The sequence below is a fragment of the Streptomyces sp. TS71-3 genome, assembly GCF_018327685.1.
GTDB lineage: Bacteria > Actinomycetota > Actinomycetes > Streptomycetales > Streptomycetaceae > Streptomyces.
This window is the reverse complement of the sequence record NZ_BNEL01000001.1, coordinates 5,513,858-5,741,296: the sequence shown is the minus strand read 5'-3', so window position 1 is coordinate 5,741,296 and position 227,439 is coordinate 5,513,858. Positions and strand designations below refer to the sequence as shown.

Here is a 227,439-nt window from a genome sequence, read left to right as displayed (position 1 = left end):
CTGGTCGGCCGGGAGCCCTCGGGCCCCGCGTAGGAGAAGCCGTCTCGGGTTCCCCTCAGGCTCGGCTATGGGAGCGGCATGCGCAGCGTCGGTACGGTCCTGGCCCTCGTGGTCCTCGGCACGGTGGTGGCGACGTTCGCCCGCCGATGGCGCATACCGGCACCGTCCCTGCTGGTGGTGGCGGGCCTGGCCGTGGCGCTGCTGCCCGGTGCGCCGCACGTCCAGATCAGTCCGGACGTCATCGGCCTCGTGGTGCTGCCGCCGCTGCTGTACGCGAGCGCCGAGGACGTCTCGCTGCGCGAGCTGCGGCTCGTGTGGCAGCCCGTGGCGGTGCTCGCGGTGGGCCTGGTGCTGGCCTCGGCGGCGGCCGTGGGGGCCGTCGCGTCGCTTCTCACCCCGCTGTCGTGGCAGATGGCGCTGGTGCTCGGCGCGATCCTCGCCAGTACCGACCCGGTGGCCGTCACCGCGCTCGGCCGCCGGCTCGCGCTGCCGCCCCGGGTGAAGGCGCTGGTGCAGGCCGAGAGCCTGTTCAACGATGCCACCTCGCTGGTGCTGTTCCGGGTCGCGGTGAGCGTCGCGGTGGCCGCGGGGGCCACCCACTGGCAGAGCGTGGGGGGCGAGTTCGCGCTGCTCGCGGGCGGCGGCACGCTCGTCGGGCTGGTGCTCGGGGGTGTGGTGACGCTGATCAGGCGGCGCACCGAGGACCCGGTGCTGGAGACCGTGATCGCGCTGGTCACGCCGTACGCGGCCTACGTGCTCGCGGAGGCCGCAGGCACCTCGGGCGTGACGAGCGTGGTGGTGGCCGGCGTGCTGCTCGGCGGCCGGGGCGACAAGCTCACCAACGCCCGGATCCGCCTGCAACTCCATGCGGTGTACGGCACGGTGGTGTTCCTGCTGGAGAGCGTCGTCTTCAGCCTGATCGGCCTCGCGCTGCCCGATCAGGTACGGACCCTCTCGGACGGCGACCGGGCCTGGCCGCTGTACGCGTGCGTGGTCGCCGGGACGCTGATCGCCGTCCGGCTGCTGTGGCTGGCGCCGCTGTCCGCGGTGGTGCAGCGCAAGGGCGGGATGGGCCGGGTTGGTTGGCGCGTTCCGGTGGTGATGACCTGGGCGGGCACCCGGGGTGTGGTGCCGCTGGCGGCGGCGCTGTCACTGCCGGCGACGGCGGCGGGCGGCGGGGCGCTCACGGAACGGCCGCTGGTGCTGGTGCTGACCACGTCGGTGGTCGTGCTCACGCTGGTGGTGCAGGGCTTCACGCTGGCGCCGGTGGTGAACCGCTCGGGGATCGCGCTGGAGCCCGACCACACCGAGCGCGAGGAGGCGGGTGCGCGGTACCGGCTGGCGGGGGCGGGGATGCGTCGCCTGGAGGAGCTGTCCGGCCTCGAAGCGGTTCCGGAGGTCGTTCTCGACCGGCTGCGGCGCTCGCTGTCCGCACGTCTGGACTCCTCGCGCGAGCGGCTGGCCGACTCGGGCGACGACGACACGGTGCCGGAGTCCGCGGAGGGCACCTACCGCCAGCTACGCCGTCACCTGATCACGGTGGAGGCACAGGAGTTGCAGCGGCTCTACGACGAGCACCGGATAAGCGACACGACCCGCCGCAAGCTCCAGCGCTCGCTCGATCTGGAGGAGGCCCGCCTCGCGGACATCTGACGGCGCGTGCCCGGATCCGGCTCGCGGCTGTCCGCGTTCGCGTGCCGGATCCACCGCCGCTCCCGTGCTGCCTGGCGTGAACTCCGGTGGTACGCAGGGGCTCGCCGCCGGCCGGATCCACTCGCCGGGCATCGCGGCGGTCCGCTCCGGCGGCACGGCCGGCGGGCTCCGGACGGGCAGTACCATGTCACGCATGACAAGGATGGACGAGTCGGGAATCCGGCGCCTGCCCTCGTTCCGTCATCGGCGCAGCCTCCGTGAGGAGATCGCCGAGACCCTGCGGAGAGCCGTGATCTCGGGCGAGTTGAAGCCGGGTGTCGTCTACTCCGCCCCGAGCCTGGCCGAACAGTTCGACGTCTCCTCCACCCCCGTCCGCGAGGCGATGCTGGACCTCGCCAAGGAGGGGCTGGTCGAGATCGCCCGCAACAAGGGCTTCCGGGTCACGCATCTGTCCGCCGCGGAACTCGACCAGATCACCGAGCTGCGCTTGCTCATCGAGGTGCCCGTCATCCGCCGGATCGCCGAAACGGGCGTGGCGCCCGAGCACATCGCGACGCTGCGCCCGCTGGCGGAGGCGATCGACGACGCGGCCCGGCGCCGGGACCTCATCGCCCATGTCACCATCGACATGGAGTTCCATCTCACCCTGCTGGGCCTCGGAGGCAACCCGCGGCTGGTGGAGATCGTCCGGTCGCTGCGCACCAGCTCCCGGATCTACGGCCTGCGCACCCTCGCCGAGGGCAGCCTCCTGTTCGACTCCTCGCACGAGCACGTCGAACTGCTCGACGCGATCGAGGCCGGTGACGCCGACGCCGCCGAGGACCTGGCCCGCCGCCACGTCGGTCATGTCCGGGGAATCTGGGCGGCGGAGAACGCACCCGAGCACGAGGCGCCGGGGGCCTGAGGGCGGCGCTTTCCCGCCCATGACGGCGCTCACCGCCCGGTCACCGTCGGTAGCGTCGGTAGGTAAGGCCGTAGGGGGCCGGGCTGCCGGTTCCCCTGACCGCGCCATCTCGGTTCCCCTGGCGGCGTCATGGTGGCCGGCGCCGTCACCCGAGCCAGGTGTCGGCCAGCGTGTAGCCGGCGGGGAAGGGATCGCTGGGGTCGACGCCGATCTGGGAGATGTCGGTGATCCACGCCTGGCCGGTGACGCTGGGGACGACCGCGTCGACGCCCCCGACCCGCGCCAGCGACCCGATCACGCTGTCGAAGCGGGTCCCGAGGATCGATTCGCTGATGAACCACTCGCCCTGCCCGATCTCGCCGCGCGCATGGAGCACCGCCAGGCGGGCCGACGTGCCCGTGCCGCACGGGCTGCGGTCGATCCGTCCCGGGGAGACGATGACGGCGTTGCGGCCGAGCAGCGCGTGGCCCTCCCGCCGGACCGGCAGGGTGAACTCGGTCTGCGTGATGCCCGCGAACTCGGGGTTCTCCGGATGGCGAACGGGAAGCTGCTCGGCCGCCGCGTGTTTGATCCGCTGGCCGATCTCGCACAGATCCCGCGCCTCGGCGGGATCCAGATCGAACCCGACCCTGCGCGCGTCCACCAAGGCGTACGCCATGCCGCCCCAGGCGACGTCGACGGTCACCGTGCCGAGGCCCTCGACCTCGACGGGGGCGTCCAGGTGGTGGACGAAGGCCGGCTGGTTGACGAAGGTCACGCCGGTGACCTTCCCGTCACGGCACGTGCAGGAGAGCCGGATCAGACCGGCGGGCGACTCCAGCGTCAACTCGGTGACCGGCTCGCGCATCGGGATCATGCCGGTCTCCAGCAGGACGGTGGCGACGCAGATCGTGTTGCTGCCGGACATGACCGGGTATTCGGTCGACTCCATGATCACGTATCCCATGTCCGCCTCCGGGTGCGCCGAGGGGAACACGACGTTCGCGCTGCGCACGACGTTGCCGCGGGGCTCCTTCAGCAGCAACTGCCGTAGCCAGTCGGCCTCCTGCGCGAGATGCCGGCGCTTGTCGAGCATGGTCGCGCCCGGAACCGCCGGGACACCGCCGACGACCACGTTCCCGATCTCGCCCTCCGCGTGGCAGCCGACGACGTGGATGCTCTTCTCGAAACGCATGGGACATGGCCTTTCTCGCTATGGGCCCGGGTCGGGGTCCGGGGGCTTCGTCCGGCGCGGCTGGGGGCCGGTCAACGCACGACCGTCGCGCGCCGGCCGGCGCCGGCGGCCGCCGGCAGGGCCGTGAACGTGTCGCTCACCGCCGGGCGCCGTTCAGGACACCGGAGAAGAAGCGCTTCACCGCGGGGCGTACGAGGCTGCCGCGGTGGCCCACGTCCGGGACGATCTCGAACTCCACGGAGATTCCGTGGTCCTCGAAGTTGCGGCGCAACGAGTCCAGCCGCTCGACGCGGGTGCGGCCCGCCTCCTGCGCGCCGTCGAGCCAGTTGGGGTCGCCGACGTTGTTGATCTCCCAGGTCTCGGTGTCCAACGCGCCGACGACCATGTGCACCGGGATTTCGCGCAGGGCCCCGACGTCGACGCGGATGCCGCTTCGCTCCTCGAGGTCCCGGGTGCCCAGCCACCAGTTCCTGGTGTCGTCGAGCATCGTCACCCGTCCGGGGGCTCCGATGGACACCGCCCTGAGCCGGTCCGGGTGGAGGTAGAAGAAGCGCTGGGTGAACTGCCCGCCGCCGGAGAAGCCGTGCAGGAGGAACCGGCCGGTGTCCACGTTGAACGCCTCGCCGACCTCGGCCACGATGTCCAAGAGGATGCGGTCGTACCGCAGGTCGCCCGCCATCAGGAACTTGTAGCTGTGCAGCTCGCCCGGAGCGGTGATGCCGCCCGGGAAGAGGGGGGCCAGCACGAGGGCGTTGTGCTCCTCGGCCCACTCCGAGAAGCCGTCGCGGTACTGCGGGCCGGTGCGGCCCGTGCCGTGCACGAGCACCACCAGCGGCAGCGGCCGGTCGCTGTTCTCGTGCCCGGACGGAACGTGCAGGCAGTACGAGAACCGCTGGTCGGTCCGAGCGGCGAAGATCGGCGTACGGCCCCTGAAGTAGAAGGCGGTGGCCTGCGAGGTGTCCGGTCCCCGGGTCATCGCGCGAACACCTCTGCTATGCGTGCCGGCATGGCGAATCCCTCCACGTTGCGACTGTTCACTGAGGACTTCCGTCTGGGAGAGATGCTTTCTCCCACCGGCCGAGTTCGGCCGAGCGGTCACGCGCGGCCTCGACGCCTGCCATGACCGCCGCCCGGACGGCGTGGTTCTCGAACTGCCGGATGCCCGCCACCGTCATCCCGCCGGGGCTGCTGACGGCGACCCGCAGAGCGTCCGGTGCCTTGCCGGTCGTGCGGATCAGGGCGCCGGAGCCCACCAGGGTCTGCGTGACGAGTTCGGCGGCGAGGGGACGCTGGAGGCCGAGCAGCACGCCGGCGTCGATCAGGGCCTCGGCCAGGTAGTAGAAGTAGGCGGGGCCGCTGCCCGACAGGCCGGTGACCACGTCCAGTTGGGCCTCGGTCACGCGGACGACCCTGCCGACCGCGGACAGGATCGCCTCGGTCCGCTCCAGGTCCGCCTCCGAGGCGTACGCGCCTCGGTTGATCGCGGTGATGCCCTCGCCGACCGCCGCGGGAGTGTTGGGCATGCAGCGGACCACGGGAACCTTCCCGTTCAGCCCGGCCTCGATCTGGCCGGCGGTGACGGCGCCCACGACCGAGATGACCAGCTGCCGGTCCGTGAGACGGTCGGCCAGCGGGCCGAGCACGTCGTCGATGAAGTGCGGCTTCACAGCGATCACCAGGGTGTCGGCGGTCGCCGCCTCCTCGATCGCCACCACGCTGATGCCGTACGTCGAGCGCATGTACGCGGCGCGGTCGGGATCGGGTTCGACCACCGACACGTGCTCGGCGCCGAACAGCGCCCCCTCGCCCAGGAGCAGGCCGGAGAGCAGGGCTTCCGCGATGTTGCCGCCGCCGATGACCGACAGTGTCCCGGCGGGGGGTCGTTCAGAGGTGCTCATGGCTCCTGCCTTCGTGGAGACCCGGGCCATCCGGCCCGGACCGCGATCGTGGTTGGTGTGGTCGTTCTCCGTGCGGCCTGTTTGTCGTCCGCGCTACCGGCCCTTTGCCGCGGGGCGGATCAAGCGCCGAAGGGATCGGACCGGGCCCGGCCGGATGCGGGTGGCGCCGGCAGGCCGGGCGGAATCCGGACCCCTTCCATTGTCTCGGCGGGCAGCGAGCACCATAACACCTGTGGTGTGTGACATACCACTGCTTTTGAGCTGCAACAACGCCTCCGGAAGCGGGTCTTACAGGTCAGACTCCAGGGCCGGCCCCGCACCTGCGCCATTCGGTCGCCGACCGGTACCGGTCGGCCCGCGACCCGCTCACCTCGGCTCTTCGGGCGGGCGCTTGAACGCGCCGCGGGAGCCCGCGGCGGTCATACCGGTGCCGGGCAGCGCGGTGCGGAGCCGGGTCAGCAACTCCGAGGTGGCGGTGGCGCGTTCCTCATCCCGCGAGGCGACCCCCAGGAGCAGCGCGTCGGTCAGGACGTGCGCACACAGCGTCTCGCTGGTGAAGCCACCGGGCGAGTGCACGGCATAGAGCGAGGCGGTCACCCGGTCGCCCAGCACCGGGATCAGGGAGTCGGAGATCAGGAGGGTGCGGGCACCGACGGCGGACGCGTGCTCCAGCAGGGGATCGATCTCGTCGAAGTGGCGGCCCGGGGCGTAGAGCACGACGAGGTCGTCCTGCCCCAGGGCTATGAGGTCGTCGGCCAGGCGGAAGCCGGTGTGGGTGGCGGCGCGGGCCCGGCGCCCGGCGCGGTTGAGGCGCAGCGCCAGGTAGTCGGCCATGATCTCGGAGACGCCGAAGGCCACCGCGAGCACCTCGCGTGCCCCGGCCACCAGGTCCACCGCCTTCGCCAGGTCCGCGGGGAGCATGAGGCGCCGGGTCTCCGTGAGGCGCTCGACGGCCTCGGTGAACACCATGTCGAGCGCGGTCGCGCTGTCCTGGCCGGCCCGTTCGATGCGCTGATGCAGGCGCTCCGACGGCCTGGTGGCCTGGATGACCTGCATGCCGAGGCTGTACTTCAGCTCCAGCAGGCCGGAGTAGCCGAGCGTCTTGGCCGTGCGCACCACGGTGGCGTCACTGGTGTTCGAGCCGGCTCCGATCTGTTCGGCGGTCGCGAAGATGACCTCCTGACGGTGGGTGCGGAGGTACTCCGCCACCTTGCGCTCGGCCCGCGTCATGGTGGCGAGCCTGGCCTCGATCCTCGCGTCGAGCGAGTCCTCATCCGGCTCCGGAGAGCCGGCCTCCGTATCGCTGGAGTGCTCTGTTGGCATTCTATTGACTTCCTTGTAGCTGTCACTACAGTGTAGCGCCACGCCCCCCGATCTCGTAGCGGAAACTACCGATCGCCTACGCCGGACCGATACGCGCAGGTCCGCCCCGTGATCGCGCTCCACCTCATCCTGCGGACGCCGACGCTTGCACGCGCACGCTTCAAGGAGAAGTCTCCACATGACACATCGGCCCATACCTCTCATCGAGGTGAGCGGGACCCCGCGAGAACGGGGGCGCGCCTACGGTGAGGCCGCCCGGTCGGAGATCGGCCGGTCGCTCGACTACTACCGGGTCGCGTTCTCCACGTCGTCCGGCCTCAGCTGGCCCGAGGTCCTCGACCGGGCCCGGCTCTGGCGCCCCGTCGTGGAGGCAGCGGCCCCCCGCCTCGCCGAGGAGATGGACGGCATCGCCGAGGGCGCCGGCGCCGACGCCACCGACATCCTCGCGCTCAACGCCCGCGGGGAGATCGTGCGCAGCGCCGACTCCTCCTTCGCCGAGATGGGGCGGCCGGCCGCTCCCCACCAGCGCGAGGAGATCGACGGCTGCTCCTCCTTCGCCCTGCTCCCCGAGGCGACGGGCGACGGGCACACCTACGTCGGCCAGAACTGGGACTGGCGGGCCGGCACCGAGGACACCACCGTCATGATCCGCATCGTCCAACCGCCGCTGCCGACCGTCATCATGCAGGTCGAGGCCGGCCAGGTCGGCAGGCACGGCGTCAACTCGGCCGGGATCGCGCTCAACGCCAACGGGCTCGACGGCCGCTTCGGCACCCCCCTCGGCCTGCCGCAGCCCCTCATGCGCCGGCTCATCCTCGATGCGCCGACCTTCCATGAGGCCCTGGACATCCCCTTCGCGGTGCGCCAGCACATCGCGACCAACCTCGTCCTCGCCCACCGCGACGGCTTCGCCATCGACCTGGAGACCACCCCGCTCGGCCACGGCTGGGGCTACCCGCGCGACGGCATCCTCGTCCACGGCAACCACTACCAGTACGGAATCCCTCCCGCGCTCTGGGCGGACTACCGCCCCTCCTCGCCGGACTCGCTGGTCCGCGTCCCGCGCATCGAGAGCGGCCTGGCCAGGGTCCGCCACGCGGCCGACCCCACGGCCGTCCGCAAGGCCGTCCACGACGCCATGAGCGACCACTTCGGCGCACCGCTGAGCGTGTGCGCCCACCCCGACCCGGCACACGGCGAGGTCCGCCGGTCCAAGACCATCATGAGCAGCCTCGTCGACCTGACCGCCGGGGAGTACCACGCACTGCGCGGAAACCCCTGCGAGAGCGACTACCGGCTCCTGCCCTGGAACCTCTACGACGGACCGGGAGGCGAGCGATGAGCGGCCACCCCCTCGTCAGCGTGCGCGGGCTGTGCAAGGACTACGGCGCCGTCCGCGTCCTGCACGACGTCGACCTGGACGTGCACGCCGGGGAGGTCGTGGTCGTCGTCGGCCCCTCCGGCTCGGGCAAGTCCACCCTGTGCCGGTGCATCAACCGCCTGGAGCGCCACCAGGCGGGCACGGTCGCCCTGGCCGGCCGGCAGGTGCCCGAGGAGGGCCGCGAACTGGCGGGACTGCGGGCCGACATCGGGATGGTGTTCCAGTCCTTCAACCTCTTCGCCCACATGACCGTGCTGGAGAACGTCACCCTCGGACCGGTGCGGGCGCGCCGCACCGACCGGAAGGAGGCGGCGGCCGAAGCGATGCGGCTGCTGGCCCAGGTCGGCGTCGCCGACCAGGCCGACAAGTACCCGGCCCAGCTCTCCGGGGGCCAGCAGCAGCGCGTCGCCATCGCCCGGGCACTCGCCATGCGCCCCAAGGTCGTCCTGTTCGACGAGCCCACCAGCGCCCTCGACCCCGAAATGGTCCACGAGGTGCTGGACGTCATGACCACCCTGGCCGCCCAGGGCATGACGATGATCGTGGTCACCCACGAGATCGGCTTCGCCCGCCGGGCCGGGCACCGCGTGGTCTTCATGGCGGACGGCCGGGTCGTCGAGGAGGGCGCTCCCGACGAGTTCTTCGACAGCCCGCGCACCGATCGCGCGCGGGACTTCCTCTCCAAGGTGCTCGCGCACTGACGCCGACCGCCCAGGCCCGGGCGCGCGTACCACCCCTCCCCCGTTCCATCGGCCCACCCGTCTTGAGGAGCAAGCACGTGAGAGTCACCCGTCTCGCCGTCGCCGTCAGTTGCCTGGTCATGACCGGCAGCGCCCTCGCCGGCTGCGGCAGTTCCCACCCCACCGGCCCCGCCGCTGGAGGCAGCGGCAAGGCCGCCCGTCCCGCGTCCGGCGGCGACGTCGACCAGGCCGCCGCGGTCGCCGCCGGCCCCGTCGGCAGGAACCTCCCCCACACCCCGACCCTGGACCGTATCCGGGGGCGCGGCGTGCTCCTCTACGCCGGCGCCCGCGACGGCGTCGGCTTCTCCCAGCTCGACCCGACGACCGGGAAGATCAGCGGCTTCGACGCGGGCATGGCACAACTGCTCGCCAAGTACCTGCTCGGCAAGCCGTCCGTCAAGCTCGGCCCCGGCAACAACGAGACCCGGGAGGCCCTGCTGAACAACGACACGGTGGATGTGGCCATCGAGACGTACACCATCACCCCGGAGCGGTTGAAGATCGTCAACTTCGCCGGGCCCTACTACATGGCAGCCGGCGGTATCGCGGTCGCCGAGTCGGAGACCGCCATCCACGGCGTCGGGGACCTCTCCGGCAAGAAGGTCGCCACCGAGTCCGGCACCGCGCAGCAGGCGCTGCTGAAGGCCCAGCCCAAGGCCGAACCCGTGCTGTTCGACACCGTGCCGGAATGCGTCACGGCGCTGGCCCAGGGCCGGGTCCAGGCGGTCACGCTCAACAACGCCTCGCTGACCGGGAACGTGGTCAATCATCCGGGGGTCAAGATGCTCGACGCCACCTTCGGATCCAACCCCTTCGGCATCGGCATCGCCAAGAAGGACCCCGCGTTCACGACGGTGGTGAACCAGTTCCTCAAGGCCGTCGAGGCGGACGGCACCTGGAAGAGGCTCTACGACGAGACCGTGGGCAAGCTGGGCGGGAAACCCGCTCCCACCCCGCCGGCCATCGGCGCGGTCCCCGGCGCCTGATCCACCCCACCCCCGCGCGGAGACACCGTGAAACTTCTCCTCACCCACCTCGCCCCGTTGGCCGGCGGCCTGCTCAAGACCCTAGAACTGACCGCACTCGCCTTCCCGCTGGCGGTCGTGCTCGGCACGCTCCTCGGAGTGTGCCGGGTCGGCCCGCTACCGCCCCTCAGAGCAGCCGGAGCGCTGTACGTGCACCTCGTGCGGAACTCCCCGCTGTTCCTGGTCCTGTTCATGATGGTGTTCGCACTGCCCTACGCGGGTGTGCGGGTGCCCTTGTTCTGGTCGTCCGTGATCGGCCTCGCACTGTACTTCGGCTCGTACGTGTGCGAGACGTTCAGGTCCGGCGTGCACTCCATACCGGTCGGCGAGATCGAGGCGGCCCAGGCCATCGGGCTCGGGTTCCGGGGTGTGCTCCGCACGGTCGTACTGCCCCAGGCATTCCGCGCCATGGTGCAGCCGCTCGGCAACGTGTGCATCAACGTGGCCCTGGCCTCGGCCCTGGCCACCGCCTTCGGCGTCCTGGACCTCACCGGCCAGGCGCGGGCGTTCAACGCCCAGTACGCCCAGCCGATCGCCAGCTTCGTGGCCGCCGGCATCGGATACCTCCTCGTCACCCTGACCGTGGGAGCGGCCACCGGTCTCATCGAGCGCAAAGTGCGGATCCTGCGATGACGCGTTCCGTCGAATCCGTCCTCTTCGGGCAGCTCGGCCCCAGGGGCCGCGCCAGGATGCGGTGGTGGACCGCCGGCTCCGCCGTGCTGGTGCTCGGCCTGGTGGCGGCCGCCCTCGCCCAACTCGGCCACACGGGTCAGCTCGACCGCGACCGCTGGTCCCCTCTGCTGACCTGGGGCACCCAGCACTACTACCTCCAGGGCCTGGCGAACACCCTCAAGATCGGCCTCACCGGCGCGGCGCTCTCCCTCGTCGCCGGTACTCTCGCCGGTCTCGGACGGCTCTCGCCGCGGCGCTGGATCTCCCTCCCGTCCGCCGCCGGGATCGAGTTCATCCGCTCGATCCCGCTGATCCTGATCGTCTACTTCTTCATGCTCGGCCTGCCGGAGGTCGGCGTCCGGGTTCCCACGTTCTGGCAGCTCGGCATCCCCGTCGTGCTGCACGCGGGCGCGGTGTTCGCCGAGATCGTGCGGGCCGGTGTCCGCTCCGTCGGCCGCGGCCAGTACGACGCCGCCATCGCCCTGGGCCTGCGGCGCGGCACGGCGATGCGGCTCGTGGTCCTCCCCCAGGCGCTGCGCATCCTGCGGCCGGCGCTGATCACCCAACTGGTACGGGCACTGAAGGAGTCCAGCCTGGGCTACATCGTCGGCTATCCGGAGCTGATGAGCGACTCGCGTGTGCTGTCGCAGTTCTCCGGGAACCTCCTGCAGACCTACGTCATCACCGGCGTCTACTTCGTCGTGCTCAACTTCCTGCTGTCCGGAGCGGCGACGCTGGTGGACCGCGGTGCGGGTCCCGGCGCACGCGGCCGGCGCCGTCGCCCGGGCCCGGGCCTGACCACGGAGTCCGTCCCCCGGCCACTGCCGCAGAAGGCGGCCTGACCCCCGTCCCGTCCCCTCACCCGGCCGCGCCGGGATCCCCACGCGCGCTCGGAATGCGGTCTCCCGGCCGGACGACCGCCGGGAAGCCCCGGCTCTGCCCTCACCGTCCCGGAGAACAGAAAAGTGCTGGTCGAGACGGGTCTCAACCAGCACGTTCCGGGAGCCGGTGGGCTGCCGGTACGCATTCCAGGCCCGAACCGTGCCCCGGTGGCCCGGGGGCCACAGGGCACGAGACGGCTTGAACTGTCAGCGCCGGCCTGACGAGGACATCAGCCCGGCGTGACGTCGACAGCGTTTTCCTGACGAGGTGTCAGTGACGAGCGGCAGCGCGCTTGCGGGTGGCGAGCAGGATGCCGCCACCGGCGACGACGACCACGGCGGCAGCACCGGCGATGATCGGCGTGGAGCTGGACGAACCGGTCTCGGCCAGGTTGGACGAGCTCGGCTTGCTGCTCGGAACCGGCGCAGCGCTCGCGGACGAGGTGCTGGGCGCCGGAGCCTCGGAGCTGGGGGCCTCGGTGGGCGTCGGCGACTTGGACGGCGGGGGGGTGGCAGGCGTGCCGGCGCACACCGGAGCCGTCTTGGTGTCGTCCTTCGAGTACTGGTCCCCGTCACCGGCCTTGACCACGAGGTGCACCGGCAGTTCGCTGGTGTGCTCGGGCAGCGTGATCTTGTCGTGGTACTCGCTGCCGAAGGTCTTGGCGGCCAGCAGGTCCTTGCCGTCCACGCTGATGCTGACGGTGTTCTTCACACCACCGTTGTACGCGGTGAGGTCGACCGTCACCTCGGAGCAGGACACCGACCAGGTCGGGGTGTGCGCCGACGCGGGGACGGTGCACAGACCGACGGCCGCGACACCGGCCACGGCGCTGCCTATGAGGAAGCCCGGACGGCGCCAAGCACGGGTGGGTCCATTCATGAATCCTCCACACAAGATGTGTAGTTGGGGTGAAGTTCGTGCGCGGGCACAGTACTCCCTCGGCTGCCGGGGCTCGCACCCGCCCCATGCATCACACGTGATCATCAGCCACGACGGGCCGCGAACCCCTTGTGACCTGCCGATGGAGTCCCGCCTTGCGGAGAGGGACTACAGCCGTGCCTGGGCAGCGGAGAGTATCGCGCACCTGCACGAGGCCGCCACCCGCGTCGCATCCTCGCCGCACCCGCTCCGGTGCGCCGCCTTGTGCCACCGCCACTCGGCGCCGAGGGCGTCCGCAGGCAGGTGGAGGACGGGTCCGCGCACCCCCGACACTGGCTGGAATTGATCGGTGCGGCGGTGCGTGGAACGCGGCCGAGCGTCCGCCCGCCGTCAACCCGTGATCACCATCGCCGTGCCGGCCCGAGTCATCCCGCCGCGTGCGGGTACTCGGCTGCGCACAGCCGGGCCGACTGGGCCCGGGCAGGCAGGGAAAGACGCTCGGGCGGAGGCGCGTCATGGCAGGAGGCACGCACCCGGCGGCGGACGCCGCACGGGACGCAGCGGACGGGGCACGCGGGACCGTGGCGCAGCGGCTCATCGGCGATCACCTCGTCGAGGGCACGCTGGAGCCCGGCGGCGAGATCGGGCTGCGGATCGACCAGACCCTCACCCAGGACGCCACGGGCACCCTGGTGATGCAGGAGCTGGAGGCCCTCGGCCTCGACCGGGTGCACACGGACGTGAGCGTGCAGTACGTCGACCACAACATCCTTCAGGCCGACGAGCGCAACGCGGAGGACCACGCGTTCCTGCGCTCCGCCGCCCGCCGCTTCGGCATCTGGTACTCCAAGCCCGGCAACGGCGTCTCGCACCCGGTGCACATGCAGCACTTCGGCCGGCCCGGCGCCACCCTGGCCGGGTCGGACTCACACACCTGCGCGGCGGGATCGCTCGGGATGTTCGCACTGGGCACCGGCGGCCTGGAGGTGGCACTGGCCATGACGGGCCGCCCGCTGCGCATCACCATGCCGCGGATCTGGGGCATCCGGCTGACGGGCACCCTGCCGGACTGGGTGAGCGCGAAGGACGTGGTCCTGGAGATGCTGCGCCGGCACGGCGTGAAGGGCGGGGTGAACCGCGTGCTGGAGTACCACGGACCCGGCCTCGCCTCCCTCACCGCGATGGACCGGCACGTCATCGCCAACATGGGCGCCGAACTGGGCGCGACCACCTCCGTCTTCCCCGCGGACGAGGCGGTGCGCGACTTCCTGCGCGCCGAGGGCCGCGAGGAGGACTTCACCGCGCTGCTCCCTGAGCCCGACGCGCGCTACGACCTCCGCGAGGAGATCGACCTCTCCACCCTGGAGCCCCTGATCGCCCGTCCGACCTCGCCCGGGAACGTGGTGCCGGTGCGCGAGGCGGCAGGCGAGGAGATCTCCCAGGCGGTGATCGGCTCGTCCGCCAACCCGGGGCTGCGGGACTTCGCGACCGTGGCGTCGATGGTGCGGGGGCGGCAGACGGGCGCCGGGATCAGCCTGGACGTCAATCCGACGTCGCGCGAGATCCTCCAGGACCTCACGCGGTCGGGTGCGGTCCTGGATCTGATCGCCGCGGGCGCCCGCATCCACCAGGCGGGCTGCCTCGGCTGCATCGGCATGGGCCAGGCCCCGGCCGTGGGGCGCAACTCGCTGCGCACCTTCCCGCGGAACTTCCCGGGCCGCTCCGGGACCGAGGAGGACGCGGTGTGGCTCTGCTCGCCGGAGACCGCCGCCGCGTCGGCGCTGCGCGGCGTCATCACCGATCCCCGGGAGTGGGCCGCGGACACCGGAGCGCGGTATCCGGTGAACGGCACCATGCGGCGCACCGCGCGGAATCCGGACATGCTGGAGCCGCCCCTGCCGCCCGAGCAGGCCGCTCGCATCAGCCTGGTGCGCGGCCCCTCGATCTCCGCACTGCCCACGCTCGACCCGCTGCCGGACACCGTCCGGGGACCGGTGCTGCTGAAGATGGGCGACGACGTCTCCACGGACGAGATCTCCCCGGCCGGCGCGAAGGCGCTGCCGTTCCGCTCGCACATTCCGAGGCTCGCCGAGTTCACTTTCACGCGTATCGATCCGGAATACCCGCGGCGGGCCGCGGAGTACCGGGAGGGCGGCGGCCATGTCGTGGTGGCGGGCGAGAACTACGGCCAGGGTTCGTCGCGGGAGCACGCGGCCATCACGCCCCGCTATCTGGGGCTGCGCGCGGTGATTGCCAAATCATATGCGCGGATTCACTGGCAGAACCTCGCGAATTTCGGCATCCTCGCGCTGGAATTCGAGGATCCGGCGGACTACGACCGGGTGCGCCAGGGCGACGAGTTGCGCCTCGACGGGCTGCGCGCCGCGCTCGCACCGGGTGCCGAGCCGTCCCTGGTCGCGGTGAACACCACCCGCGACGAGGAGTACCGCGTGCGCCACCACCTCCCGGCACACCGCAGGCTCACGGTGCTGGCGGGCGGCATCATTCCGGCGCTGGCCGCGGAGGAGAGCGGCACGGAAGAGGGCGGCGAGTAGCCGTTCTCTCACCGCACGTGAAAACGAAAAGAATGGACGGCCGGATGGGAATGTCCGGCCACACGGGGAACCCTGAATTCTGACGGGGGATGTGCAAGGCCGTTCAAGGAGGCTGACTCATGTCCGTCATGGACAGGATCAAGAGCATGCTGAAAGGCCACCCGGAGCAGTCGGAGAAAGCCGCCGACAAGGGTGCCGACCGCATGAACGACAAGTCGCAGGGCAGGTACGAGGGCCAGGGCCGGGACCGGGCCGATGACGAGTTCGGCGGGGACCAGGGCGACAACCCGCCCCAGTCGTGACGGAACGGCCGCCGAGCGGGCCGGGCCCGTCCGCCGCCTGACGTGTGCCGCGACGGCGGAGCGGGCCCGACCTGCGCCCGATCTACTCGCCGGAGACGGTGATGGCGCCCACCGGACAGGCGCGGGCGGCCTCGCGGACCAGCGGGTCGCCGCCGCCGTCCTCGCGGCCGGGCAGCACCTGGCTGAACCCGTCGTCGTCCTGAGTGAACACGCTGGGTGCGGTCAGGGCACACATGCCCGCGCCGACGCAGGTGTCCGTGTCGATCGCGATCTCCATTGTCACGCCTTTCCTCGAATCGCCCGTCACGGTTCATTCCCTACCAGGCGACGGGGAGTTCAATCATCCCCTGAAGGGTGTCTCCGGGCTTGAAGGGGATCTCGTCGGCGGGCGCCGCGAGGCGCAGGTCCGGCAGCCGTTCGAACAGGCTCCGCAGCGCGATGTCCATCTCGGCGCGGGCCAGGTTCTGCCCGAGGCACTGGTGGACGCCGAATCCGAACGCGACGTGGTGGCGGACCGAGCGGTGCCAGTCCAGCGAGTCCGGCTCCTGGTAGGCGCCCTCGTCGCGGTTGATGACAGAGGTCGAGAAGACCACCCCGTCGTCGGCGCGGATGGTGGTTCCGGCGATCTCGATGTCCTCCAGGGCGACCCGCGTCAGGCCCTCGGCGATGGACAGGAACCGCAGCAGTTCCTCCACGGCGGCCGGCATCAGCGAGGCGTCGCCCCGCAGCTCGGTCAGCTGCTCGGGGTGCTGGAGCAGCGTGAAGGTGCCGAGCGAGATCATGTTGGCGGTGGTCTCGTGGCCGGCGACGAGCAGGATCAACGCGAGGTCGATCAGTTCCCTGCGGTCCACGTTGCCCTTGGCGTACTGCTCCGAGATGAGCTCGTCGAGGAGGCCGTCGCCGGGCGACTTCTGCTTCTTCTCGATCAGGGCGTCCAGGTAGTCCATGAGTTCGTCACGGGCCTTCTGGGAGTCCTCGGCGCGGGGGCCGCGCAGCAGCATCCGCGACTGCTCCTCGAAGAAGTCGTGGTCGGCGTACGGCACGCCCAGCAGGGCGCAGATGACCATCGAGGGAACGGGCAGCGCGAACGCGCTCACCAGTTCCGCCGGGGAGCCCTTCTCGATCATGGCGTCCAGCAGCCGGTCGACGGTCTCCTGGATGCGCGGGCGCAGGGAGTTGATCCGCTTGAGCGTGAAGCTGGGGATCAGCATCCGGCGCTGGGTGTTGTGCACGGGGTCGTCGACGCCGAGCAGGGCGGCTGTGCGGTCGCGAACACCCTCGAACCTCGCGGTCACCAGGGGGAACGACGGATTCCTGCGGTCGGTGGAGAGCCGGGGGTCGACGAGCAGCTCGCGGGCGGTGGCATGGCCGGTGACCACCCAGACGTCGCGGCCGTCGTAGAGGGTGACCCGGGAGAGCGGGCGCTGCTCCGTGAGTGGCTGGTAGGCCGCCGGCGGGTGATAGGGACAGGTGCGATCCTGGGGGAAGGCAACGGTTTCAGTCATGGGGGGTCCTCGCAAGCCTCGGTTCTGCCTTGCCGATCATCATTAGATGCCTCGGGCTCCTAACAGGTCGACATGCAGACCAGCCAGATGAACGGGAGCGGCGATCCGGCCGGTAGCGCGCCTCACCTCGGGTTTCAGCCTTGTACATGACAGTCCCGACCTGCGAGAGTGCGCCTCCAAACATCAACACGCCGATGACTTCGCGTCTGAGAACCGGAATGATTGTGTACGCGCGCGTCTACTTTTTCCGGTTGGTCGTGGCGTGAATGCACCGTCGCCTTCCGCTTCGAGTTCCCGCGGTCGATCCCGGGCCCCGCCCCACCGTGGTGGGATGGGTCCATGACCGAGGCACGTGGACGCCCCGAGCCGCCGGCTCCCGCCCCGCTGAGCCCCGAGGACCGGCGGCGCATACAGGCCATCGAGGCCAACTGGGACGCGCGCACGCCCGTCCACCTGGCGAGCCGCTTCTACGCGGTCGCCGACGGCCTCGACCCGGCGCGCTGGTTCGCCCCCTTCGAGTGGCGGGACATGGGCCCGCTCCAGGGACGGGACGTGGTCCACCTCCAGTGCCACCTGGGCACCGATACGCTCGCCTTCGCCGCCCGTGGGGCCCGCGCCGTCGGCCTGGACATCTCGGGTGCGGCGGTGGCGGCCGCGACGGAGTTGGCGCGGCGGGCGCGGGCGGACGTCGAGTACGTCAGGTCCGACGTGTACGACGCGGTGCGGGCCCTGGGCGGCCGCAGGTTCGACGTGGTCTACACCGGCAAGGGCGCCCTGTGCTACCTCCCCGACCTGGACCGCTGGACGGACGTGATCGGGAACCTGTTACGTCCGGGCGGGAGGCTGTACGTCGTCGAGTTCCACCCGCTGCTGGGCTCCCTGGGGCTCACACCCGGCGCGGAGGACGGCGCGGAGTTGCTGCTGCGCCACGACTACCTGGAGGGCCGCGGCGCCCTGCGCCGGGACGCCTCCCGCACCTACACCGACGGCCCCGCCGTGCGGGGTGCCACCGAGTGCTACGAGTGGATGCACGGCATCGGCGAGGTGGTGACCGCGGTGACCGGGGCGGGCCTGCGGGTGGAGCGGCTGCGCGAGAGCCATGAGCTGCCCTGGCCGCGCTGGCCAGGGATGGTGCGCGGCGAGTCCGGGTGGTGGCGGCTGCCGGACACCGCGCCGCGCGTTCCCCTGATGTACGCGCTCCTGGCCCGTCCCTGAGCGCCGGGACCGTGGGGCCGGCCCACCGGCTCCAGGGGCCTCAGCGGCGTTCCAGGACGCCCCGCACGAAGTTGGCCTGCCCGGCGTGCTCCAGGTCGTCCCCGATGACGCTGACGAGCCGCACGCCGAGCGTGACGGCGGGCGTCCAGCTCTCGTCGACGACGCGGTCGAGATCCTTGTCGCGCAGGTCCCGGATGAAGCCCACGCTCTGCTCGTGCACCGCGTCGTAGTAGCCCAGCAGGAGCTGGCCCGAGTCCACCGTCACCCGGCCCACCTGCGTGGCGGTGTGGGCGTAGCCGGTGTCCTCGTCGGCGAACGGGAGGCCGAAGCGGCCGGCCCACCCGTCGGCCAGCCACACCTGCTCCACCTGGGCGACCTCGCAGACGTGGTCGTCCTGAACCCTGGTCAGGTGCCAGATCAGCCAGCTGATGGAGTTGGCGCCGGGGTCGAGGCGTGCGTTCAGCTCCGCCGCGCCCAGTCCCTCCACCGCGGAGTGCACCTCCTCCTTGATGCGTCCGTATGCGTCGATGAGCAGTGCGGCGCTGTTCATGACCTGTCCTTTGCGTTCGGGGTGGTGCCCGTTGCGGGGTGTCCTGCCACGATCTTCCCCCTGTGTCCCGTCCGACACCCGGGGCGCCCGTGAATGGCACCCGGGTGCGCCGGGTACCCCTCCGCCGCGCACCGCCCCCGGCGCGCCGGGCCACCCCGGTGGCGACGCCCGGACCCGCCGGGCGCCCGATATACGCTGGCCGCGCCAGCCTGCACCCGAAAGAGGAGCGATCCGTGCCCAGCGTCCCGGCGTACCCGCTCAACGACGGCTCGACCATTCCCGGCCTCGGCCTGGGTACCTATCCCATGGACGACACCGAGGCGGAGCAGGCCGTCGACCATGCCCTGCGGCTGGGCTACCGGCTCATCGACACGGCCACCAACTACCGCAACGAGACGGGCACCGGACGCGGCATCGCCCGCAGCGGCGTGCCGCGCGACGAGATCATGGTCACCACGAAGCTGCCCGGCCGCGACCACGGCTACGAGGAGACGCTCCGCTCCTTCGAGGAGTCCCGTGCCCGGCTCGGCCTGGAGTACGTCGACCTGTACCTGATCCACTGGCCGCTGCCGCGCGTGGACAAGTACCTCGACTCCTGGAAGGCCATGGTCAAGCTGCGCGCGGACGGCCTGATCCGCTCCGTCGGCGTCTCCAACTTCACGCCGGCCCAGATCCGCAGGCTCCAGGACGAGACCGGGGTGCTGCCCTCGGTCAACCAGGTGGAGCTGCACCCCCTGCTCCCCCAGGACGAGCTGCGCGCCTTCCACGCCGGCCGGAACATCGTCACCGAGAGCTGGAGCCCGCTCGGCCGCGGCAGCGACCTGCTGGACGACCCGGCCATCGCCGCCGTCGCCGGGAACCACGGCGTCAGCCCCGCGCAGGTGGTGCTCCGCTGGCACACCCAGCTCGGCGCCGTCCCGATCCCCAAGTCCGGGGACCGGGGCCGGCAGCGCGAGAACCTGGACATCTTCGGCTTCGAGCTCTCCCCGGAGGACATCGCGGCCATCGACGACCGCGGCCACCGGCGCATCGGCGGCGACCCCGACACGCACGAGGAGTTCTGACGGCGTCCGCGGGACCGGCGCGCCTACGCGCCGGTCCCGCGGACGCCGTCCCGGGGATAGCGGCCCGCGGGCCGGCCGGCGCTGTGCGTCCGGCCCGCGGGGGCGGATGGCGGTGCGGTCAGGCGGGTCTGGCGGCTGCCTGTCCCTCCGCTTCCGCCGTCCCGGTCTGCCCGGGCGGGGTGCGCGTCGCCTCGCGCAGTCTCTTCCGCAGCGTCAGGACCAGCAGCGCGGCCAGCGCGAAGATGGCGCCGAAGAACACCTGGGTGAGGGCGTATCCACCGCTGATGTCCTTGAGCCATCCCCCGATGTAGGGGCCGAAGAAGCCCCCGAGGTTGCCGATGCCGTTGATGATGCCGATGCCGGCGCCCGCGGCCGCCGTCGGGGTGAGCTTGGTGACGGTGGCCCAGAACGGCCCGTACCAGGCGATCGACGCGGCGGTGCCGACGATCATCGCCGCGAGGACGAGCCACTTCTGGTGGGCCGAGATGAGGCCGGCCCCGGCGAGCACCACGGCTCCGGTGGCGAGGACGGCGAACATATGGGTGGGGTGCCTGCCGCGGCGGTCCGCGGACCTGCCGACCATGATGATCGCCAGACCGGCGGCGATCTGGGGGAGTATCGCCACGAGACCGACCTGCATATCGGTGTGGAAGGCCGTCTTCAGGACGCTCGGCAGCCACATCGACAGCCCGAGCAGGCCCAGTTGGGTCAGGGTGTAGATGAGGGCGAAGAGCCAGACGATCGGGCTGCTGAAGGCCGCCTTGAACGTGCCGCGGTGCTTGAGCGGTTCGCCCTCGGCGGTGCGGGACTTCTCGATGTGGTCGTGCTCGCGGGCCGACAGCCACTCCGCCTGCGCCGGCGTGTCGCGGATGACGACGAGCCATGCGGCGAGTCCGAGCAGGAGCGGGCCGCCGCCCTGGATGATGAACATCCACCGCCAGTCGCCGTAGGTGAGGATGACACCGGAGAAGGGGGCGGCGATGATGGCGGCGATCGGCGTGTACAGCTTGAAGATGGCGTAGGCCCGGCTGCGTTCCGCGAACGGGAACCACGACCGGATGGTGGCCATCAGCGCGGGCTGCACGCCGCCCTCGGCGACGCCCAGCAGGAAGCGGGCGATGACGAGTTCCGTGAAGTCGTTCGTCAGCCCCGATGCCACGGCGGCCGCGCTCCACAACACCATGAGGATCGCGATCCACCGCTTCGCGCTCCACCGCTCGGCCATGTACCCGCCGGGGACCTGGAGGACCAGGTAGCCCCAGAAGAAGACGCCGCTGACGAAGCCCTGCTGCGCCCCGGAGAGGTGCATGTCCACCTCTAGATGGGGCAGGGCGAAGCTGATGTTGGTTCGGTCGATGTAGCAGATGACGTAGACGAAGACGATGACCGGCAGGATTCTGGTCCATCGCCTCAGGTCGCTCAGGCGCCGGAGTGGGGACGGGTGCGTGGCCAAGGACCTACCTCCTCGGGGGTGCGGACTCGCGGACCCCTGCGCGCACCGGCTGCACAGAGGTCCGTCGGGGCGGTGCGTCACCTCCTGTCCGGCCGGTGTGTCAGGTGTCGAGCACGGAGCGGACGAGTTCCACGGGGTGGTGGGCGCGGCGCCGGCCGCCGTGGGAGATCTGCTGCCGGCAGGAGACGCCGGTCGCGACCACGACGGTGTCCTCGGACGCCGCCCTGACGGCCGGGAAGAGGCGGTCGTCGCCCACGGTCATCGACAGGTCGTAGTGCTCGGATTCGAATCCGAAGGAGCCGGCCATGCCGCAGCACCCGGCATCGAGTTCCTCGACGCTCACGCCGGGGATCCGACGCAGCAGGGCGATGGTCGCGGCGGTGCCCACCTCCGCCTTCTGGTGGCAGTGGCCGTGGTACAGCAGCTTGCGGCCGGTGAGCCAGGAGTCGGCCTTCAGCCGCAGCCGGCCGTCGTCGAGGGCCTCCGCCAGCAGCTCTTCGACCTGCCTGACGCGGCCCGCGACGTCCTTGACCGCCTCGTCGCCGGGCAGCAGCGACAGGTGCTCGTCCCGCAGGGTCATCAGGCAGGAAGGTTCGCAGCCGACGATCGGGGAGCCGGGTTCGCCCCGGGTGGTGAGTTCCCGGGCGAGGTGGCGTGCCTTGTCGCGGGCGTCGTCGACGAGGCCCTTGGAGAGGCTGGACCTGCCGCAGCAGCCCGAGGCCTCCAGCTGGATCCGCCACCCCGCCCGCTCCAGCAGTTCGATCGCGGCCCGGCCGATGTCCGGTTCGGTGTACGTGGTGAAGGAGTCGGCGAGGAAGACCGCGGTGCCCTGGGCGGGGCTCGGTGGCGTTGGCGTACGGCGGCGGTTCCAGCGCAGCAGGTTGTCCCGTGCGAACACCGGCAGCGGCCTGGCCGCGGTGATGCCGAGCAGCCGGTCCATGAGCAGGCGCAGCGGGCGGATGCGCCCGGGCAGGTTGGACAGCGGTGCGGTGGCCGAGCCCAGGCGGTTCAGCGAGCGGATCGCGCCGAAGAGACGGGACCGCAGCGGGGTTCCGTGCAGATCGTGGTGGTGTGACAGCGTCTCGGTCTTGAGCGCGGCCATGTCCACGCCGAGCGGGCACTCGCTCTTGCAGGCCTTACAGCCGAGGCACAGATCCAGGATCTCGTGCAGCCGCTCGTCGCCGAGCGCCGCCCTGGGGTCGGGCTGGGACAGGGCGCCCACAAGGGCGTTGGCCCGGCCGCGGGTGGAGTGCTCCTCCTGGAGCGTGGCCATGTACGAGGGGCACATGGCGCCGGTGTCGCTCTTGCGGCAGAGCCCGATGTTCATGCACCGGTCCGCGGCGCCGTGCATGCCGCCGACCACGTCGAACGACAGGCGCGTGCGCAGTGCGGCCGGCGGCGCGAGCGCGGGGTCCCGCAGGTGGTCCGTCATCGACGGGGCGTCCACGATCTTCCCCGGGTTCATCCGGTTGTCCGGATCGAAGACGTGCTTGACCTGGCGCATGGCCTCGTAGAGCGCGTCGCCGAAGAGCTCCCGGTTGAACTCGCTGCGGGCAAGGCCGTCGCCGTGCTCGCTGGAGTTGGCGCCGCCGTACTCCCTGACCAGGTCCTTGATCTCATCCGCGACCGACCGCATGGTGCCCACCTGAGCGGGATCGGTGAGGTCGAGGAAGGGGCGGATGTGCAGGCAGCCCACCGAGCAGTGCCCGTAGAAGCCGGCGGTCAGGCCGTGCCGGTCCAGGACCGCCTTGAAGCGCTCGGTGTACTCCGCGAGGTGGGCGGGGTCGACGGCGGTGTCCTCGATGAACGCCAGCGGCCGGCGTGCGCCGACGCTGGCGGCCATCAGCAGGCCCAGGCTCGACTTGCGGACCTTGAGCAGCGCGGACTGCTCGCCTGCGGTGACGGCCTCCAGCGTGTGGTAGCCGTGGCCGTGCCGCCGCCACAGCGCCGACAGCCGTTTCAGCCGGCCCACGAGCTCGCTCTCGTCGTCGCCGGTGAAGCTCACGAAGAGCAGCGCTTCGGGGTCTCCCTCCAGGATGGTGCCGAGCGAGGCGTACTCGATCTTCTGGCGGGACAGGTCGAGGATGGTGCGGTCCATGAGCTCGACGGCGGCCGGATCGCAGGAGAGCGCGTCCTCGGTCGCCGCGATGGCGGCGGGCGTCGAGGTGAAGTGGCCGACCGCGATCACGGTGCGGAGCGGCTTGGGGACGAGCCCGACCAGGGCCCGGGTGGCGACCACGAGCGTGCCCTCCGAGCCCACGACGAACGCGGCCGGGTCGAACGGCCCGTCACCGGCGAGCCGGTCCAGCCGGTAGCCGCCGGCCCGCCGCCAGAACTTCGGGAAACCCTCGGCGATGGCGCGCGAGTTCGCCTCGACGATCTCGGGCAGCCGCCGGTGGATGCGGCCTTCGAGGGTGTCGGCCCGCGCGCGCCGGGCCCGCTCCGCCTCGTCCACCGGTGCGAGGTGCGCGAGGCTCGCGTCGCTGAGCACCACGTCGAGCTCGCGCACGTGGTCGATGGTCATCCCGTAGCGGACCGATCCGCTGCCCGCCGAGTTGTTTCCGATCATCCCGCCGATCGTGGCGCGGTTGCTGGTCGAGGTGTCGGGGCCGAACATCAGCCCCGCGGGGGCGGCGGCACGGTTGAGCTGGTCCTGCACCACGCCCACCTCGACCAGGGCCGTGCGGCTCTCGGCGTCGATCTCCAGGATGCGGTTCATGTGCCGGGACATGTCCATCACGAGTCCCGGTCCCACGGTCTGGCCGGCGAGACTGGTGCCGGCCCCGCGCGCAAGGACCGGCACGCCCGCCTCGGCGGCCGCCGCGACCGTGGCCGCCACGTCGCCGGCGTGGCGGGGGAAGACCACGCCGGCGGGGGTGATCGAGTACATGCTCGCGTCCCGCGCGAACAGGCGCCGGGTGTAGTCGTCGAAGGCCACCTCGCCGTCGAGTTCTCTCCGAAGCCGGCCGGCGAGGTCCGCCGTGGCGACGTGCCCGCCGGTGGCCCTGGCACCGCTGACGGTGGTCATCGTCCGCTCCTCCTCACGTCGTTGCCCGGCGCGGTTCACTCGGCGCGCAGCAGATCCAGCGCGGCGTTCAGGCCGGCGGGGTCGATGTCGACACCCGCGAGTTGCAGGCCCATCTGCACGCCGGCGAGGGTGCCCGCCAGGGTCAGGTCGTTGAAGTGGCCGAGGTGCCCGATGCGGAAGACCCGCCCCGCGAGCCTGCTCAGCCCCGTGCCCAGGGACATGTCGAAGCGGTCCAGGATGATCTGGCGCACCTTGTCCGCGTCGTGCTCCTCGCCCAGCAGCACGGCGGTCAGGGAGGCGGAGTACTCCCTCTCGTCCGCGCAGAGCACCTCAAGGCCCCAGCCGTTCACGGCGGCCCGGGTGGCCCGTGCGTGGCGGCGGTGGCGCGCGAAGACGTTCGCCAGGCCTTCCTCGTCGAGCATGCGCAGGGCTTCCCGCAGGCCGAAGAGCAGGTTGGTGGGGGGTGTGTAGGGGTAGAAGCCGCGCTCGTTGGCTTCGAGGACGGGCGTCCAGTCCCAGTAGGACCGGGGAAGCCGGGCTCTGGCGGAGGCGGCCAGGGCCTTCGCGCTGACCGCGTTGAAGCCCAGTCCCGGGGGCAGCATCAGGCCCTTCTGCGAGCACGCGACGGTGACGTCCGCACCCCACTCGTCGTGCCGGTAGTCGATCGATCCCAGGGACGAGATGGTGTCCACCAGGAACAGGGCGGGGTGGCCGGCCTCGTCGATGGCGTCCCTGATCTCCGGCACGCGGCTGGTCACACCGGTGGAGGTCTCGTTGTGCACGACCATCACGGCCGCGATGGAGTGGGTCCGGTCCTCGGCCAGCCGCTCGGTGACGGCCCTGGGGTCCACGCCGCGCCGCCAGTCGCCCGGCACGAAGTCCACCTCCAGCCCGAGGCGTTCGGCCATGGCGCGCCAGAGCCCGGCGAAGTGGCCGGTCTCGAAGGCCAGTACGCGGTCGCCGGGGCTGAGGGTGTTGACCAGCGCCGCTTCCCAGGCGCCGGTTCCCGAGGAGGGGTAGACGACGACGGGTCCGCCCGTGCCGAACACCGGCCCCAGACGCTGGAGGAGGTCCAGCGTCAGCTCGGCGAACTCCGCTCCGCGATGGTCGATGGTGGGTTGTGCGGTGGCCCTGAGCACTCGGTCGGGAACGCTCGTCGGGCCGGGGATCTGGAGGAAATGCCGCCCACTGCGAGTGGTCACTGAGGATCGCCCATCATCCGTGCCGTTTCGCGGCACACTGTGCCGGAAAAAGGTACGGTGATGTTAGGGTCGGGCTATCGGGGAGTCAATGGAGATGCAGAACGTCCTCAACGCCCTGCGGGTGCTGGAAGAAGTGGCGACACGTCAGCCGGTGGGCGTCGGTGAGCTGTCGCGGGTCCTGGGCATGCCGAAGAGCTCCGTGCAGCGGGCGCTGCGCACGCTCGGCGAGGCGGGGTGGATCCGCCCAGCGGGAGGCGAGATCACCCGCTGGGTGGTGACGACCAAGGCGCTGGACGTCGGCAGGCACGCCAGCGGCGACCTCGATCTGCGCAACGCCGCCATGCCGATCCTGGAGGAGCTGCGGCGGGCCACCGACGAGACGATCCACCTCACGGTTCCCGAAGGGGACAGGATGGTGCTCATCGAGCGGCTGGAGACGTCCAAGGCCGTGCGCACCAACATGTCCCTGGGCCACTCCCTGCCCCTGCACGCGTCCGCCAACGGCAAGGCGGTGCTGGCGAACAGCCCCGCCGAGGTGGTCGACCGGGTGCTCGCCGAGGGCCTCCCGCGGTACACGGACACGACCATCACCGATCCCGAACGGCTCCTGGCCGAGCTGGAACGGATACGGGCGCAGGGCTATGCCACCAACGGCGGGGAGTGGCGGTCCGACGTGGGCTCGGTCGCGGCGGTCGTCATGGGCGGGGCGAAGCAGCCGGTCGGGAGCCTCAGCGTGAACGTGCCGATGAGCAGGTTGACCGACGAGTCGCGGCCGTTCTTCGGTGCCGTGGTGAGCGAGGCGGCGAAGACCCTCTCGGCGCGTCTCGGGTACACCTCCGGCCCCAACCCGCCCGCGGCTGCCTGAAGCCGGGCGCGGTCACGCGCCCGGGCCGCCGTCGCCGGGTGCGGGCTCGGGGGCGCGGCCGAACTCGGCCAGCACCGCGGCGGTCGCGTCGCCCAGCAGCGGTCCGGCGCCGCGGCGGACCGCGGGCGTGCGGGAGAAGCGCATCGGCGAGCCGAGCTGCCGTACCGGGCTCTCGCCGCCGGCGGGGTGCGGGGCGTCCCAGAAGTAGCCGCGGTCGTTCAGGTGCTCGCTGGTGAACACCTCGGCGTAGTCCGCGATGGGCGCGCAGGGGACACCGGCGGCGTCCAGGAGCTCCACGATCCGTTCCGTGGTGAGGGCGGTGGTGGCCTCCTCGATCGCGGCCACGAGCTCGGTCCGGTGGCTCATCCGCGTCCAGCCGTCGGCATAGCGCGGGTCCTCCAGCAGGGCGTCGAGACCGAGCGCGCGGCACAGTGCGGTCCAGGTCTTCGGGGTGTTGCCGCCGACGGTGACGTGGCCGTTCTTGCTGCGTACGGCCTGGTAGGGCGCCAGGCTCTGGTGGGCGGAGCCGTGGCGGCGCGGCACGGTGCCGTCGCCGAAGTACATGCCGGCCTCCCAGACGGCGAGCGAGACCCCGGACTCCAGCAGCGAGACGTCGATGTGCTGCCCGGCCCCGGAGACCTCCCGCTCGCGCAGCGCGGCGGTCACCGCCAGGGCGACGTAGAGGCCGCAGACCAGGTCGCACACCGGCACCCCGGCCTTCGCCGGCTCGCCGCCGGGGTGGCCGGTCACGCTCATCAGCCCGCCGCGGGCCTGCGCCATGATGTCAAGACCCGGCAGGTGGGCGAGGGAGCCGTCCTGGCCCCAGCCCGAGGCGGAAGCGTAGACCAGGCGGGGGTTGTGCGCGCGCAGGTCGTCGTAGCCGAGGCCGAGCCGGGCCATCGCGCCGGGCCGCAGGTTCTCCACGAGGACGTCGGCCGCGGCGGCGAGTCGCAGGAAGACCGCCTTGCCGTCCGCGGTCTTGAGGTCGAGGGCGACGGACTCCTTGTTCCTGTTGAGGCGGAGGAACGCGGAGCTCTCCCCGTCGACGAACGGCCCCGTCGCGCGGACGGCGTCGCCGCCCTCCGGATTCTCGATCTTGAGGACTCTCGCGCCCAGGTCCGCCAGTTGCATCGTGGCGTAGGGGGCCGCCATGAAGGCCCCGACCTCAAGGACCGTGATCCCGTCGAGCGGCGCGGCCGTTGCTGTCGTCGTCATGGACCCTCGCTTCTGTCCACAGTAGGCAGTGGTCGGGCTCTGTCCACAGTAGGCAGAAGTCGGATGCGTGACGAGAGCCCGGGTACCCGGCCGGCGAGGGCGGTCAGGGCATCTCGAAGTCCGCGAAGTCGAAGCCGGGGGCGACCACGCAGGTCACGAGCACCGGTTCGGCGCCCGCGGGTTCGGCGCTCTGCCAGACCCCGCCGGGGACGACGTGCTGCGGCACCTCGCCGCGCTCGACTCCGTTCCCCAGCGTGATGACGTCGGCGCCCGCCTCGTCGGGTGCGGCGCCGTCCCCGCCCAGCCGCATCCGCAGCGGGCCGCCGCGGTGCCACAGCCACATCTCGTCCGACCGGACGCGGTGCCAGCGGGACACCTCCCCCGGATGCAGCAGGAAGTAGATCCCGGTCGCGAAGGACCGTTCGGCCCCGTAGCCGGGAGGCAGGGCGCCTGCGGACGTCCGCCAGGTCTCGCGGTACCAGCCGCCCTCGACGTGCGGCTGGAGCCCGAGGTGGGAGATGAGTTCAGAGACATCGGCCATGGCCCCATCCTTCCGCACGGCCCTGCCGGGGCGGTGCCGGCACCCGTCTTTGGGCCTTCGGCGTGCCGGGCCCGCGCAGCACCGCGCCGGGGCCGGGCCGGGCAACCGCGTTGGCAGGGAACCCGCTTCGATCCCGAACCGGCGCGCGCGACCTCTCCTCCCCCGGCCCCCGCTCCTGGCAAGATGGGCTCAGCACAGAGCTCGGTGACGCCGGCTTCGCGGATGGCGCCGCGGGGTAGACGTCCAGCGAGCAGACGGAGAAGGGGACCACCGTGACCGCCCAGCCCGAGTTCCCGGTCGAGTACCCGGTCACCGCGATCCCGCACACCATCAACGCCATCGGCGACGCGCTCACCGGCGCCAAGCGGGCCCTCTTCTACAGCGAGGTCCTCGCCGCCGACGAGACCGCCGTGCCGGGGGTCATGCGCCGGTGGTGGAAGGCCGCGATGCTGGACGCGGCGCCGGGCGCCGAGGCCAGCCGCGCCAACGCGTCGGCCGGGCGGGCCCTCGTCTCCGTGGACGACCTCGCCGCCCGTGTCGAGGGACGTCGGTGAGCTGGAGCGTCTTTGCCGGGGAGATCCCCACTCAGACGGTGCTCGCCATGCCGCCTGCCCTGGCGAAGGCCACCGCGAACTTCCTGCGGGCCCTGGCGATCGAGGCGGGCAGCGCCTGCGACCTGGGGCGGCCGGCGCCGGGAGACCCGCTGGACGACACCGGGCTGCGGCACTCCCTGGAGATCCCCGGCGAGCCGGTCATCATCGAGTACCTGATCGTGCCCGAGCAGCAGCAGATACGGGTCCCCGTGCTCGTCTGGATGAACTGACCGTACTTTCGGGGGCCTCACGGCGGCGGCCCTCTCACGGCCGCCCACGACACGCGCGGCCGTCCACGGCACTGCCTCGGTGAACGCATCGGCAGGGGCGCGTCCCCCGCGAGGCCCGCGTCATGCCGGCGGCCGGTGCCGGGCCCCTGGTGTAGGGCGATTGGGCACCGGCCGCAGCCTGGCAGTCCGGACACGATCGGGGAACTGTCGGCATTTCAGGCGTCGTGGTGCGATTCCCGCTTTCGGGATACGACACCCGATCCGTGTGCCCCCTGGTCGTGGTTCCGGGGCCCCTGCGGTTACTGCGGTCGGAAATGCGGGCATTGCCGACCAGCAACCCACCAGGGGCGCCTCGCTGCACCGAGCATGCATCACACGCTGACCGGTTTTCTACGGGAGATCTTTAGGAGTAAATACCGCCGCACTAATTACACTGACCAGCAATCAACACGCCTCGGAGTAACCCCACCGGTGAACAAGCAAGCACTGAACCGACTCCTCAAAGACCGCCGCGCCCTCATAGCCCCGGAGACCCACGGCCTGACCAGACCGACCGGCCAGGGACGCCGCGCGCCCGGACTCTCCCAGCACCAGGTCGACCAGCTCATCGACCGCTCCATCGGCACGTACCACCGCCTGGAGTCCGGCGCGTACCCCAACCCGCCCGTCGACCTCCTGCGGCATGTCGCCAGCCTGTTCGTCTTCAACGAGCAGGAGTGGATCAGCCTGTGCAGGTACGCACGCGGCGAGGACCCGCCCGGCCCCCTGTACGACACCAGCGGGCACGCCGTCCCCATCGCCTGGGAGGACGCCGTGGCCGGCTGCGGGCACATGGCCTACGTCACGGACGCCTCCTGGAACATCCTCACCTGCAACACCCTCTTCCACCAGCTCTTCGACACCGGGCGCGCGCCGGCCAACACGATGCGCTGGATGCTGCTCGACGGACGCGAGCAGCTCACGGACTGGGCGACCGCCTGGGCGCCGCTGGTCATGCCCCAGCTCCAGGCCGCACTCGCCCAGCGCCCGGACGACAAGGTGCTGCGGCAGATAGAGAACGAGGTCCTCGACGACCCGGCGGCCCGGCCCCTGTACGAGGTGGGCGGGGCGTCCATCCACCCCGACGGGGACGAGCGGCCCATCCGGCACTCGACCGAGGGCCCGGGCTGGGTGACGATGTGCGTGGCCCAGCCGCTCGCGGCACCCGGCTCGCGCTTCATGATTCTCGTTTTTCGGCAAGGTCCGCGCCGGACCGTTGGCAGGCCCCCGATGCTCCAGGCAGACTGAAGATTCTAAAGGTCTGCCTTTGCCCCGGTTCGGTGAGCGGAACGACACCATTCCCCTGAACGGCAAGGGAAACGAACAAGCCAACTTTGCCGTACGTTGACCCAATCAGGTGCAGCTCACCTCTGGGGGACCCAATGCCCGTTCATATCGCCCGGCCCGCAACCGTTCTCGGGGCCCACAAAATCACCACCGCCGAAATCGTCGACGACATCCGTGCCCGCCACCCCGACCATCCCCGGCTCGCCGCGATCCTGCGCGTCATCGCCAACTGCGGGGTGCAGACCCGTTACTTCACCCAACCCCTGGACTCGCCCACCATCTCCGGCGACGCCACGATCAGCAGACGTGCACCACGCGCGTTCACCGACGCCCTCGCCATGGCCGAGGCCGCGACCCTCACCACGCTGAGCCAACACGGCCTGCGCCCCTGCGACATCGATGCCATCGTCACCAGCCACGCGACCGGCTGGGCCATCCCCAACCTCGACGTCCACCTCATACACAACCTCGGCTTCAAGCCCACGACACGCCGCCTGCCGCTCACCACCCTGGCGTGCGCGGGCGGAGTCCACGCCCTCATCCGCGCCTGTGAACTGGCGATGCTGCGGCCCGGCTCACGCATACTCGTGCTCGTCGCCGAGGTCCTGTCCACCGTCTACAACCACCAGGACACCGCGATCGAGCACATGATCTACAAGGCGCTGTTCGGGGACTCCGCCGCCGCCACCGTCATCACCAGCGGTGATCCGCTGGGGCCCGGGCTCACGGTCAACGGCCCCGAGGACACCCTGGAGTTCATCCTCCCCGACTCCCTGCACCGCTACACCGGCCGCATCGACGACCACGGCCTGCACTTCGACTCCACCCGGGCCGCCACCCGCGCGGCCAAGGACGCCATGCCCACCATCGTGACCTGGCTCGACGGCCAGCGGATCGACGTGCCGGTCATCCACCCCGGGTCCAAGCCGATCATCCTCGACACCGCCACCGCGGTCGACCTCACCGAGGCGGACGCCCGCCACTCCCTGGACACCCTCAATGAAGAGGGCAACCTCGGCGGCGTGTCCGTCCTCCGCGTCCTCGAACGCACCCACGGCGACCCGCCCGCCGAAGGCGCGGAAGCGCTGATGGTCGCCTACGGGCCCGGGTTCAGCGTCTCCGCCCTGCACGGAACCTGGGCCGGCTAGGACCAGCGCACCCGGGAGACCTCGGCACGGCGCCTGAGGGACCCCGGCACCCCGGAAAGGCCCGCCACCACCCCCAGCGGGCCACAACTCCGCACCCGCCCCCATCCCCTGTCAGGGCGGGCGCCCACGTCGCCCCACAGCAGGTCCCGGGCAGCCGTGCGAACCCCGGTGCCTCCGGGCGACGGCGCGAAGGAGCCGCAGGCCCCCGCGGGAGCCGCAGCGAAAACCTGTTGGAGCCTCGGAGCGGTGCCCCCTACCGTCGCCCGCATGGTTGACGAGTGCTTCGGGCATCCACGGCTCGCCGCGATCTACGACCCGCTGAACCGCGACCGCGGTGACCTCGACGCCTACCTCCGCATGGCCGAGGAGTTCGGGACACGTCGCCTGCTGGACATCGGCTGCGGGACGGGAGTGCTCGCCCACCTCCTGGCCGACCGCGGGGTCGATGTCGTCGGGGTCGACCCCGCCCGCGCGTCCCTGGACGTGGCCCGGGGCAAGCCGGGCGCTGAACGGATCCGCTGGATCCACGGCGACGCGACGGCGCTCCCGCCCCTCCAGGTCGATCTGGCGACCATGACGGGCAACGTCGCCCAGGCCATCGTGGACCCGGGAGTCTGGCAGGAGACCCTGCGCAGGGCGCACGCGTCGCTGCGGCCGGGCGGGCGGCTGGTGTTCGAGACCCGGGATCCGGGCCGGCGCGCCTGGGAGGAGTGGGGCAACGAGGACGCCCACCATCTGGCGGAGATCCCGGGCGTGGGCGCCGTGGAGACCTGGTTCCAGGTGACGGACGTGAGCCCGCCTCTGGTGACGTTCCGGTCGACCTACGTCTTCGCCGCCGACGAGCAGGTGCTGACCTCGCATTCGACGCTGCGGTTCCGCGAACGCCACGAGATCGAGGCCGACCTGGTCGCGCTGGGGTATGTCGTTGACGGCGTCCGCGGGGCTCCCGACCGGCCGGGCCAGGAGTTCGTGTTCGTGGCACGGCGTCCGTAGGCCGCGCGGCTAGGACTGGAGCATCCGGTAGGGCCCCGGGCCCTTCAAGGTGGTCTGGACGGGGGTCGTCGCGGTGTGACGCAGGCCCGGCAGGGTGGCCACCGACTCGGTGAGGTAGCGGTAGAAGAGTTCCGCGCTGGGGATGTCGACGCTCGCGTAGAGGTTGGTCGTTCCGGTCACGGCGGTGGCGAAGGCCACCTCGGGGTGTGCGGCGAGCGCTTCTCCCGCCTCGGCGAGGCGGGAGGGGTCGATCTCCAGCCAGAGGGCCGCTCGGAAGTTCTGCCGGAGGACGTCGGGGCCGTACTCGACGTCGAAGTACAGGACGCCGGCCGCCCTGAGCTCGGCGATGCGGCGGCGCACGGTCGACGGGGAGAGGCCGGTCGCGGCGGCCAGTTCACCGGGAGCCGCCCTGCCGTCCCGGGCCAGCAGATCGAGCAGGTGCCGGTCGCCGTCGTCCAGCGCGACCGGGGCTGCGGCGCCCGTGGCCGGCTCGGGTACCACCCGCGGGGTGAGCGCCTCGATCTGCGCCGCCGTCAGCGGCCCTCGCTTGTTGATGGAGCTGAGGTCCTGCCCGAAGAAGATGTGCAACGAGCAGTGCGCCGCCACGTCCACCACCTGGGGCGTGCGCGGCAGCTTCTGGAGCAGCGGTGAGTCCTCCAGCACGGGGCCGCGGGTGCGCACCGCGCAGTTGATCTCGGTGCCGCCGGAGCAGAGGTGGACCCAGCTGGTGTCCGTCCGCCGGGCCATCGCCTCCCCGATGGAGGCGGCTGCGTCGGGCGTGCACCGCACGCGCATGAGCCAGCCGGAGTCCCCGAGCCGCCGCGGGTCGGTGAGTCCGAGGACCCGGAGCTTCCCGGCGGACCGCAGCCGCGCCCAGCGGCGCGCGGCGGTCTGGTCGGAGATCCCGAGGGCGTCGGCGATCTCCCGGAACGAGGCCCGTCCGTTGATCTGGAGGGCCTGCGCGAGCGCCATGTCCTCGTCCGAAAGCGGCCGAGCAGCATGGCGTGGGGTGTCGAGATACGTCTTCACGGCATCCATGATGTCGGATCCGCGCAAGAGGAGGCTTCCAGCTTATTGGATCGCTTGAGGTGCCCGAGACTCGGTGCCGAACAGCACGCCCTATCGTGAACGGAGAACCGACATGCGCAAGTGGTGGCCCCTGTTGGCGGTCTGCCTTGGCGCCTTCATCCTGCTGGTGGACGTGACCATCGTGAACGTGGCGCTCCCCAGCATCGCCGACGACCTCGACGCCTCCTTCACCTCGCTGCAATGGGTGATCGACGGATACGCGCTGGCTCTCGCCGCCCTGCTCCTGGCCTCGGGGTCCCTGGCGGACCGGTTCGGCCACCGGCGGTTCTACGTGTACGGTCTGGCGCTCTTCGCCTCGGCCTCCCTCCTGTGCGGCCTCGCCCCCACCGCGGAGGTCCTGATCGCCGCCCGTGTGGTGCAGGGGGTAGGCGGCGCCGCCATGTTCGCCACGGCGCCCGCCCTCCTGCTCGCCTCCTACCAGGGCCGGGACCGGGGGACGGCCTTCGGCGTGTGGGGCGCGGCCAACGGGGCGGCCGCCGCCGCGGGGCCCCTGATGGGCGGCCTGCTCACCGAGCACCTGAACTGGCCGGCGATCTTCTGGGTCAACCTGCCGATCGCCGCGGTCGCCATCGCCCTGACGCTGCGCGTGGTGCACGCCGACCGGCCGGCGCCGACCGGCCCCGGCACGCGTGCCCGCGTCGACCTCCCCGGCGCGGCGGCCTTCACCGCCGCCGCGGGCGCACTCACCTACGGGCTCATCCGGGGCGCGGAGGCGGGCTGGACCTCGGCCGAGATCCTGGCGTCGTTCGCCGTCACCGTGCTGGCTCTCGCGGCGTTCGGGGTGATCGAGCACCGTACGGCGCGGCGCGCGGGCACCCCGATGCTGGATCCGGCGCTGCTGCGCCGCCCGTCCTTCGCGGGCCTGATGGGCGGTGCGCTGCTGTTGCAGGGCGGGGCCTTCGGCTCCCTGGTGCTGGTCTCGCTGTGGCTCCAGTCCGTCCTGGACCTCAGCCCTGTGGCGGCGGGTCTGGCGCTGACGCCGTTGGCGGGGGCGTCGTTCCTCGTGGCGGCCGTGGCCGGGCGGCACATGCAGCGGTTCGCTCCGCGGCTGCCGATCGGCGCGGGTCTGCTGTTCGTCGCGGCCGGCATGCTCTTGATGTGGGCCGGAGTGACGGCGGGCTCGGGGCAGGCGTCTCTCATCGGGGGCCTGGTGGTCTCCGGGATCGGCGTGGGGCTCGCCACTCCGGTACTGGTCTCGGCGGCCACCTCCACCGTGCCGCCGCGGCAGGCGGGGATGGCCGGCGGCGCGGTCAACACCTTCCGCCAGCTGGGCATGACCCTGGCGATAGCCGTGCTCGGCGCGGTCTTCACCAGCCGGGCCGCCGCCGCACTCGCGGGGCCGGGCACGGTGCCGGATCCCGACCGGGCCGCCTCCGCGCTGGCGGCGGGACAGGCGCGGCGCCTGCTGTCGGCGGTACCCGCCACTCACCGCGACGCGTTCCGGCACCTGGTGCGCCAGGCCTTCGCCGACGGCCTCGACCGCATCTTCCTGCTGTCGGCCGTCGCGACCCTCGTCGGCGGACTGCTCGTGCTGGTCCTGGTACGGCCACAGGACCGGGCGGCGGCCCGGGTCGGGAGCGGCACGCGGGTCGGGGGCGACCCGGCCGAGCGCGGCTCACCGGCCGTACAGGCGGGGGACGTGCCGGTACGGTCTGCGGCGAGTCCGGCCGAGCGCGGCTAGGTCGTGTCCGGCGGATCTTCGTGGATCAGCCTGCGGCGTCTGGTGCCGTGCATCGCAAGGCGGAGGATCATCCTCGTACTGGGCGTACCCGGATGACTCCGACAACGCGGCGAGGTGCGGTACTGGGGGCACTCCCCCACTGCCCTGAACGGGCGTGGGAGGTACCCCCACCCACGCCCTTCAGGCAGTGGGGGAGTCGCGGGCCCACGAAGATCCGCCGGACACGACCTAGGGCCGGCCGGCGGGATCCTCGGGAGGACGGGTCGCTGGAGGACGGGTCGCAGCAGGACGCGTCGCCGGCGGACGGGTCGCCGAAGACGCCGGGGCGGTGGGCCACCCGGCCCCCCGTCCCCGGCCGCCGCGCGCCGCTCCCCCGTTCGATCTGATCCGCCGGGCTGCGGGACCTCACCGCTTGGTGGGCCGCGACAGGTAGCGGCCCCGGGGGGCGCCCATGACCTTGCGGTCGCCGTAGACCTGCGTGCCGCGCAGGAACGTGGACTCCACGCGTGCGCCCACCTCCAGGCCCTGCAGCGGCGTGTACTCCTGTGCGGACTCCGAGTCGGCGGCGTCCACGGTCCAGGACGCCGACGGGTCGACGAGTGCCAGGTCGGCGTCGTAGCCCTCGGCGATCTGCCCCTTCGTGGACAGCCCGAAGCGCTGTGCCGGGGACCATGAGGTGAGCTCCGCGACCTTCTGCAGCGGCAGGCCGTGGGCGGGTGCCGCGCCCGCGAGGCCCGGCAGCAGGTACTCCGTGCCACCGAACCCGGACTTGGCCGCGAACACGTCGCTCTTGGGGTCGCCGAACTTCGTCTCCTCCTTGCAGCAGGCGTGGTCGCTGACGACCCAGTCGACGTCGCCGGCCACCAGGTGCTCCCACAGCGCGTCCACGTCCTCCTGCGGGCGCAGCGGGGGGTTGACCTTGCCGCCGACGCCGGAGGCGGTCTCGATGTTCGCGAGCAGGTGGCCGATCGTCACCTCGCGGCGGAAGTCGACCTGGGGGAACGTCTTCGCCATCAGCATCGCGGCCTCGATCGCCTTGCGCGACGACAGGTGGAGCAGGTTGATGTTCGGCAGGTTCGTCTCGGCCGCGAGGTAGCTCGCGATGGTGACCGCGAGTCCCTCCGAGTGCGGCGGGCGCGAGGCGCTGTAGGCGGCGAGGCCGTCGAGCCTGCCCTCCTCCTCGACCAGTCTGGTGTACGCGGTCATGATCTCGGCGGTCTCGCAGTGCAGGGAGAGCGAGATGCTGTCCGCGAGCTCCGGGTACGCCTTGCGTGCCGCCTGCACGCCGCGCATCACGAACTCGAAGTGCGCCAGGTCGTAGCGCTCACCGGGCGGGATCATGAGGAAGGAGTTCTGGTCGGCGGAGCGCCCGTGCAGGCCGTGGCTGCCGTAGAACATGAAGACCTTGAACGAGGTGACGCCGAAGCGGGCGATGAGCTCGGGGATCTCGTCGATGTGCGACTTCTGCATGGGCGCGAGGTGGAAGCCGTAGTCGACGTGCGACCGGCCCTCGGATGCGTCGAGGACGAGCGGGAAGACCTCGTCGTAGCTGCCGCCGCGGTTCATGTAGTACTGCCCGGTCCGCATGTACGTGAGGGCCGTCGTCACACCGCCCTGGGCGCAGGCGCGGCTCTCGGTCACCGTGTCGTCCGACAGCGGGTTGTAGATCCCCCAGTGCTGGTGGGCGTCGACGACGCCGGGGAAGGCGAGCAGCCCCTTGCCGTCGACCACCTGGGCGGCGCCGGAGGCCGGGATGCCGGGGGCGATGCGGTGGAACACGCCGTCCTTGACGCCGATGTCCGTGGTGGGGATGTCCGGGGCGTCGTGCTTCACCAGACGCACGTTCTTGATCAGCAGATCCAGTTCGGTCATGGTGCCTGTGCCTCTCTCAGTGTGCAGTGGTGCCGGACAGGGCGGTGGCCGCCTGCCAGGCGAGTCCGAGTGCCGGAAGCAGGCCGTTGCCCGCCAGATACCCGTCGGCGCCCCGTCCGGAGATGCCGTGCGCCGCCCCGCCCGAGGCGAAGAGGCCGCGGATCGGCACCCCGTCCCCGCCGAGGACGCGGGCCTCGCCGTCGACCACGAGGCCGCCCTGGGTGTGGAACAGGGCGGGGATCACCTCGACGGCCGCGAACGGCCCCTGCAACGGCTCCTCGAGGAAGGTCCTGCCGAACCGGTCTCCCCCGGCCGCCCCGGTGGCCAGGGCTACCTGTTCCGACACCGACTCCGCGAGCGCCTTCGCGTCACAGCCGACGCGCTCCGCCAGCGCGGCGGGATCCTCCGCCCACACCACCGCCCCCGCCTCCACGGTCTGGCGGAAGTCGGCGAACGACAGGCACAGGTCGTGGATGCGGCGGTCCAGGACGATCCAGCCGTGCGCACCGGGACGGGCGGCGAGTGCCGCCGCGTACTCCGAGTAGCCGGTGGTCTCGTCCCCGAACCGCTCGCCACCCTCGTCGACCATGATCGCGCCGTGCATGATCGTGGCCCAGCCCACCAGCGTCCGCGAGCGGCGCGCGAGGGCCGCATGGCCCTGGTAGGCGTCCATGAAGGCGGACCGCGCGCCGTGCCGCAGCCCGATCGCCAGGCCGTCTCCGGTGGAGAACTGACCGCCATGGTAATCGGCGGCCGAGATGTCCGGTATGTTCTCCGCCACCAGCTCGCGGTTCGCGCCGTACCCGTTGGTCGCCAGCAGCACGGCCCGGGTGGCGATGGCCTCCCGGCGGCCGCCCGGGTACTCGACGACCGCGCCGGTGACCCCGCCCTCCGCGCCCCGCTCGACGTCCACGAGGCGCGCGGGGACCAGCAGGTCGATCGAGGGGGAGCGCCGGGCCCGTTCGTGCAGGTGGCGCAGGAGGGCCGATCCGTGGCGCCCCTCGACGGTGTGCAGCCGGTCGGCGCTGTGGCCCGGATAGCTGAAGTCGCGCACCAGGTGCAGCGGCACGTCCACCGCGTCGGCCAGCCACTCCACCAGCGGCGCGCTGACCCTGGCCAGGGCGGCCGCGAGCGCCGGGTCGGCCGTGCCGTGGGTCTTCGCGGTGATGTCGGCGAGGAAGCGGGCGGGGCCGTCCTCGACCCCGGCGGCGCGCTGCCAGCGCGAGCCCGCGCCGGGGATCATCGCGGTGGACATCGAGGTGTTGTTGCCGCGCAGGAACTGCTCGTCGGGGTCCACGACGAGCACGCTGAGGCCGAGCTCGGCCGCCCTGAGCGCCCCGGCGAGGCCGCCGCCGGCTCCCGCCACCACCAGGTCGACGGCGAAGTCCTCCGCCTGCCCGGTCACGGCCGGGCTCCCGCAGCGAGCAGCCGCAGGGCCAGCGCGGCCGGGTCCACGAGCTCCACCGGGTGCGGCGCGTCGGTGTCGACGGCCGAGCAGCCGTTGATCACGGCCGTCACGCCCCGGGCGGCGAAGCCGTCGAGCGCGGCGCGCACGGCGCCGTTCCAGCGGCCGGTGTCGGGGATGGCGTCGAAGGCGAGGTCGAGCACGATCACACCGGCGAACCAGGGCCCGTACCCGTACTCCTCGACCCGCCGGGCGAGCGCCTCGCCGATGGCGTGGTTGCGGGTGACGGCGCCGAAGGTGCGCCCGCTGGCGACGAGGTGCGCCGCGCTGAGCCGCAGCATGCCGACGGTCGGGACCGCCGCGCCGTCCGGTTCCACGGGGACGGCGGGGTCGAGCACGCAGTCCGGCATCCGGCAGGCGAGGTCCCCGTCCGGGGCCGCGGCCAGTGCCGCGGTGACCGAGGCGGTCGAGGCGGCGATGTCGTCGGGGGTCGCGAACTGCTCGGGTGCGTCCTCGCCCACCTCCTCAAGGACGAGTTCCACGCCGGGCGGCGCCAGGCGCCGGTAGCGGTCGCGGCGCCGGGCCAGTTCGCCGGCGCCCACCCGTATCGGGGTGACGGAGAGGATTCTCATGCGATGCCTCCTTGTGCCGCTGCCGTGCCGGTGGTGAGGCGGGCGAGCTCTCGCAGCGGCGGTCCCACGTCGCCGGCCGCCGGCAGGTCGTCCGCCGTGCGCCGCAGCCGGTCCACCAGGGCGCCGTCGCCCAGCAGATCGGCGAGCACCGCGGCGAGCGAGTGCGGTGTGAACGGATGGTGGTCGCTGTCCCCGACGGGGCCCGGTGCGCGGAGCTCCACCCGCCGGCCGCCTTCGAGGACCGCGGTCAGGCGGGTGGGGCGCTCGCGCGGCAGGCGAGCGGTCAGTGCCGGGTCCTCGGCGACCGCGACCTTGCGGGCCAGGGCGTGGATGTCGGGCCGGTCGGCCTCGGTCGCGTCCGCCGTGCCGGGGGCCACCGCGCCGTCCAGCAGAGCGGTGGCGACGGTGTAGGGGATGGAGAACATCGCGGCCAGGCCGCCGTCCCAGCGCGTGCGGTTCAGCGGTGCGGCCAGCGCGTGCGTGTCCACGCGGACCTCCGTCACGGCGTCGACCACCTGGGCGCCCGTCCTGGTCGAAAGGTGCCGGGCGCGCAGTTCCAGGGCGAGGTCGGCGGCCGGGTGCGTGTACGAGCACGCGGCGTGCCGCTTGAAGTAGTTGTGCTCGATCTGCCAGTCCTCGCCCAGCGCGCCGGTGAGCACCGGCGCGTCGAAGTCGCCGAGGAGCCGGCCGAGCGACAGGGCGGCCGTGCCGGTGTTGCGCACGACGCCGGCGGCGGCGAGCCGCGCCGCCGCCAGCCCGTTCACCGCGGCCGCGGCCATCCAGGCGTCCCGGGCGCGGTGGCCGTCGAGCGCGGAGTCGAAGTGCCCGGCGACCGGCAGTGCCGCGGCGGTGTCGACAGCCGCCGCGACCTGGGATGCGGGCAGGCCGAGCAGGATCGCGCAGCCCGCGGCGGCACCGGTCACCCCCCAGTTCCCGTGCGGGTGGACGCCGGGAGCGAGCGAGGTGGCGCGGCCGAAGCGCGCGGCGACCTCGTAGCCGGCGAGCAGGGCCCGCGCGGTCGCTTCCCCGGGGGAGCCCATCGATGCGGCCAGGGCGAGGATCGCGGGGAACGCGTGCCCCGCGGGGTGGCCCTTGGCGTACTTCCCGCCCTCGTCGAGCTCGCTGCACACCAGGGCGGTCGCATTCAGGTATGCGGCGGTGTCGGCCTGCGTCAGGACACCCGCGCCGAGCACGGGGGCGTCCCCCGGGGGCGTGGGCCAGGCGGCCCGGATGCGGCGCTGGCCCTCGGTGCGGGCACCGGCGAGCGTCACGGCCAGGGTGTCGAGCAGGACCAGCGAGAGGCGCTCGCGGACGCTGTCGGGCACGTCGGACCAGGAGAGCCGGGCGGCCCAGCACCCGAGGTCCGCGGTGTGGCGCCGGGCTGCTTCCTTGGCGTCGCCCGGCCGGTGCGGATCTGCTCCGGGCGGATCGGGGGGCACCTGCCCACCTCCTTCCCTAGCGTTCCGTTCAGCGGAACAGCTAACGGACTCGATGATTCCAGCGCTGGCAAAAGAACGTCAATACCTCCCGGCAAGATCCATGTAACGCCGATATTTCCTGGGCATCACCCCTTGACCGGGCCCGGCGTCAATGCTTCCCTGGCGTTCCATTGAGCGGTACAGCAGAAGCGTCCGATTCGGGGAGGCTCCGGATCGCGGCCAAGGGAGGCGGAAGAGAATGGGCCCATGACGACCCGACCCGGAACCGAGACCGCAGGGCGAGTGATCGACGTGCTCCTGCTCTTCACCGACGCACCCGACGACCTCGGGGTGTCCTGGATCGCACGCGAACTCGGCCTCAGCAAAGCCGTGGTGCACCGCATCCTGCAGACGCTCGTCGCCCGCGGCATGGTGGTCCTCGACGAGCGGACGCGCCTGTACCGTCTCGGCCCGACCGCCGCCGCGCTCGGAGCCCGCGCCCTGCGCGAGTTCGACCTGCGAGCCGTCGCCGCCGAAGCACTTCGGCGGCTCCAGCTCCAGACGCAGGAGACGGTGACGCTCACGGCCCCCGTGCCCGGTGGGCGCGCCTACGTCGACCAGATCGTCAGCACCCACGAGGTGAAGATGACCGTCGAACTCGGCCGCAGGTTCCCCCTGCACGCCGGCAGCTCCGGCAAGTGCCTCCTCGCCTTCCTGCCGCAGCGGCGGCGCGAGGAGATCCTCACCGCGGAACTCGCCGTGCTCACCGACCGGACCATCACCGACCCCGAGACGCTCCGCACCGAACTGGCCGCGGTCAGGGAGCTCGGATACGCCAGCTCCCAGGGCGAGCGCCAGGCCGACGCCGGCTCCGTCGCCGCCCCCGTGTTCGGCCTCGACGGCGACGTCCGCGGCTCGGTGTCCGTGTGCGGCCCGCGCTCCCGCTTCACCCCGCAGTTCGTCCGCGACTGCGCGCCCCGCGTGGTCGAGGCGGCCCGTGAGATCTCCACCCAGCTCGGCTGGAAGGCCACCAACGCCGGCGGTCGGGCGGCCTCCCCCACGGCCGGCTCCCACGCGATGACGGAAGGACCCCCATGACCCACACCCCACCCGGGCCCCACGTGGACGGCCGAGCGGCCCTCGACGGCATCAAGGTGCTGGACATCGCCACGCTCTTCGCGGGCCCCCTCGCCGCCACCCTGCTCGCCGACTTCGGCGCCGAGGTCATCAAGGTCGAGCACCCCAAGGGCGATCCGGTACGCCACCACGGCGCCAGCAAGGACGGGGTGGGCCTGTGGTGGAAGATGCTCTCCCGCAACAAGAAGGCGATCACCCTCTACCTCGGCAGTCCCGAGGGCCAGGACATCTTCCGCCGCATGGCCGCCGACGCGGACGTCGTCATCGAGAACTTCCGGCCCGGCACGCTGGAGCGCTGGGGTCTCGGCTACGAGACGCTCGCCGAGGCCAACCCGCGCCTGGTCCTCGCGCGGGTCACCGGGTTCGGGCAGCAGGGCCCCTACGCCAAGCGGCCGGGCTTCGGCACGCTCGCCGAGGCGATGAGCGGCTTCGCCGCCATCACGGGCGAGCCCGACGGGCCGCCGACCCTCCCACCGTTCGGACTGGCCGACGGCGTGTCCGCGCTCACCGCCGCGTTCGGCATCATGACCGCGCTGCACGCCCGGGAGCGCACGGGCCGCGGCCAGGTGCTCGACCTGGCGATCATCGAGCCGATGATCACGCTGCTCGGACCGCAGGCCATCGCCTACGACCAGCTCGGCGAGCTCCAGCAGCGGACCGGCAACAGGTCGGCCAACAACGCCCCCCGCAACACGTACCGCACGAAGGACGGCACGTGGGTCGCCGTCTCCACCAGCGCGCAGTCCATAGCCGAGCGGGTGCTGCGCCTGGTCGGGCACCCCGAGTACATCGACGAGCCGTGGTTCGCCTCGGGCGCCGAGCGGGCCCGGCACGCGGACGAGCTGGACGGCGCGGTCAGCTCCTGGATCGCCGAGCGCACCCGCGCCGAGGTGATGGCGGCCTTCGAGGAGGCCCAGGCCGCCGTGGCACCGATCTACGACATGAGCGACATCTTCTCCGACCCGCAGTTCCAGGCCCTCAAGACGGTCACCTCGGTCGAGGACGAGGAACTCGGCACCATCAGATTCCAGAACGTGCCCTTCCGGCTCAGCGACACTCCGGGGCAGGTCCGCTGGCCCGGTCCCCGCAAGGGCCGCGACACCGCGGAGGTGCTCGGCGCGTACGGCGTCGGCGCGGACGAGATCGCCTCCCTCACGCAGCGGGGCGTCGTATGAGCACCCGCGCGACGGACCCCGGCAGCAGCACCGAGACCAGCGCCGGCACCGCCGGCCGCACCGGCATACGGTCCTGGCTGTACGTCCCCGCCATCCGCCCCGACCTCCTCGACAAGGCGATGCGGGGCGAGGCGGACGCCGTCGTCCTCGACCTGGAGGACGCCGTGCCGCCCGACCGCAAGGACGAGGCGCGCGCGGCCGCCGTCAAGGCCGTCGGAGAGGACTGGCCCAAACCGCTGTGGCTCCGTGTCAACCAGGTCGCACTCCCCTACGGGAAGGCCGACCTGGCGGCCCTCGCCGGCGCCCCCGTGCAGGGTCTGCGGCTCCCCAAGTGCGAGAGCCCCGAGGACGTCGCGACCGTGCTGCGCCATGTGGACGCACCCCTGCACCTGCTCTTCGAGACGGCGCTCGCGGTCGAGCGCGCCTTCGAACTCGCCACTGCGGCGGCGCAGGTGACGTTCCTCTCGCTCGGCGAGGCCGATCTCAGCGCCGACCTCCGGGTGCACGGCGACGAGGCGCTCGACTGGGCGCGCGCACGCATCGTGAACGCGGCACGCGCGGCCGGGCTCCCGAGCCCGGTACAGAGCGTGTGGACGGACGTGACGGACCTCGACGGACTCGCCGCCACCACCGAACGCGCGAGTGCCCAGGGCTTCTTCGGCCGATCCGTCGTCCACCCCAAGCAGGTGCCCGTCGTGAACGCGGTCTTCACCCCCCGCTCCGAGGAGGTCGAGGAAGCGCGCCGGCTGGTCGACTCCCTCCGCCGGGCCCAGGAGGCCGGCAGCGCCGCGTGGCTCGACGACCGCGGCCGCCTGATCGATCCGGCGGTCGTGGCCCGCGCCCGATGGGTGCTTGACCGCGCGGGCTGAACGCCCGCGGCCACGCGGGCCCACCCCGACCCCACGGGCCCCACTCCGACCCCACGTGCCCCACCCCAACCCCACGGGCCCCACTCCGACCCCACGGGCCCCCACCCCGACCCCACGGGCCCACCCCCGCGAACACCGGAACACCACCGAGCAGCGGACGCGTACCGCTCCTCCACCACTCTCCACGCAAGGCAGGCCATGACCTCATCCCAGCCACCCCAGGCATCGCAGCCATCCCAGCCGTACCAGCGGTCGGCCAATCCCCTGCTGGACGCTCTGCCGGCGGACCCGCACATCGTCGAGCTGGGACAGCCGCTGTTCACCGGGATGCCGTGCTCGCCCAACCACCCCGGCTTCCGCATGACGCTGGCCCGCCGGCACGGCGACATGGTCCGCCCGGACGGCGGCTCCGCCGCCAACGAGGTGATCGTCACCGGGGGCCACGTCGGCACCCACATCGACGCGCTCTCCCACGTCAGCCACAACGGCATGCTGCACGGCGGGATCGACGCCGCCGAGGCGCAGACCGGCGGGGCGTTCTCGCAGCACGGCGCCGAGCAGACCCCCGCCATGGTCACCCGCGGGGTCCTCCTCGACGCCGCCGCCGGCCACGGCGTCGACACCCTGCCCGGAGGGTACGGCGTCACCGCCGCCGACCTGGAGCGCGCCGCCGAGCAGGGCGGCGCGGAGCCCCGGCCTGGTGACGTCGCGCTCGTCCGCACCGGCTGGGCGAGGAACTTCGGCGACCCGGCCGCCTATCTCGGCAAGGAGTCCGGGGTGCCCGGCATCACCGAGGACGCGGGAAGCTGGCTCGTGGCACGCGGCGTCCGGGCTGTCGGCTCCGACACCACCGCCTGCGAGCAGATACCGCCGGGCGCCGGCCACAGCGTCCTGCCGGTCCACCGGCTGCTGCTGGTCGACCACGGCGTCTACATCATGGAGCACCTCGCGCTGGAGGACCTGGCCGCCACGGGCCGGCACGCGTTCCTCTTCGTCGTCGCCCCGCTCAGGATCGTCGGCGGCACCGGCTCCCCCATCCGCCCGGTCGCGGTGGTGGCCTGATGACCACGCACGCCACGACCACGGCCACCCCCGCCCAGCGGCTCGCGGAGTTCGCCGCCGGGATCCGGGACGGTGAACTCCGCGCCGACCTGCGCGAGAAGGCCGCCGGCCACCTGCTCGACCTGCTCGGCAACAGCCTCGCCGCGCTGCACGAGCGGCCCGGCACCGCGGTGCGGGAGCTGGTGGACGAGTGGGGCGGCACCCCCGCCGCGACCGTCATCGGCTCCGCGACCCGGCTGCCCGCGCCGTCGGCGGCGCTGGTCAACGGCACTCTCGCGCACAGCCTGGACTTCGACGACACCCATCTGCCGTCCGTGCTGCACCCGTCGGCGTCCGTCCTGCCCGCCGCCCTCGCCACCGCGGAGGCGGTCGGCGCCACCGGGGCGGGGCTCCTCGACGCGGCGGCCGTCGGCATCGAGGTCACGTGCAGGCTCGGCATGGCGCAGTACGACGAGGAGCTCGGCAACTCCGTGTTCTTCGAACGGGGGCTGCACGCCACCGCCATCTGCGGCGCGATCGGTGCCGCGGTGGCCGCCGCGATGCTGCGCGGCCTGGACACCGACGGCATCCGCTCGGCGATCGGCATCGCGGCGAGCATGGGCTCCGGCATCATCGAGGCCAACCGCACGGGGGGCACCGTCAAGCGGGTGCACTGCGGCTGGGCCGCGCACGCCGGTGTGGTCGCGGCCGACATGGCACGGCTCGGCCTGACCGGGCCGCCCACCGTCCTGGAGGGCCGCTTCGGCTTCTTCCAGGCGTTCTGCGGCGAGCGCTTCGACCGGGACGCCGCGGTGGCGGCGACCACCGACGGGCTCGGCGAGCGCTGGGAGCTGTCCCGGCTGTTCATCAAGCCGTACCCGTGCAACCACTTCACCCACGCGGGCGTGGACGCCGCCATGCGGCTGCGCCGCCGCGGCGTCGACCCCGGGCAGATCGCCCGGCTGACGCTCGGCGTGCCGGCCCCCGTCCTGCGCACCATCGCGGAGCCCGCGGCCGAGAAGGAACGCCCGCGCTCCGGCTACCACGCGGCGTTCAGCGGCCCCTACACCGTGGCGGCCGGACTGCTCGCGGAACCCGGCGCTCCGGGCCGCGGACTCGGAGTGTTCCACCAGGACTTCACGGACGAGGCGGCGGCCGATCCCCGGCGCCTCGACCTGGCCGGGCGCGTGACCTGCGTCGCGGACGAGGAGTGCACCGCCGTCTTCCCGCACCAGTTCCCGGCCGTCCTCACGGCGGAACTCGACGACGGATCCACCGTGACCGAACGTGTCATGGTCAACAGGGGGAGCCCGCAGGACCCTCTGGACGCCACGGAACTCACCGCGAAGTTCCTCGCCAACGCCCTCGGCGCCGGCGACGAGTCAGCGGTGCGGGCGCTGGCCGAGGAGGTGTGGAACATCACCGCCGCCAAGGACACCACGGGCCTGACCCGTGCGCTGTCCGCGGTGGCGGCCGGCACATGAGGCAGGACAGACTCCCCATCACTCATCCGAGGTGAACCATGAGTTCCTCGCGCTCCAACGTCCGGTGGCTGACGCTCGCCCTGATCGTCGCCCTGATCGTGATCAACTACATCGACCGCAGTGCCATCAGCTACGCGGTCGCCCCGCTCACCAAGGCCTTCGGCATCAGCACGTCCCAGTACGGGCTGATCAGCAGCGCCTTCTCCATCGGCTACATGGTGTTCGCGTTCCTGGCCGGCCCGCTGGTCGACCGCTACGGCGCACGGCGCATCCTGCTGGTGGGCGTGGCCGTATGGTCGGTCGTCACCGCGGTGACCCCGATCTCGGGCTCGTTCGTCGGACTGTTCATCGCCCGGATCGTCCTCGGTGCGGGCGAGGGCCCCGGCTTCCCCGCGGCGAGCCGCACGGTCAGCCGCTGGATGCCGCAGAAGGAACGCGGGATCGCGCTCGCGATGGTCGGCGGTGTCGCCGTGGCCGGATCCCTGCTGATCGGCGGTCCGCTGGTGACGCAGCTGATCGCGGCGGTGGGCTGGCAGGGCATGTTCTGGGTGCTCGCCGGGCTCGGAGCGCTGTGGTTCGTGGTCGCCTGGGCGCTGCTCAGGAACACCCCGCACGAGCACGGGAAGGTGTCGGCGGCGGAGCACGAGCACATCGCCGCCGGACAGCTCGCGGAGGAACGGTCCTCGACGGAGCGGATCCAGTGGCGCCCGGTGCTCACCAACCGGAACCTGTGGATCATCGCGGTCGGCTACTTCGCGTGGGGCTTCATGTTCTGGGGCTTCATGTACTGGCTGCCGGAGTACCTGTCGTCGCAGTACCACCTCGGCATCACCGCGGTCGGCCTGTTCACCGTCGCGCCCTGGGCGGCCGGCATCGGCGGCGCCCTCATCGGCGGCGTGATCACCGACCGGGTCTTCGCCCGGACCGGCGACCCCAGAAGCCGCCTCACCATCATGGGTGTCGCGCTGCTGCTCTCCGGCACCGCGCTGATCCCGATCTTCACGTCGCCGTCCCTGACCGTCGCGGTGACCTTCATCTCGATCGGAGTCGGCCTGGGCTTCGTGACCGGTGGCATCTGGTGGGTCGCCGCGATCGACGCGGCGCCCTCACAGCCCGGCGTCGCGGCCGGTTTCGCCGACGCCTCGTTCGCGCTGTCCGGCATCGTCGCGCCCTCCGTGATGGGCTTCATCGTCAGCGTGACCGGCAGCTTCTCCAGCGGATTCGTGGTGATGACCGTGCTCGCCGTCATCGGCGCGGGATCGCTGCTGCTCCTGCCGAAGCGGTACGAGAGGCGGAAGCCGCCGGCCGGCGCCCGGGCCGGGCTGGTCGCCGGGGCGCGGTGACGGCTCGCCGCCGGGGCCCGCAGCTCGCGCCCCGGGAGCCGGGAATCCCGGCGCCCGGGGCGCGGCCGATCCGGCCCGCCCCGGCGGCAAGTCCCCCCGGAGCACCCTGCCGCCGAGCACCGCACCGGGCCCCGCCCTCGGCAAAACGGTCACCTTCGCCGCACAGGCTGCCTACACTTCGACGCAGTCCTCCCTACCCGAGCGGCGACACGAGGTGCCATGCCGGAACTGCCCCTGATCACGCTCGGCGTGACGGCGCTGACCGAGGGCATCAGGTTCCTCTACGGGCAGGCCGGGGAACTCCTCAGGCTCCGCCGTGAACGGTCCGGCGAAGCCGGCGCCGAGACCGCGACGCCACCCTGCATCGCCGAGCCGGAGGCGCTGCCGGGCGCCGACCCGGCCCTGGTGGGCCGTTTCGAGGACGACCTGCGGGCGCTGCGGGCCCGACTGCACGAGTACGCCTCGGGAATCGACCCGGTCGACCCGGCCGACGAGCGCCTGCTGCGGACGGTCGACGCCCTGCGCGGCGTGATCGCCGCCGTTCACGGCACGCCGGTGGTGTTCGCCGGGGAGTCGCGCGACGCCGTGCTGGTCCGCGGCAGCGTGGACGCCGACACAGTGGCCGGTTACGTCGCGGCGGTCCGCGCCGACCGGGCGGCCGGTACCATCGAGGGCACCACCCGGGTGGGCCGGGTGGAACGCGGCGGCGAGGCCGTCGGTGTCGACCTGGGCACCGACGGGTCCGGGCGCTGATGGGCGGGTGGCCCGGGTGACCCAGCCGTTCGAGGACCTGGTCCGGGACCGCACCGGGCCGGACTTCGTCGAGCGCCGCTGGCTCCGGGAACGGATCGAGCGGGCGCTGGCCGGCGACGCCGGCTACGTGCTGGTGACCGGGGAGCCGGGGGCGGGCAAGACCAGCATGCTGGCCTCACTGGCCAGGTCCCGGCCCGACCGGCTGCGGTACTTCGTCCGCCGGGACAGCCGGACCGCGCTGGCCGGCGGGGACGTCCAGTCGTTCCTGCTGTCGATCGGCCACCAACTCGCCCGCCACCGGCCCGAGCTCTTCCGGCAGGACCGGCTCGAAGTGGTGGTGCGCCAGCACATCGACACCGTGGAAGCCGGTGGCCGCGCCGTCGGCATCCGGATCGCCGACCTGACGGCGTCCCCGTTCCACCGCACCGCCACCCTCGCGCTGGAGCAGCGCGTCACCCACGTGGTATCCGGCAGCGTCAGCGGCATCGAGATCGGCACCGCCACCCTCGAACCCCGGCTGCTGGAACCCGACAACCTCGCCCACCTCGCACTGATCGACCCGGCCGAGGTCCTGCTCGCCGAGGACCCGGACGCCAGGATCGTGATCCTCCTCGACGCGCTCGACGAGTTGGCCGGCAGGCACGCGGACCTGCTGGACTGGCTCGTGCGCGGGCCGGAACTGCCGCGCAACGTGCGCCTCGTGCTCACCTCGCGACCGCACCCGGCACTCGAACCCCTGCGGCTGAGCCGGGCACACCGGCTGCACGAGGTCGCCATCGACCCCGGCTCCCCGCAGGTGCACGACGACCTCGCCGGCTACGCGGAACACGTGCTGGGCACCGAGGCCGTCACCCGTGCGGCCCGGTGCCGCGGCCACGATCCTCGGACGCTGCGCCGGGACGCGGTTCGCAGGGCGGCCGGGAACTTCCTCCACCTGGCGGCCTACGCACGGGCGCTGACCGACGCGGCCACAGCTGACGACGGGGTACTGCTGCCCAAGCTCCTCGCGCTGAACGACCTGCCGCCCGGCCTCGGCGGGCTGTACGCGTTCTTCGTGGCGACCGCGCGTACCGACATCGAGAACCTCGGCATGCTGGAGATCCGCGACCCGGCCGGTGCCGCCGGGCGGACGGCGCCGGCCTGGGAGACGGTCGGCCAACCGCTCCTCGGCGTGCTGACCGTGGCGCGCGACCCGCTGACCGTCGAGGAGCTGACCGCGCTCGCCGGCATCCGGGTGTGGCCGCGGGCGGTGCGCAACGTGCTGGCGCGGCTGCGGTGGCTGCTCGACGTGCGCGGCGAGCGCCTGGCCTTCTACCACGCCTCGATCGGCGAGTTCCTGGCCGGCGAGCGGACCGCGCGCGAGCACCCCGACTACGCGGTGGACACCCAGGAGTGGCACGAGCGGATCGTCCGGCACTACCGCGGCGCGGCCGCGTCCTGGGCGGAGGTCGACTGGCCCGCGGTGGACCGCTACGGGCTGACGCACCTGGCGGAACACACCATCCGGTGCCGCCCCGCGGTCGCGGACGGAGCGGTGCATCTGGTCTGCGGCGGGCTGCGACGGGCGATCCGGGCGGACCTCGGCTCGGACCGGCACTTCCTCCGGCTGCTCGACCTGGTCGGCGAGCGGGTCGTCAACCGCTTCCCGCCGGCCACGGGCATACCGGCCGTGCTGTACCTGGGCGTGGTCCGCCGGCAGGTGCTGCGCGGCATGCGCACCCTGGCACCGGCCGTGCTCGGCCTGCTGGTCCGCCTCGGCCGCACCGAGGAGGCGCTGGAGCACCTGTCCGCGCAGCCGCCCTCGCTCCAGCAGTTCGAGGCGGCGGTGGAGATCGTCAACCGGAGCAGGCCGCTGCGCACGGAACTGCTGGACCTGCTCGTGGAGACGGCGCTGACGGTCCCGGCGGACGAGGCACGGGACGGCGACCCGACGGCGCCGAGCAGGCATCCGCTGAAGCGGGCGGCGCGTGTACTTGCGCCGCACGACCTGCCCCGCGCCCTGCGCCTGTGGGAACGCGCCTCGGCGACCGGCCGGTCCGAAGCCCCGGACCCGGTCTACCGCGCGGCTGCGGAGGCAACCGGCGACCTGGAGGCGGCGCGGGCGCTGGTCGCGTCGATCCGCACCGACCGGGCCGGCGCCTACCTGGACCTCGCGGCGCGGGCCGAGCCCGGCGACCTCCCCGATCTGCTGCGGCTCGCCGAGGACGCCCTGTCCGGCGCCGCGCTCACCGACGAGTTGCGCACCCGGGCCGGCCTGGCCGCGGCCTGGGCGGCCGTCGACGCGGACCGTGCCGCGGGACACCTCGCCGCCCTGCTCACCGCGGTCGACCGGGAAGCCCCGGATGCCGCGGAACGGACCGAGGGCATCGTCGAGGCGGCCTCCCGACTGGCCGAGCACGACCGCACGACCGCCAGGGCCCTCCTGGACCGGCTGGACGCCATCGAGGTCGACGGCCTTGTCGACGACGCGTTCCTGCGCGCGGCGACGCTGTGGGCTCGGTTCGGCGCCCTGGACCGCGCACGGGCCCTGCTCGACCGGCTGGTCGCCTGGAACGACACGGTGTGGACCCGCATACGGGTCAGCAAGGTCGTCGCCCGGTTCGACCGCTCCGAGGCACAGCGCATGGTCGAGCGGGCCCACGCCATGATCCGCCCCGCCGACCCCGGCGGAGGCACTGTCTCCTACAGTTTCCGCGAGTCGGAGCTGCGGACCGTGGCCCTGGAGCTGGCCGGATACGATCCGCAGCGCGCGGTCGCGGCCGCCGGCGAGATGGCCAACGTCGGCTGGTCCGAGTTCCTGCCCGACCGGTACTCCACGCTGGCCCGGATCGCCCACGCGCTCCTCGACCGCGGCGACTCCGACACCCCGCGGACCATCCTGGCCGGGATCCACCGGTCCGCGGAACAGGCACCGCCGCTCGTCGACCGGCGCCTTGGGCCGTACTACCCGCTCACCGGGGCCTCACCGCCCCGTGGGCCGGGATCTCCGGCTGAACGGGCGGAACACCTGCCGTTCCTGTACAACCACACCAGGGACTGGCAGTTCCTCAGCGAGCGGCGCTTCCACCACGACCCGGCGGACCTCATCCGGGCCATGGCGCCCGGCTCGTGGTCGAGCGGGAATCCCTACTCCCTGGCGCGCACCGTCCGGGTCCTCGCCGAAACCGTCGTGGACCGGGAGCCACGCCTCGCCTCCGCACTCGTCCACTCGCTCACCGACGGCGGCGAGCGAGCCATCGGCACGGCCGCGTTGTTCCGGTCCGCCGCCGAGACGGGCGCGGCGGAGCGGGCCGGCAGGCTCTGGGCCGAGGTCGGCCGGGCCCTGTCCGGCATTCCCTCGTACGCGTGGACGGTGGACGACCAGGACGGCTTCGCCTTCGCCTACGTCCGGCCAGACCACCGGGCCCTGTTCGAGGCCGCGATCCGGCTCATCCCCCACGAGGCCGACACCGGACTGCACCTGCTGGGTGACGCGGGCCTCGGCTACCTCCAGCACGCGTTCCAGCTGTCGTTCGTGACGTTCGCGTCGGCGGCGTACGCCGGCAGCGTGCTGAGCGGCAGAGCGCCCTACCCGACGTTCCAGCGCGTGCACGAGGACGTGATCTCGCGGCCGGCCGTGCCGGAGGGCCACCCTGACACCGCGTTGGACATCGCCCGCGCGGCGGTGGCGTTCCACGAGTCCCTCATCGCGCCGCGACGTGGCCGCGCCGCCGAGATGGTGATCAAAGACCCGGTGTACGCGGCCGCCGTCGACCTGGTCACCGCCGGCGAGGGCGAGCCCATCAGCGGCGCCTTCGCCGAGAAGGTCCGTGCCCTGGCGTCCGGCGACCGCCTGCCGGCAGCCGCCGGGCTCGTCGAGTTCGCCGCCCGGCTGCGGCCGGTCGACGACCGGGTCCGGCGTCTGGCCGGGGAGATCGTCGACGCGAGCGAGGGCCGTGGGGCGCAGCGGGTGGTCACCCTCCTGCAGTTCGCGTGCTCGCCGGTGCTCGGCGAACTGGTCGATCCCGTCGAGTTGCTCGCCGAGGCCGAGCGGCTGCCCGACGACCCGTTCAGCCGGGTGGAACAGGACGAGGCGGTGACGAGGCTGTTCCCGGTCCTGCTCGGGCTCCGGCCGCCGGCCGTCGCGCTCCGACTGCTGCACGACTCCGTTCTGGAGAACTGGAGCAGGGCGATGGCCCTGCTGGAGTGCGCTGCCGAACCGCTGGTCACCGCGCTCGGAACGGACGTCGCCGGCCGCCTGACCGAGGCGGTCCGGGCGGCGTTGGCCTGCGTGTCCCCGGACGGCACCGCACCGGACGAGGTCGACGGCGTCCGGCTCGGCCACGGAGCCTGAAGGCCCGGAGCGCAGGGGCGCGAACGGCCTCGGTGGCCGCACTGCCGAGGGACACGCGGCACGAGCAGGCCTCGGCAGCCGGTGACGCCCGGCGGGGTCGGTGGTACAGTGGTCACGGCATGTGTGTGCGCCGTGTTCATGGCGCCCGTGCTTCTCTCCTCCGGCCGATGGCTCGCTCTCTTCTCGAGAGCACCCGGTCTCGTGTGTGACCTGCTGTTTCGTTCGCCGCGGGCTTGAGGCCGCTGCTCGGCCTTCTGCCGGTTCTCCGCTCCCGGCCCCACGTGTGCGCAGGCCGCACCGTCACCGGGCCGTCCGCGCCCCGTCCGACGGCCTCGCCGTCATCGTCCGATGGCGTCGCAGCCATCGCCACCGGCGCCGGACCGATTCCTGGCCCAGTTCGGGCCGTCCCGTGAAAGGACCTGAATGACCACCACACTCGAACCCACGACGCCGCCGTCCGCCGGGCAGCGCCCCGAGCAGACCGCCGGCGTCCTCGACATCACCAGGAACGGGCAGGGCTTCCTGCGCGGGCCTGAGCTGCTGCCGCAGCCCCGCGACGCCCAGGTGTCCGCCGCGCAGATCCGCCGTCTCGGCCTGCGCAACGGCGACACCGTCGTCGGCGAGCTGGGCGCGAAGCGCTCGCTCGGCGAGGTCGCCCTCGTCAACGGGCGACCGCCCGGCCGGCGGAGCGACAGGCCGCACTTCCACGACCTGACACCCCTGCACCCCCTTGAACGGCTCCGCCTGGAGCACTCCGGCAGCGGCCTCACCGGGCGCGTCGTCGACCTGGTGGCCCCCGTCGGCAAAGGGCAGCGCGGGCTGATCGTGGCCCCTCCCAAGGCCGGCAAGACGGTGGTGCTGCAACAGCTCGCCGCGTCGCTCGCCGCCAACCACCCCGAGTGCCACCTCATGGTGGTGCTGCTCGACGAACGCCCCGAGGAGGTCACGGACATGCGCCGCCGGGTGCACGGCGAGGTGCTGGCCTCCACCTTCGACCGGTCGGCCAGGGAACACATCGCCCTCGCGGAGCTCGCCGTCGCACGCGCCCAGCGGATGGTCGAGGACGGCCGCGACGTCGTCATCCTGCTGGACTCCCTGACCAGGCTGTGCCGCGCCCACAACAACGCGGCCGCCGCGGGCGGACGCACCCTCAGCGGCGGGGTGGACGCCTCCGCGCTGCACGGCCCCAAGCGGCTCTTCGGTGCCGCCCGGCTCACCGAGGAGGCCGGCTCCCTCACCATCCTCGCCACCGCGCTCGTCGAGACGGGCTCCCGCGCCGACGACTACTTCTTCGAGGAGCTCAAGAGCACCGGCAACATGGAACTGCGCCTCGACCGGGCCCAGGCCGACAAGCGCCTCTTCCCCGCCGTCGACATCCCCGCCTCCGGCACCCGGCGCGAGGAACTCCTCGTCCCGTCCGCCGAACTGACGGCCCTGCGGGGACTGCGCCGCGCCCTTGCCGCCGGCGACGGCCACGCCGGGCTCGAAACCCTGCTGGACCGGCTGCGCTCGACCCCGGACAACGCCGCCTTCCTCCGCCGGATCCACCAGACCGTCCCCGGGGCCTGACCGGCCCATCCCGCCCGACGGGGCGCGACGCGGGGGTCACCCCAGCTCGATCTCGCTCCACACCTGCTTGCCGCCGCTCACCGGCACGGTCCCCGAGGCGTCGGACACGGCCTGCACCAGCAGGATGCCGCGGCCGCCGGTGGCCTCCCAGCCGATGTTGGTCGGCTTGATGGGAGTGCGCGGTGAGGAGTCGCCGACGGCGATCCGCAGCCGGTCGTTGATGAGGGTCAGTTCGAGGCGCACCTGCCCGTCGGTGTGCACCAGGGCGTTGGTGACCAGTTCGGAGACGACGAGCAGGACCGCGTCGAGGTCGTGGGTGACCCCCCAGGCGCGCAGCGTGCGGGTGGTGAAGCGGCGGGCGTGCCGCGGCGCCTCCGGAACCCGCCAGATCGTCCAGCTCTCGCGCCGCGGGCGCACCTCCATGCCGTCGTAGCGCAGCAGGAGCAGCGCCACGTCGTCGTTGCGGTTGCCGCCGGCGAGGAGCATGTCCGCGACCTGGCCGAGGTGGCCCGGATCGGCTCGCTCCAGCTGCTCACGGAGTCTGAGCAGGCCGTCGTCGAGATCGAGGTCCGCGGTCTCCACCAGGCCGTCGGTGGTGAGCACCAGCATCGAGCCGGGCAGCAGCCGCAGGGGCGTCATGGGGAACTCCGCCTCGGTGACCACGCCGAGCGGCGGCCCGCCCTCGGTCACCACCGCCTGCGTCGAGCCGTCGGGGTGGCGCAGCACCGGCGGCAGGTGGCCGGCCCGGACGCACCAGGCGGTGCCCTCCTCCATGTCGACGTCGACATAGCAGCAGGTGGCGAAGAGGTCGCTCTCCATGCCCAGCAGCAGCCGGTTGGCGTGCGAGACGACCACGTCCGGGGGGTGCCCCTCGACCGCGTAGGCGCGCAGCGCGGTGCGCATCTGGCCCATCAGCGTGGCGGCACCGGCGTTGTGGCCCTGGACGTCTCCGATGACGAGGGCGACATGGCTGTCGGGCATGGGAATCACGTCGTACCAGTCGCCGCCGACCTCGAGGCCGACGGTGCTGGGCAGGTAGCGGGCCACCGCGCGCCCGCCGGGCAGCGGGGGCAGCCGGCGCGGCAGCAGGGAGCGCTGGAGCATGCCGACGAGTTCGTGCTCGGCGTCGAGGGCGTGCACGCGCGTGAGTTCCTGGCCCGCGAGCCCCGCGGCCGCGGTGAGCAGGGAGCGTTCGTCGGGTCCCGAGGTGTGCGGCTCGTCCCAGCCGAAGACGCAGACGCCGACCGTTCGTCCCCGTGCGGGCAGCGGCATGACGGCGAGGCCGCCGGGACCGACACCGGCGAGCGCGGGTTCGAGGGAGGCGCCCGCGGGCCACACCACGGGCCGGCCGTCCTGGAGGGCGGCGGCGACGGTGGGCATCGAACGCATCGGCGCGTCCGGCCACTCGGTGCGCCACTCGGCGCGCCACAGCTCCGGCCATGCCTCAGGCTCGGGCGGATCCAGGACGGTGACGACGAGCCGGTCCGACTCCACCTCGGCGAGCGCGGCCCGGTCCGCGCCGAGCGGCTGGCGCAGGGCCGCGACGATGGCGTGGCTCGCGTCGCGGACGGTTCCTGCGGCCGCCAGCACGGCGGCGAGCTGCTGGATGCGGAAGACGTCGTTGGCGCCGGGCCCCAGCAGGGAGGTGTCGACGACGGTGCCGAGCAACTGCGGCGGGTGGTCCGGGCCGCCGGGCAGCACCTGGCCGCGCAGCCGCAGCCACCTGGGCTCCCCGGACGGACGGCGGATACGGAAGTCGAGCTCGCGGTCGCCGATGGCCATGTGGTCGGGCTCGACCACGGACATCAGCGTGGGCAGGTCCTCCGGCACGGTCAGCGACAGCAGGGTCTCCACCCGGCCGTCGAAGTCCTCCGGGTGGATGCCGAAGAGGTCCAACACGTGCTCGGCGACCTCGATGTGACCGGTGTCCATGGACAGGGTGAAGGTGCTGACGGGCACGTCGCCGTCCGGTGTGACCATCGTGGCACCGGGCGGCATCCGGCGCGCCGACGGGGCCACGACCGCGCCCGCGAACAGCTCCAGACGCCGCCGGTCCTCCTCGCCGAAGCCCTCAGGACCGTCCCCCACCGCCAGCAGGCAGCCGCGGCCCGCACCGTCCCCGGTCAGCGGCAGGACCGCAAGCGCCATGTCCTTGGTTGCGGTCCCACCGGCACCGGGCCGCCCCGCCAGCTCCTCGGCCGCCAGCCAGAGCGGCGTTCGAGAGCGGTGCGCGGCGGCCACCGGGGCGTCGCCGCCGGTCGCGTAGCCGTCCACGAGGCCGTAGAGCGACCCGGGCACGCCCGCCGCGACGGTCAGGCGCAGCTCCTCGCCGGCTCGTGCCGGCTGGTAGACGGCCGCATGCGTGGCATCGGTGAAGACCAGGACCTGTTCCACGACGGACCGGGCACGCCCCTGGGCGTCCAGATCCGAGGGGATCGCCTCCAGCGCACTTTCGACACGCAACGCTCCCGTTCCCCGTCCCGTCGAGCCGTCGCTGACCTCAATTGGCCATTACAGCGCTTTCGGCCCGCTTGCGCACCCCCTGTGACCGGCACAAGGTCGAAAAGGCCGCCACCGGCCGGGAACGGCAGGTCGCAGGCGGATGCATGTCCCCGCCACCTATGTCTGCGTGAGGGCTCACCACGCTCGGCGACGGCGCTGCGGCGCCCGGCCCGGCGCAGGGGCGGCGGGCGCGGTTCACGGCACCCATGGACCACCGCCGCTCCGGCTCGCGACTCCTACGGTTCACGACTCCTTCAGCTCACGGCTCCCGCGGTTCACGGCTCCCGCGGTTCACGGCTCCCGCGGTTCACGGCGCCTACTGCTCGTCACAGCGCGGAGCGGCGGCACTCCGCGGCCCGTACGAAGTCGGGGTCGAGCACGATGCCCCAGCCCGGCGCGGTGGGCGCGGCGACCTCGCCGTCCGCCACCTTCAGCAGCGGCGCGTAGACGCCCTGCGTCCACGGCGTGTTCTCGATGCTCCACTCCTGGTACTGGCTGCACGCGGGCTGCGCGGCGGCGAGGTGCAGGCTGAAGACCTGCAGCAGCGAGTCGTTGGCGCAGTGCGGGGTGCAGGGGATGCCCGCGGCCTCGGCGAGCACGGCGACCTTGCGGGCCCGCGACACGCCGCCGAGGTAGCCGATGTCCGGCTGCACGATGTCCACGGCACCGGTGCTGATCATGCGGTGGAACTGCGCCAGCGACGTGTCCTGCTCGCCGCCGGAGACGGGGATGTCGAGGGCGGCGGCGACCCGCGCGGTCTGCTCGATGTCCGGGAAGGGGCAGGGCTCCTCGAAGTGGAAGTAGCCGTGTTCCTCCAGCATCCGGCCGACCCTGATGGCACGGCCCGCCGAGTAGCCGCCGTTGGCGTCCGCGGACAGGTCGACGTCGTCGCCGAGCGCGTCGCGCAGGTGCGGCACGATCCGCTCGGTCCTGCGGGGCGCGGCGTCCCGGTCGCGGCCCATGGCCTCGCCGACGCGGATCTTCACCGCCCTGAATCCCCGCTCCGCGATCGCCTCCGCCAGGCGCTCGCCCTCCGCCTCGGGCGTGATGTCGCGGCGCATGCTGGAGGCGTACATCGGCACCGACGCCCTGGCGTGCCCGCCGAGGAGCTGGCTGACGGGCCGGCCCGCGGCCTTGCCGAGGACGTCCCACAGCGCGGTGTCCACACCGGCGAGCGCGCGCAGCAGGAATCCGCCGGAGAACTTGTAGTGGTGCCGTACGCAGGCGTCGACGAGCGCCTCGACGTCCCACGGGTCCCTGCCGAGGAAGAGCGGGGCGACCATGGTGTGCAGGACTCCGACGCTGGTGGCCGCCTCGTAGGGTGCGGTCTGCCCGATGCCGGTGAGGCCGTCGTCGGTGTGGACCCGGACGGCGGCGAGCGGGCCGCGCAGCAGCGTCTCGATCGCGGTGATCCTCACAGGTGCTCCTTGAGCAGGTCAACAAGCGGGGTGCGCACGGCGCACCGCTCCAGCGCGAAGCAGTCGGCGAGCGCCCGCATGCCGTCTGCGTCGAGCCCGGCGAAGCAGCGGGCGAAGTCGTCGACCATGGGCTCGGCGAGCAGGATGTGCCGCACCAGCACGTGGATCCACTGCTGCTGGCCGAACGGCAGCGGGTCGAAGGACGGGAACTCCTCCGCGACGGTCCGCTCGATCGGGTCGAGGATGTGCCGCACGCCGGTGTCCACCCCGCCCCACACGTCGACGCCGAGCCGCGCCTTCTTCTCCAGGACGGGGGCGATCCGCCGCAGGTACGGGGACTCGGCGGGCAGGTGCGCGATGCCCTGGAGGCCGATGTCCTTGTACGTCCACAGGCTCCACCCGGCGCCCAGCTCGTCGTAGAGGGCGAGCTGGTCGGCGAGCACCCTGTAGCGGGCCGCGTCGCGCTTCGCGTCGCCGCTGTAGACCGGGCCGAACTCGCCGACCCATATGGGGGTGCGGGTGCTGCGCATGTACGCGGACCGGGTCAGGAAGCGGCTTTCGAGGAAGTCGCGGTTCACGTACTGGCCGCGGGAGAAGCCCGGGTAGTCGCCGCTGTCGGCGAAGCCGGCGAGGGCGTAGTCGTGGACGGTGTAGACGGTGTTCGGCCACGGGTCGCGGAAGGAGTCGAACTCGGTGGCGTGCCGGTTGCCGTCGAGGAAGATGGTGTGGTCCGGGTCGACCGCCCTGATCGCGGCGTGCAGCCGCTCGTAGAAGGGTCCGATGGTGAGGCCGTCGGAGTCCGCGGGCTCGTTCAGGGGGTTGTAGCCGGCCACCATGGGGTTGCCGCGGTAGTGGTCCGCCAGGGCCTCCCACAGGTGCACCACGCGGTCCTGGAAGTGGCGGTGGGTCCAGAAGAACGAGCGGTGCGTGGGATTGTCGCTGTGCCAGCGCTGGTTGTGGTAGCCGGGCGCGGCGTGCAGGTCGAGCACCGTGTAGAGGCCGTGCCGCGCGCAGCTGTCGACCACCCGGTCCAGCAGGTCGAAGCCCTGCTTCTTCAGCTCCATGGGCCGGTCGTCGTCCTCGAAGTGCCGGTAGTGGAAGGGCACCCGGACGCAGTTCATGCCCATCCCGGCGAGCAGGGCGGCGTCGGCGTCCGTGAAGAACACCTCCAGGAAGCGGTCGAAGAAGGCGTGGTAGGCCTCCTCGCCGACGACACGGCGCAGGGCGCCGCGCTGGAGCTCCTCGGTCGCCGGAAAGCCGGTGATGAAGTTCTCCATGTTCATCCAGCCGCCGAGTCCGACGCCGCGCAGCCGCACGGGTTCACCGGTGGCGGTGGCCAGGTGGTCGTCCTCGACGTGGAGCATCACGGACGCGTCGTTCATAGGCCGTACTCCTTGCGTGCTGCGGCGTCCGCCGCGGGGGGTGTGCGGGTGAGGGGGCTCCTGCGCCCCGCGCTCACCGGCTGAATCCGGCGGTCAGGCCGCGGATGAGGTGGCGGCGCCCGACGAGGTAGGCGGCGAGCATCGGCAGGGTGGACAGCACCACGGCGGCGAGCACCGCGGGGACGTTGACGGTGAACTCGCCCTGGAACGTCCACAGCGCCATCGGCAGCACCCGCCGGCCGGGACTCTGCGTGAGGATCAGGGGGAAGAGGAAGCCGTTCCAGACGTGCAGGGCGTCGTAGATGGAGACGGTGACGATGGCGGGGCGGGCCAGCGGGACGACGAGGTGCCAGAGGATCCGTGCGTCGTTGCCGCCGTCCAGGCGCATGGACTCGAAGAGCTCGCGCGGGATGTCCCGGATGAAGTTCGCGAGGATGAGGACGGTGACCGGCACGGCGAAGCCGATGGACGGCAGGATCAGGGCGAGCAGGCTGTCGTAGAGGTGCACACGCGTGATCATGTAGTAGAGCGGGATGATCGTGGCGTGCACGGGGATGGCGAGCCCCAGCAGGAAGAGCGAGAAGGCGGAGCGCACCAGCCGGCCCCGCCCGCGCACCACCGCGTAGGCGGCCATCAGGGACAGGGCGACGGTCAGCGCCACCGAGGCGGTGGTCACCGTGACGCTGTTCAGGAAGTACGTCCCGAAGCCCTTGTCGAGGACTTCCGTGTAGTTGCCGAGGGTGAGGTCGTGGGTCGGCGCGAGCGGGTTGCCGGAGAAGAAGCCGGCCTGGCCGCGCAGGCTGGTGATGACCACGTAGTAGACGGGCAGGATGATCACGGCCAGCCAGACGAACCCGGCGAGCGCGGCGGGCACGTTGGGCTTCCTGCGGGGGGTGCCCGCCCTGCGGCGGCGCGGCGGGGCCGCCGGCCGTCCGAACCGGGTGCCGGACCTCGCTGCCGGGGTGGTCGTGGTGGCCATCAGAGCCCTTCCTGGTCGCTGCGCATCCGGCTGAAGCCCGTGAACCTGGTCAGCGCGAGCGCCAGGGCGAGCCCGATCACCACGAGGATCACGGCCAGCACGCTGGCGGCGCCCATGTCGTTGGCGGCGAAGCCGGTGAGGTACATGTCGAGGGGCAGCAGCCGGGTGCTGTTGCCCGGGCCTCCCCCGGTGAGGACGAAGACCACGTCGAAGTAGGTCAGCGAGCCGGTGACCATCAGCGTGGACGAGGTGATGATCGTGCCGCGCAACTGCGGCAGCGTGACGTAGGCGAACTGCTGGAAGCGTCCCGCCCCGTCGATGGTCGCCGCCTCGTAGAGCGAGGTGGGGACCTGCCGTACGGCGGCCTGGTACAGCAGCGTGTGGAAGGGCACGAACTGCCAGGCGATCACGAAGATCACCACGTACAGCACCAGGCTCGGGTCGCCCAGCCAGTTCTGCGCGAGGAAGCCGAGGCCGGGCGCGCCCCCGATGCCGAAGTGCGGGTCGAGGATGGCCTTGAACGCGATGGCGACCGCCGCCGAGGAGAGCAGCAGCGGGATGAAGTAGAGCGCGGCGAGCACCGCGCGGTAGCGCTGGGTGCCGGCGGTGAAGACCCCGAGCAGCAGGCTGATCGGGGTCTGCACCAGCCAGGACACCACGATGATCTTGAACGTGAGCAGCAGTGCGTTGCCGGTCACCGGGTCCTGCATCACGGCGGACCAGTTGTGCAGGCCGGCCCAGCCGATGCCGCTGAGGCCGTCCCACCGCGTGAAGCTGAGGACCGCGGCACCGGCGAGCGGCAGCACGGCGAAGACGAGGAACATCAGCAGCGCAGGCAGGACCAGCAGTCCGCTGGCGCCGTGGCGTCTGTCGAGGGTGCTCCGGGAGGGGGCCGCCGGGGTTCGGGGATGCAGGACCGACACGTCAACTCGATTTCAGCCGGAGAGGGTGGCGTTCATGTTGTCCGCGAACTTCTCCGGGGTGATCTCCTTGAGGAAGATCTGCTGGAGGTTGGTGAGCACCGCGTCGCCGGCCTTGGGGCCGAGCGCCTGGTCCAGCGAGAGGGCGAAGTTCGGGGCTTTCGCGGTCATGCTGTAGACCGCGTCGAAGTAGTCGGGATCGCTCGACTTGGCGATCCGGGGGCCGAGATCGGCCACCGGCGGCACGTTGCCGTCCTTGAGCAGGTCGTCGATGTAGGAGCCCTTGAGCAGAGCGTCCTTCAGGTAGGCGCGGGCGGTCTTCTTCTCGTCGTCGGAGGCGGACGCCGAGATCGACCAGTAGTTGGAGGGGTTGCCGACCACGTCGTCCGGGTCGCCCTTCCCGCCGGAGACCGTCGGGAAGGGGAAGTAGCCGAGCTTGCCGTCCGAGACGAACTTCGGGTCGGACTGCTGGATGGTCTGGTAGGCGGACGGCAGCGCCAGCGTCATGGCGGCCTTGCCGGTGTACAGCAGGGCCACGTCGGCGCCGCTGTCGGTGGTGATGGAGGCGAAGTCCGACACGAAGCCGCCGGCGTCGACCAGCTCCTGGATCTTGGTGTTCGCCTGGGTCACCGCCGGGTCGGACCACGCCTTCGCCTTGCCGGCCAGGATGTCCTCCAGCACGCCGGGGCCGCCGATGCGGTCCATCAGGTACGAGAGCCACGGCAGCAGCGGCCACTTGGCCTGGCCGCTCACCGTGAACGGCGCGATCTTGGCCTGCTTGAAGTCGTCGACCTGGCTCATCAGCTCGTCCCAGGTCTTCGGCGGCTCGGCACCGATCTGGGCGAAGAGCTCCTTGTTGTAGTAGATCATCACCGGCTTGATGCCGTTGTTCGGCAGCGCGTACGTCTTGCCGCCGACCTTCCCGCCGTTCGCGACCGAGGAGAGGAAGCGGCCCTTCACCTCGGCGTCGGCGGCGAGGTCGCTCAGGTCCTCCACCGCCTTGGCCCGCACGTAGGACTCCAGGACGCCGCCGCCCCAGCCGTAGATCAGGGTGGGGGCCTGGCCCGCGCCGACCGCGGTGCGGATCTTCTGCTTGTACGGGTCGTTGGCGAAGGCCTGGACGTCGAACTTCTGATCGGGGTGGGCGTCGTTCCACGAGTTGAAGGTGTTGTGGAAGGTCTGCTCCGTCACGCCGCTGAGGATCCACGCCGACGCGCCGTCGGTGGAGCCTCCCGCGCCGCCGGGCTTGGGTCCCGAGGTGCCGCAGCCCGCCACCGCACTGCCGAACAGGATGGCCAGTCCCGCCGCGAGGACGGTCCTTCGTGGGGTGACCGATGCCGTCATGCTGTCCGCCTCTCTTCCCCGGCCACGTCGTCGTGTCCGGGGGTCGGATGGGGATGGCGCGGCACCAGCTGCAGCAAGCGCTTTCCGGGACCACGCCCAGGGGTCGCCTGCGGATGGTAGTGCGGATCACGGCGGAGCGCTGCAACTCCCGTAAGCGGCTTCCCCCTTGATCGGATTCGTCCCCAACCTCCGTCGCCCGGGGCCCTCGGCCCGTGCGATCCCCGGCGGTTCACGCCACCACGACCCCTGAAGTGATGACCGGCCGACCGGCGCCGCACACGTGTCACCTGACGCCTCTCGCGCCTGCGGCAAGGCCTCTCACCGCCGGCGCCCGGCCATCGTGCAAGCGGCGCCCGGGACTTGTCAATCGTTATCGATAACGTTATCGGTGGCGGCGGGACAGGACAGTAGAATCCGGACCGTGACGAGCAACCGAGTGACCATCCGGGAGGTCGCCGCGCAGGCGGGCGTCTCGGTAGCGACCGTCTCCAAGGTGCTCAACGATCGCCATGGAGTGGCCGCGGACACCCTGCTGCGGGTGCGCGCCGCCATCGACGAACTGGGCTACGAGTCGAGCCTGGTCGCACGGAGCCTGCGCAACCACCGCACCAACGTCGTCGGCGTGCTGGTGTGGGCCATAGAGCCGTACAGCGCCGAGCTGCTGAAAGGCGTGGCACGCGGCCTCAAGGGCACCGGATACGAGCTGGTCGTGTACTCGACCGGCGGGGAGGCCGGCGGGCGGGTCGGCTGGGAACGGCGCTACCTGTCGCGGCTGTCGGGGACGCTGATCGACGGCGCGGTACTGGTGACGCCCACCGTCTCCACCCGGGACATCGGCTCGCCGGTGGTCGCGGTGGATCCGCACAGCGGGGGCGACGACGGCTGGACGGTGGCGGCGGACAACGCCCGCGGGGCGCGCCTCGCCGTGGAACACCTGCTGGAACTCGGCCACCGCCGCATCGGCTTCCTCGGCCGGCCCCCCAGGGACCTGGAGTCCAGCAGGCAGCGGGAGGCCGGCTACCGCAGCGCGCTTAAGGCCGCCGGCATCCCCTTCGACCCGGACCTGCTGCGCAACGCCGGCTACGAGGCCCACGAGTCGTCGAACGCCGCCAGGGCGCTCCTGACGCTCCCCCAGCGGCCCACCGCCGTCTTCGCGGCGAACGACGTGACCGCGATAGCCACCATGGAGACCGCCCTGACCCTCGGCATGCGGGTGCCTCAGGACCTGTCGGTGATCGGGTTCGACAACATCCCCGAGAGCACGATGGTGGAGCCCGCGCTCACCACCATCGAGCAGCCGTTGCAGCTCATGGGGCAGCGGGCGGTGGAGATGCTGCTCGACCTCCTCGGTGGGCGCGAGCCCGGCGAGGGGCAGGTGATGCTGCCGACCCGGCTGGTGGTGCGGGGGTCTTGTGCGGAGCCTGCGGCGGCCGGCGCCGGTGCCTGGGGCGGCTTCGCCGCGGGGGCTAGGGGGTTGCCGTTCGGCGCGGCCGGGGGGCCCGATCCGGGATCTTGACTCTCGCACCGCGTCAGGCGGTCAGCTTGGAGACATCGTATTCACCATCGGCTCACTTCCTCTCAGTCCTGCGTGAGTTCCTTCGGCGGGCGCATCTCCTGGTACGCCTCCCGAAGTCGCGTAGCCTCGGGAAGGCCGCGGCGTTCGACTGCTCGCACGACTTCCAGTGCACGCCAGTGGTTCGACGGCACGACCTTGCCGCTGAGGATCGCCTTCTCGGCCGATTCACACGCCTCATCGTGCTGATTCGCAGACAGCAGCGCGAGAGCCAGGTCAATGTGGGCCGAGGCAACTCGCCTGGGCCAGCGAGAGACGTCGTCTCGGGGACCGAGCCGCGCAACTACCTCACGCGCGTAGGTCTCTGCCGTGCCATCCCCGAGCCACGCCAGCGTTGTCGCTGTGTACGAAACGGACTTTTCCGGATCGTAACGGTAATGGTGTTCGGGTGTGTCGGAGTTCCCGAGCGCATCAGACATCTGCTGCACGCGCTCAACAGCGGAGTACGTCTCTTGCGAATTCCCCAACCGCGCATGAGCACGGCCCTCTTGCGCAGTTGCCTGGATCAGCACGGAAGTCCCCTTCGGAGCTATCCGCTGGGCGGCACGGGAGAGTTCCACGGCGCGCTTGTAGTCGCCCGCGGTGAGCACTCGCCACGCCTCGGTCTCAAAACACCAGGCTTCGATATCGGGATGCCCCGCTTCACGCGCCAGCATTGCCGACGTCTGCAATCTGGCCGTCGCGGCCGAGTCCTGGTTCAGGTCAATGTGCACCGTCGCACCCAGCAAGGAGAGCCACCCGCCGATAACCAGCAGGCGACGCTGCTCCGAAAGCGTCTTCTTGGCATCGAGCAACTTGGCGACGTAGCCGGAGTTCTTCCGCACTTGCTGGAGCAGAACTTCCGGCGAGTCTCCGAACGGCCCCGCCACAGGCGGCGGGCGTCGCGGACGGCCGCCACCGCGAGCCAGAGGAAGCAGACGGCCCCGGCCAGGCCGACCCAGAAGGACGCCTGAGCGACGGCTGCGATCAGCCAGGCGAACGCCAAGGCGGGTACGAGCAGCACCAGGTCGGCGGTGGCGGAGCCGAGGATGACGCGCAGCGCGGAGGCGAAGCCGCGGGTGGCCGCGGTCTGGATGATGGTGACGAACACCGGGCCGACGGACAGCGCCGCGCCGGCGCCGAGCAGGGTGCCGAGCCAGAGCACCTGGATCATGGAGGTCTTTCCTCGCTGCGGTGTGCTTGCGGACGGGCGGCATGCGCGCGGGCAGGCCGTGGCACCGGGACGGCGGCGCACAGGCGCGGGTCCCGGTCGAACGGCCCTCCGATGTCCCGGGCGGATCATGCCACAGCGGGGTGGCCCACCCGACCTGCCCTTTCAGCCGGATCCGGCGGTCGGAACAGGGGGGCGCCCGTCGGCGCGGATCGCCGATCCTCTAACCTCTTTGGGATCCTGTCCGGGCCAGGGCTCGACACATCGGGAAGGTCATGCGGGAAGACACCATCGTCCAGGCTGCTGCCGGTGTGCATCTGGTGCACGGCAGCAACACCAACTGGGTCGTCATCGCCGAGGGCGACGACGTCACCCTGATCGACACCGGCTACCCCGGCGACCGCGCCCTGCTGCTCGAATCGCTGGCGTCCCTCGGGCACCGCCCCGAGTCCGTACGCGCCGTCCTCGTCACCCATGGCCACGCGGACCACCTGGGATCGGTCGAGTACCTGAGCGCCGCCCACGGCACGCCGGTCTACCTGCACGAGGCCGAAGTGCCGCACGCCCGGCGGGAGTTCGTCCACCAGGTCTCCGCCGGCCGGATCCTGGCCAACGCGTGGCGGCCGCGCGTCCTGCCCTGGGCGGTACACGCGGTGCGCTCCGGCGGGCTCGGTGACGTCCGGGTGAGCTCCCCGCAGCCGTTCCCCGCGCCCGGCCCCCTGGACCTGCCCGGCCGGCCGGTTCCGGTGCTCACCCCCGGGCACACCGCGGGCCACAGCGTCTACCACCTGCCCGACGCCGGCCTGGTGATCAGCGGCGACGCGCTCGTCAGCGGCCACGCCATATCGGGGACGAGCGGCCCGCAGCTGCTGCCCGTGATGTTCGACAAGGACCGCGCCGGGACACGCGAGTCCCTGCGGATCATCGAGAAGCTGGAAGGCGACACCCTGCTGCCGGGCCATGGCCCCCTGCACCGGGGCTCCGTCCGGGCCGCCGCGCAGCTCGCCTACGAACGCGCATCCTGAAAACGCCGGGTTCCGGCCGGTCAGTACCATGGCGTGCGTCCGGCCGATCACGGACCTGCGTCGAGGAGCGGTTCTTGCGTGACATCACCGTGTTCAGCGGCAGCGCCCACCCGGAGCTGGCCGCGGAGGTGTGCGCGCACCTCAAGGTGCCGCTCAGCCCGGTACGCTCCAGCCGCTTCGCCAATGACTGCCTCGAGGTGCAGTTGCAGTCCAACTGCCGCGAGCGCGACGTCTTCCTGATCCAGCCGCTCGTCGCCCCGGTACAGGAGCACCTCGTGGAGCTGCTGATGATGTGCGACGCGGCCCGCGGCGCGTCGGCGGGGCGGATCACCGTCGTCATGCCGCACTACGCCTACGCGCGCTCCGACAAGAAGGACGCCCCCCGGATCTCGCTCGGCGGGCGGCTCGTCGCCGACCTGCTGGTCGCGGCCGGGGCCGGCCGGGTGCTGACGATGGCCCTGCACTCCCCGCAGGTGCACGGGTTCTTCTCGGTGCCGGTGGACCACCTGCACGCGCTGCGGGAGCTGGCGCGGCACTTCAGGGGCCGTGACCTGTCGCGTACCACGGTGGTCTCCCCCGACCTCGGCTACGCCAAGGAGGCGGCGGCCTTCGCGCGAATGCTGGGGGCGCAGGTGGCGGCCGGTGCCAAGCAGCGGTTCGCCGACGACCGGGTCAGCATCAGCTCCGTCATCGGTGAGGTCGCCGACCGGGACGTGATCGTCCTGGACGACGAGATCGCCAAGGGCAGCACCGTGCTGGAGCTGCTGGACCGGCTGCGCGAGCTGCGGCCGCGCTCGATCCGCATCGCCTGCACCCACGGGCTGTTCGCGGCGGGCGCCCTGCGGCGGCTCGGCGAGCAGCCCGACGTGCTGGAGGTCGTCTGCACGAACACGGTGCCGGTGCCGGACGGCGACACCACCGAGAAGCTGACGGTTCTGTCCATCGCTCCGGCCCTCGCCGAGGCGGTGCGGCGCATCCACAACGGCGAGTCGGTCAGCGCGCTGTTCGACCAGAGCTGAGCACGGCCCCGCCCCTGGCGCCCGGGCACGCTGGGGTAGGGTGGCCGGGCCACACACTGGACGACTGAGGAGGTGAGCCCCATTACCGCGGTATCAGGTCGGGTGCTCCCGCCTCGCGACCGTCCGGTCCCCTCGGCATAGGACCTCGGACAGAGACGGGGAGCGCCCCTCGGCGTCCCGAAAGGCTCTCCTGCCCCATGTCCGAAACCCACTCCCACTCCTCCCCCGCCGCCTCCGGTCCGCCCGCTTCAGGCGCCGCCGGGGCGCGTTCCGCCGCGCCCGGACTCGGCCATGCGGCGATCACCGGCGTGCTGCGCGCCTCCGGCTGCGTCTTCGCCGAGGACGAGGCGGACCTGCTGCTCGCCGAGGCCCGCACGCCGGACGAACTGGCCGCCATGGTGGAACGGCGCGCCAGGGGCCTCCCGCTGGAGCACGTCCTCGGCTGGGCCGAGTTCCGCGGCCTGCGGATCACCGTGGCCCCCGGGGTCTTCGTGCCCCGGCGCCGAACCGAGTTCCTGGTGGGCCGGGCCGTCGCGCTCGCGCCGCCGCGTGCGGTGATCGTCGATCTGTGCTGCGGCTCGGGGGCGCTGGCCGCCGCGCTCGGCGCGGCCGTGCCGGGCGCCGAGCTGCACGCCGCCGACGTGGACCCGGCGGCCGTACGGTGTGCCCGCCTCAACCTGCCGGGCGGTACCGTCCACGAGGGCGATCTGTTCGATCCGCTCCCCGAGGGGCTGCGCGGTCGCGTCGACGTCCTCACCGCCAACGTGCCGTACGTGCCCACCGCCGACATGGCCCTGCTCCCCCAGGAGGCCCGCGTCCACGAGCCGCCGGTCGCCCTGGACGGCGGCTCCGACGGGCTCCACGTGCTGCGGCGGGTGGCCGCGCGGGCGCCGCTCTGGCTGGCGCCCGGCGGTCATGTGCTGATCGAGACCAGCACGCGCCAGGCCCCGTCGGCCGTGGCGGCCTTCACGTCCGGCGGCCTCGTGGCGGAGGTGGCCGCCGAGGAGGAGCTCGGGGCGACCGTGGTCATCGGCACGCGGCCCGCGGCAGCCGTGGACTAGGTCGTGTCCGGCGGATCTTCGTGGGCCCGCGACTCCCCCACTGCCTGAAGGGCGTGGGTGGGGGTACCTCCCACGCCCGTTCAGGGCAGTGGGGGAGTGCCCCCAGCACCGCACCTCGCCGCGTTGTCGGAGTCATCCGAGTACGCCCCGTACGAGGACGATCCTCCGCCTTGCGATGCACGGCACCAGACACCGCAGGCTGATCCACGAAGATCCGCCGGACACGACCTAGGTTGTGTCCGGCGGACACGGCCCAGGGCCTCTCGGCCTCCGGCATCGCGCGGGGACGGGAACACGCCGCAGTCACGTGGCGCGTCTGCAGCGGCCTCCCGGTGTACGGAGTAGCCCATGGGAAGGTCCCGCCCGGTGCGGCGGGCCGCACGTGTCCCCTACGCCCGGCCGTCCGCGCAGGGGCCCACGCGCGGCGGTGCCGCGGCGGCCAGGGCCTCCAGGGCCGGCAGCGCGTCGTGCAGCCGGCGTGCGTGGTCGGGACGCAGGCGCGCGATCTCGTTGGCGAGCTTGCCCGCGTGCTCCTTGCGCACCGCGTCGAGCAGCGCGCGCCCCTCGTGGCCGAGGCTGACCAGGCTGGCGCGCTGGTCCACCGGGTCGGGCCGGCGCTCGGTCCAGCCGAGCCCTTCCAGGAGGTCGATCATGCGGGAGGCCGTGGACAGTGCGATGCCCATGCGCCCGGCGAGATCGCTGATGCGCAGCGGCCCGGCGTCCCCGAGCGCCGCCAGGGCCGCCAGCCGGCTCGGGGTGAGGTCGCTGTGCACGCTCTGAGCGCGCAGCAGCGGCAGGAGGTGCTGGATCGCGGCACGCAGCCGTGCGGCCAGCTCGGCGGCGGCGTCGGAATCTGTGGCGTTGCCCACATCGGGAGCGTAGCGGGCCCCGCCGGGGTTGCCGGCACCCGGGGCGCCGTCCGTCTCGCGAGCTCCGGCAGCCTCGTCGGCACCGGCACCGGCACCGTCGGACCGGGCCGTTCCGGCCGTCCCCCGTGCCGTCGCGCGGTTCGCGGGCATGCGGGCGGGCATCAGGTGCGCCCCGGACGGCTGTCCGCGGAGTGCTGCGCGGGCGGTTCGGGCTCGGTGCCGCCCGCGTCCGGGGTGGCCGGGGCCGCGGCGGACGGGGTCGCGGACGTCCGGCTCCCGCGGTCGTCGTGGTAGTACCGCCCGCCGCGCAGCAGCGAGGCGAATCCTGCGACGAGGCAGCAGGCGATGGCGAACCCGAAGGCGACGGAGAGGCCGTCGGCGAACGGTCCGGAGATGAGCTGGGGGAAGAACTGGCGGCCCGTCAGGTACGAGGCGTGCCCGGCGGGCAGGTGGCTCAGGACGTGCGGGCCCAGCAGGGTCCTGATCGGGTTGTAGCCGAGGAGCGAGGCGAAGAGCACGCCCACCGGCGGCAGCGCCGCGATCTTGTCGGCGTCGGCGGTGGGCACGCCCTGCGCTGTCAGGCCGCTGCTGAGCGCGTGCGGCAGCGAGCCGGCCAGGCCGGTGATCATAAGCGAGAAGAAGATGCCGATGGACAGCACCATGGCGGAGTTCTGGAACGTGGTGCTGATGCCCGCGCCGACACCGCGCTGGTCCGGGGGCAGGCTGTTCATGATGGCGGCGCGGTTCGGCGACGCGAACAGGCCCATGCCGATGCCGTTGAGCAGCAGGATCAGGGCGAACCAGACGTAGGAGAAGTCCACCGGCAGGACTTCCAGCCCGACGAAGGTGGCGGCCGCCAGCGCCATGCCGCCGGTGGCGAAGGTACGGGCGCCGAACCGGTCCGAGAGCCAGCCGGACAGCGGGCCCGCCACCAGGAAGCCGACCGTCAGCGGCAGCATGTAGATGCCCGCCCAGAGGGGGGTCTGGGCGAAGCTGTAGCCGTGCCGGGGCAGCCAGATGCCCTGCAACCAGATGATCAGGACGAACATCAGCCCGCCGCGGCCCAGCGAGGCGAGCAGTCCCGCGAGGTTCCCCGCCGTGAAGGCCCGAATCCGGAACAGGCCCAGGTGGAACATCGGCGACTCGACCTTGGTCTCGATCACGCAGAAGACGGCGAGCACGGCCAGGCCGCCGATCATGGCCGCGAGGACGAGCGGGTTGGTCCAGCCCATGCTGTGCCCCGCGTACGGCTGGATCCCGTAGGTGATGCCGGTGAGCACGGCGACCAGCCCGATCGCGAAGGTGATGTTGCCCCACCAGTCGAGCCGTGCGGGGGTGCGCAGGCCGGTGTCGCGCAGGCGCATGTACGCCCAGATGGTGCCGAAGACGCCGAACGGCACGGACACCAGGAAGACCAGGCGCCAGTCGACCGGTCCCAGCAGGCCGCCGAGCACCAGGCCCACGAACGATCCGGCGATGCCCGCGACCTGGTTGAGCCCCAGCGCGAGGCCGCGCTGGCGGGCGGGGAACGCGTCGGTCAGGATCGCGCTGGAGTTGGCCATCAGCATCGCCCCGCCGACACCCTGCAGGACACGCATGGCGATCAGCCACATCGCGGCGCCCGTGCCCGTCATCCAGGTCACGGAGAGCAGCACCGAGAACACGGTGAAGACGGCGAAGCCCAGGTTGTACATCCGGGTCCTGCCGTAGATGTCGCCGAGCCTGCCGAAGCTGACCACGAGGACGGCCGTGACCACGAGGTAGCTCATGATCAGCCAGAGCAGCAGGCTGGTGTTGCCGGGCTCCAGCGGGTCGACGCCGATGCCCCGGAAGATGTCCGGGAGGGCGATCAGCATGATCGACTGGTTGATCGTGGCGATCAGCACACCGAGGGTCGTGTTGGACAGGGCGATCCACTTGTACCCCGGCCCGGCTGGTGCGGGTGGTGTCCCCGCCTTCCTCACCTCAGCAGCCTGTGCCACCCGGAACCACTCCCACCGCGGTCGACGACTCCGCATTTCACTTGCATGACGTCAACTAATTTAATACGGCCATCGGGCTGCGAGCCAGGCGAGGGGGCGCGCTGCTCCGCCCGGCCCCTCGGCGAGGGGCCGGGCGGAGCGAGGGGACGGGCGGAGCGAGGGGACGGGCGGGTCCGCGGACGCTGGTGCCGCCCCGGACCGCGAAGGGCTCGGCCCGCCGCAGCCCTGGGACAGGCCGTGCCCCGGATCAGTGGACGCCGTAGGAGGTGACGCTCAGGGTGCTGACGCCGGTGCTCTCGCACCCCCGAAGCCCCGTGGCCGGCACGACCACGGACGCCTTCTGGCCGGGCGGGTAGACGCGGACGCCGGTGGCGTCGGTCACATGGCACGTGTCGTCCCCGTACACGCCGGGATCGACGATGCGCAGCGTGACCTGCTCGCGCTGGCCCGGCTTCATCACCACCCGGCCGCTGGCCTGGGAGCCGTCCCGGTCGGCGGGCTTGCCGATCTGGTGGCCCTGGGCGTCGACGAAGGAGACACCGGGGAAGCCGAACAGGGAGCACGGCGTGCTCGCGTTGTTGGTGACCCGCAGCGGCCGGTACTGCGAGCCGGCCGCCCCCTCCCCCGCGCCCAGGGCGATCGTGAGGTCGGAGGTCCTGCAGGTGGCCGGGGACTGCGCGGTCCTGGTGTCCGCCCTCGGCGGCGGCGCCGTCTTCGCCGGCTGGCCTCCGGCGGCGGGTGCGGAGTCGTCCGGGATGCCGGAGGCCGTCGGACCGCCGCCGGCCTCGGTGTGGCCGGTGGCCGGGCTGGAGGCCGAGGCGTCGTCGGGACGCACCGCGACGGTCGTCGTCGGCGAGTCGTTGGTCATGTTCACCGCGACGGCGGCCGCCGCGATGCAGCCCGCGGCGCCGAGGCCGGTCCAGAGCATGCGGGCCCTGCGCCGGCCCCTGGCCCGCCCCCGGATCTCGTCGAAGCTGCCGGGCGGCGGGGTCAGCGGGGTGGTCTGCCCGCGGAACACCTCGGCGAGCTCGGAGGGCTCCCGGTCACCGTCGCGGTAGCGATCGTCATGTCGTCGTTTCATGAAGTCCTCGCAGTTCTGCTCTCAGCATCTGTCGTGCGTCGTGGAGGTCGCTCTTCACCGTTCCGGGGCGGCGGTGCAGGGTGGTGGCGATCTCGGCGATCGTCAGCCCCGCGTAGTAGTGCAGGAGGACGGGCACCCGCAGCCGTTCGGGCAACCCCTGGACCAGGTGCTTGATCACCATTCCCCGGTCCGCGGCGGGCGCGGGCTCGGTGGCCTCCCTGGTCAGCTTGCGCAGTGCCTGTCGTTCCCGGTCGGTCCGCCGCCAGTGCTGTTTGACCAGGTTGGAGGCGATGGAGTAGAGGTACGGCACGGGCGCGTCGACCGTCCCCCAGCGCGACCAGAGCCGGGTGAACGCCTCGGCGGCGATCTCGTGGGCCGTCTCGTTGGAGCGCACCAGGCTCCGGCACCAGCCGGCCAGCCTGGGGTAGACCGCCGCGAACAGCTCCGCGGCGGCCGCCTCGCGGGCATGGCCTGCTCGTCGTCCGCCCGCAGGGCGTGACGCTGTGTCGTGCACGGCGTCCATCCGCATCCCGCCGATCCGGTCTCGAAGGGTTCCAGGTGTGCCGCCGTGGTGCGGGGCACGGTCGAGCATGGTGCGCGCGCCGCGGCTGCGGCCCGCTGCCGCGGTGCGTGTCACCCTTTTGAGAGCCTGTCAGGGGCCATGCGGTTGTAAAGAAATCACCAAGTCCCGTTCATGGCGAAGGAAATGCGCCACGCCACGGACGTGATCAAGGCCGAGAAGGCCCCGTCCGGGCACGCGGTGGTGAACGGACGCCGAAACGCAGGTGTAGCCGACCGGACCGGGGGCAGGCGCACGGCTGCAGGGGTGACAGAGTGACCGCCCGACTGGTCATCGGGCGCGTTCACTACCCGTCGGCCGGCCGTACCCGCCGTGGGACACGGGTACGGCCGGCCGCCTCATGCCGGACGGGACACGCTCCGGGGCGCGTTGCCCGTTTCGGGCCATTGCCGCAGGGGCGCCCAGAGTGTCTGCGCCGAGCCGTTCGGCCGGTGCGGTAGTCGTCGGTAGTCAGGTCCGATTGCTACCGGAGGCAGCCGATGACACCGCGCCCGTCCCGTCTCAAGGCTCGCAAGACGTGGCTGGGCACCGGTGTGGTGCTGGTGCTGCTCGGGCTGAACGCACCCGCGGTGATCGGCTTCGCGGAGGAGGAGTACCACCAGTACGCGATCAACCGGCCCGCGTACAAGGCGGCGCGCGGCCACTGGGCGCTGGCCTCGATGCCGAAGACGTACCAACTCAACTCGATCCACGCGGTACTGCTGCACACCGGGAAGGTGCTGCTGGTGGCGGGGTCCGGCAACGACATCAAGCACTTCCACGGCGGGAGCTTCCGCAGCACCCTGTGGGATCCGGTGAAGAACACCTTCCGGAAGATCGACACGCCGGACGACATGTTCTGCGCGGGGCAGGTCCAGCTTGCGGACGGCAAGATCCTGGTGGCGGGCGGCACCGGCCGATACGAGACGCTGAAGGGCGACGTGAAGCGGGCCGGCGGCCCGATGCTGGTCAAGAACGAGGATCCCGACCGGGCCAGGGTACTGCCGAAGGGGACCGTCTTCCGCTCGCCCTCCGGCATGGCGTACCGCACCCAGGTCGCCGTCCGGATCCCGCCCGCGACCAAGGCCGTCAGGGGGCGCACGGGCGCGGTCACCGTCACCGCCAGCGAGTCCCGCGTCTACGTGGAGGCCACCGAGGACGGCCCCCGGGGCATCACCAACACCACCGAGCAGTACTCGATCGGCGGCCTCAAGGGCAGGTCGTCCCGCAACGTCTACGGCATTGCCAACAAACTCGGCCTCGACAAGAAGGACTTCCAGGGCATCAGGGACGCCTACGAGTTCGACCCGGTCACCGAGAAGTACGAGCGGGTCGCCCCGATGCGCGAGGCCCGCTGGTACCCGTCGCTGACCACGCTCAGCGACGGCCGCGTCCTGGCCGTCTCCGGCCTGGACGACATCGGCCAGGTGGTGCCCGGCAAGAACGAGATCTACGACCCGTGGACCAAGACCTGGTCGGCCGCGCCGACCAGGTTCTTCCCCACGTACCCCTCCTTCTTCCTGACGGGCCGTGACACGATCTTCTACACGGGCTCCAACGCCGGATACGGACCCGCGGACGTGGGCCGCAGGCCCGGCCTGTGGAACCTGGCCGACAACGCGTTCACACCGGTGAAGGGCCTCAGCCACCCGGACATCATGGAGACGTCGTCCTCCGTGCTGCTGCCGCCCGCCCAGGACCGGCGGGTGATGGTGCTCGGCGGCGGCGGCGTCGGCGAGTCGTCGAAGGCGACGGCGCGCACGGCGATCATCGACCTCAGGTCGAGCACCCCCGCCTTCCGGGACGGGCCCTCGCTGCCGGTGAAGACCCGCTACCTGAACAGCGTGATCATGCCGGACGACACGGTCTTCACCACGGGCGGCAGCCGGGACTACCGGGGGCGGGGCGCCAGCAACATCCTCGGGGCGCAGTTCTACGACCCGGTGCGCAACCGCTTCACCACCGCGGCGGCGCCGACCGTGGGCCGCGACTACCACACGGAGGCGCTGCTACTGCCGGACGGGCGTGTGGCGGTGTTCGGCTCCGACCCGCTCTTCTCGGACAGGGCCAACACCCGGCTCGGCCGGTTCGAGCAGCGCGTGGAGGTCTACTCACCGCCGTACCTGTACCACGGCCACCGGCCCCGGCTGGCCCTCGACGGCGGGCAGCGGGTGGAGCGCGGGGGACGGCTCGTCCTGCGCAGCCCCGACGCGGGGGACGTCGCCACGGTGCGGCTGATGCGGCCCGGGTCCGCGACGCACGTCACCGACTTCGACCAGCGGTCCATCGCCCTCCGCGTGCAGCGCGGTGCCGGGCGGCTGACCGCGGCGATTCCCGAGGACCGCTCCCTGGTGCCGTCCGGCTGGTACATGGTCTTCGCCACCGGCAAGCAGGGCACGCCCTCGAAGGCGGTCTGGGTGCACGTCATCTGACGGCGGGGGCCCCTTGCACCTCGCCCGGACCCGCGGCCGAGCGGCGCACCAGCACCATGGCCACGTCATCGTGCGGGGGCCCGCCGGCGTACCGGACCAGGTCCGCGCGGAGTTCCTCAAGGCCGTGCTGCGCGTCCCGCGCCATAAGGAGCGCGGCGCGCTGGGCGAGCGGGTAGAAGGCGCCGCTCGCATCGCGGGCCTCGGTGACGCCGTCGGTGTAGAACAGCACCTGGTCGCCGGGCGCGAAGGCGACCCGGTACGGCGTCGGCGGCATACCGCCCACGCCCCTCAGGCCGAGCGGGGTGGCGTGGGCGGGCGGCTCGGGGAGCTCGACGCGGCCGTCCTCGCGCACCACCATGGGCGCCGGGCGGCCGGGACGCCGCCATACGCCCGCGCTCCCCTGCACACCCCTGACGTGGTACTCCGTTCGGCCGGGCCCGTCCGGGGGACAGTGCCCCTGAGCGGCCCAAGCCGATCTGCGAAGCAGGCCGGTTCTTCCTACGGTGGCTGAATGGCCCTCAGATCACGCCCGTGCCGGCGGACCGCCCGCGCGGCCGCCCTCGCCGCCAGCGCGCTTCTGCTGCTGCCCGGCCCGGCCGCCTCGGCCCTCGCCCGCTCGTCCCACCCCACCGAGCCCGACCCGCCCCGGCCCAGGCCCGCGCCCCCGCAGACGCTGCTGGACCGGCCCGGCACGCAGGTGCGCCGGATGGCGGGGGCGCCCGCCCTGCCGGAGAGCGTCTCGTCGACATCGTGGCTGGTCGCGGATGCCGTCAGCGGCGAGGTGCTGGCCGCGCACGGCGCCCACCGCAAGCTGCCGCCGGCCAGCACGCTGAAGTCCCTGTTCGCGCTGACGGTGCTGCCGCAGCTCAAGGCCACCACCCGGCACAGGGTCACCCAGAAGGACCTGCTGGGCGTCGGGGAGGGCAGCAGCCTGGTCGGGGTGGAGCCGGGGCAGACGTACCGGGTGGACGACCTGTGGCGCGGGGTGTTCCTGCGCTCCGGCAACGACGCCGTGCACGTGCTGTCGTCCATGGTCGGCGGGGAGCGGGCGGCGGTGCGGCAGATGCAGGCGAAGGCGGTGGAGCTGGGCGCGCGGGACACGCACGTGGTCACGCCGGACGGCTACGACGAGCGCGGGCAGGTCTCGTCGGCCTACGACCTCGCGGTGTTCGGCAGGGCCGGCCTCGCCGACCGGCAGTTCGCACGCTACTGCTCGACGGGGTTCGCGCGGTTCCCCGACAGGAAGGGCTCGTTCAGCATCCAGAACACCAACCGGCTGCTCACCGGCGCGGACGGCGTGGGCCACTACCAGGGCCTCATCGGCGTCAAGAACGGCTACACCACCAACGCGGGGAACACCCTGATCGCCGCCGCCCACCGCGGCTCGCGCACCATCCTGGTGACGGTGATGCATCCGGAGTCCGGCGAGGGGCACGCCGTGTACAGCGAGGCGCGCTCCCTGCTGAACTGGGGCTTCGCGGCGGCCGGGGAGGTGCGGCCGGTGGGCTCGCTGGGGAAGCTGCCGCAGCACCAGGCGCCGCACCGGGTGGTGCGGGCCAGGGCGCAGCATCCCGTTCTGGCGGCAAAGCCCCTGTTCAGCCTGGGCACGCTGATCTCGGCGGGGGCGGCGGCGGTGCTGATGGCGGGCTGGGGCTGGCTGGCGCTGCGGCCGCGGAGCCGCTCGTCCTCCTGAGCGCCGGACGCGGGTGGCCGCCCGGCCCCGGCACCGCGGAGCGGGTGCCGGGGCCGGGCGGGCACCTCAGGCGTGGTCCATGAGCTGGTCGACGCCCCGCGCGCGGGCGCAGTGCGCACAGCAGAAGAACCGTCCGTCCGCCGACTCCAGGCCGTGGCCGAGGATCCGGCACTGGCAGTTGTCGCAGATGGGGGCCATCTTCTGGGCGGCGCACTCGATGCTGTCGAAGGTGTGGACGGCTCCGGCGGCGTGCACCTCGAACGCCATCTCGTAGTCGTTGCGGCAGACCTCGCAGACGGCCATGAAGGGTCAGCTCCTCTTGCAGTGCGGGCACGGCTCGGGCGCCCAGGGACGGTGTTCCGGACGGTAATCCGCGGCGGGTGCGGGGCGCCGGGCGGCGGCCCGCTCCGGGGTCCGTCCGGCCTACCGAGTCCACCCCGGCGGGGGTGCCCGGCAGCACTCCCCCGGCGCTGCCGGTGCGGTCCTCGGGGGCGCTCGGGGCCGGCGGTGCGTCCGCCTGGGCGCCCGGCACCTCAGCCGCAGCGGCCGGGTGCGCCGGCGGCACAGCGGTCGCGGGCGCCCGAGTGACCGGTTATTCGTGGACGTAGGAGCACCGATCCCGCCGCCGGCGCGGGCCCCGACGGGCGCGGCGCGCGGCGGCCCCGAGGAGGCCCGCCACCATGGAGAACGATCAGCGCAGGCAGATCTACCTGAAGCAGACGGGACGCCGGGAGCTGACGCCCCGCCAGCGCCGCCGGGTGTGGAAGAAGGGCCGGCACAGCACGAGGTGAACCCCCTGCGGCCGGTCGTGCCACGGTCCACGGTCCACCGTCGGTAGCCGACACGGCACCGCGGCGGGATCACCCGCGCGGCGCCGCGGGGAGGGGCCGCACGCGCGACAGCGTGCCGACCCGACCGGGCACCACCGCGACGGAACACCCATGCGGCACCGTGCGACGGATCACCCGTGCGGTACCGCGCGACGGTCACCCGTGCGGCACCGCTCAGGCGCCGTTGCGGCACGGCGGGCCACGCCCGAGCCGGGAGAGCCGTGGAGCGCCGGGGGGGGACAGGTTTGCGTGGCTTTGTCCGCCGCCTGCTGGGTACCCGCCGGAAATCCCGGGGCGGAGCGCCCCCGGACCCCGGCGCCGGCGGTGGAGGAGGACCGAGACGGCCCAGTCGGCGAGATCATGACGGCCGAGTAGTCAGGAGATGCGCTCATGGACCACGACACCTTCGTCGGCCAGGTGCAGGCACGGGCCCGGCTGAGCAGCCGCGGCGCGGCGGAGACGGCCACCAGGGCGACCCTGGAGACCCTGGCCGAGCGCGTGCCCGCCCCGCTGGCCGACCACCTCGCGGCGCAGCTGCCCATGGAGATCGGCGAGCACCTGCGCAGGGTCGCCGCGGCTCCCGACCAGCCCGTCACAGGGATACGCATGAGCCGGCCGGAGTTCTTCGACCGGGTTTCCCAGCGGTCCGGGGCGGAGTACCCGAAGGCCGTGCACGAGGCGCGGTGCGTGGTGGAGGTGGTCGGCGAGGCCACCCAGGGCGCGCTGACGGACAAGGTCCGCAAGTCGATGGACGACGACCTCGCCGGTGTGCTGTTCGCCGGCAGCACGGGCAACACCTGAGGTGTGCGGTTGGCTACGCCCCGGCCCGCTCAGGGACGCGACGGGGCACGGCCCACCGCCAGGCGAGCCCACCGGCCGGGATCACGGCCGCCGTTCCCCCGTACCCGATGGCTGATGGCCGTGTCGCCCTGGTCATGATCTCGCCCCCGGGTTGTCGGTGAGGTAGGCGCGCACGATGTCGTCGAACGACGTCTCGGCGGCCAGGCCCAGCCCGTGCGCACGGGGGGTGCGGAACTCCGCGGGCCAGCTGCCCACGATCGAGCCGGCGGTGGCGTCCTCGGCCCAGTCGATCAGCTCGCTGGTGCCGCTGCCGGCGACGCGGTCGAGGGCGGCCGCCATCTCGCGGGGGGTGGTGGTGAGCGCGGGGAGGTTCATCGCCGTGCGGCTGCCCCAGGCCGTCTCGCCGGCCTCGGCTGCGCGCAGGATGCCGTCCAGGGTGCGCCGGGGCGAGGACAGCGCGATCGGGGTGTCGGGCGGTACGGGGCAGACGGCCCGCCGGCCGGCGAGCGGTTCGCGGATGATCCCGGAGAGGAAGCCCGACGCCGCCGCGTTGGGTCTGCCGGGCCGCACGGACACCGTCATCAGCCGCACGGAGCGGCCCCGGACGAAGCCCTTGCGCGTGTAGTCCGCGACCAGTTGCTCGCCGATGAACTTCTGGACGCCGTAGCTGGACTGCGGCCTCGGCAGGGTGTCGTCGTCTACGACGCCGATCGGCCCGAGCGCCGGATCGCTGCCGAACACGGCCAGCGAGCTGGAGAAGACGAGCACTGGGGGCACCCGGTGCCGCCGTGCGTACTCCAGCAGCGCGCGGGTCCCGTCGAGGTTGGTGTGCATGCCGAGGTCGAAGTCCGCCTCGGCGGCGCCGCTGACCACGCCGGCGAGGTGGAACACGGCCGATGCCTCGCCGAGTTCGGCGACGGCGGCCTCCAGCCCGCCGGAGACGGGCCGTACCCGCTCGTCCGCGGCGAGGTCGGCCGGCGGGGCGACCAGGTCGAGCAGGACCAGCTCGTCGACATCCGCTGGCCGCGCGCCGTCCAGGGCGATGGGCGACGCCAGCAGCCGGCGCGCGAGGAGCGAGCCGAGGAAGCCCGCGCCTCCGGTGATGACGACTCGTGTGCTCATCAGGGGACCATCCCTTCCCCGGCCCCGGTGGGCCGGTGGCGATGCGGCGGGGTCACGCGTGAGGTGCCGCCGGCGCGTGCCGTGCGGCGCGCGGGCCGGACGGGCCGCTCCGTCCGGGCGGCCGGCGGGCGGCGCGGGGAACTCATGCCTGCTCCAGGCGCTCGACCACGTCCGCCAGCGAGTCCCGGTCGCCGACGTTGCCGGCGAAGACCACGTACGGCAGTCCCACCGCGGGCCCGGCCACCGGCTCCCAGAGCGAGACGATCCCGGGCAGCAGCGAGCCGCGTGCCCACGCCCGGTCGATGCCCAGGGCGCCGGTGGCCACGTCCGACGAGGTGATGCCCCCCTTCGCCACGACGAACGCCGGGCGGCGCGCCGCGACGATCCGGCCGGCGGCCTGCGTGAGCGCGGCGCTCACCCGGCGCGCGATGCCGAGGCTGGCCGCCTCGTCGTCGCCCCTGACCAGGGTCCTGGAGGTGCTCAGCACGACGAGGCCGTCGCCGAGCGCCGCCGTGGCGGCCGCGACGGCAGCGCTGATGTGGTCCTCGGCGCGCTCGTCGTCGAGGACCGCCGGCACGTCCAGCTCCACCGCGGTGAAGGGGCGCCGTTCGGCGAGCCGGGCGAGCTGGCCGCTCGTCAGCCCCACATGGGATCCGACGACGAGGAGCCCGTGCGTGCCGGTCCGGGTCAGCGCCGCGAGCCACTCCGGTGCGAGCGGCGGGTGCGCCGCCTGGCCGACCCGGGCCCGGACGAAGGAGGGGCCGATCCGGTACACGAACGAGGCGCCGGACTCCTCCTCCGCGAGGATGGCGAGGACGGCCGCCCGCAGGTCGTCGTCCTCGACGGCGTCCAGCACGGCGACGCGCCCGCCGCGCACGCCTGCCAGGCGCTCGCGCAGGCTCTCGGTGGTGCCCCGGCGGATGGCGTCGATGGTCAGAGCGGTGACACGGTCGGCCGGGATGCGTCCCGCGCTCTTCTCGGCCACCCAGTCGGCGAGCCTCGACGACCGGAATCCGAAGGTGGCGTCCCGGGCGAACTCGCTGTCGGCCACCGGCACGAGCCCGTCGGGCGACCGCAGCCAGTGCACCCCGTCCACGGTCACCCGGCCCGCGTCGGTGTAGGCGGGGGCCAGCACGACCCCGTCGACTCTCCCTCCGCGGTCCGCGATCACCTCGCCGATCACGTCCGTCTCAAGGGGGAAGTGCCCGCGCAGGGTGGAGTCGCCGCGGCTCGCGAGGACCAGCCGCACCCCCTCCTCCTCGGCCGCCGCGAGGCAGGCCCCGACGACCTCGCGGTCGCGTTCCGCCGCCTGTTCCGGGGCGAGGCTTCGGGTGTTGGTGAGGACGAAGAAGCCGGCCGTGTCCTGCCGCAGCGCCCAGCGCACGTCCTCGACGCTCCAGCGCGTCAGCACCGGAAGGTCCCGCACGGTCTGCGTGCCGGTCGGGTCGTCGTCGAGGAACGCGACCCGCGCTGCCGTCCGGAGCGCCTGCCGCACCTGCTCCGCGGGCACCGCCCGGACACCGGGCAGCGCGTCGAGCCGCGCCGTGAAGCTCATGCGGGGCCTCCCGCGGCGAGCAGCGTCCGCATGCGGTGCGCGGCGAGTCCGTCCGTGACCGTCCTGACGGGACCCCGGAACGAGAGTCCCACCGGCAGGTCCTCGTACGGCAGCCCCTGGCGGGGGATCTCCTGGCTCATGGCCGGCATCCTCCCTCTGCCCCGACCACCTCGTCGAGGGTGGACTCCACCGGGCGGATGGCCGAACCGGCGCCCGGCCTCCTGGCGACGACGGCGGAGTCCCCGGCGTGTCCGGCAGCCTGTCCGGCGAGCCGCGCTCAGGCGCGAAGGCGGGCTGGGACCCCGCCGCCCGGTCAATCGCCGTTCGTGGGCCAGGGGTTCCGGGTCAGGCGCCGACGTAGGCCGCCAGGTGCTCCCCGGTGAGGGTGGGGCGGGTGGCGACGAGGTCGGCCGGGGTGCCCTCGAAGACGATCCGGCCCCCGTCGTGGCCGGCGCCGGGGCCGAGGTCGATGATCCAGTCGGCGTGCGCCATGACCGCCTGATGGTGCTCGACGACGATCACCGACTTGCCGGAGTCGACGAGCCGGTCCAGGAGGCCGAGCAGGTGCTCGACGTCGGCGAGGTGCAGGCCGGCGGTCGGCTCGTCGAGGACGTAGATGCCGCCGTCCTCGGCCATGTGCGTGGCCAGCTTGAGCCGCTGCCGCTCGCCGCCGGAGAGCGTGGTGAGCGGCTGGCCGAGGCGGAGGTAGCCGAGCCCGACGTCGGCGAGCCTGCCGAGGATGCGGTGCGCCGCCGGTGTGCGGGCCTCACCCGCGCCGAAGAACTCCTGGGCCTGCGCCACCGACATCGCCAGCACCTCGCTGATGTCGCGGCCGCCGAGGTGGTACTCCAGCACCGCCGCCTGGAACCGCTTGCCCTCGCACTCCTCGCAGGTGGTGGCGACGCCGGCCATCATCGCCAGATCCGTGTAGACCACGCCGGCGCCGTTGCAGGTGGGGCAGGCGCCCTCGGAGTTGGCGCTGAACAGCGCGGGCTTGACGCCGTTGGCCTTCGCGAAGGCCTTGCGGACCGGGTCGAGCAGCCCGGTGTAGGTCGCGGGGTTGCTCCGCCGGGAGCCGCGGATCGCGCCCTGGTCGACCGACACGACCCCCGCGCCGGCGGGGATCGACCCGTGCACCAGGGAGCTCTTGCCGGAGCCGGCGACGCCGGTGACCACGGTCAGCACGCCGAGCGGGATGTCGACGTCGACGTCGCGGAGGTTGTGCGCGCTCGCCCCGCGGATCTCCAGCGTGCCGGTGGGGGTGCGCACCGCGTCCTTGACGGCGGCCCGGTCGTCGAGGTGGCGGCCGGTGAGGGTGCCGGCGGCCCGCAGCCCCTCGACGGTGCCCTCGAAGCAGACGGTGCCGCCCTCCGTGCCGGCGCCGGGGCCGAGGTCGACGACGTGGTCGGCGATCGCCATCACCTCGGGCTTGTGCTCCACCACGAGCACGGTGTTGCCCTTGTCCCGCAGCCGCAGCAGCAGGTCGTTCATCCGCCGGATGTCGTGGGGGTGCAGGCCGGTGGTGGGCTCGTCGAAGACGTAGGTGACGTCGGTGAGCGACGAGCCGAGGTGCCGGATCATCTTGACGCGCTGCGCCTCGCCGCCGGAGAGCGTGCCCGCCGGGCGGTCGAGCGAGAGGTAGCCGAGCCCGATCTCGACGAACGAGTCGAGGGTCTGCCGGAGCGCGGTGAGCAGCGGGGCCACCGAGGGCTCGTCGTGGTCGCGGACCCATGCGGCCAGGTCGCTGATCTGCATCGCGCAGGCGTCGGCGATGCTGGTCCCGTCGATCTTCGAGGACCGGGCCGCCGCGCTGAGCCGCGTGCCGTCGCACTCCTCGCAGGTGGTGAAGGTGACCGCCCGGTCCACGAACTCCCGGATGTGCGGCTGCATCGCCTCCCGGTCCTTGGAGAGCATCGACTTCTGGATCCGCGGGAGAAGGCCCTCGTAGGTCATGTTGATGCCCGCGATCTTCATCCGGGTCGGCTCGCGGTGCAGGAAGTCGCGCAGTTCCTGCGCGGTGAACTCGCGGATCGGCCTGTCCGGGTCGAAGAAGCCCGACTCGGTGTAGAGCCGGTAGTTCCAGCCGCCGGGCTTGTAGCCGGGGACGGTGAGCGCGCCCTCGCCCAGTGACTTGCGCTCGTCGTAGAGCTGGGCGAGGTCGACGTCGGTGACCGTGCCCCGGCCCTCGCAGCGCGGGCACATGCCGCCGGTGACGGTGAATTCGCGGCGTTCCTTGACGGTCTGCCCGCCGCGCTCGAAGGTGACCGCGCCCGCGCCGCTGATCGAGGCGACGTTGAAGGAGAACGCCTTGGGCGAGCCGATGCCCGGCTTCCCGAGCCGGCTGAAGAGGATGCGCAGCATGGCGTTGGCGTCGGTGGCGGTGCCGACCGTGGAGCGTGGGTCGGCACCCAACCGCTGCTGGTCGACGGTGATCACGGTGGTCAGCCCGTCGAGGACGTCGGCCTCGGGCCGCGCCAGCGCCGGCATGAAGCCCTGCACGAAGGCGCTGTAGGTCTCGTTGATCAGCCGCTGCGACTCCGCCGCGATCGTGCCGAACACCAAAGAGCTCTTGCCCGAGCCGGAGACCCCGGTGAAGACCGTCAGCCGGCGCTTCGGGATCGCGATGCTGACGTCCTTGAGGTTGTTCTCCCGGGCGCCGTGCACGCGGATGAGGTCGTGGCTGTCGGCGACGTGCGGCGCGGGCTGCTCCGCGTCCGCCCTCGTGGCCATGCTCATCGTCTCTCCATCTCTCGGGCGGGCCGCCTTCGCGGCCGGCCGGCGTCACCTGGGTCGATCCGACCAGCTTCGAGAAGTTCGTCCGATTCCTCTCCGGCGGCTCCGTCGCGCAACGGTAACCGCCCTCCCGGCCGGCGGCGCCGGTCGGGTGCGCGCCCGGCCGGGGCCTCGGACCGGCCCGGTGGCCGCCGCGCCGGCTCCCGGCCGGGCCCCGCATGCGCTCCGCGACGCGATCGCCGGACGCTCAGCGGACCTCGTTGATGCGGATCATGTTGCCCGCGGGATCGCGGAAGGCACAGTCGCGGATGCCGTACGGCTGGTCGGTGGGCTCCTGGACGACCTCGGCGCCGCCGGCCCGCACCCGTGCGAAGGTGGCGTCGAGATCGGCGGTGGCCAGGATGACGCGGGCATAGGTGCCCTTGGCCATCATCTCCAGGACGGTGCGGCGCTCGTCGTCGCCGGTGCCGGGGTCGGCGACGGGCGGCTCCAGGACGATCGACGTGCCGGGCCGGCCGGCGGGGCCGACCGTGATCCAGCGCATCGCGCCCTTGCCGACGTCCAGGCGGACCTCGAAGCCCAGGATGTCGCGGTAGAAGGCCACGGACGCGTCGGGGTCGGTGTGCGGGAGGAAGCTCGAATGAATGGTGATGTCCATGGCCGTCACCCTAGGTACGGCCCGATGACCGGCGCTTCTCCATTCCTGACCGGTATGGGCCCGGCCGCGGGGTGCGCGGCTCGGCCGCTCTCCCGGCCCGCTCCGGCCTCGCTCTTCCCCGCTCGCGCCGCCCGTGGCCTTCCCCGGTCCGGGTCCCCGGCGCTGTGGGAGACTGGTGCGGTGAAACGGCAGGACCTCGACGGCCTCGTCCGGCTGCGGCGGGCGCGCGACCGGATGGACCGCGACTACGCGCAGCCGCTCGACGTGCCCGCTCTGGCACACGACGCGCTGATGTCCCCGGGCCACTTCTCCCGCAGCTTCCGCGCCGCCTTCGGCGAGTCGCCGTACAGCTACCTGATGACCCGGCGCATCGAGCGGGCCAAGGCGCTGCTGCGGCGCGGCGACCTGTCGGTGACCGAGGTCTGCTTCGCGGTGGGCTGTACGTCGCTGGGGTCCTTCAGCTCGCGCTTCACCCAGCTGGTGGGCGAGAGCCCGAGCGCCTACCGGGCCCGCAGCCATGATCACGGCGCCGCCATCCCGGCGTGCATCGCCAAGATCCACACGCGGCCGGTCAGGAACCCGCGGGCGGGTGCCGTCGCCCAGCCGTAGCGTGAGCGGCATGGACATCAGCCTTTCCACCTGCTTCATCGCCGTGGACGACCACGACAAGGCGATCGCCTTCTACCGCGACGTGCTCGGCCTTGAGGTGCGCAACGACGTCGGGTTCGAGGGGATGCGCTGGGTGACCGTCGGAGCACCCTCGCAGCCGGAGGTGAGCATCGTCCTCGAACCGCCCCTCGCCGACCCGAACGCCTCGCCGGACGACAGGCGGGCCATGGCGGAGCTGCTCGCCAAGGGCCTGCTGCGCGCCGTCATCTTCACCACGGACGACTGCGACGCCACGTTCCGGAGCATCAGCGCCGCGGGCGGCGAGGTGGTCCAGGAGCCCATGGACCAGCCCTACGGCGTCCGCGACTGCGCCTTCCGCGACCCCGCCGGCAACCTGTTGCGCTTCAACCAGCCCCGCGGGGCCTGAGCCCTCTCGGCGGAACGCCGGAGACGGCCGCCGGTGCCCATCAGGGCCCCGGCGGCCGCCCCCCAGCGGTCCGGGTCAGTCCTGGCGCGTGGCCTCGAACTTCGCGACCCATTCCGCGGTGCGGTCGAGATAGGCGGTCTCGGCCGCGGCACCGGTCTTGCCGTAGGCGCCGTCATAGGTCTGGTACCCGTGGCCCGCGGGCGGGTTCGCCGCCGCGGGCTCGATGACGCTGCCCTCGTGCCACTCGTTGAACGAGGTGACGGAGACCCAGGTGGGCGAGCCGCCGATGGCGGGGTCGAGGGCGTTCGACCACTCCAGGTCGTAGGTCGCGCCCTTGTCGCGGCCCACGGTCGGGGTGGTGTTGCCGGGCACCGCCCGGTCGTCGAGGTACCCGGGTGCCACCGACGGCGACCACACCAGGCCGTGCTGGCGAGCGTAGTCGCCGGCGTTCTTCCAGCCGGGCGCGGTGGCCCCGGCGATGCCGTCGTAGGTGTACAGGCCGTTGAAGTGGCTGATCTTGCTGGTGTCGGTGGTCTGGGCGAGCACGATGTTGCCGCCCGTCACCGCGTCCAGCGCCGACCAGTCGGTGATCTGGAGGCTGTCGAAGACGTAGAACGCGGGCCGGTTGCCGTGGTCCGCGGACCGGTAGAACGCCGGACTGCCGCCGTACGTGGCGTCGATGTACCGGATGTCGTCGGCCACGGAGGCGGCGGTGCGGCCCTGGTAGGGCTCGATGTGCCAGGCCACTTTGATGCCCTGGGCCTGGGCGGCGTCCAGGACGCGCCGGGCGAGGGTGTCCTCGTAACTGCCCCGGCCCCACCAGCTGTAGACGATGACCCCGGCGCCGGACTCCCGGACCCACTTCATGTGCTGGGCCACGGCTCCGTCCACGTCACCGGAGTCGTACGGGCCGAGCTTCGGGTAGAGGTCGGCGCCGATGTCCTCTGGCGGGGTGTGTCCGCCCTGCTGCCAGTGCCGCCAGTCTCCGTTCACCTCCGGTGTGCCGTACCACGGGTAGTAGAAGAGGTGGACGTCCGGCGAGGGTGTGCCGGGCTGCTGGGCGGTGGGCGGGGCGCAGTCAGCGGCGACCGCACCGGCCGCGTACTGGATGCCGCCGAGCAGCAGCGACCGGAAGGCGGCCTCGGAGTACGACTCCTGGGTGTGGCCGAGGCCCGTGTAGAACGACCGTCCCTTGCCCTGCGGGTGGCACCAGGTGATGGGGTGGTCGCCGTTCATGGTGCCGCCGCTGTAGCTGGACTCGTCCAGGCTCTGGAGCACGTGCACGTCGGCGCGCGGGTTCGTGCGGTAGTTGTACCACTCGTCGGTCCTGGTCCACCGGTCGTCCAGGCCGGCCGTGGCCGGGTGGTGGTGGTCCTCGGTGACCACGGTGGCCTGCTGCGGCGCCGGGTGCCCCTGGAACCAGGCGCCCATCAGCGCCCCGTAGAAGGGCCAGTCGTACTCGGTGTCGGCCGCGGCGTGCACGCCGACGTAGCCGCCGCCGTTCTCGACGTAGGCCTGGAAGGCGTTCTGCTGGGTGTCGTCGAGGACGTCGCCGGTGGTGCTCAGGAAGACGACGGCCTCGTACCGGGCGAGGTTGGCGGCGGTGAAGGCGGACGCGTCCTCGGTGGCCGTCACCGTGAAGCCGTCCGCCGCGCCGAGCTGGGTGATCGCCGTGATGCCGGCCGGGATGGAGTCGTGCCGGAACCCCGCGGTCTTCGAGAAGACCAGCACGTCGAAGCCGGCGTCGGGGTGGGGGTGCGGGCGGGCCTGCGCGCCGGGTGCCGCGAACATCGCCGCGAGCGCCAGGGCGGTGGCGCTGGCGACGCCGGCGGCGAGCCGGCGCAGGACGCCTCTGCCCGGGCCGCGGCGCCCGGTCTCGGTCGGGCGGGGCTCCGCCCGGCGTATGCGTGGTCGTCTCATGTCAGGAGCCGATCGTGAAGGAGTCGACGTCGAAGAGGTTGCCCTGTCCGGACGGGCCCTTGAAGACCAGGTAGAGGCTGGTCGTGTCCTCGGGGCCGCCACTCAGGTCGCCGCTGACGTCCTGGTAGTTCTCCCAGTCGCCGGTGGAGGGCACGGTCACGGTGCCGAGCAGGGTGCCCGTCTGGGAGCCGGCCCGCACCTCGATGGTGCCGCCGGGACCCGCGGAGGCGATGCGCGCGGTGAACGTCTTGGCGTTGCCCAGCGCGTAGGGCGTGAAGGAGATCCAGTCGCCGTTGTCGGTGAAGCCGACGGTGTTGCCGCCCTCGGCCGCCCCGTGGCCGGCGATCTGGATGCCGGACTGGGCGCTGAAGTGCTCGCCCTGCCGGTGCCTGGGCTGGAGCTTCCTGATGCTGTGCGTGGTCAGGCCGCCTGCGTCGGTGTACTCGGCGTCGAAGACACCGTAGAGGTTCGCGGCGCTGTCGTGCTCGCCGTCCGTCGGCAGCGGGAACGACCCGGTGCAGCCCGTCTTGGTGCTGATCTGGTGCGAGTGGCTGTCGTGGCCGAGCAGGTAGGTGACCTTCACCTTGCTGCAGTCGACCTGGCCGTCCTCGGGGTCGCTCGCCTGCACCGAGAAGGGCACGGTGTCACCGAAGCTGAAGAGCTGGCCGTCCACGGGGCTGGTCAGGCTCACCGTGGGGGCGGTGTTGCCCGCGGTGACGACGAGGCTCGCGGTGCCGGTCAGGCCCTCGGGGTCCCTGACGGTGAGCGTGGGGCTGAAGGTGCCGTTATCGGTGTACTGGTGGGTCGGGTTGGCCTGGGTGGAGGTCTGCCCGTCACCGAAGTCCCAGGAGTAGCTGAGCGCCTCGCCCTCCGGGTCCGCGCTGCCCGCGGAGGAGAAGTGCACGGTCAGCGGGGTCTTTCCGGAGGTGACGTCGGCGGCCGCCTTGGCGACCGGGCTGCGGTTGGTGCCCGCGATGTACTCGATGCGGTACAGGGCCTGGTTGCCGGAGCCGGTGCCGTAGTCGAGCACGTACAGCGCCCCGTCCGGGCCGAACGCCGAGTCCATCACCTGGGTTCCGGTCCACGGGAAGCTCTCGATCGTGCCCGGGGAGCCGTCGGAGTTGATCGTGATGGGCTTGATCCACTTGCGGCCGTACTCCTCGGCGAAGAACTTGCCGTCCAGCGACTGGGGGAACTTCACCGGGGAGTCGAGGTTCGCGTTGTAGTGGTAGACCGGGCCGCCCATCGGGGACTCGGAGCCGCCGCCGAACTCCGGCGGGGAGCCGGCGTCGCCGCCGTAGCGGATCCAGGCGGGCTGGGCCGGCGGCAGCTTCTGCTGGCCGGTGTTGTGGGGCGAGTTGTTGGTCGGACCGCCCGCGCAGTCGTACTTGGCGCCGGACGGGCCGCTCGGGAAGGTGTACTCGTTGTACGTCTCGTTGGAGGTGTTGGTGCCGGTGCAGTACGGCCAGCCGAAATTGCCCGCCTTGGTGATGCGGTCGAACTCCACCTGCCCGCCCGGGCCGCGGTCGGAGGCCGTGGTGCCCGCGTCGGGTCCGTAGTCGCCGAGGTAGACGATGTCGGTCGCCTTGTCGACCTGCATGCGGAACGGGTTGCGGAAGCCCATGGCGTAGATCTCGGGCCGGGTGTTCGCCGTCCCCTTGGCGAAGAGGTTGCCGGGAGGAATCGTGTAGCTGCCGTCCGCCTCCGGGTGGATGCGCAGCAGCTTGCCGCGCAGGTCGTTGGTGTTGCCCGCGGAGCGCTGGGCGTCGAACTGCGGGTTGCGGTCGCCGCGTTCGTCCAGCGGCGAGTAGCCCTGGGACTCGAACGGGTTGGTGTCGTCGCCCGTGGTCAGCAGGAGGTTGCCCTTGCTGTCGAAGTCGATGTCACCGCCGACGTGGCAGCACTGCCCCCGGTCGTTGCCGACCTCCAGGAGCACCTTCTCGCTCGCCGTGTCCAGCGTGCCGTCGCTCTTCAGCACGAACCGGGACAGGTTCAGGTGCCCCTTGAAAGGCTCGAAGTCCGCGGCCGAGCCGTTCACCGGGGCGTCGCCGTCCGGGGTGCTGAGCCGGGGCGAGTAGTACAGGTAGACGAAGCGGTTCTGGGCGAAGTTCGGGTCGGCCGCGACGCCCTGAAGCCCCTCCTCGTCGTGGCTGTAGACGTTCAGCTTCGCCGCCACCTTGGTGTTGCCGCCGGCGTCGGTGAGCCGCAGGGTGCCGTCCCTGGAGGTGTGCAGGACGGACCGGTCGGGCAGCACCGCAAGCGACATGGCCTCGCCCAGCTCGTCGGGGCCCACGGCGAGTTGCACCTGCTGGTAGTCGGCGGCGGGAATGTCCTGTGACGCGCCGCTGGCGGGGAGGGCGACCGCGGCCCCGCCAGCAATGATCATGGCGAGCGCCGTGATCAGTCTCCACCCTTTGCGGGGGTGTCGTGACATGAGCTTTTTCCTTCCTGACGTGCGTGGGGTGTCAGGCAAGGCGCGCGCCGGCCGCGCTTGCTCCTGGTGTGTTCTGCTGCCGCGGTGGTGGGACGCTCGCACGCCCTGGGACGCGGTGGGGAACACCTCCATCCCAGAGAAGTGACAAGCGACTTATTGCACAGAATGCAAAAGTTTTTTACACGGCAGCTCAATTCTTTTGCATGCTCGCAATTCCCCTCCGGATTTGTCAAGGCCGTGTCAAAATTCCATGGCGCTGGGGTTTCCGGACGGGCCGTGGCCTTTCCGGATCGGCTCGCCTTTCCGCGCCCGGGCAGCATTCCGGAGCCCTGGTCTCCCGAGGCTGACGGCCCCTCAGGCCTGCCCGTCCCCGCATCGCGGGCGGGTCCCCCGCACCGGACTCAGACGAGAGCCGTGACGGTGACGGTGACGGCGGCCGCCTCGCCCGTTCCCTCCAGCACGCCCCGGGCGGCCTCGGCTGCGGCCGCCCGTACCGCGCGGGTGACGTCCAGGGCGCGGTGCCCGCTGACCGTGCTGACCCTCACCTCGATCTGCCAGGTACGCCGGCCGGCGTCGAGCCGTGCGTGCACGCCCGGTACGGGTGCCGGCCCGCCCGCCGTCCTGACGCGGTGCCGGGTGCCGCCCAGCAGCCGGGAGAGCCGCGGGGTGAGGGCGGCGACGCCCGGTACCCGCTCCGCCGCGGCGGCCACGGTCTCCTCGACGGCCCGGCGGACGTCATGCGTCGTCATCGGCCCTCCCGCCCCGGTCGTCGTTCCCCCGGCCTCCGCGGGCGCCCGTGTCCGTGCCGCCGGCTCCACCCCCGTCGCTGAAGGTGGCGCCCCGGGCGCGGCCCCCGTCGTCCAGGATGTCGGCGACGGTCACGTCGACGGCGTCCACGAGGAGGCCGACCGCCCGCCGGGCGGTGTCCAGGACGCGGTGCCGCACCGCTTCGGCGACGTCCTGGAGGTTGTGCTCCAGGGAGCTCACCACCTCGATGCGCACCAGCACCGGACCCCGCTGCCCGTCGGCGTCCGGGCTCGCGGGGCGCACCCGGCAGCTGCCCGCGCGCACCCCCGGCAGCGTGTCGACCGCCGCGCGGAATGCCTTGGCCACCGCCGCCTCCACGATCCACAGGTCCTCTCCGGGCCGCCCGAGCGGGAGCGACCGGCCGGGCCTCAGCTCCAGGCGGACCAGTTCCATCACCCGGGCCGTGAACGGGTCGTCCGCGGCCCCCGGCGTCCCCACCACGGTGGGCGCCGGCCGGTCCGCGCCGGGCGGCAGGTGGTCCGCGGTGCGGGCCTGCTCGACGAACCGGTCGAGGGCCCGCAGTTCGTGCAGGGCCGCCGTGCAGTACGGGCAGGTGCGCATATGCGGGTCCTCCGCGGCCGTCCCCGCGTGGCCGGCCTCCCAGATCACGCTGAGGAACCTTCCGCAGGGCAGCAGCTCGTCGTCCGGGACTCCGGCGGAACGCCCGTGGCTCTCGCTCACCGCCATGCCTCCATGGCCGCCGTCAGATGGCGCCGGGCCCGGAAGATCCGCCCGCGGACCGCCTGGCGCCCCACTCCGACCGCGTCGGCGATCTCGTCGTACGACATGTCGTGCAGGTCCCGCAGCACCCAGCAGGCGCGCTGCTCCGGCGACAGGTCCGCCATGGCCTCGGCGAGGTCGCGCATGGCGGCGTTCGACTCGGCAAGCCGCTCGGGCGACGCCTCGTGCTCCGGGGCGGCGGGCTCCCGCACCGCCTCCAGGCTGGTGGCGGGGTGCCGGGCGCGCAGGTGGTTGAGGCTCTGGTTGGTGACGATGCGGTACATCCACGTACGGAACGACGCCTGGCCGCGGAACTCGGGCAGCCGCCGCCACGCGCCCACGAACGCGTCCTGGACGGCGTCCTCGGCCTCCGCGCGGTCCCCCAGCATCCGGGTGGCGAGGCTCAGCAGCGCGGGACTGTGCCGGTGCACCAGTTCCTCGAAGGAGTCCTCGTCGCCGTCCCGGGCACGCGCCACCAGCAGGGCGTCGTCGGGCGCGTCCTCCCGGCGCTCCCGCTCGGCCGGCTCCGTGGCGTCCCGGTGCAATGGGCCGCTCCTTCGCCTGCGCCCTGCTGGTGTGCGGGACCCGCGCCCGCCGCGCCGTGCAGGACCACGCCTGCTGGTGCTCAGGACCACGGTGGCAGCCCGCGGCGCCGGGCACGGGCGGCGCGCCCGGTGGGGGCCGGGCGGCGTCACCCGGGTGGCGGGCGGACGGCACCCGGGTGGCGGGCGGACGGCACCCGGGTGGCGGGCGGCGGTGGAGCGGGGCGGGGATTGGCGGGAGGAGGACGTGGGCTTGGCGGAGGGAGCGGGGGATGACGGAGAGACGGGCCCGGCGGACTGGGGATACGAGCCGGCGGAACGGGGCGGACCCCGCGGTGAGGGATATGGGCTCACGGGGACGTGGGCCCGCGAAGCGGAACGGAGGCCGGCTGCCGTCAATCGGCGGGCAGCGGCTCGCCGCACCGGGCGCAGTAGCGGGCGTCGCTCTCCTGCGCGAGGCGGCCGCATTCGGGGCACACCCGGTGCAGCAGGCAGGCCGGTTCGCCGCCCTCGGTCACCACGGTGTCCCTGGGTGCCCGGGGCGTGGGTGGCGCCGTGCGGGCGGCGTCGTCCCGGGTGCCGATGGTCAGCCCCGGGCGGCGGCGGTGGACGGTGACGTAGGCCAGATCCGCGGCGCCCGCGCGGACGGCCCGGCGGGTGCCGTGCGGAAGCCAGGCCACGAATCCGGGCCGCAGCTCCTGCTCGCCGGCGTCCGTACGGAGCGCTCCGCCGCCGGCCACCACGCACACCAGCACGTCGAGGTCCGGCTCCACGTGCTCGGGCACGGACGTGCCGGCCGCGAGCCTGACGAGGTTGGCGTCCAGTTGCCTGCCCTCCGCGGCCAGCCGCCACAGCGCTCCGCCGTGCTCCGCTGCCGCCTCGTCGAGCAGATGGGCCGCCCGGGCGAGCACGCCGCCTGCCGGCTCGGACGGTGCCGGGTGGGATGGCACGGTCTTCCTCCCGTCTGCGCGAGGGCCCTGGCCGCCGGTGGGCCCTCGGTGGATGCCGGCGCCGGCGCGTCCCGGTGACCGCGGCGGCCCGGAACTCCGGGCGGCCGCAGCCGGATGCTACCCGGGCGGCCGGGACACCACCGCCGATCGCGTTCCGCCTCGGGAAGAGCCTCTGCCATCATCGCGCGCGAGGACGTACCGTGCGGATGCCCGATCTTCCATCCCAAGGCGGTTCCGCATGGCTCTGTTCGACCTGCCCCTGGACCGGCTCCGCGACTACCGCAGCGTGTCCGTGGAGCCCGAGGACTTCGACGCGTTCTGGGCGAAGACCCTCGCCGAGACGCGCGACCACGCGCTCGACGCCCGCTTCGATCCGGTGGACACGCACCTGCGCACGGTCGAGGTGTTCGACGTGACGTTCGCGGGGTACGGCGGCCACCCGGTGAGAGGCTGGCTGACGCTGCCCGCGGGGGCCGTCGAGCCGCTTCCGCTGGTGGTCACCTTCGTGGGGTACGGCGGCGGGCGCGGCCTCGCGCACACCCACCTGCTGTGGCCCTCGGCGGGCTTCGCCCACTTCGTGATGGACACCCGGGGCCAGGGCAGCAGCAACACCCCCGGCGACACCCCGGACCCGGCGGGCAGCGCGCCCGCCCACCCCGGCTACATGACGCGGGGCATCGAGGACCCCCACGAGTACTACTACCGGCGGGTGTTCACGGACGCCGTGCGCGCCGTGGAGGCCGCCCGGTCCCACCCGCTGGCCGACGCCGCACGTACCGCGGTGACCGGGATCAGCCAGGGCGGCGGCATCACGCTCGCCGTCTCTGGCCTGGTGCCCGACCTGGTGGCCGTGGCCCCCGACGTCCCCTTCCTGTGCGACTTCCCGCGGGCGATCACGCTGACCGACCGCGACCCGTACCGGGAGATCGGCAGGTACCTCAAGGCCCACCGCGGCCACACCGAGCAGGTGAAGGGGGCGCTCGCGTACTTCGACGGGGTGCACTTCGCCGCACGCGGCCGGGCCCCGGCGCTGTTCTCCACCGCCCTGGAGGACATGACCTGCCCGCCGTCGACCGTCTTCGCGGCGTTCAACGCCTACGGCAACGCCGACAAGGCCATCGAGGTGTACGACTTCAACGCCCACGAGGGCGGCGGTCCGTTCCAGGAGGCGGCACAACTGCGGTGGCTGCCGCCGCTGCTGCGGCAGGGCTGAGGGAGACCGCGGGGAGGCCGCCTGGAGGCGCCCCCCACCTGCCCTGTCTCGCCGGGCCGGGGCCCTTGCGGTCCCGCACCAGCCGGCCGGTGGCCGGGAGTCCGACGGGCCGTTCCCCACACCCCGCCCGGGGTACGGGGAACGGCCCGTCGGGGATGGTTCCACCTCCGGAATCCCACGTCCGGAACCCCACGTCCGCCGTCCGAGCACCCCCGCCGCGGGCTCAAACCCGCCGCGGGCTCAAACCCGCCGCGGGCTCAAACCCGCCGCGGGCTCAGACCCGCCGTCTGAGCGCCCGGTCGGTGACCGTGAGGGCGATCAGGAGGACGCCGAGCACACCGGAGGCCATGCCCATCAGGTGGAGGCCCGCGTCGTTCGCCCGCTGCCCGTAGGCGAGCGCGATCAGGCTGGACGCGGTGATGGCGCCGAGGTACTGGGCGGTGCGCTGGAGTCCGGCCGCCGCGCCGATGTCGCCGGCCGGGGCGTGGAACTGCACGGCCGCCTGGTTGCTGGTGCCGATCAGCCCCTGCGGAATGCCGAAGCAGGCGCCGACCAGCAGCAGGAGGGCCAGCGGGGTGGCGCCGCCCAGCAGTGTCAGGACGCCCGCGCCCACGGTGAGCAGCACGCTGCCGACGATGAGCGGGGCGCGGATGCCCTTGGTACGGGCGCCGAGCAGCGAGCAGGCGAGCGCGCACACGGACATCGGCAGCATCAGCAGCCCGGTGTGGCCGGACGTGAAGCCCCGGCCCTCCTCCAGCCACTGCGTGTAGCCGTACATCACGCAGTAGATCAGCAGATAGCTCACGCCGTGCCGCAGGTAGGTGCGCGCCAGGGCGGGGTTGCCGGCGAGCATGCGCAGGTCGATGAAGGGATGGGCGCGGCGCAGTTGCCACAGGACCAGGGCCGCGGTCAGCACGGCGAACGGCGCGAGCAGCCACCACATCGGGTGGGAGAGGTCGAGCAGGAAGAAGACCAGCACGGTCAGCACGCCGGAGAACAGCCCGATGCCGAGCGGGTCGAGCGCCGCGCGCGGCCGGTCGCCGGCCGGCGCGTCCGGGGCACCGGACCGCTCGCCGCGCCGCGGGTCGGCGGGAATCCACACCAGGGCGCTGGCGAAGGCGATCACGGCCACCGGCACGTTCACCGCGAAGATGCCGCGCCAGCCGACCGCCGTCACCAGCAGCCCGCCCAGCGTGGGGCCGACGGCGGCGCTGCCGAGCGCCGCGAAGGACAGCCGCGCCAGCACCGGACGGGGCGTGCTGCGGCCGACCCGTCGCGACTCGTCGCGCAGCACCGACATCGCCGCCGGGTACGCCGCGGAAGTGCCGATGCCGAGCAGCAGCCGGGACACCAGCAGCCAGGCGAACGTCGGCGCGAGCGTCCCGACCAGGCCCGAGGCGGCGACCACGACGAGGCCGCCGAGGAAGACCCGCCGCGGCCCGAGCACGTCGGCGAGCCTCCCGAGCACGGGCTGGGCGACGGCGCTGGCCAGGTAGAGCACGGAGATCAGCCAGGCGGTCTGGGCGGCGCCGATGCCGAAGCCATGGCCGATCGCCACCAGAGCGGTGGAGATCATGGTGGTGTTCAGGGGGTTGAGCAGGGAGCCCAGCAGCAGTGGCGCGGTGAGGCGGGCGCTGAAGCCCGGCCGCTCCCGGCCGTCCCCGCCGCTGCGGGGGTCCCACGGCGCCGCACCGCCCGGGCCCGCCGCGCGTGCGCCGGTCGTCCGGCTGCGCACCTGCGCGGCGTGCGCCTCGGGGCCCGCGAGGACGGCCGGGCGGGCTTCTGCGGGACCGGCGGCGCGGGGCCCGGGGGTGGTGGGCCGTGCGCCGGCGTCCTGGGTGCCTCGGTGTGTCACCGGCTCACCCGTGTCGGATCGGATGCGTACTGCATGCATCCAGAGTAGAAGATAGACAGGGTTAACTGCAAAGTTTGCCTGTCTATCTCCCGGCCATGCCGCCCATGCCGGTCACGCTGCCGGGAACGCGTCACGGATCGGCACGCCGGGCGAGGCGCGGAAGGAATCGGGTGGGGCACGGAAGGAATACGGCACGCCGGCGAGGGTGCGGGACGGACCGCCGTCCGGCACGGTGAGCGATGGCTCACTCCGTACGGTCCGGCTCCCGCCCGAGGCGCACCCCGCTGACGCCGTCCCACTCCGCCAGTTCCGCCACGAGCTCGTGCGCGGCACTGGAGCCCGCCAGCCGCAGGACGACGTCGACGGGACCGTCCCCGCCCTCCTGCCGCTCCTCCACCTGGACGTCCACGACCTGGAAGCCGCGCCCCGTGCACAGTTCGAGCGCCCTGCCGAGCAGCCCCCTGCGCGGCAGGTACCGCAGCCGCAGCTCCACCAGCCCGGCGGGGGCCGCCGACGGCAGCCAGGCGAACATCCGGGGGAAGCCCCGGATCACCAGGAAGTGCACCACGGTGGCCCCCGCGGCGAGCAGTACCAGTCCGCCGCCGCACGCCATGCCTATGGCGCAGGTCAGCCATACGGTCGCCGCCGTGGTGAGGCCGCGCACGGCGTCCCGCCTGACGAAGATCAGACCACCGCCGATGAAGCCGATGCCCGACACGATCTGCGCGGCCACCCGGGACGGGTCGAACGCGACGCTGTCGAGGCCGAGGACCGCGCCGAAGCCGTGCTGCGAGACCTCCATGAAGAGCGCGCTGCCGACCCCGACCAGGGTGTGGGTGCGCAGCCCCGCGCTCTTCTGCCGCGCCTCACGCTCCAGGCCGATCAGCGACGACAGCAGCAGGGCCACACCCAACTCGGCGAACTGCCGCAGACCCTGCCCCGCGGAGATGTCGAACAGCGGCGGCGGGCCGGCGAGTATGGAGTGCAGGGCAGAAGCTGGCATGACCCTGATTGTCTCTCCGTGGCGACCCGCGCTCCCCTCATCCGGCCGAGGGATATGTCACCCGGCCGCGGGGCGCATGTCCCGAGCGCCCCGCCCGGAAAGGGGGCCGGCCGGCAGGCACCGGATGCGCCTGCCGGCCGCGGGAGCCAACGGCTCTGTCAGCTCAGGACCAGTTCGGGCTGGTACATGTCCAGCCAGAGCGCGAGGTCGAGCGCCCGCTCCAGACCGCGCCGGGAGGCCTGGGTGATCTGCGGTGCCTCGCTGGACGCGGCGCTTTCGAGCCGGCCGCGGTCGACGATGTCGAACACCCGGTGCGACGGCTTGGACAGCAGGTCCCTGACGTGCTCCTGGAGCGCGACGGCGTACTTGGGGTCCTGGGTGGACGGGTAGGGGCTCTTGACCCGCTCGTACACCGAGCGCGGCAGCACGTCGGCGGTGGCCTCGCGCAGCAGGCTCTTCTCGCGCCCGTCGAAGGACTTCAGGGCCCAGGGGGTGTTGTAGACGTACTCGACGAGCCGGTGGTCGCAGAACGGCACCCGCACCTCAAGGCCGACGGCCATGCTGGCGCGGTCCTTGCGGTCCAGCAGGACCCGGACGAAACGGGTCAGGTGCTGGTGGCAGATCTTGCGCATCTGGTACTCGAAGTCGCTCTCGCCGTCGAGCCGTTGCACCGCGGCTATCGCGTCCCGGTAGCCGTCGTCCACGTAGGACCTCAGGTCGAGGGCCTCGTGCAGGTCCTGCCGGAGCACGCCCGCGTCGTCGCCGAAGTGCCTGCGGAACTGCACCATCCACGGGAACGTGCCGCCCTTGCGGGCGTCCTCGTCGAAGAACTGGAGGTAGCCGCCGAAGACCTCGTCCGCGGACTCGCCGGACAGGGCCACCGTCGAGTGCTCGCGGATGGCCTTGAAGAGCAGGTACAGCGAGGCGTCCATGTCGCCGAAGCCCGCAGGTATGTCCCGGGCGCGGATCACCTTGGCGCGCACCTCGGGGTCGGCGAGGGCGTTGGAGTCGAGCACGATGTCGCGGTGGTCGGTGCCGGACTCGCGCGCCACGTCGTGCACGAAGGGGGTGTCCGGGGTCTGGCGGAGCTCGTCGGCGACGAAGTTCTCGGTCTGCCCGACGAAGTCCACGGCGAAGCTGCGCACCCGCTCGCCCCGCTCGCCGAGCTGCCGGGCGGCGAGCGCGGTCATCGCGGACGAGTCCAGGCCGCCGGAGAGCAGGGTGCAGCGGGGCACGTCGGAGACGAGCTGGCGGCGCACGATGTCGTCGAGCAGCTCGCGCACGGTGGCGATGGAGGTGGCGCGGTCGTCGGTGTGCGGCCGGGTCTCCAGCTGCCAGTAGACGTGTCGCCGCAGCCCGGAGCGGTCCACGGTGACGACGGTGCCGGGCTCCACCTCGTGCATGCCGTCCCAGATGGCGTGGCCCGGCGTCTTGATGAAGGTGAACAGCTCCCGCAGGCTGTCCAGGGTGACGCGGCTGCGGGCCAGCGGGTTGGCCAGGATGGCCTTGGGCTCGGAGCCGAAGAGCACGCCGTCGGGCGTCTCGTAGTAGTAGAACGGCTTGATGCCCATGCGGTCCCGGATCATCACCAGCTTGTCGCGGCGACCGTCCCAGATGGCGAAGGCGTACATGCCGTTGAGCCGCTCGGCGACCGCCTCGCCCCACTCCACGTAGCCGCGCAGCACCACCTCGGTGTCCGAGTCGGTGCGGAACGCGTGGCCGCGGCCGGCGAGCTCCCGGCGCAGCTCGGTGAAGTTGTAGGCCTCTCCCGAATAGACCATGGCGACGGGGCCCTCGGGCGTGTCGACGCTCATGGGCTGACGGCCGCCCGGCAGGTCGATGATCGCAAGCCTGCGGTGCCCGAGCGCGGCGGGCCCGCTGATCCACGTGCCCCGGTCGTCCGGACCCCGGCAGGCCATCGTCTCCGTCATTGCATCCAATGTCTCGGCGGATGCCCCCAGGTCACGGTCGAAGGACACCCAGCCGGTGATGCCACACATCCCGATTCCTCCCGGTTTCGAATTCCGCAACGGCCGTAAGACAGGGCAGTGGTCAAGGGTTTTGCACCAGAACGCACCGGTTGCGGAATCAGTTGTAACCAGCACCTATGTTACGAGCGTGGGTCACGTGGGCTACGAAGGTCAACGCGGTCTTGACGACCCCGGCGCGCGGAACGGTGCATTCCAGCCGCCCGCGGGCCGACACCCCGGAGGGCCCTCCTCCGGATTGCCTCTTCCGCCGGGGGCCGGGGCACGGCACGGCCGGCCCGGAGCGCAATGATCAAGCCATCGGCAAAGCTTTCCTCAATCCCTGAGGGGTATTGCCGGCAGGCGGTGGGGGACCGCTCCCATCCGTCCACCGCACGGTGCCGGCCGCCGTGGGCCGCCTACCGCCCCGGGGCCGGCGCGCGCCCGGCGGGCTGGGCGCCGCGGGCCCCGTGGGTGCACGATGGCTGCATGCTGCTTGCCCGGCTGGCCCAGGTCTCCCGGGACGTCGCCGCCACCTCGGCACGGTCCCGCAAGACGGCGCTGCTGGCGGAGCTGTTCCGGGACGCGGAGCCCGCGGACGTACCGGTGGTCATCCCCTATCTCGCCGGCCGGCTGCCCCAGGGGCGGCTGGGCATCGGCTGGAGCGTGCTACGCCACCCCGTGCCGCCCGCCGCGGAGCCGGCCCTGACGGTGCGCGAGGTGGACACCGCCCTCACCGAGCTCGGCGCGGTCTCGGGCCCGGGGTCGGGAGCCGAACGCCGGGGGCTGGTCGGAGCGTTGCTGGGGGCCGCCACCGCCGACGAGCAGCGGTTCCTCATCGGGCTGCTCACCGGTGAGGTGCGGCAGGGCGCCCTGGACGCCCTCGCCGTCGAGGGGCTGGCCCAGGCCACCGGCGCTCCCCCGGCCGAGGTGCGGCGGGCCGTGATGCTGGCGGGCTCGCTCCCGGCGGTCGCCGAGGCGCTCCTGGCGCGCGGGCCCGAGGCGCTGGAGGAGTTCACGCTGACGGTGGGCCGCCCGGTGCAGCCGATGCTGGCCCAGAGCGCGGCGTCGGTGGGCGACGCGCTCGACCGGCTCGGAGCCTGCGCGGTCGAGGAGAAGCTGGACGGCATCCGCGTCCAGGTCCACCGGCAGGGCCCGGACGTGCACGTCTACACCCGCACCCTGGACGACATCACCGAGCGGCTGCCCGAGGTGGCCGCCGTCGCCCTGGAGTCTGCGGCGGAGAGCTTCATCCTGGACGGCGAGGTGCTCGCACTGGACGAGGACGGCAGGCCGAGGGCGTTCCAGGACATCGCGGGCCGGGTCGGTTCCCGGCTGGACGTCGCGACGGCCGCGGCTCAGCTCCCGGTGGCGCCGGTCTTCTTCGACGTGCTCTCCGTGGACGGCCGCGACCTGCTCGCGCTGCCGTTCGGCCGGCGCCACGACGAGCTGGCGCGGCTGGTCCCCGAGCCGATGCGGGTACGGCGGGCGCTCGTGACCGACCCGGCGGACGAGCAGGCGCGCAGCGCCGCGGACGCCTTCCTCGCCGAGACCCTGGCGCGCGGCCACGAGGGCGTGGTCGTCAAGGCCCTGGACGCCGCCTACAGCGCGGGGCGGCGCGGCGCGTCCTGGCTGAAGGTCAAGCCCGTGCACACCCTGGACCTGGTGGTCCTGGCCGTCGAGTGGGGCCACGGCCGGCGCACCGGCAAGCTCTCCAACCTGCACCTGGGCGCACGCAGGCCGGACGGCTCGTTCGCCATGCTCGGCAAGACCTTCAAGGGGCTGACGGACCGGATGCTGGCCTGGCAGACCGAGCGGCTCGGCGAGCTCGCGGTGCACGACGACGGCCACGTGGTCACGGTCCGTCCCGAGCTGGTCGTGGAGATCGCCTACGACGGGCTGCAGCGCTCCACGCGGTACCCGGCGGGGGTCACGCTGCGCTTCGCGCGGGTGGTGCGCTACCGGGAGGACAAGCTGCCCGAGGAGGCCGACACGGTGGAGACGGTCCTCGCGGCCCACGCCTGAACGGGTACGGGCCCGCGTGTGAACGGGCACGGCCCACGCGTGACGGCGGCCCGCGGCCCGACCACACTGGGGGCATGACGGACAGGCGCAGCGCGGGACTCCTGCTCTTCCGGCCGCCGGCCGGGGGCGCCGGGCGGGCGGCGGCGGACACCGTGGAGGTACTGCTCGGCCATATGGGCGGCCCGTTCTGGGCGCGCCGCGACGCCGGGGCCTGGACCCTGCCCAAGGGCGAGTACGGGCCGCCCGAGGAGCCCTGGGACGCCGCCCGGCGCGAGTTCACCGAGGAGCTGGGGCTGCCGGCGCCGGACGGTGAGCCGCTGCCGCTCGGCGAGGTGCGCCAGTCGGGCGGCAAGGTCGTCACCGCGTGGGCCGTGCCCGGGGACCTCGACCCGGATTCGGTGACTCCGGGGACGTTCACGATGGAGTGGCCGCGGGGCTCCGGTCGCACCGCCGAGTTCCCCGAGCTCGACCGGGTGGCGTGGTTCCCCCTCGCCGAGGCGCGGGAGCGGATCGTGAAGGCCCAGGCGGCGTTCCTGGAGCGGCTCGCGGAGCGCCTGACGGCAAGCGGGGACCGCTGAAAGGTGCCGCTGGGCCCCGCCCCGACAGGGGCGCGGGGAACTGCGTGAGCAACCACCAACCAGCCACTGATCCGGACACGACAGAAAACCACCCCACCCGGCCGGTGACACCACGGCGGAGCCACCTGACAGCGGACGCCACCCCCACAGGGGGGGAACTGCGTGAACAACCACTCGCCAGCCGGTGGCCCGGATGCGACAGAACCACCCGTCCCGACCGGTGGCGACCCGCAGGGTGGCGCGGGCAGCCGCCGGCCCCCGCCGCACCGCCCGCGTGCTCCGCTCGCCCCCGCGCATGACCCGTGCGCGAGCGGGTACGCGCCCCACCCCGGGCGCGGTGCGTTTGCGGCTCCCGTGTGCCGGGGCCAAGGTCGAGGAACCGGCTCCAGGAGGTCGTACCCATGCCCATCGCGACGGTGAACCCGGCCAGCGGCGAGACGCTGAAGACGTACGACGCCCTGGGCGCCGAGGAGATCGGCCGGCGCATCGCGACCGCCGCCGAGGCCTTCGCCACCTACCGCAACACCACCTTCGGCGACCGGGCGGTGCTGCTCGGCCGCGCCGCCGAGCTGCTGGAGGAGGACGAGAAGGACATCGCGCGCGTCATGACCACCGAGATGGGCAAGCCGCTCGCCCAGGCGCGGGCCGAGGCCGCGAAGTGCGTCAAGGCGATGCGCTGGTACGCGGCGCGCGCCGAGTCCCTGCTGGCCGACGAGCATCCCTCGGCCGTGGACGTCGAGGACTCCGGCGCCGACCGGGCCCGGGTGGTGTACCGGCCCCTGGGCGTCGTGCTGGCCGTGATGCCGTGGAACTTCCCGCTCTGGCAGGTGATCAGGTTCGCCGCGCCGGCGCTGATGGCCGGAAACGTGGGCCTGCTCAAGCACGCGTCGAACGTGCCGCAGACCGCGCTCTACCTGGAGGACCTGTTCCGCAGGGCGAGCTTCCCCGAGGGCTGCTTCCAGACCCTGCTGATCGGGTCCGGTGCCGTGGAGGGCGTCCTGCGCGATCCGCGGGTGGCGGCGGCGACGCTCACCGGCAGCGAGCCGGCCGGCCGCTCGGTGGCGTCGATCGCCGGGGACGAGATCAAGAAGACGGTGCTGGAACTGGGCGGCAGCGACCCCTTCGTGGTGATGCCCTCGGCCGACCTCGACGAGGCCGCGCGGACGGCGGTGACGGCCCGCGTGCAGAACAACGGGCAGTCGTGCATCGCCGCGAAGCGGTTCATCGTGCACGAGAGCGTCTACGACGACTTCGCGCAGCGCTTCGCCGAGGGCATGCGGGCCCTGCGGGTGGGCGACCCCATGGACGAGGAGACCCAGGTAGGGCCGCTCTCCAGCGAGCAGGGCCGCACGGACCTGGAAGCGCTCGTCGAGGACGCGGTACAGAAGGGCGCCACGGTGCTGTGCGGCGGGCTGCGGCCCGAGGAGCTGGGCGAGCGCGGCTGGTACTACGCACCGACGGTCCTGGCGGACGTCACCGACGCCATGCGGATCCACCACGAGGAGGCGTTCGGCCCCGTGGCGACGCTCTACCGGGTGCCGGACCTGGACGCCGCCGTGCGGCTCGCCAACGACACCCCCTTCGGGCTGAGCTCCAACGTCTGGACGCGGGACGAGGCCGAGGTGGCGCGTTTCGCCCGCGACCTGGAGGCCGGCGGTGTGTACGTGAACGGCATGACGGCCTCCCACCCGGCGTTCCCGTTCGGCGGCGTGAAGCGCTCGGGCTACGGGCGGGAGCTGTCGGGGCACGGCATCCACGAGTTCTGCAACGCCACCACCGTCTGGCAGCGGGACTGAACCGCCGGCGCGGCCCGGGGGGCGGGGCGCGCCGCGGGGCCGGACGGCGCACCCACTTTTCGGCGCGCCGTCCGGCGCGCGCGCTGCTCCGCGGCGCACGCGCCCGGAGCGGCTACGATCCACAGGGTCGTCGTCCCCCGGGAGGCTGCAGTGGGTCGCGAGGTGACACCACCCCTGATCATCGACCACCACGGCCAGCTGCATGTGGCGGCCGCCGACGTCAGCAAGCTGCTCCGCGCCGTGGGAGGGCACTGGCTGCACCTGGTGCACTCCGGCCGGGACGACCTCGACGAGGACACGGTCGCCACGCTCACCATCGAGCTGGCCAAGCTGGCCGACCGCATCGACGTGGCGTGCATCGCGCACAGCAGCGGCAGCCGCGACTGAGGCGAGGCGACGCATCCGGCGAGACGTACCGAACGACCGGAAACATCCGATATTGACCATTTACGGACAAGCTTGCCTTCATCCTGACCGAAGAGGCCAGTTGTCCTAGATGACTGTCTTGTGAATGACTACACCAAACCGGCGGTTTGACCGCTAGCTTGTGAAGTAGGGGTATCCGCGGCCTTCGCTCCTTGCCACAGTGGGCGCATCCAGCCGACGAGCAGTGAGGATCCCCGCCCATGTGGTTCCGTCACACACGTACGCGTCTGGTCACCGCGGGTGCGGCGTTCGCCGCGCTGACCGCCGCGGTGTCCCTCGCCTGCGAGGCTCTCGACCATCCGCCGTCCGCCCCTGCGCACCGCTCCCCCGCCAGGGCCACGGCACTCTTCGGCTCGGGCCGCGCGTGCGCGCAGACCCGGCTGGTCCTCGGCACCATCCGGCCGGACGGCGCTCCACACGCCAGGGAGGGGAGGTTCAGGGCCTTCACCGGTCAACCGCCCCTGGGCCGCCCGGACATGCGGGCGGTGCCGGACCGGCGGGCGGCGCCGTACATGTTCATCGCGCCGGACGGCCGGAGGTGGTGGCGGGGCGCTCACGGCGCCGTGCCACACCGGCGCCCCCACATGCCGGTGCTGGTCCTGCCCGGCCCCGGGGCGCGCTCCCGGGGCGCCCCCGGCGCGGGCGCCCGCCGCTTCCACGAGCGGTGGCACGGGTACGGGCCCGTGCCCCGTACGGACGAGCCGGCGCCGCCCGGACTCCGCTGAGGTCCTCCGTTCGGACACGGCAGGCGCCGTCCGAACGGGAGCCCAGTCGCCCGGGCCGACCCGGCGGCCCGCGGCATCCGATGTCTCCCCCTCTCTGGAGTAGTCCGGCGCGATATCCCCGCCCGGTCAGGAGATCGTGGGGACATCCACCTTCACTCGGGGGGCGAGAAAAGGTCAGGTCCATGGCCACTCTGTGCAAGCCGACGGTCTCCGTTCCGGAACACGTCATCACCATGGAGGAGACGCTCGACCTCGCGCGCACCCTCCACGCCGACAACCCCCAACTACCGCTCGCGCTACGGCTGATCGGGAACACCGGGGTCCTCACCCGGCACATCGTGCAGCCCATCTCGGAGACCCTGAAGCACCCGGGGTTCGAGCAGCGCAACAAGCTCTACGAGGCCGAGGCCAAGGCGCGCGTGCCCGGCGTCGTGCTGAGCGCCCTCGGCGACGCCGACCTCACCCCCGAAGACATCGACGTGATCATCTACGTGTCCTGCACGGGATTCATGATGCCGTCGCTCACCGCCTGGCTCATCAACGCGCTGGACTTCCCCAGCAACACCCGCCAGATACCGATCGCCCAGCTCGGCTGCGCCGCGGGCGGTGCCGCGATCAACCGCGCCCACGACTTCTGCACCGCCTATCCCGAGAAGAACGCGCTGATCGTCGCCTGCGAGTTCTGCTCGCTGTGCTACCAGCCGACGGACCTCGGGGTCGGCTCGCTGCTCTCCAACGGGCTGTTCGGCGACGGGATCGCGGCCGCGGTGGTGCGCGGCTCCGGCGGCACCGGCGTCCAACTCGTGCGCAACGGCTCGTACCTGATCCCGAAGACCGAGGACTGGATCGCCTACGACGTCCGCGAGACCGGCTTCCACTTCCTCCTCGACAAGCGGGTGCCCGGCACCATGGAGCCGCTCGCTCCGGCGCTCAAGGAGCTCGCGGGGCTCCACGGCTGGGACGCCTCCGACCTGGACTTCTACATCATCCACGCCGGCGGCCCCAGAATCCTGGACGACCTCACCAAGTACCTGGAGGTCCCTCCCAAAGCGTTCCGCTTCAGCAGGGAGACGCTCACGGAGTACGGGAACATCGCCAGCGCCGTGGTCCTGGACGCGCTGCGCAGGCTGTTCGACGAAGGGGGCGCCAAGGACGGTGCCCGTGGTCTGCTCGCCGGATTCGGACCGGGCATCACGGCCGAGATGGCGCTCGGCCGCTGGACGTCCCACGACCGGGTCCCCGCCACGGTGGAGGTCACCGTATGACCGACGACACGACAACCAGCCCCACGGCCCTGGAGGAGCCGGCCGACCGGCCTCCGAAGGGCGGGGAGGGCACCGGCGGCCCCGGCGGCTCGGCCGGTACCGACACCTCGGTGGGTGCGCAGGCGCAGGCGCCGGCCGGCGGGGGCTGCCCGGTCGGTGCGGGCGCCGACACCCGCACCCTGCCGCCCGTGCGGTTCTGGCCGGCGCTCGACCTGACCGCCGTGGAGTTCGACCCGGTGCTCGCCGAGCTGATGCGCGAGGGCCCGGTGACCCGGATCCGGCTGCCGAACGGCGAGGGCTGGGCCTGGCTCGTCACCCGCCACGACGATGTGCGGATGGTGACGAACGACGCCCGGTTCAGCAGGGCGGCCGTGATGGACTACCAGGTCACCCGGTTGGCCCCGCACTTCATTCCGGTGCCGGGCGCGGTCGGCTTCGCGGATCCGCCGGAGCACACCCGGCTGCGGCGGGCGGTGGCGCCGGCCTTCACGGCGCGGGGTGTGGAGTCGGTGCGGGAGCGGTCGGCGGCAGCGCTGCACGAGATGGTGGACCGGCTGCTGGCCGAGGGCCCGCCCGCCGACCTCACGGAGCGGGTGCTCAGCCCCTTCCCCATCGCCGTCATCTGCGAGCTGATGGGGGTGCCGGAGGAGGGCCACGAGAGGATGCACACCTGGACCCAGCTCATCCTGTCGTCGTCGCACGGCGCGAAGGTCAGCGAACAGGCGAAGGACGAGATGGCGGCCTGCTTCACCGAGCTGATCCGGTCCCGGCGCGGCAGCACCGCGGAGGACGTCACGTCGCTGCTCGGCGCCGCGGTCGGCCGTCAGGAGATGAGCCTGGACGAGGCGGTGGGCCTCGCGGTGCTGATCCAGATCGGCGGCGAGGCGGTCACCAACAACAGCGGCCAGATGTTCTACCTGCTGCTGACCCGGCCCGAGCTGGCCGAGCGGCTGCGCGCGGAGCCCGAGATGCGCGCCCAGGCCATCGACGAGCTGCTGCGGTACATCCCGCACCGCTCCGCGGTGGGCCTGTCCCGGATCGCCATGGAGGACGTGGTCATCAGGGGGGCCGAGATCCGCAAGGGCGAGCCGGTCTACGTGTCGTACCTGGCGGCCAACCGCGATCCGGAGGTCTTCCCCGACCCGGACCGGATCGACTTCGAGCGGATGCCGAACCCGCACGTCTCCTTCGGGCACGGCCCGCACTACTGCCCCGGCGGCATCCTCGCCCGGATGGAGACCGAGCTGATGGTGAACACCCTGCTCGACCGGATGCCCGGTCTGCGGCTCGCGGTGCCCCCCGAGGACGTCCCGTGGCGCCTCGGCGCGCTGATCCGGGGCCCGGAGGCCCTTCCGGTCACCTGGTGACCGGCCCCGGCACGCTCCCGTGACATCGCCTCCCGGGTCCCGCGGGGCCCGGGAGGCGCCGCCCCCGAACCGCTCCAGGGAGACCCATGACCGCGCTCACCCCGCCCGAGGGCCTGCTGGTGCCTCCGGGGCACGGCCGCACGGTACGCACGCCCGCGCAGCAGGTGACGTTCAAGGTGACGGGCTCGCACTCGCGCAGCGCGTCGAGTTTCGAGGTGATGGTGCCGCCCGGCTTCGACGTGGGCGCTCATCTGCACACCAGGAGCGAGGAGCTGTTCTACGTGCTGGAGGGCGAGCTGGACGTGCTCGCGTTCGAGCCGCGGGTGCGCACCCCGGACGGCTGGCAGGACTGGGAGTCGTCGTCGGGCAGCCGCGTGGTGCGGGCCACGCCGGGCACGGTCATCGTGGTGCCGCCGGGCTGCCCGCACGCGTTCGCCAATCCCACGGACACCCCCGCGAAGATGTTCTTCCAGGCCTCCCCGCCGCCGGACCACGAACGCTACTTCGACGAGCTGCTGGAGATCCTCTCCGCCGGCGGCCCGCCCGACCACGCCGCCATCGCCGAACTGCGCCGCCGCTACGACATCGAGCAGCTCACCCCGCTGCGGCACGGCCCATCGGCCGGGGCCTGCCGACCGCACCGCGGCACCGCGGAGGACCGGCCGCCGGCCGTGCCGTGACCGCGCGTCTGCCGCGGAAGCCGCAGGCGCCGCGGGCCGGGCCGCGGCCGGCGCCGGACCCGGGCGGCGTGCCCGCCGCCCGCGGACGTCAGCGGATCGGCATCCCCGACAGCGTGCGCGCGATGACCAGGCGCTGGATCTCGCTGGTGCCCTCGAAGATGGTGTAGATCGCCGCGTCGCATGAGGCGGGAGGCTGCCGACCTGGGCAGGATGAGCGTTCCGCCCCAGGTCAGACGCCACTTCACGGATCGCTCCACCGTCTCCCTACTGTCTCGATACGGGCTCTCTACAGGGCGGATACGGACGTCCGTCTCCCAACTTTCTCCCACTTACAGGCACAGGAAATGCCCGAGGTCGAGCTGCACGACCGGCATGTCCATGCCCAGGATGCAGTCGGGCCGTGCCAGCCGGCCCGGCCGTCCGGGAGTCACCGGCGGAGTGGATGGGCTCCCGCTCTCTGGCGGCTGGGGGCTTCCACTCCCATCCCCAGGCGGTACCGGCACGGAAGGCACAAGCGCCCCGCTGGCCGCCGCCACGGATGACGGGCCGGGGATGGGTGAGGTCGCCGACGGCGAAGCCCCCGAAGCGCTGGGCGCCGGCTCAGGGCTCGCGCTGCCCTCCGTGGGCGTAGGCGCCGACGGCTGCGCTGAGGGCGGTGGAGCGCTCCCAGTAGACGGCGTACTCACGTTGGGCGGCGCGCTCACGGTGGGCGCCATCGCCGGCGGCCGCCCGGCCACACAGCGAGTGCCACGGCTCCCGCGCCGATGGTCGCCGTGACTGCACTCGCTATGACCTTCCGGTGAGGCCCCTTCCCCGCGGCGCGAAGCCACGTGAGCGGGAAGAGCAGTGCAGCGACGATCGCGCCGTCTTTGATCACCTTGAAGCCGCGACGCGCCAGCACCGCCTTGTGCTCCTCGTAGTACGCGGCGAACGAGCGCTCCGCGAGAAGCAACAGGTCGGCTCGCCGGTCTGGATCTGGCTCGCGCTGAGCCATCGCCAGGATGTCGGCTATCGCCTCAAGTTGCAGGTCAAGGGTGGAGAATCGCGTCTTCTGTCTGGCCATACCTGCCCCCACATGCGGTCGGATCTCCCGATCCCGCGGAGCGCGGCGCGTCGTGCGGCGCAGATGCGCCGTCTCCCGACTCCGCCCCGGCCGGTCCCCCGAGGTACTCACTCTCTGCGATCACGGATGCACACATCTGTACTATCACTTGCCCTCTACGCGTGCCACTGGCAAATGCGTGATCCAGAAATGTAAGGTCCACGATACAGACAAATGATCATGATCCCGCAAGCGTTGACGGGTGTCGTCCGCTCCGCCGCCCGCCTGGGTCATCGCCCGCCGCCGGGCCATCGGCGAGCACATCCGCACGGCACGCCTCCACGCCAACCTCACCCAAGAGGCCCTGGCCGAGCGCGCCGGCCTCGACCGACAGACCATCAACCGCATCGAACAGGGCCACGCTTCACCGCTGCTCGACAACCTGATCCTGATCGCGGCCGCGCTTCACGTCCCGCTCGCCGACCTCGTGGCGTGAGGTCGCCCCGGCCGGAGCCGGGGTGGGAGCTTGCCGTGTCAGCGAGTCAAGGCCGGTGGAACGGCTCGGTCGGCCGCCATGGCTCGGGCCTCGGCGGCAGCTTGCTGAACCGCGGGAAAGGCACGCGCTCAGCCCGAGCTGCGGCATCATCTCCAGCCTCGCCAGCGGCGGCGGTGAAGTCCTCGGCGATTCCGACCGGGACCCACTGGTGCCCGTCCCACTCCTGGATGCCGCGCGGAGCGTCTGGGGCGACGTGGGAGCCGTGCTCCTCCTGGCCGTCCAACGGAGCGGCCCGGCGTTCCCCAATCGCGGGGCGATGCTGGTCACGCCGTGCTGCCCACTCCTCCAGGGGCTCCTCGTCCATACGGATGCTCCGTCCTCGGTCAGGTGGTCTGTTCAGTCTGCCGTTTCGGCGCCACAGCGGGAACCGGGCCGCCGCATCACAAGGTGGTCGCCCATCCGCCGCGTGAGAGCGTGGTCTCGCCATCAGGTGTGACGGTGACCTTCGCTCCGTACACGGGGAGTTCGCCGTGCTCCAGCCAGCGCCAGCGGATACGGTCGAGCCGGTCGTAGAGGCGGCGTGGGCCGCCCTGATGGACCGTCGCCGTGCGTTCGCCCGGCTTGGTGTGGCCGCGGGCCCAGGAGCCATCGGCGTGCAGCAGCCACGTCATACGGCCGCCGTCGTCCCCCGTCCCCATACGGTGCTCGATGCCGGGCACGGTCAGCGACAGCATGGACCACACCTCCCAGGCCTGCATGACGTCCAGCACCGGGAACGGGGACTCGGTGACCTCCTCGCCGTCCGCTTCCGCAGCCGTCGCGAAGACGTCGCTGAGCCCGGGCGGGTAGTCGTCGCCGGCGCGGGTGGTCATGAACGCTGCCCGGTCCCATTCGACGCGTCCTCGGGCGCCGCCGTCATCGGTCTTGTCCGCGGTGACGATCAGGCCCGTCCCTGCCACCGTGGTCATCAGCCGTCCGCCGGGCGCGAGGGCGGCCAACCACGAGGAGGGGATGCGCGGCACGGACACCATGGACACGATCCGGTCGAAGGTACCGGGCAGCTCGCCTGTGCCGTCGGCGGTCACCACGGCCGGGTGCCGGCCGATCCGGGCGAGGCGCTCGGCCGCGGCCTGCGTCAAGTACGGGTCGACGTCCAGCGTGGTCACCTGCCCGTCCCCGAGACGCTGACACGCCAGAGCAGCGCTGTAGCCGGAGCCGGTGGCGAGGTCCAACATCCGCACGCCGGGCGTGAGCCGGCCGTGCCGCAGCATCGTCACGACCAGGCTCGGCAGCGTCGACGACGACGTGGGCAGGCCGCTCACCACCTGGTCCGGGCGGGCGTGGTCGGCGTGCACGGGCCCGACCCGGGTGACGAGCGTGGCATCCGCGTACGCCGCCTTCGCCCACGCCTCCTCATCCGAGGGCCCGTCAACGGCTGTCCAGCCGCCGGCGCCCGGGGTGAGCCAGCGTTCGACGAGCACGTGCCGGGGCGTCTCCATGATCGGCGCCCACCAACCCGACCCCCGGTAGGACACCTGGGCCGCGAGGGCAGCCGCGTGCGGCTTCCAGTCCATCAGACTCCTTGCATTTCATCAGCGATGGCTTCGGCGATCGGCAGGCCGGTCGCCCCCTGGATCCAGTCCCACTGCCCGCACGGGTTGACCTCCAGGAAGGTCCACCGCCCGTCCGGGCTCACGATGAAGTCTGCCGCCCCGTAGCTCAGCCCAAGCCGCTTCATCAGGCGCCGCATTCCGGCAGCGACGTGCTCGGGCACCGTCGTGGTCGTGTAGCTGAGGGCGCCGTAGTCGCTGCGCCAGTCCTCGTGCGCGGCGTCACTGCCGGCGTGGATGGCGGCAGCGAGCAGGCGCGCGCCGACCACGGTCAGGCGCACCTCGTAGTCCTTGTCGACCCACGCCTGAAAGAGGTGCGCGGTGGTGTCGATCCCCCGCAGGTCGTCCAGGTCCGACAGGCTCAGGCGCTGCGTGTACACCGACTTGAGCTGGCCGTCCTCGATGAGCACGGGTGAAGCAACGGGCTTGCACACGACGTCGCCGCCGGTGTCGGCGGTGAACGCGCGGATGTCGTCGGGCCGGTTGGTGATCAGGGTGGGCGGGATACGCAGCCCACAGGAGCGCGCGGCAGCGAGCTGCACGGGCTTGTACTCGGCACGGGCCATGGCAGCCGGGTGGTTGACCCAACGGCAGTCCAACGCGGACAGGACACCACCGAGGCCAGCGCGGGCCTGAGCGGCAGCGAACCTCTCCTCCGGCCCAGACATCCCCTCGGGGAAGCGGAACGCCCCGGGGGCGCGGTAGTACACCGCGCCGACCCGGGACAACTCCACCGTCCGCTGCTCGGTAGCGAGTTCGCCCGTCCACCCGGATACCTGGTCGATCCGGCCGGCCAGCGCGAGCCGCTGGGGGAAGTCGACTGTGTCCATGCGGAACACGTCGACTCCACGCTGCTCCAGCTCGACGACGACCCGGTCTGTGGGCCAGTCGTCGGAGGCTGCCACGATCAGGACAGGCGCGGTCATCAGTCCTTCGGCCCCTCGTCCAGCGGCGGCGGGTTCGACACGGAACCGTCCGGCACGGTGGGTTCGTGCGTCCCACCCATGCACGTCAGCAGGCCGCTGCCATCGACCAACATGTTGACCTGGCGGCCGTAGTCGTAGGCGTGCTTCGGGACGCGGATGGCCCCGGTCGAGTCGGGGACGCGAGCGAACCGCAGCGCCCACGGCCGGACCCCCGGGTCGGACGGTGCCTCCGCGCTGAAGGGGGTCCGGCCTCCAGGCGGGGTGAGGGGGAAAGCCTCACGGTCTATGGCAGTTGTCACGATCTTCTCCAATCGGTTGTGTGCTGTGGTGCTGGGCCCCGGCCGCGGGGCGGGGGCCGGTGGTGTGCGGCCGGGGCCCGTGGCTGCCGTGGGCGGCAGCCGGGGAAGCCGGGCGATGACGCGGCGCCCGGCGGGCTATTCGGGGTTGGCCTTCTTGTAGGCGTCGGACAGCCGCTCCGCTGCCGTCCACTCGGCGCTCTTGCCCATGTCGCGGATCTCCGGGTCCAGATCAGTGTCCTTGGCCACGCTCGCGGCGGCCCCGAGGCTGCCGATCAGGCCGAGCAACTCGTCGTCGCCGAGGTCGACGTCTTTACGGTCCGGCATTTCGTCCTTTCGGTGAGGTGCTGGTCCCCGGCGGGGCCCGTGTAGGGCGGGCCCCGCCGGGCTGTTCGCGGTCGCGCGTCTGCGGCGGCCGCTGCCGCGGTCCGGCGATGGAGCCAGCCGGACCGCGGGTGTATGGGTGGCCCGCCCCGAGAGGTCCCCACCCCCTGGAGCGGGCCGGCCCTGCCCGCCGCGTCCTCGGCGCGCGACGTTGCGGCGCGCGCCGCTCAGCGGGCAGGGCAGCATCAGATCGGCGTCAGCCGGAACCGCTTCTGGCACGGGGCACAGGCGTAGACAGCGACACCAGGCCCGGACGCCTGCTCGATCACGGCGACGAGCACACCGGTGGTCGTGTAGCGCTTGTGCCAGTGGCACCAGGTCGCGCCTGCGGCGGGAAAGCGCGCGGGCTGCTTCTTGCGCACGTCAGGCCACCGCCAGGGCTGCGGCCGGCCGGTGCGGCGCGATGACCCGCCCGTCCGGCAGCAGTTCACCGGTGTCCTCGAACAGCAGAACCCCGTTGCACAGGAGGCTCCAGCCCTGCTCGGGGTGGCGCACCACCGGGTGCGCGGCCTCCCGGTCCGCAGCGAAGGCGGACGGGCACGGCGGCTCGTGCGGGCATGTCGTAGACATCATTGATTCCTCGGGCTACGGGGCGAGCAAAGCGCGGGCGATCTGGAGGACGACCCAGCCGGCGACGACGACGGCGAACCCACCGATGATCAACACCTGGGCGATACCGAAGCTGGTGCAGTCCACCAGCTCGTCCTCGACACGGCACAGCAGGCGGACCGGATGGTGAACCGCGGCGGACACAAGCCGCCGCGGCCACGACCGGCGGCGCTTCGCGTGCGCGCTCACGGCGCCCCCTGCTGCGTGAACCCCGCCGGCACCAGGCTGGCCCTGACGATCTGGTGGGAGGACTCCACGAACCGGGTGTGGCCGGTGACGTCGGCGTGGCCGGCCGCCCACTGCCGTCCTGCGGCCCGGCCGGTGAGGGTCGGCTGATCGGACCGGGCGGGGCACTCCACGCACATCACCAGCCGCACCGGCGGCCGTACGACGCCGTCTGCCCACTCCGGCCCGACCCTCCACCCGGCAGGCACCAGGCTGCTCATGCCGGCTCCGCGGTGCGCGCGCCGGTCAACTTCTCAAGGTGGCGGCACAACCCCGCCACCTCGCGGGCGAGGCTGAGGGCGTGGTCTTTCGCGGATACCAGGCCCGAGCCGGGGCCAGCGTCCAGACACGCACGGGCGGTCTCGACGGAGGCCCGCGCGCTGCTCCGCGCCCTGACCCGCTCGGCGTCGTCCTCGGGACGCTCCCGCGCCACTTCCTCCACCTGCGGGACCAGCGCCCGGAGGGCAACCCGCAACCGGGCCGTCAGCTCGGTGAGGTCATCAAACCGCGGCAGCGGCGCACCCTCGTCGAGCAGCTCGGCAGCGGCAGCGCGCATCGGCTCGATGTCCGGAGGCCCACTTCTCAACCGCCCTGAAGGGGCGTTATGTTCGCGCACGTCGACTCCTCGCAGTCGGCCATCCCCGGGGCCGTGTGGCGCGGCTGCCGGGGCGCTTGCAGATCACTTCCGTTTTGCTGACGGTGCGAGCCGTCATGGGTAGCGTTCTCCGCACGGAACGTGATCGACAGATGCAGCGTGTCCGCTGGTGTCCGCAAGCGTGCGGACACGGCGGACGCCGGGAGAGGCCCATGGCAGAGACCTTCGGCGAAGCGCTACGCCGGCTGCGAGGAAGCCGTAGCCTGCGCGATGTCGCCGCGCTCGCAGCCTGCGGAAAGTCCTACGTGGCGGACTTGGAGAATGGTCGACGGCGGCCGACAGCGCAGACGGCTCGCGCTCTTGACGCGGCGGTCGGTGCCGAGGGTCTACTGATCGCCCTCGCGGACGTCCGTCCCGGAACCTCGCCGCTGGAGCAGGCTGATGCCCTTCAAGCCGGCCTCCATGAGGCACTCGCGGCAGGACCACTTGCAGACAGCTCACTGGATGAGATCGAGTGGACGGTGGACCGTCACGGGCGTGCTACTCGCTACCGGCCCGAGATGACGCACTTCCCTGAACTGCTCGCCGACTTCCAGGACCTGCGGGTACTGCTGACACGCCGACACCCACCCCAAGTACGTCGTCGGTTACTGGTGGCCGCAGCTCGTATGTCAGGGCTCACAGCTCTGACGTTGCTGAAACTGGGCGATGACCGATCGCTGTCGTGGTGGCGCACGGCACGGCAGTTCGCTGCGGCGGCCGATGATCGAGCCACGCTGTCCTGGGCATACGCGCAAGAGGCATACCAATGCTTCTACGGCGGCGACTTCTACGGCGCGGTCGAACTGTCCGCCCACGCACAGCAGCTCGCCGGCGGCCTGCCCTGTGTCGGACCAGCTCTCGCGGCGCCGCTCGAAGCCCGGGCGCACGCCCGGCTCGGTGATGCCGAAGCTGCGGATGAGGCCCTGGCCGCGGCAGAGAGTGCGCTCGCACGCCTGCCCGAAGACGAGCAGATCGGATCAGCCTTCGGCTACAGCGAGAACCAGTTGCGTTTCCACATGGGCAACGCGTTGACGCACCTCGGGAAGACCGTGCGCGCCCGTGCAGAACAAGATCGGGCACTGGAGCTGTATCCGGACGCCGAACGGATGGATCGCGCCTTGGTCGCACTCGACGCGGCCATGTGTACCTCGCTGGATGGTGACCCGGCCGGAGCCGCTGACCTGGCCACGCGCACAATCGTCAGCCTTGCTCCCGCGCACCGCTCAGCTCTGATCATCTACCGCGCGCAGGACGTCGCAACTAGGGTGCCGCCCGGTGCACAGCAGGTGCACGAGGTACGGGCACTGCGCGAGATCTTGGCGCTGCCCCCTGGCGAGACGGAGCGCGGGCGTGAAGATCAACAGAGCGACAGCGGATGACGCTGAAGCCCTCTCTGAGATCCTCGGCGAGATCGAGGCGTACTACGGCGGGCAGGCAGTCCCCGGAGACCTCGGCCAGATCAGGAACGCCCTGTTCGGCGACCACCCAGTAGCGACCGTTCTCCTTGCCCGCGAGGGCGCTGCGGTCCTCGGCCTCGCCTCCTACTCTCTCCTCTGGCCTGCGGCAGGCGCCGACACCAGCTTGTTCCTCAAGGAACTCTTCGTCATCGCAGGTGCTCGCCGCCGCGGTGTCGCCCGTGCGCTGATGACGGCACTCCGCGAAGAGGCCGCGGCCCTGGGCTGCTCGCGAATCGAGTGGACCGCCGACACAGATAACCCGGCTGCGCTCGCCCTGTATGAGGCGCTGGGTGTTCCACAGGACGACAGCAAGGTGTTCTACCGAGCAGCCCTGTGACCCGTGTACGACAAAATCGCCCCCTCCCGCCCGAAGGCGAGAGGGGGCGTGGTGGTTCAGGGGTACTGGCGGCGGGTCGGGTCGAGGCCGGCGGCCTGCGGCGTGCTGCCGCCATCGTCGGGCGGCGGTGGGGCGCCGTCGCGGCGGCACACCAGCGTGTCCGGATCCCAGGACGGCGCCTGGAGGGAGTAGCCGTCCGGGCAGTCTGGCCCGGCGCGACCGCGCGGGCCCTCGGTTCCGTCCTTATACGCCCGGTCCTGGGAGTCAAGGGGCTCACGCCGCACGGGCTGCGCCACTCACAGAAGGTCTGGCTCGACGAGGGTAAAGTGCCTTGGGTTGCGGTGGAAGCACGGATGGGGCATGTACTCCAGGGCGTCGAGGGCACGTATTCTCACGTGACGCTGGCGATGGAGCTGTCGATCGCCGAGTACCTCCAAGGACTCTGGGAGGACTCGTTGAAGGTCGTCGTGGATCGCCGGGAGTTCGGCCCGTACCCCCCGCTCGCTCCCACGCGAAAACGATCTCCCAAAATTCTCCCAACAGCCGTTTGAGGCGACCTCCGAAACAGCTTGTGCCGCCCCCCGTTCTCACGGAGGGCGGCACATTCTCTTGCACAATCTACGCGCGTTTTGCTGGTACTACTGGTCAGCGGATCGGCATCCCCGACAGCGTGCGCGCGATGACCAGGCGCTGGATCTCGCTGGTGCCCTCGAAGATCGTGTAGATCGCCGCGTCGCGGTGCATCCGCTCGACCGGGTACTCGCGGGTGTAGCCGTTGCCGCCGAGGATCTGCACCGCCTGGGCCGTGACCCGCTTGGCGGTCTCGCTCGCGAACAGCTTCGACATGGAGCCCTCGGCGGCGGTGAACTGCCTGCCGTTCGCCGCCATCCAGGAGGCGCGCCAGACCAGCAGCCGGGCCGCGTCGATGCTGGTGCGCATGTCGGCGAGCTGGAAGGCCACGCCCTGGTTGTCGATGATCGGCCGGCCGAACTGCTCACGGGTCTTGGCGTAGTCCAGCGCCACCTCGTACGCGGCGCGCGCGGTGCCGACCGCCATCGCGCCGACCGCCGGGCGGGACGCCTCGAACGTCGCCATGGCGGCGTTCTTCACCCTCTCCCCGCCCTTGGCGCGCTCCCGCGCCCGGGCGAGCCGCTCGTCCAGCTTCTCCTTGCCGCCGAGCAGGCAGGAGCCGGGGATCCGCACGTCCTCCAGCACGACCTCGGCGGTGTGCGAGGCGCGGATGCCGTGCTTCTTGAACTTCTGGCCCTGGGACAGGCCGGGGGTGCCGGGCGGCACGATGAAGGAGGCGTGGCCCTTGGAGCCCAGCTCGGGATCGACGATGGCGACGACCACGTGGACGTTGGCGATGCCTCCGTTGGTCGCCCAGGTCTTGGTGCCGTTGAGCACCCACTCGTCCTTGGCCTCGTCGTAGACGGCGCGGGTGCGCATCGCGGCGACGTCGGAGCCGGCGTCGGGCTCGGACGAGCAGAACGCGGCGAGCTTGACGTCGTCCGGGTCGCCGTACATCTGGGGCATCCAGGTGCCGATCTGCTCCTCGGTGCCGTTGGCGAGGACGCCGACGGCCGCGAGGCCGGTGCCCACGATCGACAGGCCGATGCCCGCGTCACCCCAGAACAGCTCCTCCATCGCCATCGGGAGCCCGAGGCCGGTGGGGTCGAAGTACTGCTGGGCGTAGAAGTCCAGGGAGTACAGGCCCACCTTGGCGGCCTCCTGGATCACCGGCCAGGGGGTCTCCTCACGCTCGTCCCACTCGGCGGCCGCGGGACGTATGACCTCGGCGGCGAAGCCGTGGACCCACTCCTGGACCTCCTTCTGCTCCTCATTGAGTTCCATGGTGAACTCCGCCATGTCCCCTCCAGCACTGTCCGACCGCGGTATTACTTACGGTAACAGGAGTATGTTACCGGCCGGTAGCGCATGTCAACTCCCAGCGTCCCACTCCCGCCCGGCAGCGCGTTCGAGGTCGACCCGGGCGCAAGTGTTAGTTTGCGCAGGCGTCACCGACTCACCACGGGCGGGGAGAAACCATGGACACCACACAGCAGGCCGAGCCGCAGCGGTCCCCCGAGCAACGGCGGCGCGAGTTGCTCGAGGCCGCCGACCGGGTCGTGCTGCGTGACGGCCCTGGCGCCTCGATGAACGCGATCGCCGCCGAGGCGGGCATCACCAAGCCGATCCTCTACCGCCACTTCGGTGACAAGGGAGGACTGTACGCGGCGCTCGCCAAACGGCACACGGACGCCCTTCTGGAGGCCCTGCGCGCCGCGCTGGACGCGCCGGCGGAGCGCCGCAAGCGGGTCGAGGCCACCCTCGACACCTACCTGGCGGCGATCGAGGCCCGCCCGCAGGTGTACCGCTTCCTGATGCACCCCGCGGAGGGCGGTTCCCAGACCGAGGGCGGATTCGACGTGGGCCGCCACTCCGCTCCCCTGCTGCGCCGGCTCGGCGAGGAGATGGCGAAGGTGATAGAGGAGCGCGTCGACCTCGGCTCCGACGGCCAGGGGCTCGCGCGCGTCTGGGGCCACGGCATCGTCGGCATGATGCACGCGGCCGGCGACTGGTGGCTCGCCGACCGCCCCTGCTCCCGCGCCGAACTGGTCCGCAGCCTCGCCGACCTGCTGTGGGGCAGGCTGGCCGTGGCCGGCGACGTGGCGGGCGGCCCCCGCTTCTGACGGGGACGGCGCGGGCCGGGGAAGCGGGAACTCAGGCTCGTCCGGCGCTTGCGGGCGAGCCCGCGGGGCGATCCGGGCCCTGCGAGAGCCGCTCACCGGACACCCGGGCCGCCGCCCGCAGCACCCGCCGCCGGCGCCACCCCGTCACCCGGTCCGTGTACACCCCGCCGGCGACGTGATCCAGCTCATGCTGGAGGCAGCGCGCGAAGAACCCGGTGCCGTCTATCCCCACCGGCTCGCCGAGGGCGTCGACCCCCTCCACCACCGTGTGGTCGTAACGCGGCGTGCCCGCCTCGACGCCCGGCAGCGACAGGCACCCCTCGGGCCCGCGCACCACCTCGCCGTCCACCGTGACCAGCCGCGGGTTCACCACGTGCCCCAGATGGCGCCGCTCCTCGTCGTCCGGACAGTCGTACACGAAGACGGCGAGCGCGCGGCCCACCTGGTTGGCCGCAAGACCCACGCCCTGAGCGGCGTACATCGTCGCGTACATGTCCTCGACCAGCCGGTGCAGCTCCGGCCCGAAGTCGGTGACCTGCGCACACGGCGCGTGCAGCACCGGGTCCCCGAACAGGGCGAGCGGTCGTACGCGCCCTCTGGCGCCCGGGATCGAGCCGTGTCGCATGGCGGTAAGGGTACGGCCGCCCGGACGGCGGGCGACCGCTCGGGCGGGACGGGACCCGATCCGTAACGGTGCCGTTGTTCAGCCCCGTGACCGGATCTCGATAGGCTGAGGGGCACGTGATGGCCGCACCCACTCGCCAGGGGCTGGCACGGCGCTGTACCCAAGGAGGAACCCCAACGATGGCAGGCAACTCGGAACCGCTGTCGCCGCGGTCCAGGCTGGCCGTGACGGCGGGCAGGGCCGCCGCGGCGGTATCCCGTGCAGCGGGCCGCGGGAGCGGGTCCGTGATCGGCGGCCGGGTGGCACTCAAGCTCGACCCTGAGCTGCTGCGCCGGCTCGCCCAGCACCTGGACGTGGTGCTGGTCTCCGCGACCAACGGCAAGACGACCACCACCCGCCTGATCGCCGAGGCGCTGCGCGCGGCGGGCCCCGTCGTCTCCAACGCCCTCGGCGCCAACATGCCCGCCGGCATCACCTCGGCACTCGCGGGCGGCTCGGACGCGCGCTTCGGCGTGATAGAGGTCGACGAGAAGTACCTGGCCGGGGTCGCCAGGGACGTCGAGCCCAAGGCCATCGCGCTGCTGAACCTCTCACGCGACCAGCTCGACCGCGCCGCCGAGACCCGGATGCTCGCCGAGCGCTGGCGCGAGGGCCTGGCGGGCGCCAAGGCCATCGTGATCGCCAACGCCGACGACCCCCTGGTCGTCTGGGCCGCCTCGTCCTCGCCGAACGTCGTCTGGGTCGCCGCCGGGCAGATGTGGAAGGACGACGCCTGGTCCTGCCCGTCCTGCGGCGGTGTGATGCAGCGCCCGGGCGACGACTGGTTCTGCGCCGAGTGCGGATTCCGCAGGCCCGCTCCGAGCTGGGTGCTCGCCGGGGACCACGTGATCGACCCGCAGGGTTCCGCCTGGCCCATCCACCTCCAGCTGCCGGGCCGCGCCAACAAGGCCAACGCCGCCACCTCGGCCGCGGTCGCCGCCGCCTTCGGCGTGCCGCCCCAGGTCGCGCTGGAGCGGATGTACCAGGTGCAGGCGGTCGCCGGACGCTACGACATCGTGCAGTTCCTCGGCCGCGACCTGCGGCTGCTGCTGGCGAAGAACCCGGCCGGCTGGCTGGAGACGTTCTCGCTGATCGACCAGCCGCCGACGCCGGTCGTCCTGTCGGTGAACGCCCGCGGCGCGGACGGCACCGACACCTCCTGGCTGTGGGACGTCGACTACACCCGGCTCACCGGCCATCCGATCTTCGTCATCGGCGACCGCAAGCTCGACCTGGCGGTGCGCCTGGAGGTCGCGAACCAGTCCTTCCAGGTCTGCGCCGACCTGGACGAGGCGGTCCAGGCGGCACCCGCCGGCAGGATCGAGGCCATCGCGAACTACACCGCGTTCCAGGACCTGCGCCGCCGCGTCGGCAACTGACCACCCCGGCCCCGGACCGCCGCGTCCGCAACGACCGCCGCGCCCGCAAGGCCGGACCCCGAGAACCCCAGAAGGACGCGTTTCGAGCATGAGCGACAACAGCTTGCGTGTGGTGTGGGTCTACCCGGACCTGCTCAGCACCTACGGCGACCAGGGCAACGTGCTGGTCGTGGAGCGCCGGGCCCGGCAGCGGCGGCTGTCCGTCAGCCGTATCGACGTGCGCAGCGACCAGCCGGTGCCCACCTCCGGCGACATCTACCTGATCGGCGGCGGCGAGGACCGCCCGCAGCGGCTCGCGGCCGAGCGGCTGCGCCGCGACGGCGGCCTCTCCCGCGCGGTCGCCAACGGCGCCATCGTCTTCTCGGTGTGCGCCGGCTACCAGATCCTCGGCCACGAGTTCGTCAACGACCTCGGCGAGCGCGAGGCCGGCCTCGGCCTGCTCGACGTGGTCTCGACGCGCGGCGAGGGCGAGCGGTGCGTCGGGGACGTACTCGCGGACATCGACACGCAGCTGCGCCTGCCGCAGCTCACCGGCTTCGAGAACCACCAGGGCATCACCCAGATCGGCCCGGGCGCCAAGCCCTTCGCCCGGCTCCGCCTCGGCAAGGGCAACGGCACCGGCGACGGCACCGAGGGTGCGTATAACGACACGGTGTTCGGTACGTATATGCACGGCCCCGTGCTGGCCCGCAACCCCGGAATCGCGGACCTGCTGCTGAAGCTGGCGCTCGACGTGAACGCCCTGCCGCCGGCCGACGACCGGTGGTACGAGGCCCTGCGCGCCGAGCGCATCGCAGCCGCCCAGCAGCCCGCCTGAGCACCTTGCCGAACACCTGAGCGCGGGCTCGTCCACCAGGCGGACGGCGGTTCGGCGGGGCCGCCGTGCGCCGGTACTCTGGCAGTGATTCAGCCGGACGACGTGGTCCGGCCCGTCGGCCCACGTTGCAAAGGTATACCGGGCTATGCGTATGGGTGTCCTCACCTCCGGCGGCGACTGCCCCGGGCTGAACGCCGTGATCCGCTCGATCGTGCACCGCGCCCTCGTGGACCACAGCGACGAGGTCATAGGTTTCCAGGACGGCTGGAAGGGCCTGCTCACCTGCGACTACCGCAAGCTGGACCTGGACGCCGTGGGCGGCATCCTGGCCCGCGGCGGCACCATCCTCGGCTCCTCCCGGGTGCAGCCCGAGCACCTGCGGGACGGCGTGGAGCGCGCCAAGGGCCACGTCTTGGACCTCGGCCTCGACGCGATCATTCCGATCGGCGGCGAGGGCACGCTCAAGGCGGCCCGGATGCTGTCCGACGCGGGCCTGCCCATCGTCGGCGTCCCCAAGACCATCGACAACGACATCGCCTGCACGGACGTCACCTTCGGCTTCGACACGGCCGTGGGCGTCGCGACGGAGGCCCTGGACCGTCTGAAGACCACCGCCGAGTCACACCAGCGGGTGATGATCGTCGAGGTCATGGGCCGTCACACCGGCTGGATCGCGCTGCACTCGGGCATGGCGGCGGGCGCGCACGCCATCGTGGTGCCCGAGCGGCCCTTCGACGTCGACGAGTTGACCGCCCGGGTCCGGGAGCGCTTCGACGCGGGCAAGAAGTTCGCGATCGTGGTGGCCGCCGAGGGCGCCAAGCCCCGCGAGGGCTCCATGGTCTTCGACGAGGGCGGCACGGACGTCTACGGCCACGAGCGCTTCGCCGGCGTCGCCCGGCAGCTCTCCGTGGAGCTGGAGGAGCGCCTCGGCAAGGAGGCACGCCCGGTGATCCTCGGCCATGTGCAGCGCGGCGGCACCCCCACGGCGTACGACCGCGTGCTCGCCACCCGGTTCGGCTGGCACGCGGTGGAGGCCGTGCACCGCGGGCAGTTCGGGTACATGACGGCACTGCGCGGCACCGACATCGAGATGGTGCCGCTCGGCGACGCCGTGGACACCCTCAAGACCGTGCCCGACCAGCGGTACGCGGAGGCCGAGTGCGTGCTGTGACGCCGGCGGCCGGGCGGGTGGCGGCTGAGGGCCCCGCGCCGCGCCCGGCGCACCCCGGTCACCGGCCACGCGGGCGGCAGTCCTAGTCTGGTTCGGACAGCTGCACACAATCCCCCCGGAGGGCACCTCCCACGCCTTTCAGGCGGTGGTGAGACCGATGGGCCGGGACGCCCACCAGAATCAGGAGCCTGCGGATGGATCACGGCGGGCACGGCATGACGATGGATCTGCCGCCGTTCACGCTGGGCCGCGGTCTCGCATGGTCCGCCGACCCGTTCTTCCTCGTGGCCTGCCTCGTGGCGCTGGCGCTGTACGGGTGGGGCGTGGTGCGGCTGGTGCGCCGCGGGGACCGCTGGCCGGTGGGAAGGACCGTGGCGTTCACGGTGGGCGTGCTGACCCTGCTGGTGGTGATGTGCACGGGACTGAACGACTATGGCATGGTCATGTTCAGCGTGCACATGGTGCAGCACATGATCATCAGCATGCTCTCGCCGATCCTCCTGCTGCTCGGCGCGCCGGTCACCCTGACGCTGCGCGCGCTGCCGGTCGCGGGCCGGGGCCGCACCGGCCCCCGCGAGCTGGTGCTGAAGCTGCTGCACAGCAGGTTCATGCGGGTCATCACGCACCCCGCGTTCACCATCCCGCTGTTCATCGCGAGCCTCTACGGGCTGTACTTCACGCCGCTCTTCGACTTCCTGATGCAGTCCAGGACCGGGCACACCGTGATGATGGTGCACTTCCTGCTGGTCGGCCTCGTGTTCTTCTGGCCGATCATGGGCGTGGACCCCGGACCTCACCGTTCCGGCTACGTGCTGCGCATGCTGGAGCTCTTCGCGGGGATGCCCTTCCACGCCTTCTTCGGCATCGCGATCATGATGGCCTCCACCCCGCTGGTCGGGGCCTACCGGCATCCGCCGGCCTCGCTGGGGATCGACGCGCTCTCCGACCAGACCGCGGCGGGCGGCATCGCCTGGGCGTTCAGCGAGGTGCCGTCGGTGCTGGTGCTGCTGGCGCTGCTCTTCCAGTGGTACCGCTCGGAGCAGCGCCAGGCGCGACGCAAGGACCGGGCCGCCGACCGGGACGGCGACAAGGAGCTGGAGGCGTACAACGCCTACCTGGCCTCCCTGCACGCACGCGGGAGCTGAAAGCCCTTCATGACCTCGGCCCGCGGCGCGCGGGCCATGCCCGGTGCGGCGCCGCGTCTTCCGGTGATGCGGGCGCCCCGCCGCGGACGGGTCGACGTGTCCGAAGGAACGTGGTCCAGGTCCCTCCGCCAGGAGGATGATGGATGGCGAGGTCGCTTCGGACCATGGCACGGGTGGGGACCGCCCGGCCGGCGTGAGGAGGGGTCGCGATGCCCGGTTCCACCAAAGCGATGGGGGTCGTCACCGTCGGGGGTCTGGTCGTGGTGACGGCCTACACGGCGGCCATGGGAAGCAACGGCTGGCTGTGGTTCGGCTGGGTCGTCCTCGGGATGGTCACCCTGGGCATGCTGGCGACCCGGAACTGAGCCGCTCCCGGTCCGGCTCGCCATCCGGATTCGGTCGACGGTGGCGCGTGTGCAGGGTGCCGCGCGGGCCGGCGCGCACGTACGGAACGGTGCCCCGCCCCGCAAAACCCCGTACGAAACCGGTCAGCCGGTCGGCGCCCGGGGGTAACCCAGCAGATGCCGGACGTCCTTGGTGTCGGTGCCCGGGAAGAGGCCGTACCCGCCGAGGTCGGCGGCGGGCAGGTGGGTGGTGGGCGCGAGGAGTTGCGGGACGGGTGTGCCCACGGTGATGTGGAGGGGCCTGCCGGCACCGGAGCGCGCGTCCGCGGCCGTGTGCACGCCGGTGGTGCCGTACGCGACGCCCTGGTCGGTGACGGTGACCAGGGTCAGGGGCCGGGGGGCCTTGTCGACGGCGGGGTCGCCGGGGTCGGCCGCGTCCGGAGCCGGGGCGACCGAGGTGCCGCCCCCCGTACTGCCGGACTCCTTGTCGAAGCAGTAGCCCTTGTGATCGGTCAGGTCGAAGGCGAGTGCCCCCGCCACGGCGTAGCGGCCCGAGAAGGAGAAGGACAGCTCCGGGTACCTGCCCGGGTCGACGGCCGGGCGGTGGCAGTCCGCTGAGGCGAGTACCTTGCCGCTGCGCGCGTCGTGCACGGCCCAGGTCTCGAACCGATCGGCGTCCTTGCCGCCGGGCTTCCTGCTCCATCTGACCAGCACCCGGTCCGCGGTCACGGAGACCGGCACACCGGAGGCCGGGTCGGTGCCCTTGGGCGCCGTCCGGCGCCCGTACCAGCCGCCGCGCACCCAGAACTCCCCGGCTCCCTTCACCAGCAGGCCGTCCGACGTCAGGCCGCGGATGTCCGTGTCACGCCGGCAGGCGGCGCAGCCGCGCGGGTACTTGAGGTCCGGCGCCGAGGTCGTGGACACCTCGCCGGTCGCGGGATCGACGACGGCGGCGTGGTCGCCGCCCCGCCCGATGAGGATTCCGGGGCCGCCGCCGGTCACGTCGGCGGCCTCGGACCAGGGCACGTCCAGGTGCCGGTGGGTGCCGTAGGCGGCGTCGTAGATGTCGAGGGAGACGGCGGTTCTGGCACCGCCCAGGACCGATGTGCTCGCATCGCCGTAGGACCACGCCACGAAGAACTCGCGACGGCCCTCGGCGACGGTCAGCAGCTGCGGACGGTCCCAGGACCGGGCCACCGGTTTCACCGGGGCGCTCGTCCAGCGCGCCCGGCCGCTGGTGACGTCGATCGCGCGCACGCGGGAGGCGCCCTGCCCGGCCGCGTCCAGCACGGCGACGCTGCCGGTGCGCTCGGCCAGCGCGTACTCCTCCGAGACACCGGAGACGTCCCAGCCCGAGCCCGTGTCGTAGCCCTCCGGCACCGGGAAGTCCAGGTGCGGGGGCCGCTCGGGTCGCTCGTCGCCGACCGCGTCGCCGGGCGCGCTGGTGCCGCACATGGACAGGACCGCGATCATGCCGAGCACGACCGCGCCGGAGAGGAGCGAGCCGCGCACGATCCTCTCCCGCCGGGACCGCACCACCACCGGGCGCCGCCAACGCCGCTCAAACGCCATTCGCACCTTGCCGCCCCACCGCTTCCGTGTCCCTCGGCGGGAAGCATCTCAGACGGGGGCGGGGCCCGCGGGGAGAACCGACCGGTTCCGCCACACCAGGCACAGGGGTCACCCGGGCACGGCGAGCACCTTCAGCTGTGTGCGCTGCGCACCACCGGCGTGCGCCCACCGTGACCGCGCCACGGGCTCTCCCAGGCCACCGGGCTTCCCCAGGCCACCGGGGCCTTTCGCGGGTCTCGGGCGGCCAGACCGCCGGGGGCCGTGGGGCGCGGGGTGTGTCGTTAGGCCCCCGGGATGCCGGGCACTCGTGCGCCAGCCGAGACGAGTGGTGGGAGGTAGCGACCATGGCGAAAGGCCGGCTCCCCGAGCGCGAGCAACGGATCCTGGACGAGATGGAGGCGGCCCTCGACCGTGACCACCGTCTGAACCGACGGTTGCGCGCAGTGCGCCTCAGCTTCCGGCTGCACAGCGCGTGGGCGGCCTCGGGCGCGGCCCGTGGCTTCTTCATGGCCATGGCGGCCCTGGCCTCGCTGATCCTCCTGGTGGTCGGCATCAGCACGTCCAACCCGGGTGTCATCTGGGCCTTCGCCGCCACCTGGACGTTCGCGCTGCTCGGCGGCCGGCGGGCCCTGCGCCGCCGGGCGGAACGCCGCGACAGCGCCTGACCGGCTCCGGGCACCGCCACACCCCGCTGGCTCATAGGCATTCGGCGCCGTTTCCGTGCGCACGCGTTTGCCGGAGATCGGCTGCCCGGGGCGCTGACAGGTCGGCGACACAGCGACCACCTACACGTACCTCCGCGTAATAGTGTGCGCAAAAGTTTTTCCGCTCAACCTTTTACTTGCGGGCTCGGTTCCGCCGGCGCCCTCGTTGGAACCGGCTCGGTATTCGGAGGGAATGACCGTGGGGGTGCGCGCGGAGGACCATCCGTTGACATGGGCCGTGCGGCACATCGGCGACTGGTGGACGCTGGAGATGCTGCACGACGCATACGACGGGCTCACGCATTTCGAGGAGTTCCGCGACAGTCGTCAATGGGCACCGGGTGTTGTCGCCAACAGGCTGGACACGTTGGTGAGGACGGGCCTCATGGCCCATATGCCCAGTGACAGCGAGCCGCGCCACGACGCGTACGTGCTCACGGAACTCGGCCGTTCGCTGAGGCCGGTGCTGCTGGCGCTGGCGGCGTGGGCCAACGGCCGGCTGCCTGCCGGGCGGCGCAGCGTCGTCCTGGTCGACGCGGCAACAGGCCAGGAGGTCGACCCTGTCCTGGTCGACCGGGCCACGGGCCGCCGGGTCGACACCGCTGCGCATGTCTTCGCCGCGGGCCCGGCCGCGAGCGCCGCGGTACGCGCCCGGTACACAACGAGCGCCCCCGGAATGAATCCACCGCCGGAGTGAAGAAGACGGCGCGAATGCCGCGGGAGGAGCGAAACCCCGGCGCGGAGCGAAATTCAGTACGGGGGTCACATCTTCGAACGCCGGAATGCGCCGGGCGCAAAAGGCGGGCGTTCCGCGGAACCTGAGTTCCCTTCACGGACGACTGTCCTGTCGACGGGACATTCCCGAATCCGAGCGAGCCCATGGGAAACCGGGGTGTCACGGGAAACCACCGGGACGTTCTCAAGGAAAACTAATTTTTGCTTGTCCGTGCTTTGATCCGCTTGCTAGTGTTCTTTGATCCTGATTGGCGCCCGTCTGCGCCAGGGACCATTCACTCTGGGGGTCGAAGTGTTCAAGAGCTCCAATAGTGATGTGAAGTTCGTTCGATGGCCCGCCCAGGCGAACTTGCGCAGCCACTGCAAGCAAGAAGGAATTCCGTGCCTGCTCGTGGTGGAGGGGGGCGCGGAGGCGCCGTTGTGCAGCGATCCGCGGGAGGACTGGGTGCGGGCTCCGATATCCCGGGCCGACCTGGAGGCCCGGGTCGCCACGCTGCGCCAGCGCGCACGCAGCCGCAGGACCCCGGTCCTCGACTCGTCGGGCACGCTCTACTTCGACGCGCAGTGGGTGACGATATCCACCACGCAGACGGAACTGATGGAACTCTTCGTGGAGCGCTTCGAGGCGGTCGTGCCGCGTCACGAGCTCAGGCAGCGGCTGGCCAGGTCGGCGCTGAGCAACCCCACACGCAACTCCCTGGACCTGCACATCATGCGGCTCAGAAGACGCCTGGTCCCGGTCAACCTCGCGATCCGCACGGCCTGGGGACGCGGCTACCTGCTGGAGCCGCTGGCGGAGGCCGAGCGGCCGGCCCGCGTCTGCCCGTGACAGCCGGTCAGGCTCCCGCTGGGCACCGGGTTATGGGCCCCCCGTCGCCACGCACCGCGGCCGTGGGTCCCGTGTCACCACACACCGCGAGCTTGGGCCCCGTGTCACCACACACCGCGAGCGTGGGCCCCGCGTCGCCGCACGCGGTGGTGCCGGGGCCCCACCGCGGTGCTCCCCGGGCGGAGGCCGACGGCCCGGCCGGGCAGCCGGTGCCGGCGAGCCGGGGCAGCGCGGACATGGGTCGGCGGGCGGTGCGCATCCGAGGATGTGCACCGCCCTGGCGCCCGTACGAAAGATCCGTTCCACGGCGCCTCGGCCGGGCCGCCGGAGGGCCGGCGGGATCCGGCGGGGCCGGCCCCGCTCATTCGTCGGGCAGCTCGCCCAGCTCCAGCTCCGCGGCGCGGTCGAGTGCCGTCAGCACCCAGTGGTCGAATTCGATGCCCGAGTGGTCCGCCGCCCTGCGCCAGGACACCAGGCGGTTGCTCGGCACCTGGATGCGGGGAATCAGCGCGAACTCGGGCCTCGGATCCTTGCCGCCGGAGCGCTCGTCCTGAATTCGGCTGCGGAGTTGTTTGGTCGTCCACTTCATCCGCTCGGCCTGGTCCAGGAACAGATCCTGCTTGTCCAGCGGCAGTGACGCCACTTCCGCGTGATGCTGGAAACTCAGCCGTGGACGCCTGCGGTGCAGCGGGAACTGGCGGGCGACCCAGGCGTAGTTGCGGAGCGTCTGGTACTGGAGTCCGGCGGCGCGAATGGCACGCTGATACCGGTCCGCGTAATGCTCCTTGCCGTACATCAGCCAGTCTCCCAGGCACCACGACGAGGAATCCATGATGCGGGAGAGGTGGTGGCCCGCGCGCTCCCACTCCGCGAAACTCAGCTCGGCCGGGAACCGGAGCCCGACCTTGGTCATGAGGAGCTGGTCCGCCTCGACCCGGGCCGCGCGCGGCCTGCCGAGCCGCGGTGGGGGCGCCCCTCGGGCCGGAGCCGGGGGGACGGCCATGTCCTCCCGTTTCCTGTTCAATGGCCTCTCCCCCTGCGCTGAGAATTCGGGCCGGAATTCGCGCCGGCCCGCACCCTCGTCGTCATCGCGCTACGGCGTCCTGCGACTGTCTTTGCAAAACGCTACGGGACGGGAAAACAGACCGTCAAGACCGGAAGTCGGCATACTCCGGGGGGCCTCGGCCGATTCCCCGCTTGACTTGCCGACCGGAATGCGGTGGCCTTCGTCATGCGCCTCCGAAGGACCGCGTGACCTGCGGCTCACCCATCGGACCGATACCGCTGGCCTCGCGGGTGATTCCGGCCAGCCATCCCGCTCGGCCGGCCGCGAAGTCCTCCGGTACACAAACCCAGGAAACTAATCGTACAAATTCGGGGGGCGCCCGGATAATCGCCAAAGCAATCACCCACCCAGACATCCGCCCGGCACGGCACACCGCACCGGAAACGGCCGCACAACGCGACCGCCCCGCCCCGCCTCCCCCGGCATCCACCCCGCCCGCAAGCCCCGTTCCCCTCTGCCGTCACCCCCTGCCCCGGGCACCTCCGAGGTGTCCGGGCCGCCGGCACGGCCCCCGCCCCGGCAGCGCGTTCCGCTCTATGTCCGCCCCGTCTCGCGCCCGGCACCGCAAGGATCCCCGAAGGCGCGGAGTTGGGGAGTCGTCAGAACCACCTGCGCCGGCCGTCAGAAGCACCTGCGGCAGCCCTCGGAGGCCCCTGCGGGAGTCGTCGGGCCCCTCGTACGGGGAAGTAGGACCTTCAGGTCCCACAGGCGCCGCCCGGCGGGCCGAGGGGACGCATCTGTCACGACTCCGTACGACTCTGATCGGAAGTGGTTACAGACGACGACCCCTGACCTAGACTGATCATCCTCTCAACAACGCTGTGACCTGGCAGAACGCTGTCGCAGAACGCAGCCCGGAGCCGAGCCATCAGGGAGCCACCGTGGTCTACAACGTGCTCAAATACGTTTTCCTGGGCCCATTGCTGCGGTTGATGTTCCGGCCCAGGATCGAGGGTCTCGACCATGTCCCGGAGTCCGGCGCGGCGATCATCGCCGGAAATCATCTGTCGTTCTCCGACCATTTCCTGATGCCGTCGATCCTCAGGCGCCGCATCACCTTCCTCGCGAAGGCCGAGTACTTCACCGGTGGCGGCATCAAGGGTCGGCTCACCGCGGCGTTCTTCCACAGCGTGGGCCAGATCCCGGTGGACCGGTCGGGCAAGGAGGCCGGGCAGGCGGCCATCCACGAGGGGCTGGGCGTCCTCGGCAGGGACGAGCTGCTGGGCATCTACCCGGAGGGCACCCGCTCGCACGACGGCCGGCTCTACAAGGGCAAGGTCGGCGTCGCGGCCATGGCCCTCCAGGCCCGGGTTCCGGTCGTGCCGTGCGCGATGATCGGCACCTTCGAGGCGCAGCCGACCGGCCAGTTGGTGCCGAACCTGCGGCGCCGCGTGACGATCAGGTTCGGCGCGCCCCTGGACTTCACGCGCTTCTACGGCATGGAGAACGAGAAGACGGTGCTGCGGGCCGTCACCGACGAGATCATGTACGCCATCCTCCAGCTGTCCGGCCAGGAGTACGTGGACAAGTACGCGGCCGCGGTCAAGGCCGAGCAGGCCGCCGAGCAGCAGGGCGAACAGGACGGCGCGCCGCGCGGCAGGAGGTTCCCCCGGCTGCCGCTGAGCTGAACCCGCGCCGGCGCGGACACAGCGGCGGAGCCGCCCGCCAGGAACTCTGCGGTCGGCATAACGCCCTGGCCGCCGTGCCGGGCGCGCCCGTACGGTCCGGGCATGGACGGACATGCGATGGTGATCGGGGCGAGCGGGCAGATCGGGCGGGCCGCGGTGCGGGCGCTCGCCGAGGACGGCTGGACGGTGACGGCGGCGTCGCGGGGCGGCGGCCGGGACGAGCGGTGGCCCGAAGGGGTCAGGGCGCTGCGACTGGACCGCGCCGACGGCGAGGCGTTGGCGGCGGCGCTCGGGGACGGCGCCGACGTGGTGGTCGACGTGGTCGCCTACGGAAGCGTCGAGGCACGGCAGTTGCTCTCCCTCGCCGACCGGATCGGCTCGGCGGTGGTGATCTCCAGCGGCGGGGTGTACGCGGACGCCGAGAACCGCAGCTTCGACACCCAGGAGGAGCCGGACGGCTTCCCCCGCTACCCGGTGCCCATTCTGGAGAGCCAGCCCACGGTTCCCGCGGGCGAGCGGAGCTACGGCACCCGCAAGGTGGCCCTGGAGCAGGAGTTGGCGGCGGCGGGCGACCGGCTGCCCACGACGGTGCTGAGGGCGGGCGCGATCCACGGCCCGCACTGCCGCACGCCCCGCGAGCTGTACTTCGTGAAGCGGAACCTGGACGGCAGGCGGGTACGGGTGCTCGCGCACCGGGGGCAGAGCCGTTTCCATCCGGTGAGCGTGCACAACCTCGCCGAGCTCATCCGGCTCGCCGCCTCCCGCCCCGGATCCCGGGTGCTGAACGCCGGCGACCCCGACACGCCCACCGTGCACGAGATCGGCGCGGCGATCGACGCCGTCATGGGCGCGAGGACCGAGACCGTGCTGCTACCGGGCGAGCCACCGTCGGCCGGCGTCGGGGACACGCCCTGGACCGTCGCGCACCCGGTCGTCTACGACATGGCGGCGGCCGAACGCGAGCTCGGCTACCGCGCCGTCACCGGCTACCGGGACTCCCTGCCGGAGACGGTGGAGTGGCTCGCCGCCCGGCTCCACGGCCGCGACTGGCGCACCGCGTTCCCCGTCATGGCCAAGGCGTACGGCAGAGACCTCTTCGACTACCCGGCCGAGGACGCCTGGCTCGCCGAGCACCACACCTGAGAAGGACCGGCGGGCCGCGGGGACGGTGTCTCGGGCACCGCCCCGCCCGTGCACCCTCCGTCCAGGGCGCCCGCTCAGGCACGACCCCGCGCGAGGACGGCCGGGCTCAGGCACCCTCCGTTCCGGGCGCCCCCGCTCAGGCCCCGTCCGACGCCGCCGGCCCCGCCTGTGCCGCCCCCATGCTCATCAGCGCCCTCAACCCGTCCTCCAGCACCTCCACCGGCAGCGGGCCGAACAGGGCCTGCTGGGCGGCGAAGCCCTGAGCTGTGGCGATCATGGTCCGGGCGACCCGGTCCGCGGGGAGGTCGGCGCGCATCATGCCGGCCTCCTGGTACGCGCGCACCAGCCCCACCCACGCCTCGACCACCTTCTCGTAGCCTTCCCGCATCACGGCGGAGAGCTCGGGGTTGCGCAGCGTCTCCGTCCAGACCTGGACGATCAGATGCGGAAAGCCCCTGCCCTGGCGCAGCACGTCGTCCATCGCCCGCCCCAGCAGGACGTCGGGCGGCGGGGGCGGGCTCAGCCGCGCCGCCACTTCGAAGGTCTTGCCCAGGGTGTCCAGCACCTCCATGACGATGGCGCCGATCAGCTCGTCCTTGCCGCGGAAGTAGCGGTAGACGGCGCCGGCCGAGAGGTTCACCTCCCTCAACACGTCCTGCATGGACGTGGCGTGAAAGCCGTTCCGCGCGAAGCACGCCGCCGCGCCGTCCATGATCTGACGCCTGCGGGCGTCCAAGTGCGCCTGGGAAACACGAGCCACGCCCCCAAGTTAAAACGAACATTCATTCTTGACAAGGCCGGGAACCCGGCGCGACAGTGGCGTGAGGCCTAAAAAGAACGAACAATCATTCCACGATCTCAGGTACGGAACGAGGCCGAGTCATGTCCTCTCCCTCCGCCGCTCCCCCGGCGCCCGAGCCCGCGCCCGGGGCCAGGGCGCCCGGACGCCGCGCGATGACCGTCATCGTGCTGGTGCCCGCACTGGTCGCCCTCGCCCTGTGGACCTTCGCCTGGCCCGCATCCCGTACCGCTCCCCGGGACCTGCCGCTCGGCGTGGTGGGGCCGGCCCCCGCCGCGGCCCCCGTGGAGCGGCAACTGGACGCGCATCCGGGCGCGTTCGACATCCACCGGTACGCGGACGAGGCGGATGCGCGGGAAGCGATGCGGAAGCGGGTCGTCTACGGCGCCGTGGTCGCCACCCCGCACGGGCCGAAGCTGCTGACGGCGTCGGCGGCGAGCCCCCTGGTGGCCCAGCTCCTCCGCGAGACCGTCGTGGACCACGCCCCTCCCGGCACCCACCCGACACAGGAGGACGTGGTCGCGGCACCCCCCGGCGATCCGCGCGGCGCGGTGCTCAGCGCGAGCGTGCTGCCCTTGACGATCTCGGGCGTGGCCACCGGAGCCCTGGTGGCCGCGCTGGGCCTGAGGGGGCTCCGAGCGGCAGGCACGCTGGTGGCGGCATCGGCCGGGGTGGGCCTGGTCGCGGCCGGTATCACCGACTCCTGGCTGGGCGCCCTGAGCGGCGACTGGTGGCATGAGGCCGGCGTGCTGGGGCTTGCGTCGCTGGCCATCTGCGGAGGCGTGGCCGGGCTCGGCGCGCTGTTCGGACGGCCGGGTACGGGGCTCGGCGCCCTCCTCATGATCCTGCTCGGCAACCCGTTCTCCGGCGCCAATTCCGCGCCGGACCTGCTGCCGTCGCCCATCGGACGGATCGGCCAGTGGCTGCCGCCGGGCGCCGAGATGTCACTGCTGCGCTCGGTCGCCTTCTTCGACGGGGCCCGGGCCTCGGCGCCCACGCTCGCACTCTCGCTCTGGGCGGCACTGGGCCTCGCCGCCGTGCTGGCCGGAGCGGCGCTCCGGCGGGGCGGCGGCCACAAGCACAGGGGCGCCCACTGACAGCGGCGGTGCGCGCCAGATGCGCTTGAACGCCGTTCGCGGCGCCTGTCAGCGGCTCAGTGGACGTCGGGGCCGCGGTGTTCCGCGGCGATGCCGAACCTCTGGGGTTCGCGCGGAGCGGACGGCAGCGTGCCGATCGCGGATACCGAGCTGATCACCCGCTCCTCCGCCGCGTCCGGCTCCTCTTCGAGACGCCGCAGGTCAGCGGCGGAAACCAGGGCGACCAGCGGTTTACCGTGCCGCGTGACGACCACCCGTTCACCGCCGTACACGACGCGGTTGATCAGATCGGCGAGCTCTGCCCGCGCTTGCGTCACCGGAATCTCGTAAGCCATGCTCCCATCATAACGTCACGTACATCCTGTACATTTTTTACAGGGACGTGAGCCGCGCCTCGCAAGCAGGGGCGCGCAGATTCGGAGACCGCTTCGAGGAGGCGCTGCCATGACCCGTCCGTCCGGTCCTTCCGGGCCCACCGGCCGCTATGTCCTGCCCGAGTTCACCGAGCGCACCAGCGCGGGCCAGCGCACGCTGGATCCGTACTCGAAGCTGCTGGACGAGCGGATCGTCTTCCTCGGCACCCCGATCGACGACACCTCGGCGAACGACGTGATGGCGCAGTTCATGCACCTGGAGTACCTGGCGCCGGACCGGGACATCTCGCTGTACATCAATTCGCCGGGCGGTTCGTTCAGCGCGATGACGGCGATCTACGACACCATGCAGTTCGTCACCTGCGAGGTGGAGACCATCTGCCTCGGCCAGGCGGCCTCGGCGGCCGCGGTGATCCTCGCCGCGGGCACCCCGGGCAAGCGCTCGGCCCTGCCGGACGCGCGGGTGCTCATCCACCAGCCGGAGTTCGCCGAGCCGATCGAGGGGCAGGCGTCCGACCTGGCCATCCAGGCGGCCGAGATCATGCGCACCCGCGACCTGCTGGAGGAGCTGCTCGCCAGGCACACCGGCAGGAGCGTGGAGCAGATCAGCAGCGACATCGAACGCGACAAGATCCTCGACGCCCAGGGGGCCGTCGAGTACGGCCTGGTGGACCGGGTCGTGCCCAGCCGCCGCGGTTCGGACTCGTACTTCGACGCGAAGTGAGGTGCAGATGCTGCCACCCGAGCTTCCCCCGCTGCCCGCTCTCACCCGGGCCGAGGGCGACCTGATCGACAGCTACCTGGCGGTCGTGGACCTGCTGGGCCGCATCAATCCGGCGCGCCCCGGCGACACCTACAGCGGTCTGCGCGCCGCGCAGGCCCTCGTGGCCAAGGCGGCCACGCTCCGGGACGCGCTCGTGCGGATGCACCAGCGCGGGGAGAGCGAGCTGCACGCCGAGACCCTGACGCGCGCGCTGCGCGTCCTGGACGGCGAGCGACGCGCCGCCCGCGTCGCGGTGCCGATCCGGCACGGAGGCTCGCCTTCCGCGTGACCCTCGCCCGGAGGGGCGTGAGCTCGCCCCGGACGGGTTACTCATGGCGTTATGAACGAGCAGCCTGCCGAGAACGCACGCAATGAGACCCCCCTGGAGCGGGCGGACCGCAACTTCGCCGAACTGCTCCAGGAGTTGCGGGTCACCCAGACCGGTGTGCAGATCCTCTTCGCGTTCCTGCTCACCCTGGCCTTCGCCGCCCGCTTTCCCTCGCTGGACGACGCCCAGCGCGGCGTGTACGTGGGGACGCTGCTGCTCGCGGTGATCGCCACGGCGCTCTTCCTGGCGCCCGCGGCGCTGCACCGCTCGCTGTTCCGGCGCCATGCCAAGCCGCAGATCGTGGAGATGTCCTCGCGGCTGGCGATCGCCGGCATGGTCGCGCTGGCGCTGGCGCTGACCGGTTCCGTGCTGCTGGTCGTGGACGTGGCGCTCGGCAGGGCGGCGGGGATCGGTTGCGGCGTCGGGGTGTTCGTGCTGCACACCGCGCTGTGGGGCGTCATGCCGATGGTCGTGAGGCACCGGATGTCCCGCCCGGGCCGGACCTCCCTGCCCGGCGAGGGTCCGCAGGACGCACCGTCCGGCCGGTGACCGGGGCGCCCTGAGCGGCGGTTCTCCCGGTTGGCGGCCGGTCGTACGCTTCTGGAGGTCTCCCGAGGGCGAGTGCGACGCCCTATCCGGTCAGCGGTCCCTCGCGCACGGGCGCCCCCCAGGGCAGCGTGATCCACACCGTCTTGCCGCCCTCGGGGGTGGGGTCGACGAAGAGCCTGCCGCCGTACTCCGCGATCAGCCAGCGGATGATCACCATGCCCCGGCCGTTGTCCTGCTGGACGGCCCCGGGAAGTCTCCTGGGGTGCCGCGGATGGCTGTCCGTGACGCCGATGCGCAGGTGCTCGTCGCGCTCCAGGGCGACGTCGACGGTGAAGGTGGGCGACTGTCCCAGGGTGTGCTGAACGGCGTTGGTGGCGAGTTCGGAGACGATCAGCCGCACGGTGTCGGCCGCCTCCGCCTCACCCGGCAACCCCCACTGCGTGAGGAGGTTGCTGACGTACGTGCGCGCGGCGGAGACCGAGGCTGGATCGCTCGGCAGAGTGACGGATGCTTCCTGTAGGTCTGCCATGACGGCGTCGTCCCTTTCCTACCGGGGCCGAGCTCCGACACATGGCGGATGGCTCGAGGGGCGGCCCCGGACCGGTGCTGTGCGCCAGACTGCCACTGCGGCGTCGGCGACGGGCGGCGATCCACCGAGAAGTGCATATATCTGTCCCTCGATGCGGTGAACTCTGCTGCGATCGACCGCATTTGGACGCGCCGGCGTCGCTTCCTCTAGCGAGCGGCGGTCATCGGGGCCGGCCGCGACTACCGGGGAGGGAGACGGTCGATGCGCCACGGACCCACGGTGCGCCGCCGACGGCTCGGTGCCGAACTACGGGGGCTGCGCCTGGGCGCCGGGCTCACCAGCGGTGCGGCGGCGGCGCTCGTCGGCTGGCACCAGTCGAAGGTGAGCCGGGTCGAGACCGGCCGCAGCGGGGTGCGGCCCGGCGATCTGCGGCTGCTGCTGGACGCCTACGGGGTGACGAACCCCGGGCAGCGCCAGCTCCTGAGCGCTCTTGCGGGCTCGGAGCACGACGGCGGCCGGCACGACTGGTGGCATGCCTACCGGGGCCTGCTGCCGCCCGCGTACCGGGACTTCATCAGCCTGGAGGCGCAGGCCCGCCGGGTGCGGACGCTGGAGACTTCGGTGGTGCCGGGGCTGCTGCAGACGCCCGACTACGCCCGAGCCGTGACCAGGGCGGCCCTCGGCGCCGCGCCGGACGACCGCGTCGACGCGCTGGTGGAGGTACGCCTGGCCCGCCAGGAGGTGCTGCGCTCGGATCCGCCGGTGGAGTTCAGCGCGGTGCTGGACGAGGCGGTGCTGCGGCGCTCGGTGGGCGGCGAGGAGGTGATGAGCCGTCAGCTACGGGCCCTGCTGGACGCGGCGGTGAGACCGCATGTGCGGCTCCAGGTCCTGCCGTTCGCCGCCGGGGCGCACATCGGAGTCACCGGCCCCTTTGTAGTTCTGTCATTTCCGAACATTTCCGATCTCGATGTCGTCGTTCTCGACCATTTAACGAGTAGCCTCTATCTCGAGCGGAAAGAAGACCTCCGGGCGTACATCGACGCCTTCACATCGCTTCAGGGATATGCCCTCTCCCCCGAGGACTCACTGGAATACATCGCCCGTGTCGGCGAGGGAACGTAGGGAGCGATCTCATGTCCGGACCGTTTCGGCACGTACCGTCCACTTCCGCTCTGCGTGGCGCAGTCTGGCGGCGCAGCAGCCACAGCACAGGTGCGAACAACTGCGTGGAGACCGCCGCCCTGACGGCCGGGCCCGGGGCAGGACTGCTCGCGGTGCGGGACTCCAAGCGTCCCGCGGGGCCGGCCGTGCTGTTCTCGCCCGGGGCCTGGCGCTCCTTCCTGGCCCAGGTGCGCTGAACCGGGTGCCCGGGGGCGGCGCGGGCCGCCCCCGGGCACTCCGGTGAGCCGTTCAGATCCTGCTGCCGGCCGCGGTGTCCGAGGAGAGCCGCTGCGCGAGGTAGATGGGCACCACCGACACCAGCACCAGCACCGCGGCCACCACGTTGACCACCGGGGCCTGCTGGGGCCGGGCCATGTTGTCGAAGATCCACAACGGCAGGGTCTGCACGCCGGGACCCGCCGTGAAGGTCGTCACCACGATCTCGTCGAAGGACAGGGCGAACGCCAGCAGCCCTCCCGCGGCCAGCGCGGAGCGCACCAGCGGGAAGGTGACGTCGGCGAAGGCCCGGAAAGTGTGGGCTCCCAGGTCCATCGCGGCCTCCTCGACGGACCTGGGCATCCTGCGCAGCCGTGCCACCACGTTGTTGAAGACCACCACCACGCAGAACGTGGCGTGCCCGACCACGACCGTGAACAGCCCGAGTCCGACGCCCACCGGCTCCAGCACCGTCTTGATGGCGGAGTTCAGCGCGATGCCGGTGACGATGCCGGGCAGCGCGATGGGCAGCACCACGGCGAACGAGAGCGCCTCGCGCCCGAAGAAGGCGTGCCGCTGCACCGCGAACGCGATCAGCGTGCCCAGCGCGAGGGCGACCGCGGTGGCCGCGGCACCCGCCTCCAGCGACGTCCACAGCGCGTGCCTGGCCCCGGAGTTCCGCCACGCCTCGGCCCACCAGTGCAGGGTGAGACCGGGCGGCGGCCAGCTCGCGCTGCGGTCCGGGTTGAAGGAGTTGAGGAGCACGATCAGCAGCGGCAGGTAGACGACCGCGAAGCCCAGGGCGGCTATGGTGCGCAGCGCGATGCGTGCGGGACGGGACAGTCGCATGCCTGGGGCCTCCTCACAGGCTGCTCAGCGCGCCGGTGCGGCGCACCGCCAGCAGATAGAGCACGATCACCACGACGGGAACCATGCCGAGCGCGGCGGCCAGCGGCAGGTTCAACGAGACGTTCGAGTAGACGAGGTTGCCGATCAGCTGCGTCTTGCCGCCGACGATCTGCACGGTGATGTAGTCGCCCAGGCTCAGCGAGAACGTGAAGACCGAGCCGGCGGCCACCGAGGGCAGCACCATCGGCAGCACCACGGAGCGCACCGTGCGCCACGACCGCGCGCCGAGGTCCGCGGAGGCGTCCAGCAGGCTCTCCGGGAGCCGTTCGAGCCCGGCGTGGATGGGCAGGATCATGTACGGCAGCCACAGGTACGTCAGCACGACGACGGTGGCCGTCAGCCCGTAGCCGGGCCCGCTGATGCCGAACGGCGCCAGCACCCAGTCGAGCGGCCCGTCGGAGGCCAGGATCAGCCGCCACGCGTAGACCTTCACCAGATAGCTGGCCCACAGCGGGGTGAGGATCGCCGCCACCAGCAGCGGCCGCCAGCGGGGGCGGGCCACCCGGGCCGTGTAGAAGGCGACGGGGAACGCGATCACGGCGCACAGCGCGGTGACCGCGAGCGCCACGCCCACGCTGCGCAGCGCGACCCGCCGGTACAGCGGCTCGGAGAGCAGGGACGAGAAGTTGTCCGTGGACCACACCTTGACGACCTCGGACGTGAAGGAGTCCGTGGTCCAGAACGCGGACAGGAAGAGCACCGCGAGGGAGCCGAGGTAGGCGACCACGAGCCAGAGCAGCGGCGCGCCGAGCAGCAGCGACAGGCGCAGCCGTGGACGGCGGTGCAGCGCCCCGGCGAGCCGCCGGACCCCTCCGGCGGCCTGCTCGGTGGACGTCATGAGCGGATCAGCCCTTGATCTCGTTCCAGGCCTGCACCCACTTCGTGTACGGCACGCACTTGACGTCGGTGCGGCCGTCGAGGCACTGCTCGATGGGTGTCGTCCAGTAGTGGACCTTCTTCCAGTACGGCTCGTCGCTCGCGTGGAAGATCGCGCAGTGGTTCTTGTCGGCGGTCTCCGCGCAGGCCTTGGCGTTGGACGGCGCCTCGCCGAAGTACTCGGCGACCTCGGCGTTGACCTTGGGCGAGATGATCCAGTCGAGCCACTTGTAGGCGCAGTTGGGGTGCTTGGCCTTGGCGGCGAGCATCCAGGTGTCGGACCAGCCCGTCGCGCCCTCCTTGGGCAGCACCGCGTTGATCTTGGCCCCTTCGGACTTGGCGAGGTTGGCGATGACCTGCCAGGAGGTGCCGACCACCGAGTCACCGCTCTTGAAGGCGGAGACCTCCTTGAGGTAGTCGCTCCAGTACTCGCCGACGTCCGTGTTCTGCTTCTTCAGCAGATCCACGGAGGCGTCGAACTGCTTCTGGTCGAGGGAGTACGGGTTCTTGATGCCGAGGCTCGGCTCCGTGGCCATCAGGTACAGGGCCGCGTCCGCGATGTAGATCGGGGAGTCGTACGCGGTCACCTTGCCCTTGTGCCGCGAGGCGTCGTCGAAGACCGCGGACCAGGAGTCGGGGGCGGGCTTGACCTGCTGGGTGTTGTACATGAGCAGGTTGGCGCCGCGGCCGTGCGGGATGCCGTAGCTGACGCCGCGCACGGAGTTCCAGTCCTGGTTCTTCAACCCGGGGAAGACGTCGCGGTAGTTGGGCACCAGCTTGGTGTTGACGGGGGCCGCGTCACCGGAGGCGATCAGGCGGAGCGAGGCGTCGCCGGAGGCGGAGACGGCGTCGTAGTCGCCGGTCTTCATCAGCGACACCATCTCATCGGAGGTGGCCGCCGTCTTCGCGTGGACCTGGCAGCCCGTCTGCTTCTCGAAGTCGGTGACCCAGTCGACCTTGGGGTCGTTGGACCCGTCCTCGACGTAACCGGCCCAGGCGATCAGGTTGACCTGGCCCTCCGTCTTGCCCAGCTTCGACTGCGCCTTCAGGTCCGGAGGACGGAACCCGCCGGAGCCCGGCGACCCGGAGGAGCCGCCGGAGTCGGAGGATCCGCAGGCGGTGGCCACGAGCAGCAGGGCTGCGACCGCCGCGGCTTTGAGGGCGGGGTTCACGCGCACGACAACATTCTCCAGACGTGAGGGGGACCGGCGGGATGAACGTACGGGTGGAGCGGTCAGCCGGAGTCGGGGATGGGCACGGTGTGGCGGCGGCGCCAGCGCAGGCCGACGCGGGCACCGCGGTGGGCGGCGACGTCCTCGGAGGAGGCGTCCAGGTTCTGCTGGAGGACGGTGAGCCTGCCGCCGGCGTCCAGGTCGACCAGGAACCGCGTCGTGTCCCCCAGGTAGACCACGTCCGAGACGGTGCCGGACGCCGTGGCGTGCTCGGCCTCGCCGGCGCCGCCCGCACCGCCGCTCCCGGCTCCGTCCGCCGTCAGGGCGATCTTCTCTGGGCGGACGCTGTAGGTGCCCGAGGTGCCCAGCAGCCGCTTGGCCACGTCGCCGGTGAGCAGGTTGGAGGTGCCGACGAAACCCGCGACGAAGGCGTTCGCCGGCTTCTCGTATATCTCCGCGGGCGTACCGGCCTGTTCGACCCGACCGCGGTGGAAGACGGCGATGCGGTCGCTCATCGTCAGCGCCTCCTCCTGATCGTGGGTGACGAACACGAACGTGATGCCGACGTCCCGCTGGAGTTGCTTGAGCTCTGTCTGCATCTCTTCCCGCAACTTGAGGTCGAGGGCGCCCAGCGGCTCGTCGAGGAGCAGCACCTTCGGGTGCCCCACCAACGCCCTGGCGAGCGCGACGCGTTGCCGCTGGCCTCCGGAGAGCTGCCCGGGGCGGCGCCTGCCGTAGCCGGCGAGCCGCACCTGCTCCAGCGCCTCGCCCGCCCGGCGCACCCGCTCCGCCTTCGGCACCCCCTTGATCCGCAGCGGATAGCAGATGTTCTGCTCGACCGTCATGTGCGGGAAGAGGGCGTAGTCCTGGAAGACGGTGTGCACGTCCCGCTCGAAGGGGGCGAGCCGGGTCACGTCACGGCCCGCCAGCTCCACGGAGCCCGCCGTGGGCGTCTCGAAGCCGGCGACGAGGCGGAGCACGGTGGTCTTGCCGGAGCCCGAGGGGCCCAGCATCGAGAAGAACTCGCCGTCCGCTATGGCCAGGTCCACCCCGGCCACCGCCTCCACCCGGCCGAAGGTCTTGGCCAGACCCCTCAGCCGGATCGCCGCTCGCTCCATGCCTCGTCCCTTCTGGTGCCCCTGGCGTGCTTCTTTCGGACCTCGATTCGGTACGGCGCCCTTCACCCTGCGGGCTCGTCCTCGCTCTCCCGGAGTCCCCTCCCCCTACCAGCACTTGGTGGAACCCGGCGGACATGGGGGCGTCCCCGGGATGCGCTGATTCCTTTCCCTCCCGAGCCGACCTCAAGCGCCACAACGGCTGATTCCTTTCCCTCCGTTCGCCCGCCCGCCCCTCGCTCGAGGGCCTCCGCCCCCGGGCGCCCTCAGCGCGGGGCGGTTTCCAGGACCGTCCGCACGGCCCGGTCTGTCTGATCTTCCGTCAGGTCGGCGCGTGCGGCCAGCCGGAGGCGGGACATCCCGTCGGGAACGGACGGCGGGCGGAAGCAGCCCACCTCCACGCCCCCGGAGCGGCAGGCCGCGGACCAGCGCACGGCTTCCTCGGCGGACGGGGCCCGCACGGAGACCACGGCCGCGTCGGGGCGCCCGGCCGCCAGCCCGCCGGCGGTGAGGCCGGTGTACAGGGCCGTGGCCGCCGCGCGGGCGCGGCGCGGGCGGTCGGGCTCGCCCCGCAGCAGCCGCAGGGCGGCCAGCGCGCCGCCCACCGCGGCCGGTGCGAGGCCCGTGTCGAAGAAGAACGTCCTGGCGGTGTTGACGATGTGGTCGATGACGCGGGCCGGGCCGAGCACCGCGCCGCCCTGGCTGCCGAGCGACTTGGAGAGCGTGACGACGGTGACGGAGTCGCCGGCGCCCGCGAGGCCGGCCGCGTAGGGCCCGCCCCGGCCGCCCTCGCCCAGCACGCCGAAGCCGTGCGCGTCGTCGACCACGAGGCCGGCGCCCTCGGATCGGCAGGCGGCGGCGAGTTCGGCCAGCGGGACCATGTCGCCGTCCACGGAGAACACGGAGTCGCAGACAACGATCGCGGGCCCGTCGTGTCCGGCCAGCGCCTTGCGCACCGCCTCGGGATCGGCGTGCGGCACCACCTGCTTCGTGCCCCGGGCCAGCCGGCAGCCGTCGATGAGCGAGGCGTGGTTGCCCGCGTCGGAGACGATCAGGCTGCCGCGCGGCGCGAGCGAGGTGACGGCCGCCAGGTTGGCCGCGTAGCCGGAGGAGAACACCAGGGCGGCCTCGGCGCCGCAGAACGCGGCGAGTTCGCGCTCCAGCTCCGCGTGCAGCTCGGTGGTGCCGGTCACCAGCCGGGAGCCGGTGGACCCGGCGCCCCAGGCCCGAGCGGCTTCTGCCGCCGCTGCCGTGACCTCCGGGTGGCGGGCGAGACCCAGGTAGTCGTTGCCGGCCAGATCGAGCCGCCCCGTGTCGTGCGCCCTGGGACGGAGGGTGCGCACCAGACCTGCGGCACGGCGGTCGCGGGCCTGCACGTCGATCCAGTCGAAGGGCGCTCTGGGCATGCGGGGCTCCGGGAGGGCAGAGAGGGATTTGTAGGCAGTGCACAGACCCTAACCGTCGCGCCTGCCACCCAGGCTGTGGCAATACCCACAGCTTGGATGGGTGGTGTTGTGCGAATCCTCCTTGGCTGCGCACGCCCTCGTACGCGAAGATCGGGCCATGGACCTGCTGAACACGCTGGTGGACAAGGGGCTCCGGTGCGAGGCGCCGACCCGCGAGGAAGCGCTCGCCGTACTGGCGACCTCCGACGACGAACTCCTCGATGTGGTGGCGGCGGCCGGACGGGTGCGCAGGCACTGGTTCGGGCGACGGGTCAAGCTCAACTACCTGGTCAACCTCAAGTCGGGCCTCTGCCCGGAGGACTGCTCGTACTGCTCGCAGCGGCTCGGCTCCCAGGCGGGCATCCTCAAGTACACCTGGCTGAAGGCGGACGAGGCGGCACGGACGGCTGCGGCCGGTGTCGCGGGCGGCGCCAAGCGGGTCTGCCTGGTCGCCAGCGGCAGGGGGCCGACGGACCGCGACGTGGACCGCGTCTCGGGCACCATCGCGGCCATCAAGGAGCGACACGAGGACGTGGAGGTGTGCGCCTGCCTCGGACTGCTCTCGGCGGGGCAGGCCGAGCGGCTGCGCGCGGCGGGAGCCGACGCCTACAACCACAACCTGAACACCTCGGCCGCGACCTACGGCGAGATCACCACGACGCACACCTACGACGACCGGGTGGACACCGTGCAGCGGGCGCGGGCGGCCGGCCTGTCGGCCTGCTCCGGGCTGATCGCGGGCATGGGCGAGACGGACGAGGACCTGGTCGACGTGGTCTTCTCCCTGCGTGCGCTGAACGCGGACTCGGTGCCGGTGAACTTCCTCATCCCCTTCGAGGGCACCCCGCTCGCGAAGGAGTGGAACCTGACGCCGCAGCGGTGCCTGCGCATCCTGGCCATGGTCCGCCTCGTCTGCCAGGACGCCGAGGTGCGGATCGCGGGCGGGCGCGAGATCCACCTGCGCACCCTGCAACCCCTCGCCCTGCACCTCGCCAACTCGATCTTCCTCGGCGACTACCTGACCAGCGAGGGCCAGGCGGGCAAGGCTGACCTCGACATGATCGCGGACGCCGGCTTCGAGGTGGAGGGCACCGACACGACGACCCTGCCCGCCCACCGGCGCACGCCCGGCGGCCAGGCACCGGCGGACGGCGGCGCCTGCACGGGCGATGCCTGCGGGAGCGGGGACTCCGGGGGCTGCGCGGGGGCTGGTGCTTCCGCGGGTGCCTCGGCAGCTGTCACGGCGGGCGCCGTCCGCCACGGTGAGACAGACGGCGAGGGCGACGCGGCTGCCGCCGAGCGGCCCGCCCCCGTCTCGCACGCCGACCTGGTGACCGTACGCCGCCGTGGCGCCGGCACCGATCTCGCGCCCAATGCCTGAGGCGGCGCGGGAGGGAGCCGGGGCCGGGGACCTGCCCCAACCGCAGGACGCCCCCGGGCCACGGGACCTGCTCGAACCGCAGGACACGCCCGGGCCGCAGGACCTGCTCGAACCGCAGGACACGCCCGGGCCACGGGACCTGCCCGAGCTGCTGGAGCTGGACCGCCGGCACGTCTGGCACCCGTACGGCCCCATGCCGGGCCGCCAGGAACCGCTGCTCGTCGCCTCCGCCTCCGGGGTCAGGCTCCGGCTCGCGGACGGCCGCGAGCTGGTGGACGCCATGGCGTCGTGGTGGTCGGCGATACACGGCTACAACCACCCCGTGCTCAACGAGGCGGCGCGGCGGCAGCTCGACCGGATGAGCCATGTCATGTTCGGCGGGCTCACCCACGAGCCCGCCGTCCGACTGTCGAAGCGACTTGTCGACATCACGCCCGAGGGGCTGGAGCACGTCTTCCTCGCGGACTCCGGATCGGTCTCCGTCGAGGTCGCCCTCAAGATGTGCCTCCAGTACTGGCGCTCCCTGGGCCGCCCGGCCAAGCACAGGCTGCTGACCTGGCGCGGCGGCTACCACGGCGACACCTGGCAGCCGATGTCGGTCTGCGATCCGGACGGCGGCATGCACGCGCTGTGGTCCGGTGTCCTGCCGCGCCAGATCTTCGCGGACCCGCCGCCCGCCGAGTACGACGAGCGGTACGCGGAGCAGCTGCACGACCTCGTGGCCCGGCATGCCGGGGAGCTGGCCGCGGTGATCGTGGAGCCCGTGGTGCAGGGGGCGGGCGGGATGCGCTTCCACTCGCCCCGCTATCTGCGGACGCTCCGCGAGGCGTGCGACCGGCACGACGTGCTGCTCGTGTTCGACGAGATCGCCACCGGCTTCGGCCGCACGGGCACGCTGTTCGCGGCCGAACAGGCCGGTGTCACCCCCGATGTGATGTGCGTGGGCAAGGCCCTGACCGGCGGCTATCTGACGATGGCGGCCACGCTGTGCACCGCGCGCGTGGCGGACGGCATCGCCCGCGGCGAGGTGCCGGTACTGGCACACGGGCCGACGTTCATGGGAAACCCGCTGGCCGCGGCCGTCGCGGACGCCTCCGTCTCGCTGCTCCTCGCGCAGGACTGGGCCGCCGAGGTACGGCGCATCGAGCGGGGCCTGCGTGCCGGGCTCGGGCCGGCCGCCGCGCTGCCCGGGGTCCGTGACGTACGGGTGCTCGGCGCGATCGGCGTGGTGCAGCTGGAACGCCCTCTGGACGAGCGGGGTATGGCCGCGGCGACCCGGGCGGCCGTTGACGCGGGTGTCTGGATCAGGCCGTTCGGCGACCTGCTGTACACCATGCCCCCCTACGTCACGGGCGACGAGGACGTGGCCCGGATCTGCCGTGCGGTGTGCGCGGCCGCTGAGGCGGCCGGGGCGGAAGGTCCGCAGGGGAGGCCGCCGGTGGCCCACGGGGCGGGGGCGGTTGCGGACGGCCGCCCGGCAGAGGTGCTCCGTCCGGGAAGGCCGCGCGGCGCGGGAGAGGGAGTGGAGCGATGACGGTCCTCGTGGTCACGGGCACCGGAACGGAGATCGGCAAGACCATGACGACGGCGGCACTGGCGGCCGTCGCCCGGGCTGCCGGGCGCTCCGTCGCGGTGCTCAAGCCCGCCCAGACCGGGGTGGGGCCGGGCCAGCCGGGCGACTGCGCCGAGGTGACGAGGCTCGCGGGCGAGGTCACCACGCTGGAACTCGCCCGCTTTCCCGAGCCGCTCTCGCCTGAGACGGCGGCCCTGCGCGCGGGGCTGCCGCCGGTGCCCACGGACGGCATCGTGCGGGCGGCCGGGAGACTCGCCGCCGATCACGACCTCGTCCTCGTCGAGGGGGCGGGGGGGCTGCTGGTGCGGTTCGACGCCGGCGGCGCCACGCTCGCCGACGCGGCCCGCGAGCTCGGGGCCGAGGTGCTGGTGGTGGCTCCACCGGGGCTCGGCACGCTCAATGCCGTGACGCTCACCGCGGAGGCGCTGCGGGCCCGTGGCCTCGCGCAGCTCGGGGTGGTGCTGGGCAGCTGGCCGCGCGAGCCCGGTCTCGCCGAGCGCTGCAACCTGGTCGACCTGCCCGTGGCCGCGGGCGCCCCGCTGCTGGGAGCCCTGCCCGAGGGCGCCGCCGCGCTGGCCCCGGCCGACTTCCGCGCCCGCGCCGCCGGCTGGCTGGCGCCCGTGCTGGGCGGCCGCTGGGACGCGGCGCGGTTCACGGCCGAGCACCCGGCCCTGGCCAGGCCGGCCCCGGCCGGGGCGGCGGTGCGGACAGCCGTCTGAACGGTACGGGTGGCGGCCCGGCGGACGGAGGCATCAGCGGGCGCCGCCGGACCGGGCGTCTCCTGGGCGGGACGCGGCGGCGGTTCGGGAGGACAATCGACGTACACCGTCGTCCACGTCCGCCGGGCCGGGCGGGCGCCCCACACGAAGAGGGGTTCTCATGCCGCTGCGGTCGGGCAAGGTGCCGAAGGACGCCGTGCACCATCCTCTGTTCGCGCGGTGCTACACCCGGGTGAGCGAGCGCGCCGAGCCCTGGATGGGGCCGCACCGCGCGCGGCTGCTGTCCGGGCTCAGCGGGCGGGTCATCGAGATCGGCGCGGGCAACGGCCTGAACTTCGCGCACTATCCGGGGACGGTCTCCGAGGTCGTCGCCATCGAGCCGGAGCGCCTGCTGCGGACTCTCGCGGCCCAGGCCGCCCTGCGCGCCGACGTCCCCGTGGACGTGGTGCCGGGGGCCGCCGAGGCGCTGCCCGTGAAGAGCGAGGGCTTCGACGCCGCCGTGCTGTCGCTCGTGCTCTGCAGCGTCCGCGATGTGCCGCGCGCGCTGGCCGAGGCCAGGCGGGTGCTGCGGCCCGGGGGCGAGCTGCGGTTCTTCGAGCACGGCCTGGCGCCGGAGGGCAGGGCGATGGTGACGGTGCAGCGGGTGCTGGACCGTACCGTCTGGCCACGGCTCTTCGGCGGCTGCCACGTCGGGCGCGACCCGGTCGCGGCGCTGCGGGACGCCGGCTTCGAGCTGGGCGACCACCGGCGGCTGCTGGTGCCGGAGCAGGGGGTGCGCACCCCGACCTCGTACTGCGTCGCCGGCGTGGCGCGCCGCCCCGAGACCACCGGCCGCCCCTGATCCCGGGCCGGCAACGGTTACGTGCGAGGCACCGGTGCCGGCGCTCGCCAGGGCAGAGGCCGGGTGCACGGCGGCAGGGTGCGGCCCCGGGTCGGGGGCTCCGGCTCCGGAACGGGTCACGGACTCCCACTCCGAGCGGGGCACAGGCTCCGGTTCCGGAGCGGCTCACAGGCTCCAGTTCTGGAGCTCGCGGGCGATCTCGTGCACGCTCGCGGTGCCGTGCTTGACCAGCTGCGCGAGGGAGCGGACCTGCTCGGGCGACGTGACGACCTTCAGGCCGCTGGCGACGAGGTACGCGTAGGCCACCGCCGAGGCGAACATCGCGTTGGACCGCTCAAGGGCGGGGACGTGCAGCAGGAGCTGGAGCAGTGCGGCGGCTCTGGCCTCCGGCGTGTCGTACACGGGGATGCCGAATATGTCCGCCTCATGCCTGCTGACCGCGGCGACGAGGGCTCCCCAGTCGGTGACCTGGGGGTCTCCCGGCGTCTTCTGCTCGGCGACCATCAGGAGCCAGGCAAGATCGATATGGAGGTTCAACGACGACCTTCACGCTCCGCGGGGAACTCCTCGGCGAAGATGGACCCGTACTGCTTCATGAAGTCGGAGGCGGCGTCCACGAAGGTCTTGCCGACCTCGCCGGCGTCCTGTCTGACGAGCTCCTCGATGTAGCGGTTGACACTCATACCCCGGGCCAGCGCGCGTTCGCGCGCGGTCCGGGCGGTGTCCGCGTCCACCCGCACGTTCAACTGAGTCTTCGCCATACCTGAAAGCTAGCGCGAAGGCGCTAGCACGGCAAGCCCCCGGGACCGGATCCGGATCCCGAGCGGTACGTGCCCCCTGCATCCACCAGGCGGGACGGCTCCACGCGGAGCGTTCCCTGTGCCGAGGCTCACAGTACTCCCGGCATCCACCACCCCGGCGAGGCGTCGGCCCCCGTGCGTCCGCTTGCGCGCGCACGAGGTCGCGCACGGCGCCGTCCGCGTCCAGAGCAGGCTGCCCTGCCGGCCGTCCGCTTACACGGCCGGCGCTGCGCGGCCATCTGCCCGTAGCCGAACGGCAGCCCCCGGCAGGCGGGTTGGTGATGTACTCGGCCGGGCGGGCAGGCCCGTGCGGCCGGCCCAGTGGCGGCCGTGCATGGCCGGCCCGCCCCAGCGCCTCCGTTCAGAGACCGTCCCAGCAAGGAGGATCCATGACGGTGCCGGCCTTCCGCTTCGGCGTCAGCCTGACCACCACCCCGCCTGGCGACGCCTGGCGCGCGACCTGCCGCTCGGCCGAGGACATGGGCTACGACACGATCCTGGTGGCGGACCACCTGGGCATGCCGGCACCCTTCCCCGCGCTCGTCGCCGCGGCCGAGGCCACCGAGCGTCCGAGGCTCGGCACCTTCGTCCTCAACGCCGGGTTCTGGAACCCCGCCCTGCTCGCCCGCGAGGTGGCGACCACGGACGCGCTCACCGGCGGCCGCCTGGAACTCGGCCTGGGCACCGGCTACGTGGCCGATGAGCACACCGCCGCCGGCCTGCCGTTCGGCTCGCCGGGCGAGCGCGTGGACCATGTGGTGCGCACCGTCGAAGAGCTTGACCGGCTGCTCGGATCCGCGGAGCACGCCCCCGCGGCCGTCCAGCGGCCCCGCGTCCCCCTGCTCGTCGGCGGCAACGGCGACCGCATGCTGGACCTGGCGGCACGGCGCGCCGACATCGTCGGCTTCTCGGGGCTCCGTCCGGAGCGCGGCAGCACGTCGGGCGGGCTCATCGCGCTCACCGCGGCACAGCTGGACGACCGGGTCGCCGCCTATCGCCGCCTCGCGGCCGGCGCGGGCCGCGAGCAGGAGTTCAACCTGCTGATCCAGCGGGTGACGGTGACCGGCGACCGGCGGGCCACGGCCCGGGAGATCGCGCAGCGGCTTCCGTACCTCACCGAGGACCAGGCGCTCGAGCTGCCGGTCTTCCCGGCGGGGACGGTGCGGCAGATCGCCGAACAGCTGCGCGCCCAGCGCGAGCGCTACGGGTTCTCCTACCTCACCGTCCTGGAGCCGTCCATGAAGGCCTTCGCCCCCGTGATCGAGGAGCTGCGCGGCGGCGGCTGAGGCGGCCCGCCGGGCCAGCCGGGGAACCGCGAGCCGATCCTGCGGCGGATCGGGGTTCAGCCCGCCTGCGCGTCCTCTGCATGCCCCTCGGAGAACTCCCACCACGCGAGCGGCAGCCAGTCGCCGTCGACGAAGCCGTCCACGGACGAGCCTCCGCCGTCGACGGCCACCTTCGTCCCTGGCGGGTAGGAGGTGCCCGACAGCCCCGTGACCGGGACGAGGAGCGTCCCCAGCCGTCGCGTCCCCCTGGCCATCCGCCACCCGCCTTCCTGATCGATTACGCACATTTGTTGCAGGATTGTTCGAATAGTCTACCGTGAGAGAGCAGACCCGAGGTCAGGTCCGCCAGGCGGGCGGCGCACGGCAGACGTGCGTCCTGACACCCTTCCCTTTTGGTACATACCAATACATGGTACGTCGCCCGTGCCCCGGCAGGACCAGTGACACTGCTGACACGGAGGTGGGTACAGATGAAGGCCGTCGTCTACAAGGGGCCGTTCGAAGTAGCCGTCGAAGACGTCGAGAAACCACGGATCCAGCACCCGAACGACGTGATCGTCAACGTCACGTCCAGCGCGATCTGCGGCTCCGACCTGCACATGTACGAAGGCCGGACCGCGGCGGAACCGGGCATCGTCTTCGGCCACGAGAACCTCGGAATCGTGGAGGACGTCGGTGACGGCGTCACCTCCATCAAGCAGGGCGACCGCGTGGTCATGCCGTTCAACGTGGCCTGCGGGTTCTGCAAGAACTGCACCGCGGGCAAGACCGCCTTCTGCCTGACCGTGAACCCGGGTTTCGCCGGCGGTGCCTACGGCTACGTGGCCATGGGCCCCTGGCCGGGCGGGCAGGCCGAGTACGTACGCGTCCCCTACGCCGACTTCAACTGCCTCAAGCTGCCCCCGGGCACCGAGCACGAGAGCGACTTCGTGCTGCTGGCGGACATCTTCCCCACCGGCTACCACGGCAATGAGCTCGCCGGCACCTCCCCCGGCGACAGCGTCGCCGTCTACGGCGGCGGGCCGGTCGGCCTCATGTCCGCGTACTGCGCCCTGCTCCGCGGGGCCAAGAAGGTGTTCGTCGTCGACCGGATCCCGGAGCGGCTCCAGAAGGCCGAGCAGATCGGCGCGATCCCGATCAACTTCGCGGAGGCCGATCCGGTCGAGCAGATCAAGGACCAGACCGACGGCGAGGGCACCGACAAGGGCATCGACGCCGTCGGCTACCAGGCCCGCGCCCGGGCCGCGGGCGAGGGCCGCGAGGAACCCGCGACCGTCCTCAACTCGCTGGTCCAGACGGTGCGGGCCACGGGAGCGCTGGGCATCCCCGGCCTCTACGTGCCCGCCGACCCCGGAGGCCCCGACGAGCAGGCCAAGCAGGGCATGCTGCTGGTCGCCATCGGCAAGCTCTTCGAGAAGGGCCTGCGCATGGGCACCGGGCAGACCAACATCAAGGCCTACAACCGGCAGCTGCGGGACATGATCATCGAGGGCCGCGCGAAGCCGAGCTTCGTCGTCTCGCACGAAGTGCCGCTGGACGAGGCCGCGCAGGCCTACCAGAAGTTCGACAAGCGCGTCGAGGGCTACACCAAGGTCGTCCTGCACCCGGGCCGCTGACCCGCAGCGCACGGACCGGACCTCTCGAAGCCCGAGACCACGCGGAGGTGACCCGCCAAAAGCGCCATCCGGTGGGCCGCCTCCGCCGGTCCACCGGGGACGCGCCCGACGCGGTCCGCACTCTGTCCCCCTGCCCTTCTCACCGGGCCCCCTGCCCTCCCAGCGGGAGGGCATTCTTGCTGGTCAGAGCACTGACCGTGGGAAGCGGGCTGAGCAGCGCGACACGCTCGTCCGCTCCGCCCGGCTGGCTGGCTGGCTGGCTGGCTGGCTGTCGTGCCTGACTGGCTGAGTGCCCGGCTGGCTGGCCCGCTGCCGCATGCCGGTCCAGGAGCCGCCGACGGCACCGGGTGGAGGCCGCTGGCCGGCTGACCACGGTGCGGCCCGGTGCGGCGCTCGGCGGCAACGCCGGTGCCTGTCCCTACGATGGCGGGACACCGTACCCGCATGAAAGGTGCCGGCCTCCCCCATGGGTGAGCCTGCCCATGCCCCGCACCCCCGCCCGCTCCCCCTCCCTCCGTGGCCGAGTGATCGCGCGGCCGCCCCGGGCCTGCCCGAGGATGGGACGGAGGTGACCCGATGATCGAAGTGCTCCTGCTCCTCGTGGCGGTGCTGCTCTCGCTGGCCTGCGGCGGTTTCGTCGCGGCGGAGTTCTCCCTCACCACGGTCGAGCGCAGCGAGCTCGAAGTCGCCGTGGAGCGTGGCGTGCGCGGCGCCCGGGGCGCCCTGCGGGCCACGCGGCAGCTCGCCTTCCAGCTCTCGGGGGCGCAGCTGGGGATCACGGTCACCAACCTCGTCGTCGGCATGATCTCCGAGCCGTCCGTCGCGAAGCTCCTCACGGGACCGCTCCAGGGCCTCGGAGCCTCGCGGGGCACCGCGCGGTCGCTCGCCCTGGTGCTGGGCACGGCCCTGTCGACCGTGTTCCTGATGATCGTCGGGGAGCTGGTGCCGAAGAACTGGGCGATCTCCTCGCCGCTGGCCGTGGCGCGCCGGGTGGCCGCCCCGCAGCGCTGGTTCAGCACCGCGTTCCGGCCGTTCATCGCACATCTGAACAACACGGCCAACCGCGCGGTGCGCCGCCTCGGCCTGGAGCCGGCCGAGGAACTTGCCTCGGCGCGCAGCCCCCAGGAGCTGATCGCGCTCGTCGAGCACTCGGCGCGGCACGGCGCTCTGGAGGCCGACACGGCCGAGCTGTTCGTGCGCACCCTCAACCTGGCGGAGCTGACCGCCGAGAACGTGATGACGCCCCGGGTCCAGGTGATCGCCCTGGACACGCCTGCGACCTGCGAGGACGTGGCCAACGTGACCCGTGCCACCGGGCTTTCGCGCTTCCCCGTCTACCGCGACAGCCTCGACACCGTGGTCGGCGTGGTGCACATCAAGGACGTGCTGACCGTGCCCGCCGAGCGCAGGCCGGCCACCGCCGTGACGGAGCTGATGCGGGAGCCGCTCCTGGTGCCCGAGACGCTGACCGTCGACCGGCTCCTGGAACGGCTCGCCACCCGCACCCTCGCCGTCGTCGTCGACGAGTACGGCGGCACCGCGGGCGTGGCCACCCTGGAGGACATCGTCGAGGAGGTGGTCGGCCAGGTACGCGACGAGCACGATCCGCACGAGACCCCCGAGCTGGTGCGCAGCGGACGGGACCCGGAGGGCCGCGCCCGGTACGCGGCGGACGGCTCGGCCCGGATCGACCGGCTGGGGAGGATCGGACTGCGCGCCCCCGAGGGGCCCTACGAGACGCTGGCGGGGCTGATCGCGACGGAGCTGGGCCGGATCCCGTCCTCCGGCGACCGGGTCGACGTCGACGGATGGCGCCTGGAGGTGGTGGATGCCTCGGGCCACCGCGCTGCCCGGGTCATGCTGCACGCGCCGCCCGGGCGCCGGGACGGCGGCCATGGCAGCACCCGGGCCGACCTGCACCCCGGGGCGCGGCGACACGGCGGCGACGAGCGCGCCGGGTCCGGGCGGGCCCGTCCGGACCGGGGGTCCGGGGGCGCGGGCGGTCCCGGGACCAGTGAGGGACCTGGCACGGGTGGTGGACCGGGCGAGGGCAACGGGCCCGGTGCGGGCCGTGGACCCGGCGCGGGCCGTGGACCCGGCGCGGGCGGTGGGTCCCACCGCGGCGACCCGCCGGACCACCGGCCGGACGGCGGCCCTGGAGGCGCCCCGTGACCGCCCTGGAACTTCTGATCGGCCTCGCGACGCTGGTCGGCAACGCCTTCTTCGTGGGCGGCGAGTTCGCCCTCGTCTCGGTCCGCCGCAGCCAGGTCGAGCCCCGGGCGCAGGCCGGCGACCGGCGGGCGCGCAGCGTGCTGTGGGGCCTGGAGAACGTGTCCGCGCTGATGGCCGCGGCCCAGCTCGGCATCACGCTGTGCACGCTGGTGCTGGGCATCGTCGCGGAGCCGGCCATCGCGCATCTCGTGGAGCCCCTCTTCAACGCCGCCGGCCTGTCCAAGGGCCTGGTGCACCCCATCTCGTTCGTGATCGCCCTGGTCGCCGCCACCTACCTGCACATGCTGCTGGGCGAGATGATCCCCAAGAACGTCGCGCTGGCCGAGCCGGTACGCAGCGCGCTGCTGCTGGGCCCGCCGCTGGTCGGCGTCGCGCGGGCCCTCCGTCCGGTGATCTTCTCGGTGAACGCGCTGGCCAACGGCGTGCTCAGGCTGCTGCGAGTGGAGGTGCGGGGCGCGGTGCCGGCGACGATCTCGGACGCCGGGCTCGCCCGCCTGGTGAAGGACTCCGGTGACGCGGGTCTGCTCGACGACCGTGCGCAGGAACGGCTGCACGACGCGCTGGAGCTGAGCCGCCGCACGGTGCGCGACGTGCTGCTGCCGCTGGAGCGGGTGGTCTACGCGCGCGTGGGCATCAGCCCCGAGGAGCTGGAGCGGCTGGCCGCCGAGACCGGCTTCTCCCGCTTCCCGGTGGTGGACGAGGGCCGCCGCATCGTCGGCTACCTGCACGTCAAGGACGCCCTGGACGCCATGCCGCGCGACGAGCCGTTCCGCAGGAGCGAGATGCGCGCCATCACGCAGGTGCGGGAGACCACCCCGCTCGACGACGCGCTCACGGCCATGCGCCGCAGCCTCACCCACATCGCGGCGGTGCGGGGCGCGGACGGCAGGCTGGCGGGCCTGGTGACGATGGAGGACGTGCTCAGGGAGCTGTTCGGCCAGCCGGTGTGAGCGATCACGGCGGACTCGCGGGTGCCTCGTGCCCCCGTCGGCCGCGAGGCCGGGCCGTCGGGGCGCCGCGATACGATCGTTGCGCCATGCACGAGAATATCGACTACAAGAGCCTGGTCGCGGTCGGCGACAGCTTCACCGAGGGCATGTCGGACCTGCTCCCCGACGGCTCCTACCGCGGCTGGGCCGATCTCCTCGCCGCGCGCATGACCCTCCGCACCCCCGGCTTCCGCTACGCGAACCTCGCCGTACGGGGCAAGCTCATCGGCCAGATCGTCGACGAGCAGGTGGAGACGGCGGCCGCCATGGGGGCCGATGTGGTCACCCTGGTCGGCGGGCTGAACGACGCGCTGCGGCCGCGGTGCGACATGGGACGGGTGCGCGGGCTCCTCACGCAGGCCGTGGAGCGGCTCGCCCCCTCGTGCGGGCAACTGGTGCTGATGCGCAGCCCGGGCCGCCGGGGCCCGGTGATGGAGCGGATGCGGCCCCGCGTGGAGGCCTTGTTCGACTGCATAGACGAGCTGGCCGCCCGGCACGGCGCCCTCGTCGTCGACCTGTACGGGGCACCCGTGCTGGGTGACCCCCGCATGTGGGACGTGGACCGGCTGCACCTGACGGACGAGGGCCACCGGCGGGTGGCCGAAGCGGTGTGGCAGACCCTCGGCCTGCCTCCCGGGAGCGACTGGCGTGCCGGGCTGCCGGATGCGGTGCGGCCCCCGTGGGCGGCTCGGCGTGCGGCGGACCTCAGCTTCACGCGCCGGCACCTGCTGCCGTGGGTCGGCCGCCGGCTCACCGGCCGCTCGTCGGGCGACGGCCGGGTGGCCAAGCGCCCGGAGCTGCTGCCGTACGAGAGCGGGGCCTGACCCGCCGCCCGCGGTGGCCTGCGCGGATGGCCGTCACCGGCGCCCGCGGGCCCCACTAGAATCGGTTCACGTGACTTCTTCCGCACCCTCCGCGCCGTCCGGCGCCGCCAAGCCCGTCATCCCCAACGTCCTGGCCGGCCGCTATGCCTCGACCGAACTCGCCGCCCTCTGGTCGCCGGAAGAGAAGGTGCGGCTGGAGCGCAGGCTGTGGCTGGCGGTGCTGCGGGCCCAGCAGGGCCTCGGGATCGAGGTGCCGGAGGGTGCGCTCGCCGCGTACGAGCGGGTGCTCGACCAGGTGGACCTGGCGTCCGTCGCCGAGCGCGAGCGGGTCACCCGGCACGATGTGAAGGCCCGTATCGAGGAGTTCAACGCCCTCGCGGGCCACGAGCAGATCCACAAGGGCATGACCTCCCGCGACCTCACGGAGAACGTCGAGCAGCTCCAGGTCCGCCGCTCGCTGGAGCTGGTCCGGGATCGCGCGGTGGCGGTCCTCGCCCGGCTCGGGAAGCTGGCGGGACAGCACGCCGAGCTGGTCATGGCGGGCCGCTCGCACAACGTCGCCGCGCAGGCCACGACCCTCGGCAAGCGCTTCGCGACCGCGGCCGACGAGATGCTGGTGGCGTACGGCCGCCTGGAGGAGCTGCTGGGCCGCTATCCGCTGCGCGGCATCAAGGGCCCGGTCGGCACCGCCCAGGACATGCTGGACCTGCTGGGCGGCGACACGGCGAAGCTGGCCGACCTCGAACGCCGGATCGCCGGCCACCTGGGCTTCTCGCAGGCGTTCGACTCCGTCGGCCAGGTCTACCCCCGCTCGCTCGACTACGAGGTGGTCACGGCCCTGGTGCAGCTCGCCGCGGCGCCGTCCTCGCTGGCGAAGACCATCCGGCTGATGGCGGGCCAGGAACTCGTCACGGAGGGGTTCAAGCCGGGCCAGGTGGGCTCCTCCGCGATGCCGCACAAGATGAACACGCGCTCCTGCGAGCGGGTCAACGGCCTCATGGTGGTGCTGCGCGGCTACGCGTCCATGGCGGGCGAGCTGGCCGGCGACCAGTGGAACGAGGGCGACGTGTCCTGCTCGGTGGTGCGCAGGGTGGCGCTGCCCGACGCGTTCTTCGCCCTGGACGGGCTGCTGGAGACCTTCCTGACGGTGCTGGACGAGTTCGGCGCGTTCCCCGCCGTCGTCGACCGCGAGCTGGACCGCTACCTGCCGTTCCTGGCGACGACGAAGGTGCTGATGGGCGCCGTGCGCGCGGGCGTCGGCCGGGAGGTGGCGCACGAGGCCATCAAGGAGCACGCGGTCGGCACGGCCCTGGCGATGCGCGAGCAGGGCGCGGAGCGCAACGACCTGCTGGACAAGCTCGCCGCCGACGACCGGATCCCGCTGGACCGCGCGGAGCTGGACGCCCTGATGGCCGACCGGCTCTCCTTCACGGGGGCCGCCGCCGACCAGGTAGCGGCGGTGGTCGCCCGGATCGACGGCGTCGTCAAGCAGCATCCGGAAGCCGCCGGGTACGCGCCCGGCGCGATTCTCTGACCGGGGGCGCCGCCATGCCGCGCTTCACCGCCGCGGAGCTGGAGGCCGCCCGCGACCTCCTGGTGCCCGATGTGGCCGCCGAGGGGCTGAAGGTGCTCTTCTGCGGGATCAACCCGGGGCTCTGGACGGCCGCGACGGGCCACCACTTCGGGCGGCCCGGCAACCGTTTCTGGCCGGTGCTGCACCTGTCCGGCTTCACGCCCCGGCAGTACCGGCCGTCCGAGCAGCACGAACTGCTCGGTCACGGCCTCGGCATCACGAACGTCGTGGCCAGGGCAACCGCCCGTGCCGACGAGCTCACGGACGAGGAGTACCGCGAGGGCGGCCGGCTCCTGGCCGGCAAGGTGGCCCGGCTGCGTCCCGGTTGGCTCGCGGTCGCCGGCATAGGGGCGTACCGCACCGCCTTCGGCGACCGGCGCGCCGCGATCGGCCCGCAGGAGACCACCATCGGCGACACCCGCGTCTGGGTGCTGCCCAACCCCAGCGGCCTCAACGCCCACTGGACGGCGGCGACGATGGCGGAGGAGTTCGGGCGCCTGCGGGAGGCGGCCGGGGCCTGAGGGGCAGGGGCCCTCCTTCCATACGGGCCCGGCGTGCGCTCCGGCCGGCATGACGCCGCGACGCGCGGGTGCGCCGCCTTGCACGGGCCCCGGCGGGCACCGGCCCGGCGGGCGCCGCTCAGAGGTGCGGCTGGCGCTCGCCGAGGACGGGCAGGAGCTGGAGCTTGTCGTGGCTCCCGGTGCCGGGTGTGGCGGTGTAGACGAGCAGCGACTGGGCGTGGTCGGGGTCGCGGAGGATCTGGCAGTGGACCTCGACGACACCGAGATCGGGGTGGGCGATGCGCTTGGGGGCGTCGCGCCCGCGGATGCTGATCTCGTGGTCCGCCCACAGGGCGGCGAACTCCTCGCTCCGTGCCAGCAGCGAGGAGACGATCTCCCCGGCGCGGGAGGCGGGCCCCTGGCTGGAGTAGGCGGCGCGGAGCTCCGAGGTGAAGATGCGGCCGTGCCTGGGGTGATCCTCCGAGGGGTAGATCCGGCGGGCCAGGGGGTCGGTGAACCAGCGGTGCACGAAGCTGCGGTCCAGGCCCGTGTAGCGGGTCTCGTCGCCGAGCAGGGCGATGGCCAGGCGGGTCTGCACGAGGGTCTCGCCCACGTCGCTGATCACCTGCGCGGGGGTGTCGGTCAGGCGGTCGAGGATGCGCATCGTGCCGGGGCTCACGTGGTCGCCGCCCCGTCCCCGGGCGGGCGTGTTGTGCCCGGCGATCCGGAAGAGGTGGTCGCGCTCGTCGACGGACAGGCGCATGCCCCGGGCGAGGGCGGCGAGCATCGGCTCGGACGGCAGCGGGCCGCGCTGCTGCTCGATGCGGGTGTAGTAGTCGGCGGACATGCCGCACAGCGCGGCGACCTCCTCGCGGCGCAGCCCATGGGTGCGCCTGCGCGGTCCGCGCGGCAGGCCGACGTCCTCCGGCTGGAGTGCGGAGCGCCGGGTGCGCAGGAAGTCCGCGAGCTGTTCACGGTCCATGAGGCGATCGTCCGTTCCGTTGGATGTGGGGGCCGGGGCCCTACGAGGGCAGGGCCCCGGTGGGAGGCGCCGTGCGACGGAGGCCGCCGCGTCGGGCCGCCGCCTGCCTACCGGGCAGCGGCGGCCGTCCCGGAGGCCTCCGAGAGCTGTCAGAGCAGGCTGCCGCCGGATGCCTCGATGCGCTGGGCGGTGATCCAGCCCGTGCCCGGGGCCAGCAGAGCGGCGATCGCACCTCCGATGTCCTCGGCCTCACCCACCCGGCCCAGCGCGGCCTGGGAGGCGATGACCGTGCGGAGCTGCTCGTCGTCGCGGAGCACACCGCCGGCGAAGTCCGTGCCGATCGGACCGGGAGCGACGGCGTTCACGCTGATGCCGCGGCCGCCCAGCTCCTTGGCCAGGTACCGCGTCCAGGTCTCGATCGCTGACTTGACCGAGCCGTAGACGGACCATCCCTCGCCGACGAACCTGGCGAGGCCGGTGGAGAGGTTCACGATGCGCCCGCCGTCGGCGATCAGCGGCAGCAGTTCCTGGGTGAGGAAGAGCACGCCCCTGAAGTGTACGTTCACCAGCAGGTCGAACGCCTCGACGGTGGTCTCGCCGAGCGGGGTCACCACGGCCGCACCCGCGTTGTTGACGAGGAAGTCGAAGGACTCGCGGTCCCAGACGGTTTCCAGGGCCTGACGGACGGTGGCGGCGAAGGCGGGGAAGGTGTCCAGAGCGGTGGTGTCCAGCTCCAGGGCGACGGCCCTGGCCCCCGCCGCGGTCACGGCGTCGACGACGGCGGCCGCCTCGTCCTTGTGGGACCGGTAGGTGAGGATGACGTCGGTGCCCGCCTCGGCGAGCTTGAGGGCGGTGGCCCGGCCCAGGCCGCGGTTCCCGCCGGTGACAAGGGCGATCTTCTTCTGGCTCACATGGCCTCCTCGTGGTGGTGGCGGGGCCCGTGCGGGAGGCACGGGCAGAGGACCCGCCACCGACGACGATCCGCCCTGTCCGGGAGCGGATGAAGGCACAGCTCATCCAGGGACGGCCCGTCCCCCTTTCAGCGTCCGGGGCCCTCGGGCGGGCAGCGGCTCTGCGGATGGCTACGGCAGGTCGATCACCGTGACGGCGACCAGCAGGGCAGGCGGCTGGGCGGGGTCGAGCCGGGACACGGCGAGGGCTATCAGGCGGCTGCCCGTCTCCCACACGCGGGCGTCGCTGGCGAGAGCGCTGAGGTACGCCCAGGGCTCGGGTATGTGCTCACCGCGCTCCATCCCCCGAATCAGCAGACCGCTGAGGGGGACGGTGTTCCCCCCGGCGCCGTAGCGACCGTCGAGGCTGATCCCCAGTCCGTCACGCTCCGCCTCGCACTGCTCCTCGGCCAACTCGCGCAGGCCGCAGCCGGATGCGTCACCGGCTGCGCCTTCCGTCCTCAACTCCCTGATGAAGTAGCCCGGTCCACCGATGCCCAGGTCCGATGTGCCGTGCTCCGCGGGGAATTCCCGGGCCAGCAGCGCATCGATGGTGGCGAGGTGCGGGACGGTGCTCATGCCACCAGTAAACCCGGGGGCGCCGACATCTCGACCTGGCACCCCGTCAGCACCGTGCGGGCGCATGCGAGGTGCCCGGGCGTTTCGGAGCGGCCGGGCCCGGCGTTCCACGCGACGATTCCGCATCGTGTTCGCGCGCTGCGCACGCCCCCGTACTCGCCGCCACCCCCTCCTGGCGAGTAACATCCGGCCATCACGCGCACTGGCTGGGAGGACGGACGTTGGGGCGGCTGACCGGCGGGGATCCTTCTCTGCTGCGGAGGATCAATTCGGCGGTGGTGCTGCATGCGCTGCGCGCCACGGACTCGGCGACACTGACCGAGATCACGCACGTCACCGGCCTGTCCAGGCCCACCGTGGAAGGCGTCGTGGAGGGCCTGATCGAGGCCGGCCTCGTGGTGGAGGCACCTGCGGAGGAGGGCGGAACGCGGCGTCAGGGGCGCCCCGCCCGCCGGTTCCGGTTCCGCGCGGAGGCGGGACACCTGCTGGGCCTTGAGATCGGCGCCCACCGGGTCGCGGCCGTCCTCTCCGACCTGGACGGCCAGGTGCTCGGCACCGGGGCCAAGGAGGTGCCCGAGACGGCCTCCGCGGACGAACGGCTGGACCGGCTGCGGTCGGTGGTCGCCGACCTGCTGCGCCGGGCCGGCGTCCCGCGGGGCTCGCTGCGGGCCGTCGGCGTGGGAAGTCCCGGCATCGTGGAGGCCGACGGCACGGTCCGGCTGGGCACCGCGCTGCCGGAGTGGACGGGACTGCCGCTGGGCGAACGGCTGCAACGCTCGTTCAAGTGCCCGGTGCTCGTGGAGAACGACGCCAACACCGCTGCCGTGGCCGAGCACTGGAAGGGCGCCGCGCGCGAGTCGGACGACATGGTGTTCGTGCTGGCGGGTCTCAGCCCGGGCGCCGGCTCGCTGATCGGCGGACGGCTGCACCGGGGGTACGGCGGCGCGGCGGGCGAGATCGGCGCGCTCCACCTGCTGGGCCGCGAGGTGACCCCGGAGACCCTGCTGTCGACGACGGACGAGCCGCTCAACCCGCTGGACGAGCAGGCCGTGGCGGAGGTCTTCCGCAGTGCGCGGGAGGGCGACGTGCGGGCGCGCGCGGCCGTCGACCGCTTCATCCAGCGCCTGGTGCACGACGTTGCGGCGCTGGTGCTGGCCCTCGATCCGGAGCTGGTCGTGGTGGGCGGCTGGGCCGCCGGACTCGACGGCGTCCTGGAGCCGCTCCGCGGCGAGCTGGCCCGTTACTGCCTGAGGCCGCCGCGGGTCGCCCTGTCGATGCTGGGCGAGGCGGCGGTGGCCACCGGAGCGCTGCGGCTCGCGCTGGACCATGTGGAGGAGGAGCTGTTCGCCGTGGAGGGCACGGTGACGGCGCGGCGCTGAGGCGCTTGCTCCCCGAGCGCCCCGGGCCGGTCCGCGCCCCCTGGCGGGACGGGCGTGGGCATGACGACGGGCGCCGACCGGTGGCCGGCGCCCGTGGAGCAGGCGCGCGAGAGCGTCAGGAGGCTCGGGTCTCCGGGCCGTGGTGGATCTCGACGCCGCCGGAGTCGCCGAAGGTGAGCCGGCAGGTGTCGGCGCGGTAGGTGGCGACCGAGACGGCTGCCGTGCGCCCCTCGCAGAGGTACCGGGTGGTGACGACGAGCACCGGGGCACCCGGGAGGCGGTCCAGCTCCTTGGCGTCGTCGGCGCCGGCGGACCCCAGTTCCACGGAGCGGTCCTGGCCCTCCAGCGGCTGCCGCTGGAGTTCGCGGAGCACGGCACGCGCGCGTGTGGTGCCCGTCGGGGCGTCTATGGCGGAGAGGTCGGGGACCGACCTGGACGGGATGTAGAGCAACTCCGCTGCGACCGGCTGGCCGTGCGAGACGCGGCTGCGGCGGACCGTGTGCACGGGCTCCCGCGCGTCGGTCTCCAGCATCCGCGCCACGGCGGCGGGCGGAGTCGTCAGGGTGCTGTCGACGGCCTGCCAGGCGTCGTCGCCGGCGTCCGGCCAGGTGTCGCCGGACGTGCCGACGGAGACGCCCACACGGGGCGGCGCGACGGTGGTGCCGACGCCGCGGCGGCGCTGCAACCGGCCTTCGAGTTCGAGCTGTTCCAGTGCCTGCCGGAGCGTGGCGCGCGCGACGCCGAAGCGGGCGGCGAGCTCGCGCTCGTTCGGCAGGATCTCCCCGACCGCGAACTCGGAGTCGAGCGCCTCACTGAGCACGGTCCTGAGGTGCCAGTACTTGGGCTCCGGCACCGATTCGAGCTGCGTGGTCCCCACCCTGTCCTCCGCAATCGCCATGTCCTGGCAGAGTTTTGACTTCGTTCTTTATTAAAGGTTCCTGCACTATGCCTGACGATACGGCGGTGCCGGAAGTTGGTCAAGACCAATCCGGAGACCGTTACCGTGCGTAGTGCCGGCCTTCTCCCGGTACGGCGGGCTGCGACGCGCCGCCGGCATCCGGACGCGGCGAAGCGCCCCACCGAGGCGTGGCGGGGCGCTTTGAGGCCCTTTCAGGGCCATGGGGGTCCGGCGGCAGGGGTGTGGGGCGCTTCGGACCGGCGATCGGGCCGGGATCCGCCCGGATCCGCTTGAACGCCGGCGAAACGTGTTCCTGTACCGACCGGATGGGTTCAGGCGCCCCGAACGGGCTCAGGCGCCGCCCGGATGGGCTCCGGACCCGTCCAGATGGCCGAGCTTGTCGGGGTTGCGCAGGAGGTAGACGCGCTGGATGCGCCCGTCGGAGACCTCCACCTGGCAGACGCTGTCCAGCGTGTCCCCGGAGAGGATCAGGAAGGCGATCTCGCCGTTGACCTCGGCGTACTCGAACCGCATGTCGGGCACGGAGCGGGTGCGCACGCCGAGCACGAACCGCCCCACCTTGTCCGCGGATTCGATGACCCGTACCGGGGCCCGCGCCTTGCCGCCGCTGTCCGCCACCAGGCGCGCGTCGGGCGCGAGCAGCGCCATCAGGCCCTCCAGGTCGCCGTCGAGCGCGGCGGCCAGGAAGCGTTCGGTGAGGTCGCGGCGGACGGCGGGGTCGACGTCGTAGCGGGGCCGCCGTTCGTCGACGTACTTGCGGGCCCTGCTGGCGAGTTGGCGGACGGCGGGCTCGCTGCGGTCCAGAGTGGCGGCGATCTCCGCGAAGGGCAGCCCGAACGCCTCCCTGAGCACGAAGACGGCGCGCTCCAGCGGCGACAGGGACTCCAGGACGACGAGGACGGCGAGCGAGACGGTGTCGGCGAGCACGACACGCTCGGCCGCGTCGGGCTCGGTCCGGTCGAGGTCGGTGACGAGCGGCTCGGGCAGCCAGGGGCCCACGTAGGCCTCGCGGCGTGCGGTGATCTGGCGCAGCCGGTCGATGGCGAGGCGGGTGACGACGCGGATCAGGTACGCGCGCGGGGACCGCACCGCGTCGCGGTCGGCGTCCGACCAGCGCAGCCACGCCTCCTGGACGACGTCCTCCGCGTCCGCCACCCGGCCGAGCATCCGGTAGGCGACGCCCATCAGCACCGGACGGTGCTCCTGGAAGACGTCGACCGCCCTGTCCGTTCCCACACGCCCATCCCAGCGGACGTCACCGCCGCTGTCCAGGCGAATCGGGCGCGTCGTGCGCCACAGGGCGGGCGCGCGGCCAGGGGCGCCGTCCGCTCGGGGTTCGGGGCCGCTTCCCCTCTGGGTTCGAGTCCCGTGCGCGCACCCCGGCCGTCGTCCAGGGGCACGGCCACGAGGTGTGCGCCGACCGGTTCCCGGGTGCGATTCCGCGCTCGTGCCGGCGACCACACAGAGTGAGTCAGGTGGCCGGCAGGCGTCCATCCGGGGCATGCCGTGCGAGCGTACCTGACGGACCGGCAGATCGCCGGAAGCGCCCTCCCACCAGCGAAGAAGGACCGCCGTCCGGGCCCCGCGAGAGGGCCGGGACCCGGCTTTACCTGACGGTCACGAAGCGTTCGTGACGCGGCAACACCTCTTGTGGAGAGTTCCAGCATGAGTCCAGACATGTCTGATGTGACGCGCACGAAACACGGCCGCCCGGTCCACCACTGGCGCCGGGACCTGGTGGAGCTGGCGGCGCTCTTCACGGCGGTCGCGGTCGCCGACGTCACGGCGAACCTCATCGGACACGGGCCCGACGGTCCCCTGCTGCTGTGCGTCTCCGCGATGGTGCTGCTCGCCACGGCAGGCTTCCACACATGGTGGGCACGCCGCCACAGCCATGCCCCACCGGCGGCCGGCGCCCCCGCGCCCGCCGGGCGGTCCGGGTACGCCGCTGCGGGGGCCGCCGAGGCCGGCACGTCCACGCGCACCCCGTCCGGCGCACCCCAGGACGCCTCCCCGGCCGCGGCCACGCCGGCCGCGGAACCCTCGGCCTCCGTCCCGTCCCCCGCCGCCCCGTCTCCCACCCGCACCCCCGAGTCCGACGCCACCGCGACCACGCTGTGGCGGATGCGGACGACCGTGCGGGACGCGCCGGGGTCGCTCGCCGTGCTGTGCTCCGCACTGGCCGAACGGGAGATCGACATCCTCAGCCTGCAGACGCACCCGCTGGCCGACGGCACGGTCGACGAGTTCCTGCTCCGCATCCCGGTGCCGCTGACCTCGGCGGACGTCAGCGGCACCGTCTCCGCAGTGGGAGGCGGGGACACCTGGATGGAGCGTGCCGACGCGCACGACCTGGTCGACACGCCCACCCGCGTGCTCGGCCTCGCCACCCGCACCGCCCTCGACCCCGCGGAGCTGCCCCTCGCGCTGCGCGGGCTGCTCGGCCGGTGCACCATCCGCTCGCTGCCCGCGCACGCCGCGCGGCCCGCCGGAAGTCCGGCTCCCTCCGCAGCCGAAGGCGCCCACGGCACGCCTGCCGGGACCGCGCCGGACGGGCCCCGCGCTTCGGGATCCCTTCGCTGCGTAGGCGAGCCGGCCCGGACGGACGGTGTCCGGGTCGCGGGCCGGGGTGTCCTGCCACCCGTCGAAGGGGCGCTGGACGGCACCGTGCTGCATCTGCGCGCGCCGGACGGTGAGCTGATCACCGTGGAGCGCCCCTATCTCCCCTTCACCCCCACGGAGTTCGCGCGGGCCAGGGCGCTGGTCGAGCTGGACGCGCGGCTCGGCCCCCGCGTGCCCGGCGGCCGCGACGTCCTCACGCTGCCGCGCGGCCAGGCGATCACCGTGCGCCGCGCCGACACCACCGACCTCGCCGCTGCCAGGGCCATGCACGCCCGCTGCTCCGCCGACACCCTGGCCCGGCGCTACCACGGCCCCGCCGGCGACACGGACGGCTACCTCGACCACCTGCTCAGCCCCCGCTTCGGCCGGACGCTCGCCGCGCAGACGGCGTCCGGGCGCATAGTGGCCCTCGGCCACCTGCTCTGGGACGGTGACGAGACCGAGGTCGCCCTGCTGGTCGAGGACGACTGGCAGCGCCGCGGCATCGGCCGCGAACTCCTCGGGCGGCTGGTCGCGATGGCCGTCGAGGCGGGCTCCTCGCACGTCTATGCCGTCACCCGGGCGTCCAACACCGGCATGGTCGCCGTGATGCGCGGCCTCGGCCTCCCGCTGGACTACCAGATCGAGGAGGGCACCCTCGTGATCACGGCCCGCCTCGACCCGCTGCCGGCCCGGGTGCCCGAGCACCTGCGGCACAGTCAGCGCGGCTGAGCCACCGCGGCGCCGAGACGGCCGTGCCGGCCGCCTCGGCGCCAGGGCCCGTCTCCCGGTGCCGGCACCCCCGCGGCCCGTCCGGCGCGCGTCCGGATCACCGGGCCCGCACTCGTAGCGTCCGGTGATCTTGTCGTCCCAAGCCCCGAATCCAGCTGACGCCGACGCCCTCGCCGTATGAGGATGGCTCCATGTCAGAGTCGAAGATCACGCTGCCCCGAGCGGTCGCCGACGCCTACGTCGACGAGTACATCGCCCTCGATCCCGTCACCGGCACCTTCCTCGGTGTCAAGGAGAGCCACAGCAAGCTGCCCGACTACTCCCCCGCCGGCCAGGAGGCCCGCGCGGAGCTCGCCCGGCGGACGCTGGCCCGGCTCGACGAGGCCGAGCACGCGCCCGGCGCGGACCAGGACGTCGAGCGCCGCTGCGCCCGCCTGCTGCGCGAACGGCTGACCGCCGAGCTCGCCGTGCACGAGGTGGACGAGCACCTGCGTGCCGTCAGCAACATTCACTCGCCGGTGCACGCGGTCCGCCAGGTGTTCACGGTCACCCCGGCCGAGACCGAGGAGGACTGGGCGGCGATCGCCGAGCGGCTGCGGGCGGTGCCGGCCGCGTTCGAGGGCTACCGCGCCACGCTCGCGCTGGGCCTCGAGCGCAAGCTGCTCGCCGGGCCCCGCCCCACGGCGACCTTCGTGGAGCAGCTCACCGAGTGGGCCGACCCGCACAACACCGGCCGGAGCTGGTTCGTGGAGTTCGCGGAAGCCGCCCCCGAGGCGCTGCGCGTCGAGCTGGCCGAGGCCGCCAGGGCCGCCGGCGACGGTGTGCTGGCGCTGCGGGACTGGATGCGCGGCGTGTACGCGCCGGCCGTGGAGGGCGCCCCGAACACGGTCGGCCGGGAGCGCTACGCCCGCTGGGCGCGCTACTTCAACGGCACGGACCTCGACCTCGACGAGGCCTACGCGTACGGCTGGGCGGAGTACCACCGCCTGCTCGGCGAGATGCGGACCGAGGCGCAGAAGATCCTGCCGGGCGCCGCCACCCCCTGGGAGGCGCTGGCGCACGCGGACCAGCACGGGCGGCACATCGAGGGCGTCGACGAGGTCCGCGACTGGTTGCAGAGCCTGATGGACCGCGCGATCGACGAGCTGGACGGCACCCACTTCGAGCTTGCCGAGCCGATCCGCAGGGTGGAGTCCCGCATCGCCCCCGCGGGAAGCGCCGCCGCGCCCTACTACACGGAGCCCTCGGAGGACTTCTCGCGACCGGGCCGCACCTGGCTGCCGACCATGGGCCAGACCCGCTTCCCGGTCTACGACCTCGTGTCCACCTGGTACCACGAGGGTGTGCCGGGGCATCACCTCCAGCTCGCGCAGTGGATCTACGTCGCGGAATCCCTCTCCCGCTACCAGGCGACCCTCGGCATGGTGAGCGCCAACTGCGAGGGCTGGGCGCTCTACGCCGAGCGGCTCATGGACGAGCTGGGCTTCTTCACCGACCCGGAGGAGCGGCTCGGCCACCTTGACGGGCAGATGATGCGGGCCGCCCGGGTCATCGTCGACATCGGCATGCACCTGGAGCTGGAGATCCCGGCGGACTCGCCGTTCCACCCGGGCGAGACGTGGACGCCCGAGCTGGCCCAGGAGTTCTTCGGGAAGCACAGCAGCCGCCCGGCGGACTTCGTGGCGAGCGAGCTCACCCGCTACCTGTCCATGCCGGGCCAGGCCATCGGCTACAAGCTGGGCGAGCGCGCCTGGCTGCTGGGCCGCGAGAACGCCAGGAAGCGGCACGGCGACTCCTTCGACGCCAAGGCCTGGCACATGGCGGCCCTCTCCCAGGGCTCGCTGGGCCTCGACGATCTGGTGGAGGAGCTGTCCAAGCTGTAACCGGCCACCGCTCCGGGTCCCCGGCCCGCTGGCCCGCGGGCGGGAGACCCGCGGGCTCCGGTGCCGCCCCGTCCGGCCTGTGTAGCCGCCTCAACGATCAGCGGGCGAACCCGCCGTCCGAGTCGATGACCCGGCCGGTGATCCATGCCGCCTCGTCGGTAGCGAGCCACGCGATCAGCCGGGCCGGGTCGTCGGGTATGCCCCAGCGCCCGCCGGGGAACATGGCGGCGATCCGGGCGTGGTCGTCGCCCGTCCGGTAGCCGGTGTCCACGGGCCCCGGGTTGACGGTGTTCACGGTGACGGCGCTCGGGGCGAGCGTGGTGGCCAGGGAGCCCGTGACGGAGGCGAGGGCGCCCTTCTGGAGGCTGTAGGCCAGCTCGTCCGGCATGCCGCCGTGGTGGTCCTGGCCGGAGGTCATCATCACCACCCGGCCGCCGGGGGCCCGGGGCGGGAGCGCGTCGCGCAACCGGGCGTAGGCCTGGACGAGGAGGATCACCGACCGGGCGTCCACGGCCCAGTGCGCGTCGAGCATGGCGGCGTCGATCGTGTCGAGCCGCCCGTCGGAGGCGCTGAGGGCGTGGTTGGCGACGAGGATGTCGAGCCGCCCGCCGAGCGCGGCGGCGGCACGGCCGACGAGTTCGGCGGGCGCGGCAGGATCGGCGAGGTCGCCGGGGCCGTCGGCGACCAGCGCGGCGGGGTCGGCCAGTGCCTCCCGGACGCCTGCGACCACGTCCTCGACCCGGTCGGCGCCCCAGGGCATCGCGGCGTCGTGCGGCACGTGGTGGTGCACGTAGACGCTCGCGCCGTAGGCGGCCAGCCTCCGGGCCACGGCATAGCCGATGCCGTGGCGGCGGCTGGCTCCGGTGACGAGCGCGGTACGGCCGCGGAGCGGCAGCGGGTCGCGGCGGAGTTCGGCGGCGGGGAGCGGGGAGTAGGGAGGCATGGTCGGCCATCATGGCGGCGGCCGGGCGGGCGCGCATCCGGTTTTCCGCGCCCGGTCACCCGGCTCGTGCACCCGGCGGCCACCCGGCCCGTATGCCCGGCCCATGCGCCCGGCCCATGCACGTAGGCCGGGCCGGGCGCCTGGGGCGCCTGATCCCTTCAGCGTCCGCCCTCCCGCTGCCGCACGGACGATCCCTCGCGCCCCTTGACCACCTCCAGTTGGGTGTGGATCCGGCGCCGCAGGTCGGGGACGTGGCTGACGATGCCGACGCTGCGGTCGCGCTCGCGCAGGGCGTCCAGGACGTCGAGGACCTCGTCGAGGGTCTGGTCGTCCAGGCTGCCGAAGCCCTCGTCGATGAAGAGGGTGTCGAGCCTGACGCCGCCGGCCTCGTCCGTGACGACGTCCGCGAGGCCGAGGGCGAGGGCCAGCGAGGCGAAGAAGGTCTCGCCGCCGGACAGGGTGGCGGTGTCGCGCTCGCGGCCGGTCCAGGCGTCGACGACGTGCAGGCCGAGACCGGAGCGGCCGCGGCCCGAACGGTCGTCGGAGTGCACCAGGGTGTACCGGCCCTGGGACATCCGCTGGAGCCGGCTGGAGGCGGCCGCGGCGACCTGTTCCAGGCGGGCGGCCAGGACGTAGGACTCCAGGCGCATCCTGCGCTCGTTCTCGGCGGAGGTGCCCGCGGTCAGCGCGGCGACCCTGGCGACGCGGTCGTGGCCGGCGCGCAGCGGTGCGAGCCGGCGGGCCGCGGCGGCGGCGCGGGCGGACAGGCGGCCGAGTTCGGCGCGGCGCCGGGCGGCGGCGTCGTGGGCGGAGGCCGCCTGGCGCAGCCTCAGCTCGGCGGCCTCCGCGGCGCGTTCGGCGGCGCCGGGGTCGGCCGGGGGGCGTTCCGCCGCCGCGGCGGTGTCCGGTTCGGCGAGCACGGCGCGGACGGCGGCCTCTTCCTGGTGCCGGGCATCGAGGCGGCGCTGCAGCTCGCGGTGGCCGGCGGCGTCGAGGAGCGCGCCGGCGGCGGCCTCCGGGGTGTCGAATCCGGCGCGGAAGGCGGCGTCGGCGAGGCGTGCGTCGGCGTCCTTGACCCGCTGGGCGGTGTCCTCGGCGGTGCGAGCGGCCTCCGCGGCCTCCGCGAGGAGGGCGGCTTGGTCCTCCAGGCGGCGGGCGCGGGCGGCCACGCTGCCGGCGTCCCCGCGCGCGCGGGTCAGTTCCGCCTCCAGGGCCGTCCGTTCGCGGTCGAGCACGTCGCGCAGGGAGGCCCGGGAGGCGGCGCGGCGCGCGGCCTCCTGCTGGGCGTCGAGCCGCCGGCCGTGCTCCTGCTCGGCGTGGGCGAGTGCCTCGCGGGCGGCGTGGGCGCCGGACGCGGCGCGGTGTGCCTCGGCGTGCTGCCGCCGCAGGTCGTCGGCCTCCCAGGCGAGGTCGGCCGTGGCGGTCGCCGACGCCTCTGCGGTGGCCGCCGCAAGGGCTTCGCGGGTGCGGCTCAGCGTCCGCTCGCACTCGGCGCGGACCTCTTCGGCGCGCTGGTGTCCGGCGAGGGCGGCCTCCTCGGCGCGGGCGTCGACATGGCCGGCGGCCTTGCGGGCGGGGGCGGGGTGGTGGGTGGAGCCGCAGACGTCGCAGGGGCGGCCGTCCTCGAGTCCGGCGGCGAGTTCGGCGGCGATGCTGCGCAGCCGCTGTTCCTTCAGGTCGAGCCAGTGCTCGCGGGCGGCGCCGGCGCGTTCACGGGCGGCGAGCGCCTGGGCCTGGGCTCCGGCCGCCTCGCCGGTCAGGCGGTCGCGGCGGCGGGCGGCGGCGAGCTTCGCCTCGGCCGCCTCCAGCCGTCCGGCCAGCTGCTCGGTGCGGGCGGCGGCCTCCTGGGTGCCGTCGACATCCGCCTTCAGCGCGGCATGCGCCTGCTCCCAGCCGGCGAGCCAGCTGCCGGACTCCTCCAGCAGGTCGTCGTCGGCGCGTTCCTGGCGGTCGAGTGCGGTGCGCTCCTGCGTGATCTCCGTGAGACGGGCCTCGGCGCGCCGGGCGGTCTCCAGGCCGCCGAGCTCTTCAGCGGCCCTCCGTGCGGCGGTCGCGAGGCCCGGGGCGCCGGCGCCGGACAGCTCAGCCGGCAGGACGGCACGCGCGCGTGCCTCCGCCTCGCGTGCGGCGCGGTGCTCGGCGGCTGCCGCGTCCCTGAGCTGGAGCGCGGGGGCGACGGTCTCGGCCTTGCGGGCGCGTTCCATGGCCCGCTGGTCGCGGTGGTGTGCCTCGGCCGTCGCCGCGAGGTGCTCCGCGCGCTCGCGGGCGGCAGCGGACCTGCGCTGGAGGCGGTGCAGTTCGCGGGCGCCGTCGAGCTGCTGGGCCGCGGCGCTCCCGGCGGCTTCGGCGGCGGTGAGGGCGGCCGCCCTGGCGGCGAGCTGCTCGCTGGCGCTGCCGCGGGCGACGGCGGCCCAGGTGAGCAGGGTCTCCGCGAGACCGGGGTCACCGGGTGCGGCATCCGGCAGCGGGAGTTCGAGGGCGTCGCCGGCGGCCTGCTGGATGCGGTGGGCGTCGGCCAGCAACTCGGTGTCGGCGTCACGGACGGCCGCCTCGCCGGAGCGGCGGCGCTCGGCCAGGTGCTGCTCGACGGCGGCGAACCTGCGGGTGTCGAAGAGCCTGCCGAGGAGCCGGCCGCGGGCCTCGGCGTCTGCCCGCAGGAACCGTGCGAAGTCTCCCTGGGGCAGCAGGACGACCTGGCAGAACTGCTCCTTGCTCATCCCGAGCAGGATGCCGATCTCCTCCCCGATCTCCTGGTGGGAGCGGCTGAGGTCGCGCCAGGTGCCGCCGTCCGAGCGGTACTCCCTGAGGGCGCTCTGCGCCTTGTCGGTGGTGGTGCCGCTGCCGCGCCGCTTGGGGCGCTCCCACGGGGGCTGCCGGGTGACTTCGAGACGCCGTCCGGCGACGGTGAATTCGAGGCACACCTCGGTGCGGGTGCCGGCGTCCGCGTGGTCGCTGCGGAGCCCGCCGCCCTGCCGCACGCCGGGCACCGAGCCGTAGAGGGCGTAGCACACCGCGTCGAGGACGGAGGTCTTGCCGGCGCCGGTCGGGCCGTGCAGCAGGAAGAGGCCGGCGGCCGACAGCGCGTCGAAGTCGGCTTCCTGGCTCCCGCCGAAGGGGCCGAAGGCGGTGATCCGCAGCCGGTGGAGCCTCACCTGACCACCTCGCGCAGGGCGTCCTCGGCACGGGCGCCGTCGAACGCGTCGCGCAGCAGGGCGCGTTCGTCCTCGTCGGGCCCGGTGCCGCGCACGTGGGCGATGAAGTCCTCGGCGATCTGCTGGTCGTCACGGCCCGCGAGGCGGCGTGCGTAGGACTCGTCGGGGTCGCCGGGGGGCCGCTCGGGGGCGAAGAGCAGGCTGAGGACGCCGGGGAAGCGCTCGGTGAGCCGGGCCATGGGCTCCGCGGGCCGCACGGGGTCGGTCAGGGTGGCCTCCACCCAGGCGTCCTCGTGCTCGGCGAGCGCGGGGTCGGCGAGCAGGTCCTCCAGGTGGCCGCGGATCCGGGCGAGCGGACGCGGCACGGGGCAGTCGACGCGCTCCGCGGTCACTCCGCCGTCGGCCGCGAGGTCGACGAGCCAGGTGCTCTTGCGGTGGCCGGCCTCCGAGAACGAGTACGCGAGCGGGGAGCCGGCGTAGCGCACGCGGGGGTTGATGGTCTGGCAGCCGTGCAGGTGGCCGAGGGCGACGTAGTCGACGCCGGAGAAGACTCCCGCGGGGACCGCGGCGACGCCGCCGACCGTGATGTCCCGCTCGCTGTCGCTGGCCTCGCCGCCGGTGACGAAGGCGTGCGCGAGCGCCACGGAGCGGGTGCCGGCGGGCCGGGCCGCGAGGTCGGCGCGTACGCGGTCCATCGCGGCGCCCAGGACCGCCTCGTGGCTCGGCCCCGTCACCTGGAACTCGTCCTTCACCAGCGCGGGTTCGAGGTACGGCAGGCCGTAGAAGGCGACCTCCCCGTGCCGGTCTCGCAGCAACACAGGCGTGGCGCAGCCGGCGGGGTCGGTGCGCAGGTGGATGCCGGCGCGGCCGAGCAGCCCGGCCCCGACGCCGAGCCTGCGGGCCGAGTCGTGGTTCCCGGAGATCATGATGGTCGGTACGCCGAGGCCGGCCAGCCGGTGCAGGGTGTCGTCGAACAACTCGACGGCCGCCAGCGGCGGTACGGCCCTGTCGTACACGTCACCGGCGACGAGCACGGCGTCCACGGCCCTCTCGCGCACGGTGTCGACCAGGTGGCCGACGAACGCGGCCTGGGCGTCCAGCAGGCTGGCCCGGTGGAACGACCGTCCCAGGTGCCAGTCCGACGTATGCAGAAACCTCACGGTCCCCGACCCTATCGGCCGCCACTGACGGCACCTCTGATCCCTGTGGCCGCCCGGGCGTCTCGGGCACCCGTCGCCGCCGGACCCGCCCGGCCGCGGATGTCCCCACCCGGCGTCAGCCCTCCCCGTAGGCCTCGCCGCCGAGTTCGAGGCGCGCGGCGCCCGCGGTGGCCGCGGCGAGCCAGGCGCGGAAGGCGGGGACGTCGGCGTCGGCGAGCGCGACGGTGAGGTCGACCGCCTCGCCGTAGTGCACGTCGCGTACGTCGTGCCCGGTGGCGCGCAGGTCGTTCTGGAGGCGGCCCGCGCGCTGGTGGTCGACGGTGACGGTGGCGAGGCGGAAGCGCCTGCGCGTGACGGTGCCGAGCGCGTCCAGTGCCTCGCCTACGGCGCCGCCGTAGGCGCGGATGAGGCCGCCGGCGCCGAGTTTCACCCCGCCGAAGTAGCGCGTGACGACGGCGACGACGTACCGCATGTCGCGGCGGAGCAGCATCTGCAGCATGGGGACGCCGGCCGTACCGCCCGGCTCGCCGTCGTCGCTCGCCTTCTGCACGGACGCGTCGGCACCGATGACGTAGGCGAAGCAGTTGTGGTTGGCGTCCGCGCGGGCGGCGCGGACGCGCGCGATCAGCTCCTGGGCCTCCTGCTCGGTGCCGGCGGGTGCGAGGGTGCACAGGAAGCGCGAGCGGTTGACGTCGGTCTCGTGGCTGCCCTCGCGGGCGACGGTGCGGTACTCGTCCGGCATCCGCCCAGCGTATGCGCAGGCCCGGCGGTGGTGATCAGGGGCCGGCGGGCGGGAAGCAGTCGATGCCGTCGATCGCCGTGCCCGCCGAAGGTGCCTGCTCGGGCACGGGCGAGGCGCCCTCGTCGCGCCCGCGGCCGGCGTGGATCCGGAGCATTCCATCGATGCCGTGCAGCAGGGTCTCGCCGACCTGGACGGGGTCGTCGAGGTGGCCGGTGCTCATCGCGCCGTCGCGGATCATGACGAAGTGCCGTCCGGCGTTCTCGGCGGGCGCGCCCGGGAACCTGGCGAACAGCGCGGTGATCGTCCGCAGGAACCACTCGCGGTGTCGCGCGACGGCCCGGCGGACCGGGTGGTCGGGATCGGGGAACTCGGCTGCCGCGTCGAGGAAGGCGCATCCGCGGAAGCCGGGCGAGCGGATCTGCTCGGCCAGGGACGCACCGATGCCCCGCAGGATGTCGTCGGCCGGAAGGTCCGCGGCCACCAGGGCGTCGATCTCGGAGCGGATCGCCTGGTCGACGCTTTCGAGGTAGGTGACGGCCAGGTCTTCCTTGCTGCGGAAATGGCGGTAGAAGGTGGCGTTGGTGATCTTCGACTCGGCGACCAGGCGGTCGACGCCCACCGAGCGGATGCCCTCCGCGTAGAAGAGCTGCCCGGCGGTCCTCAGGAGTCGCTCTCGGGCCTCGGAGACCCTCCTGCCAGCTTCCGTCTGCTTCACGCCCCCCAATATAGCAGGTAGAACGGTCTCTCTTGTTTAGGAGGCCGGAGTGTGCCAGTCTACGAAATAGAGAGAGACCGTTCTCTCTACCTAGGGATGAGGTTTCCCATCCCCTCACTCGCTGGAGAACCCCATGGCATCCGTCGCCTCTGCCGAGCACGTCAGCGTCACACCCGCACTGCGCCGGCTGTACGTCATCCGCTTCGTCTTCGCCGCCGCGTGGGCGGCGCTCCTCGTGGTGTCCGGCTCCCACTTCACCACCGGGGTGAAGCTGCTGCTGGTCCTCTATCCCGTCTTCGACGTGGTCGCGGCCGTCGTCGACGCCCGGTCGGCGCGCGCTGCCGGGGCGCTCAAGGGCCTGTACGCCAACATGGCCATCAGCACGCTCGCCGCCGTCGGCATCGGGGTGGCAAGCGCCTCGGGCATCGCCGGCGTGCTGCGCGTCTGGGGCGCGTGGGCGATCGTCTCCGGCCTGGTCCAGCTCCTCGTGGGCGTCGCGCGCCGGCCGCTGGGCGGCCAGTGGGCCATGATCGTCAGTGGTGGCATCTCGGTGCTGGCCGGCGCGTCCTTCATCCGAGGCGCCTCACAGGACAACCCCTCGCTGACCACCCTCGCCGGCTACGCCACGCTCGGAGGGATCTTCTTCCTCGTCTCGGCGATCCGCCTGTCCCGCTCGGCCCGCAGGGCCTGACCCGGACCGGCCCGCAGGGCCTGACCCGGACGGGAATGGCCCGTCGCCACCCCTTGCTTTCCCTCACATGGGTATCGATGGCAACGGAGGGAACGACATGAGCAACGACCGGGAGACAGCCCGCAAGATCCTCACGGAGCTCGGCGACACCTGGGCGATCGTGGGTCTCTCGTCGAACGAGCGGCGCCCGGCCTACGGGGTCGCGCAGCTCCTGCAGCGCCACGGCAAGCGGATCGTCCCGGTCCACCCCAAGGCCGAAACCGTGCACGGGGAGAAGGGGTACCCGTCTCTTGATGCGATTCCCTTCGACGTCGACGTGGTCGACGTCTTCGTGAACAGCACCCTCGCCGGGGCCGTCGCCGACGAAGCCGTCGCCAAGGGCGCCGAGGCGGTGTGGTTCCAGCTCGACGTGATCGACGACGCCGCATACGCGCGCACGCGCGCCGCGGGCCTGGAGATGGTCATGAACCGGTGCCCGGCGATCGAGTACCGGGCCATGGCCTAGGTCCGCGGGGTTTGCTGATCCGTGAGCGGCGGATCGCTGGTGGGCATCGCAAACACGGTGCCCACCAGCGCCATTTCCTCGCTTCGCCGGCCGCGCGAACGCCGTGGCCCCTCCCGACGCTCAGCCGCGGAGAGCCTTGTGCCGGGCAGCCGCGCGGGTGCGAGCCCACGCCTCGGGGAGCTGCTGCTCCCGGGAAGCGGCTGCGGCGCTCTCGCGACCGTGCAGGAGCCCCCAGGAGAAGCCGGGCTCGCCCGCCGCGTGCGCGGAGATCGCCAGCCGCCGCAGGGCGGATCGGGTCACCACGCTGTCGTGCTGGGCTCCGCTCACCCGCTGCACCGCCCTGGCGCGCCTGCCGAGGCGCCGCGCGGGCTTGCCGAGGGCCGGATGGGCCGCCTCCGCGGCGTAGCGGAGCCTCTTGGCGGCCTTGCGCGCGTGGTGGATCGCGGCGTCGCGCTCAGGGCCCGAAGGCATGTCGAGCGCATGGTCCATGCGCTGGACGAGCCGGCCGTACTCCTTCTGGAGTGCCTTGGCCAGGACCTTCTCGGGCTTGCCGGCGGCCTTGGCACGCAGCGGCGGGTCGTCGGTCAGGGCCCGCAGTTTCTCCAGCAGGCCCAGGTAGCGGGGCGAGGCGAGTGCGTCGAGGGTGCGTTGGCGGCCTTCGGTCCACTCCGCCTCGTGCCAGATCTTCAGGCGCCCCGCGACGGGGCCGAGGACCACCTCGTCGGGGAGCTCCCGGACGCCGGAGACCAGCCGCTCGTGGAGCACCTCGTGGTCGCGTTCCGCGCCGAGCTCCCCCGCGAGCCAGCTCAGATCGGCCCGGATGGGGTCGGTGGCCTCACGGTCGAGGACGGAGCGGTAGGACCGCAGGCAGCCGCGCAGGCGGCGGGCCGTGGTGCGCATCCGGTGCACGGCGTCGGGCAAGCCGCGCCGCACGGCCGGGTCGAGGTCGATCAGGCGACCGGCAAGGCGGTCCACGTAGGCGAGCACGTGCTCACCGGCCGAGCCCCGGGCGGCGCTCGCGCGCGCGTCCGGAGTACCGCCCAGGACGTCCAGGAGGGGGGTCGTCTCCGCCAGGGCGCGGGCCACCTTGGACGGGCTCTGCGCGCGGTCGACGCCGTTCTCGCGCAGCACCGCCTCGATGCCGTCGAGGAGCACGGGGTCCCCGTCGCCGGGGAGTTCGACCTCCATCTCCGTCCACCCGGTGTGCCCGCCGCCGTCGAGCAGCGCCTCGGCGCGTACCGCGTCCATGCTCAGCTCGGCCAGGATGGCGTGCTCGGCGTCGAGGAGGTGGCGCAGGGAGCGGGTGGAGCGGATCCGCACCACCGGCCGCAGCGGTGCTCCGCGGGTGCGGGAGAGGCTGAGCTCCACCAGCTCCCCCGGGACGTCCTGCGACGACAGCGGTGCCGTGATCTCCTCACGGCTGTCGCCCGCCAGGGGCAGCTTCAGGTGCCAGCCGGAATCCGTGCCGCCCGTCCTGCGCCGCAGGGACGCGCCGGAGCGGGTCAGCCTGAGGTCGTCGGTGTCGTAGTAGACGGCGTCCAGGTCCTGGATCCCCCGCTCCGCGAGCGAGGTGACCGGTCCCACACCGGTCAGGTCGGGCAGCCATGAGACGCTGTCTGCCGACGGTGCCGCGTATTTCCGTTCTGTCTCTCGTTTCGACTCAGCCATGGAGAACCGGTTGACACGAACTGGGGACTCAAACCGGCACGTTCAAGGCTTTTGCTCACTCCCCGGGCGTGGACCGCCCGCCGGCGAGCCCCTCGGCCGTTCGGGGCGCAGACCACCAACCCGCCCAAGGAGGCGGTGAATTGGCGGCCCGCGTACCTCACGGCGGTGACCGGCCGGCCAGGGGGTACCGCAAAGCCACACGTGCCCGGAAGCAGGGGCAGTCGTCCGGGTCCGCGGGTACGGGGAGCAGGGCGGACAGGAGGAGACCCTAGGAGGGGACCTTGGCAGGCGAGACGGAGGACGGGCTGGACTGGCGTGCGTTCGCGCAGCAGCTGGCCACGATGGCGCGCGATCTCCTGGCCCAGGACACGGTGAACACCACGCTCGAAAGGATCACCCGCTCGGCCGTCGAGCTCGTCCAGGGCTGCGACGCGGCCGGCATCCTCATCCTTCAGGGGGGAGCGGTGCAGACGCTGGCACCGACCGACCAGATGGTCATCGACAGCGATCAGCTCCAGGAGCGCCTCGCAGAGGGCCCGTGCTTCGACGCGGCCTACGGCCCCACGGACGATCGCGTCTTCCGGATCGCCGATCTCACCGACGAGCAGCCGCGCTGGCCGTCCTATGCGCCCGAGGCACGGAAGCTCAAGGTGGGCAGCATGATGGGGTTCCTCCTGTACACGGAGGACGAGGACCTCGGCGCGCTGAACCTCTACTCGCACCTGCCCGGCGCGTTCACCGAGGCCAGCGAGACCGCGGGGTGGGTCCTGGCCTCGCACGCGGCGGTGGCCTTCTCCGGCGCCCGCACGCATGCCCAGATGCAGCACGCCCTCGACACCCGGCACGTCATCGGTGAGGCCATGGGCATCCTCATGGGCAGCCGCCGCCTCACCGAGGAGCAGGCCTTCGACGTGCTCAGGCGCTACTCGCAGGATCACAACATCAAACTCCGCGAGGTCGCCCGGCAGCTCTCCGAGAGGGGGCGCCTGGGATGAGGGCGGCTCCCCGGCACTCGTTCCGTACCGGAGGAGCCTAGGCCAGGCCGGCCCCCTAGGGGAGCGCCGCCGACCGGGCCCTCACCCCCCAAGTCCCCCAAGTCGCGCCGCCCACACCCGCTGGAGCCGTGGCGGTGGGTGGCGCGCCGCCGCGACGGCCGGCGGTCACACACCCCTCTTGCATCCTGCACACCCTCACCACGTAAGGTAAGGCTCACCTAATAACTTGAGATGCACCTCAGCTAGGAGCTGTCACATGTCTCTTTGGCGCCGCGGCACGGCCGCAGTCGCTCTGGCCGTCGCCGCCGCGCTGTCCCTCGGGGCATGCGGCAGCGGGTCCTCGGGCAGCGGCATCGGGTCCAGCGCCTCCGAGGGGGCGGGCTCTGCGGCGAAGGACTCCAAGTCCGTCGCGAAGGGCGGCAAGGACTTCGGGGACGCCGCGGAGAAGACCGCCGCCCTCGGCACGGACGCCCGGCCCGGCCAGTGGCCGCGCACCATCAAGCACGCCATGGGCAGCACCGAGATCAAGGCACGGCCCGAGCGCGTCGTCGTGCTGGACGTCGGCGAACTCGACAACGTCGTCTCCCTGGGCGTGAAGCCGGTCGGCGTGGCGTTGTCCGAGGGCTCGCCGCAGCTGCCGTCGTACCTCAAGAAGGACGCCGGGCACCCGAAGAACATCGGCACCATCAACAGCCTCAACCTTGAGGCGATCGCGGCCCTCAAGCCGGACCTGATCCTGGGCAGCCAGCTGCGCGCCGCGGCCTCGTACGACGAGTTGTCGAAGATCGCGCCCACCGTCTTCTCGATCCGCCCCGGCTTCACGTGGAAGCAGAACTACCTCCTCAACGCCGCCGCCCTCGACAAGACCGCACAGGCCAAGGCCCAGCTCGCCGCGTACGAGAAGCGCGCGAAGGCCCTCGGAGACACGCTCGGCGCCCACAAGCCGACCGTGTCGATGGTCCGCTACATGCCCGACGGGGTGATCCGGCTCTACGCGAACGACTCGTTCATCGGCACGATCCTCAAGGACATCGGCATCCCGCGTCCGAAGAACCAGGACATCCAGGACCTGGCCGCCGAGATCAGCGCCGAGAACATCGACCAGGCCGACGCCGACTGGATCTTCACCGGCGTCTACGGTGCCCCGAAGGCCACGGACAAGAGCAAGGCCCAGGGCAACCCGCTGTGGAAGAACCTGAAGGCGGTCAAGGACGGCCACGCCCACGACGTGCCCGACGAGACCTGGTACCTGGGGCTCGGCGTCACCGCCGCCAACTCGGTGCTCGACGACCTCCAGAAGTACCTCGCGGCCTGAGGACGGCCTGAGGACGAGAAGAAGCAAGCAACGACGAGAAGAACGAGAAAGACGGAGAGAACGAGAAAGTGAGCGCGGTGCATGTCGCCACCCACCCGTAGACGGGCCGCCTGGTTGCTGGCCGGTACGGGGATGCTGCTGGTCGCCGTCCTGCTGAGCCTCGCCGTGGGCAGCCGCCAGATCGCGCCCGGCGAGGTGATCCAGGCCCTGGTGCACGGCGGGACCGGTGACGACGCCCAGGCGGTCCGGTCGCTGCGGGTGCCGCGCACGGTCATCGGCCTGCTGGCGGGCGCCGCGCTGGCGCTCGCCGGAACGGTGATGCAGGGCATCACCCGCAACCCCATCGCCGAACCGGGCATCCTCGGCGTCAGCCAGGGTGCCTCGGTCGGCGTGGTGTGCGCGATCGCGTTCTGCGGGGTGCACACGCTGAACGGCTACGTGTGGTTCGCGTTCGCGGGCGCGGCGCTGGCGTCGGTGGCCGTGTACGCCGTCGCAAGCCGCGGGCGCGGCGGCGCCTCGCCGGTCAAGCTCGCCCTCGCCGGCGCGGCGACGAACGCCTTCCTCGCCGCGGTCGTGTCCGGGATCGCCACCACCAACGCCCGTGCCCTGGACGAGTTCCGCTTCTGGCAGCTCGGCTCGCTCAGCGGGCGCGACAGCGGGATCGTCGGCGAGATCTGGCCGTTCCTGCTGGCCGGCGTGGTGCTGGTCGCGGCGATGGCCCGGGGTCTTGACGCGCTCGCGCTCGGCGACGACGCCGCCAAGGGCCTCGGTCACAACGTCGGCCTGCTGCGCGTGCTCGGCGGTCTTGGCGCGACGGTGCTGACGGGGGCGGCGGTGGCCGCGGTCGGCCCGATCGCCTTCACCGGCCTCGCCGTGCCGCACATCGCCCGCGCCCTGGTGGGCACCGCCCACCGCTGGGTGCTGCCGCTGGCCGCGCTGCTCGGACCGGTGATGATCCTCTGCTCCGACGTCGTGGGCCGTATCGTCTTCCCGCCCTCGGAGGTGCCGGTGGCCGTCATGACCTCCCTGATCGGGGTGCCGTTCCTCATCGCGCTCGTGCGGCGGCGTGCGGTGGTGGCCGCATGAGCCGGACCACGACCCCGACCACGATCGCGCTGCGCCCGGCCGGACACGCCGTCCTGCGCGGGAGACGCGCCAGCTTCCTCGTGCACCGCCGGGCGGTCGCCGTCGCGGCGGCGCTGACCGTGCTGCTGGCGTGCGCGGTGGTGGCCTACCTGTGCGTCGGCGAGGCGTTCATCTCGCCGGTGGAGGTCGTCCGGGTGCTGCTCGGGCGGCCGAGCCCCGAGACGCTGGTGGTGGGCACGCTGCGCCTGCCGCGGCTGGTCCTCGGGATCCTCGCCGGGGCGGCGTTCGGCGTCGCGGGCGCCCTGATCCAGACCGTCGCGCGCAATCCGCTGGCCAGCCCCGACGTCATCGGCGTCACGCACGGCGCGGGCGCCGCCACGGTCGCCGCGCTGAGCTTCAACGCCGTCACCTACGACCTGCTGCCCTATGTCTCGGTCGCCGGCGGGCTCGCCGCGGCCCTGCTGGTGTACTTCTTCGCCTGGCGCGGCGGGCTCCAGTCCTCGCGCTTCGTGCTGGTCGGCATCGGCGTGTCGGTGGCGCTCGGCTCGCTGACGCAGCTCTTCCTCACCAAGGGCGACTACCTGGTGGCCCAGCAGGCCAAGGTCTGGCTGACGGGCTCCCTCAACGGCCGCGGCTACGACGAGGCGCGCCCCCTCGCCCTCGTCCTGCTGCTCGGCGTGCCGGCCGCCCTGTGGGCGGCGCGGGCCCAGCGCAGCGCCGCCTTCGACGACGACACGGCTGCCGCCCTCGGCGTGCGCCTGGACCGGGTCCGGCTCGGCCTGACCGCGCTCGGCGTCGTCCTGGCATCGGTGGCCACCGGCGCGAGCGGCCCCGTCGACTTCGTGGCGCTGCTCGCCCCGCAGATCGCACGCAGACTCACCCGCACCGCCCAGATCCCCCTGCTGTCCTCCGCCCTGACGGGCGCGCTGGTCGTCGTGGTCGCGGACCTGCTGGCGCGCCGCCTGTTCTCCCCCATCGAGCTCCCCGTCGGCGTCCTGACCGCCGCGGTGGGAGCGCCCTACCTGATGTGGCTCATCGTCCGCACCCGCAGCCGTTTCGGAGGCACCTCCTCATGAGCCGTCCGCCCACCAGCCGCCTGTCGGCGCGGGACCTGACCCTGGCGTACGAGGACCGCCTCGTCGTCGAGGGCCTGGACCTGGAGATCCCCGACGGGAAGGTGACGGTCGTCGTCGGCCCCAACGCCTGCGGCAAGTCCACCCTCCTGCGGGCGCTGGGCCGCCTCCTCAAGCCGCGCCGGGGTGCCGTGCTGCTGGACGGCACCGAGATCGCCCGGGTCCCGGGCAAGCAGGTCGCGCGGACCATCGGCGTCCTGCCGCAGTCCCCCACCCCGCCGGACGGCATCACCGTCGCCGACCTCGTCGCGCGCGGGCGCCAGCCGCACCAGACGTGGTGGCAGCAGTGGTCCCAGGCCGACGAGGAGGCGGTCGCCGAGGCGCTGGAGCGCACCGGCACCGCGGATCTCGCCGGCCGCCCGGTGGAGGAGCTCTCCGGCGGTCAGCGGCAGCGGGTGTGGATCGCCATGGCCCTGGCCCAGGGCACGGACCTGCTGCTCCTCGACGAGCCCACGACCTACCTGGACATCGCGCACCAGGTGGAGATCCTCGACCTCGTCCGGCGGCTCAACCACGAGCGCGGCCGCACCGTCGTCGCCGTCCTCCACGACCTCAACCAGGCCGCCCGCTACGCCGACCACCTCGTCGCCATGCAGGCCGGCCGGATCGTCGCCCAGGGGCCGCCGGACGAGATCGTCACCGCCGAGCTGGTCGAGGACGTCTTCGGGCTCCCGTCCGTCGTCGTCCCCGACCCCGTCACCGGCGGCCCGCTGGTCGTCCCCGCGCGGGCCTGGCGGCCCGCCGCCCTGCACGAGGAGCAGGCCGGCTGATCAGCGCGCGGCAAGCGCCTTGATCGCCTTGGCCGCGCCCTTGGCCGTGAGGTTCACGAACGTCGGGGTGACGCCGAGGGGCGCCGGGTACGCCTCCAGGGTCTTCGGGCCCCGGATCACGGTGTGCCGGTTGACGTCGTACCAGGTGCCCGGCGGCAGGTGGACGGTCCGGGTGGCGCCCGCCGCGAGTGCCGGCGCGGCGAGCACGGCCGGGCCGAGCATCCATTCGTCGGTGACGGTGTAGCTCTGCTGGTCGCCCGGGAAGTCGAAGAAGAGCGGGCGCATGATCGGATCGCCGGTCTTGAGCGTGTTCTGGACCTGGTCCCAGATGTAGGGGGCGAGCTTCTCGTGCCGCTGGATCGCCGCCCGGTAGAGGTCGGCGGTCTCCTGGTCGTAGTCGACCTTCTGGCCGGTCGTCACGTCGACGGTGTCCACCGGTGACGTGGATCCGTACATCAGCGGCATCAGCGAGGCCGACTGCGCCCACCGCACCAGCACCTCCTTGGAGGGCGGAGGCTGGCTCAGGGAGCCGCCGATCATGTCGGACTCCAGGAACGGGTAGCCGATGGTGGAGATCGCCAGGTTCTGGGTCACGGACGCCTTGAGGGAGTCCCAGCCGGTGCCCTTGTCCACCTGGCGGGTGACGAATCCGGCCTTGTGCGCCGTGTCGGTCCAGTGCACGCGGATGCCGGCGCCCTGGAGGTCGAACTGGTCGGCCAGCTCGGTACCCAGGCGCTGGTAGTCGGTGGCCGTGTAGCCGTCGTGCGGGGCGCACTTCTCGTCGAAGAAGCGGGTGTCGAACTTCAGCCCGTCGACGTGGTAAGTGCTCATCAGCGTCTTGAGCTTGCCCTCGTACCAGGCCCTGGCGTCGGGGTTCGCGAGGTCGACGATCCCGGCCGTGCCGTTCCACCAGGTCACCTCGCAGGGCTTGCTGGTGTCCTTGGCGTCCATGAGCAGATAGCCCTTGTCGGCCGCCTCGGCGTGGTTCTCGGAGTCCAGGTTGATCCAGAGGGTGACCCAGAGGCCGAAGTCGAAGCCCATGTCGTGGATCTTCTGCGACATGGCCAACGGATCGGGGTACGCCGTGGGGTCGAAGGTCAGGTTGCCGTAGTTGGACTCCCACTTGTCGTCGAGCTGGATGGTGTGCCCGTCCAGCCCGTTCGCCTTGAGGCCGGTGGCGTAGTCGAGCAGTTTCGCCTGGTCGACGTGGGTGTAGAACTGGGCCCAGGAGTTCCACAGCGGCTTCGTGTACTGCTCGTAGGTGGCGTCGCTCTTGGTGGGCGCGCCGACGATGCCGATGTAGTCGCGGTACACGTCGAGGGGCGTCGACTCGACGAACACGGTGGCCCGGTAGGTGTCCGGGGAGTCCACGGTGAAGCGGCCGATGCCGTCCTTGCCGCCCTCGTTCACGGCCACGTCCATGATGTGGCCGGTGTCGACCCGGAGCCCCGTCGAGCGCGAGGTGTACCAGAAGGGGTCGACCATGGCGTACGAGGCCGGTCCGAAGTTCGCGTCCTCGACCTCGCCGGCGTCCAGGGGCCAGGGCTGGTCGGTGCCCGGGCCGCCGGCCGGCGTCTCGGTCTCGCCGTGGCCGTACCAGTGCCCGGCCGACGACAGGTCGTAGGCGAGGCCGAGTTGGTCGGGGCCCCCGCCCTTGACGTCCCAGTCGAGCTGGTAGCGGTCGGCCTCGGGCGTCAGGCGTGCCTGAACCGTGGCTCCGTCGAGCGTCGTGGCCGCCGTGATGGTGAGGACGCCGCCCTCGAAGGTCCAGCCGGTGACCTTGGTGGCGTGCTGCCAGGTGCCCTGCGAACGGAAGCGCAGTCCCCCGGTGTCCCCGGTGGCGGACTTGAGCACGGTGGCCCCCGCCCGCCGGGTGGTGAGGGTGAAGTCCTCCCTGTCCACCCGCACGGTGTAGCCGGGCGAGGACCTGCCGGCCGGCACGGTGAGGGAGATCTCTCCCCGGGTCCCGGTGACCTTTGGGCCTGACGTCGCGTCAGCGGAGCTGGGTGCGTCGGCCGTTGCGGGTGAGCCGTTCAGCAGGCCTGTCACGGAGGGCAGGAGGATCAGAGACAGCGAGGTGGCCAGGAAGACCCGGAGGCCCCGGCTGCGGGGATATGCACGCACCACTCATGCCCTTCGGAGGGTGGATCACGGCGTCCTTGAGCAGTTCTGCAAACAGCGTGTTCGTTTCTGCTCATAGTCTGGCCGCTTACGTCACATGTCAACAGAACGCGGGCTGTTGGCACATGGCCGTGCCGTGGGGCGCCGCCGAAGGGTCAGGTTCGGCGGCCGGCCACCGTGCCCTGCCCCGGCGACCGGCGCACCGGTGGGTCCCGCCCTTCGACGGGACCCACCGGTTCACGGGTGCTCGCCTGCTACCGCACCGAGGACTTCCTGACCTGCTCGTTCATGATCAGGAAGGCACCGAGGCCGTGGAAGTCGTTGGTGGCCCTGGTGCGGCCGACGTAGTACGCGTAGTCGCCGACGTTGGTGCCGATCGAGATGTCGGTGAGGTTGGTGAGGCCGTCGTCGCCCAGCGAGAGCCGGGCGAGCACGCCCCGGTACCCCTTGGCCGCCACCGCCTTGTAGTGCGGGGCGAGATACCCCTGCTCGGCGCCGCGCGAGAGGGCGTAGGTGAACATGCTGGAGCACGACGTCTCGGTCCAGTTGCCGGACTCCGAGCCCTTGTCCATCACCTGGTACCAGCGCCCGCTCTCCGGGTCCTGGTACTTCTCCAGGCCGGCCGCGAGCCGCTGGAAGACGGCCAGCAGTTTGGGGCGCTCCGGCTGGCCGGCGGCGGTCGCGTCGAGCACGTTGACCGCGGCCATCGCGTACCAGCCGACCGCGCGGCACCAGTACTCCGGGGCGAGTCCCGTCGCCGGGTCGGCCCAGCTCGCGGTCCTCGACTCGTCGTACGCGTGCTTGAGCAGGCCGCTCGGCTGTTGCAGGTGGCCGCCGTAGACGACGAGCTGCTTGACCGCCTCGGCGTCGGTGGCCGCCGAGTCGCCGAACTCCTTGCCGTACTCGACGAGGAAGGGGTTCACCATGTAGACGCCGTCCGCCCAGAGCTGGTGGGCCCGGCTGCTGGTGTCGGCGTGCCAGAAACCGCCGTCGGAGGTGCGCGGGTAGGTGTTCAGCCGGTCAAGGATCTTCTCCGCGGCGACGGCGTACTTCGCCTCTCCCGTCTCGTGGTGCAGGATCACCAGCAGCCGGCCGGCCTGCATGCTGTCCAGGCTGTCGAACGACTGGTCGATGTTGCCCTCGCCGTCGACGAACCGGTCGACGTAGCTCTTGATGTACGCCAGGTACCGCGCGTCGTGGGTGCGCTGGTAGACCTGGTACTCGCCGTACAGGAACAGCCCGACCGGATACGACCAGCCGCCGATGGTGTCCGGGGTGTAGCGGGCGGCGGTCGAGTCGACCATGGCCGCGGACCAGTCGGTGGGGGCGGCGGCTGACGCGGCCGGCTGCCCGGCCGCCCGGCCCGGCACGGCGAGCACCAGGCACGTCAGGACGGCCGCCAGTGCGGAGATCAGCGCGCGTCGGAGCGTGGACGGGTTCGTGCGATGACTGCGCAGGTGGGCGTGGTTCACGGTTCTCCTTGCCTGAGGTGGGGTCACTGGCACGAGGGGTGAACGAAACATCGGATCTCTCGGGAGGAAGGTAATGAAGGTTCCCGGACTGTCAACCCGATCTGCCGCCTGGTGGCTCGGATTCAGCCGCCGATCACCCCGAGCAGCGCACCTGAACAGGTCGGAGGTTCAGGCCAGTTTGTCGGCCTCAAGGCAAGGGGGCGGCCCGAGCGGAGCCCTTGTGGGCCGCACCCCGGCGATCGGGTCGCGCCACCTGGGACACGGCGGCGCGACCCCCGTCCTACCGCCCGTAGCCGGCTGACGTGATGCTGGACTGCACCGCGTTCTCGGTGGAGTCGGACGGGTAGCCCGACGTCATCACGCCCTCGTAGAAGGTGCCGGCGGAGCCGTTGCTGTTGTCGCCGCCGATGCCGAGGAGGATGTGAGGCAGCTCGTACCGGCGCAGGAGGAGTCCTGCGCGGCGGCGTTGCCGACCCCGCCCGCGCTCAGCACGCCGATGCCCGGGTGGCGTTGTCCGACGAGCGCCTGACCTGGTAGAGCAGGCCATTGTAGGCCCCGTACAGGGCTCGGGTGGTGCTGTGCGCGGCCACGCAGGGCGTCCCGCCCGCGGCGTAGATGTCGCGGGGAAGCGAGGCCGCGGCCACCGCGCCGGCGTTCGCCGGGTGCCCGGCGGCGGGCACCGAGTCGGTGGTCGCCGGGGCGGCGGAGCCGGTCGCGGACGCCTGGCCGCCCAAGACCGCCGCGGCCATGGCGAGCGCGAGGACGGCGAGCGGCCTGGCCCGCCGTGCCCCGGTCGAGAGCAGAGACATGTGGATCTCCTTGAGTGGTGAGCGATGGGAAACCACAGCCGGCGGGTACGGCCCGTCGCCCCCGTCAGCGACCCGCCGACGGCGTCCCGGCGTCGGGGTGGAGCGCGACTTCGGACGGCAGCACGAGATGCGCCGCCCGGGAACGGCGGGCAGCACTGGCTGTCACGCCTATGTCAAAGCGGCCTTGCAGATCCGGGCCGACCGGGGACTGCCCTGCGCACCTGCGGAGTTCACAGAGGGGAAGCGGAGCATTCTTTCGATCTATCGAACGCTGGTCGGCTCCTCGTACAGTCCTTGATGATAGAGGGACCCCGAAGCGCGTCATCAGCTCCTGGCGCGTCCGGCACCAGGGCCGCATTTCAGCCGGAGCGAGGGCCGGGACGCGGCTGGAACGGCCGAACTCCCGGGGCGCAGGGGGCGCAACCCGGACGGCGACGGGCGGACCGCCGGCGTGCGGGCGGTAGCACCCGACACACGGCCCGGAGTCATCCCATGTCTGAACGGAGATCAGGGCGCGGCTTCACCCGTACCACCCACCAAGTGGGCCTCGCAATCCAGGCATTACCGCACGTCGCCCGCTTCATGCCGCCCTCTCCCTGGACAGCGGTTGAGCGGAGCCCTATAAACACACCCGATGTCACGGGCGTATGTCTGCGCCGCGGAACCGACTGCCGTATCCGCTTCCCACTCACGGAGGTACCGTGCACCGCCGCTGGAAGAGAACAACGGCGCTCTGGGCCGCCGCCTCGCTCCTCGCCCTCGGCACCTCGGCCCTGTCCGGCCCCGGAGCCGCGGCCGCCGGGACGACGACGGCGTGGCGCGACGGCCGGTTCGTCGTGGACACCCCCGACGTCGTCCGCCGCTCCGACCTCGTACTGAAGCACCCCAACACGGACGTCAGCGGGTTCGTGCCGCTCGGCAACGGGACGCTGGGGGCGGCCGCCTGGGCCGCGGACGGCTTCTCCGCCCAGCTTAACCGCAACGACACCTTCCCGGACCGCAAGTCACCCGGTCAGGTCGTCATCCCCGGCCTGGGCAGGCTCACCGGCGCCGCCGACTTCAAGGGGCACCTCGACCTCTACGACGGCACGCTCCACGAATCCGGCGGCGGCATGACGCTCACCGCCTACGTGCGGGCCGACACCTCGCAACTGGTCGTCGACGTGACGGGCGCCGACCCGGACAGCACCCAGACCGCCCAGGTCAGGCTCTGGGACGGGCGCTCCCCCAGCGCCCAGGCCGCCGGATCGGTGGCGACCCTCTCCGAGACGTGGACGGACACCGGCACCAGCGGTGCGTCCGGGCGGACGTTCGGCGCGATGGCCGGCGTCGGCGCGGGTGGCCGGAACGTGCATGCCTCCACCCCCGACGCGCGGACCGGCCAGGTCAGCTTCCGGCCCCGCAGCGACGGCTCCTTCCGGGTCGTCGCGGTCTCGCCGGGCTGGACCGGCGGCGACGCCCTGGGCACGGCGCGGAGCCTCATCGGCGGGGACCTGAACCGCCCGTCGTCGGGGCTCGCCGCGCAACACCTCTCCTGGTGGCACCACTACTGGGACTCCGTCGGCCTGATCAAGGTCTCCTCCCAGGACGGCTCCGGCGAGTACTTCGAGAACATGCGCACGCTCTACCTGTACGACATCGCGGCCTCCAACCGCGGCTCGCTGCCGGGCACGCAGGCCGGCGAGGCGAACCTCTTCGCGGTCAGCCGGGACGCCCAGCCCTGGTACCCGGCCGGCTACTGGTTCTGGAACCTGCGGATGTTCATGCAGGCCGACCTCGATGCCGGCGCCTCCTCGCTCAACTCGCCGATGTTCAGGCTGTACCGGGACAACCTCGACGCCATGGCCGCCTGGACGGCCGCCCACTACCCCGGCCACGAGGGCGTCTGCGTGCCGGAGACCATGCGGTTCAACGGCAACGGCTACTACGCCCCGGGCTCGGCGGAGAGCAACGCCTCCTGCGACTCCACCATCGCCCCCTCGTACAACTCGCAGACGGTCACCAGCGGCGCCGAGATCGGCCTGTGGGCGTGGCAGACCTACCTGACGACCGACGACCGGGCCTTCCTGTCGCGGAACTACCCCGTGATGAAGGCCGCGGCGCAGTTCCTGCTGTCGCACGCCACGACCGGGCCCGGCGGTCTGCTGCACACCACCTCCAACGCACATGAGACCCAGTGGGCCGTGAACGACCCCGCCTCGGACGTGGCCGCCATGCAGGCGCTGTTCCCGGTGGTGGCCAAGGCTGCACGGACCCTCGGCGTGGACTCCGGTCTGGTGGACCGGCTCGACGCGGCCATCCCGAGGATCCGCCCGCTGCCCCGCACCGACACCGCCACCCAGACCCAGGTGCTCGACCCGTCCGCCGACGCCTCGGGCGACGACATGATCGCCCTGTCCGCCCAGCCCACCGCCGAGCGGCACAACGTGGAGAACCTGGGCCTGGAGGCGGTCTGGCCGTACAACCTGATCGGCGCCGACGGCCCTCAGTCCGACCTGGCCAAGCGCACCTTCACCCACCGCAGTTACGTCACCGAGAACGACTGGAGCTTCGACGCGCTGCACGCCGCACGGCTCGGCCTCGGCGACGAGATGCGCACCGCGATGATCGCCAACATCACCAAGTACCAGGTCTTCTCGAACGGCATGGCCAGCTGGAACGCCAAGCCCGAGACGCCGTACCTGGAGGAGCTGGGCGTCGACGCCTCCGCGCTCAGCCAGGGACTGGTCCAGGACTACGACGGCACGCTGCGGCTCGCCCCGGGCTGGCCCGCCTCGTGGGACGTGGACGGCACCGTGTTCATCCAGCACAAGGGCAAGGCGCACGTACAGGTACGGGACGGCAGGCTGGTCACCGTCGCCGTGGAGGCGGGAGCCGACGGCGACATCGCCGTACGCAACCCGTGGGCGGGCCAGGACGTGGAGGTGGTCGACGGCTCCGGTGCCACCGTGCCGACCGGGCAGAGCAGCGCCACGCTCACCATTCCCGGGCGGGCCGGCGCCTCCTACCTGATCCAGCCGGTGTCGGCGCCCACCACGGCACTGCCCTTCGCGCCGGTCGGCGGCAGCCCCGCCACCGCTCCGAAGAGCCTCGCGGGCCGCACCATCGGGGTGTCATGACCGGGCGGTAGCCCCGCCGGAGCCCCCGGCTGGGACGTCGTGGTGCCGGTCCGTGCCGCCGACCGGCACCACGACGGGGTTCCGCCCGTCTGGGGAATGACACATTCGAGGGGTTTCCCGTGCTTCGGCTGGTGCCCGTCCGATGAGCAGGACGAATGTGGTGGCGACCGGAGTGAGGAGAGCCGTGGCAGCCACCAGCACACCGCCGGACGCGGACCCCGGCCCATCGGACACGCACCCGGCGCCGCCGGGTAGCGGCCGCGGCGCGTACGACACGGACACTCTCCCTGCCGGCACGGACGCTCCCCTGCCCGACGCGGACACTCCCCCGTCCGGCGCGTCCCCTGTCCCGGCCGGCACGAAGCCCGCCGGGCCCGACGCCGGCAGCGCACCCTCCTTCCCGATGGAGCGCGTCTGCCCGTACCAGATGCCACCCGGGTACGCGCGGCTGCGCCAGGAAGGCCCCGTGTCCCGGGTGAGCCTGTACGACGGCCGGCAGGTGTGGCTCGTGGGCGGGTACGCCGAGGGCCGTGCCCTGCTGCTCGACCCGAGGCTGTCGTCCGACGCGCTGCACCCCGGCTTCCCGCACCTGACGGCGCGCCAGGCACAGCAGCAGCGTGCGCAGCGCATCGTGCTCCCGCTGGTCGGCGCGGACAATCCGCAACACGCGCGGCAGCGCAGGCGGGTGGCGTCCGCGTTCGGCGTCCGGCGGGTCGCGGCGCTGCGCCCGGAGATCGAGCGTGCCGCGGAGCGGCTGATCGACGCGATGCTCGCCGCGGGCGGACCCCAGGAGGGCGCGCCGGAGGCCCACGGACCGCAGGAAGGCGCAGCGGACGCCGCAGTGCCGGAGGGCGGCACGCCCGACGACGGCGGGCAGGAGCACCGCCGGGCGGAGCTGGTCGGCGACTACGCGATGCCGCTGACGTTCGCCACCACCTTCGCGGCCCTGGGCGTCCCGCCGGAGGACCGGCGCTGGTTCGCGGACGCCTCACGCCGCATGCTCTCCCCGCCCCGCGACGACGGCGACGGGGCCCCCGAGGAGGCATTCGCCGAGATCCGGCGGTACCTGATCGACCTGATCACCGCGCGCGAGGAGCACCCGGGCGAAGGACTCATCGACGACCTGATCGCGCACCGCGCCGCCGACCCGGGCCTCAGCCGTGACGAGGTCGCGATGACCTGCGTCGTGCTGCTCGGCGGCTCCGAGAGCACCGCCACCACGCTCGCCTCCGCCGTCCTGGTCCTGCTGGAGCACCCCGAGCAGCTCCGCGAACTGCTCGCCGAACCGGCGCTGCTGCCCACCGCGGTGGACGAGCTGACCCGGCTGGCGTCGGTCGCCGACGGGCTGCCCCGGGTGGCGGTCGCCGACATCCCCGTGGCCGGGCGGACCATCAGGGCCGGCGACGGCGTGATCGTCTCGACCATGCTGATGAACCGGGACCCCGCCGTCTGGGCGGACCCCGAAGCCCCGGACGTCCGGCGCGCCGCCGGCCGGCACGCCGCCTACGGGCACGGGATCCACAGCTGCATCGGGCAGATCCTGGCCCGCGCCGAGCTGGAGATCGCGCTCGCCACCCTCTTCCGGCGGTTTCCCGCGCTGCGGCTCGCGGTGCCCGCGGGACAGGTCCCGGGCCATGCCCCGTACGTCCAGCAGGGCGGCGTGGCCCGGTTGCCGGTGACCTGGTAGCGCCGTCGCCGGTCCGGCCGGGTGCTCGCGGTGCGGGCGCCCCGGCCGGACCGGCGGCTCAGCGTCCTTCGCGCAGCAGCTCCAGCTGCTCCACGAGGGTGTCGGTGCTGCGGAACGTCATCCCCACGAGCGCGATGTGCCGCCAGCGCACGATCCCGTCCCCGTCCAGGACGAACACCGACCGGCGCAGTCCGAGGCCCGGTGCCGTGATGCCGTAGGAGGCCGCGACGGCCTCGCCTGCGTCGGCCAGCAGCGGGAGGGCGAGTGCGCGCTTGCGCGCGAACCGCTCGTGGCTGTCCAGGTCCTGCGGGCTGACGGCCCACACGGCCGCCCCCAGGTCCCGGAACCGGTCCAGGTCCGAGGTGTACGCGCACAGCTGCCTGGTGCACACCATCGTGTCGTCGCCGGGGTAGAAGACGAGCACGAGCGGGCTGCCCTTGGCGTCGGCGAGCCGGTACTCGCCGCGCTCGACGGCACCGGATTCGAGACGCAGGCCCGGCAGTGTGAAATCGGGTGCCGCGGAGCCCACTTCAGGTGCTCTGGCCATTCGTCGATCCCTTCGTGGTCCGGTCAGCGGCGCTGCCGTGTCGGCGCACCGTCTCACTCTCCGACGGGCAGCACCACATGGGTGGGCGGGGCCTTGGTCTCGTCGACGCAGGCGCGGAACGTCCTGCCGTCGTCACGGCAGACGAACTGCATGACGTGCCGCCCGGCCGCCGCGGCCCTGATGAGGCCGCCGGTGGTGGCCCAGACGCCCGAGAGGTAGAAGTTCCGCAGCCCGGGCAGCGCGGGCCCGTACCGCTTGATCTGCTTCTCCACGGTCTCGCCGCTCTCGACGAACGGCTGCCAGCCGAGCACCGTGCCGTCGTGGTTGCCCGTGTAGCGCACCTGCGTGAGGGGGGTCGACACGTCCCGCACCGCCGTGGAGGCCGCGAGGCCCGGGTACCGCTCGTCGAGCAGCCCGACGATCACATCCCGCACCCTGCGCTTGGCCCGCTGGTACTCGCGGCCCCGGCCGACCGGCAGGGTGTGCAGCTCCTGCCCGCGGCGCATCCGGCTGGCCTGCTCCACACCGGTGCTCAGCGCCCGCCACGGGGCGGCGTCGCTGAAGTAGCTGGCGTACACGACCGCGGAGCCGGGCGGTGACAGTTCCGGGTAGTAGGCGCTGCGGAACTGCACGTTGATGCTGGGGTGCCGGATGCCGACCAGGTCGGCCGCCTGCTCCTCGTCCAGCAGGTAGGTGGTGCAGGGCGTGGCGGACGGGAAGGGACGCCGCAGCCCGAGGAAGACCGTGACGTAGCCGGGGAAGACCATGCCCGGCTCCTCGATGGTCCTGGTGTAGAGCTCCCGGTAGGTGTCGTCGAGGTAGCGACCGCCGAGCAGATCGAGCAGGGTGGTCCGGCCGTCGCAGGCGGAGACGACGATGTCGGCGCGCAGCTGGCGGCCGTCGCTGAGGCGCACCCCGACCGCCCGGTCCTCCTCGACCAGGATCTCCACCACCTTCGCGTTGTACCTGATCTCACCGCCCAGCCGCTCGTAGCGGTCCTCGACGGACCGCGCGAGCCCGAGGGAGCCGCCCTCGGGCACCCCCGCGGAGAGGTTGGCGTGCGAGGCGAGCTGGAAGAGGAACGGCAGGACCGGGAAGGCGGGGTGCTTCTCGAAGAGGATGTAGTTGAACGCCTCGCGCAGCAGGGGGTCCTGGAACCGGGCCGAGTAGTCCGTCATCAACGTGCTGATGGAGCGGCTGATGGCGAGGTAGTACGGCGTGAAGCGGGCCAGCATCCGCCAGCGCTCCAGGGGCGGCATCAGGCCCACGGGCGTCAGGAACGGGTAGTGGGGCAGGCACCGCCTGAAGGCGCGAAGCGCCCCGCAGAACCGGCGGATCAGCCGGGCGTCGGCCGGTGAGATGGCGAGCAGGTGGGCCTGAAGGCGGTCCGGGTCGGAGTAGAAGCGCACCTCCCTGCCGTGCCGGTCCCGGACCGTGTTGAAGACGTCGAAGTGCCGTACCTGCTTGCCCTGGAGGGCGCCGAGCTCCAGCCAGATGCGATGCATCTCGTTGCCGGGCCCGCAGCCGAGCAGCCAGCTGACGCAGGCGTCGAAGGTGAAGGCGCCGCGGTCCCACGAGGTGCAGCAGCCGCCGGGGAGGTCGTGCATCTCCAGGATCGTCGAACGGTAGCCGTTCATCTGGGCGTAGCAGCCGGTGGACAGGCCGCCGAGGCCGCCGCCGACAATGATCATCGTCTGCCGGGGCGCCGTCATGCCGCTCCCCCTCTCGGTGCCGGGCCGGTCGTCGTCGGCCGCTGCGCGCGCCACCGGTCGAGCTGGGGCAGCCGGCCGAGCCTGCCGGGGTGCCAGGGCTCGTCGTCGGTGCTCTCCCAGGCGCGGAACGGCACCCCGAGCTCCTCGCACAGGTACCGCACCGCGAACCGCCCGGTGGACGCCGCCCGGATCAGGCCGCCGAGGCCCACCCACTGCCCCGCCATGGAGAAGCCCGCGAGGCCGGGCAGCCGCATCCGGTCCCGGGACACCAGCCGGGCCGCCACGTCGTCGGCCTCCGAGAACGCCTTCCAGGCGAGGATGCTGCCGCGGTTGTTGCCGGTGTAGCGCTCGGTGGTGGCGGGCGAGGCGACGTCCACCACCTCGACGCGTCCGCAGATGCCCGGGTAGCGGCTCTCCAGGACGTCCAGGACGGCGTCGGCGGCGTCCTGCTTGCGGGCCCGGTACGCGCGGCGGCTGCGGGTGCGCAGGTCCTTCCAGGACCGGTGGTCGCTGAAGTAGGTGCAGTGCAGCAGGGATCTGCCGGGCGGGGCGAGGCCGTCGGTGTAACGGGAGCGGAGCTGCACCACGAGGCTCCCTTGCAGGGCCCCGGGCAACCGGGCGGCCTGCTCGGGGTCCAGCAGGTAGGTGGTGCTGTGCGGGTCGCTCTCACCCACCGTGCCCTGCACTCCGACGAAGACCGACACCACGGCGGGGAAGAGCGCATCGGGCCTGTTAACAATCTCTTCGTAGAGCCGCTCGATCCGGGGCCCGGTGTAGCGCCCCTGAAGCAGGCCGTAGACGGTGGTGTACCCGTCGCAGGCCGACACGACGTGGTCCGCGTAGTGGCGCGCGCCGCCCTTCAGCTCCACGCCGACCGCGCGGCCGTCCTCGACGAGGATCCGCTCGACGCGGGAGCGGTAGCCGATCGTGCCGCCGAGCCGGGTGTAGCGGCGCTCGATCGACCGGGCGAGGCCGAGCGAGCCGCCCTGCGGGAAGCCCGCGTTGCCGTTGTACGCCTCGGCCATGTTGAACAGGTACGGCAGCAGGGGGAAGCCCTCCGGGTCCTGGAAGAAGATGTTCCGGAACGCGCGGCGCAGCAGCGGGTCACGGAAGCGGTCGGCGTAGGCGTGCATCGGGGTGGCCGCCGTACGCCACAGCAGCCTCAGCCGCGGCAGCACCGCCCGCAGCAGATCGGCGCGCTCGCGCACCGTGCGCAGCGGAGGGGGCGTCAGAAACGGGTGGAGGTGCAGGCGTGCGAAGCGCCTCAGGTCACGGCAGAACGCCCTGATCAGGCGGCCGTCGGCGGGTGAGACGGCGAGCAGGTGCCGCTCGAGGCGGTCGGGGTCGTTGTAGAACGTGACCGACCGGCCGTCCACGTCCACGACGCGGTTGAACAGCTCGAAGTTGGCCACCGTCTTGCCGTCCAGGGCGCCGAGCTCGCGCCAGACGCGGTGCGCGTCGTTGCCCTCGGCGGTGCCGATCAGCCACTCGATGCAGTAGTCGAAGAGGTACCCGTCGCGGGACCAGGCCGTGCAGCAGCCGCCCGGCAGGACGTGCTTCTCGAAGATCCGTGTCTCCATGCCGCTCATCTGCGCGTAGCAGCCGGTGGCCAGGCCCGCGACGCCGGCGCCGATCACGATGACCCGCGGCGGCGCACCCGGCGGGCGGTCGCGTGCGCCCCAGTCGGGGCCGGTCTCACGCGCCGGCATGGGCGACGTCCTCGGTCAGCACGGACCGCAGCAGGTTCGCGTTGCGCAGCGCGTGGTCGCCGTCGAGCATCTCCGCGTGCGGGCCGTGGCCCCGCAGCAGCACGGTGCGGCCGGTGGAGGCGCCGTGCCAGCTCCCGCGGCGGCCCTCCTCGTACAGGGGCAGCTTGTCCTCGTCGGAGATCACGGTGAGGGGGGCCGCCACCGTGCCGAGGTTGGGCGTGCGGCTGCTGAAGTCCAGGTACTCGCGGGCCTGTTGCATGGTCTCCTCGGCCACGGTCTCGGAGCCGGTGTGCCGGCGCAGGTGCTCGCGGAGTTCGTCCTCGAAGGCGGCGACGGCCTCGGCGTCGAGCGGGTAGGCCTCGCGGGCCCGGAAGGAGTCCACGATGATCACGCCGGACACCGTCAGCCCGCGGCGCTCCAGTTCCTTGGCGACCTCGAAGGCGAGGTTGCCGCCGAGCGAGTAGCCGAAGAGGGTGCAGGGGGCGTCTCCGGTCAGGTCCGCGACGTGGTCGGCGTAGCGGGCCACCTTGTCGTCGCCTGGCAGGTGGTTGAAGGCGATCAGCCGGTGCTCGGGCAGGTGTGCGGCGAGCTGCCGGTGGACGAGGCCGTGCCCGCCCGCGGGTGGGAAGCAGAACACCGCCCGGCTCTCGCCCGCCTCCGTGTTGAAGACGAGGTACGGCTGGGTGCCCGCGATCCGCCCGGTGACCACGTGCTCCACCGTGCGGGCCATGCCCCGCAGCGTGGTGACCCGGAACAGCAGGCTGACCGGGACGTCGATGCCGAACTCGGTGCGCAGCCGGTGGATCAGCTCGATGAGCTTGACGGAGCTGCCGCCGGCCACGAAGAAGTCGTCGTCGAGTCCGGCCCGGGTCAGGCCGAGCAGTTCCTCCCAGTGGGCGGCCATCCGCTGCTCGTACAGCGTCACGGGTGGCTCGTGGGCGTCCCCACCCGGGTCGTAGACCGGAGCCGGCAGCGCGGCGGCGTCGACCTTGCCGTTGGACGTCAACGGCAGCGCGGGGACCTCGGTGAAGTACGCGGGGACCATGAAGGAGGGCAGCGACTCGGCGAGGTGCCGGCGCAGCTCCCGCGGTTGGGCGCCCGCGCCCGGCGCGGGCACGCAGTAGGCGCAGAGCACGCCCTCGGCGCCGAGGAGCTCGGAGCGGCGGACCGTCACCGCGGCCTGGGCGACGTCGGGGTGCTGGACGAGCAGCGCCTCGATCTCGCCGGTCTCGATGCGGTGGCCGGCCACCTTGACCTGGCTGTCGCCGCGGCCCAGCAGGTGCAGCACGCCGTCCCCGTCCCAGCAGGCCAGGTCGCCGGTGCGGTAGAGACGCAAGGGGCCGGTGCCGGCGCCGGGGCCGTCGAAGATGCGGTCGACGAAGCGCTCCGCGGTCTGCTCCGGATCGCCGGCGTAGCCGTCGGCGAGGCCCGCGCCGCCGATCCACAGCTCGCCGCGCACCCCCGGCGGCACCGGTTCGCCGCGCTCGTCCAGGACGTAGACGGTGCTGCCCGCGAAGGGACGGCCGATGGGCACCGTCCTGCCCGGTTCGAGGGCGTCGACCGGCCCCTCGTACCAGGTGCTGTCGATGGTGGCCTCGGTCAGCCCGTAGGAGTTGACCAGCCGCGTGCCGGCGCCGCACAGGGCGCGCAGCCTGCGGTGCTCGGCGGCGTTCCAGGTGTCGGAGCCGACGACCAGCAGCCGGAGGAAGTCCAGCCGGGCACCGCGCTCCTCGCAGTGGCCCACCAGCGCCCGGGCCACGGCCGGCACGAACTCCCCGCAGTCGACGCGCTCGCTCACCATCGTGCGGTGCAGGCGGGCGGTGTCGAACAGCAGGTCCCGGCCGACGAGGACCAGCGTGCCGCCGGAGCACAGGGCCCGCACCAGGTCGCCGGTGAAGACGTCGAAGGCGGCGCCGGCCATCTGGAGGTGCACGCGGACGTCGTCGTCGAGGCGGTAGGCGGCGCGCCATGCCTGGTAGGCCGAGGCGAGGCTCCGGTGGCTGATCCGGACGGCCTTGGGGCGTCCGGTGGAGCCCGAGGTGTGCACGACGTAGGCGGTGTCGTCCGGGGAGACCTCGGCGTCCGGGTCGGGCAGGGCCCCGCGGGCGGCCTCATCGTGCGGAGCCTCGCCATCCGGCTCCTCGCCGTGCGGATCCTCGCCGTATGGCTCCTCGTCGTACGGATCCTCGCCGTGCGGATCCTGTGCGGCCTGCTCCCGCCGCGGGTGCGGTACGGCGGGACAGGCGGTGCCGGCACCGGGGTCCGGCGTGCCGAGCAGGTGGTCCAGGGTGACGACGCTGGCGGTGGTGCCGGGCGGTGCGGGCGTGCCGGGGGCGGTGACGATCAGGGTGGCTCCCGCGTTGCGGGTCAGGTGGGCGAGGCGGTCGGCGGGGTGCTCGGGGTCGAGCGGCAGGTAGGCGGCGCCGGTCCGCCAGACCGCGAGCAGGACGGAGATCAGCTCGGGCGACTTCTCCAGGCAGACGGCGACGGTGGCGCCCTTGCCGGCGCCCAGCTGCCGGAGTGCGCGGGCCGCGCGCCGGGAGTCCCGTTCGAGCTCGCCGTAGGTGAGTGTGCGGGAGCTCCCGGACGCGGAGGGCGCCGACACGGCGACGGCGTCCGGGCAGGCGGCCGCGGCGCGCCGGATCAGCTCGTGGGCGGCGGGTCCGGGCGGGCTCTGCCGTCCCGCGCCGCTCCACTCGTCGAGGATCAGGCCGCGCTCCGCGGCGTCCAGCATCCGCAGCGCCCCGACCGGCCGGCCGGGGGCGGTGCGCGTGAGCGCGTCCAGCAGCCGTACGTAGTGCGCGGACATCCGGCGGACGGTGCGCGGCACGAAGAGGTCGGAGTTGTACTTGAAGACGCAGTGGAAGCAGCCGTCCGCGCGGTCCTCGTAGGCGGACAGCGTCAGGTCGAACTGCCCCTCCTCCTCGGGCAGCTCGATGTAGTCGAGCCGGTATCCGTACTGCTCGGTGGAGACCTTGTGCGCGAGCAGGATGAACATCGCCTGGAAGACCGCCGAGCGGCTGGGGTCGTGCCGCAGGCCCAGCTTCTCGACCAGCAGCACGAACGGGTACTCCTGGTTGTCGAGCCCGCCGAGGACCGCGCCCCGCACCCGTTGGAGGAGGTCGGCGGCCGTGGGCGCGTCGGCGAGGCTGACGTGCAGCGGCAGGGGGTTGACGAAGTACCCGTAGGTCCCGGCGAACTCCTCCTGGGTGCGGCCGGTGACGGGGCTGCCGACCACGATGTCGTCCTGGCCCGAGTAGCGGTGCAGCAGCAGGTAGTAGGCGCTGAGCAGCACGACGAAGACGGTGACGTTGTGCTCGCGGGCCAGGGCGTGAACGCGGGCGCTGAGTTCGGCGTCGAGCCGGAAGAACTCGGAGGCGCCGTTGTGCGTCTGCACCGGCGGGCGGGGCTTGTCAGTGGGCAGCGCGAGGACGGGCAGCTCCGCGGGCAGGTGCTCCCGCCAGTAGCTCAGCATCCGCTCGGCGTCAGGGCCGGCCAGGAACGCGTTCTGCCAGTTGAGGAAGTCGAGGTAGCGGGCGCGGACGGGCGGCAGCTCGGCCGGCCTGCCCTGCCGCATCCCCTCGTAGAGTGCGAAGAGCTCCTCGATGAAGGTGAACGTGGAGATGGCGTCGGAGACGATGTGGTGGACGCCCTTCATGATCACCCAGCGGTCCGGGCCGCGCCGGAACAGGTGCAGCCGCACCAGCGGGTCGGTGGCCAGGTCGTAGGGCCTGCGGTACTCGCGCACGATCATGCCGTGCACCTCCTCCCACGGCCGGCCCTCGACGTCGAACAGGCGCGTCTCGCCCCGCGTATCCGGCGAGATCCGCTGCACGGGGCCGCCGTCCTGGAGGACGAAGGACGCCCGCAGGGCGGGGTGCCGCTCGACCAGGGTGCGGAACGCGGCGAACAGCAGCTCGGGATCGAGCACGGTGCGCACCTCGACGGCGCCGCCGATGTTGTAGGCGAAGGCGTCGGGGTTGAGCTGCTTGAGGAACCACAGCGCTTTCTGGTTGTGCGTCAGCGGGTAGCAGCGCTCGTCGGTGTGCTCGGGGACGGGCGCGCTGCCGGAGTCCGGGGCGCCGCCCTCGCCCACGCCGGACCTCAGGTGCGCGCCGAGGCCGTCGGAGAGCTTGGTGACGAGGGTGTCGACGGAGGCGTTGCCGAGCAGGGCCACCACGGGCAGGGCGACGCCGAGGTCGGCGTGGACGCGGGCGCGCAGCTCCATGGCCAGCAGGGAGTCGAGACCGTGCGCGCCCAGCTCGTCGGCGGGGCCGATGCGGCCGGCTCCGATCCCCATGACGTCCGCGATCAGGGTGCTGAACCGCTCCGTCAGCAGCTGCCTGCGGGTCCCTTCGCCTGCCGCGGTCAGGCGCGCGAGGAAGCCGTCCGCGTCCTCGGCGGGCCGGTCCTCGCGGCCGGCGGCCAGCTCGGCCACCAGGGGCGGCGGTGCCGGGTACCAGGCGAGGAAGACCGGCCAGTCGATGATGGTGGCGACCAGCAGCTGTGCCGGGTGCTGCCCGATGACCCGCTCCAGCACGGCCATGCCGGCGCCCGGCGTCAGCGAGCTCATGCCGCGCGCGGTGCGGTAGTGCTCGACGAGTCCCAGTTCCTCGATCATGCCGGTGGCCCAGGGGCCCCAGTCGAGGCTGAGCGCGGGCAGGCCCCGGGCCCTGCGGTGGTGGGCCAGCGCGTCGAGGAAGGCGTTGCCCGCGGCGTAGTTGGTCTGGCCGGCGGTGGTGAGCAGCGAGGCGACGGAGGAGAACAGCACGAAGTGGTCGAGCGGCTCGTCGCGCAGCAGCCGGTGCAGCAGGAGGCCGCCGGCCGCCTTCGGGCCATAGGCGTCATCGAAGGCCGCCCGGTCCATCTCGGGCACGGTCGCGTCCCTGACCTGCCCGGCTAGGTGGAACACGCCCCGCACCGGGGGCAGTCCGCGCCGCCGGTGCCCGGCCAGCCAGCCGGAGAACGCGGCCTCGTCGGTGATGTCCAGCGCCGCGGGCAGCGCCTGCGCGCCCATCGCCTCCAGCTCCCTGACGAAGGCGATCCGCTGCCCGGCGGGGGTCGCCGGATCGGTCGTGGCCCAGAGCTCGCGCGGGGGCAGTCCGGTGCGTCCGGCCAGGATCAGCCGGCGGGCGCCGCGCGAGACCAGCGTGCGGCACAGCAGCCGGCCGAGCGCGCCGAACGCGCCGGTGACCAGATAGCTGCCGTCGGGCCGCAGCCGCAGCGGCAGCGGGCGGCTCAGGCCCTCCGGCCTCCTCAGCCGGCAGGTGTACCGCTGCCCGCCGCGCAGGGCGATCTCCTCCTCGCCGGGTGCGCCGGCGGCTTCCGTGCCGGACATCTCGCGCAGCAGCGCCTCGGCCTCGGCCGCCCGGGCTCCGCCGCCGTCCGCGTCCCCGCTGGGCAGGTCGATCAGCTTGCCGCGGTGCGCGGTGAGTTCCTGCTGCCACAGCACCCGGCCGACGCCCCATGCGGACGCCCCCAGCGGTTCGACGCGGTCCTGCCCGGCCGCGGCCTGGGCGCCGCGCGTGACGATGTGCAGGCGCGCGCCGGGGCAGGCGGACGGCAGCACCTGGGCGAGGCACACCAGGGACCAGGCGCCGAGGCCCGCGTGCTCCCCAAGGTCGCCGTGGGCGGCCGCGTCGAGCGGGGGAAGGTCGAGGTTCCAGAGGTGCGCGACGGTGTCCACGTGCGTGTCGAGCTCCGCGAACAGCCGCCTGAGGTCCTCCGCCCGGCCCGGGCGCACCGTGCTGCCGTCCTTGTCGTGCGCGTAGGCGGTGCCGTGCCGGACCAGGTGGCACCGGGCGCCGCGGGAGCGGGCCAGCTCGGCGAGCGCGTCGCCGACGCCGCCGCGGTCGGCGAGGACGAGCAGGGCGGTGGGGGGTGCGGCGGCGTCCTCGGCCGGCGGCAGCTGGGTCCAGACGGGTTCGGCGAGCCAGCCGTCGATGGTGTCCTGGCCGACGGAGCCGGCGGCGTGCTCGACGTCGACGGCGGTGCAGCCGGTGACCCGGCCGAGCGGTGCGCCGTCGTCGGTGTACAGCGCGATGTCGCCGGTCAGTTCACCGCTGTCGTCCCGCACGACGGTGGCGTGCGCCCACAGCGGGCCCTCGCCGGCCGGCAGCAGCCGGACCTCCTGGATGGACACCGGAAGCCGCATTCCGCCGGCGGGTCCGGCGTCGCCGTCGGGGCCGGCGGGTTCGGGCAGCCGTGTCGCCAGCAGGGTCTGGAGGCAGGCGTCGAGGAGCACGGGGTGGACGTGGCTGTCCGCGGCGTCCTCGGCCGGCAGTGCCTGGGGGTGGATCCGGGCGAGCGCCTCACCCTCGCCGATCCACACCTCCTCGATCCCCTGGAACGCGGGGCCGTACTGGTAGCCGGGCCCCGCCAGCGCCGCGTAGCAGTCCGCCCGCTTCACGTGGCGGTGGCTGCGGGCGCGGACGGCCGCCGCGTCGAGCGGCTCGCCGGGACTGCGCCGCTGCTCGGCGTGGACGGCTCCGGTGACGTGCACGGTGCCGGGCTCGCCGGGGGTCGCGACGGTGAACCGGGCGCTGGTCGGATCGAGCGTCAACTGAACGGTGGGTGAGGCGCCCTCGGGCAGGAACAGCGCCCTGTGCAGCTCGATCCCCGCGAGGGTGGCCTCGCCGCCGGTGAGCGAGCGCACCGCCTGCGCGGCCATCTCCAGGTATCCGGCGGCGGGGAAGACGACGTTGCCCTGGATGCGGTGGTCGGCGAGGTAGGGCAGGCGTTCCAGGTCGAGCCGCGACTCCCAGGTGGGGTGCGTGTGCGCGGTGCGGCGGCCGAGCAGCGGGTGGTCGAGCAGGCCGAGCCTGACCTGCCGCACGGGCGCGGGCTCCACCCAGTGCCGCTCGCGCCGGAACGGGTAGGGCGGCAGGGCGACGGGGCCTCCGGTGGGCTGGAGCACGTCCCAGTCCACGTGGACGCCGGCGTTGTGCAGGGCAGCCAGCGAGCGGGTGAAGCGCTCCGGCTCGTCCTCCCCGCGCCGGATCGACGGCAGCACCAGGCTCTTCGGCCGGCCGTCCAACGCCTCGGCGGCGGGCGCGGTGCCGGGGTCCGCGCCGGGCGCGCCGTCCTCCTGGAGGCACTCGCGGATGGCGTGGGCGAGGACCGGGTGCGGTCCGATCTCCAGGAAGACGCCGTACCCGTCGCGGGCGAGCGCGTCGACGGCGGAGCGGAACCTCACCTGGTCGCGGACGTTGCGCCACCAGTACGCGGCGTCGAGTTCGGTGCCGTGCGCGGTGCCCTCCTGCGCCGTGAGGTACAGCGGTACCTCCGCGGGGCGCGGTGCCAGGCCGGCGAGCGCGGCGAGCAGCTCGTCCTTGATCTCGTCCATCCGGACGCTGTGGTAGGGCACCTGCACGGTCAGGAACCGGGCGAAGACCTGCTCCTCGCCGAGCCGGTCGGCGATCTCCCGCAACACCTCGGGGTCGCCGGAGAGCGTCGTCGACGAGGGGCTGTTGGCGGCGGCCACCGACACCCGGTCGCGGTGCGGCAGGATGCGCCGCTCGGCCTCGGCCTCGGGCAGGCCGACGGCGAGCATGGTGCCGGTGCCGGCGAGCTTCTGCTGGAGGCGGCTGCGGTGCAGCACGATGCGCACGGCGTCCGCGAGGCTGTAGACGCCGGCCTCGTGGAACGCCGCCGCCTCGCCGGTGCTGTGCCCCACGATGGCGTCGGGCCGGATGCCGCGGCTGCGCCAGAGCGCGGCGAGCCCGACCTGGACGGCGAAGTTGGCGGGCTGGGCCAGCCAGGTCTCGGCCATGCGGGAGTCGGCCTCGTCGGCGGCGAGCTCGTCGGCCAGCGACCAGCCCGCCTGGCGGCGGATCTCGCGGTCGCAGCGCAGCACCGCCTCGCGGAAGACCGGCTCGGTCTCGAAGAGCCCGCGCCCCATGCCCCACCACTGCGGTCCCATGCCGGTGAACACCCACGCCAGCTTCCGGTGCCGCGGCTCGCGCCGCCGGCCGGTCAGCACCCCCGGGTGGGCCTCGCCGCGCTCGAAGGCCGCCAGTGCCTCGTCGAGGGTCTGCCGCGAGGAGTACACCACCGACATCCGGTGCTCGTGGTGCTGGCGCCGGTGGGCCAGGGTGTGGCCGAGGTCGTCCAGCGAGACGGGCGGGCCGTCCGCGCCGGCCAGTTCGCGGCGGATGCCGGCGGCGAGTTCCGGGAACAGCGCGGGGTCCTTGGCGCTCAACGGCAGGACGGTGGGCGCGGGCTTCCGCTCGGCCTCGGCCAGGGGGCGGCGCGGCGGTGCCTCCTCCAGCAGGACGTGGGCGTTGGTGCCGCCGAAGCCGAAGGAGTTGACGCCGGCCCGGGCGGGCCCGTCGTGTTCGGGCCAGTCCACGGCCTGCGTCGGGATCTCGTACGGCTGGTCCTCGTCGATGGCGGGGCTGAGCCGCTCCAGGTTGATGTGCGGGGGGATCCGACGGTGTTTGAGGGCGAGCGCGGTCTTGATCAGCCCGGCGATGCCGGCGGCGGACTCGGCGTGGCCGATGTTCGTCTTGACCGAGCCGACATAGCAGGTGGCGCCCGGCTTGCGGCCGATGGCGAGCGCCTGTCCGAGCGTGGCGGCCTCGATGCGGTCGCCGACCGGTGTCGACGTGCCGTGGGCCTCGACGTACTGGAGGTCTCCCGGTGTGATGCCGGCCTCGGCGCAGACCCGTTCGACCAGCGTGACCTGGGCGTCGGCGTTGGGCACGGTGATGCCGTTCGTCCGGCCGTCCTGGTTGACCCCGGTGCCGGCCACCACCGCGTGGATCGGGTCGCCGTCGCGCAGCGCGTCCGCCAGCCGCTTGAGCACCACGACCCCGACGCCCTCGGCGCGCACGTAGCCGTCGGCGGCGGCGTCGAAGGTGCGCGACCGGCCGTCCGCCGACAGGAAGCCGCCCTTGGTCTCGGCGATGGTGTACTGCGGCGCCATGTGCAGCATCACCCCGCCCGCGAGGGCCAGTTCGCTCTCCCCGCGCAACAGGCTCTGGCGCGCCAGGTGCACGGCGACCAGCGACCCGCTGCACGCGGTGTCGAGGGACATGCTGGGGCCGCGGAAGTCGAAGCAGTGCGAGATGCGGTTGGCGAGGATCGCCATCATGGTGCCGGTCGCGGTGTGCGCGGCCAGCGATTCGAAGCCCAGGTCGGAGAACTGAAGGATCTTGTAATCCAGCGTGAAGGCGCCGATGTAGACGCCGACCCTGGTGCCCGCCAGCTCCGCCGGCCGCTGCCCGCCGTCCTCCAGCGCCTCCCAGGACACTTCCAGGAGCTTGCGCTGCTGCGGATCCATGTGTCCGGCCTCGCGCGGGCTGATCCCGAAGAAGGCCGGATCGAACTCGTCGAACCCGTCGATATACCCGCCTCTGCCTCCCACAAGACGTCCGGGCCGGTCTCTGTCCCGGCTCCCGAGGGTCGTGACGTCGTACCGGTCGGGAGGTGTGGGGGTGAGACAGTCCCTGCCGTCGATCAGGTTCCGCCAGAACGTCCGGTGGTCACGGGCGCGGCCTGGGAAGCGGCAGCCGATTCCAATGATCGCGATCCGGTCGGAAGAGGCAGCAGAGAGCGAATCCGTCATGGTCCGTTCCATGGGTGAGGGCGCCGTGGCGCGAGTGGACGAGCGACGGGAGGGGCCCGCGACGGGTCGGCGGTGCCGGGCCTGAGCACGTCCGCGGTACCGCGGGCATGCCGGACCTCCCGGCAGCCGGGCTCGGACGTGCTGTCAGCGGTGGTCGCCGAGCGCAGGTCGGCCGGGTCGAGGGCCTGGTCGGGCGGAGATGGCCGGCCGCGCCGTGGCACAGCCGCAAGATAAAGGGGAGTAGGAATGGGCAGCCGGAAAGGGAGCGGCCGATCCGGCTCCCGAATTCTGCCACCGGCCACGGCACGCCCAAGCAAATCTTGCAACGACAGAAAAGTTCTTCGTTACGATGCACCTAATGTCGTACGAACTGCGCCCGGCCCCCCCTCCCCGGGTCCCCGGCGCCTTCGAACACGCCGTCGGAGCTGGGAAGTTCACGCAGCGCATACGTTCGCACCACTGCCGTTCCCCCTCACGGCGGAATACGGAAGGGCATTCGGACGGCGAACGTGAATACGAGGAAGGGCGGGTCTTCCGCCATTGCGATGCTTTCCGTATGCGTACGCCGGAGGCTCTTTCTTGCCATGACGGCGACAGCAGCGACAGATGCCGCGGCGGCGAGCCGGCCGAGGACGCGGCGCCCGTCGTCACGTTGAGCATGCGCGAGGCCGCCCTCGGCGAGCCGGGCGCCTCCGAGCGGCTCATCGCCGCGGTCACGGACGCCGTGGCCGGGGTGCTCGGTGAGTCCGTGCGGGAACGGGTGGCCGTCCTGCTGGTCGGAATGCCGCCCGGCCGCTCCGGTGTCGGCGGCGAGGTGTCCTGAACCCGGGCCGCGATGCCCCGCGGCGCCGCACGAAACGGGGTTGCAGGGCGCCGGGGGCGGCGGTGGGATGAAGGCATGACGCAGTCGCCCTTCGCGCATGCATCTTCCGCCGACGAGCCGTCCCCCTCCCCCACCGCTCCGTCCACCGCCCCGCCCGGTGACTCCCCCGCCGCCGCTCAGCAAGGTGCCTGCCTCTCCTCCGCCCCGGCCGACCCCGCGGACGCCGATCCGCCGGGAGACTGGGACACGGGCCCGTCCGGGGACGGGGACTCCGGCTCTTCCGGAGGCGGGGACACCGACCCGCCCCGCCACGTCGATGCCGACTCGCTGGACCACCGATACCGAGGTGAACATCCGCTACGGACGCTCGCGTACCTCTTCCGCCCCGACCGCGGCCGGCTGGCCCTCGCGGTCGGGGCGTTCCTCGTCAAGCACAGTCCGGTGTGGCTGCTGCCGCTGATCACCGCCAACGTGCTGGACGTGGTGGTGTCGCACCGCCCCGTGACGGAGCTGTGGGTCAACACGGCGGTGCTGCTGGTGATCCTGCTGCTCAACTACCCGCTCAACCAGCTCTACGTGCACTGCCTGGCCACCAGCATCCGGCGCACCAGCACGGTGCTGCGCTCGGCCCTCTGCCGGCGGATGCAGCAGCTGTCGATCGGCTACCACTCCCGGGTGAGTTCGAGCGTGCTCCAGGCCAAGGTCGTGCGCGACGTCGAGGCGATCGAGCAGATGGCGAAGCAGTCCGCCGACCTGGGACTGGGGGCCGTGGTCAACCTCTGCGGCGGCCTGGTGACCATCGGGCTGCGCGTGCCGTCGTTCCTGCCGGTCTTCCTGGTGGTGGTACCGGCGGCTGCCGTTCTGGTGAGGCGGTTGCGCGGCAGGCTGCGCGGCCACAACGAGTCGTTCCGGCGCGAGATAGAGCAGCTGTCCTCGCGGGTGGGCGAGATGACGAGCCTGATACCGATCACCCGCGCCCACGGCCTGGAGCACGCGGCGCTGGGCCGGGTGGACGGCTCGCTGCGGCAGGTGTCCGCCGCCGGGCTGCGCCTGGACCGGCTCAACGGCAGGTTCGGCTCGCTGGCCTGGATCCTGCTCAACATCCTGGGCGTTGCCTGCCTCTCCGGCTCGGCACTGGTCGCCTACTACGGATGGCTGCCGCTCACGGCGGGCGACGTCGTCATGCTGAGCGCCTTCTTCACCGTGCTCACCAGCTCGATGACCAGCCTCCTCGGACTCGCCCCGATCGTCACCAAGGGCCTGGAGTCGGTGCGCTCGGCCGGCGAGGTCCTCCAGGCCCCGGACCTGGAGAGCAACGCGGGCAAGCAGCGCGTGGAGCGGGTCGCGGGCCGGATCGACTTCGAGGGGGTGGGATTCGCGTACGAGGGCGCCGGGGCGCCGGCCGTCAGCGATTTCAGCCTCTGCGTGCGGCCGGGCGAGACGGTCGCCCTGGTGGGCGCCTCGGGCGCGGGCAAGTCGACGGTGCTGAACCTCCTCGTCGGCTTCATCCGCCCCACCTCCGGGCGCATCCTCCTCGACGGCACGGACATGGCGGGGCTGGACCTGCGGACGTACCGCCGCTTCCTGTCCGTGGTCCCGCAGGAGTCGATCCTCTTCGAGGGCAGCGTCCGCGAGAACGTCGCCTACGGCCGGGGGCACGCGGACGAGGCGGCGGTGCGCCAGGCCCTGCGGGACGCCAACGCGCTGGAGTTCGTCGACCGGCTGCCGCTGGGCCTGGACACCGTGGTCGGGGAGCGCGGCGCCCGGCTGTCGGGAGGGCAGAAGCAGCGCCTTGCGATCGCGCGCGCCCTGATCCGGGATCCGCGGGTGCTCGTCCTCGACGAGGCCACCTCCGCGCTCGACAACCGTTCCGAGGCACTGGTCCAGCAGGCTCTGCGGCGGCTGGTGCGGGGCCGCACGGTCTTCGTGGTCGCCCACCGGCTCTCCACGATCCAGGGCGCCGACCGCATCGTCGTGATGGACGGCGGCCGTATCGCCGAGGTCGGCACCCACCGCCAGCTCCTCGACCGGGGCGGCGTCTACGCACGGCTGCATCCGGTGGCGCCGTGACACGGGGCCCGTACGGCTATCGCGGTGGTTGCGGCGACAGCCACCGCGACGGTCACGGCGGCAGCTACGGCTGCGTAGGCCTCAGCTACGGCCACGGCTGCTTGTGCGCCCGCCGCGGCTTCGGCGACCACCGTGGCCGACCGGGCCCAGACCCGGAACAGGGCCGCGGCGTCAGGCTCCCAGGCCCTCGATGACGACGGCGCCGGGCAGCCCCGCGAGCGCCTTGCCCGGCACGATGAGCTTTCCGCGGCGCTGCCCGCTGCCGATCAGGACGTGCGGAAGGTCGGCGACGGCCGAGTCCACCAGCAGCGGCCAGTCCGCGGGCAGCCCGATGGGGGTGATGCCGCCGTACTCCATGCCGCTCTCGCCGGTGGCCGTCTCCATCGGGGCGAACGAGGCCTTGCGGACCCCGAGGTGGCGGCGGACCACGCCGTTGACGTCGAGGCGGGTGGCGGACAGCACCACGCAGGCCGCGAGAGTGGTCGTCCCGCCCCGCTTGCCCGCCACGACCACGCAGTTGGCCGACGTGTCCAGCAGATCGCTCCCGTAGTGCTCGACGAACGTCGCCGTGTCGGCCCACTCGGGCTCGCTGTCGACGTGGAGAAGCTGCTCTGCGGGAACGCTGCCGGTCCACTGCCGCACGGCGTCCGCGACCGGTGCCACGAGCCGGTCCAGGCACTCCGGGGCGGGGATGGCGTCGGCGAAGCCTCCGATGGGTGCACGCATGGCGAAACGCTAGCAGCCGCCGGGCCGAGGCAACGTCCGCCGGGGGCGGGGCCCGGCGGGGCCGGGTGACGGGGGCGTGGGGTGACCGGGCCGGTGCGATACCGGGCGGAGACGTGTGGCGACCGCGGCCGGCGCGGTACGGCGCCGCGTGTCAGGGATGCGGTGGAACGGACACGACCATCTTCATCCGTACCGGCTCGGCGCCGTCGTTGCGGTAGCCGTGCGGCACGTGGGACTCGAAGACGGCGGAGGTGCCGGCCGGAACGGTGTGGTCGTGCCCGTCGACGGCCACGGTGAGGGTGCCCTCCTCGACGTGCAGCAGCTCGGTGGTGCCGACCGGGTGCGGGTCCGAGGTGCTGGTGTCGCCCGGCATCAGCTTCCAGGCCCAGAGCTCCAGGGGGCCGCGCTGCTCGGTGCCCACCAGGAGCGTGCTGCTGCTGCCCGCGGGCGTCGACCACATCCGCACCGCCTGGTCCTCCGGCACCAGCCTGAGCGTCGGGCTCTGGTCCTGGTCGAGCAGCGTCGCGATGCTGACGCCGAGCGCGTCGGCGAGCTTGACGGTGGTGCCGACGCTGGGGTTGGTGCGCGCCTGCTCGATCTGGATGATCATTCCGCGGCTGACCCCGGCGCGCGAGGCGAGTCCGTCGAGCGTGTAGCCGCGCTCGCCGCGCCACCGCCGGAGGTTGCGCGCGAGCGATTGCGTGAGCTGGTCGAGGTCCGACACGTTCCGTCCAATATTCTGGATGACAGAGTGCAGTGTACTGAACTACTGTGTGGTGTACTGACGATGCACTGCACTGTACTGCCCTGCGAGGTCTCCATGTCTGCTTCCATCGCCCTGCTCACCAGCCTGCTGTGGGGGCTGGCCGACTTCGGCGGCGGCCTGCTCACCAGACGCATCCCCGCGCTCACGGTGGTCGTGGTGTCGCAGAGCTGCGCCGTCGTGGTGCTCGCCACCCTGGTCGCCGTGACCGGCGGCTGGCCGGAGGCCGGACCCCGGCTCTGGTTCGCCGTCGGCGCCGGCCTGGTGGGCACGGTCGCCATGTTCTCCTTCTACCGCGCCCTGGCACTCGGCCCCATGGGAGTCGTCTCGCCCCTCGGCTCGCTCAGCGTCGCGGTCCCGGTGGGCGTGGGCCTGGTGCTGGGCGAGCGGCCCGGCATCCTCCAGGCCGCGGGCATCGCCGTCGCGGTGATCGGGGTGATACTCGCGGGCGGCCCGGAGCTGCGCGGCGAACCGGTGCAGCGCCGCACGGTCGCCCTCACCCTGGTCGCCGCGGCCGGTTTCGGCACGGTCATGGCCCTGATCTCGCACGCCTCCACGAACACGACGGGCCTGTTCCTCGCCCTCCTGGTACAGCGGGTCACCAATGTCCTGGTCGGCGGGTCGGCGCTCCTCGTGTCGATACGCAGGGGGAAGGCGGCGCTGCCCCAGGACGGCGGCATACGCGTGATCACGGGTACTCTGCCCGCGCTCGCCTTCGTGGGCCTGGCCGACGTCGCGGCGAACGGCACCTACGCCGTGGCATCCCGGCAGGGTCCGGTCGCCGTGGCCGCCGTGCTCGCCTCGCTCTACCCCGTGGTCACCGCGCTCGCGGCCCGCGGTTTCCTCAGCGAGCGGCTACGGGGGATACAGGCGGCAGGGGCGGGTCTGGCGATACTCGGGGCGGTGCTGCTGGCGACGGGGTGAGGATTCGAGGGTGGGCTAGGGAGCTGAGGGTGCTGGGGGGGGGCGGCCTCACGGGGCTCAAGCGGCTCAGGTGCCTGTGCCCTCAGGGGGGCCAGAAGGTTCAAGCGGCTCAGGTGCCTGTGACCTCAGGGGGCTGAGAAGACTCAAGGGGGCTCAGGTGCCTGTGGCCTCAAGGGGCTGAGAAGACTCAAGGGCTCAGGTCTCCGCGGAGACGCCCCTCGCCATGGCTGCGTCCGCACCAGCGGTATCCGTGATGGCTGCACTCGCGGTGGCAGCCCCGGCGGTGGCGGCACCCGCGGTGAGGCCATCCGCGCCGGCCCCGCTCTCCCGGCCCTCCGCACCTCCGGCGGCGTTCGCCGCTTCCGACTCCTCGGCGGCGGCGAGTGCGAGCAGTTGCTCGGGGGTGATGCCCTCGGGGATGGCCACGGGTGCGGGCGTACGCAACGGGGGCTGCCAGCCGTCTTCGGGGCACCAGCGCCGCACCACCCGGGCCGGCGCGCCGGCGACCACCGTGTGGTCCGGCACCGTGCCGCGCACCACCGCGCCGGCGGCGACCACGACGTTCCGCCCCACGACGGCGCCGGGCAGGATCACGGCGCCGGTGCCGATCCAGCAGCCGGGGCCGATCTCGACCGGCTCCATGCGGGGCCACTGCCTGCCGATGGGCTGGTGCGGGTCGTCGTACGAGTGGTTGGTGGAAGTGATGTACACGTACGGACCGAAGTAGCAGTCGTCTCCGATGGTGACCCTGGTGTCCGCGATGACGTGGCTACCGCGGCCGATGACGACCCCGTTGCCGATCCGCAGCACGGGCTCGGGCCCGAGGTCGACGCCCGGCACCAGGCCGGCGGTGAGGGTGACCTGCTCCGCGACGATGCAGTGGGATCCGAGCTGGATCCACGGCTCGCCGAAGACGGTGCCCTGGGGAAAGGCGAGCCGGGTCCCGGCCCCGATCGAAGCGAACCGCAGCCGGCCCGGATGCTGTGCGGTCACCGCTCCGGCAGCCTGGGCCCACGCCCAGCACCTGTGGATCAGGTACTGCGCAAGACGGCGCCCCCAGCCCACCGGGGATGAGAACACGTTCTTGTTCGTCGCCACCCGCCCACCGTACTCAGCGCCGGCAAGGGGCCATCAGGGCACCGGTTGTGATCTTCGCCCCACCCCGGCCGCGGGGGATGACGGCGCATCGCTTAACCTGCGGTCGCGCGCCACCGGTCTCGTACCGTAACGAGTGTGACCCGGCGCACAGCCGTGCCGGGCAGACGGCCCGCAACGCAGCGAGGAGACGCCGATGACCGACCGAGCACTGATCAGCGCGGTGGGCGGCAAGGATCCCTTGATCGAGGACGGCGCCTTCATCGCCCCCGGGTCGGTCGTGATCGGCGAGGTGAGCGTCCAGGCCGGCGCGAGCGTCTGGTACGGGGCGGTGCTGCGCGCCGACTACAGCCCCATCACCCTCGGTGCGGGCAGCAACATCCAGGACAACTCCACCGTGCACTCCGACCCGGGCTTCCCGGTGGCCATCGGCGAGCGGGTCTCGGTCGGCCACAACGCGGTGGTGCACGGCTGCACGATCGAGGACGAGTGCCTGGTCGGGATGGGGGCGACCGTGCTGAACGGCGCGGTGATCGGGACGGGGTCGCTGATCGCCGCGCAGGCGCTGGTCCCCCAGGGCATGCAGGTGCCGCCGGGGTCCCTGGTCGCCGGCGTGCCCGCGAAGGTGCGCCGCCCGCTCACGGACGAGGAGCGCGAGGGGATCACCCTCAACGCCACCGTCTACATCGAGCTTGCGAAGGCGCATGCCGCCACCCATGCGGAGGGTCACATCCGCCGCGAGCTCCGCGGCGCCCACGAATTCCACCTGCCGGACCCCGAGCCCACCCCGGAGGAGTCCGACGGCGGCGGCGAGAGCGGGACGACAGGGGCGGCAGAGGGCGACGACAAGGAGCACTAGCAGAGGTAGGGCGCCGGCCGGGGGCGGTTGGTTCCGCTACTCGGCGTCCGCGCCGGCGGGCTCCTTCTCCTGCTCCGCGTGCGCCGCGCCGGCCTCTTCCGCCTTCTTCCCCCGGCGCCGGATGACGACGAAGGACGCGAGCCCGATCAGCACCGCGAGCACCAGGCCCACCCAGGAGAAGCGGGAGAGCCAGGACTCGGCGACCAGACCCAGGTAGTAGATGACGGCCGTGGTGCCGCCCGCCCAGATCACCCCGCCGAGGAGGTTGGCGATGAGGAACTTCCAGTACGGCATGTGGAGCACACCGGCCAGCGGGCCGGCGAAGATCCGCAGCAGGGCGATGAAGCGGCCGAAGAACACGGCCCACATCCCCCACTTCTCGAAGGACCGCTCGGCGGTGGCCACATGGCCGGGGCTGAAGTGTGAGGGGAACTTCGCGCCCAGCCAGGCGAGCAGCGGGCGGCCGCCCTTGCGTCCGATGGCGTAGCCGATGGAGTCGCCGATGACGGCACCGGCGCTCGCGCTGGCGCCCAGGACGAACGGGTCGATGTGCCCCTGCTGGGAGGACAGCAGCGCGGCGGCGACCAGGATGATCTCGCCCGGCAGCGGGATGCCGAGGCTCTCCGTGCCGATGACCAGGGCCACCAGCAGATACACGCTGACCGCCGGAATGTGCATCAGCCACTCGTGGACGTTCAACCCCGGTCCTCCCGCTTTGCCCGCCTCGCCACGGCCCTGGTCCGCCGGCTCGGCCGCGCGCTGTCCGCGCACCCCCTGCACGCTTGTACGGAAGCCTACCTGCTGGTCCCGCCGGGACGGTGCGCCGCCGAAGGGCGAGGAGGCGTGTCGGCCGGGCCGCGACCGGGCGTCCGGGTCGCGTGGCCGTCTCAGTGGCTGGGACGGCGGTCGCCTCCGGAATGGGATGGCGGTCGCCTCCGGACTGGGACGGCGGTCGCAGCCCAGGCACCCCCAGAGATCGCCCGGAGCGACACGTGGCGTCATCGAACAGGATCAGACGTGTCTGAATCCGATCCGGACGGTGGCCCCGCCCGCGTGCCGAGGCACCGTCCCGGCCCTGGTGGTCGGAGCCCGGCGGTGCCTCGGCCTGGCCCGTGGGTCAGGTGTGCAGCTGCCACTTCTGGTTGGCCGTGCCCGTACAGGTCCAGAGCTGGACCTTCGCGCCGTCGGCCGACGACATGTCCGTCACGTCGAGGCACTTGTTCGCCGCCACGTTGACCAGGTCGCCGGCCGACTCCAGGCGCCACTGCTGGGCACCGGTGCCGTTGCAGTCGTACAACTGGACCTTGGCGCCGTTCGCGGTCGAGGCGCCGGCGACGTCGAGGCACTTGCCGCCGGCGCCGGTGAGGGTGCCCGTCCTGTCGGAGCCGCCGCTCTGGGTGCCCGCCCAGGTGAACGTCGCGGAGGTCTTGCCCGGCAGCGAGTAGCCGAACGACTGGCCGCCCCAGACGACCTTGATCTGCTGGGCCGAGGTGGACGGGTTGTAGGCGATGAGGGCCTTGCTCCCGTCGGGGTTCTGCCAGGCGACGTTGGGGACGGACGTGGAGGCGGTCGAGGCGATGCGGTGGGCGCCGGGGCGCACGAACTTGGTGACGTGGCCCATCGTGTAGTACTCGACGGTGTAGTCGACCTGGCCGCTGCGGCTGTCGCCGTTGTGGACGGTGATCAGGCCGGTGCAGGTGCCGCAGCCCCCGTTGTGCGGGCCCATGCCCTGGTCGACGGCGAGACTCCACTTGACCCAGCTCTGTCCCCAGTTGCGGAAGTAGTCGACCAGGTTGGTCATGTCCTCGTTCTGCTGGTCCGCGATCCAGGTACCGCCGGAGTGCTCCGTGTCGAAGGCGGGCACGTTCGGGTACTGGTTGTGGACCGTCGTCTGGGTGTCGATGTGGCCCGTGTAGCCGTGGTAGGCGATGCCCCCGAAGTTGGGGTCGTTGCGGATCGCGGCGTCGTCCACGGTCGGCTGCGCGTACCCCGCGTACGAGTCGGGGTTCCAGTCGAGGGCGAGGACCTTGGTCTTCAGGCTCGCGCTGTGCAGCGCCGGCAGGAGGCTGTTCTTGGCGAAGTAGGCGAGACCCGAGCCGTTCCACTGCATGGACGGGTAACCGCCGCAACAGGTCGGCTCGTTCTGCTCCGAGACGTAGTCGATCGGCACTCCGGCGCTCTGGTACGCCTGGATGTACTTCACGAAGTACTGCGCGTAGGCGCCGTAGTACTGGGATTCCAGCCAGCCCTGGTCGTAGCTGTCGTTGTCCTTCATCCACGGCGGGGCGGTCCACGGCGAGGCCATGACCTTCAGCGCCGGGTTGAGCTGCTTGGCCTGCCTGGTCAGCGGCAGCACGTCGGCCTGGTCGTGGGCGATGCTGAACTTCGCGAGGCCCGGGTCGGTCTGGCCGGCCGGCACGTCGTCGTAGGTGTAGCTGAACCGGGCCAGGTCGGAGGCGCCCATCGGGTTGCGCAGGAAGCTCACGCCGATGCCGGAGGTGGGCGAGAACAGCTTGTTCATGACGTCGGTGCGGGTGGCCTGAGACAGTGCCCCGCTGCTGTTCATCAGCCACGCCGCGGTGTCCGTGAACGATGCGCCCGCGCCGCTGAACTCCTGGTACCTGGTGTTCTCGTCGACGCTGATGGCCGTCCCGCCACCGCCGCTGCCGGCCTGGAACGCGATGGGGGTCTGGTCCTGGAGGCCGCGGGTGACGTGCCGCCCGCCCGCGTCGTCCGTGGTGGTCAGCGCTATGTGCACTTGCTCGCCCGCGGCCTGCGCGGTTCCCGCGGCCACTTGGGTCAGTCCCGTGACACCAAGTACGCCGACCAGCGCGAATCTCGCGCAACGTTGCAAGAGGCCAGTCGATCTCGCCATAGAGTGCTGCCCTTCTCGTGCCCCTGGTGGGAGGGGGCGGCCACGCAGCCGCGGCGTGAGTGAACTGTCCCCGTGACACTGCGTCAAGATGTCGACACGGCAGCTGATGCCGCTGCACCCCCGATGACCTGGGGCAACGCCGCTCCGGAAAAGTTCGTACCAATGTCAGTGGGGGGGACGGTTCCAGGGGGCCTCGGACGGCGACGACGGAACAAGGGTGATGCGTGGAGCACCCGATGGCCGTCTTCCGCTGGCATGCGGGCACACCACGCCGGGGCTGCCCGCAGGCGGCCCCGGTCACGGCATCACACGTCCCGGCCTCGCGTCAGATCGATCTCGTGCGGGCCGATCCGCAGGACGGACGCCCCCGCGGCGAGGTGGGCGTAGGGGTTGTCGAGCTGCGGGGGCGTGGCGATGGTGCCGTCGGCCGCGAGGTCCGCGGGGCGCCCGTCGACGGTGAACGGACCCGACCAGTCCAGGGACAGCTCCGTGCCCGCGCGGGTGCGCAGCGCCACCCGGCCGGGGCCGAAGTCCGGCTCCGCCAGGGCCCGTACGAAGTCGCCGAACTCCCCGTGCACGGCGCGCCGCCCCACCGTGCACACCCAGGCCGTGCCGGGGCCGACCGGCCGGAGTTCCTGCCAGGCGTCGGGTCCGGCGGCCCCCGGCCTGGCGCCGCCCTCGGTGGCCAGCGCCACGTACCCGTTGCCCTTGCGTGCCGCCGTCCAGACGCCGTGCCGCACCCACTCGTCGAACTCCCCGAGCGGGAACCACGCGTGCGTGTAGCCCATCACGTCGTCGTCGGGGATCCGGTACAGCGCGAGCACCGTGTCCTCGTGCTGGCGGGCGCGGGGCAGGATCCGGTTGCCGGCCCAGGCGCCCGGCCGCGCCGAGGGCGAGACGGAGGCGTTCGGTGCGTGGGTGACGAAGACCTGCGCCTGCGGGCCCACGGTGGCGCCCCAGACGTGCTCCTGGAGGCCGGGCAGGCCGGGGCGGTAGTCACCCGCGCAGGAGAGCATCGCGTCGGGGGTCTTGTAGACGGTGAGGTCGGAGCCGTACGGGCGGGAGAGGAGGTCATGGGCGTAGCGGTACTCGCCGCGGTAGCTCTGCCGGCCCCACCAGCGCTCGGGCAGGTCGTGTGCGGCTTGCCGGATGACGTCCGGCATCCGGTACCGGCCGGCCGTGGCCACCACGGCAGCCGGGAGCACCGCGTCGTTGAGGGCGCCGGTGCCGAAGCACACCCGCATGATCGGCGCGGTCTCCTCGAACCGGGACGAGCGCAGTGCCGAGACGTAGGAGCGGCCGTGGGCGCAGCCGTGGATGCCGCGCCAGGAGTTGGCGGCCAGGCTGAAGAGGACCCGGTCGGCGACCCCGGCCGCCAGCCGGACCACCTCCCCCTCACCGTCCTCGAAGGACTCGCTGAACTCGACGAGCGAGACCAGCGCCAGCAGGTCGATCGCGAGGTAGGCGTTGGAGTCGAACTCGCTGAAGCCCTGGGCGAGCTTGCGGCGCATCCAGGACAGTGCCATGCCCCGCGCGTGGGCGGCGTGCTCGGCCCCGGTCCAGCCGGTGTTGCCGAAGGTCTCCCCGGCCAGCTCGGTGCCCCACAGCAGCTCGGCGGTGTGCCAGACGAGCTGGTGGTTCTCGGTGAAGTAGCACATGGCGTCCAGGCCCGGCTGGTCGATCCAGTACTTGAAGCCGAGGAGCGCGGCCTTGACCCGTTCTCGCAGCCCCGGCTCCCAGCGCTCGGCGGGTGCCCGACGCCACAGGTGGTACAGGCCGACGGCCTCGAAGTCGGCGCAGTCCGCACGGTTGCCGATCATCCACAGGGCGCGGGCCAGGGCGGGCTCGCGGACGGTGTGCCCGGGGTCGGTGAGCGCGCGGACCAGCTCGCCGCCGACACCGTCCGCCCGGGCCGCGTGCCGCAGGAACCCGGCGCGCCACTCGGCCGGATCGCCCGTCGGGCTGTCCCGGTGGTCGCGCGGCAGCACGGCGACGGGGAACTCGCGGAACACCGGCGCCCGGGGGTCGTCCGCGAAGATCCGCAGTACCGTCTCGCCGGCGGGCGGCTCCGGGGCGGCGCCCGCTGCCCCTTCTCCCGTCTGCGGACCGGCCCCGTCCAGGCGCAGCGTCGCCCGCCCGCCGTCCAGCCGGATCCGGCTCGTGTGCCCCGGCCACTCCACGCGCAGTGCCGCGCCCGCGGGCCCGGTGAGCGGGACCGTGCCGTCCGTGCTGCCCCAGCGGGTGGTGCCCACGGCGTCGAGCAGCCGCTCGGCGACCGCCGACGTGTACTCGCAGGCGCCTTCGGCGGGCACGACGACGCGTACCGGAAGGCCGCCGACGCGCAGCCGCACGACCTGCCGCACCTCGCGGAACGCCACCTGCCAGGACGCGACGACGACGGTCGTGGTACCGGACGGCAGCCAGATCCGCACCTCGCGCTCGGCGGGCTCCATGTAGGTCACGGTGTCGGACTCGTCCACCACCTCGCCGTTCACGAACAGCAGCATCGGACCGGTGGTCGCCGTCCGCAGCACCCGCCGCTCCGCCTGGTCCGCCTCCAGCACGCATGCCGCGAGGGCGAGACGGTACTCGGGGGTGAAGCAGAAGGCGCTCCAGTCCACGAGCCCGTCCGCGGCGGTGTGCACGCGCCGCCAGTGACCGGTGTGCCGGGTGCCGCCGGGCCTGTGTACCGGATCTCCGCGCCCTCGGCCACCGCTCCCTCGACGGGGTCGCGGCCGAGCGGACGGTGCCGGTACAGCTCCTCCTTCAGCGGGGTGGCGTCGGGCCCGTTGGTGAGCCGCCACCGGCCGTGCCCGCCCCACGGGTCCCCGTCGGCGGCCATGTATGCGTCCAGGTCGTCGGCGGGTTCCCGCCAGGCGGGGCCGGCCAGCCAGTCGCGTACCGTGCCGTGCTCGTCGAGGGCGTGCACCGTGCGCCCGGGCGGCCTCGTAGTAGACGGGGTCGATGCCCTGGAGCCCGGCCAGGACGATGAGCACGTAGAAGCCGGCGTGCATCCAGAGCCCCACGAAGATCACCACGCCCATGGCCAGGGTGTCGTCGACCAGCCAGCCGGGCCTGCCGAGTCCCACCCCGTCGAGCGGTCGTCGTCACCGTCCGCGGCGGGCGGGGTAGGTCCGGCCGCGGCGGCGACGAGGCGGCCGTCCGCCCGCTCCGACCGAGCAGGTGCAGCCGGGACGGCGCCGGAATCCGTGAGGCCGACCCTGCGCAGTCTGCCGAGTGCCGCGATCCCCACTTCCACCAGGGCCTCCTTGCGGGCCCGCAGGCATGCCTCAGCCACCCGACCGCACGCTCCGTACGGTCGCGGTCAGGCCGCCTGCTGAACCCGTTCGGCGTCGTGGAGCCGGTTCTCGCCGCTGCCGACGGCACGCCTGATCCGCCACATGCAGACCGCGGCCATCACCGCCTCGAAGGCGGAGAAGATCACCCACATGATCGGGAGCATGTCCGGGTCATCGCGGTGGAGCAGGACGAACGCGCTGATCGTGGGGACGCACAGGCACCACATGAGGATGATCCGCGCCAGGAACCCGAAGCGCGCGAGGCCGAGACACTCCAGGACGGCGGAGCCGGCCATCGAGAACATGCACGCGAAGGAGTAGGTCCACAGCACCCGAGAGGCGTCCACGGCGTGGGAGGTCACGACCGGATCGATTCCGTCGAGGCCGAACGGACCCAGCAGCAGGGCCGGGGTGGCGATCTGGAAGACCGCGACCACGGCCGCGTACAGGCCCGAGACGATCAGGGTGACCCGCATGATGCCCGGGATGGTGCGGTGGAGTCCGGCGCCCGCGGCCTTCCCGCACAGGATGCCGCACCCCGTGCCCAGGCCGATCAGGGGGATGACGGCCGCGTAGTTGAGAGCCAGCGCGACGTTGTCGGCGGCGAGCGCCACCGGGCCGAGGACGCCGGCCAGCCACACGAAAGCGGTCTGGCCCAGCTCCTCCAGGCTGAGGGAGCCCCCGGCGGGCGCACCACGCCGCAGCCGCAGCCACAGCACCGAGGCGACCTGCCGGCCGCCCCGCCGCACGAGCCGGCCGAAGCCCGCGGCGTAGCCCCTGGGCAGGAAGGCGGCGTATCCGGCGAGCATGGTGGACACGGCGCTCAGCGTGCCGAACGCTGAGCCCCGCATGCCGAGTTCCGGCAGCCCGAAGCGGCCGAAGACCAGGCCGATCGTCATCACGACGCCGACCACCTGGCCGGCGATGCCGACGGCCATCGGCACCCGGGTGCGCCCCATGCCGTTGAAGTAGGAGGACAGCGCCATGTTGAGGGTCATGACGGAGCCGTAGAGGGTGGACAGGCCCAGGAACTGCGCCTCCAGCTCCTGGATGCCCGGGGGCTGCCCGCTGAGCGCCGGCACCCTCGTCAGCACCGGGGTGCACAGCAGGAGCAGCGCCGAGAACAGCAGGCCGAGGACGAAGCCGGTGGCGCCCTCGTCCTGCGCGTCGCGCTCGTCACCGCGGCCGTGGGCCTGTGCCACGTAGGAGCGGGTGATGCCCACCGCCCCCGTGGTCACCATGATCACCGTGGTCGCCGTGAACACGGCGGGGCCGGACGCCCTGAGCGCGTCCTGCGAGTAGCGGGCCAGGCAGATCCGGTCGACCAGCATCAGGATCAGGTTGCCGACCATGCCGAACATCAGCGGGACCGAGACGCGTACCACCTCGCGCACGGTGCCGAGGTCCAGCAGCCGGATTCGCGTCGCAGTCATCGGCGGTCACCGCGACACGTGCGTAAGCCCCGCCGGAGCGGGGACCCCGGACCGGCGCCGGTCAGGGATTCACCCGGGACTCGACCGGCAGGCCGTCCACACCCCTGAGGGAGGCCGCCCGCTTCGGCGGGTCGAAGGGGACCTCGCCGGCGTCCGGCACCGCGTCGAGCGGTTCTCCAGGAGGAGTCCACCGAAGTCCCTCAGTCGTTCGGCCGCAGCGTCCACACCACGGTCATCTCGCCCGTGACGGCCCCGTCCTCGCGCTGCACGGCGACGGCGACCGGAAACTCCGGGCGGCCACCCGCGTCGAGTTCGGCGATGACCTCGGCCGCCGGCCGGCCCAGGGTCGCCGTCGCGGTCACCGGACCCTTGGCGAGCTTCCTGTACGCGATCTCGGCCCGCACCGCGAGCGGCACCGCGCGGGAGAGCTGCTCGCCGAAGGCGGCGAAGACGATGGCACCGCTGGCGGACTCGCCCAGGGTGAACATGGCGCCCGCGTGGGGGCCGCCGAGGTGGTTGTGGTACTCCGGCTGATCCGGGAGGCGGAGAACGGCGTGCTCCCCGGTGACTTCGACGAATTCCAGTTTCAGGGTCCGGATCATCGGAACCAGGGAGGCCAGCATGTCGCCGATTCCGGCGCTTTCGACTGTCATGCGCGCGAGGTTACCGACTGGTAGTTTCGCTGACCAGCCCCCATGATCCGCGGTCCCGGTGAATTCGAGGTGTATCGCCCCCGGGGCATCCCCCGGGGCATCCCCAACGTCCGGCGCGCACGGTGGCGTTGATCCGGTACGGAGCTGACGAGGCCCGGTGACGGAAACGTGTCCGTCGCGCCACTAAAGTGCTGCCCATGTGGCCAGGAGACCAGCCGCCCGGGGGCGAGCAGAACCAGCAGAACCAGGGGCAGAACCCTTATCAGCAACCGGGGTATCAGCAACCCAATCCGTATCAGCAGCCGGGGTACCAGCAGCCGAACCCCTACACCCAGCCGCCTGGGCAGCAGCCCGGCCAGCCGCACTGGTCCGCCCCGACGGTGCCCGGCGGCCCGTCCAAGCCCCCGCGTGACGACCGCAAGAAGACGATGATCACCGCGGTGGTCGCGGCGGCGGCCGTGGTGATCGCCGCCGGTGTGACCGGTTTCCTGGTTCTGGGCGGCAAGAAGGACGACAAGGCGAGCCCCGCCCCGTCCGCCTCCTCGTCGGCCTCCCCTTCCGGCCGGGCCCAGCCCAGCCCCAGCGACTCCGACTCCTCCGGCGACGACCAGCGCGGCACGCAGGCCAGGGAGAAGACCACCATCCCGGGCTGGAAGACCGTGATCAACACCCGGTTCGGCACGGTCTTCGACGTGCCGCCGGAGTGGGAGGTCGAGGCGCCGACACTGAGCGTCGGCTTCGAATGGGACGAGAAGGGCGGAAAGACCGACAGTACGACGGTCACGGCTCCCGCCGAGTTCAAGTCCAAGTGGTGCACCGACGACTCGGACAAGGACGGCACCCCGGAGGACACCGGCCTGGCCACCGCTGGAGCCCGCGGCGAGAACGGCGCGAAGAACACCGACGACGCGGCCGAGACACGCGTGCCGTGGTGGATATACGGCGGCTACACGCACCCCGACAAGAAGACCATCTCGTACAGCAAGGCGAAGCCGTACACGACCAAGTCGGGGCTGAAGGGGAGCCTCACCACCGCCCATTCCACGAACACGCCCCAGCGCGGAAAGTGCGCCACGGACGGCAAGGCGATCACCTTCGCCTTCAAGAACGGCGCGGGCGACATCGTGAGCTGGGACCTCTTCGGCGTCAAGGGCGTCAAGGACGAACTCCCCGAAGCCACCGTCCAGAAAATACTGAGCACGGTGCGCCTCACCCAGGACCCGCCCACGGGCGAGTAAGGGGTCTGGGAGGAGAACGGGCGCCGGGCGGCAGGAGGGGAAGCCCGGAGAGCCCCTGCGCCCCGCCGGGCCGGCCGGCACAATTCGTTTGCCGACCGGCCCCCGCAGCGGCGATAGTCCCCGGGTGACCGCTCCCGACTCCGACGCCGTCGCCGGGCCCCGCGCCGCGCGGCCCGGCCGGAACTACACCCTGCTGACCGCCGCCACGGTGATCACCAACCTGGGCAGCAACGGAGCGCTCATCGCGGCCGCCTTCGCGGTTCTCGGCGAGGGCGGCGACAGCTCCGACGTGGGGCTGGTGGCCGCGGCGAGGACCCTCCCGCTGGTGGTGTTCCTGCTGGTCGGTGGCGCCGTCGCGGACCGGTTGCCGCGGCACCGCGTGATGGTCGCGGCCAACACCCTCAACTGCCTCTCGCAGGCCGCCTTCGGCGTCCTGGTGCTGGCCGGTGAGCCCCGGGTGTGGCAGATGATGCTGCTCACCGCCCTCGGCGGTACCGGCCAGGCGTTCTTCAGCCCTGCCTCCGAGGGCATGCTGATGGCCTCGGTCTCCGGCGAGCAGGCGGGACGCGCGTTCGCGCTGTACCGGATTGCGGTGAACGGCGCCGGCATCGGCGGCGCCGCGCTGGGCGGCGCGCTGGTGGCCGCGATCGGGCCCGGCTGGGTGCTGGTCGTGGACGCCGGCTGCTTCGCGCTCGCCGGCTCGCTTCGCTCGCTGCTGGACCTCAGCCACATGGCGCCCCGGGAGCCCGGCGGGGGGATGCTCGCGGATCTGCGGGACGGCTGGCGGGAGTTCATCGGCCGGCCCTGGCTGTGGTCGATCGTCGCGCAGTTCTCGGTGGTGGTCGCGGTGGTCGGGGCCGCCGAGTCGGTCTACGGACCGCTGGTCGCCCGGGATCGGCTGGGCGGGCCGGGGCCGTGGGGCCTCGCGCTGGGCGCCTTCGGCGCGGGGACGGTGTGCGGGGCGCTGCTCATGGTCCGCTGGAGACCCCGGCGCCTGCTGCTCGCGGGCACGCTCTGCGTCTTCCCGCTGGCGCTGCCGTCCGCCGCGCTCGCCCTGCCGGTGCCGGTGGAAGCCCTCTGCGCGGTGATGCTGGTGAGCGGTGCCACCATCGAGGTGTTCGGCGTCTCGTGGATCACCACGATGCACCAGGAGATCCCGGAGGAGAAGTTCTCCCGCGTCTCCGCCTACGACTGGCTGGGCTCGATCGGCATGCTGCCCGTGGCCACCGCGCTCGCGGGCCCCGCGGAGCAGGCGGTCGGGCGGACGGCGGCGCTGTGGGGGTGCGCCGCGCTGGTGGTGCTGGTGACCGCGGCCGTGCTGCTCGTGCCGGACGTGCGCCGGCTCACCCGGCGGACCTCCGGGACCGCCGGAAGCGGCACGGACGCCGGCCCCGGCACTCCCGGCACCCCCGAGACCGCCCCGGACCCCGCCGGCATCGTCGGGACCGCCGGCATCGCCGGAAGCGCCGCCGTCGCCGGGTCCCCGGGCGCCGCCGAGGCCACCGGCGTCTCCGGCACCGCGCCGAGCGCGGCCCCCGGCCCGGCCGAGGCCCCTGCCGGGACGCCGATCACCCCAAGCTGAACCCCGGGACGCCGATCACCCCACGCTGAAGGTGCCGGCCGGCGGCGGCGGAGACGCGGTGGCGTCCTCCTCGCGCACCGGCGACGCGTCGCCTATCAGGCGCCGCAGCTGCGCCCCGTGCTGGACGCGCGCGGGAAAGGCGTCCGCGGCCGTGCGCCGCGACAGCGCCGCGAGGTCGGTCCCCCGGTGGGAGGCGACCACGAGGGTGTTGCCGAACCGGCGCCCCCGCAGCACGGGGGGCTCGGCGACCAGCGCCAGCTCCTCGAAGACCGCGGCCAGCGTGGCCAGTTGCCCCCGCAGGAAGGTGAACGGAGCACCGTCCGCGAGGTTGGCCACGTAGACACCGTCGGACCGCAGCACCCGGTCCACCGTGCGGGCGTACCCGAGCGAGGTGAGGTGGGCCGGCACCCGTGCGCCGCCGAAGACATCCCCGATGATCACGTCTGCGCGATCCGGCTCCGCCGCCTCCAGCCAGGCCCTGGCATCCGCGGAGTGCAGGCGGATGCCCGCGTCGGGCGGCAGCGGCAGCAGTTCCGTGACCAGCCGCAGCAGGCCCCGGTCGGCCTCCACGACATCCTGGCGCGAGCCGGGGCGGGTGGTGGCGGCATACCGCGGCAGCGTCAGCGCCCCGCCGCCGAGGTGGACCAGGTCCAGCGGCCGGCCGCGCGGTGCCACCGTGTCCAGGATGTGCCCCACCCGCCGCGCGTACTCGAACTCCAGGTGCGCGGGATCGTCCAGGTCGACGTACGACTGCGGGGCGCCGTCGAGCGTGAGCAGCCAGGCGCGGCCACGGTCGACGTCGGGCAGCAGCCTGGCGGTGCCGTGGTCCACGGCCCGGGTCACCGGTATCGACTCGTCCACCGGTCCATTGTGCCGCCGGCACGCACCGCGCCGGGAGCCGCGCGCCCGGCGGTGCGCGTGGCACCGCCGGGAGCGCGCTGTCCGCGGCTCAGCCGACCGCGGTGACCGTGCCCGCGGCGACCGTGCGCCCGCCCTCGCGGACGGCGAAGCCGAGGCCCGGCTCCAGGGGCACCGCGCGGCCGAGGGTGACCGTCATGGCGACCGTGTCACCGGGCCGGGCGGCGCCCTGCTCGCCCAGGTCCACCTCGCCGACCACGTCCGCCGTTCTGATGTAGAACTGCGGGCGGTAGCCGGTGGCGATCGGGGTGCCGCGCCCTCCCCCGGCGGGCGGCAGCAGGTACACCCGCGCGCTGAACCGTCCGCTGGGCGTGATGCTGCCCGGCGCCGCGACGACGTGGCCGCGCCGTACCGCGTCGCGCGGCACACCGCGCAGCAGCAGCGCCACGCTGTCGCCGGCCTGCGCCTGCGCCATGGGCTTGCCGAAGGTCTCCAGGCCGGTGACCACCGTGGCGGTGTCCGCGCCGAGCACGTCGACGTGGTCGCCGACGCGGACGGTGCCTCGCTCCACGGCACCCGTGACGACGGTGCCGCGTCCCGTGATGGTCAGGACGTTCTCCACCGGCAGCAGGAACGGCGCGTCCAGGTATCGCTCGGGCAGCGGGACATAGGTGTCGACCGCGTCGAGCAGCGCCTCGACGGACGCCGTCCAGCGGGGGTCGCCCGACAGCGCCCCGAGCCCGGACACCCGGACGACGGGCACCGTGTCGCCGGGATAGCCGTGCGCGCTCAGCAGCTCGCGCACCTCCAGCTCGACCAGGTCGGTGAGCTCGTCGTCGCCGGCGTCCGCCTTGTTGAGCGCCACGACGACGTGGTCCACGCCCACCTGGCGCGCGAGCAGCACGTGCTCGGACGTCTGCGGCATGATGCCGTCGATGGCGGAGACCACCAGGATCGCGCCGTCCAGCTGCGCCGCGCCCGTGACCATGTTCTTGACGTAGTCGGCGTGGCCCGGCATGTCGACGTGCGCGTAGTGCCGGGTGTCGGTCTCGTACTCGACGTGCGCGATGTTGATGGTGATGCCGCGCGCGGCCTCTTCCGGGGCGCGGTCGATGCGGTCGAACGGCACGTACCGGGTGCCGCCGCCGGCGCGCTCGGCCAGCACCTTGGTGATGGCGGCGGTCAGAGTCGTCTTGCCGTGGTCGACGTGGCCCATGGTGCCGATGTTCATGTGCGGCTTGGTGCGCGCGTATGCCGTCTTGGGCATGGCTGTCCTCGAGGAGTCGAGTGAGAGCGTCCCGCAGGGCGGGAGGGGGACCCCGTTGGACCGGCCGACCCTCCCCCTGCGGGGTCCGCCGGAATGTCCGGGAAGGGTCAGCTTCGGGCGCCGTCGACGGCGGCCGGCAGGACGAGGAACCCGGCAGCCCTCCGCGCATCCGCGGCTGCGGATGCGGCGAGGAGGAAGGCGTACCGGAACATGACGCCGATCATCGCCGAGCGCCGGTCCGCCGTCGACTGGTTTTCGGGGTCGCCGAGCCGGCGGGGTGCCCCGGACGTACCCGGCTGCACTCCCCGGCCGCAGTCGGCCGGACTCAACGAACGTGGGCGGCCGGCACTCCCGGGCCAGACCCTGCCGGACTCTCCGGCCGTGCGCCGCCGGGGCCTTCGGGCCCCCGGCAGGGCTCCGGCAGGGTCTCTGGCGAGCGGCCCCATGCGACGATCAGCCGGGTACGTCGGATACTCTCCGGGAGTGCTCGACTCGGCCGCACCACCCGTCACCGACCCGGCCCCTCCCGCGCGGCCGGGCCTGGCCCAGCGCTGTGTGCGGGCCATGGTGTCCTCGTGGTTCCGGCTGTGGGTGCTGCTGGTGCTGCTCGCCGTCTGCGGTGCGTGCGTACTGCTCTTCAAGCCGCAGAGGATGCTGGCCGGCGGCTGGCCGCACGAGTTCAGCGGTGTGACGGCGGTCGTGGTGTTCACGGCCGTGTACAGCGTGCTCTCTGCGGTGTTCGTGCCACGGCCGCTGATGAGTCTCGCCGCGGGCGCGCTCTTCGGATCGGTGCTCGGCCTCACGGTGGCCCTCGTCGGCTCCGTCGCCGGGGGCGCGATCTCGTTCGGGCTCGGCAGGCTGCTGGGTCAGGACGCGCTGCGCCCGCTGCTGCGGAACCGGATGCTGAAGGCGGTGGACCACCAGCTCAGCAAGCACGGATTCCGCTCGATGATGGCGATCCGGCTCTTCCCCGGAGTGCCGTTCTGGGCGGCGAACTACGCCGCGGCGGTCTCCCGGATGAGCTGGCCGGCCTTCCTCATCGCGACCTTTCTCGGCACGGCGCCCAACACGGCGGCGTACGTCTTCGCGGGTGCCCGGGCCGCGGAACCGATGTCACCGGTCTTCCTCATCGCGATGGGCTTCCTCGTGGTGACGGGGCTCGCCGCGGCGGTGGTCGCCTGGCGCCACCGCCACCGGCTGCGCGACCGCTGAGCGCCGGGCGCGCGCGGCGAATGGAGAAACGATTCCGGGAACGCGGCAGCCCCGCCCCGGGGCGCTTCCGCGCGCCGGCCCGGGACGGGGCCTGACGGTTCGTACGGTCTTCGCGGGGCTCAGCCGAGCAGCCCGCCGAGGACGCCGCCGACCCCGTCCACGACACCGCCCAGCAGTCCGCCCTGGTCGTCCTGGTCGCCGCCCGCGGGAGCGGAGGACGACGCCGGAGGCGGGGAGGACGGCTGCTGCGAGGAGGCCGGGGGCTGGCTCGGAGCCGAGGTGGAGGGCGTGGCCGAGGTGGGCGCGGTGGAGGGCGCCGAGTGGTGCGCGGACGGCGTCTGGGCCACGGCGCTGGAGGCGTGCTGCCCCGCGTGCGCCGTACCGGCGGCACCCGTCACGACGTAGTGGGACGCGGGCTGGACCGCCTG

General features: G+C 72.7%; 194 protein-coding genes and 4 pseudogenes (1 of these 198 running past the window's edge). 95 read left to right on the top strand and 103 right to left on the bottom strand.

What is annotated here, in order from left to right; translation table 11 throughout:
- Positions 1–78 precede the first annotated feature (78 nt).
- Both Sm713_RS23500 and Sm713_RS23495 read left to right on the top strand, forming a co-directional pair.
- Positions 79–1,653, top strand: coding sequence for a Na+/H+ antiporter (locus tag Sm713_RS23500; RefSeq protein WP_212911525.1), 1,575 nt, complete (start codon positions 79–81; stop codon positions 1,651–1,653).
- Between the two features lie 193 nt (positions 1,654–1,846).
- Positions 1,847–2,557 (top strand): GntR family transcriptional regulator, encoded by a 711-nt coding sequence (locus Sm713_RS23495; RefSeq protein WP_249416458.1) that lies wholly within the window; start codon positions 1,847–1,849, stop codon positions 2,555–2,557.
- A gap of 145 nt (positions 2,558–2,702) precedes the next feature.
- On the opposite strand, the gene Sm713_RS23490 is transcribed toward Sm713_RS23495, so the two are convergent.
- The 4 genes from Sm713_RS23490 to Sm713_RS23475 all read right to left on the bottom strand — a co-directional run bounded on the left by Sm713_RS23490 (position 2,703) and on the right by Sm713_RS23475 (position 6,952).
- Positions 2,703–3,731: a proline racemase family protein gene (locus Sm713_RS23490; RefSeq protein WP_212911524.1), complete on the bottom strand. Its 1,029-nt coding sequence runs from the start codon at positions 3,729–3,731 to the stop codon at positions 2,703–2,705.
- Between the two features lie 136 nt (positions 3,732–3,867).
- A complete protein-coding gene (locus Sm713_RS23485; RefSeq protein ID WP_212911523.1) occupies positions 3,868–4,707 on the bottom strand; it encodes an alpha/beta hydrolase in 840 nt (279 codons plus the stop codon).
- A 58-nt stretch (positions 4,708–4,765) separates the two neighbouring features.
- Positions 4,766–5,629: a pyrroline-5-carboxylate reductase gene (proC, locus tag Sm713_RS23480; protein ID WP_212911522.1), complete on the bottom strand. Its 864-nt coding sequence runs from the start codon at positions 5,627–5,629 to the stop codon at positions 4,766–4,768.
- A gap of 366 nt (positions 5,630–5,995) precedes the next feature.
- The gene (locus Sm713_RS23475; RefSeq protein WP_212911521.1) at positions 5,996–6,952 is read right to left on the bottom strand and encodes a MurR/RpiR family transcriptional regulator; all 957 of its coding nucleotides are present in this window, start codon (positions 6,950–6,952) and stop codon (positions 5,996–5,998) included.
- 178 nt (positions 6,953–7,130) lie between these two features.
- Here Sm713_RS23475 and Sm713_RS23470 point away from each other — a divergent pair, with 178 nt between their 5' ends.
- From Sm713_RS23470 to Sm713_RS23450, 5 genes are all read left to right on the top strand, one after another.
- Positions 7,131–8,294: a C45 family peptidase gene (locus tag Sm713_RS23470; protein ID WP_212911520.1), complete on the top strand. Its 1,164-nt coding sequence runs from the start codon at positions 7,131–7,133 to the stop codon at positions 8,292–8,294.
- The gene (locus Sm713_RS23465) at positions 8,291–9,034 is read left to right on the top strand and encodes an amino acid ABC transporter ATP-binding protein (protein ID WP_212911519.1); all 744 of its coding nucleotides are present in this window, start codon (positions 8,291–8,293) and stop codon (positions 9,032–9,034) included. Before Sm713_RS23470 ends, Sm713_RS23465 begins: the two co-directional genes overlap by 4 nt.
- Positions 9,035–9,111: 77 nt before the next feature.
- The gene (locus Sm713_RS23460) at positions 9,112–10,059 is read left to right on the top strand and encodes a transporter substrate-binding domain-containing protein (RefSeq protein WP_212911518.1); all 948 of its coding nucleotides are present in this window, start codon (positions 9,112–9,114) and stop codon (positions 10,057–10,059) included.
- A 27-nt stretch (positions 10,060–10,086) separates the two neighbouring features.
- Positions 10,087–10,731, top strand: coding sequence for an amino acid ABC transporter permease (locus Sm713_RS23455; protein ID WP_212911517.1), 645 nt, complete (start codon positions 10,087–10,089; stop codon positions 10,729–10,731).
- Positions 10,728–11,612, top strand: a complete 885-nt coding sequence (locus Sm713_RS23450; RefSeq protein WP_212911516.1) for an amino acid ABC transporter permease — start codon at positions 10,728–10,730, stop codon at positions 11,610–11,612. The genes Sm713_RS23455 and Sm713_RS23450 overlap by 4 nt, the downstream gene beginning before the upstream one ends.
- A 310-nt stretch (positions 11,613–11,922) precedes the next feature.
- On the opposite strand, the gene Sm713_RS23445 is transcribed toward Sm713_RS23450, so the two are convergent.
- Positions 11,923–12,531: an LAETG motif-containing sortase-dependent surface protein gene (locus Sm713_RS23445; RefSeq protein WP_212911515.1), complete on the bottom strand. Its 609-nt coding sequence runs from the start codon at positions 12,529–12,531 to the stop codon at positions 11,923–11,925.
- A gap of 515 nt (positions 12,532–13,046) precedes the next feature.
- Between Sm713_RS23445 and Sm713_RS23440 the strand changes: the two genes are divergently transcribed.
- Together Sm713_RS23440 and Sm713_RS23435 are read left to right on the top strand one after the other, a co-directional pair.
- Positions 13,047–15,086 carry an aconitate hydratase gene (locus Sm713_RS23440; protein WP_212911514.1) on the top strand — a complete coding sequence of 680 codons (2,040 nt, stop codon included), beginning with the start codon at positions 13,047–13,049 and terminating at the stop codon, positions 15,084–15,086.
- 119 nt (positions 15,087–15,205) lie between these two features.
- Positions 15,206–15,388, top strand: coding sequence for an antitoxin (locus tag Sm713_RS23435; RefSeq protein WP_212911513.1), 183 nt, complete (start codon positions 15,206–15,208; stop codon positions 15,386–15,388).
- A gap of 82 nt (positions 15,389–15,470) precedes the next feature.
- Here Sm713_RS23435 and Sm713_RS23430 read toward each other — a convergent pair whose 3' ends face one another.
- Together Sm713_RS23430 and Sm713_RS23425 are read right to left on the bottom strand one after the other, a co-directional pair.
- Complete coding sequence (locus Sm713_RS23430; protein ID WP_212912216.1) at positions 15,471–15,665, bottom strand: ferredoxin; 195 nt, start codon at positions 15,663–15,665, stop codon at positions 15,471–15,473.
- A gap of 40 nt (positions 15,666–15,705) precedes the next feature.
- On the bottom strand, positions 15,706–16,893 hold the full coding sequence (locus Sm713_RS23425; protein ID WP_212911512.1) for a cytochrome P450: 1,188 nt from the start codon (positions 16,891–16,893) through the stop codon (positions 15,706–15,708).
- 339 nt (positions 16,894–17,232) lie between these two features.
- Between Sm713_RS23425 and Sm713_RS23420 the strand changes: the two genes are divergently transcribed.
- A complete protein-coding gene (locus tag Sm713_RS23420) occupies positions 17,233–18,108 on the top strand; it encodes a bifunctional 2-polyprenyl-6-hydroxyphenol methylase/3-demethylubiquinol 3-O-methyltransferase UbiG (protein ID WP_212911511.1) in 876 nt (291 codons plus the stop codon).
- A 40-nt stretch (positions 18,109–18,148) separates the two neighbouring features.
- Here the strand turns inward: Sm713_RS23420 and Sm713_RS23415 are convergent, their stop codons facing one another.
- Positions 18,149–18,658, bottom strand: a complete 510-nt coding sequence (locus Sm713_RS23415) for a DinB family protein (RefSeq protein ID WP_212911510.1) — start codon at positions 18,656–18,658, stop codon at positions 18,149–18,151.
- 233 nt (positions 18,659–18,891) lie between these two features.
- On the opposite strand from Sm713_RS23415, the gene Sm713_RS23410 reads away from it, so the two are divergent.
- A complete protein-coding gene (locus tag Sm713_RS23410) occupies positions 18,892–19,722 on the top strand; it encodes an aldo/keto reductase (RefSeq protein WP_212911509.1) in 831 nt (276 codons plus the stop codon).
- Positions 19,723–19,840: 118 nt separating this feature from the next.
- Here Sm713_RS23410 and Sm713_RS23405 read toward each other — a convergent pair whose 3' ends face one another.
- The 3 genes from Sm713_RS23405 to Sm713_RS23395 all read right to left on the bottom strand — a co-directional run bounded on the left by Sm713_RS23405 (position 19,841) and on the right by Sm713_RS23395 (position 25,405).
- Positions 19,841–21,175: an MFS transporter gene (locus Sm713_RS23405; RefSeq protein WP_212911508.1), complete on the bottom strand. Its 1,335-nt coding sequence runs from the start codon at positions 21,173–21,175 to the stop codon at positions 19,841–19,843.
- A 100-nt stretch (positions 21,176–21,275) separates the two neighbouring features.
- Positions 21,276–24,203, bottom strand: coding sequence for an FAD-binding and (Fe-S)-binding domain-containing protein (locus Sm713_RS23400; RefSeq protein WP_212911507.1), 2,928 nt, complete (start codon positions 24,201–24,203; stop codon positions 21,276–21,278).
- Between the two features lie 35 nt (positions 24,204–24,238).
- Positions 24,239–25,405: an alanine--glyoxylate aminotransferase family protein gene (locus tag Sm713_RS23395; protein ID WP_212911506.1), complete on the bottom strand. Its 1,167-nt coding sequence runs from the start codon at positions 25,403–25,405 to the stop codon at positions 24,239–24,241.
- Positions 25,406–25,493: 88 nt separating this feature from the next.
- Between Sm713_RS23395 and Sm713_RS23390 the strand changes: the two genes are divergently transcribed.
- Positions 25,494–26,270, top strand: a complete 777-nt coding sequence (locus Sm713_RS23390; protein WP_249416457.1) for an IclR family transcriptional regulator — start codon at positions 25,494–25,496, stop codon at positions 26,268–26,270.
- Between the two features lie 12 nt (positions 26,271–26,282).
- On the opposite strand, the gene Sm713_RS23385 is transcribed toward Sm713_RS23390, so the two are convergent.
- Both Sm713_RS23385 and Sm713_RS23380 read right to left on the bottom strand, forming a co-directional pair.
- On the bottom strand, positions 26,283–27,485 hold the full coding sequence (locus Sm713_RS23385; protein ID WP_212911505.1) for a CaiB/BaiF CoA-transferase family protein: 1,203 nt from the start codon (positions 27,483–27,485) through the stop codon (positions 26,283–26,285).
- Between the two features lie 103 nt (positions 27,486–27,588).
- On the bottom strand, positions 27,589–28,026 hold the full coding sequence (locus Sm713_RS23380) for a cupin domain-containing protein (protein WP_212911504.1): 438 nt from the start codon (positions 28,024–28,026) through the stop codon (positions 27,589–27,591).
- A gap of 272 nt (positions 28,027–28,298) precedes the next feature.
- Between Sm713_RS23380 and Sm713_RS23375 the strand changes: the two genes are divergently transcribed.
- The 5 genes from Sm713_RS23375 (at position 28,299) to Sm713_RS23355 (ending at position 32,316) form a co-directional block, all read left to right on the top strand.
- Positions 28,299–28,580 (top strand): hypothetical protein, encoded by a 282-nt coding sequence (locus Sm713_RS23375; protein WP_212911503.1) that lies wholly within the window; start codon positions 28,299–28,301, stop codon positions 28,578–28,580.
- Positions 28,577–28,849, top strand: coding sequence for a hypothetical protein (locus tag Sm713_RS23370; RefSeq protein WP_249416456.1), 273 nt, complete (start codon positions 28,577–28,579; stop codon positions 28,847–28,849). Before Sm713_RS23375 ends, Sm713_RS23370 begins: the two co-directional genes overlap by 4 nt.
- A gap of 471 nt (positions 28,850–29,320) precedes the next feature.
- Complete coding sequence (locus tag Sm713_RS23365) at positions 29,321–30,136, top strand: helix-turn-helix domain-containing protein (RefSeq protein WP_212911502.1); 816 nt, start codon at positions 29,321–29,323, stop codon at positions 30,134–30,136.
- Positions 30,137–30,270: 134 nt separating this feature from the next.
- Positions 30,271–31,323, top strand: coding sequence for a PhlD (locus Sm713_RS23360; RefSeq protein WP_212911501.1), 1,053 nt, complete (start codon positions 30,271–30,273; stop codon positions 31,321–31,323).
- 267 nt (positions 31,324–31,590) lie between these two features.
- Complete coding sequence (locus Sm713_RS23355; RefSeq protein ID WP_212911500.1) at positions 31,591–32,316, top strand: bifunctional 2-polyprenyl-6-hydroxyphenol methylase/3-demethylubiquinol 3-O-methyltransferase UbiG; 726 nt, start codon at positions 31,591–31,593, stop codon at positions 32,314–32,316.
- A gap of 9 nt (positions 32,317–32,325) precedes the next feature.
- Here Sm713_RS23355 and Sm713_RS23350 read toward each other — a convergent pair whose 3' ends face one another.
- Entirely contained in the window at positions 32,326–33,345 is a 1,020-nt protein-coding gene (locus Sm713_RS23350) for an Lrp/AsnC family transcriptional regulator (protein WP_212911499.1), read from the bottom strand.
- A gap of 112 nt (positions 33,346–33,457) precedes the next feature.
- Here Sm713_RS23350 and Sm713_RS23345 point away from each other — a divergent pair, with 112 nt between their 5' ends.
- Positions 33,458–35,086, top strand: a complete 1,629-nt coding sequence (locus tag Sm713_RS23345; RefSeq protein WP_212911498.1) for an MFS transporter — start codon at positions 33,458–33,460, stop codon at positions 35,084–35,086.
- A 405-nt stretch (positions 35,087–35,491) separates the two neighbouring features.
- Here the strand turns inward: Sm713_RS23345 and Sm713_RS23340 are convergent, their stop codons facing one another.
- Genes Sm713_RS23340 through Sm713_RS23325 form a run of 4 tightly spaced genes read right to left on the bottom strand, consistent with a single transcriptional unit; the run spans position 35,492 to position 40,434 of the window.
- Positions 35,492–36,958: a dihydroorotase family protein gene (locus Sm713_RS23340; RefSeq protein ID WP_212911497.1), complete on the bottom strand. Its 1,467-nt coding sequence runs from the start codon at positions 36,956–36,958 to the stop codon at positions 35,492–35,494.
- A 16-nt stretch (positions 36,959–36,974) separates the two neighbouring features.
- On the bottom strand, positions 36,975–38,363 hold the full coding sequence (locus tag Sm713_RS23335) for an FAD-binding protein (protein WP_212911496.1): 1,389 nt from the start codon (positions 38,361–38,363) through the stop codon (positions 36,975–36,977).
- A complete protein-coding gene (locus Sm713_RS23330) occupies positions 38,360–38,995 on the bottom strand; it encodes an aspartate/glutamate racemase family protein (RefSeq protein ID WP_212911495.1) in 636 nt (211 codons plus the stop codon). The genes Sm713_RS23335 and Sm713_RS23330 overlap by 4 nt, the downstream gene beginning before the upstream one ends.
- Complete coding sequence (locus Sm713_RS23325) at positions 38,992–40,434, bottom strand: MmgE/PrpD family protein (protein ID WP_212911494.1); 1,443 nt, start codon at positions 40,432–40,434, stop codon at positions 38,992–38,994. The genes Sm713_RS23330 and Sm713_RS23325 overlap by 4 nt, the downstream gene beginning before the upstream one ends.
- A gap of 246 nt (positions 40,435–40,680) precedes the next feature.
- On the opposite strand from Sm713_RS23325, the gene Sm713_RS23320 reads away from it, so the two are divergent.
- From Sm713_RS23320 to rho, 9 genes are all read left to right on the top strand, one after another.
- On the top strand, positions 40,681–41,511 hold the full coding sequence (locus Sm713_RS23320; protein WP_212911493.1) for an IclR family transcriptional regulator: 831 nt from the start codon (positions 40,681–40,683) through the stop codon (positions 41,509–41,511).
- The gene (locus Sm713_RS23315) at positions 41,508–42,725 is read left to right on the top strand and encodes a CaiB/BaiF CoA-transferase family protein (RefSeq protein WP_212911492.1); all 1,218 of its coding nucleotides are present in this window, start codon (positions 41,508–41,510) and stop codon (positions 42,723–42,725) included. Before Sm713_RS23320 ends, Sm713_RS23315 begins: the two co-directional genes overlap by 4 nt.
- Positions 42,722–43,594 carry a CoA ester lyase gene (locus tag Sm713_RS23310; protein ID WP_212911491.1) on the top strand — a complete coding sequence of 291 codons (873 nt, stop codon included), beginning with the start codon at positions 42,722–42,724 and terminating at the stop codon, positions 43,592–43,594. Before Sm713_RS23315 ends, Sm713_RS23310 begins: the two co-directional genes overlap by 4 nt.
- Before the next feature lie 198 nt (positions 43,595–43,792).
- Complete coding sequence (locus tag Sm713_RS23305) at positions 43,793–44,656, top strand: cyclase family protein (protein WP_212911490.1); 864 nt, start codon at positions 43,793–43,795, stop codon at positions 44,654–44,656.
- Positions 44,656–46,119 carry an MmgE/PrpD family protein gene (locus Sm713_RS23300; protein ID WP_212911489.1) on the top strand — a complete coding sequence of 488 codons (1,464 nt, stop codon included), beginning with the start codon at positions 44,656–44,658 and terminating at the stop codon, positions 46,117–46,119. Before Sm713_RS23305 ends, Sm713_RS23300 begins: the two co-directional genes overlap by 1 nt.
- A gap of 38 nt (positions 46,120–46,157) precedes the next feature.
- Positions 46,158–47,462 carry an MFS transporter gene (locus Sm713_RS23295; protein WP_212911488.1) on the top strand — a complete coding sequence of 435 codons (1,305 nt, stop codon included), beginning with the start codon at positions 46,158–46,160 and terminating at the stop codon, positions 47,460–47,462.
- Between the two features lie 219 nt (positions 47,463–47,681).
- Positions 47,682–48,215, top strand: a complete 534-nt coding sequence (locus tag Sm713_RS23290) for a hypothetical protein (protein ID WP_212911487.1) — start codon at positions 47,682–47,684, stop codon at positions 48,213–48,215.
- A 16-nt stretch (positions 48,216–48,231) separates the two neighbouring features.
- Positions 48,232–52,548, top strand: coding sequence for an ATP-binding protein (locus Sm713_RS23285; protein ID WP_212911486.1), 4,317 nt, complete (start codon positions 48,232–48,234; stop codon positions 52,546–52,548).
- Between the two features lie 423 nt (positions 52,549–52,971).
- A complete protein-coding gene (gene rho / locus Sm713_RS23280; RefSeq protein WP_212911485.1) occupies positions 52,972–54,117 on the top strand; it encodes a transcription termination factor Rho in 1,146 nt (381 codons plus the stop codon).
- A 36-nt stretch (positions 54,118–54,153) separates the two neighbouring features.
- Here rho and Sm713_RS23275 read toward each other — a convergent pair whose 3' ends face one another.
- From Sm713_RS23275 to Sm713_RS23250, 6 genes are all read right to left on the bottom strand, one after another.
- Positions 54,154–56,580, bottom strand: a complete 2,427-nt coding sequence (locus Sm713_RS23275; protein ID WP_249416455.1) for a SpoIIE family protein phosphatase — start codon at positions 56,578–56,580, stop codon at positions 54,154–54,156.
- A 365-nt stretch (positions 56,581–56,945) separates the two neighbouring features.
- A complete protein-coding gene (locus Sm713_RS23270; protein WP_212911484.1) occupies positions 56,946–58,037 on the bottom strand; it encodes a mandelate racemase/muconate lactonizing enzyme family protein in 1,092 nt (363 codons plus the stop codon).
- A complete protein-coding gene (locus tag Sm713_RS23265) occupies positions 58,034–59,419 on the bottom strand; it encodes a glycoside hydrolase family 5 protein (RefSeq protein WP_212911483.1) in 1,386 nt (461 codons plus the stop codon). The genes Sm713_RS23270 and Sm713_RS23265 overlap by 4 nt, the downstream gene beginning before the upstream one ends.
- A gap of 73 nt (positions 59,420–59,492) precedes the next feature.
- Positions 59,493–60,398: a carbohydrate ABC transporter permease gene (locus tag Sm713_RS23260; RefSeq protein ID WP_212911482.1), complete on the bottom strand. Its 906-nt coding sequence runs from the start codon at positions 60,396–60,398 to the stop codon at positions 59,493–59,495.
- On the bottom strand, positions 60,398–61,321 hold the full coding sequence (locus Sm713_RS23255; protein ID WP_374196021.1) for a carbohydrate ABC transporter permease: 924 nt from the start codon (positions 61,319–61,321) through the stop codon (positions 60,398–60,400). The genes Sm713_RS23260 and Sm713_RS23255 overlap by 1 nt, the downstream gene beginning before the upstream one ends.
- A 12-nt stretch (positions 61,322–61,333) precedes the next feature.
- A complete protein-coding gene (locus Sm713_RS23250; RefSeq protein ID WP_212911481.1) occupies positions 61,334–62,662 on the bottom strand; it encodes an extracellular solute-binding protein in 1,329 nt (442 codons plus the stop codon).
- A gap of 421 nt (positions 62,663–63,083) precedes the next feature.
- Here Sm713_RS23250 and Sm713_RS23245 point away from each other — a divergent pair, with 421 nt between their 5' ends.
- Entirely contained in the window at positions 63,084–64,178 is a 1,095-nt protein-coding gene (locus Sm713_RS23245; RefSeq protein ID WP_212911480.1) for a LacI family DNA-binding transcriptional regulator, read from the top strand.
- A gap of 754 nt (positions 64,179–64,932) precedes the next feature.
- On the opposite strand, the gene Sm713_RS40600 is transcribed toward Sm713_RS23245, so the two are convergent.
- On the bottom strand, positions 64,933–65,388 hold the full coding sequence (locus Sm713_RS40600; protein ID WP_249416454.1) for a LysE family translocator: 456 nt from the start codon (positions 65,386–65,388) through the stop codon (positions 64,933–64,935).
- A gap of 272 nt (positions 65,389–65,660) precedes the next feature.
- Between Sm713_RS40600 and Sm713_RS23235 the strand changes: the two genes are divergently transcribed.
- The 3 genes from Sm713_RS23235 to Sm713_RS23225 all read left to right on the top strand — a co-directional run bounded on the left by Sm713_RS23235 (position 65,661) and on the right by Sm713_RS23225 (position 68,490).
- Positions 65,661–66,410 carry an MBL fold metallo-hydrolase gene (locus tag Sm713_RS23235; RefSeq protein ID WP_212911479.1) on the top strand — a complete coding sequence of 250 codons (750 nt, stop codon included), beginning with the start codon at positions 65,661–65,663 and terminating at the stop codon, positions 66,408–66,410.
- A gap of 74 nt (positions 66,411–66,484) precedes the next feature.
- Positions 66,485–67,429: a ribose-phosphate pyrophosphokinase gene (locus tag Sm713_RS23230; RefSeq protein ID WP_212911478.1), complete on the top strand. Its 945-nt coding sequence runs from the start codon at positions 66,485–66,487 to the stop codon at positions 67,427–67,429.
- Between the two features lie 197 nt (positions 67,430–67,626).
- Positions 67,627–68,490 (top strand): putative protein N(5)-glutamine methyltransferase, encoded by an 864-nt coding sequence (locus tag Sm713_RS23225; RefSeq protein WP_212911477.1) that lies wholly within the window; start codon positions 67,627–67,629, stop codon positions 68,488–68,490.
- A 389-nt stretch (positions 68,491–68,879) separates the two neighbouring features.
- Here Sm713_RS23225 and Sm713_RS23220 read toward each other — a convergent pair whose 3' ends face one another.
- From Sm713_RS23220 to Sm713_RS23205, 4 genes are all read right to left on the bottom strand, one after another.
- Complete coding sequence (locus Sm713_RS23220) at positions 68,880–69,509, bottom strand: MarR family transcriptional regulator (RefSeq protein ID WP_249416453.1); 630 nt, start codon at positions 69,507–69,509, stop codon at positions 68,880–68,882.
- A gap of 11 nt (positions 69,510–69,520) precedes the next feature.
- Positions 69,521–71,341 (bottom strand): MFS transporter, encoded by a 1,821-nt coding sequence (locus tag Sm713_RS23215; RefSeq protein ID WP_249416452.1) that lies wholly within the window; start codon positions 71,339–71,341, stop codon positions 69,521–69,523.
- A gap of 247 nt (positions 71,342–71,588) precedes the next feature.
- The gene (locus tag Sm713_RS23210) at positions 71,589–72,422 is read right to left on the bottom strand and encodes a DUF4232 domain-containing protein (protein WP_212911475.1); all 834 of its coding nucleotides are present in this window, start codon (positions 72,420–72,422) and stop codon (positions 71,589–71,591) included.
- On the bottom strand, positions 72,406–72,945 hold the full coding sequence (locus tag Sm713_RS23205) for an RNA polymerase sigma factor (protein WP_212912210.1): 540 nt from the start codon (positions 72,943–72,945) through the stop codon (positions 72,406–72,408). The genes Sm713_RS23210 and Sm713_RS23205 overlap by 17 nt, the downstream gene beginning before the upstream one ends.
- A gap of 536 nt (positions 72,946–73,481) precedes the next feature.
- Between Sm713_RS23205 and Sm713_RS23200 the strand changes: the two genes are divergently transcribed.
- Positions 73,482–75,413 carry a galactose oxidase early set domain-containing protein gene (locus Sm713_RS23200; RefSeq protein WP_212911474.1) on the top strand — a complete coding sequence of 644 codons (1,932 nt, stop codon included), beginning with the start codon at positions 73,482–73,484 and terminating at the stop codon, positions 75,411–75,413.
- On the opposite strand, the gene Sm713_RS23195 is transcribed toward Sm713_RS23200, so the two are convergent.
- Positions 75,406–75,819: a PP2C family protein-serine/threonine phosphatase gene (locus Sm713_RS23195; protein WP_308293173.1), complete on the bottom strand. Its 414-nt coding sequence runs from the start codon at positions 75,817–75,819 to the stop codon at positions 75,406–75,408. The two genes, Sm713_RS23200 and Sm713_RS23195, sit on opposite strands and share 8 nt — an antisense overlap.
- Before the next feature lie 105 nt (positions 75,820–75,924).
- On the opposite strand from Sm713_RS23195, the gene Sm713_RS23190 reads away from it, so the two are divergent.
- On the top strand, positions 75,925–77,106 hold the full coding sequence (locus tag Sm713_RS23190) for a D-alanyl-D-alanine carboxypeptidase family protein (protein ID WP_212911472.1): 1,182 nt from the start codon (positions 75,925–75,927) through the stop codon (positions 77,104–77,106).
- 66 nt (positions 77,107–77,172) lie between these two features.
- Here Sm713_RS23190 and Sm713_RS23185 read toward each other — a convergent pair whose 3' ends face one another.
- Complete coding sequence (locus Sm713_RS23185; RefSeq protein ID WP_212911471.1) at positions 77,173–77,409, bottom strand: hypothetical protein; 237 nt, start codon at positions 77,407–77,409, stop codon at positions 77,173–77,175.
- Between the two features lie 917 nt (positions 77,410–78,326).
- Here Sm713_RS23185 and Sm713_RS23180 point away from each other — a divergent pair.
- Positions 78,327–78,737, top strand: coding sequence for a DUF2267 domain-containing protein (locus tag Sm713_RS23180; protein ID WP_212911470.1), 411 nt, complete (start codon positions 78,327–78,329; stop codon positions 78,735–78,737).
- A 132-nt stretch (positions 78,738–78,869) separates the two neighbouring features.
- On the opposite strand, the gene denD is transcribed toward Sm713_RS23180, so the two are convergent.
- From denD to Sm713_RS23155, 5 genes are all read right to left on the bottom strand, one after another.
- Positions 78,870–79,859 carry a D-erythronate dehydrogenase gene (gene denD / locus Sm713_RS23175; protein ID WP_212911469.1) on the bottom strand — a complete coding sequence of 330 codons (990 nt, stop codon included), beginning with the start codon at positions 79,857–79,859 and terminating at the stop codon, positions 78,870–78,872.
- Between the two features lie 142 nt (positions 79,860–80,001).
- Positions 80,002–81,414, bottom strand: coding sequence for a four-carbon acid sugar kinase family protein (locus tag Sm713_RS23170; RefSeq protein ID WP_212911468.1), 1,413 nt, complete (start codon positions 81,412–81,414; stop codon positions 80,002–80,004).
- On the bottom strand, positions 81,411–81,554 hold the full coding sequence (locus Sm713_RS23165; protein WP_212911467.1) for a hypothetical protein: 144 nt from the start codon (positions 81,552–81,554) through the stop codon (positions 81,411–81,413). The genes Sm713_RS23170 and Sm713_RS23165 overlap by 4 nt, the downstream gene beginning before the upstream one ends.
- Positions 81,555–81,759: 205 nt before the next feature.
- On the bottom strand, positions 81,760–84,150 hold the full coding sequence (locus Sm713_RS23160) for an ATP-binding cassette domain-containing protein (protein ID WP_374196020.1): 2,391 nt from the start codon (positions 84,148–84,150) through the stop codon (positions 81,760–81,762).
- 244 nt (positions 84,151–84,394) lie between these two features.
- A complete protein-coding gene (locus tag Sm713_RS23155; RefSeq protein WP_212911466.1) occupies positions 84,395–84,805 on the bottom strand; it encodes a VOC family protein in 411 nt (136 codons plus the stop codon).
- 180 nt (positions 84,806–84,985) lie between these two features.
- Here Sm713_RS23155 and Sm713_RS23150 point away from each other — a divergent pair, with 180 nt between their 5' ends.
- The gene (locus Sm713_RS23150) at positions 84,986–85,414 is read left to right on the top strand and encodes a helix-turn-helix transcriptional regulator (protein WP_212911465.1); all 429 of its coding nucleotides are present in this window, start codon (positions 84,986–84,988) and stop codon (positions 85,412–85,414) included.
- Between the two features lie 10 nt (positions 85,415–85,424).
- Positions 85,425–85,841 carry a VOC family protein gene (locus Sm713_RS23145; RefSeq protein WP_212911464.1) on the top strand — a complete coding sequence of 139 codons (417 nt, stop codon included), beginning with the start codon at positions 85,425–85,427 and terminating at the stop codon, positions 85,839–85,841.
- A gap of 75 nt (positions 85,842–85,916) precedes the next feature.
- Here the strand turns inward: Sm713_RS23145 and Sm713_RS23140 are convergent, their stop codons facing one another.
- The 6 genes from Sm713_RS23140 to Sm713_RS23115 form a co-directional block, all read right to left on the bottom strand.
- Positions 85,917–87,632 (bottom strand): ThuA domain-containing protein, encoded by a 1,716-nt coding sequence (locus Sm713_RS23140; RefSeq protein ID WP_249416661.1) that lies wholly within the window; start codon positions 87,630–87,632, stop codon positions 85,917–85,919.
- Positions 87,633–87,762: 130 nt separating this feature from the next.
- Complete coding sequence (locus tag Sm713_RS23135; RefSeq protein ID WP_212911462.1) at positions 87,763–90,195, bottom strand: PQQ-dependent sugar dehydrogenase; 2,433 nt, start codon at positions 90,193–90,195, stop codon at positions 87,763–87,765.
- Between the two features lie 401 nt (positions 90,196–90,596).
- Positions 90,597–90,944 (bottom strand): Asp23/Gls24 family envelope stress response protein, encoded by a 348-nt coding sequence (locus Sm713_RS23130; protein WP_212911461.1) that lies wholly within the window; start codon positions 90,942–90,944, stop codon positions 90,597–90,599.
- Positions 90,931–91,689, bottom strand: coding sequence for a hypothetical protein (locus Sm713_RS23125; protein ID WP_374196019.1), 759 nt, complete (start codon positions 91,687–91,689; stop codon positions 90,931–90,933). Before Sm713_RS23125 ends, Sm713_RS23130 begins: the two co-directional genes overlap by 14 nt.
- Positions 91,680–92,267 carry an RNA polymerase sigma factor gene (locus Sm713_RS40595; RefSeq protein ID WP_249416451.1) on the bottom strand — a complete coding sequence of 196 codons (588 nt, stop codon included), beginning with the start codon at positions 92,265–92,267 and terminating at the stop codon, positions 91,680–91,682. Before Sm713_RS40595 ends, Sm713_RS23125 begins: the two co-directional genes overlap by 10 nt.
- Positions 92,268–92,659: 392 nt before the next feature.
- Positions 92,660–93,214, bottom strand: a complete 555-nt coding sequence (locus Sm713_RS23115; RefSeq protein ID WP_212911458.1) for a hypothetical protein — start codon at positions 93,212–93,214, stop codon at positions 92,660–92,662.
- A gap of 238 nt (positions 93,215–93,452) precedes the next feature.
- On the opposite strand from Sm713_RS23115, the gene Sm713_RS23110 reads away from it, so the two are divergent.
- A complete protein-coding gene (locus Sm713_RS23110; RefSeq protein ID WP_212911457.1) occupies positions 93,453–94,427 on the top strand; it encodes an acetylxylan esterase in 975 nt (324 codons plus the stop codon).
- A 274-nt stretch (positions 94,428–94,701) separates the two neighbouring features.
- Here the strand turns inward: Sm713_RS23110 and Sm713_RS23105 are convergent, their stop codons facing one another.
- The 3 genes from Sm713_RS23105 to asnB form a co-directional block, all read right to left on the bottom strand.
- Positions 94,702–96,003, bottom strand: a complete 1,302-nt coding sequence (locus tag Sm713_RS23105; RefSeq protein ID WP_249416660.1) for an MFS transporter — start codon at positions 96,001–96,003, stop codon at positions 94,702–94,704.
- A 523-nt stretch (positions 96,004–96,526) separates the two neighbouring features.
- A complete protein-coding gene (locus Sm713_RS23100) occupies positions 96,527–97,285 on the bottom strand; it encodes an MgtC/SapB family protein (RefSeq protein ID WP_212911456.1) in 759 nt (252 codons plus the stop codon).
- A 158-nt stretch (positions 97,286–97,443) separates the two neighbouring features.
- A complete protein-coding gene (gene asnB, locus Sm713_RS23095) occupies positions 97,444–99,285 on the bottom strand; it encodes an asparagine synthase (glutamine-hydrolyzing) (protein WP_212911455.1) in 1,842 nt (613 codons plus the stop codon).
- 456 nt (positions 99,286–99,741) lie between these two features.
- Between asnB and Sm713_RS23090 the strand changes: the two genes are divergently transcribed.
- From Sm713_RS23090 to Sm713_RS23055, 8 genes are all read left to right on the top strand, one after another.
- The gene (locus tag Sm713_RS23090) at positions 99,742–101,277 is read left to right on the top strand and encodes an ATP-dependent DNA ligase (protein ID WP_212911454.1); all 1,536 of its coding nucleotides are present in this window, start codon (positions 99,742–99,744) and stop codon (positions 101,275–101,277) included.
- A 74-nt stretch (positions 101,278–101,351) separates the two neighbouring features.
- Entirely contained in the window at positions 101,352–101,855 is a 504-nt protein-coding gene (locus tag Sm713_RS23085; RefSeq protein ID WP_212911453.1) for an NUDIX domain-containing protein, read from the top strand.
- 401 nt (positions 101,856–102,256) lie between these two features.
- Positions 102,257–103,651 carry an NADP-dependent succinic semialdehyde dehydrogenase gene (locus tag Sm713_RS23080; protein ID WP_212911452.1) on the top strand — a complete coding sequence of 465 codons (1,395 nt, stop codon included), beginning with the start codon at positions 102,257–102,259 and terminating at the stop codon, positions 103,649–103,651.
- A gap of 150 nt (positions 103,652–103,801) precedes the next feature.
- Positions 103,802–104,038 carry a DUF6213 family protein gene (locus tag Sm713_RS23075; RefSeq protein ID WP_212911451.1) on the top strand — a complete coding sequence of 79 codons (237 nt, stop codon included), beginning with the start codon at positions 103,802–103,804 and terminating at the stop codon, positions 104,036–104,038.
- Positions 104,039–104,277: 239 nt separating this feature from the next.
- The gene (locus Sm713_RS23070; protein WP_212911450.1) at positions 104,278–104,802 is read left to right on the top strand and encodes a hypothetical protein; all 525 of its coding nucleotides are present in this window, start codon (positions 104,278–104,280) and stop codon (positions 104,800–104,802) included.
- A 182-nt stretch (positions 104,803–104,984) separates the two neighbouring features.
- Positions 104,985–106,067, top strand: coding sequence for a type III polyketide synthase (locus Sm713_RS23065; protein ID WP_212911449.1), 1,083 nt, complete (start codon positions 104,985–104,987; stop codon positions 106,065–106,067).
- Positions 106,064–107,434 (top strand): cytochrome P450, encoded by a 1,371-nt coding sequence (locus Sm713_RS23060; protein WP_212911448.1) that lies wholly within the window; start codon positions 106,064–106,066, stop codon positions 107,432–107,434. Before Sm713_RS23065 ends, Sm713_RS23060 begins: the two co-directional genes overlap by 4 nt.
- 86 nt (positions 107,435–107,520) lie before the next feature.
- Positions 107,521–108,114 (top strand): cupin domain-containing protein, encoded by a 594-nt coding sequence (locus Sm713_RS23055; RefSeq protein ID WP_212911447.1) that lies wholly within the window; start codon positions 107,521–107,523, stop codon positions 108,112–108,114.
- A gap of 88 nt (positions 108,115–108,202) precedes the next feature.
- Here the strand turns inward: Sm713_RS23055 and Sm713_RS23050 are convergent.
- Positions 108,203–108,292, bottom strand: a pseudogene (locus Sm713_RS23050) (acyl-CoA dehydrogenase family protein); the annotation flags it as partial.
- Between the two features lie 522 nt (positions 108,293–108,814).
- The gene (locus tag Sm713_RS23045) at positions 108,815–109,177 is read right to left on the bottom strand and encodes a hypothetical protein (protein ID WP_212911446.1); all 363 of its coding nucleotides are present in this window, start codon (positions 109,175–109,177) and stop codon (positions 108,815–108,817) included.
- A 241-nt stretch (positions 109,178–109,418) separates the two neighbouring features.
- On the opposite strand from Sm713_RS23045, the gene Sm713_RS23040 reads away from it, so the two are divergent.
- Positions 109,419–109,652: a helix-turn-helix domain-containing protein gene (locus Sm713_RS23040; RefSeq protein WP_212911445.1), complete on the top strand. Its 234-nt coding sequence runs from the start codon at positions 109,419–109,421 to the stop codon at positions 109,650–109,652.
- Between the two features lie 46 nt (positions 109,653–109,698).
- Here the strand turns inward: Sm713_RS23040 and Sm713_RS40590 are convergent, their stop codons facing one another.
- From Sm713_RS40590 to Sm713_RS22995, 10 genes are all read right to left on the bottom strand, one after another.
- Positions 109,699–110,016, bottom strand: a complete 318-nt coding sequence (locus Sm713_RS40590; protein ID WP_249416450.1) for a DUF6087 family protein — start codon at positions 110,014–110,016, stop codon at positions 109,699–109,701.
- A 76-nt stretch (positions 110,017–110,092) separates the two neighbouring features.
- Complete coding sequence (locus Sm713_RS23035) at positions 110,093–111,226, bottom strand: methyltransferase domain-containing protein (RefSeq protein WP_212911444.1); 1,134 nt, start codon at positions 111,224–111,226, stop codon at positions 110,093–110,095.
- Complete coding sequence (gene tgmB, locus Sm713_RS23030) at positions 111,226–112,188, bottom strand: ATP-grasp ribosomal peptide maturase (RefSeq protein WP_212911443.1); 963 nt, start codon at positions 112,186–112,188, stop codon at positions 111,226–111,228. The genes Sm713_RS23035 and tgmB overlap by 1 nt, the downstream gene beginning before the upstream one ends.
- Complete coding sequence (gene tgmA / locus Sm713_RS23025) at positions 112,188–112,487, bottom strand: putative ATP-grasp-modified RiPP (protein WP_212911442.1); 300 nt, start codon at positions 112,485–112,487, stop codon at positions 112,188–112,190. Before tgmA ends, tgmB begins: the two co-directional genes overlap by 1 nt.
- 135 nt (positions 112,488–112,622) lie before the next feature.
- On the bottom strand, positions 112,623–112,811 hold the full coding sequence (locus tag Sm713_RS23020; protein ID WP_212911441.1) for a hypothetical protein: 189 nt from the start codon (positions 112,809–112,811) through the stop codon (positions 112,623–112,625).
- Positions 112,812–113,053: 242 nt separating this feature from the next.
- On the bottom strand, positions 113,054–113,230 hold the full coding sequence (locus Sm713_RS23015) for a hypothetical protein (RefSeq protein ID WP_212911440.1): 177 nt from the start codon (positions 113,228–113,230) through the stop codon (positions 113,054–113,056).
- 1 nt (position 113,231) lies between these two features.
- Positions 113,232–113,438 carry a DUF5999 family protein gene (locus Sm713_RS23010; protein WP_212911439.1) on the bottom strand — a complete coding sequence of 69 codons (207 nt, stop codon included), beginning with the start codon at positions 113,436–113,438 and terminating at the stop codon, positions 113,232–113,234.
- A 15-nt stretch (positions 113,439–113,453) separates the two neighbouring features.
- On the bottom strand, positions 113,454–113,666 hold the full coding sequence (locus Sm713_RS23005) for a hypothetical protein (protein WP_212911438.1): 213 nt from the start codon (positions 113,664–113,666) through the stop codon (positions 113,454–113,456).
- Positions 113,663–113,923, bottom strand: coding sequence for a hypothetical protein (locus tag Sm713_RS23000; RefSeq protein WP_212911437.1), 261 nt, complete (start codon positions 113,921–113,923; stop codon positions 113,663–113,665). Before Sm713_RS23000 ends, Sm713_RS23005 begins: the two co-directional genes overlap by 4 nt.
- Positions 113,920–114,258 (bottom strand): DUF6415 family natural product biosynthesis protein, encoded by a 339-nt coding sequence (locus tag Sm713_RS22995; protein WP_212911436.1) that lies wholly within the window; start codon positions 114,256–114,258, stop codon positions 113,920–113,922. The genes Sm713_RS23000 and Sm713_RS22995 overlap by 4 nt, the downstream gene beginning before the upstream one ends.
- Positions 114,259–114,509: 251 nt before the next feature.
- On the opposite strand from Sm713_RS22995, the gene Sm713_RS22990 reads away from it, so the two are divergent.
- Both Sm713_RS22990 and Sm713_RS22985 read left to right on the top strand, forming a co-directional pair.
- Positions 114,510–115,718, top strand: coding sequence for a helix-turn-helix transcriptional regulator (locus Sm713_RS22990; RefSeq protein ID WP_212911435.1), 1,209 nt, complete (start codon positions 114,510–114,512; stop codon positions 115,716–115,718).
- Positions 115,690–116,133 carry a GNAT family N-acetyltransferase gene (locus tag Sm713_RS22985; RefSeq protein ID WP_212911434.1) on the top strand — a complete coding sequence of 148 codons (444 nt, stop codon included), beginning with the start codon at positions 115,690–115,692 and terminating at the stop codon, positions 116,131–116,133. Before Sm713_RS22990 ends, Sm713_RS22985 begins: the two co-directional genes overlap by 29 nt.
- A gap of 645 nt (positions 116,134–116,778) precedes the next feature.
- On the opposite strand, the gene Sm713_RS22980 is transcribed toward Sm713_RS22985, so the two are convergent.
- Positions 116,779–118,002, bottom strand: a complete 1,224-nt coding sequence (locus Sm713_RS22980) for an acyl-CoA dehydrogenase family protein (RefSeq protein ID WP_212911433.1) — start codon at positions 118,000–118,002, stop codon at positions 116,779–116,781.
- Positions 118,003–118,181: 179 nt separating this feature from the next.
- Between Sm713_RS22980 and Sm713_RS22975 the strand changes: the two genes are divergently transcribed.
- Positions 118,182–118,826 carry a TetR family transcriptional regulator gene (locus Sm713_RS22975; protein WP_212911432.1) on the top strand — a complete coding sequence of 215 codons (645 nt, stop codon included), beginning with the start codon at positions 118,182–118,184 and terminating at the stop codon, positions 118,824–118,826.
- Between the two features lie 31 nt (positions 118,827–118,857).
- Here the strand turns inward: Sm713_RS22975 and def are convergent, their stop codons facing one another.
- Positions 118,858–119,451, bottom strand: coding sequence for a peptide deformylase (gene def / locus Sm713_RS22970; protein WP_212911431.1), 594 nt, complete (start codon positions 119,449–119,451; stop codon positions 118,858–118,860).
- 179 nt (positions 119,452–119,630) lie between these two features.
- On the opposite strand from def, the gene Sm713_RS22965 reads away from it, so the two are divergent.
- The 5 genes from Sm713_RS22965 to Sm713_RS22945 all read left to right on the top strand — a co-directional run bounded on the left by Sm713_RS22965 (position 119,631) and on the right by Sm713_RS22945 (position 124,367).
- Complete coding sequence (locus Sm713_RS22965; protein ID WP_212911430.1) at positions 119,631–120,869, top strand: MurT ligase domain-containing protein; 1,239 nt, start codon at positions 119,631–119,633, stop codon at positions 120,867–120,869.
- A gap of 88 nt (positions 120,870–120,957) precedes the next feature.
- A complete protein-coding gene (locus Sm713_RS22960) occupies positions 120,958–121,686 on the top strand; it encodes a type 1 glutamine amidotransferase (protein ID WP_212911429.1) in 729 nt (242 codons plus the stop codon).
- A gap of 145 nt (positions 121,687–121,831) precedes the next feature.
- Positions 121,832–122,857: a 6-phosphofructokinase gene (locus Sm713_RS22955; RefSeq protein WP_212911428.1), complete on the top strand. Its 1,026-nt coding sequence runs from the start codon at positions 121,832–121,834 to the stop codon at positions 122,855–122,857.
- A gap of 194 nt (positions 122,858–123,051) precedes the next feature.
- The gene (locus Sm713_RS22950; RefSeq protein ID WP_212911427.1) at positions 123,052–124,002 is read left to right on the top strand and encodes a cytochrome c oxidase assembly protein; all 951 of its coding nucleotides are present in this window, start codon (positions 123,052–123,054) and stop codon (positions 124,000–124,002) included.
- A 209-nt stretch (positions 124,003–124,211) separates the two neighbouring features.
- The gene (locus Sm713_RS22945; RefSeq protein WP_212911426.1) at positions 124,212–124,367 is read left to right on the top strand and encodes a hypothetical protein; all 156 of its coding nucleotides are present in this window, start codon (positions 124,212–124,214) and stop codon (positions 124,365–124,367) included.
- A 123-nt stretch (positions 124,368–124,490) separates the two neighbouring features.
- On the opposite strand, the gene Sm713_RS22940 is transcribed toward Sm713_RS22945, so the two are convergent.
- The gene (locus tag Sm713_RS22940; protein WP_212911425.1) at positions 124,491–125,858 is read right to left on the bottom strand and encodes a hypothetical protein; all 1,368 of its coding nucleotides are present in this window, start codon (positions 125,856–125,858) and stop codon (positions 124,491–124,493) included.
- Between the two features lie 404 nt (positions 125,859–126,262).
- Here Sm713_RS22940 and Sm713_RS22935 point away from each other — a divergent pair, with 404 nt between their 5' ends.
- From Sm713_RS22935 to Sm713_RS22925, 3 genes are all read left to right on the top strand, one after another.
- Positions 126,263–126,583 (top strand): DUF3040 domain-containing protein, encoded by a 321-nt coding sequence (locus Sm713_RS22935; RefSeq protein ID WP_212911424.1) that lies wholly within the window; start codon positions 126,263–126,265, stop codon positions 126,581–126,583.
- 265 nt (positions 126,584–126,848) lie between these two features.
- Complete coding sequence (locus Sm713_RS22930; protein WP_249416449.1) at positions 126,849–127,319, top strand: helix-turn-helix domain-containing protein; 471 nt, start codon at positions 126,849–126,851, stop codon at positions 127,317–127,319.
- Between the two features lie 354 nt (positions 127,320–127,673).
- Positions 127,674–128,186, top strand: a complete 513-nt coding sequence (locus Sm713_RS22925; protein ID WP_212911422.1) for a winged helix-turn-helix domain-containing protein — start codon at positions 127,674–127,676, stop codon at positions 128,184–128,186.
- Positions 128,187–128,547: 361 nt separating this feature from the next.
- Here the strand turns inward: Sm713_RS22925 and Sm713_RS22920 are convergent, their stop codons facing one another.
- Positions 128,548–129,189: an LmbU family transcriptional regulator gene (locus Sm713_RS22920; protein WP_212911421.1), complete on the bottom strand. Its 642-nt coding sequence runs from the start codon at positions 129,187–129,189 to the stop codon at positions 128,548–128,550.
- A gap of 944 nt (positions 129,190–130,133) precedes the next feature.
- Here Sm713_RS22920 and Sm713_RS22915 point away from each other — a divergent pair.
- Both Sm713_RS22915 and Sm713_RS22910 read left to right on the top strand, forming a co-directional pair.
- A complete protein-coding gene (locus tag Sm713_RS22915; RefSeq protein ID WP_212911420.1) occupies positions 130,134–130,880 on the top strand; it encodes a 1-acyl-sn-glycerol-3-phosphate acyltransferase in 747 nt (248 codons plus the stop codon).
- Positions 130,881–130,982: 102 nt separating this feature from the next.
- The gene (locus Sm713_RS22910) at positions 130,983–132,023 is read left to right on the top strand and encodes an NAD(P)-dependent oxidoreductase (protein WP_249416448.1); all 1,041 of its coding nucleotides are present in this window, start codon (positions 130,983–130,985) and stop codon (positions 132,021–132,023) included.
- Positions 132,024–132,159: 136 nt separating this feature from the next.
- Here Sm713_RS22910 and Sm713_RS22905 read toward each other — a convergent pair whose 3' ends face one another.
- The gene (locus tag Sm713_RS22905; protein ID WP_212911419.1) at positions 132,160–132,783 is read right to left on the bottom strand and encodes a TetR/AcrR family transcriptional regulator; all 624 of its coding nucleotides are present in this window, start codon (positions 132,781–132,783) and stop codon (positions 132,160–132,162) included.
- 122 nt (positions 132,784–132,905) lie between these two features.
- On the opposite strand from Sm713_RS22905, the gene Sm713_RS22900 reads away from it, so the two are divergent.
- Positions 132,906–133,919, top strand: a complete 1,014-nt coding sequence (locus Sm713_RS22900) for an ABC transporter permease (RefSeq protein WP_212911418.1) — start codon at positions 132,906–132,908, stop codon at positions 133,917–133,919.
- Between the two features lie 56 nt (positions 133,920–133,975).
- Here Sm713_RS22900 and Sm713_RS22895 read toward each other — a convergent pair whose 3' ends face one another.
- Positions 133,976–134,254 (bottom strand): type II toxin-antitoxin system Phd/YefM family antitoxin, encoded by a 279-nt coding sequence (locus Sm713_RS22895; RefSeq protein WP_212911417.1) that lies wholly within the window; start codon positions 134,252–134,254, stop codon positions 133,976–133,978.
- Between the two features lie 109 nt (positions 134,255–134,363).
- Between Sm713_RS22895 and Sm713_RS22890 the strand changes: the two genes are divergently transcribed.
- Genes Sm713_RS22890 through Sm713_RS22880 form a run of 3 tightly spaced genes read left to right on the top strand, consistent with a single transcriptional unit; the run spans position 134,364 to position 135,933 of the window.
- Positions 134,364–135,017 (top strand): ATP-dependent Clp protease proteolytic subunit, encoded by a 654-nt coding sequence (locus tag Sm713_RS22890; RefSeq protein ID WP_212911416.1) that lies wholly within the window; start codon positions 134,364–134,366, stop codon positions 135,015–135,017.
- Positions 135,018–135,024: 7 nt separating this feature from the next.
- Positions 135,025–135,345, top strand: a complete 321-nt coding sequence (locus Sm713_RS22885) for a hypothetical protein (protein WP_212911415.1) — start codon at positions 135,025–135,027, stop codon at positions 135,343–135,345.
- Between the two features lie 51 nt (positions 135,346–135,396).
- Positions 135,397–135,933 (top strand): DUF6328 family protein, encoded by a 537-nt coding sequence (locus Sm713_RS22880; protein ID WP_212911414.1) that lies wholly within the window; start codon positions 135,397–135,399, stop codon positions 135,931–135,933.
- Positions 135,934–136,015: 82 nt separating this feature from the next.
- Here the strand turns inward: Sm713_RS22880 and Sm713_RS22875 are convergent, their stop codons facing one another.
- Positions 136,016–136,462, bottom strand: coding sequence for an ATP-binding protein (locus tag Sm713_RS22875; RefSeq protein ID WP_212911413.1), 447 nt, complete (start codon positions 136,460–136,462; stop codon positions 136,016–136,018).
- A gap of 261 nt (positions 136,463–136,723) precedes the next feature.
- Between Sm713_RS22875 and Sm713_RS22870 the strand changes: the two genes are divergently transcribed.
- Together Sm713_RS22870 and Sm713_RS22865 are read left to right on the top strand one after the other, a co-directional pair.
- On the top strand, positions 136,724–137,584 hold the full coding sequence (locus Sm713_RS22870; protein ID WP_212911412.1) for a helix-turn-helix transcriptional regulator: 861 nt from the start codon (positions 136,724–136,726) through the stop codon (positions 137,582–137,584).
- Positions 137,585–137,595: 11 nt separating this feature from the next.
- Positions 137,596–137,820, top strand: a complete 225-nt coding sequence (locus Sm713_RS22865; protein ID WP_212911411.1) for a DUF397 domain-containing protein — start codon at positions 137,596–137,598, stop codon at positions 137,818–137,820.
- Positions 137,821–137,872: 52 nt separating this feature from the next.
- Here Sm713_RS22865 and Sm713_RS22860 read toward each other — a convergent pair whose 3' ends face one another.
- The 5 genes from Sm713_RS22860 to Sm713_RS22840 form a co-directional block, all read right to left on the bottom strand.
- The gene (locus Sm713_RS22860; RefSeq protein ID WP_212911410.1) at positions 137,873–138,688 is read right to left on the bottom strand and encodes an ABC transporter permease; all 816 of its coding nucleotides are present in this window, start codon (positions 138,686–138,688) and stop codon (positions 137,873–137,875) included.
- Between the two features lie 13 nt (positions 138,689–138,701).
- The gene (locus Sm713_RS22855) at positions 138,702–139,586 is read right to left on the bottom strand and encodes an ABC transporter permease (protein WP_212911409.1); all 885 of its coding nucleotides are present in this window, start codon (positions 139,584–139,586) and stop codon (positions 138,702–138,704) included.
- A 7-nt stretch (positions 139,587–139,593) separates the two neighbouring features.
- Positions 139,594–140,796, bottom strand: a complete 1,203-nt coding sequence (locus Sm713_RS22850) for an ABC transporter substrate-binding protein (RefSeq protein WP_374196064.1) — start codon at positions 140,794–140,796, stop codon at positions 139,594–139,596.
- Between the two features lie 62 nt (positions 140,797–140,858).
- Complete coding sequence (locus tag Sm713_RS22845) at positions 140,859–141,914, bottom strand: ABC transporter ATP-binding protein (protein WP_212911407.1); 1,056 nt, start codon at positions 141,912–141,914, stop codon at positions 140,859–140,861.
- Between the two features lie 263 nt (positions 141,915–142,177).
- On the bottom strand, positions 142,178–143,317 hold the full coding sequence (locus Sm713_RS22840; protein ID WP_212911406.1) for an 8-amino-7-oxononanoate synthase: 1,140 nt from the start codon (positions 143,315–143,317) through the stop codon (positions 142,178–142,180).
- A gap of 157 nt (positions 143,318–143,474) precedes the next feature.
- On the opposite strand from Sm713_RS22840, the gene bioB reads away from it, so the two are divergent.
- From bioB to Sm713_RS22820, 4 genes and pseudogenes are all read left to right on the top strand, one after another.
- Entirely contained in the window at positions 143,475–144,737 is a 1,263-nt protein-coding gene (gene bioB / locus Sm713_RS22835) for a biotin synthase BioB (protein ID WP_212911405.1), read from the top strand.
- A 193-nt stretch (positions 144,738–144,930) separates the two neighbouring features.
- A pseudogene (locus tag Sm713_RS22830) lies at positions 144,931–146,139 on the top strand (adenosylmethionine--8-amino-7-oxononanoate transaminase); the annotation flags it as partial.
- A gap of 128 nt (positions 146,140–146,267) precedes the next feature.
- Complete coding sequence (bioD, locus tag Sm713_RS22825) at positions 146,268–147,029, top strand: dethiobiotin synthase (protein ID WP_212911403.1); 762 nt, start codon at positions 146,268–146,270, stop codon at positions 147,027–147,029.
- A gap of 160 nt (positions 147,030–147,189) precedes the next feature.
- Entirely contained in the window at positions 147,190–147,870 is a 681-nt protein-coding gene (locus tag Sm713_RS22820; protein ID WP_212911402.1) for a class I SAM-dependent methyltransferase, read from the top strand.
- Positions 147,871–148,035: 165 nt separating this feature from the next.
- Here the strand turns inward: Sm713_RS22820 and Sm713_RS22815 are convergent, their stop codons facing one another.
- Positions 148,036–148,374 carry a fic family toxin-antitoxin system, toxin component gene (locus tag Sm713_RS22815; protein WP_212912206.1) on the bottom strand — a complete coding sequence of 113 codons (339 nt, stop codon included), beginning with the start codon at positions 148,372–148,374 and terminating at the stop codon, positions 148,036–148,038.
- A 29-nt stretch (positions 148,375–148,403) separates the two neighbouring features.
- A complete protein-coding gene (locus tag Sm713_RS22810) occupies positions 148,404–148,631 on the bottom strand; it encodes an antitoxin (protein WP_212911401.1) in 228 nt (75 codons plus the stop codon).
- 428 nt (positions 148,632–149,059) lie between these two features.
- On the opposite strand from Sm713_RS22810, the gene Sm713_RS22805 reads away from it, so the two are divergent.
- On the top strand, positions 149,060–149,956 hold the full coding sequence (locus Sm713_RS22805; RefSeq protein WP_212911400.1) for an LLM class F420-dependent oxidoreductase: 897 nt from the start codon (positions 149,060–149,062) through the stop codon (positions 149,954–149,956).
- 56 nt (positions 149,957–150,012) lie between these two features.
- On the opposite strand, the gene Sm713_RS22800 is transcribed toward Sm713_RS22805, so the two are convergent.
- Entirely contained in the window at positions 150,013–150,210 is a 198-nt protein-coding gene (locus Sm713_RS22800) for a hypothetical protein (protein WP_212912205.1), read from the bottom strand.
- A 216-nt stretch (positions 150,211–150,426) separates the two neighbouring features.
- Here Sm713_RS22800 and Sm713_RS22795 point away from each other — a divergent pair, with 216 nt between their 5' ends.
- The 6 genes from Sm713_RS22795 to mug all read left to right on the top strand — a co-directional run bounded on the left by Sm713_RS22795 (position 150,427) and on the right by mug (position 157,711).
- Positions 150,427–151,572 carry a glutathione-independent formaldehyde dehydrogenase gene (locus tag Sm713_RS22795; RefSeq protein ID WP_212911399.1) on the top strand — a complete coding sequence of 382 codons (1,146 nt, stop codon included), beginning with the start codon at positions 150,427–150,429 and terminating at the stop codon, positions 151,570–151,572.
- A 576-nt stretch (positions 151,573–152,148) separates the two neighbouring features.
- Positions 152,149–153,744, top strand: coding sequence for a hemolysin family protein (locus Sm713_RS22790; protein ID WP_212911398.1), 1,596 nt, complete (start codon positions 152,149–152,151; stop codon positions 153,742–153,744).
- Positions 153,741–154,754 (top strand): hemolysin family protein, encoded by a 1,014-nt coding sequence (locus tag Sm713_RS22785; RefSeq protein ID WP_212911397.1) that lies wholly within the window; start codon positions 153,741–153,743, stop codon positions 154,752–154,754. Before Sm713_RS22790 ends, Sm713_RS22785 begins: the two co-directional genes overlap by 4 nt.
- 86 nt (positions 154,755–154,840) lie before the next feature.
- Positions 154,841–155,617, top strand: coding sequence for an SGNH/GDSL hydrolase family protein (locus Sm713_RS22780; RefSeq protein WP_212911396.1), 777 nt, complete (start codon positions 154,841–154,843; stop codon positions 155,615–155,617).
- 70 nt (positions 155,618–155,687) lie between these two features.
- Complete coding sequence (gene purB / locus Sm713_RS22775; protein ID WP_212911395.1) at positions 155,688–157,151, top strand: adenylosuccinate lyase; 1,464 nt, start codon at positions 155,688–155,690, stop codon at positions 157,149–157,151.
- Positions 157,152–157,165: 14 nt separating this feature from the next.
- The gene (mug, locus tag Sm713_RS22770) at positions 157,166–157,711 is read left to right on the top strand and encodes a G/U mismatch-specific DNA glycosylase (RefSeq protein WP_212911394.1); all 546 of its coding nucleotides are present in this window, start codon (positions 157,166–157,168) and stop codon (positions 157,709–157,711) included.
- Between the two features lie 118 nt (positions 157,712–157,829).
- On the opposite strand, the gene Sm713_RS22765 is transcribed toward mug, so the two are convergent.
- The 3 genes from Sm713_RS22765 to Sm713_RS22755 form a co-directional block, all read right to left on the bottom strand.
- A complete protein-coding gene (locus Sm713_RS22765) occupies positions 157,830–158,672 on the bottom strand; it encodes a helix-turn-helix transcriptional regulator (RefSeq protein ID WP_212911393.1) in 843 nt (280 codons plus the stop codon).
- A 149-nt stretch (positions 158,673–158,821) separates the two neighbouring features.
- Positions 158,822–159,583, bottom strand: coding sequence for an SDR family NAD(P)-dependent oxidoreductase (locus tag Sm713_RS22760; RefSeq protein WP_212911392.1), 762 nt, complete (start codon positions 159,581–159,583; stop codon positions 158,822–158,824).
- Positions 159,584–159,754: 171 nt separating this feature from the next.
- Positions 159,755–160,201 (bottom strand): hypothetical protein, encoded by a 447-nt coding sequence (locus Sm713_RS22755; RefSeq protein WP_212911391.1) that lies wholly within the window; start codon positions 160,199–160,201, stop codon positions 159,755–159,757.
- A gap of 221 nt (positions 160,202–160,422) precedes the next feature.
- Between Sm713_RS22755 and Sm713_RS22750 the strand changes: the two genes are divergently transcribed.
- Positions 160,423–161,580 carry an ROK family transcriptional regulator gene (locus Sm713_RS22750; RefSeq protein WP_212911390.1) on the top strand — a complete coding sequence of 386 codons (1,158 nt, stop codon included), beginning with the start codon at positions 160,423–160,425 and terminating at the stop codon, positions 161,578–161,580.
- A gap of 115 nt (positions 161,581–161,695) precedes the next feature.
- Here Sm713_RS22750 and Sm713_RS22745 read toward each other — a convergent pair whose 3' ends face one another.
- Both Sm713_RS22745 and sigJ read right to left on the bottom strand, forming a co-directional pair.
- Positions 161,696–162,457 carry a GntR family transcriptional regulator gene (locus Sm713_RS22745; RefSeq protein WP_212912204.1) on the bottom strand — a complete coding sequence of 254 codons (762 nt, stop codon included), beginning with the start codon at positions 162,455–162,457 and terminating at the stop codon, positions 161,696–161,698.
- Between the two features lie 372 nt (positions 162,458–162,829).
- Entirely contained in the window at positions 162,830–163,735 is a 906-nt protein-coding gene (gene sigJ, locus Sm713_RS22740; protein WP_249416447.1) for an RNA polymerase sigma factor SigJ, read from the bottom strand.
- Between the two features lie 441 nt (positions 163,736–164,176).
- Here sigJ and Sm713_RS22735 point away from each other — a divergent pair, with 441 nt between their 5' ends.
- Together Sm713_RS22735 and Sm713_RS22730 are read left to right on the top strand one after the other, a co-directional pair.
- Positions 164,177–165,832 (top strand): GNAT family N-acetyltransferase, encoded by a 1,656-nt coding sequence (locus Sm713_RS22735; RefSeq protein WP_249416446.1) that lies wholly within the window; start codon positions 164,177–164,179, stop codon positions 165,830–165,832.
- A gap of 191 nt (positions 165,833–166,023) precedes the next feature.
- On the top strand, positions 166,024–167,715 hold the full coding sequence (locus Sm713_RS22730; protein ID WP_212911389.1) for a DUF885 domain-containing protein: 1,692 nt from the start codon (positions 166,024–166,026) through the stop codon (positions 167,713–167,715).
- 97 nt (positions 167,716–167,812) lie between these two features.
- On the opposite strand, the gene Sm713_RS22725 is transcribed toward Sm713_RS22730, so the two are convergent.
- The 5 genes from Sm713_RS22725 to Sm713_RS22705 form a co-directional block, all read right to left on the bottom strand.
- Positions 167,813–168,658 (bottom strand): SDR family oxidoreductase, encoded by an 846-nt coding sequence (locus Sm713_RS22725; RefSeq protein WP_212911388.1) that lies wholly within the window; start codon positions 168,656–168,658, stop codon positions 167,813–167,815.
- Between the two features lie 158 nt (positions 168,659–168,816).
- Positions 168,817–171,810, bottom strand: a complete 2,994-nt coding sequence (locus Sm713_RS22720; protein ID WP_212911387.1) for an AAA family ATPase — start codon at positions 171,808–171,810, stop codon at positions 168,817–168,819.
- The gene (locus tag Sm713_RS22715) at positions 171,807–172,970 is read right to left on the bottom strand and encodes an exonuclease SbcCD subunit D (protein WP_212911386.1); all 1,164 of its coding nucleotides are present in this window, start codon (positions 172,968–172,970) and stop codon (positions 171,807–171,809) included. Before Sm713_RS22715 ends, Sm713_RS22720 begins: the two co-directional genes overlap by 4 nt.
- 115 nt (positions 172,971–173,085) lie before the next feature.
- On the bottom strand, positions 173,086–173,712 hold the full coding sequence (locus Sm713_RS22710; RefSeq protein ID WP_212911385.1) for a YigZ family protein: 627 nt from the start codon (positions 173,710–173,712) through the stop codon (positions 173,086–173,088).
- Between the two features lie 34 nt (positions 173,713–173,746).
- The gene (locus Sm713_RS22705) at positions 173,747–174,436 is read right to left on the bottom strand and encodes a TetR/AcrR family transcriptional regulator (protein ID WP_212911384.1); all 690 of its coding nucleotides are present in this window, start codon (positions 174,434–174,436) and stop codon (positions 173,747–173,749) included.
- A 124-nt stretch (positions 174,437–174,560) separates the two neighbouring features.
- On the opposite strand from Sm713_RS22705, the gene Sm713_RS22700 reads away from it, so the two are divergent.
- Together Sm713_RS22700 and Sm713_RS22695 are read left to right on the top strand one after the other, a co-directional pair.
- Complete coding sequence (locus tag Sm713_RS22700) at positions 174,561–175,118, top strand: hypothetical protein (RefSeq protein ID WP_212911383.1); 558 nt, start codon at positions 174,561–174,563, stop codon at positions 175,116–175,118.
- A 97-nt stretch (positions 175,119–175,215) separates the two neighbouring features.
- Positions 175,216–175,623 carry a CoA-binding protein gene (locus Sm713_RS22695; protein ID WP_212911382.1) on the top strand — a complete coding sequence of 136 codons (408 nt, stop codon included), beginning with the start codon at positions 175,216–175,218 and terminating at the stop codon, positions 175,621–175,623.
- A 120-nt stretch (positions 175,624–175,743) separates the two neighbouring features.
- Here the strand turns inward: Sm713_RS22695 and Sm713_RS22690 are convergent, their stop codons facing one another.
- Entirely contained in the window at positions 175,744–177,291 is a 1,548-nt protein-coding gene (locus Sm713_RS22690; RefSeq protein ID WP_212911381.1) for a CYTH and CHAD domain-containing protein, read from the bottom strand.
- 341 nt (positions 177,292–177,632) lie between these two features.
- Here Sm713_RS22690 and Sm713_RS22685 point away from each other — a divergent pair, with 341 nt between their 5' ends.
- The 5 genes from Sm713_RS22685 (at position 177,633) to Sm713_RS22665 (ending at position 182,590) form a co-directional block, all read left to right on the top strand.
- A complete protein-coding gene (locus tag Sm713_RS22685; protein WP_212912201.1) occupies positions 177,633–178,286 on the top strand; it encodes a GAF and ANTAR domain-containing protein in 654 nt (217 codons plus the stop codon).
- Positions 178,287–178,542: 256 nt separating this feature from the next.
- The gene (locus Sm713_RS22680; protein WP_212911380.1) at positions 178,543–179,601 is read left to right on the top strand and encodes an ABC transporter substrate-binding protein; all 1,059 of its coding nucleotides are present in this window, start codon (positions 178,543–178,545) and stop codon (positions 179,599–179,601) included.
- An 81-nt stretch (positions 179,602–179,682) separates the two neighbouring features.
- Positions 179,683–180,687, top strand: a complete 1,005-nt coding sequence (locus tag Sm713_RS22675) for an iron ABC transporter permease (RefSeq protein WP_212911379.1) — start codon at positions 179,683–179,685, stop codon at positions 180,685–180,687.
- On the top strand, positions 180,684–181,763 hold the full coding sequence (locus Sm713_RS22670; protein WP_212911378.1) for an iron chelate uptake ABC transporter family permease subunit: 1,080 nt from the start codon (positions 180,684–180,686) through the stop codon (positions 181,761–181,763). Before Sm713_RS22675 ends, Sm713_RS22670 begins: the two co-directional genes overlap by 4 nt.
- Entirely contained in the window at positions 181,760–182,590 is an 831-nt protein-coding gene (locus Sm713_RS22665; protein WP_212911377.1) for an ABC transporter ATP-binding protein, read from the top strand. Before Sm713_RS22670 ends, Sm713_RS22665 begins: the two co-directional genes overlap by 4 nt.
- On the opposite strand, the gene Sm713_RS22660 is transcribed toward Sm713_RS22665, so the two are convergent.
- From Sm713_RS22660 to Sm713_RS22645, 4 genes and pseudogenes are all read right to left on the bottom strand, one after another.
- The gene (locus tag Sm713_RS22660; protein WP_249416445.1) at positions 182,591–184,714 is read right to left on the bottom strand and encodes a glycoside hydrolase family 31 protein; all 2,124 of its coding nucleotides are present in this window, start codon (positions 184,712–184,714) and stop codon (positions 182,591–182,593) included.
- A 251-nt stretch (positions 184,715–184,965) separates the two neighbouring features.
- Positions 184,966–186,183, bottom strand: a complete 1,218-nt coding sequence (locus Sm713_RS22655; protein WP_374196018.1) for a glycoside hydrolase family 105 protein — start codon at positions 186,181–186,183, stop codon at positions 184,966–184,968.
- A 280-nt stretch (positions 186,184–186,463) separates the two neighbouring features.
- Positions 186,464–186,592 carry an arabinofuranosidase catalytic domain-containing protein gene (locus Sm713_RS41740; RefSeq protein ID WP_374196063.1) on the bottom strand — a complete coding sequence of 43 codons (129 nt, stop codon included), beginning with the start codon at positions 186,590–186,592 and terminating at the stop codon, positions 186,464–186,466.
- A 14-nt stretch (positions 186,593–186,606) separates the two neighbouring features.
- A pseudogene (locus Sm713_RS22645) lies at positions 186,607–186,932 on the bottom strand (arabinofuranosidase catalytic domain-containing protein); the annotation flags it as partial.
- A 761-nt stretch (positions 186,933–187,693) separates the two neighbouring features.
- Here Sm713_RS22645 and Sm713_RS22640 point away from each other — a divergent pair.
- Positions 187,694–190,111, top strand: coding sequence for a hypothetical protein (locus Sm713_RS22640; RefSeq protein ID WP_212911376.1), 2,418 nt, complete (start codon positions 187,694–187,696; stop codon positions 190,109–190,111).
- A gap of 184 nt (positions 190,112–190,295) precedes the next feature.
- Positions 190,296–191,798 carry a cytochrome P450 gene (locus tag Sm713_RS22635; RefSeq protein ID WP_249416444.1) on the top strand — a complete coding sequence of 501 codons (1,503 nt, stop codon included), beginning with the start codon at positions 190,296–190,298 and terminating at the stop codon, positions 191,796–191,798.
- A 58-nt stretch (positions 191,799–191,856) separates the two neighbouring features.
- On the opposite strand, the gene Sm713_RS22630 is transcribed toward Sm713_RS22635, so the two are convergent.
- Genes Sm713_RS22630 through Sm713_RS22615 form a run of 4 tightly spaced genes read right to left on the bottom strand, consistent with a single transcriptional unit; the run spans position 191,857 to position 205,334 of the window.
- Positions 191,857–192,345, bottom strand: a complete 489-nt coding sequence (locus tag Sm713_RS22630; RefSeq protein WP_212911375.1) for a peroxiredoxin family protein — start codon at positions 192,343–192,345, stop codon at positions 191,857–191,859.
- A gap of 53 nt (positions 192,346–192,398) precedes the next feature.
- Complete coding sequence (locus Sm713_RS22625; RefSeq protein WP_212912196.1) at positions 192,399–194,036, bottom strand: NAD(P)/FAD-dependent oxidoreductase; 1,638 nt, start codon at positions 194,034–194,036, stop codon at positions 192,399–192,401.
- 17 nt (positions 194,037–194,053) lie between these two features.
- Entirely contained in the window at positions 194,054–195,766 is a 1,713-nt protein-coding gene (locus Sm713_RS22620; RefSeq protein WP_212911374.1) for an NAD(P)/FAD-dependent oxidoreductase, read from the bottom strand.
- Complete coding sequence (locus Sm713_RS22615; protein ID WP_212911373.1) at positions 195,753–205,334, bottom strand: hybrid non-ribosomal peptide synthetase/type I polyketide synthase; 9,582 nt, start codon at positions 205,332–205,334, stop codon at positions 195,753–195,755. Before Sm713_RS22615 ends, Sm713_RS22620 begins: the two co-directional genes overlap by 14 nt.
- A 556-nt stretch (positions 205,335–205,890) precedes the next feature.
- On the opposite strand from Sm713_RS22615, the gene Sm713_RS22610 reads away from it, so the two are divergent.
- Both Sm713_RS22610 and Sm713_RS22605 read left to right on the top strand, forming a co-directional pair.
- Complete coding sequence (locus Sm713_RS22610; RefSeq protein WP_212911372.1) at positions 205,891–206,157, top strand: tautomerase family protein; 267 nt, start codon at positions 205,891–205,893, stop codon at positions 206,155–206,157.
- Positions 206,158–206,232: 75 nt separating this feature from the next.
- Positions 206,233–208,227, top strand: coding sequence for an ABC transporter ATP-binding protein (locus Sm713_RS22605; RefSeq protein WP_249416443.1), 1,995 nt, complete (start codon positions 206,233–206,235; stop codon positions 208,225–208,227).
- 171 nt (positions 208,228–208,398) lie between these two features.
- Here the strand turns inward: Sm713_RS22605 and Sm713_RS22600 are convergent, their stop codons facing one another.
- Together Sm713_RS22600 and Sm713_RS22595 are read right to left on the bottom strand one after the other, a co-directional pair.
- Positions 208,399–208,953 carry a YbaK/EbsC family protein gene (locus tag Sm713_RS22600; protein ID WP_212911371.1) on the bottom strand — a complete coding sequence of 185 codons (555 nt, stop codon included), beginning with the start codon at positions 208,951–208,953 and terminating at the stop codon, positions 208,399–208,401.
- A gap of 151 nt (positions 208,954–209,104) precedes the next feature.
- On the bottom strand, positions 209,105–209,677 hold the full coding sequence (locus tag Sm713_RS22595; RefSeq protein WP_212911370.1) for a helix-turn-helix domain-containing protein: 573 nt from the start codon (positions 209,675–209,677) through the stop codon (positions 209,105–209,107).
- Between the two features lie 96 nt (positions 209,678–209,773).
- On the opposite strand from Sm713_RS22595, the gene Sm713_RS22590 reads away from it, so the two are divergent.
- On the top strand, positions 209,774–210,640 hold the full coding sequence (locus Sm713_RS22590; protein WP_212911369.1) for a DMT family transporter: 867 nt from the start codon (positions 209,774–209,776) through the stop codon (positions 210,638–210,640).
- 195 nt (positions 210,641–210,835) lie between these two features.
- Here Sm713_RS22590 and Sm713_RS22585 read toward each other — a convergent pair whose 3' ends face one another.
- Positions 210,836–211,738 (bottom strand): acyltransferase, encoded by a 903-nt coding sequence (locus Sm713_RS22585; protein ID WP_212911368.1) that lies wholly within the window; start codon positions 211,736–211,738, stop codon positions 210,836–210,838.
- Between the two features lie 193 nt (positions 211,739–211,931).
- Here Sm713_RS22585 and Sm713_RS22580 point away from each other — a divergent pair.
- Positions 211,932–212,453: pseudogene (locus tag Sm713_RS22580) on the top strand (gamma carbonic anhydrase family protein); the annotation flags it as partial.
- A 177-nt stretch (positions 212,454–212,630) separates the two neighbouring features.
- Here Sm713_RS22580 and Sm713_RS22575 read toward each other — a convergent pair.
- The 6 genes from Sm713_RS22575 to Sm713_RS22550 form a co-directional block, all read right to left on the bottom strand.
- Entirely contained in the window at positions 212,631–213,293 is a 663-nt protein-coding gene (locus tag Sm713_RS22575; protein WP_212911366.1) for a DedA family protein, read from the bottom strand.
- 418 nt (positions 213,294–213,711) lie between these two features.
- Positions 213,712–215,469: a ricin-type beta-trefoil lectin domain protein gene (locus tag Sm713_RS22570; RefSeq protein ID WP_212911365.1), complete on the bottom strand. Its 1,758-nt coding sequence runs from the start codon at positions 215,467–215,469 to the stop codon at positions 213,712–213,714.
- 305 nt (positions 215,470–215,774) lie between these two features.
- Entirely contained in the window at positions 215,775–218,114 is a 2,340-nt protein-coding gene (locus Sm713_RS22565) for a hypothetical protein (RefSeq protein ID WP_212911364.1), read from the bottom strand.
- Positions 218,115–218,500: 386 nt separating this feature from the next.
- Positions 218,501–218,767 (bottom strand): hypothetical protein, encoded by a 267-nt coding sequence (locus Sm713_RS22560; RefSeq protein ID WP_212911363.1) that lies wholly within the window; start codon positions 218,765–218,767, stop codon positions 218,501–218,503.
- Between the two features lie 27 nt (positions 218,768–218,794).
- Positions 218,795–220,201 carry an MATE family efflux transporter gene (locus Sm713_RS22555; RefSeq protein WP_212911362.1) on the bottom strand — a complete coding sequence of 469 codons (1,407 nt, stop codon included), beginning with the start codon at positions 220,199–220,201 and terminating at the stop codon, positions 218,795–218,797.
- A gap of 200 nt (positions 220,202–220,401) precedes the next feature.
- Positions 220,402–220,854, bottom strand: coding sequence for a DUF4442 domain-containing protein (locus Sm713_RS22550; RefSeq protein WP_212911361.1), 453 nt, complete (start codon positions 220,852–220,854; stop codon positions 220,402–220,404).
- A 197-nt stretch (positions 220,855–221,051) separates the two neighbouring features.
- On the opposite strand from Sm713_RS22550, the gene Sm713_RS22545 reads away from it, so the two are divergent.
- A complete protein-coding gene (locus Sm713_RS22545; RefSeq protein ID WP_212911360.1) occupies positions 221,052–222,092 on the top strand; it encodes a hypothetical protein in 1,041 nt (346 codons plus the stop codon).
- 124 nt (positions 222,093–222,216) lie between these two features.
- Positions 222,217–223,674 carry an MFS transporter gene (locus Sm713_RS22540; RefSeq protein WP_249416441.1) on the top strand — a complete coding sequence of 486 codons (1,458 nt, stop codon included), beginning with the start codon at positions 222,217–222,219 and terminating at the stop codon, positions 223,672–223,674.
- A gap of 15 nt (positions 223,675–223,689) precedes the next feature.
- On the opposite strand, the gene Sm713_RS22535 is transcribed toward Sm713_RS22540, so the two are convergent.
- Both Sm713_RS22535 and tuf read right to left on the bottom strand, forming a co-directional pair.
- Positions 223,690–224,535, bottom strand: a complete 846-nt coding sequence (locus tag Sm713_RS22535; protein ID WP_212911358.1) for a spermidine synthase — start codon at positions 224,533–224,535, stop codon at positions 223,690–223,692.
- Positions 224,536–224,623: 88 nt separating this feature from the next.
- Positions 224,624–225,799, bottom strand: a complete 1,176-nt coding sequence (tuf, locus tag Sm713_RS22530) for an elongation factor Tu (protein WP_212911357.1) — start codon at positions 225,797–225,799, stop codon at positions 224,624–224,626.
- A gap of 444 nt (positions 225,800–226,243) precedes the next feature.
- Between tuf and Sm713_RS22525 the strand changes: the two genes are divergently transcribed.
- On the top strand, positions 226,244–227,011 hold the full coding sequence (locus Sm713_RS22525) for a TVP38/TMEM64 family protein (RefSeq protein WP_212911356.1): 768 nt from the start codon (positions 226,244–226,246) through the stop codon (positions 227,009–227,011).
- Between the two features lie 119 nt (positions 227,012–227,130).
- Here the strand turns inward: Sm713_RS22525 and Sm713_RS22520 are convergent, their stop codons facing one another.
- On the bottom strand, positions 227,131–227,439 hold the 3' portion of the coding sequence (locus Sm713_RS22520; protein WP_212911355.1) for a hypothetical protein. 264 nt of this gene lie beyond the right edge of the window; 309 of the gene's 573 nt are visible here — the last part of the coding sequence; the start codon falls outside the window, past its right edge; it ends in the stop codon at positions 227,131–227,133.

What these genes read in the sequence shown, in the direction of transcription:
- Sm713_RS23500 (WP_212911525.1), top strand. Translation starts at nt 79, where the DNA reads ATGCGCAGCGTCGGTACGGTCCTGGCCCTCGTGGTCCTCGGCACGGTG.
- Sm713_RS23495 (WP_249416458.1), top strand. Translation starts at nt 1,847, where the DNA reads ATGACAAGGATGGACGAGTCGGGAATCCGGCGCCTGCCCTCGTTCCGT.
- Sm713_RS23490 (WP_212911524.1), bottom strand. Translation starts at nt 3,731, where the DNA reads ATGCGTTTCGAGAAGAGCATCCACGTCGTCGGCTGCCACGCGGAGGGC.
- Sm713_RS23485 (WP_212911523.1), bottom strand. Translation starts at nt 4,707, where the DNA reads ATGACCCGGGGACCGGACACCTCGCAGGCCACCGCCTTCTACTTCAGG.
- proC (WP_212911522.1), bottom strand. Translation starts at nt 5,629, where the DNA reads ATGAGCACCTCTGAACGACCCCCCGCCGGGACACTGTCGGTCATCGGC.
- Sm713_RS23475 (WP_212911521.1), bottom strand. Translation starts at nt 6,952, where the DNA reads ATGCCAACAGAGCACTCCAGCGATACGGAGGCCGGCTCTCCGGAGCCG.
- Sm713_RS23470 (WP_212911520.1), top strand. Translation starts at nt 7,131, where the DNA reads ATGACACATCGGCCCATACCTCTCATCGAGGTGAGCGGGACCCCGCGA.
- Sm713_RS23465 (WP_212911519.1), top strand. Translation starts at nt 8,291, where the DNA reads ATGAGCGGCCACCCCCTCGTCAGCGTGCGCGGGCTGTGCAAGGACTAC.
- Sm713_RS23450 (WP_212911516.1), top strand. Translation starts at nt 10,728, where the DNA reads ATGACGCGTTCCGTCGAATCCGTCCTCTTCGGGCAGCTCGGCCCCAGG.
- Sm713_RS23445 (WP_212911515.1), bottom strand. Translation starts at nt 12,531, where the DNA reads ATGAATGGACCCACCCGTGCTTGGCGCCGTCCGGGCTTCCTCATAGGC.
- Sm713_RS23440 (WP_212911514.1), top strand. Translation starts at nt 13,047, where the DNA reads ATGGCAGGAGGCACGCACCCGGCGGCGGACGCCGCACGGGACGCAGCG.
- Sm713_RS23435 (WP_212911513.1), top strand. Translation starts at nt 15,206, where the DNA reads ATGTCCGTCATGGACAGGATCAAGAGCATGCTGAAAGGCCACCCGGAG.
- Sm713_RS23430 (WP_212912216.1), bottom strand. Translation starts at nt 15,665, where the DNA reads ATGGAGATCGCGATCGACACGGACACCTGCGTCGGCGCGGGCATGTGT.
- Sm713_RS23425 (WP_212911512.1), bottom strand. Translation starts at nt 16,893, where the DNA reads ATGACTGAAACCGTTGCCTTCCCCCAGGATCGCACCTGTCCCTATCAC.
- Sm713_RS23420 (WP_212911511.1), top strand. Translation starts at nt 17,233, where the DNA reads ATGACCGAGGCACGTGGACGCCCCGAGCCGCCGGCTCCCGCCCCGCTG.
- Sm713_RS23415 (WP_212911510.1), bottom strand. Translation starts at nt 18,658, where the DNA reads ATGAACAGCGCCGCACTGCTCATCGACGCATACGGACGCATCAAGGAG.
- Sm713_RS23400 (WP_212911507.1), bottom strand. Translation starts at nt 24,203, where the DNA reads ATGACCACCGTCAGCGGTGCCAGGGCCACCGGCGGGCACGTCGCCACG.
- Sm713_RS23390 (WP_249416457.1), top strand. Translation starts at nt 25,494, where the DNA reads ATGGAGATGCAGAACGTCCTCAACGCCCTGCGGGTGCTGGAAGAAGTG.
- Sm713_RS23385 (WP_212911505.1), bottom strand. Translation starts at nt 27,485, where the DNA reads ATGACGACGACAGCAACGGCCGCGCCGCTCGACGGGATCACGGTCCTT.
- Sm713_RS23380 (WP_212911504.1), bottom strand. Translation starts at nt 28,026, where the DNA reads ATGGCCGATGTCTCTGAACTCATCTCCCACCTCGGGCTCCAGCCGCAC.
- Sm713_RS23360 (WP_212911501.1), top strand. Translation starts at nt 30,271, where the DNA reads ATGCCCGTTCATATCGCCCGGCCCGCAACCGTTCTCGGGGCCCACAAA.
- Sm713_RS23355 (WP_212911500.1), top strand. Translation starts at nt 31,591, where the DNA reads ATGGTTGACGAGTGCTTCGGGCATCCACGGCTCGCCGCGATCTACGAC.
- Sm713_RS23345 (WP_212911498.1), top strand. Translation starts at nt 33,458, where the DNA reads ATGCGCAAGTGGTGGCCCCTGTTGGCGGTCTGCCTTGGCGCCTTCATC.
- Sm713_RS23340 (WP_212911497.1), bottom strand. Translation starts at nt 36,958, where the DNA reads ATGACCGAACTGGATCTGCTGATCAAGAACGTGCGTCTGGTGAAGCAC.
- Sm713_RS23330 (WP_212911495.1), bottom strand. Translation starts at nt 38,995, where the DNA reads ATGAGAATCCTCTCCGTCACCCCGATACGGGTGGGCGCCGGCGAACTG.
- Sm713_RS23320 (WP_212911493.1), top strand. Translation starts at nt 40,681, where the DNA reads ATGACGACCCGACCCGGAACCGAGACCGCAGGGCGAGTGATCGACGTG.
- Sm713_RS23315 (WP_212911492.1), top strand. Translation starts at nt 41,508, where the DNA reads ATGACCCACACCCCACCCGGGCCCCACGTGGACGGCCGAGCGGCCCTC.
- Sm713_RS23310 (WP_212911491.1), top strand. Translation starts at nt 42,722, where the DNA reads ATGAGCACCCGCGCGACGGACCCCGGCAGCAGCACCGAGACCAGCGCC.
- Sm713_RS23305 (WP_212911490.1), top strand. Translation starts at nt 43,793, where the DNA reads ATGACCTCATCCCAGCCACCCCAGGCATCGCAGCCATCCCAGCCGTAC.
- Sm713_RS23300 (WP_212911489.1), top strand. Translation starts at nt 44,656, where the DNA reads ATGACCACGCACGCCACGACCACGGCCACCCCCGCCCAGCGGCTCGCG.
- Sm713_RS23295 (WP_212911488.1), top strand. Translation starts at nt 46,158, where the DNA reads ATGAGTTCCTCGCGCTCCAACGTCCGGTGGCTGACGCTCGCCCTGATC.
- Sm713_RS23290 (WP_212911487.1), top strand. Translation starts at nt 47,682, where the DNA reads ATGCCGGAACTGCCCCTGATCACGCTCGGCGTGACGGCGCTGACCGAG.
- rho (WP_212911485.1), top strand. Translation starts at nt 52,972, where the DNA reads ATGACCACCACACTCGAACCCACGACGCCGCCGTCCGCCGGGCAGCGC.
- Sm713_RS23265 (WP_212911483.1), bottom strand. Translation starts at nt 59,419, where the DNA reads ATGAACGACGCGTCCGTGATGCTCCACGTCGAGGACGACCACCTGGCC.
- Sm713_RS23260 (WP_212911482.1), bottom strand. Translation starts at nt 60,398, where the DNA reads ATGGCCACCACGACCACCCCGGCAGCGAGGTCCGGCACCCGGTTCGGA.
- Sm713_RS23250 (WP_212911481.1), bottom strand. Translation starts at nt 62,662, where the DNA reads ATGACGGCATCGGTCACCCCACGAAGGACCGTCCTCGCGGCGGGACTG.
- Sm713_RS40600 (WP_249416454.1), bottom strand. Translation starts at nt 65,388, where the DNA reads ATGATCCAGGTGCTCTGGCTCGGCACCCTGCTCGGCGCCGGCGCGGCG.
- Sm713_RS23235 (WP_212911479.1), top strand. Translation starts at nt 65,661, where the DNA reads ATGCGGGAAGACACCATCGTCCAGGCTGCTGCCGGTGTGCATCTGGTG.
- Sm713_RS23225 (WP_212911477.1), top strand. Translation starts at nt 67,627, where the DNA reads ATGTCCGAAACCCACTCCCACTCCTCCCCCGCCGCCTCCGGTCCGCCC.
- Sm713_RS23220 (WP_249416453.1), bottom strand. Translation starts at nt 69,509, where the DNA reads ATGCCCGCGAACCGCGCGACGGCACGGGGGACGGCCGGAACGGCCCGG.
- Sm713_RS23210 (WP_212911475.1), bottom strand. Translation starts at nt 72,422, where the DNA reads ATGAAACGACGACATGACGATCGCTACCGCGACGGTGACCGGGAGCCC.
- Sm713_RS23205 (WP_212912210.1), bottom strand. Translation starts at nt 72,945, where the DNA reads ATGGACGCCGTGCACGACACAGCGTCACGCCCTGCGGGCGGACGACGA.
- Sm713_RS23200 (WP_212911474.1), top strand. Translation starts at nt 73,482, where the DNA reads ATGACACCGCGCCCGTCCCGTCTCAAGGCTCGCAAGACGTGGCTGGGC.
- Sm713_RS23190 (WP_212911472.1), top strand. Translation starts at nt 75,925, where the DNA reads ATGGCCCTCAGATCACGCCCGTGCCGGCGGACCGCCCGCGCGGCCGCC.
- Sm713_RS23185 (WP_212911471.1), bottom strand. Translation starts at nt 77,409, where the DNA reads ATGGCCGTCTGCGAGGTCTGCCGCAACGACTACGAGATGGCGTTCGAG.
- Sm713_RS23180 (WP_212911470.1), top strand. Translation starts at nt 78,327, where the DNA reads ATGGACCACGACACCTTCGTCGGCCAGGTGCAGGCACGGGCCCGGCTG.
- denD (WP_212911469.1), bottom strand. Translation starts at nt 79,859, where the DNA reads ATGAGCACACGAGTCGTCATCACCGGAGGCGCGGGCTTCCTCGGCTCG.
- Sm713_RS23170 (WP_212911468.1), bottom strand. Translation starts at nt 81,414, where the DNA reads ATGAGCTTCACGGCGCGGCTCGACGCGCTGCCCGGTGTCCGGGCGGTG.
- Sm713_RS23165 (WP_212911467.1), bottom strand. Translation starts at nt 81,554, where the DNA reads ATGAGCCAGGAGATCCCCCGCCAGGGGCTGCCGTACGAGGACCTGCCG.
- Sm713_RS23160 (WP_374196020.1), bottom strand. Translation starts at nt 84,150, where the DNA reads ATGAGCATGGCCACGAGGGCGGACGCGGAGCAGCCCGCGCCGCACGTC.
- Sm713_RS23155 (WP_212911466.1), bottom strand. Translation starts at nt 84,805, where the DNA reads ATGGACATCACCATTCATTCGAGCTTCCTCCCGCACACCGACCCCGAC.
- Sm713_RS23145 (WP_212911464.1), top strand. Translation starts at nt 85,425, where the DNA reads ATGGACATCAGCCTTTCCACCTGCTTCATCGCCGTGGACGACCACGAC.
- Sm713_RS23140 (WP_249416661.1), bottom strand. Translation starts at nt 87,632, where the DNA reads ATGTTCGCGGCACCCGGCGCGCAGGCCCGCCCGCACCCCCACCCCGAC.
- Sm713_RS23135 (WP_212911462.1), bottom strand. Translation starts at nt 90,195, where the DNA reads ATGTCACGACACCCCCGCAAAGGGTGGAGACTGATCACGGCGCTCGCC.
- Sm713_RS23130 (WP_212911461.1), bottom strand. Translation starts at nt 90,944, where the DNA reads ATGACGACGCATGACGTCCGCCGGGCCGTCGAGGAGACCGTGGCCGCC.
- Sm713_RS23125 (WP_374196019.1), bottom strand. Translation starts at nt 91,689, where the DNA reads ATGGCGGTGAGCGAGAGCCACGGGCGTTCCGCCGGAGTCCCGGACGAC.
- Sm713_RS23110 (WP_212911457.1), top strand. Translation starts at nt 93,453, where the DNA reads ATGGCTCTGTTCGACCTGCCCCTGGACCGGCTCCGCGACTACCGCAGC.
- Sm713_RS23105 (WP_249416660.1), bottom strand. Translation starts at nt 96,003, where the DNA reads ATGATCTCCACCGCTCTGGTGGCGATCGGCCATGGCTTCGGCATCGGC.
- Sm713_RS23100 (WP_212911456.1), bottom strand. Translation starts at nt 97,285, where the DNA reads ATGCCAGCTTCTGCCCTGCACTCCATACTCGCCGGCCCGCCGCCGCTG.
- asnB (WP_212911455.1), bottom strand. Translation starts at nt 99,285, where the DNA reads ATGTGTGGCATCACCGGCTGGGTGTCCTTCGACCGTGACCTGGGGGCA.
- Sm713_RS23090 (WP_212911454.1), top strand. Translation starts at nt 99,742, where the DNA reads ATGCTGCTTGCCCGGCTGGCCCAGGTCTCCCGGGACGTCGCCGCCACC.
- Sm713_RS23085 (WP_212911453.1), top strand. Translation starts at nt 101,352, where the DNA reads ATGACGGACAGGCGCAGCGCGGGACTCCTGCTCTTCCGGCCGCCGGCC.
- Sm713_RS23080 (WP_212911452.1), top strand. Translation starts at nt 102,257, where the DNA reads ATGCCCATCGCGACGGTGAACCCGGCCAGCGGCGAGACGCTGAAGACG.
- Sm713_RS23070 (WP_212911450.1), top strand. Translation starts at nt 104,278, where the DNA reads ATGTGGTTCCGTCACACACGTACGCGTCTGGTCACCGCGGGTGCGGCG.
- Sm713_RS23065 (WP_212911449.1), top strand. Translation starts at nt 104,985, where the DNA reads ATGGCCACTCTGTGCAAGCCGACGGTCTCCGTTCCGGAACACGTCATC.
- Sm713_RS23060 (WP_212911448.1), top strand. Translation starts at nt 106,064, where the DNA reads ATGACCGACGACACGACAACCAGCCCCACGGCCCTGGAGGAGCCGGCC.
- Sm713_RS23055 (WP_212911447.1), top strand. Translation starts at nt 107,521, where the DNA reads ATGACCGCGCTCACCCCGCCCGAGGGCCTGCTGGTGCCTCCGGGGCAC.
- Sm713_RS23045 (WP_212911446.1), bottom strand. Translation starts at nt 109,177, where the DNA reads ATGGCCAGACAGAAGACGCGATTCTCCACCCTTGACCTGCAACTTGAG.
- Sm713_RS40590 (WP_249416450.1), bottom strand. Translation starts at nt 110,016, where the DNA reads ATGGACGAGGAGCCCCTGGAGGAGTGGGCAGCACGGCGTGACCAGCAT.
- Sm713_RS23035 (WP_212911444.1), bottom strand. Translation starts at nt 111,226, where the DNA reads ATGGACTGGAAGCCGCACGCGGCTGCCCTCGCGGCCCAGGTGTCCTAC.
- tgmB (WP_212911443.1), bottom strand. Translation starts at nt 112,188, where the DNA reads ATGACCGCGCCTGTCCTGATCGTGGCAGCCTCCGACGACTGGCCCACA.
- Sm713_RS23020 (WP_212911441.1), bottom strand. Translation starts at nt 112,811, where the DNA reads ATGCCGGACCGTAAAGACGTCGACCTCGGCGACGACGAGTTGCTCGGC.
- Sm713_RS23010 (WP_212911439.1), bottom strand. Translation starts at nt 113,438, where the DNA reads ATGTCTACGACATGCCCGCACGAGCCGCCGTGCCCGTCCGCCTTCGCT.
- Sm713_RS23000 (WP_212911437.1), bottom strand. Translation starts at nt 113,923, where the DNA reads ATGAGCAGCCTGGTGCCTGCCGGGTGGAGGGTCGGGCCGGAGTGGGCA.
- Sm713_RS22995 (WP_212911436.1), bottom strand. Translation starts at nt 114,258, where the DNA reads ATGCGCGCTGCCGCTGCCGAGCTGCTCGACGAGGGTGCGCCGCTGCCG.
- Sm713_RS22990 (WP_212911435.1), top strand. Translation starts at nt 114,510, where the DNA reads ATGGCAGAGACCTTCGGCGAAGCGCTACGCCGGCTGCGAGGAAGCCGT.
- Sm713_RS22980 (WP_212911433.1), bottom strand. Translation starts at nt 118,002, where the DNA reads ATGGCGGAGTTCACCATGGAACTCAATGAGGAGCAGAAGGAGGTCCAG.
- Sm713_RS22975 (WP_212911432.1), top strand. Translation starts at nt 118,182, where the DNA reads ATGGACACCACACAGCAGGCCGAGCCGCAGCGGTCCCCCGAGCAACGG.
- def (WP_212911431.1), bottom strand. Translation starts at nt 119,451, where the DNA reads ATGCGACACGGCTCGATCCCGGGCGCCAGAGGGCGCGTACGACCGCTC.
- Sm713_RS22965 (WP_212911430.1), top strand. Translation starts at nt 119,631, where the DNA reads ATGGCAGGCAACTCGGAACCGCTGTCGCCGCGGTCCAGGCTGGCCGTG.
- Sm713_RS22960 (WP_212911429.1), top strand. Translation starts at nt 120,958, where the DNA reads ATGAGCGACAACAGCTTGCGTGTGGTGTGGGTCTACCCGGACCTGCTC.
- Sm713_RS22955 (WP_212911428.1), top strand. Translation starts at nt 121,832, where the DNA reads ATGCGTATGGGTGTCCTCACCTCCGGCGGCGACTGCCCCGGGCTGAAC.
- Sm713_RS22950 (WP_212911427.1), top strand. Translation starts at nt 123,052, where the DNA reads ATGGATCACGGCGGGCACGGCATGACGATGGATCTGCCGCCGTTCACG.
- Sm713_RS22945 (WP_212911426.1), top strand. Translation starts at nt 124,212, where the DNA reads ATGCCCGGTTCCACCAAAGCGATGGGGGTCGTCACCGTCGGGGGTCTG.
- Sm713_RS22935 (WP_212911424.1), top strand. Translation starts at nt 126,263, where the DNA reads ATGGCGAAAGGCCGGCTCCCCGAGCGCGAGCAACGGATCCTGGACGAG.
- Sm713_RS22920 (WP_212911421.1), bottom strand. Translation starts at nt 129,189, where the DNA reads ATGGCCGTCCCCCCGGCTCCGGCCCGAGGGGCGCCCCCACCGCGGCTC.
- Sm713_RS22910 (WP_249416448.1), top strand. Translation starts at nt 130,983, where the DNA reads ATGGACGGACATGCGATGGTGATCGGGGCGAGCGGGCAGATCGGGCGG.
- Sm713_RS22900 (WP_212911418.1), top strand. Translation starts at nt 132,906, where the DNA reads ATGTCCTCTCCCTCCGCCGCTCCCCCGGCGCCCGAGCCCGCGCCCGGG.
- Sm713_RS22895 (WP_212911417.1), bottom strand. Translation starts at nt 134,254, where the DNA reads ATGGCTTACGAGATTCCGGTGACGCAAGCGCGGGCAGAGCTCGCCGAT.
- Sm713_RS22890 (WP_212911416.1), top strand. Translation starts at nt 134,364, where the DNA reads ATGACCCGTCCGTCCGGTCCTTCCGGGCCCACCGGCCGCTATGTCCTG.
- Sm713_RS22885 (WP_212911415.1), top strand. Translation starts at nt 135,025, where the DNA reads ATGCTGCCACCCGAGCTTCCCCCGCTGCCCGCTCTCACCCGGGCCGAG.
- Sm713_RS22880 (WP_212911414.1), top strand. Translation starts at nt 135,397, where the DNA reads ATGAACGAGCAGCCTGCCGAGAACGCACGCAATGAGACCCCCCTGGAG.
- Sm713_RS22875 (WP_212911413.1), bottom strand. Translation starts at nt 136,462, where the DNA reads ATGGCAGACCTACAGGAAGCATCCGTCACTCTGCCGAGCGATCCAGCC.
- Sm713_RS22870 (WP_212911412.1), top strand. Translation starts at nt 136,724, where the DNA reads ATGCGCCACGGACCCACGGTGCGCCGCCGACGGCTCGGTGCCGAACTA.
- Sm713_RS22865 (WP_212911411.1), top strand. Translation starts at nt 137,596, where the DNA reads ATGTCCGGACCGTTTCGGCACGTACCGTCCACTTCCGCTCTGCGTGGC.
- Sm713_RS22860 (WP_212911410.1), bottom strand. Translation starts at nt 138,688, where the DNA reads ATGCGACTGTCCCGTCCCGCACGCATCGCGCTGCGCACCATAGCCGCC.
- Sm713_RS22855 (WP_212911409.1), bottom strand. Translation starts at nt 139,586, where the DNA reads ATGACGTCCACCGAGCAGGCCGCCGGAGGGGTCCGGCGGCTCGCCGGG.
- Sm713_RS22845 (WP_212911407.1), bottom strand. Translation starts at nt 141,914, where the DNA reads ATGGAGCGAGCGGCGATCCGGCTGAGGGGTCTGGCCAAGACCTTCGGC.
- Sm713_RS22840 (WP_212911406.1), bottom strand. Translation starts at nt 143,317, where the DNA reads ATGCCCAGAGCGCCCTTCGACTGGATCGACGTGCAGGCCCGCGACCGC.
- bioB (WP_212911405.1), top strand. Translation starts at nt 143,475, where the DNA reads ATGGACCTGCTGAACACGCTGGTGGACAAGGGGCTCCGGTGCGAGGCG.
- bioD (WP_212911403.1), top strand. Translation starts at nt 146,268, where the DNA reads ATGACGGTCCTCGTGGTCACGGGCACCGGAACGGAGATCGGCAAGACC.
- Sm713_RS22820 (WP_212911402.1), top strand. Translation starts at nt 147,190, where the DNA reads ATGCCGCTGCGGTCGGGCAAGGTGCCGAAGGACGCCGTGCACCATCCT.
- Sm713_RS22815 (WP_212912206.1), bottom strand. Translation starts at nt 148,374, where the DNA reads ATGGTCGCCGAGCAGAAGACGCCGGGAGACCCCCAGGTCACCGACTGG.
- Sm713_RS22810 (WP_212911401.1), bottom strand. Translation starts at nt 148,631, where the DNA reads ATGGCGAAGACTCAGTTGAACGTGCGGGTGGACGCGGACACCGCCCGG.
- Sm713_RS22805 (WP_212911400.1), top strand. Translation starts at nt 149,060, where the DNA reads ATGACGGTGCCGGCCTTCCGCTTCGGCGTCAGCCTGACCACCACCCCG.
- Sm713_RS22800 (WP_212912205.1), bottom strand. Translation starts at nt 150,210, where the DNA reads ATGGCCAGGGGGACGCGACGGCTGGGGACGCTCCTCGTCCCGGTCACG.
- Sm713_RS22795 (WP_212911399.1), top strand. Translation starts at nt 150,427, where the DNA reads ATGAAGGCCGTCGTCTACAAGGGGCCGTTCGAAGTAGCCGTCGAAGAC.
- Sm713_RS22790 (WP_212911398.1), top strand. Translation starts at nt 152,149, where the DNA reads ATGATCGAAGTGCTCCTGCTCCTCGTGGCGGTGCTGCTCTCGCTGGCC.
- Sm713_RS22780 (WP_212911396.1), top strand. Translation starts at nt 154,841, where the DNA reads ATGCACGAGAATATCGACTACAAGAGCCTGGTCGCGGTCGGCGACAGC.
- mug (WP_212911394.1), top strand. Translation starts at nt 157,166, where the DNA reads ATGCCGCGCTTCACCGCCGCGGAGCTGGAGGCCGCCCGCGACCTCCTG.
- Sm713_RS22765 (WP_212911393.1), bottom strand. Translation starts at nt 158,672, where the DNA reads ATGGACCGTGAACAGCTCGCGGACTTCCTGCGCACCCGGCGCTCCGCA.
- Sm713_RS22755 (WP_212911391.1), bottom strand. Translation starts at nt 160,201, where the DNA reads ATGAGCACCGTCCCGCACCTCGCCACCATCGATGCGCTGCTGGCCCGG.
- Sm713_RS22735 (WP_249416446.1), top strand. Translation starts at nt 164,177, where the DNA reads ATGTCTGATGTGACGCGCACGAAACACGGCCGCCCGGTCCACCACTGG.
- Sm713_RS22730 (WP_212911389.1), top strand. Translation starts at nt 166,024, where the DNA reads ATGTCAGAGTCGAAGATCACGCTGCCCCGAGCGGTCGCCGACGCCTAC.
- Sm713_RS22725 (WP_212911388.1), bottom strand. Translation starts at nt 168,658, where the DNA reads ATGCCTCCCTACTCCCCGCTCCCCGCCGCCGAACTCCGCCGCGACCCG.
- Sm713_RS22710 (WP_212911385.1), bottom strand. Translation starts at nt 173,712, where the DNA reads ATGCCGGACGAGTACCGCACCGTCGCCCGCGAGGGCAGCCACGAGACC.
- Sm713_RS22700 (WP_212911383.1), top strand. Translation starts at nt 174,561, where the DNA reads ATGGCATCCGTCGCCTCTGCCGAGCACGTCAGCGTCACACCCGCACTG.
- Sm713_RS22695 (WP_212911382.1), top strand. Translation starts at nt 175,216, where the DNA reads ATGAGCAACGACCGGGAGACAGCCCGCAAGATCCTCACGGAGCTCGGC.
- Sm713_RS22690 (WP_212911381.1), bottom strand. Translation starts at nt 177,291, where the DNA reads ATGGCTGAGTCGAAACGAGAGACAGAACGGAAATACGCGGCACCGTCG.
- Sm713_RS22685 (WP_212912201.1), top strand. Translation starts at nt 177,633, where the DNA reads ATGGCGCGCGATCTCCTGGCCCAGGACACGGTGAACACCACGCTCGAA.
- Sm713_RS22680 (WP_212911380.1), top strand. Translation starts at nt 178,543, where the DNA reads ATGTCTCTTTGGCGCCGCGGCACGGCCGCAGTCGCTCTGGCCGTCGCC.
- Sm713_RS22675 (WP_212911379.1), top strand. Translation starts at nt 179,683, where the DNA reads ATGTCGCCACCCACCCGTAGACGGGCCGCCTGGTTGCTGGCCGGTACG.
- Sm713_RS22670 (WP_212911378.1), top strand. Translation starts at nt 180,684, where the DNA reads ATGAGCCGGACCACGACCCCGACCACGATCGCGCTGCGCCCGGCCGGA.
- Sm713_RS22665 (WP_212911377.1), top strand. Translation starts at nt 181,760, where the DNA reads ATGAGCCGTCCGCCCACCAGCCGCCTGTCGGCGCGGGACCTGACCCTG.
- Sm713_RS22630 (WP_212911375.1), bottom strand. Translation starts at nt 192,345, where the DNA reads ATGGCCAGAGCACCTGAAGTGGGCTCCGCGGCACCCGATTTCACACTG.
- Sm713_RS22625 (WP_212912196.1), bottom strand. Translation starts at nt 194,036, where the DNA reads ATGATCATTGTCGGCGGCGGCCTCGGCGGCCTGTCCACCGGCTGCTAC.
- Sm713_RS22620 (WP_212911374.1), bottom strand. Translation starts at nt 195,766, where the DNA reads ATGCCGGCGCGTGAGACCGGCCCCGACTGGGGCGCACGCGACCGCCCG.
- Sm713_RS22615 (WP_212911373.1), bottom strand. Translation starts at nt 205,334, where the DNA reads ATGACGGATTCGCTCTCTGCTGCCTCTTCCGACCGGATCGCGATCATT.
- Sm713_RS22610 (WP_212911372.1), top strand. Translation starts at nt 205,891, where the DNA reads ATGCGTACGCCGGAGGCTCTTTCTTGCCATGACGGCGACAGCAGCGAC.
- Sm713_RS22605 (WP_249416443.1), top strand. Translation starts at nt 206,233, where the DNA reads ATGACGCAGTCGCCCTTCGCGCATGCATCTTCCGCCGACGAGCCGTCC.
- Sm713_RS22600 (WP_212911371.1), bottom strand. Translation starts at nt 208,953, where the DNA reads ATGCGTGCACCCATCGGAGGCTTCGCCGACGCCATCCCCGCCCCGGAG.
- Sm713_RS22590 (WP_212911369.1), top strand. Translation starts at nt 209,774, where the DNA reads ATGTCTGCTTCCATCGCCCTGCTCACCAGCCTGCTGTGGGGGCTGGCC.
- Sm713_RS22570 (WP_212911365.1), bottom strand. Translation starts at nt 215,469, where the DNA reads ATGGCGAGATCGACTGGCCTCTTGCAACGTTGCGCGAGATTCGCGCTG.
- Sm713_RS22555 (WP_212911362.1), bottom strand. Translation starts at nt 220,201, where the DNA reads ATGACTGCGACGCGAATCCGGCTGCTGGACCTCGGCACCGTGCGCGAG.
- Sm713_RS22550 (WP_212911361.1), bottom strand. Translation starts at nt 220,854, where the DNA reads ATGACAGTCGAAAGCGCCGGAATCGGCGACATGCTGGCCTCCCTGGTT.
- Sm713_RS22545 (WP_212911360.1), top strand. Translation starts at nt 221,052, where the DNA reads ATGTGGCCAGGAGACCAGCCGCCCGGGGGCGAGCAGAACCAGCAGAAC.
- tuf (WP_212911357.1), bottom strand. Translation starts at nt 225,799, where the DNA reads ATGCCCAAGACGGCATACGCGCGCACCAAGCCGCACATGAACATCGGC.
- Sm713_RS22525 (WP_212911356.1), top strand. Translation starts at nt 226,244, where the DNA reads ATGCGACGATCAGCCGGGTACGTCGGATACTCTCCGGGAGTGCTCGAC.